We start from the raw sequence: 230,686 nt of genomic DNA on the forward strand, positions 1-230,686 counted from the left end.
ATTCAGAAGCCTCAAAACAGAATGGGTTCCAAGTACGGGCTACAACTCATTTAAGGAAGCAGAGCAAGATATTAGCTTTTATTTGATGAACTATTACAACTGGAGCAGGCCGCATAGTCATAATGATATGAAAGCCCCTGCAGTAGCAGAAGAAAAACTTAATTCACTGTCCGGAATTAGTTGACCACAACATTGATACTTTCCTGCTTTGCGAATTGACCTAATGATAAGCCACTTTCAACCAGCTTTCTAATGACTGCTTGCTTATGATCTTCTGGGTAATGCTTCACTCATAACTAACTTACCGCTCCCTGTTTTATTTTATGAAAAACTGAGGCGACAACTATCCTGACACAGGGGGTTACCCTGTCACAGTGTTGTGTAAGGTGTTTAGTGTACACCGCAGTAGCTATAAGTATTGGGCTAAAAGTGATTCACCCCCCTTCACCGGAGCAACTTCGTTTAGAAGCTAAAGTGAAAGCAATTCATAAGCTGAGTAATGGCTCTGCTGGCGCACGTACCATTGCTGGAATAATTACAAACAATGGTTACAAGTTAAGCCGTTATCGCGCTACAAAGCTGATGACCAAGTTAAATTTAACAAGCTGCCAAGTACCACAGCACAAATATAAACGTGGTGGCAATGAGCATCTTGAGATACCTAATAAACTAAATAGGCAGTTTGATGTTGTTGAGCCAAATACTGTGTGGTGCGGTGATGTCACTTATGTTTGGACTGGAAACCGCTGGGCATATTTAGCAGTTGTTATCGACTTGTTTGCTCGCAAGGTTGTGGGTTGGGCGATGTCATTCTCGCCTGACACCAATCTAACATTAAAAGCGTTAGAAATAGCTTATGAAAGTCGTGCTAAGCCTAGCGGACTGATATTCCATTCAGACCAAGGCAGCCATTATACAAGTTTGAGATATCGTCAAAGGTTATGGCGCTATAAAATTACGCAAAGCATGAGCCGTCGTGGTAATTGCTGGGATAATGCACCAATGGAGCGCTTTTTTAGAAGCTTTAAAACAGAATGGATGCCAACAGTTGGCTATCAGAATTTTAAAGAAGCTAAATACAGTATTAGCGATTATATAAATGAATATTACAACTACGTTAGGCCGCATCACTATAATGCTGGCCTAGCACCAAATGAGCCTGAAGTAAGATATAAAGATTCTAAAACTGTGGCCAAAATTAGTTGACCATTACATATGGTCTGAATGGTAACGAACTGAAAATTGGATAAATATATAGTTCCCAATGTCTTCGCCTGTAAGCCGCCCTCCATCTGAAGACTTGGCTGACTGAATTATATGAGCTGAAAGGAGTTCGAGTTGGCTTGGCGTTAATTTAGCAGGGCGTCCTTGTATCGGCTTACTATCAAGTCCTTCTAAGCCTTTATTTAAGTAGTTTGATACCCACTTATTAACACTGCTTCTCGCAGTATTCAAACGTTTGGCAATATTGGTTCGGTTTTCACCTTCTAAAAATAAGGATACTGCGAGTAATCGAATACGCTTTCTGGCATTTGATTCTCTTCGAGATAGTGCTAAGAGCTTTCTAGATGTATCTAAATCCATATAAGTGAGTATGCTTTAATCCGTGTACATATATTAGATCACAAACTTAAGCAGATTGGTATAAATCAGCAAAACCTCTAACAAGCAAGAGGTCAATTGCGAGTGAATAGCAGAGTATTTATTCTATTTTAGCGGTGCTAAGTATGTCAGCTTTAAATGAACAATGTACAAAAACTATAAAGCTTTTAGCTTCGGGGAAGTGTCCCCATGTTTAATTGAAGTGAGTAAGCTTGAAGATGCTTACTTAAAGGTACCGGACACTATTAATTAATCAGGTTTTATCTCAAGAGGTTCTAATGCTGTAAATGTTATTTTTAATTTTATAGCTTAATAATATCGTTTGCATGCTTATACGATACAGGTGTACCAATATCCATATAAGGGCCATCAACAAGCCAACCTTGCATAGAGCCAATCATAGTGGGCACTATATCTGCACATAGACTTAGCCTCTTCTCACTTAGCATTGGCTGAAAAAAACGTTGGAATACTTTGGGGGAAAATAAAAAGACAGCTCCATTTGCTAAATTAGTTGGTGGTTGAGCTACTTTTTCGAAATACCCTGTTATTATGTTCAGTTCATCTAGTTCGACAATGCCACAAGATTGTGGTGTGTCAGAGTAAAACAATAACATTGTTACATCAATATGGCTTGCTCGGAAGTTGTGCGCTGAGATTAGCCCACTTAGATCACTGGTGGTAAAGTTATCGGCATGAGCGATTAAAACATCCGAACTATCCCAAAACTCTCTATTGTTAATTAAAGTGCCCCCTGTATCAAGCAGTTCAGTTTCATGCGAAAGGTAAATTTGTTCTCGGTATTTATGTGAATGCACAAATGCTTCAACGAGTTCTGATTTATAGTGGGTGTTGATTAAAATTTTAGATATTCCTAATTTAATCAGCTTTTCTATCCAGTAATCAAGTAGAGGTCGTCCACCAATCGGAACTAAACATTTTGGTATAGTGTTAGTTAGGGGCTTTAATCTTGTGCCCAGCCCTGCAGCAAGTAAAACGGCTCTCATTGTTGCCTCATTGATTTATCAAGAATGTGTCGTAAAGTTTGCGCTTTCAAGGGTGAATTACCTAAAGTTGAAACCTGACATGCGGAGGATAAGTTGGCTAAGTAGAAAGCATGCCAAGGTGTTGCTCCTACACAAAGCGCTAAACTACTCGTTGCAAGAAAGCAGTCGCCGGCACCTGCTGGGTCTATGGCATTCTTATTAAAAGCGGGTAGCGTATCATTTTCCCATGTATTGTTTTTGTTATCCGGAATATGAATAAAAACACCTTCTCCAGCTAAAGTTACCACGAGGTTTTCTGGGTTTGCGCGCTCACATAGCTTATTTGCAAGTATTACCAATCCATCATCGGAATTATTCAGAGCAACGCGTACTTCTTTTTCTGTTGGTGTAAGTAATTTTGTATTCTTATATCTAGATATATCTCCTACTTGTGAGGAAGTTTGGCTATCAGCAACTATTGTTACTTTATGTTTGGCGCATAGAGTCGAAATTTTATTGACTAAATCTTGCGGCAAAATACCATAATTAAAGTCTGAATAGACGAGTAGATCAATATTAGTGACGAGGTTCTCAATATATTTGTATATCTCATCTTGTAATTGTTTTGATATTTTATGCTGTCTTAACTTATTGACTCTTAGTAGAGTTTTAGAACCCGCACGGTATCGCGTTTTTAATGGCGTAGGCCTGCTTACATCGCTTAAAAGGTGGTATTTCAGTTGATACTTATCAATATTATTTTTTACATAATTCTGTATGTCATCGTCACCTAGTACAGAAATAAGTGTAACTTCATCAGCTCCAAGTGATTTGATATGCCCTGCGGTGATAGCTGCACCACCTAAGAATAGTTCATTTTTCTCTGGCGTCATTACAATGGTGGGATCTTCTTGAGATATGCCAACAGCTGTTCCATGAACATATTCATCGACTATTATTTCACCTATGACGGCAACACGCAATGTTTGAATATGATCTAAGATATCATGCAGAGCTGTTTGGGTTATGTTATGTCTTTGTGCGTATCGTTGTGCCTGGGTAAAGTCGTAGTGTTCGTATAGTGACTGTGAATGTCTCGAATATTGCTCAGAGTTCGTCTCAAATTCGCCAGAGCCAAAAATTAGTTTTCCGCCATAACTATCAAGTACACTTTGTTCTTGATTGAGTTGAGTTTCATGTTCCTTGCCCTTTACTACGGCATAAGGCTTTAGTCTAAGAATATTTTGTTCTGGAGATGTAGTGCTGATGAAAGCTTCATCTACACATTCGAGTGAATTAACTACTTCAAGCCTATGCTGCTGTTTAACTCTGCTTTTAACTTCCATTTGCTCATCGCTGGTTACAGCTACAACGAGATGATCACCACACTCTCGTGCAAATTTTAGTAATCGAATATGACCAGGGTGTAAAACATCAAAGTTTCCTGTGACAAGTATGAGGCGCTTCATTTTTTTCACTTTAAATTAGTTCAGTATAATATTGTTTAAATATTGTAAGCCGAGGCTTTGATCAGTCGGAGCAAACTTTGCATTTTCAGTGCCACTATTATTAAATGGTCCCTGAGTTGTTTCAACTACGACGAAAATATCACTTATTATAACAAGTGTATGAAATTGATTTTCTGGAATACGACAGAATTTACATGCATTGGGACTTAGTTCAAGCTGTGAAATGATAGTTCCACTAATATCAAAAATGATGAGTCGTGCTTCGCCTTCAAGTACAGTAAACGACTCCACTTTATGCTCATGTTTATGTGGTGGTACATACGTCCCTTTACAAAGAGCAATAACCATCTCTTGTAAAGCGCAATGATTACTTTCATGTAGGCAAATGCGTGCTCGTTTTCTTTCTGAATTATTAGCTCGTTCTTTTAAAAATAATAAGTCATCTTTTCTTATGAACGGGTACTTTTCAGTAAAACGGTAGACTTCGTATGATTCTTCACGCAAATATTTAGGCATTGAATATTTGTGATTTTGTTTAGTCATGTTCTTTAAATGCCCGTATCAATAACACACTTGATGATAAGTAAGTATTCTTTGCAACGACCCTCGCCTCACTTTCAGGGCTTAATGTTGAAATACATACGGGTGCTTGTTCTACGTTAATATTGGCACTTGCACTGATAATAATATCGCTACCTGGGAGATACATGCCAATTTTATTAGGGTTATCGTCAATAACATAGTCAATATATTCCGACAATTGGTAAAAATTTATAAATCGAATGCACATATGACCAGCACCAAATACGGCTATCCCCCCATATTCTTGCTTTAGCTTTTTTAACTGCGTTTGCCAAGCACATTGCGTTTCAAGAAAAGTTTTGGCAAAAGATTGCACGGGTTTTAAGCAAACATGTTTGACAGAGTGTGGTATCTTTTTTTGCGCCTTTTTAACGAGAAGAACAAGCGAGTCTTCATAGTCGTATTTAAACCGCCAATAATGAACGCGCTCTAAGCCGCTTTGTTCGATTAGCGCATCTACGGATGATTCTGTAAAGTACAAAAAGTGCTCTTCCCAAATGAATGGGTGATTATTATGCTCAAAGATATGTTCGCTAGCAGGCAACTCAATAAGGATATAACCAGTATCATCTATGAAGCTGCTTAATTCTTTTAATAACTTAACTGGTTTATCAGAATGTTCAATTAAGTGCCTAGCAATAACTAAGTCACTTTTAATTCCAATGACGTTTCTATCACAAATAGCTTGTTGGACTGTTTCTAGTCCGTGTGACTCAGGTATAGGCTGCGGCTGTATAGTTGCTTGTGAACATTCAAGCATGTCAGTATACCTAGACAGCATTGAGGCATCTTTATAAGTCGCTCCAAGTACTTTCTTTAAGTTGTCGAAGCCGATAATGTGTGCGCTCTGTTTAACAACTTCATCAAGGTGTGCTTCGGGCTCATTATAAGCTAGCCAGTTTAGGCGTGGCCTCAAGTCTTCAATTGAAGGGCTATTTACCAGCTGGGCAGTACCGCAATGTGTACATTGCCCAAAAGTAAGCTCATAGCTAGGGGCCGTATTTGGTGTCGTTTGAAAGTTATTGCAAATAGGCTGAGGCCCAAAGTTAAGTATGAGTTTGACATTTTTTTGATGGCACACTTTACATGTGTAACTGTTCTTTGCATGGTATTGTGCGACTATAGTTGAAACAACTTGTTGCAAAGGTTGAGGGGCTATTTTAAATACTTCATTTGTATTACGCATTCCCAAGCCACTATACAGTGGTAAAAATGGTATTTTTATACCGGCTTTAGTTGAAGTGGTCGCCTCGATTAGCTTTTGTGAATGTCCCATTGTTATCGCAATGTTTTTCGCAAACTCATCATACTTAACATTCTTTTCACCAGAAAGGTGAAAGGTGCCTGCGATGCCTGATAAAGCAATTTTTGCTATAGATTGGGCAGCGAATTCACGTGTTATAGGCGCAAAAATAAGGTCAGAAAAGGGGGTTATTTTGTTATTATTAGCAAGTTCCGGTAACCATGATGGGAGGGGGGAGACACTCGCATCTAATATTTTTGTCAGGCGTATAATATTTAGTTTAGATTCACAAGCGAGAAGCTTTGCGCGTTTTTGTAAGCCTAACTCCGCATCTACTTTGTGTTGAGCATATGGAAATGAAGGAGACAAAGAGGTGTCTTCGTTACACCACGGTTTATCGCCACCAAACACGGTGTTAGTAGATATAAATGTGACAAATGCTCCTTTATTCCAGCATGCTTGTGCGATTTCAATCATATTTATGACGTTGATAGTGTATGCGTCAGGATCAGTAGCACATGCGTGATAATTCCAAATACCAGCGAGTAAAATAACGTGGTCGTATGCGTTAGACAACTTTGGTTGAAGTAAATCTAAAAAAGGTCTGTATTGTGAGACTGAAGACTTTCTTCTGGTCGATAGATAGCTCTCTACATGCATACTATCGAGTTCTACGCCAAGCTGTTTACCTAAAAAGCTATCACCACCGACAACTAAAACTTTGCTTTTTTCCATAATTAGGCTTCTCTTATTATCACTTTAGGGGTCAGTACAATAAACTTACCGCCTTTATCTAAGTAAGCTTGGTTGTCACGAATAATTCGCTCACAGTGTACCCAAGCTAAGATTATTGTGTAATCAGGCATTTTTTCTAGCAATGTCGAAGTAGGTACTATTGGAATACCATCACCAGCGGGGTACTTTCCTACTTTCTGAGGGTGATCATCGAGGATATATTGAATGACACCTTCGATACCTAGTTGCGAGATTAAAGTTTGCCCTGAGCGTGCAGCACCGAAAGCGGCAATAGTGCAGTTGTCGTTAATTAGTTGCATTGTTAATGCCTGAGCATCCGCTTTAAGGTTTGAGATAGCAGCTTTTAACTGGGAAATTTTACTAAAATGGTTTAATTTTTGGGTTATTTCAATTGATATTTGCTCGTCAACACTTGGGTAAATATGACGCTTTCCACCCATGTGTTGTACTGCACCAATTAAAGAACCATGTTGAATAGAGACGTGTTCAACATCAATGATTTCTAATTGGTGTTGAGCAAGAAATCTTTGTAATGGAATGAGGGAGTGGTGACTCATATGCTCATGAAAGATTGAGCCAATTAACACCTTATCTATAACATCCAGTAAATATTGCACTTCGAAAAAAAAGACGCCGTCGTCGTCTAATAGTGCCTTAATACCTCGTGTCATTGCATGTAGATCATCAGCATGTGCGTATGCATTAAACGCTGTGATTACTTTCGCTTTTCCGTGCTCGGCAATAATTTCAGACGCTACTCCAGGATCAAAGCCTGAGGCAATTGTTGGAATACCTTGTGCTTGTGCAAATTTAGCTACTTGTGATGCAGGGTCAACGCCTTGCACAGAAAAACCAACTTTTTGGAAGTTGACTAATAAAGAACCATCATTGCTCCCGATATCAACGACTAAACCTGAACTCCCTAGCGTATGTTTTTTAATCGCGGCTTTTGTGAATGATTCAAAGTGTTGCTTCATACCTTTAGCTTGACCTGATAAGTAGGTGTACTCTTGCCATAAAGTATCTGAATCTAAAATATCGAGCTGCTGAACATGGCTGCAATTGTTACAGAAATATACATCCACAGGAAATCTCGGAATAGCTTGTGCTTGCTCTTTTGTTTCGAGATAAAGTTCTTGTGGAGGGATAGGGTGCATACTTACCGCAAGCGATATATCTTCTTCATTACATAATCGACATGTGCGTCGATGTTTAATGTTAATAGTCATACTGTGACTTCTGCCTCGAGTAATTACATGTGAGTGTGCCAGCTTTCAAATTTTTGAAAGGCTGCTTTGAGGTTTATATATGAGTCTTTCCCCCAAAACACTTTGTTATAGTCTGTACTTTTAAAATAGGGCTGCTGTTTATAGGGAAAACCAGTTGCCTCCATGGTACTTTTGGATATTGAAAAAAATTGTTCATCGTTCCATCTAAATTCAATGGAGTTACAGTCTTTTACAAAATAAAAAGCATTACTAGGGCCAGTATTTACAGACATTGTCAAAAAAGCTTGCTGATAAAACGCAATTCTAACAGTTAAATCTAAAGACGCGGCGGGAATGCAAGTTACATTTCGGAGGGACTCTGGGAGCTCTCCATAAAGGTTATAAGTATCCCGCATGAGTGCTGGATAATATCCTCGCTCTTCAAGCCAAGTAACAAACATACCTAACGACATTAAGTCCGAGTTTCTAAAAGGCTGTTGTGTATATTCTCTTAAATTAATAACGACCAAAGGCTTTTCTTGGCTAAAGGTGGCTATAAACTGTTTAGCAATAGCGGTGGCTTGTGTAGGAGCTTGAAAGATCTTAGATGTAAGACCAGATGCTATATCCTCTCGGATATCGTTAAATGTAACCATATTCTTTGGGTTTTCTAAATCATAGGTAGAACAATCACTGTTTGAGCTATTTAAAGGGTAGTGCAGTAGTTGCTCACGATAAGTTAGCACTGAAACCCCAGTTATACTGGGTAAACAACGTGCTAAATGCAAAATGATTTGATGAGTTCGCCAGACTGTATCGTCAGCATCATGATGAATATTAGTTTGAAAGTGTCGTGAGTCAGAGATCGGGGGCAAAATCAAAAGGTGGATATGTTTTGCGCCTCTTTTTTTTCTTTGTGACTCTATAGAGCAAAAGAAATTAACGGCATCAAATGATGGCAATGACTTCGCAAGATCAAAGGTAGTGTAAAAAATCTTATTTGAATTTAAAGGCGGTTGACGAGGAGCAAGTGGCTCAATAAGGCAGCTTACGCAATTGAAAAAGCAGATCTTTTCGTTAGAGAACCCTTTTAATAATAAGCTGTTAGATATTTCTTCTACATACATTGAGCAAATGATAATTTTATCTATACGGCCTTCATCAATTTCAGATAGAGCTTGTAGATTAAGAACACTATAACCAGGAAATACCTCTTTCCCGTGTGTTGATGCAAGTATTACTTCTTCGTTAATAGTTTTCAGAAGAGTTTCTGTTACTTTATTTATTCCATATAAAACGATCATAGTTTAGTTATTTTGCTGCTTTTATTTATTTTATGTAAATCTTCTGGCTTGCCGATATCAGCCCAAGTTTCATGCATAGGAAACACAATGGTTTTCATATTATTTTTCATCAAAGATGTGAACAATTGTGGCATATCACTCGCTTTATTGTCATAAAGGTGATTGATTGCGTCTTTATTTAATACGTAAACGCCTGCATTGATTTGTGACTTTATGATAGGTTTTTCTTTAAAGCCTAAAATGTTAATACCATCATTTTCTACGACACCGAACGGGTTCTGCCATTCGTGTGCTCTGACTGCCATGGTAGCGATCGCACCATTTTCAATGTGAAAGGTGAGAAAATCACTGAAGCGAAGGTCAGACATTACATCGCCATTAGTGACGACAAACTGTTTATGAGGGCTTGATTTCAATTGGGCCAGCGCACCGGCAGTACCTAAAGGCTCCTGTTCCTCTAAGTATTCGATGTTAATATTCCAGCGCTTGCCTGTGCCAAAATATTGCTTAATTTTCTCACCTAAATAATTAATCGAAATAATAAAAGTTGAAAACCCTTCCTCCTTTGCTCGCTCAATAATATGCTCTAGCATAGGCTTACCAGCAACTTTTAACATAGGCTTTGGGCATGTATTTGTATAAGGTCTTAACCTGCTTCCTAAACCACCAGCCATTATGACAAAAGGGACCTCAATAGTGGGGTCACATGGCTCAATGTCTTCCCATATATGCAGGCCTATTACTTGATGCTCGTCATTTACAATAGGCACTTTGTGTACTTTGTTTACCTTCATAAGGTGCACTACTTGACTCCGATTGATATGGGGAGTGACAACCAGTGGCGTTGTATGCATGATTCGGTTTATTGGAGCATCTAAAGGAAGCTCTTTAAGCAAAGCTCTCCTAATATCTCCATCAGTGACAGTACCGAGCAAAGTATTTTCGTTATCTACAATGAGCGCAATTTGCAAGCCACTCTCATCGATCGTCCTAACGGCATCCCTAATTGAGTGTTTAGTAAGTAATAGGCATTTATGCCATTGAATATTTTGTTTTGACACTTAAATGCCTCAATATTTAGCTAGTGGACAACGTGCACATGCAGGTATTTCATGAGACCGTCCTTCAGCATGTAACTTTCTTAGCTTACTATATTCATCACCTTGCCAAATTTCGGAGATGGTTTGTTCATGTACATTGCCGACAACCAGTTCCCTCTTACTATCAATACAACATACCGTGGCGACACCATCTGGGTGAACAAACATGCGTTGCCATAATTGTGGGCAACAGAATCTATTGTCTCTTGCAGTGAGGTCAATTAAAGTCATTTCGCTGTTATTTTGGTCACCGTGATCTAGGTAATCCACATAAGCAACGGCATCTACAATCGGTTCAAATAATGCTTTGAATTTGGGCCATTCGTCTTGGTTTTCTTTCATTAGCACCATAGAAACACGAGTAAAGGGCTTTATTGAGCCACGTTCATCACGCATTTTAATAAAACGCTTAATATTACCAAGCACTTCCTCATACTCAGCGCCTTCTCTAATTTTTTCATATTGTGATTTGGTTGGCGAATCAAAAGAGAAGAATAATTTGTCGATACCTGAGCTCAGAAGCTTTTCAGCATTTTTTTCTGATAGATAGGTGGCATTGGTATTAAACATAACATCAATAACCCCTTTTTCTTTCGCATACTCAATCATTTTAAATAGCTTTGGGTTTAATAATGGCTCACCGAGGTAGTTATATTTAACTGATCGCAGGCCATTAGTAACACCTTCATCAATTAACTTTTTATAAAGCTCAAAATCAAAATTCTCTACTTTCCAAAACGTTCCATTAGCTTCCATTTCTGTGCGTGGACACATAGTACATTTTAAGTTGCATGAGCTGGTTGCTTCGATATCAAGGTGAATGGGGAACTGTTGGACAATACGGTTTTTTGGGTGGCTCTCCCATTCCTCTCTATAATCCCAATACTCTTTTGGTAACGTTGACTCCCAACGTTCAATTTTTTCGTTGGTATCAACATGGTAATTGTGATCTATGGGTGTATCTACATCAAAGTCCGCAGCTAGGTTATTATTACTCATATTTACCCCTTTAAAACCCATTATTATTGAGCATGGTTTGTAACCGTAAATAGTATTTCTCAGTGCTTGCCTTTAATAATTGTGACAACGTTTTATCGCAATGTAGTAAGCCTGATTTATTCAATATTTTTAAAACTTTGTTGAGATGAGAAATTATGAAATATAGCCTGGCTGATCCGAAATATTCCACTCATTTAGCATATTACTTTTCTACATGACAACAAATTAACGCTCTCACGATTGACTTATTCTCTAAATCTTGAAGTGCTTCGTTAATTTCTTCAAGAGCGTACTCTTTTGAAATAAGCGGTGCAATGTTTAGAGATTGGTTATTATATAAATCGGCAAACATTGGAATATCTTTATCTGGATTGCTGCCTCCACCCCAACTACCACGAATAGATTTACCTCGATGGAATGCATGTGGCTCTAATTGAATCTTTAATTCATTGCTTGGATGAGAAGCGAAAATGCATTGTCCACCTGCATCTCTCACAGATTCGAAAGCCTGCTCAATCGTCTGTGTTGTGCCACCTGCTTCAATGCTGTAGTCAACCCCAGTATTATCAGTTAATGCAAGGATTGCTGCGATGGGATCGTGGTTACTGGCATTTATTATGTCAGTTGCACCTAACTCTTTTGCAAGTTCAAGCTTCTCATCAGTGACATCAATAGCAATGAGTTTGGTTGGGTTAAATAACTTGGCGGCTAATAAAGCACTCATGCCCACTCCACCAAGGCCAAATATCGCAATGGTTTTGTTTTTTTCAGGTTTTAATTCATTGAATACTAAGCCAAGCCCTGTCGGCAATGCACAACCAAGTAACATAGCTAGCTTTTCAGGGAATTGATGAGGTAATTTTACGACTCTGTTTTCTGCGACAATACTTTGTTCTGCAAGTGTGGTCGCCCCTCCAGAGTTAATAACATAATTATCGTGGGGGTACTTCCCGCCAGGCGCATCGATACCCTGACCTTTTATCCAGCCAATAACGACTTTGTCTCCGGGTTGTACTTTAGTAACACCTAGGCCAATCGCCTCAACGATACCAACACCTTCGTGACCGAGTAAATGAGGCAAGTATTTATCTTCTCCCCTTCCTCCACTGACTTCCATTAACTGTGAATGGCATAGCCCACTATAGATTATTTTTACCTGTACTTGTCCACGATTTAACTCTGGAAGTTCAATATTTTCAATGATTTTTAGTGGTTTGCCAGTTTCAAATAATACAGCAGCTTTCATTTACATGTCCCTTAATTTTGTTTTAACATTGAGAACTCTTGTTGGGATCTCAGATAAATACTGAGCGCTCTTCGCGAGTTGTTTCTCTTGTGCCTCACAGAGTTGTTGTTCTATAGATTTTATGCAAGAGTTATTCCAAGAAAACTTTCTGCGGGTCTGAACATGAGGTAAGAATTCATTCAACATTATTAGCGTCCACTTCAATAAGGTTAACTCAAAAACAACAGCAAAATTAGCTGATTGTTCCTTTACTGTTGAGAAAATACTTAGTTCGAGCAAGTTTGGTAGATAAGATAAAGAAATTGGGATAGCTGGTTGCGCATAAAAATCACAAATAAGCTTCCACGGTGTATCTATGCCTGCGTATTCAAAGTCTATAAACGTTACTTGATGGTGTTCTTCAATGGCATTATGAAAACCAAAATCAGAAGCTGAAACACAACTTCTTTCGATAGAGAGGTGCCAGCTATCATTGGTTTGCTGTTTTAGATCATCGAGCCTTTGTTGAACCTGTGTCAAAATGTTTGTAAAAGGCGTTACATGGCGTTCTGAAACTGTTGCAGATGATAGGTTAGTGAGTCGTGTTTGTACTATTTCTATGAACCCATAAAGGGTATCAGGACTTTCGGATGCTATGTTTAAGCACTCTTTAATACCTATTATTGAGTTAGATTGAATAATAAACTGAGCAGCTTCATTAACATGCCAATCAGTGATGTTAGTGATCGGGTGCCCCTCGATAAATTGATATAAAGCCATGAGTAAGTTAGTGTCATAACAGAGCGGTTTAGATACGCGTTTTATACCGGCATTGAATAATGTTTGAGTAAATACAAACTCATTCTGCAATTTATATTGTGCAGAATGTGACGGTGCGAAGCACTTTAATAAATATATACTTTCGGGTGTTACGATCTTGCATACTTGATTATTTGCACCCGCAGAAATGGTGTGAATTTGCCAAGACGATTCATTTAAATGTTGTGTTAGGAAACGCTCAATATTAGTGTTCATCATATTTTCGAATTAAAGTCTGCCCACGTATCGATGCAGTCATACAGTGATGAGCCTTGATCAGAAAATAGTATCTTTTTACACTGTTTAGGAAATTGGTCATGCGCTAGAATTTCTTCTAGATCATCAATGAAAACATCACACTTATTCAGTTTAATTTGCTCCACCTTTTCTGACTTAGTTTCATTAAAGTAGATATCGTTAACGTTAATTGGAGCAGTCCCACATTCAGTAAACCCTTTCTCTTTTAACCAGTGCGTAGCTGCTTGATGTAAATCAGTCGGCTCGCCAATGATCGGGTATTTAGTTTTATGAGAAATAATGATGAGCTTATGGCCTTGTTGTTTTAGCTGTTTAAGCACATCTAGGCAATGCTGGTAAGCAGGTGCCAAGGTGATATGTGAACCATACACAATTCCCTGAAGTTCAGTCCATTTTGGTTCTTGATTTTGCGTAATAAAAAACTCTTTTACTTGTGTTTTTGATTGGCCTATATGCGGAGGGATCCAGCCTAACTTCCGTGCAACTTCATGAAATACTCCAGTGTAATCTGCAATGGTATTATCAAAGTCAATCCCAATAATCATAGTACATCCCTCTCAACTAATTGACTGATAATATTCTCTACTGTCAGTCCTGCTTTTTTGCGGGCGTCTTCACAGCTATGCACTTGATCAATAAAGTGGTCAGGGATGCCGAAACGATGGATTTTAGGTGCATAAGTTAATGCTGAAATGTGTTCTAAGACAGCGCTGCCAAAGCCACCATTCACATTATGCTCTTCCAGGGTGATTATGTGCTTAAAGCGTTGACTTACGGCATTTAAGTAATCAGTATCAAGGGGCTTAACGGTATGGTAACTCACTAACTCAACTGATATGCCGCGGGCCTCTAAAGAGCGATACAATGCTTGGGCTAATGGCATGATAGTACCTGTTGATAGTATTACTAATTGGGTACCGTGTTCCATCCTAAAGGCATGTCCAAACTGCAGATCAGGTTGGTTTTGGTGTACTTTAGGTTCATTCTTTTTACCAATTCTAAAATAGCACGGTTTATTTAATGCAATAAGTTGTGGCATTAATATTTCTAGCTCTTCGGCATCGGCAGGGCATACGATATTCATATTTGGCAGACTCCGCATCAATGCAATGTCTTCAAAAGAATGATGGGTGGGCCCTAAATTAGCATAAGATAGCCCTGAACCAGTGCCAACAATGATCACTGGCTGATTTTGGTATGCAATATCAATTTTAATTTGTTCAAAATTACGAGATGTCGTAAATGGGGTGATAGTATAAATAAATGGTTTATGACCCATCATGGCAGAACCGGCAGCCATAGATGCCATATTCGCTTCGGCAATACCGGCATTAATTGTACGTTCTGCAGCAAACTCTTTCAGTGGATTAAAGAGTCTGTTGCCTATGTCGGCATAATAAAGTAAGAGGCTTTCATCAACTTTTGCGAGTTCGGTTAATACACGAGCAAAGGCATTTCTCATTGTAGTCCCAGCTCCTTCTTTGCCATGATTACTTCATCAGAGTTAGGGATACGGTAATGCCAATTATTGTCATTTTCCATAAATGAAATACCTTTGCCTTTAACTGTATCTGCCACAATACAGACCGGTTTAGAAATTAGCTTTGCTTCTTTAAGCGCTGACTCTAACGCATCTGTGTCATGGCCATCGAGTCGAATTGTGTGCCAGCCAAACGCGGCCCACTTTTTTTCTAATGGTTCTAAATGCATAATTTGACAGCTTTCACCTGTGCCCTGTAATTTATTAAAATCTACAATTGCCACTAAATTATCAAGCTGTTTGCCAGCGGCAAACATTGCAGCTTCCCATACAGTTCCTTCATTGAGCTCACCATCCCCCATGAGCACATAGAAGTGATTTGGCATGTTTTGTAATTTACAGCTGAGTGCCATGCCAGTTGCTAAAGACAATGCATGGCCTAGTGAGCCAGACACTGCTTCTACACCGGCAGGGGCATTGACTCCTGGATGCTCTTCAAACCGACTATTGGTTTGCCCGTGTTCGTAAAGCGCGTCAATATCGAAAAAACCACGATAGGCCAAAGTTGTATATAGTGCACTTGCGGCATGGCCTTTCCCGAGTAAAAAATAATCTCTGTCGCGCGCATTTGGTTGCTGAGGATCTATGCGCATTATTTTCCAGTAAAGTACGCTAAGAATGTCTATTGCGGACAGGCAACTTCCTAGGTGCGGTGTTTTTGTTTTAGATGAAACATCACATAATGTGTGCCTCATTTTTGCACTGATTGCTGTGATATCCATTATGGTATGAACCAATAGAAATCACCGGTGTACCCGTGATCTTGAAAAAAGATTTTCCAGTCATCTACATGCATAATCGTTTTTGCAGTCAAAGCCCACTCTAGCATACGTTCTTTTTCTTCATCATCTCGGTATGCATCGACCGTTATGAATGATTTTCCTATACTGACCCGCTCAATCTCTTGTAAAGCAATACCACATTCTTTTTCATCGAGGTTATGGATTGTGTTAATTGACATAACAGCATCAAAGCTATTATCTTCGAATGGTAACGCTTTAGCATTACCAAGCTGCAATAAGTCTTTTACTTCTGGTTTTGCATTTTCGAGGGCATACTGTGAAATATCAAGGCCTGTCAGTGATATGTTGGGTATGTGTTGTATTAAATCATAAAGCATAAACCCTTTCGCACACCCTATATCTAACAGTGAACTATTGCTTGTTAGGTTAAAATGAGATTGAATATCAGGGACTACAGGTTGCCAAAAACGTGGCATATAGCTAAAGCCACCATACCCATAAGTACGATCACCATCAAAAAAATCTTTACCATATTGACGAGCAATGTCCCTGTCAGCTTCTGTTATTATTTTTGCTCTTCCTTTTGTGTCCCTTTTTGATTGAGGGTAATTCTTTAAAAGGTTGATTTCATTTCCTAGCATGGTTATTGACCTATAAAATATCCGCTGAATCTATAATCTTGAGTACTAAACTGTTTCAGGTAACTCTCGATAACAGTCGAGTGAATGTCAATTGTTAAATATATGTGGTGAATGTTTTCTGGAACCTCAGACGGAGAAATTATTGGGATACCATAAATTTCAGTTCCGTGTTTGCTCTGATCGGCATCAATGATAACGAGTACGTTTTTTCTACACTTCTCGATGGATAGAATATTTTGACTAAACTCACCACCCCCATAGAGGGCAAAGGGTTGCTGAGGCACACTTTTTAAAAACTTTTGAATATCTACTGCCCAGCCAATGCTCAATTCTAATAGTCTGTTAGCATAAAAGCTGTTTTTCTGTTGAGCATACCTCATTGATAACGTGGTGTATTTCTCTTGCTGAGGTAGCTTAAAGGGGTTGTTTATTGTTTTTTTTAAAACACAATACAAAAGTAAGTCTTTAAGTGGTAGTTCTTCATATTTATAAAAACTATCTAGCTCATGAAATACGCTTTGGATCCTGCCGCCATTTTTATCTTCAACAATGGCAAAGTATTCAATTTCATAGTTATTTGCAAGCGCCAATGAAAGAAATAAGTTAGGGTTGTAATTGTAAAAGCCGTGTTCAAAGAATCTAGAAAATGGTAACGAGTGTATCATGATCCCATTATGGGAGCATGCATCATGCATTGCTTTGAAACAGTTAACTTGATTTATAATATGCTCTGAGGTTCCAAAGTTGGTTACAACATCAAAGCTATCTTCTTCTTGATAATTATCATAATTTAAATCAATACTAATACTGTAGTCTTCACCACTTAAGTCGATAGCTTTATAAGTAAACCCCAAACCTTCATAAATACTTCTGGCATATATTCCTGATTTAACGGGAATATTACACTTAGAGCATTCATGAGGAGAAAGTTGAAACTCTTCGGAACGGTAAAAATTACCAAATACTTGTTGGGCCCCAAGATCTAGTACTCGAGAGTTACTGTTCGGAAAATAAGTCAATGTTTTTTCCAAGACGCTTAATGTCATTCCCATTAATATCTCCAATCGTTTATGTTTTATGAATGTACTCTAAAGGTTGTTTAGATAATACGTTCAAATTATTTGAGACCCAATTAATTGTTCTTTGTAGTCCGTTTTCGAGTTCTATTTTATCGTCCCAAGAGAGTTCGGCGCGGATTTTTTGGGTATCTAAAAGGTAAGCCGCATCTTTGCCTAATCTATCGCCAGTGACTTCACAGACCTTATCAAACGATACATCCATCATGTCACAGAGCATTTCTACAATGGCGCGAATAGTGATCATCCTTTCAGTTGAAATATGATAAATCTCGCCATTGCTCCCAGATTCACCTATCAGTTGTGTGGCATGCGATACGTCATCTATGTGAATAAACGAGCGGGTGGAGTGTCCGCCACCATGCAGGGGAAGTTTTTTCCCGAGTAATATATATAAAATAGTACGAGGTATGATTCTATAAAGTTGCTGACCTTCGCCAAAGACATTGGCAGCTCTAGTAAATACGACTGGAAAATCATAAACATCAGAAAAAGTGTGCAAACTCATATCTGCTGCTGCTCGAGATACTGCATAAGGCGTACTTGGCATATAGTTGCGATGTTCAGGCACTAAACCCTCGCAGCTGCCATATACTTCTGGTGTGGATATATGGATATATTTATCAAGCGTATCAAGTTGGCGTAGGGCATTGTGTAATTTGATGGTTGAGACTGCATTGGTCATAAACCAATGTTCAGGGTACTCCCAGCTTTGACCAACCATACTTTGTGCTGCAAAATTATATATTGTGCTTATTTTTTCTCGTTTAATAAGCGAGATAATGTCATCTAGTTGATGATTTAGGTCTAACTGTTTGAATTGTAGCGCACCCTGATAGTTAGTTTGCCATTTGTAAGGGAGTAGCGCTTCAACAGGCTCTCGAGAGCGGCTCGCTGCAATAACACGCTTATCTTGGCCTAACATATGGGCACAAAATGAAGCCCCAGAAAAGGAGTTACTACCAAGTACTAAAATGGGGGAATTACTCATGTTTTAACTCCAAGTATAGCGCTTTCATCAATATGTGGCCTAAGATAACCTGAGTATCTTCAGAAATTTGCATATCTTGTATATCGAAGTGAAATGGTTGGTCGAGTAGGGTTTTAGCTTTGCCACCGTCAAACCCGAGAATACCGACAGTTGCCATACCAATTTTATTTGCTTGTGAAATTGCGTTAATAATATTTTGCGAATTTCCACTTCCAGACAACACAAGTAAAATATCATGTTGCTCGGCTTTAACTTTGAGCTGATGGGAGAAAATGTTGTCGTAACCGATATCGTTACCTAGACATGAAAGTATCGAGCTATTAGCTGGTAAGGCCTCAACTTTTAATGCATTACCTTGCGGATTGATGCCAAATGTAAAATCGTTTGCAAGATGAATTGCATTGGCTGCACTTCCTCCGTTACCACATAAATAAAGAGTACCGCGCTTTTCGCGCATATTTAGGAGTGTGTCAACGAATAGTGAAAGGGCGTCTGTATCTAGTTGTCTTAATGTTTCCGTCAGAGCATTGACATAGGTAGTAGTTAGGTGTTTCAGATTGTTTCTGGGCCCAGTCATAAAACTTCCTGTTGCATCCATTTTAGGTTATGAAAACGGGGGTGATCTGCTAGATCTCCGTTACTATAGGCTTGTGCTATTTCATCTATTGCGTGAGCAACGGTTTTTGTTGGTTTGAACCCTGCGGAAAGTAATTTGTCAGAGTTTACTCTATAGCAGCGTGGATCATTTGATGGTGTAACTATAATTTCACAATCAACTTTTTCTTTGACTCTGTTTGCAATATCTAAGATTGAAATATTTTCAAACCCTGCATTGAACACGCCTTGTGTTTTGTCTGGCTGTTCTAACATATAAATATATAAATCGGTAATATCATCAATATGGATATTTGGTCGGACTTGCTTGCCACCAAAAACAGTAATTTTTTTATTTTGTAAGGCTTGCATTGTTAGCATATTAACAGATACATCCAGACGCATGCGAGAAGACAAGCCACATACGGTTGCTGGGCGAACAATCTGAACAGCCATATCATTTGCGTAGCTTAATAGTACCCGTTCGGCGACCATTTTAGTTTTGTTATATTCTGATATTGGTTCTAGCGATAGGTCTTCAGTGACATGCTGTTCATCTTTAACGCCATACACACTGCCAGAAGATGCGTAAATAAATTGCTTTATGCCATGGCGTTTGGCTTTATCTGCAAGCTGCATTGTAGCCAGTGCACTGACTTCCCATGTGAGCTTTGGGTTCAAATCTCCACACGGATCGTTAGCAATAGAAGCGAGGTGGATAATAGCATCGACGTTTTCTAAATTAATATTTTGGGTATCTCGAACATCGCCTTTGATTACAGTTAGGTTACTGTGGTTGGGGAGAAAATTTCCAAACCACTGAGTGTCTAGAGCGATAACGCGATAGCCTTTATCAAGTAGTTTGGGAACTAGGACGGTGCCTTTATAACCAGTTGCACCTGTAACGAGTACTGTTTTAGAATTCATTATATTTTCTCAAAATTATTATGCATAGAGCCTACAGTCGTGATAATTAACATACAACATCAAGCGTTTTACACAGCTTTTTGTTCAACATGTTTATTTATATCGTACAGTTCGGGCTTTTTCTTTAGCATTTTAAGTAATTCAGGATATGAAAAGTTGAGGGAATCGCCAAATGCCTTATATATAGCAACAATCGCCAAATAGTCATCAGGTTCATCAAGGGTAAGTCTGTAGTCGCTATAGTCCTCTTGAGCACCAAAAGTGTAAGTTGACATTGAGCTAAATTTTGCCATACCAAGAGTAACATGTTCACGATCTGCGGCTGACGAAGCTTGATTATGTGTACGCTCGAGTAATTGAAAGGAGAATGCACAGCAATCAAGGCCGCGTGGGAAACCGCTATGTGGCCCTAAATTGACCATATCGTATTCGAGTTGAAGTTTTTTTGAAATAACTTGAGTGCATAACTCTTGATCAATGAGGGGGCAGTCACTAGTGAGCCTAACTATTGTTGTGCTTTCAGTTGCACCATAGTGTTTAGCTGCATCGTAATAGCGACCCAAGACATCTTTAGTGTCACCTTCAAAAGTGCGAATGTTCAATTTATTACATAAATCTAGAATAGGTCGTTCACTGCCATCATTTGTGGTTGCGACAATAATGTACTTATGCCAATCAGATAACCTTTCGACCATTACTTGAAGCACCGGTTTTCCGCATAAAGGGAGCATGACCTTTTCTGGTAATCTGGTTGATGTCATTCTTGCTTGAATGATTATCATAACATTCGACATGACTTAGACTTGTGATAATTATCATTGAGTTCAATATAGCAAATCATTAAACTGTTTCACACAGTAAATAGTGTTTAACCTATTATAGAACAAGGTAATGTTTCATTTATTGAGCAATGTTTTAAGTTAAGGCACAAAGATTGCAGCCGGTTTGGTCATAAATTATATAAGAAGAGGAATGCCCGTGACATTTAAATCTGAGGTTTCTATTGATGGGAGAAAAATTGGTCCCGGACACCCTGTTTATATTATTGCAGAGATGTCTGCAAATCATGGACAAGATTTAGAACAAGCAAAAGCCATAGTGATTGCCGCTAAAGAAGCCGGTGCGGATGCGATAAAGTTACAAACGTATCGCGCAGATACACTCACCATGAAATGTGATTTACCACATTTCTATATAGATCAAGGCCCGTGGCAAGGACAATACCTTTACGACTTGTATGAGGGAGCCTACATGCCTTGGGATTTCCATAAACCATTAATTGAACTCGCGAATAAAATTGGAATTACTATATTTTCATCGCCCTTTGATGCCAGTGCTGTCGACTTGTTAGAGTCACTTGGTTCGCCAGCCTATAAAATTGCTTCCCCAGAGTTAATCGATCACGAATTGATCCGAAAGGTGGCTAAAACAGGTAAGCCAGTCATTATGTCAACGGGTGGCGCTACGCTAAACGAGATTGCAGAAGCCGTTCAAGTGGCAGAGCAGGCGGGTGTAACAGAGTTATGTGTTTTAAAATGCACGAGTACCTACCCAGCGCCAGCAGAGTCAATTAACTTAAAGACCATTCCCCATCTTGCGCAGAGCTTTCAGTGCCCGGTTGGACTTTCTGATCATACACTAGGTAATGACGTGCCAATTGCTTCTGTTGGTTTTGGTGTACATATGATAGAAAAGCACTTTGTATTAAGTAAAGACCATGAAACGGCTGATAGCTTCTTTTCAATGACACCAAGCGAATTAAAGTCTCTAGTGCATGGTGTTCGACAAGTAGAAAAAGCCATAGGAACGGTCTGTTATCCAACTAAACCGTCTCCATACCGACGATGTTTATATACAGCATGTGACGTTGCAGCTGGAGCTAAACTTGATAGGAGCAATGTAATAAACATGCGACCTGGTGGTGGAGAACTTGCTCCGAAGGATTTACCAAATATCATAGGAAGAACTACGGCACATTTTTTACCCAAAGGTACTCAATTGAGTTGGAATGATATTACATAGGTGGGCGTGTTATGAATAAAGAGCAGTTATTATTGTTTTTCTCTGAGTTTTTAATGGCCCGAGGGATTGAATGTTCAGGTGAAAGGTTATTATGTTTTAATTTTGTAGCCTCTGGTCTACTAGATTCATTTGAAATCTTATCGATGATAATGGAGTTGGAATTAGTATCGGGAATAAAACTAACACCGTTACAGTTAGTCGATGAGAAAAATGCAACGGTTTCAGGGCTTATTTCTACTATTTTAGAGTCCCTATGAATATTATCGCAAGAATTTCTACATGCGCAGGGATTGGGCATTTAATGCGCATGAAGTGGTTATTGCACGAATTCACAGTGAGGCACTATAAACTTACATTGATATTAGATGAAAGTTCAGTTGATGTTAGTTATTTGCTGAGCGGTTTGACCTGTGAACAGCACTATGTGGTTACGAATAGCGCACATGACTTAGAGTTACTCATATCCCTCACAGCCTCTGAAAAGCCTGACTTTATATTTATCGATCACTATGAGCTTGGTTATGAATATGAACTCGCACTGCAATCTTTCGGCGGTAAGGTTGTTGTTTTTGATGACTTAGCTAGAGCGCATTACTGTGACTATCTTTTTGATGCTAAATGGCAAGGAAGTGATACGTATACTAGATATAACACTCAAGTTCCTGAGTTTACTGAAGTACATCAAGGGCCTGACTTTGCTTTGTTGGCTCCGGATTATTTAAAAATTGATGGTGAAGCAGTAATTGAGCGTGAGGTAAAACACATTCTATTGTCTCTTGGTGGAGGAGGGGACCTAAGATTATTTGCAGCTTTGGTAAGTGCTATTCCAAAAGAGTTTCTGAAAAAGCTACATATTTCGGTTGTTGTTGGGCCTCAAGCTCAGTACAAGGGTCAATTACATGCAATTTGTAAAAACACCCCTGAATTAACATTGCTTGACGCTCCCTTATCGTTGGTTGAGTACTATGCATCGAGTGATTTATTTATTGGTGCACTAGGTACATCTTTATATGAGCTCGCTGTATTAAAGGTGCCCAGCATCACGTTTTCAATTGCTGAAAACCAACACAACTCTTTGTCTCATTTAGAAGCATTTGGCCATTTTTTACACCTTGATAACATTGGTTTATTGCAAATTTCGAAATTAGGTGAAAAGTTAGCATTAATAGTAAATGCGTTACCTAGACTGGTTAAGATGAGAGAGCAAAGCACATTATTAGTTGATGGAGCGGGTGTACAGCGAGTTGCCAATATATTAACCGGCATTAAGTATCAGCCCAGTGTAGGGCCACTGCAAAGCTACGTTCACGAGTATCAATGGTTATCAAGCTCCATATCGGTTAGGCCTGTGTTTGATGGGGATGTTAATGATTACTTAGCTGCTAGAAATAAACCTAATAATGCGAAAAGAATGACGGTAACAGAACCAATCGACCGATTAACGCATTATCTATGGTGGTTTAATAATAATCGAAATTCATATGTCGTCGAACAAAATGGAAAAGTCATCGCGTATGTTTGGCATCAAATATATCAATGTGATGGTGCAGAATACCTTTACGGAGGTTGGTTTACCGACGGTGAGGAAGTGCCTTTTAATATTGCAATGCTGATTTTACAGTGGCAGTTAGATTTTTGTGGCGAGCTTCACCCTAAAGCTTATTGGGTAGCGGTGATCCACAAAGATAATAAGTTTGTGAACCTATTAAATCGTTACATGGGGTTTATTGAATCTCCCATAGGCTCTTCTTTTCACACTGTAACACAAAACCTTTTTCCGAAAGCTGACAAACAGTTTAACTTTGTAATGCGATACCCTGATGAATAAACTAAATATATATCAATTAGTAGCAGAGCACCGTTGCAAGACACCAAATAAAGTGGCCTGTATATATCAAGATAAAACAGTCACCTATAAAGAACTCTTAAATAAGGTAGATCACTTAGCAAGTGGTATGTGGCAGAGTGGGATACGTGAACAAAGTAAAATAGCGCTGTTTTGCCCTAATAATATTGAGTTTGTTTTATGTTTACTAGCGACATCGAAAGTAGGTGCTGCAATAGTACCATTGCCATTAACAATGAAAGGAGATGCGTTAGAGGCAGCGTTAAAAAGTGCTCAGTGTGATTTCGTATTTGCGTGGCCAACGGTTGCAAAAGCGGTGGCTGACTTAGAGTGCATATCATCAGAGCGTATTGTTACCATCGGAAGGGGGCCTGTGACAAAATTAACGCTTGAGCAGCTATGTGCGCTACATTTAATTAATGTACCTATGGGACCCAGCGAGAACCCTTATATTTTGACGATGACCTCTGGCTCTACGGGTCAACCTAAGCCTATCGTTTTCACGCAAATTACTAAAATCAATCGTGCATTTAAAGCGACTATTGACTATTACAACCTGTCTAAGGATGAGGTTGTTTTGGTTTCAACACCCCTTTACCACTCGTTAGCACAGCGAAGTTTGTTAATGCCGCTAATGTTAGGGGCTACAGTGGTCATATTACCTAAGTTCACTGTTCAGGCATGGTTGCACGCGATAGAAACTTATCAAGTCAGCTTTTTATTTGCGGTGTCTAGTCAATTAAAAGCATTGATAGAGCGACTGCAAGACCTAGATCTACAAAGTTTAAGATGTATTGTTTCTTCATCTGCGACGTTAGATGCGGAAGATAAGCTAAAGTTGCTGAAAGTTTTGAAGTGTCGTTTTCATGAATGTTACGGTGCTTCAGAAGTGGGAGTTATTAGCGATTTTGATATCACAGAAGTAGGAGTGCCATTAAAAAGCGTTGGTAAGCCACTGCCTAGCGTAAAAGTTAAAATATGTTCGGTAGATCGAGAAGAGGTAGTTTGCGGAGAAATCGGAGAGATAGCATGTCATTCTGATACTGAATTTGTCGGGTACTTTAATCAAGCTGAACAAACTGCTAATAGCTATGACATTCAAGGATATTTTTATACCGGTGACCTAGGCTTTTTGGATGAAAGAGGTTATCTGTATTATGTTGGACGTACAAAAGAAGTTATCAAATCTGGTGGTATCAATGTATTTCCCAGCGATATTGAGTTGATTGCTAATCAAATACCATGGTTAGATGAATGTGCTGCATTAGGTGTTGAAGATACTCAGTTTGGCGAAGTAATCTTAGTGGCGTACACCAAAAAACATGACGCACCCGAAGATACACAAACCCAGTTAAAACTGCATTTTTTAGCACAGTTAACAGATTATCAGCAACCAAGGTTACTGCTAGAATTAGACCATTTACCGAAAACCGAGATGGGGAAAATCCATAAGCCCACTATCAAACACATTTATCACACTCAAGCTTATTGATAAGCTCAATAAGCTCAATAAGCTCAATAAGCTCAATAAGCTCAATAAGCTAATCGCTATATAGATTCCCATTTTTGACTGAGCGACGAGCGCCTAGCTGCTGAAAAGAGCTTTAATCCAGCATTGGCATGCTCAAGCCCAAAAATGTAGGGTGATTTTTGTACAGTGTGATTTTTGTAGCTGAATAAGTTATCTGCAATATCACTGTACAAATTAGCAAATGCTTCAACAAAGCCGGTAGGGTGCCCAGGTTTCATGCGATTGTATCTAAATTGATCTGCATATTCACATTGGCCAGCCCTATCTAAAATTTCACGCCGCCCGTCATTGTAGTTTAACTCCAACTCATCAGGGTTTAGTTGAAACCATTTTGCACTGCCTTTATCACCATAGGCCCTAACTTGTAAACCATTTCTGTGGCCTATTGCTGTTTTAGACATCCACATACTTCCTTTGATGCCTGAAGGGTACTTTAGTAACATTTGTACGTCATCAACGATGTTTGGGTATTGTGAGTGATTACTAAATTCTGCAATTGCCGCACTTGGTTCTTCATCAAGTAAAAAGCTCGATAAATGATGTAAATGTACACCTAAGTCTAAGCATATCGTAGGCACCTCTGAATCTTGTAAACGCCATGCTTGGGGGCTAGCTGATTTCCCAGCAATGTCGGGTGGTCTTCTAAATCCTTCTTGTGGCATTTCTAAATGAATCTTTTGAATACACCCTAATTTTCCTTGGCTAATTAGATGCTTTAGTTCTCTCACCATAGCATAGCCACTGTAATTGAATGTAACAGCTAAGAATTGTTCTTTGCTATAAAAAGGCCGTAGGGCTTCAATTTCTTTTGGATCACATACCATCGCTTTTTCACAAATCACAGGGACTTGTTTGCTAAATAAATATTGTAGTACTTCTAGGTGGTGAGGCGTTGGGGTTAATATGACAAAGGCATCGACTTTATCACACTCTTTTTCTACCATTTCTTGCCAATCTAAATATGTCCTCTCTGGCGCTATGCCCCACTGTTGCGCGGTTTTATGATTGTTCTCTTGGGAACGGCAAAATGCGCCAGCAACCACTTGAAATTTATTGTCCATATGAGCTGCACAAAAATGCACATACCCAACAGCTGACGTATTTCCCCCGCCAATAAATGCCAGTTTGAGTGATGGGCGGATATTTAGCATAAAATCCTCTGCGGTAAGTAGGTTAAAGAATAAATCGTCAACGGAAAGGAAAACTTTAGCTTAATATATCATGGACTGTTTTAACCACGTATTGAACTTGCTCAATAGTTAACTCAGGATACAATGGCAACGTGACCGCACCGTCATAGTAGCGTTCTGCATTGGGGTAGTCTCCAGGTTCAAACCCCAAAGCTTGGTAGTAGGGCTGCAAGTGAATAGGGATATAATGTACATGGCCCATAATGTTTTGTGATCTAAGCTGAGTTACTAATTCACGATGCTTGGTTTTACACTGCTCCTTGAGTTGAATCACGAAAAGGTGATAAGCAGAGTAGGTTCCTTCCACTTGAAAAAGAGGTGTTACCAGTGTGTGATTAAGCAGGTCAATATATAAGCCAGCAAGTTGGTGGCGCTTTTTGATAAATTGATCGACTTTTTGTAATTGATTTAAGCCCAGTGCTGCATGTATATCTGACATACGGTAATTGAAACCGAGACTGACTTGTTGGTAGTACCAAGGTCCGTGAGAGGGCTCCGTCATTTCAGCATCAATAGCAGTAACACCATGACTACGCAACAATTGCATTTTTCTTGCAAGTTCAGGGTCGTTTGTGGTTGCCATACCGCCTTCAGCAGAGGTAATAATTTTGACTGGGTGAAAACTAAATACACATATATCAGAGTACTGACAGTTGCCTACAGGTTTATTTTGATACTTTGCACCTATGGCATGAGAGGCATCTTCGATTATTGAAAAGCCATACTCTAATGAGAGCTCATATATCCGCTTCATTTCACAAGACTGCCCCGCTAAGTGGACGGGTATAATGACTTTTGGTAGTTGCTCATTTTTTTTGGCAATAATGAGCTTTCTTTCAAGCTCTATTGTGCACATATTACCTGTGGCTTGGTTTATGTCTACAAAGTCAACGGTAGCACCGCAATATAATGCACAATTACTACTGGCTACAAATGATATGGGTGAGGTCCATACTAAGTCACCGACAGCTACATTTAATGCCAAGCAAGCGATATGCAATGCTGAAGTCGCACTGTTCACAGCGATAGCATTCTTAGAACCTGTATAATCTACCACAGCTTTCTCAAACTGAGGGACTTTTGGACCCTGTGTTAGCCAGTCTGAGTTGAGTACATCTATTACAGCATCAATGTCAGTTTGATCGATGGACTGCTTACCATAGGGGATCATACAAGGGCCTGAGAGTTAAATGCTTTGATCTGCTCAATTGTCATATAATCCAAGTTATCGCGAGAGTTGTATTCAAATCCAGGGGCTACTTTTTGACCTTTTTCATTCAGTGCATTCACATCGAAATGATTGCTTCTACTACTGAATTTAATGCCTGGTGCAATCACGAAGTGATCATTATATTCGTAGGTTTCAAAGCAAAGATCAGCAGGGCACATCACTTCATGTAGTTTCTCACCTGGTCTGATCCCTACCACTTTTTGAGGGATATTAGGTGCCATTGCGGTAGCTAAATCAGTAATACGGATAGAAGGTATTTTGGGAACAAATATTTCTCCCCCCAACATTCTCTCAAAGTTCTTTAAAACAAAGTCAACGCCCTGCTGTAAACTAATCCAAAATCGGGTCATATCTTCATGGGTGATGGGGATATGGTCTTTACCTTCATCAACAAGCTTTTGAAATATTGGAACAACCGACCCTCGAGAGCATACTACGTTACCATAACGAACAACTGCAAATGTCGTGTTATGGCCACCTGCAATGTTATTTGCCGCGATGAATAGTTTATCTGATGCTAATTTAGTCGCGCCATACAAGTTTATTGGATTTGCCGCTTTGTCTGTCGATAAAGCAATGACTTTAGAAACATTATTATCTAGTGCCGCTTCTATAACATTCTCTGCACCGTTTATATTTGTTTTAATGCATTCCATGGGATTATATTCAGCTGCAGGCACTTGCTTAAGCGCTGCAGCATGGATGACATAATCAACCCCACGCATAGCACGGCGAAGTCTATCTTTATCTCTGACATCACCAATAAAATAGCGCATGCATGAATGATTGTAGTCTTGTTGCATTTCGAACTGTTTGAGCTCGTCGCGTGAAAATACGATGATTTTTTTGGGTTTGTACCGAGCGAGTAGAGTCTTAACGTACTTTTTGCCGAAAGACCCAGTACCACCAGTAATTAAGATAGTTTTGTTATCAAACATATGATCACCTAGTTCAAGTGCATCTAATACTTTACAGATACATACAACAAGTTGTGCAGTTGCCGTAGCAATACACTAGAAACAATTTAATTGTCAGTACTTTATAATACTTCTCATCATTTTGCAGTAATTATGCCAAGGACGTTGCAATAAAAGATGGTACAAGGTGACTTTTTTCGCAAGTAAGGTTAGTATTTGTACTATTAATATGGATGCAATAGCACCTGACGGGGAGGGGTTATGAAAATTCAATCACCAAGCTTTAATGCGTTTAATCGCACTGAGCAAGTTGGCAATAAGTTAAATCAACAGCTTGCTACTGGTCAAAAGGTGAATTCTGCGGCGGATGACGCGGCAGCATTACAGATAATCAATCGATTGAACTCTCAGCAAGAGGGTTACAATCAGTCCGTACGAAATGCATATGATGGGATTTCATACTCCCAGACAGCGGATTCGGCCTTATCGGGTGTGAATGATGCTGTTTCGCGAATTAGAGAATTATCGATTCAGTCAGGTAATGGCGCATTAACTGATTCAGACCGACAGGCTCTGCAAGATGAAGTATCTCAATTGCAAACTCAAATTACAGAGACGTTTGAAAATACTACGTTTGGTGGAAAATCTTTGTTTAGCGGTGATGAAACCAGCTTTCAGGTGGGCCCTGATGCAAATTCAACACAAAACATTACGCCAACCGATGGCAGCTTTGCAAGTGCGATAGCAAGTGTTGATATTTCTACACAGGCTGGCGCTCAGGCTGCAATTGATGTTGCCGATACGGCGGCTAAAGAGTTAAATACGCAACGAACGCAATTAGGTGCTTTTGAGAATACTTTAAACAGTACAATTCGTGGTTTAGGCACGCAAAAAGAAAATATTGCGGCGAGCCAAAGTAGAATTCAAGATACTGATTATGCGCAAGCAATATCAGAGCAAACAGCGAATGATATTTTGTCTCAAGCATCGATTGCATTGCGTGGTCAAGCAAATCAATCTGCGTCATCGGTACTTGGCCTATTATAGGCACAAAAAACCTAATCTAATCAATAAGTATTGATTTAGAGCATACTAAGTGGCAGTTTTTTGGCGATGTTGTCAAAATTTTGCCACTTAGGTATTGCATCCCTCGTTAACTGCCTTACAATCTTAACTTTACACTATCGCCTTGAAAGTGAGACTCGTTAAGATGGTTTTGATCCTCGATAATAATAATAGCCGGGCACACAGCTTATGTGCTTCATTGAATTTTGTTGGTCAATCATCGCGAGTTGTTGAAGGGGTGACATTATCACAAGGTCAAAAGTTAGGCTCAGATAATATTGTTGTACTTGGTGCTTTAACTGAACTTGATCATGAAAAAATTATAAAATCCTACCCAGCTACGCCTTTTTTGTTGGTGGGTGAGACATTAAAACCTCTCTTAAGTTTAGCGAATGTTATTGGTTTAATCACAGAGCCTTTTAGCCATGATATTACCATGCAATTATTGCATGATAGTCAGCAGTATTTACGTATGCTGCCTGGTCAATCGGATAAAACCAGTGGTAAAGCGTTTGATGGGCTTGTGGGGGAAACCGATGCAGTTAAACAGGTTCGATTCTTAATTTCTCAAGTGGCTAAAACAGATGCCAATGTGCTGATATTAGGCGAGTCAGGTACAGGTAAAGAAGTTGTCGCTCGCAATGTCCATCTTTTATCAAAACGTAACAATGGCCCGTTTGTGCCTGTCAATTGCGGTGCTATCCCTGGCGAGTTACTTGAAAGTGAACTCTTTGGTCATGAAAAGGGGGCGTTTACAGGTGCTATTTCCGCAAGGAAAGGGCGATTTGAGCTGGCACAAGGTGGTACGCTGTTTCTCGACGAAATAGGTGACATGCCGCTACAAATGCAGGTTAAGTTATTAAGGGTATTACAAGAGCGCAGTTATGAGCGAGTCGGTGGTACAAAAGCAATACAAGCTGATGTACGAGTTATTGCTGCTACGCACAGAAACCTAGAAGATATGATTGAATCAGGTAAATTCCGTGAAGATTTGTACTATCGCTTGAATGTATTTCCGATTGAAAACCCCTCATTACATGAACGCTCAGACGATATTCCGCTTTTGTTAAAAGAGCTGATGCGCCGTGTGAATGAACAAAGTGGCACGGGTGCGAAATTTACAGAACGCGCTATTGAAAGTTTAAAAGCACATGTGTGGCCAGGTAATATTCGTGAATTAGCAAACTTAGTCGAACGTATGGTTATTATGTTTCCAGAAAAAGTGGTTGATGTAACTGATTTACCAAATAAATATCGACATATCGAAGTAGATGCATTTGAGCCAGAATACCCTGAAGAATTGCGTGAAAAAGATGCGTTTAATGAATTATTCAGTGAAGGCTTTAGTGACTATGACGAGGAGTTAGACTCAGAATTTCAACCAATGGAGCAATCAGTTGGAAGCTTACCTGAAGAAGGGATTGAGCTTAAGGAATATCTGGCTGAACTTGAGGTAAATTTAATCACGCAAGCATTGGAGCGGTATGACTATATCGTAGCACGTGCAGCTGAGATACTTGGCGTACGCCGCACGACATTAGTTGAAAAAATGAAAAAATATAACTTAAATAAAGATTAAATAAGTTAAGTAACCGAGCGAGTTGCTACAAGGGTTTAGGTCACGCGTTCTTTTATATCGATATACTGCCAGTCATTTAGAATTTCCTGTTTCCTGAAACACGCATTATCATGGTCATTGACCATGCCAGATGCTTGCATATGGGCATATACCGTCGTAGGTCCTAGAAACTTGAATCCACGCTTTTTTAAATCTTTAGCGAAGCGTACACTCACTTCGCTGGTGGCAGGGTAGTCCTCTTTACTCTTAATATTATTAACAGCGATCTGATAATCTACAAACTGCCACTGATAGCGGGAAAAACTTCCAAACTCACCTTGAATCTTTATAAATGCCTGGGCGTTATTAATTGTCGCAAGTATCTTTAATTTGTTTCTGACAATATCTGTGTTATCCATGAGGCGGCTTACGTCGCAAGCGGTCATTTTAGCAACGTCTTTGACGTTAAACTGGTGAAATGCTTTTTTATAACCTTGGCGTTTTTTTAAAATCGTATACCAACTTAGGCCTGCCTGTGCCGACTCTAGTGTAATAAACTCAAAGAGTGTTTGGTCATCAAACACTGGAACTCCCCATTCATTATCATGATAAGCAACATAGTCAGGTTTTGTCGGGTCAAGCCATAAACAGCGAGTACACATAAATGAATCTCATAAATTAACTAAGCATATAAGGTGAGATTACCATTAAAACTCATGAGTGCCTAAATGCTGTTCTTGGGGTCAACTAATTACGTACATCGTGCGCTTATTGTGATCCACTCTCTCTGGGTATTGAATTGAGGTGTATTTACTGCTGAATAGGTGCTGTTACTGGCTGTTATAAAGCAGGTTACCTTGGGCAATATTAATACGAAATACGAGGGCTTATTGTCGTCAGTCAAAAAAATGTCACGCGTTATTTTACGCTAATAGTATGAAAAAAAAGGAAAATAAAAGTGGCATGATGTGTGCTTTATTCACTTCAGTAATTTTTATTTGAGAGTTTTTATTATGGCTTTAGCGCATATATTAAACCCGAGTTTTTCACCTGCTACGCAATATAACCCTTGCCTGTTACAAGAGGCATATGTAGGAGAGTTGAGCGACCTTCGCCAACAAGCAAGTTGGTTAAGCCACTTAGTTGACACGATGCCTGCGGGCGTTGTGGTCTTAGATGGTCAAGGAATGATAGCTAAAGCCAATCAAATTGCGATAGACATGCTCGGAGAGCCCTTAGAAGGTGAGAAGTGGTTCAATATTATTCAGCGGTCTTTTTGTCCACAACAAGATGATGGACATGAAGTGTCACTCAAAGATGGGCGGCTTATTAAGTTGGATATTTCGGCGCTAACGCCTGAGCCAGGCCAACTTATCTTGATGACTGATCTAACTGAAACAAGACAGCTTCAATCTAGAATGGCACATATGCAACGGCTCAGTGCCTTGGGTAAAATGGTTGCGTCTTTGGCTCACCAAGTACGAACACCTTTGTCTGCAGCCATGCTCTATGCTGCTAATCTGGGCAGTAATAAAATGCTGGGTTCAGCCAGAATTCGCTTTCACGAAAAATTAATGTCGCGACTCAAAGATCTGGAGTCTCAAGTCAACGATATGTTGCTATTTGCAAAAAGTGGCGAAGAACAAGTGGTTGAAAGTGTATCAATGCAGCAGTTACTTACGGAAGTAAAAGCAGGCTCAGATGCCATGGTCACTATGCATGATAGTGTACTAGAAGTAATTCTACCAGAACCTGATATTGCCGTGATTGGTAATAAAACGGCTTTAGCGGGAGCAATTCAGAACTTGATCCACAACAGTGTGCAAATTATTGGAGAGCATGCGCATGTTGTTGTATGTGCTGAACGTGATGTGGAGACTGAACGAGTGCGGATCTCGGTATCTGACAATGGCCCGGGAATTGATGAATCGATGAAGGGGAAACTATTTGAACCTTTCTTCACGACTAAAACACAAGGTACAGGCCTTGGACTTGCAGTTGTTAACTCGGTTGCTAATTCTCATAAGGGATCAGTAGAGGTATGTAACCTCATTAGTGGTGGTGCACAATTTAGTTTGTTGTTGCCAATTTCATTTGCTATGGAACAATTGGAGGCTGTATGAGTCATTCTATTTTAGTGGTTGAAGATGATGCCGGTTTACGTGAGGCGTTACTCGACACATTACAGTTAGCAGGCCTTGAGTGCGTAGAGGCGTCGAATGCCGAAGAGGCTGTTATGCTCCTAAAAAAGCAGAGCTTTTCTTTAGTTGTGAGCGATGTTCAAATGGGAGCAATGAGCGGTATAGATTTACTGCGAACCATTAAGCTAAATTACCCCGATTTGCCAGTATTGATGATGACAGCGTATGCGACGATAGACGATGCTGTCGAAGCAATGAGGTTAGGCGCTATTGATTATATGGCGAAGCCCTTTGCCCCTGAAGTGCTTTTAAATATGGTAAGTCGCTATATGCCAGAAAAAGCAAAAGAAACAGACGGGCCCATTGTTGCTGATCCACAAAGTATTCAATTATTAGAGTTAGCTGCGAAAGTGGCTAAATCTGATGCAAGTGTAATGGTATTAGGGCCAAGTGGATCAGGTAAAGAAGTACTCGCACGCTATATTCACGATAAGTCAGACCGTGTCGACGCACCTTTTGTTGCCATTAACTGTGCTGCAATTCCTGAAAACATGCTTGAAGCAACGCTATTCGGTTATGAGAAAGGGGCTTTTACAGGGGCTATCCAAGCTTGTCCGGGTAAATTTGAGCAAGCACAAAATGGCACTATTCTACTTGATGAAATCACAGAGATGGAACTGGGTTTACAGGCTAAATTATTGCGCGTGTTACAAGAGCGTGAAGTAGAAAGGCTCGGCGGGCGAAAAACCATTGAATTAAATGTAAGAGTACTTGCTACAAGTAACCGAGATTTAAAAGAAGCCGTCGCAAAAGGCACATTTAGAGAAGATTTATATTATCGCTTAAATGTGTTTCCACTTATGTGGAAGCCTTTGCAGCAGCGTCCGGGTGATATTATTGTTTTGGCCGAACATTTGGTAGCGCGTCATTGTGCCAAATCCACTCAGATCACGCCAGTTCTGAGTAGCGAAGCAAAAGCGAAGTTGTTAGCACATAGCTGGCCTGGTAATGTGCGTGAGTTAGATAATGTGGTGCAAAGAGCGCTCATATTATTGCAAGGCAACGCAATATCAGAGCAAGATATATTTATCGAAAATACAGAAACCTTTGATGTTGCAGAGCCGGTCAACGTAAATAGTACTGAGACGGTAGAACTAGATTTGCAGCTAGAAACAACAGTAGACTCATATGCGCAAAATCAAGGTACTGATTACAAAAGTGAGCTGCAAGACAAAGAACATCAAATTATTTTAGACACCCTTTCACGTTATCAAGGCAAGCGTAAAGATGTTGCTGAGGTACTTGGTATGAGCCCTCGAACACTTCGATATAAACTAGCCAAAATGCGTGATTTAGGCATTGCGTTACCAGCGTAACTAAACCTTTACCTTCCTTAGTTATAAGAGCCAGCACTGTCTGGCTCTTAGGCTGTCAATAATGTGACACAACAAATTACACATAACCCATTGTATTTATAGTGTTATTTATTGGCATGATTAATGCTTTATCTCTATGTAACAAATTTACAGGATCAGCATTATGAACATTCAACCTAACGCTTTATATCAAGAAATGCAGTCACTCGCGGTTGAGGCGACTCGCAATAAACCCGACACCATTGTACCAACGCAAACTGCTGCAACGTCGTCAGCGCAATTTGGTGATTTATTATCAGATGCAATTAATACTGTAAGTGGCTTGCAAAAAGATGCAAAATCAAAAGTAACGGCGCTCGAAATGGGTGATCGTAGTGTATCATTATCACAAGTGATGATAGCTTCTCAGAAATCTTCAGTGGCATTTGAAGCAACAGTGCAGGTTCGCAATAAGCTTGTTGAATCGTATAAAGAAATCATGAGTATGCCAGTTTAATTATATTGGGTAGTGGAGAGTAACTGTGGCAACGAATCAATCAACCGAATTGGCTTTATCCGATGGCGCGACTGGCGACGGTGGATCTGAAGACCAACAAGAACAGAAATCAGGCTATTTGAGTGGGTTAAATGGCGTTGATATGTTGCGTCAGGTTACTCTTGTAATCGCATTGGCTATTTGTTTAGCGATCGCGATTTTCATTATCATTTGGGCTCGCCAACCGGATATGCGTCCACTAGGTCAGTATCCTACTGATGAGCTAGTTCAAACACTTGATTTTCTAGATGCTCAAAAAGTTGAATATGAGCTAGATGGCAACACGATCATGGTTGCTGAAAATGACTATCAAAATATTAAACTTAAAATGGCACGAGATGGCTTTACGCAATCACCAAGCTCGGGCACTGATATTTTAATGCAAGATATGGGCTTTGGTGTGAGTCAACGTCTTGAAAGAGAGCGCTTAAAGCATAGTCGTGAACAGCAGTTAGCACGCACGATTGAAGAGCTTCAAGATGTCTCTAGGGCTAAAGTGTTATTAGCTATTCCTAAAGAAAACGTATTCGCAAGACGAGAGAAAAAACCATCGGCGACCGTGGTGCTGACTTTAAAACGTGGCAGAACCCTTGGAGGTGAAGAGGTCGATGCTATTGTGGATATTATTGCTTCAGCGGTACAAGGTTTAGAGCCTGCTCGAGTTACTGTGACTAACCAAAATGGACGTTTATTGAATTCAGGGTCGCAAGACTCACTAGCTGCACGTTCACGCAAAGAATATGACATTGAGCGTAAGAGAGAACAAGAATATTTAGAAAAAATTGACAGCATTTTGATCCCAGTAGTTGGCTTAGGCAAATTTACTGCGCAAGTTGATTTAACCATGGACTTTAGTTCTATTGAAGAGACGCAAAAGCGTTTCAATCCAGATCTGCCGGCGGTACGAAGTGAAACCACGTTTGAAGAAAATAATATTGGGGGATTAGCTGTTGGGATCCCAGGTGCTTTGACGAACCAACCACCAGTAAATTCGAATATTCCGGAAGTTGCCGGGCAAGGTAATGGCCGAAACGGTGCAAACCCAAGTCGGACACATAAAGAAGCCACGCGCAATTATGAATTAGATACCACTATCAGTCATAAGCGCCAGCAAACCGGTGTCATCCGTAGGATCAGTGTATCAGTAGCTGTAGATTATTTGGCAAAAGCGGATGCCGAAGGTACCGTGACTATGGCGCCGCGCAGCCAAGAAGAGATTAATAACATCAGGCGCTTACTACAAGGTGGTGTTGGCTTTGATATGCAACGTGGTGATGCGTTAGAAGTTGTTACCGTCCCATTTGTACGAGAAGATATTTTAGAAACTGCTGAACTGCCTTTATGGGAGCAAGAGTGGTTTATGAAAACGATGCGCTTAGTGATGGGCGCACTGGTCATCATTGTTTTAATATTGGCTGTTGTGAGACCTATGCTGAAACGCTTGATTTACCCAGATGATACCTTAGAAGAGTTTGATGAAGATTCATTGACGTCAGGTGTAGACTTAGGTGATAGCACACTAGATATGTTAAATAATGATTTTGACTCAGCAGCAGTTGGTTTCTCATCGGATGGTACATTACAATTACCAGACTTACATGGCGACGAAGATTTACTTAAAGCAGTACGTGCTTTAGTAGCGAATGAGCCTGAACTCTCCTCACAAGTAGTGAAAGCGTGGTTAACTGAAGATGACTGATGAAGAACAAAAACAACTACCGGATGGCTTTGATGTTGACAAGTTGGATGGTGTTGATAAAGCAGCAATTTTATTATTAAGTCTGACAGAAGAGGATGCTGCTCAAATACTAAAACACCTTGAGCCAAAGCAAGTACAAAAAGTGGGTATGTCGATGGCGGCTTTGGATGACTTATCACAGTCAAAGATAAGTGCAGTTCATAATCTATTTATCGAACAAATACAGAGCTTTAGTACTATCGGATTTCAGTCTGAAGACTTTATTCGTAAAGCATTGACTGCCGCACTTGGTGAAGATAAAGCAGCCAGCTTAATTGATCAAATCGTGATGGGGTCTGGTGCGAAGGGGTTAGACTCATTGAAATGGATGGACTCTAAGCAGGTTGCTAACATCATTCGTAATGAGCACCCACAAATTCAAACCATCGTACTGTCTTATTTAGAACCCGAGCAATCTGCTGAGATTTTGTCACAGTTTCCTGAAAAGGTGCGGTTAGATTTAACCATGCGTATTGCTAATTTGGAAGAAGTACAGCCCGCAGCATTACAAGAACTGAATGAAATCATGGAGAAACAGTTTGCCGGCCAAGCTGGTGCGCAGGCTGCTAAAATGGGCGGCTTGAAGGCAGCTGCTGATATTATGAACTACCTAGATACGAATGTTGAAGGGCAGTTAATGGATTCAATAAGAGAACACGACGAAGAAATGTCTCAACAAATTCAAGATTTAATGTTTGTATTTGAAAATCTACTTGATGTCGAAGATAGAGGGATTCAAGCGATATTGCGTGAAGTACAGCAAGATGTATTGATGAAAGCTATCAAAGGCACAGATGATGCGCTTAAAGATAAGATTTTAGCCAATATGTCGAAGCGAGCTGCCGAGATGATGGCAGATGATCTAGAAGCAATGCCACCTGTGCGAATAAGCGAAGTGGAAGCGGCGCAAAAAGAAGTACTCTCAACGGCCAGAAGGTTAGCTGATTCTGGTGAAATCATGCTAGGTGGCGGCGGCGGTGAGGAGTTCTTGTAAGCGATGAGTGATCCAAAGTTTTATAAAGGACGGCCAGTCGAAGGCGAAGCATTAGACGAATTATTAAAAAATTGGCCAATCCCAGATGTCTCTGATGATCCAAAGAAATACGCAGGTCGGTCAACGGCTTTTGGGCAGCCTCTAGAAGAAGTATTTCAAAAGCCTGATGACAAAAAGAGTGCAGAGCCAGAAGCACAAGAGCCTGAATTTCCAACATTGACAATGGAAGAGCTGGAGCAAATTCGTCAGGATGCGTATGAAGAAGGGATCAAGCAAGGCCATGAGCAAGGTTACATTGATGGTTTTGACAAAGGCGTTAGCGAAGGAAAAGAAGCGGGTTATAAAGAAGGCATAGAAATTGGCAAGCAACAAGGGTTAGATGATGCCAAACCTCTCATTGAAGAAAAATTACAGGTGCTATCCCAACTGGTAAATGATTTAAATGCACCATTGAGGCAAGTTGATGAGGCATGTGAAAAGCAGCTCGTTTACCTCGCCAATTTATTGGCGGAGGCCGTTATTTTCCAAGAGGTGACTACCAAGCCTGAGCTCATCTTATTAGCTTTGAAAAAAGCCATGGACGCATTACCCATTGCTGAGCAAACCGTAAAAATTCACTTACACCCGGAAGATATAGAAATCGTCAAAATAGCGTATGGTGAGGAAGAGCTTGAAAAGCAGCAATGGCAATTAATAGCGGAACCAACTTTAGATAGAGGGGGCTGTGAAGTTAAAACGACACAGTCTTCTATTGATATGACGTTAAAAACACGGATAAAAGAAATATTGGATAAATTCTTGCATGATAGTGGTATCTAGTGATGATCATTGAATCCATATATGAGCCTAAGTAGTCCTTTCGCAGAGCGAATAGCACGTTATCAAAATCACATCCCACAGTTCTCAGTACCCGTTGCAGGTAGCTTAACACGGGTTGTTGGGCTCACATTAGAAGCAAAAGGCCTGATAGCCCCGGTAGGTAGTCAATGTAAAATCGAGACCATTAGGGGCTTTGTTGATGCTGAAGTTATTGGTTTCAATAATGACACGTTATATCTCATGCCCAATGACCATATTTCTGGTGTACTGCCCGGTGCGCGTGTTATTCCACAATTAAATGAAACAGGCTTACCAGTGGGAATGGGTCTTTTAGGTCGTGTAGTCGATGGGCTTGGACGTCCGTTGGATGGCCTAGGGAATATCGATGCACAAGAGACGTTAAAGTTTGCTCAAGAGCCAATTAACCCCCTTGCTAGACGGCCGATAAAAGAGCCAATGGATGTTGGAGTTAGGGCAATTAACTCAATTATTACAGTCGGACAAGGCCAGAGAATGGGGTTATTTGCTGGTAGTGGTGTGGGTAAATCTGTTTTACTAGGGATGATGACGCGCGGCAGTGAAGCGGATGTTATTGTTGTTGGCTTAGTTGGTGAGCGTGGCCGAGAAGTCAAAGAATTTATCGATGAAATCTTAGGTGCTGAAGGGCGAAAGCGTTCAGTGGTTGTCGCTGCACCTGCAGATGCATCACCTTTAATGCGTTTAAAAGGGTGTGAAAGTGCGATAACAATTGCAGAGTACTTTCGAGATCAAGGCTTAAGCGTATTGTTATTACTTGACTCGGTTACTCGGTATGCCATGGCGCAAAGAGAAATTGCGCTTGCGGTTGGAGAACCGCCAGCCACCAAGGGCTATCCCCCCTCGGTTTTTGCTAAATTACCTGCGTTGGTTGAAAGAGCGGGTAATGGGGGGGAAGGGCAAGGGTCGATCACCGCATTTTTTACCGTATTGAGTGAAGGTGACGATATGCAAGACCCTATCGCCGACGCGGCACGTGCTATTTTAGATGGTCATATTGTGCTATCACGAGAACTTGCTGATAGTGGACATTACCCCGCGATAGACATTGAGAAGTCAATTAGTCGTGTCATGCCACAGGTTGTGTCAGAAAGCCATATGCAACAAGCAAGGGTATTAAAACAGGTCTATTCTATGTATCAGCAAAATAAAGACATGATCACGTTAGGGGCTTATCAGCAGGGCAGTGATCAAATGTTAGATCAGGCAATAAATATGATGCCAACAGTGAATGCTTTTTTACAGCAAGGTATGAAAGATGTATTAAATTACGATGAGTGTTTACAGGGGCTCGCACAATTATTGGGGCAAGGCTAATGGCATCAGATAAATTAGCGCTACTTTACAAATTGGAAAGTGAAAAAGAAGAAAATTTGAAAGTAAATTATGTGCAAGCACAACAGCACCTATCAGCGAATCAGCAAAAGCTTAAAGGCCTTAATGATTTTCGGTTAGAGTATACACAGCAGTTACATTTAAAAGCACAGAATGGCTTACAAACGAGTGGCTTTAATCAGTATCAGGCGTTCATAAAAAAAATTGAAGAGGCTATCAAACAACAGGCTTCTACGGTGATGACGGCACAGCAAGTTGTAGAACAGCGTAAGAAAATTTGGCTTGCTCAGCAAGTTAAAGCCAAAGCGATCGAAATGCTTATGAATAAACGCGCATTGGAAAAGCAAGCGCGTGTGAATAAAGCTGAACAAGTTATGCTAGATGAATTTGCAACAAATCAATTTATGCGTCGAAAAGCGAGCTAAATTGGCGTGTTAATTGCTTAGATAAAATAAGTTATTTAATGTGCGGCCTTCTCTTGCCGTCCAAGTACAGGTGATTATATGCTCAATATGAAATCAGATTTGGCCTTACTCAATGCAGAATATTCTGAGCGACTCATTAGTGATGAGCAAAAAGCGTCAGAAGCTGATGAGGAGTTTGCTCATGAGTTAAGTAAGTATGAAGAGCATATAGCTTGTCAACACAAAGACAAGCATGAGGCAGCCTATGACAATGAAGCACATACTCAGAATCATTCAGCGGGTGAGGCCTCACGCTCTGGCGATGTAAAGTCTGGCGATGTTAAATCTGAGCAAGTGAAGGCGACGTCGGTTAATGAAGGGGATAATACAGACTTCTTAGCACAGATAAATGCCGCGCAACAACAAAGCACTTCTATACAAAATCATAGCGATGAAGAAAGTTCCGCTTCGACATCTCAGTTGTCGCAAGTCGCTCAGGCAATAGAAAAAGCGAAACAGGGACAAACCCAGCAAAGTATGCCTTCTATCGAAACGGATGAAGTTAAAAATTTGAATCGTGAATTGGTAGCAAAAGAGCAAACGGTTGTCTCGGGCAAAGATGAAAAGCAAATAATGGAAGTCTTTGCAAGTAAGCAAGGCGTTATAGATCCAAAAGTAGTTAACGCTTCTGATAAAGCGAATGCAGGGGTCGAGGAAGTTCAAGTAAAGGACATGACAAGTAAATCTGATGGGCGCACGTATTTAGATTCACTTTTAGCAAATAAAGAACAAACTCAAAAGGGCTCCATTGATGAGCAGTCTAAACATCAAGGCGGTGTAACAAGCGATGTATTAAATCGTAAAGATGAACACAAGATTGATGTTGATAATGTGAGTGCAAATAAGGCCAGCGCGAATGAACAAACCGCGGGTAAAAAGGGGCAACTCGATGGCACAGAATTGCGTATTACCCCACCTTCCTCTGATGCAAAGCCCACTGCACTGTTACAGAATATAGAGTCGACTCTGACTGATGAACTTGGCTATCCACAATTAAGTGGCACAGATAAAAAAGCACTACAATCGTTACTACGAGATGCCATTGAAAGCGGCAAGTTATCAAGCGAAGGCAAAAAGCAAGCTGAATTGACATTACAAGCGATGAAAAACTTAGACAATGAAAAGCTTGATAAAACGATGCTTACTGGCGAAGCGGATCTGCCATCTGAAGTGGCTGTAGAGCAGCGCCAAGGCGAGACTAAGCCCATCGCAAAAAAAACTGATGCAGCACCGTCACCCTTGATCGCAGCAAAAGTAGGTGATGAGTCTTCTCGTAGTCATGAAATAAAGGCATTGCAAGAACAAAACCTTAAAGATCAACAAATAGTTGACGAGTTGATATACAAACCAGATGCAGCTACGAATAAAGCGCCGGTTAGTACTCAGGTTGAACAATTGTTCAAAGCTGTAATGCAGCCTACTAATTCACAAATATATTCAACCCAAGTTCAGAGTAATACTGGTTTGAGTGATTTTAACACGACAATTCAAATGTTAGATTCAGTACAAAGTCAGCAAGTGAATCAAAATCAACAAAATATGTTCTCGGGTAAGGCCATGGCAGATCCTGAGGTTCAGCAAGCGATCAATATGGCACGCAATGATGCGGCTAAAGTACTACAAGAAAAAGTATCTATGATGCTGAACTTAAACAACAAGCAGGCAGAAATACGATTAGACCCACCAGAGCTTGGTAGTATGCAGATTCGCATTAGGAGTGATGCGGAACAAGCTCAGGTTAACTTTGTGGTGCAAAATCAGCAAGCAAAAGAGGCACTTGAGCAATCTATGCCTAAACTGAAAGAAATGCTGGCTGAGCAAGGTATTGAATTAGGTGAAAGTAATATACAGCAAGAAAACTCAGGTGCTGAACAGGAACAAAGTGATAACAATCAACAACAAGGGCATTCAAAGCTTGCTAATCACAATGACGAAGCGCAAAATAGCCCACAATTGGTCACTAGCAGATCAGATGAAGGATCAGGAATAGATTACTATGCGTAACAACTGCTATGATATAAATAGAAACCTAGTGATTTTGCATCACTTTTAAGGATTGGTATGGCAGAAGAAACAGATTTAGAGATAGAAGAAGCGGGTGGTGGGAAGAAAAAGCTCATCATTATCATTGCAGCAGTTGTTGTAATTTTGGGCGGCGTTGCTGGGTTTTTTCTGATGTCAGGGTCGGACGAGCCTGTTGAAACACTGGAAGAAGAAACGGCAATGGTGGAAACCCCAGCTTCTGGTGGAGCGACCGCTGAAACAGGTAGTGCACTTTATGTTGCAATGCCAAGGCCATTTGTTTTTAACGTACCGGGTGCAAGTCGCGATAGGATTGTACAAATTAAGGTACAGCTCTTAGTCAGAGGAGATGGTAATGAGGAAATTGCAAAGAAGCATATTCCTTTGATTGAGGGCACACTTTTAAGTGTATTTTCTACAACCACCGCAGATGAGTTGAGCACTAGCGCAGGCAAAGAAACGCTTAGATTAACCGCATTGGATAAAGTACAAGCGGCAATGGAAGGTGTCGAGGGTAGCAAAGTCGTTGAACGGGTTTTGTTTACTGGCTTTGTAATGCAGTAGTGAGGGTTTACGGTGAGTGATTTATTATCTCAAGACGAAATTGATGCGCTATTACATGGCGTTGATGAAGTTGAAGAAGAAGAAGTAGTCGATGGTGAGGACGGAGAGTCCTCTAACGCTCTACAATATGACTTTTCATCACAAGATCGTATTGTGCGTGGTCGAATGCCTACGCTTGAGATTGTTAATGAACGCTTTGCGCGCCATATGCGGATCAGCTTGTTTAATATGATGCGCCGAACGGCTGAAGTGTCGATTAACGGTGTTCAAATGCTGAAGTTTGGCGAGTATATCCATACGTTATTTGTACCGACTAGTTTGAATATGGTGCGTTTTCGTCCGTTAAAAGGCACTGGTCTTATTACTATGGAAGCGCGTTTAGTCTTTATTCTCGTAGACAACTTCTTTGGTGGAGATGGGCGCTATCATGCAAAAATAGAAGGTCGAGAATTTACTCCAACAGAACGCCGTATTGTTCAAATGCTCTTGAAAATTATATTTGAAGACTACAAAGAGGCGTGGGCGCCTGTAATGGATGTCTCTTTCGAATATTTAGATTCAGAAGTAAACCCTGCAATGGCTAACATTGTAAGCCCTACTGAGGTCGTTGTTATAAGCTCTTTTCATATCGAGCTTGATGGCGGTGGCGGCGATTTTCATATTTCTTTACCTTACTCAATGCTAGAACCTATTCGTGAACTATTAGATGCCGGTGTGCAATCTGATACAGAAGATACGGACTTACGCTGGAGTAAAGCATTGCGTGATGAAATTATGGATGTTGAGGTTGAACTATCAACTCAATTACTTGAAGTAGACTTATCGCTAGAGCAAATTATGGGGCTAAAAACGGGAGATGTTATTCCAGTTGAAATGCCTGAACATATTACTGTTTTTGTTGAAGAATTGCCAACATACCGAGCAAAAATGGGTCGTTCTCGTGATAATATTGCTTTGCAGATTAGCGAAAAAATTAAGCGTCCAGAGTCTGTTAAATCTGAGTTACATGTATTTACCAAAGGTGGTAAAAAGTTGGACTCGGATGCAGAACTCGCAGAGTTAGAAGAAGATTTACACTTGTCTGATGGCGTAGACCTCGACTGGTGATCATTGATTTAATAAAGGTTTAAATAGTATGAGTGATGATCAAGATACAATGGATGAGTGGGCTGCCGCGTTAGCTGAAGCCGATGATACCGAGCAAGGTGGTGAACCCGAGTTAGCTGAACTTGATGAACTAACAGATGCGTCAGGTAGTTTATCGGCTGATGAAACTAGAAAGCTTGATACTATTTTAGATATCCCCGTAACCATCTCTATGGAAGTGGGTCGTTCAAAGATAAATATCAGAAACTTATTGCAGCTCAACCAAGGGTCTGTGGTTGAATTAGACCGCGTTGCAGGTGAGCCGTTGGATGTATTGGTAAATGGTACTTTGATTGCGCATGGTGAAGTGGTTGTGGTAAACGATAAGTTTGGTATTCGTTTAACGGATGTGATCAGCCAAGTAGAACGTATCAAAAAGCTACGATGAACAGACTGCTATTCTTATTTGGCTTATTTCCCTGTGTGGCTTTATCTTCCACACAGACCGTAGGTCTAAGCTCTGAACTCGTATCAGTGGCCTTGTCTTTACTTATGGTTGTATTGTTGATAATTGGTTTAGGCTTTTTTTTAAAAAAGCTGAATCCAAATATTGGGAATAATAGTGACTTTAAAGTTGTTAGAAGCTTGCCGCTTGGTACGAAAGAGCGTTTACTTGTTGTAGAAATTGACGGTAAGCAATTACTACTAGGAGTAACTCCACAAAATATCAATTACTTACATCAGTTAGATACCTCCCTAGAAGTACAAACAGCCCCCGCTTTTGCCAAAGAGCTCAGCCGCTTTTTAACAATGAACCATAAAAATAATAAGAACACTTCTGATGATTAGATTATTCTTTATCGCGCTTTTGCTGATGATTTCACCTCATGTTGCAGCTGAAGGTATTGATGCTTTGAGTATTACGACCAATCCAGATGGTTCTCAAGAGTACTCTGTAACATTGCAAGTACTGGCAATAATGACAGCGATGAGTTTCATACCAGCCGCTGTGATTATGATGACGTCATTTACGCGAATTATTATTGTTTTGGCTATTTTACGTCAGGCGATTGGTCTGCAACAGTCCCCTTCTAATCAGATTCTGCTAGGTATGTCACTATTTTTAACGTTTTTTATTATGGCACCCATTTTTAGTCAGATAAATGATAGAGCGGTCACACCTTACTTGAATGAAGAGATGACTTCGATTCAGGCATTAACGCAAGCAAAAGAACCGATAAAAACATTTATGTTGTCACAGACCCGGATAAAGGATTTAGAGACATTCGCGAAAATTGCTGGTTACGATAAGCTAAATGCACCAGAAGACACACCGTTTATAGTCATTATTCCTGCTTTTGTGACCAGTGAGTTACAAACTGCGTTTATTATTGGTTTTATGTTTTTTATTCCATTCTTGATCGTTGATTTAGTGGTAGCGAGTGTATTGATGGCAATGGGTATGATGATGTTATCGCCAATGATTGTTTCACTCCCTTTTAAAATTATGCTTTTTGTACTCGTTGATGGATGGGGTCTGGTGATGGGGACTCTCGCGCGTAGCTTTGGTTTGGGGACCTGATATGGAACCTGAAGTATTTGTTGATATATTAAGTGATGCATTATTCTTAGTGATTAAACTTGTTGCGGCAATTGTACTTCCGGGGTTAACGATTGGCATAGTCGTCGCAGTGTTTCAAGCTGCGACGTCAATTAATGAACAGACGTTAAGTTTTTTACCTCGATTAATCATAACGATTTTAGCTCTTATCGCCGGTGGTCATTGGCTTACCCAAGAGCTAATGGACTACTTTAAAGGCATAGTATTACTGATCCCTGAAATTGCAGGTTAATATGGAGTTTCCTTTTGCAATTATCATTCAATGGTTAAGTGATTTTCTATTACCGCTAGTACGAATTAGCTCGATGATTATGGTCATGGCAGGACTAGGAGCCCAAACGGTGCCAACTAGAATAAAGTTGGGACTTTCAGTAACAGTAACCTTTGCCGTAGTACCGGTATTACCTCCTTCTCAGTTTACCGAGCTATTTTCATTGTCTATGATTTTTGTCGTCATCCAGCAAATGATCATTGGGATTTCTATAGGCTTTGCATCTTTGTTGTTGCTGAACACTTTTATTATCGCGGGGCAGATACTGGCAATGCAGACAGGTTTAGGTTTTGCGTCTGTTGTTGACCCTGCAAATGGTTTGAGTGTGCCAGCCGTTGGTCAATTTTATCTTATTTTGGCGACTCTTTTGTTTTTTGTATTTAATGGCCATTTGATGATGTTACAGATGGTGGTATATAGCTTTGAAACTTTTCCGATTAATGGGCAATGGTGGGTAGTTGATAATTATTGGCAAATAGTGAATTGGGGCGGATGGATGTTCACAACTGCGTTAGCTTTATCGTTAGCACCGTTAACTGCGATGCTCGTGATTAATATCTCATTTGGTATTATGACCCGAGCGGCACCACAGATGAATATATTTGCCGTTGGCTTTGCGTTTACTCTAGTAGCAGGTTTGACAATTATATGGGCTACGCTGGGTAATTTTATTGTGCAATATGAGTTTCAGTGGCTGAAAACAGTTGAATTAATGTGTAACTTAATTGGGTGCTCGGTGTAGTGTATGGCAGAAGATTCAGGTCAAGAAAAAACAGAAGAGCCTACAGGGAAAAAAATTGAAGAGTCTCGAAAAAAAGGTCAAGTAGCTCGCTCGAAAGAATTAGGGACTACTTTTGTTCTGATTTTTTCGGCAATTTCGCTGCTTATGTATGGGCCTGAGATTGGTAAAGGTCTATATAATATTATGGGCCGTGCATTAACGCTCAATCGGAACGAAACATATGATACAACAAAGATGTTTTCAATTTGGGGTGAAATGTTCTCTGAATTAATTTTTCCGATGTCTATGTTTGTTTTTATAATTGTTATCGCTGCTTTTATTGGTAATACGTTATTAGGCGGTTTTAATTTTAGTTGGCAAGCGGCCGCTCCCAAGGCAAGTAAAATGTCACCAGCGAAGGGAATTAAACGAATTCTGGGGCCCCAAGCGGGTATTGAACTAATTAAGGCTCTGTTGAAATTTGTACTTGTAGCTGGTTTTGCCATATTTCTCATCAATACGTTTTTTTATGAGATACTTCATCTCAGTGTTGAGCAAATACCAAGTAGTATTGTTCATGCGTTGGAGATTTTAGCGTGGATGTTTTTAGCGTTGAGCTGCACGCTTATCATTATTTCTGCAATTGACGCCCCTTACCAAAGCTACAATCATCATAAACAGCTTAAAATGACGCTTCAAGAAGTAAAAGATGAATATAAGAACTCCGAAGGTGATCCGCAAATAAAAGCGCGTATAAGGCGGACACAGCGAGAAATGTCACAGCGCAGAATGATGCAAGATGTCCCTGATGCTGATGTGATTGTGACTAACCCGACACACTATTCAGTTGCGTTAAAGTACGATACCGAAAAGGCAGGAGCCCCTATTGTCATTGCTAAAGGGGTAGATGAACTCGCGATGCAAATTAGAAAAGTCGCCATAGGTAATGAGGTACCTATTGTTGAATCTCCGGTTTTAACACGTTCTTTGTATCATACAACAGAAGTGGGACATCAAATACCCGATCAACTATTTACGGCGGTGGCACAAGTTTTAGCGTATGTTTTTCAATTAAAGCGCTTCCAAAAAGGTCGTGGAAAGCGCCCCACCGGTTTGAGTGATGACTTGCCTATTCCTAACGAATTAAAACACTAATACTACTTTCTTGTCTCTAATACATGTGAGGAAGTCATGAACAGCATATTTATTAAAAAGTAAGGATGATTCTAAGAACGCAAGACTGTATTCATGAACGATATGGCGCGTAACTTGCTTTAACTAGTCAGTGTCAAATTTTTGTAGTCAGTAAGCGATGGATTTTAAAGCGGTTTTACAGCAAATCAATAGAGATAAAAAAGAATACGCCAAAGGCGTAGGAACCCCTCTAATGGTATTGGCTGCACTGGGCATGGTAATATTACCTCTACCCCCATTCTTATTGGATATTCTTTTTTCCTTCAATATAGCCTTAGCACTCGTCGTTTTACTTGTGACTGTGTACACAATGAAGCCACTTGAATTTGGCATGTTTCCAGCTGTTTTGTTGATTGCCACGATCATGCGACTCGCACTCAATGTAGCAAGTACTCGCGTAGTATTGTTGGAAGGCCATAACGGTGGAGACGCAGCCGGTAAGGTAATTGAAGCATTCGGCTCGGTGGTCATTGGTGGAAATTACGCCGTTGGCTTAGTTGTATTTTTAATTCTTATTATTATTAATTTTGTGGTAATTACAAAAGGTGCAGGGCGTATATCTGAAGTGTCAGCTCGCTTTACGCTCGATGCTATGCCAGGTAAACAAATGGCCATTGATGCTGACTTAAATGCAGGGTTTATTAGTGCGGATGAAGCACGTGCAAGGCGAGATGAAGTAACCCGAGAAGCCGACTTTTATGGCTCTATGGATGGTGCGAGTAAGTTTGTTAAAGGTGATGCAATAGCGGGTATTGTGATCTTAGCGATTAATATTATAGGTGGCCTTTTCGTCGGGATGATCCAGCACGACCTTTCTTTTGGTCGAGCGATGGAGGTCTATACTTTATTAACAATTGGTGATGGCTTAGTTGCCCAGCTACCCTCTCTGTTGCTTTCTATTGGTACGGCGATTGTTGTAACTAGGCAAAACGAATCTCACAATATGGGAGACCAATTTAAATCTCAGCTAGGAAATGAAAAATCACTTTCTATCGCAGCGGCTATTTTAATTGTGATGGGGTTGGTACCTGGTATGCCACATGTCGCGTTTTTAAGTCTAGGTGCACTATTAGGGTACCTTGCATATTATACACAAACACAAAAAACCAAAGCTGAAGAAGAAAAAAAAGCGGAAGAGGCTAAAGGTGGTGATGTTGCGGCACGTAAACAAGACCAAAAAGAGTTAGGCTGGGATGATGTACAACCTGTCGATGTCATTGGCTTAGAAGTGGGCTACCGTTTAATTCCATTAGTAGACCAAGCGCAAGGAGGTGAGTTACTGAGTCGTATTAAAGGTGTTCGTAAGAAGCTCTCTCAAGAGCTTGGTTTCTTGGTACCACCAGTTCATATTAGAGATAACTTAGAGCTGGATCCCAATGCCTATAATATTACTTTAATGGGAGTGGGTTCTGGGGATGGCGAACTAAAGCATGGTGATGAGTTAGCAATTAATCCAGGCCAAGTATTTGGACCTATCAATGGTGTTGCCACAACTGACCCTGCATTTGGCTTAGAGGCTGTTTGGATAAAACCAGACCAAAAAGATGAAGCCCATTCATTAGGTTACACTGTAGTCGATGCTGCGACAGTCGTCGCGACCCACATTAGCCAATTACTGACAAATAATGCGTCTTTATTATTAGGTCATGAAGAAGTTCAAAACTTGTTAGATATATTAGCAAAAACCCACCCTCGACTAGTCGAAGGGCTAGTGCCAGATATTTTGCCTTTAACAACTATCGTAAAAGTCCTGCAAAATTTACTAAATGAAGGCGTGGCAATTCGGGATATGCGTTCAATTGTACAGACCCTAGTTGAGTATGGCCCAAGAAGCCAAGACCCTGATGTATTAACGGCTGCAGTGAGGATTGCACTGCGTCGATTGATTATTCAGGATGCAGTTGGGGGTGCTGAAGAAATCCCTGTCATAACATTGGCGCCTGAGTTGGAACAGATGTTGCATCAGTCACTTCAGAACGCAGGTGATGAAGGGGCAGGTATCGAACCAGGCCTTGCGGAGCGGCTTCAAGAATCGTTAAGAGAAGCGCATCAAACGCAAGAAATGTTAGGTGACCCGTCAATTTTATTAACCTCAGGTATGTTGAGAAGTGTGCTCTCAAGATTTGTGAAACATACAATACCTGGACTTCGAGTGATGTCATATCAGGAAGTACCAGATGAAAGACAAATCAAGATTGTGAGCTCAGTTGGACAATAATAGGACTCAAGGGGTTGTAACATGAAAATTAAACGTTTTTTTGCTAAAGATATGCGTACAGCATTAAAAGAAGTCAAAGAAGAACTTGGCGTTGATGCAGTGATCATGTCCAATAAAAAATTGGCAGATGGTGTTGAGATAGTTGCAGCTGTAGATAATGACCGAGAGGTGGTTAAACAACCGGAAGCGTCACTGCAAGCCCCTACGGCTTCTATAAAACCGCAATCACAAGCATCAAGAGTTGTGCGACCTGAGCCTCAACGCGCTCGCCCTGAGCCACAAGCAGAGGTCGCTGATAGTTTACAAGCGCTATTGGAGCGTCAGGCCCCTCGTCCTCGTTCTCCTGAGCTTGCTTCTATGTTTTCTCAATCAGGAATTGATACAGAACAAGTATTTAATAAACAAGCAAGTACACATGAGCAATATGCGCCTACCCAATCTCGCGTCGAGCAGCAAAATTACGCTAGACATACGCCGCAAAAGCAGGCACAACCTCGACAAGATGATATTTCAGCGAGAATGCATTCTGACAGTTCAGATTGGCAGTTTGATGACGAACTTGACTCTGGATTTGGCGACGATATGACGAAAGCCAATACTGCTGCTAAACCGGATGAAATGACATCTATGCGTGAAGAGATGAATGCAATTCGTCAATTGTTAGAACATCAGGTTTCAGGTTTAATGCAGCAAGATATGGCGCGTAGAGATCCAACAAGAGCCTGCTTAATTGACCGACTCCAAGGCATGGGGATCGATGCTGAAGTTGCTGAGCAAATGGCATGTTTTATACCTGATGATGTTTCTCGAAAAGAGGCGTGGAATGCGTTATTGAGCATGGTTGTAAACCAGATGCATACAACAAACAATGATATTTTACGTCAAGGTGGAGTTTATGCGCTAGTTGGCCCTACAGGTGTAGGGAAAACAACGACGGTAGCGAAGCTTGCAGCGTTAGGGGCTCAGAAATATGGCGCTGATAAAGTTGCTTTAATTACAACGGATACATATAGAATTGGGGCGTATGAACAACTTGCGACGTATGGCCGCATCATAGGTTGTCCGGTAAAGCAGGTAAAAGATGCTAATGAATTAGCAGAAGTTTTATATCATTTACGTAATAAGCGTCTAGTATTAATAGACACTGCGGGCATGAGTCAGAGAGACTTGCGTTTAACAGAGCAATTGAATACGTTAATGCGCAGCGCACGTGTAGATATTAGAAGTTATTTAGTGTTGAGTGCCACGTCTCAGATGCATGTACTGCAAGAGTCAGTGCGTCACTTCCAAAAAGTGAATTTAAGTGGTTGTATTTTCACAAAACTTGATGAATGTCTAAGTTTAGGTGAGATTATTAGTATTGCGATTCAAAATCGCTTGCCAATAGGGTATCTTACCAATGGTCAACGAGTGCCTGAAGACATTCGAGTGGCAAATGCTCAAAAGTTAGTCAAAAAAGCTGAGCAATTGTATTTAAAGAGAATAAAAGCACAACATTCAAGGCGTGAAGCAGTGGCGTCTCAGACAGTAGGAATGTATGATTAACACAGTTTTAGATCAAGCAAGTGGCCTGCGTAGGATGAATCAAAATAATAACCATGGTGTAAAAGTCATTGCCGTTACCGGAGGTAAGGGGGGTGTTGGGAAAACCAATGTGTCGTTGAACACAGCTATAGCGCTAGGCCAACAAGGTAGTAGAGTACTGGTTTTAGATGCCGATTTAGGCTTAGCAAACTGTGATGTGATGTTAGGTTTGCGTGTTGAAAAGAACTTATCACATGTGCTTTCGGGTGAATGTGAGCTAGATGAAATTCTGGTTGAAGGGCCTGCGGGCATCAAAATTGTGCCTGCTACATCTGGCTCGCAAAATATGGTTGAGCTAACTCCCGCTGAACATGCAGGGCTAATTCGTGCTTTTAGTGAGCTAAATACCGAGTTTGATATACTCATTGTAGATACAGCAGCGGGTATTTCAGATATGGTTCTGAGCTTTTCTAGAGCTGCCCAAGATGTGATGGTGGTGGTATGTGATGAACCTACATCAATAACTGATGCCTATGCACTAATTAAAGTGTTGAGCAGAGAGCACGGCGTTTACAAATTTAAAATAGTTGCCAATATGGTGCGAAGTTTAAGAGAAGGGCAAGAATTGTTTGCTAAACTGTCAAAAGTGACGGATAGATTCTTAGATGTGGCACTTGAGTTAGTTGCAACGGTCCCTTATGACGAAAATATGCGAAAATCTTCGCGTCGTCAAAAAACAATTGTTGAACTATTTCCAAAATCTCCAGCTGCGGTTGCATTTCGTGGTTTGGCAAGCAAGGCCGTCAAGTGGCCTATACCACATCAGCCATCAGGTCATTTAGAGTTTTTTATTGAACAACTTGTCAATGGGTAATTATGGCATCATCGGTGGGTAAAGCGATGGGGTATCAAACGACAGAACACTTGAGTATGGTGGTAGAGCGCCATGCATCACTTGTAAAAAAGGTAGCGTGTCACTTGCTGGCACGTTTGCCTGCAAATATCCAATTAGATGATTTAATTCAATCTGGTATGATTGGTCTTATCGAAGCATCAAAGAATTTTGATGCCAGCAAAGGTGCGAGTTTTGAAACATTTGCCGGAATTCGGATCCGAGGCGCTATGCTTGATGAGATCCGCCGTGGTGATTGGGCACCGAGATCTGTTCATAAAAATAGCAGAACGGTGGCTGAAGCGATATCTTTTCTCGAATCTGAGCTTGGGCGAGAACCAAAAGACACTGAAATCGCTGAAAAACTTGATATTACGCTAGATGAGTACCATCATATTCTACATGATGTAAATGCGAGTAAGATTATTGGTATAGAGGACTTAGGCGTCGACGAAGACGCTATAACTCCTGCAAACCATGATTTATCGCTAGACAAACCCTTTAATAACGTTAAAAATGAACGTTTTAACGAATCGTTGCTTTCAGCGATACAATCGCTGCCAGAAAGAGATGGGTTAGTATTGTCTCTGTATTACAACGATGAGATGAATTTAAAAGAAATCGGCCAGATACTTGATGTAAGTGAATCTCGTGTTAGCCAAATACATGGGCAGGCAATGATAAAGCTCAAAGCTAAAATCAATGACTGGGTCAATTAGAGTAAAAATAATAGGTTGAAACCTCACTGGAGGATGTTTTGGATAAAAACATGAAAATTCTCGTGGTTGATGATTTTTCTACAATGAGGAGAATAATCAAAAACTTACTTAGGGACTTGGGCTTTACAAATGTACAGGAAGCCGATGATGGAAGTACTGCGCTTCCTATGCTGCAAAATCAAGAGTTTGATTTTGTGGTAACCGACTGGAACATGCCGGGGATGCAAGGCATCGATCTCTTGCGTGCAATCCGTGCAGATGACAGCTTGAAGCATATCCCAGTTCTTATGGTAACTGCTGAAGCTAAGAAAGAGCAGATTGTTGCTGCGGCGCAAGCTGGTGTGAATGGATACATTGTTAAGCCATTTACTGCAGGAACACTGAAAACTAAGCTAGAAAAAGTGTTTGAACGTTTAGGTTAATAATAAGAAGGAGAGGCTTATGTCAACGCCTTCTGTGCCTCAAATCACCCTTGAACAAGCGAAGCAACTTGTTGTGTACTTGGAGCAAGGTGAGCAAGAAAAAGCAGACCAGCTTATTCTGGATGCTGCAAATAAAGAACAGTCCGAGTTGTTCGCGGAGGTTGGGAAATTAACCCGACAGTTGCATGAGTCTTTAAAAAGTTTCGAACTCGACACTCGTCTTTCTGATTTGACGACTGAAGCCATTCCGGATGCTAAACAACGTTTAAACTACGTCATGGAAATGACGGAGAATGCGGCGAATAAAACAATGGATGCGATAGAGGCTAGTTTGCCTTTAGCGCAACAATTGGGTGATGACATATCACAAATAAAGCCTACTTGGGACCGTCTTATGAGCCGAGATATTCAGCTTGGTGAGTTTAAGACGTTATGTCATGACCTAGACCGCTTTATGCAGGGCTCTCAAACTCGAACTGATGAGCTACAGAGCCTGATGACTAACGTGCTAATGGCACAAGATTATCAAGATTTAACCGGCCAAGTTATTCGCCGTGTTATTGAACTTGTCAGGGAAGTTGAAGATAACCTTATCCATATGCTTACCGTTTTTGGTACAACTGATGAGCAGCCGAATCAGGAAAGTAACCTTGTTACAGATGATGTAGCTGTTCAAACAACTGAAATAGATATAGATGCGATTTCTGGTCCAGAGGGTCCTATATTAGACGCTGATACGCGTGATGATGTAGTGTCTGGGCAGGATGAAGTCGATGATTTATTGTCTAGTTTAGGCTTCTAATAGGAGAGTATGTACATGAGCTTTGAAGTCGATGAAGATATCTTACAAGACTTTCTTGTTGAAGCTGGGGAAATTTTAGAGCTGCTGTCTGAGCAATTAGTCGAGCTAGAAAATAACCCTGAAGATAAAGAGTTATTGAACGCAATTTTCCGTGGTTTTCATACCGTAAAAGGTGGTGCTGGCTTTTTGAGCATGACCGAATTGGTTGACGCCTGTCATGGTGCTGAAAACGTGTTTGACGTGCTTAGGCAAGGTCAGCGCAGTGTTAGCTCAGAGCTAATGGATGTGATTTTACAGTCATTAGATACCATTAATGAAATGTTTGGTCATATTCAAAATCGCGAAAAACCAGAACCGGCTGATCCACAACTGCTGGAAACATTACACCAATTAAGTCGCCCTGAATCAGAAGATGAAGCGCCCGTAGCGGCTGCTGAACCTGAGCCTGTTGAAGCGCCAGCGCCTGCTGATGATGTTTTGTTTGATGCAGACATAGCGCCTGCTGCGCCGGCTACTACAGATGGCGGCATTGATGAAATATCAGAAGATGAGTTCGAAAACTTATTAGATGAGTTACATGGCTCAGGGCAAGGCCCTGCAGTTACAGCACCCTCTACGCCTGCAACACCTGCTGCTGCCAGTAGCGATGGAGATATAAGCGATGATGAGTTTGACAGTTTACTTGATGAATTACACGGCGTTGGTAGTTTCGGTAATATAGAGGCAGAACAATCAGCTCCGCCAGCACCCGCTTCACCAAGTGCAACTGCCGCAGATGATGATGAAATAAATGACGATGATTTTGAAGCATTGTTAGACGAACTACACGGTAAAGGTGGTGCCCCTCGTTCTAAAGAGGCTGAGGCTCCTGCTAAACCAAGTGCGCCAGCGCCAAAACCTGAGCCACCAAAGGCGGCTACTCCACCTCCGGCTCCTAAACCAGCTCCAGCCCCGAAGCCTGTAGCCAAACCTGCGCCTAAAAAAGCGGAAGCGTCGCCAGCAAAAGCGCCTGCAGCTAAGAAGCCTGCAGCCACTCAGGCTGAAACAACAGTTCGTGTAGATACTAAACGTTTAGACCAAATCATGAATATGGTCGGCGAATTGGTACTTGTTCGTAACAGACTTGTTAGCCTTGCAAATAATACCAATAGTGAAACTATGGGTAAGGCGATATCGAATTTGGATGTGGTTACCGCGGATTTACAGGGTGCGGTAATGAAAACCCGCATGCAGCCAATTAAGAAAGTATTCGGTCGCTTTCCACGCGTAGTTCGAGATTTAGCACGAAGCCTGAAAAAAGACATTAACTTGATTTTAGAAGGTGAAGAGACAGATTTAGATAAAAACTTGGTTGAAGCTCTAGCAGACCCACTTGTCCACTTAGTGAGAAACTCAGTTGACCATGGTATTGAAATGCCAGATGTGCGTGAAGCAGGCAATAAATCAAGAACGGGTACTGTGACACTTTCTGCCTCTCAAGAAGGGGATCATATCTTATTGACCATCAGAGATGATGGTGCTGGGATGGATCCTGAGAAGCTTAAGAAAATAGCCATTGGTAAAGGAGTCATAGACTCAGACCAAGCGAGCCGTTTATCTGACACCGAAGCGTATAATTTAATTTTTGCACCGGGCTTTTCGACTAAAGAAGAAATATCGGATATTTCAGGTCGTGGCGTTGGAATGGACGTTGTAAAGACGAAAATTACTCAGCTAAATGGTTCTGTAAATATACAGTCTGAATTAGGTGTTGGTACAATTTTAGAAATTAAAGTACCGCTTACTTTGGCTATATTACCGACGTTAATGGTGGTGGTTGGTGAGCAAACGTTCGCTTTACCATTAGCTGGCGTGAGTGAAATCTTCCATTTAGACTTAACCAAGACAAATATCGTTGATGGGCAGCTGACTATTATTGTTCGTCAAAAAGCCATTCCATTGTTTTACTTAGAGCATTGGTTAGTAAAAGGTGCCGATACAACAACAAGAAAAGCAGAAGGCCACGTTGTTATTGTTCAAATAGGAACTCAACAAGTAGGCTTTGTTGTTGACTCTTTAATTGGTCAAGAGGAGGTTGTTATAAAACCTTTAGACCAACTACTACAAGGTACGCCAGGAATGGCGGGGGCAACAATTACTTCTGATGGCGGGATTGCCCTAATCTTAGATGTGCCAAATATGTTGAAGTATTATGCTGGGCAATAGCCCAATTTGGTAAATTATAGTTAAATTGATTGAAGTGGTGCTCGGCACCACTTTTCAGATCCGCATAAAAAATGAGCGTGCCAATGGCAGTTAAAGTATTAGTAGTTGACGACTCGAGCTTTTTTCGTCGTCGAGTCAGTGAAATTTTAGAAAAAGACAGCGACATAAAAGTCATTGACTTTGCAGTGAATGGCCAAGATGCTGTCGAAAAAGCAGCAAAATTACGACCTGATGTTATCACTATGGATGTTGAAATGCCTGTGATGGACGGGATCAGTGCTGTAAAAGAAATCATGAAGGCCAACCCGACGCCAATCTTAATGTTTTCTTCTCTAACAAGAGAAGGAGCGGGGGCGACACTAGATGCATTAGACGCTGGGGCTGTGGATTTCTTACCTAAAAAGTTTGAAGATATCGCACGAAATAGCGAAGAGGCGATTAAGTCACTGCAAACAAAAGTAAAAGAGATTGGTCGTAGAAGAATGCCGCGTATGGCACCTTCTATGACTGCAACACGCGCTCCAGTGAGTGATACCACGAGTCGTCTTAATACACGGCAAGTAAAGCCATCAGTGCCACAACCTGATCGCAGCTTTAATCGTACAGCGCCGGTTTCAAGCTCTAGTGCAGCAAGCGTAAAAGCATCAGGAAAACGTTATCAGTTGGTTGCTATTGGGACTTCTACTGGCGGTCCAGTTGCATTACAGACTATTTTGACACAACTTCCAGCTAACTTCCCTCACCCCATTTTACTTATCCAACATATGCCTGCTGCGTTTACACCAGCTTTTGCTGGTAGGCTAGACAGCTTGTGCAAAATAAAAGTACAAGAAGCAAAAAATGGGGACAGATTAGTGCCCGGTGTTGCTTATTTAGCTCCAGGTGGACAACAGATGATGGTTGAGGCACGTGGTGGATCAAAAACGCTAAAAGTTTTTGAAGACGATAGCCCTCGGATCACCTACAAACCGAGTGTTGATATCACATTTGCAAGTGCAGCGAAAGCGTATCAAGGCGATGTGCTGGCGGTTGTGTTAACCGGTATGGGAGCTGATGGACGAGATGGTGCGAGAATGCTAAAACAAGCTGGCGCGACTATCTGGGCGCAGGACGAAAAAACCTGTGTTGTTTATGGAATGCCCCAAGCGGTTGCAAATGCCGGTTTATCGACTGAAAGCTTAGCACTTCAGGATGTAGCGACACGTGTTACAAAAGAAGTTGGCTGTTAGTCGATATTTTTGAGTACCCTAATAAAGGTTTAGATGATAGATTCATAATGAATAGACATCGCGTTTAGGAATAGACATAAATAGTGAAGATCTGGACAGTCGCAAATCAAAAAGGTGGAGTAGGGAAAACAACCACTGCTGTGAGCTTAGGTGGCATATTAGCGTTGCAAGGAAAGCGGGTATTACTTATTGACACTGATCCTCATGCTTCATTAACTTACTATTTTGGTATTGATTCCGAAGAGTTAGAAGTGAGTGTTTATGATATTTTTGCTCGTGGTGCAGCAATGCAAAGCGAAGAGATTTTGCAGGCCTTATGTCCATCAACAATTGATAATTTAGATATTTTGCCAGCAACGATGGCAATTGCGACACTCGATAGAAGTATGGGAAACAGGACTGGTATGGGTCTTGTCCTGAAAAAAACGTTAGCGAAAATTAGCGAACACTATGATTATGCAATTTTAGATTGTCCACCTGTGTTAGGGGTTTTGATGGTGAATGCCTTAGCAGCCAGTGAACGTATTTTAATTCCTGTGCAAACAGAGTTTTTGGCATTGAAAGGGCTGGACCGCATGATGCGAACGATGGAATTGATGCAAAGTTCGCAGTCTAAAGATTATCAATATACGATAGTTCCGACCATGTACGATAAAAGAACAAAAGCATCGTTAGAGGCGTATAAGTCGTTACTTGCAAACTATAAAGAGTATGTTTGGCCTGGAGTTATTCCTGTGGATACTAAGTTTCGAGATGCTAGCCTTGCGCAGAAGGTACCTGTAGAATTTTGTCCTAAGTCTCGCGGGGTGTTTGCATACCAAGCATTATTAGAGCATTTGCAACAGGCTAAATAGAGGTATTAATGAGTAAGCATTTGTTTGCTAATGAAAAAGTAATGAAGCAGTATTTAGGTGCTTTGTTGACTGAGGAGCCTCTTCAAGAAGAAGAGTTGGCACCTGTTGCTAAATTATTAGAGCAAGTACAAAGTGTTGATGAAGTAGTTACGGATATTGAAGCCGAAGCGGTAGCACCTGAATTAGAGGTCAAAACGCATATTGTAGATGTTTCTGAGTCGATAGATGTTGTAGAGGAACCTCAAGATATCGTTGAGCTACAAGCAAAAAATCTTGAGATAACAGAAAATAATACTATTATCAAAGAAGCAACAGAAACGGTAAATCAATCCGTTAGTGCACGAGAAGCGTATGGTGAAGATGAATTTCAGGCGCTATTTTTTGAAGTTGCAGGGTTAACACTTGCAGTTCCGTTAAAATCATTAGGCGGAATTCACCAGTTAGGTGAAATAAACCAGTTGTTTGGCAAGCCTAAATGGTTTAAAGGGGTGATGTTAAACCGAGAAGAAAAGTTAAATGTTGTAGACACTGCACGGTGGGTTATGCCCGAAAAGTTTACAGCAGAGCTTGAGGAGCGTTTAGATTATCAGTATTTGATAACTCTGGGCGATAGTCCATGGGGCTTATTGGCAGAGAGCCTAGTTAATAATATAACCTTGCAACCAGATGATGTAAAATGGCGTACAAGCGACAGTAAACGACCATGGTTGGCGGGAGTTATTAAGAAGAAAATGTGCGCCTTAATAGACGTCGATAATTTGAACCGCTTGCTTGAGCAAGGCCTCGATAGTCGAGAGCAGTAACTAAGATCTTTATGGAGTAAAACCATGAGCCAAGATAGACTACTTTCTGCAGACAAGAATGCTGATAGTAACGATGAAGTTCTTCAATGGGTAACGTATAAACTTGAAGACGAAACGTACGGCATTAATGTAATGCAAGTACAAGAAGTGTTACGTTACACTGAAATAGCACCCGTACCAGGCGCACCAAGCTACGTACTGGGCATTATTAATCTGCGTGGTAATGTTGTTACCGTTATTGACACTAGAGCGCGCTTTGGACTAATGAGTGCAGAGGTTACTGATAATTCGCGTATTGTAATTATTGAAGCTGAAAAGCAAGTTATTGGTATTTTGGTCGACAGTGTTGCGGAAGTTGTATACTTGCGCAGTTCAGAGATTGATAGTGCGCCAAACATTGGTACTGAAGAAAGTGCTAAATTTATCCAAGGTGTATCTAACCGCGAAGGTGAGTTGTTGATCTTGGTTGACCTTAATAAACTGCTCAATGATGATGAGTGGGATGAAGTGAGCCATATATAAATAGTGGAAGTAGTAAATAATAATTTGGTTTTACTGTTTGTCTCAATAACCTCAAGTATGCTGTCGCTAGTCTGCTTGGGGTTTATTTTTGTGCTTACCAAAAAAAATCAACAGAATGAACAAAAACACAAGGTGTTACGCGAACACTTGCAGCAGAGCGAAAACCAAACTGCTATTTTACGTAGTGAAATTGCTGAGCTTAGGTCTGGTTTACTGAGTATAGGTCAACGACTGGTTGCATGTGAGAATTACGCCAAAGATATCGCACAGCAGCAAGCTGCTCAAAAGTATGATGATCCAGATGCTAAAATCTATTCACGTGCTGTAAAAATGGTAGAGCTGGGTGCTGACATTGAAGAGATCATGCGTGAATGTGAATTGCCTCGTGCAGAAGCCGAACTGCTCATGTCTTTGCATAACAAATCGTCATGATCAGGCTTTAATATCAAGTTTGCTATTAAAGCCGCTCCATCCAGGGGGGAACTTTCCCCTTAAAACATACGAAAAAGCAATTAACTCAGCAATGACATAATAGAGCTCTGGAGGGATCTCCTGATTTAAATCTAGCTTACTGAGCGTGTTAGCTAGGGTTGCATCTTGATGCAGCATAATGCCTTTCTCTTCAGCGAGCGCAATTATCTCGTCGGCAAGTTCACCAAACCCTTTGCAGGCAACGAGTGGTGACTTTCCGGCTTCATATAATAGGCCTATTGCTGTTTTTTGTTCCATACTAGCTCCCGTTTTATACCTGAATATTGACGATCGAGTGACTATTAAAGAATAACTCTACTTGCTCAGCGTTTTCAGATAGAGCAATTTCGCTAACTTGTAAACCGTGCTCGCTGAGCTTCCGACGTAGCCCATCAATGTGGGGCGCGGCAAGTTGACGTGCCTGTACTGTACTCGCCAGTAATTGTATATCAAGTGCTTTATCCATTAGCTCAGCGTGTGCACTGATTTTCCCTTGATTAGCATAATCAAAGTTTAAGCGAATAAACCAAACTGTTTTCTCTGGCATATTTTCTTTGGCTTTTTTCTTATATTGCCCAATTTGTAATTCAGTTTGCTTACAATCGGGGGGGAGTTTCATGGGTAAAAATAAGCTGAGTAATAGCTGTGTATCGGAATCAAACTTAGCTGCATTAGGACTTGCTGGCAAGTTCGCGTGACTTGCGTTGTTTATTTGTATTAAATCATCTACTAATTGTGATTGTAGTAGTGGTAAGTTTTGCAGCATTTGCTTAGGTTGTACACTTTTGAATTCGGGCGTCAGTGTTTTGAGTAAAGTATGTAAGCGTTCTAGCTGTGCATCTTCACTATAACCTTGCACCGCTTTTGGCGCAGCAAGTAGTGTTACGAGGAGCTTGTCGAGTGCTTGTGTAAAGCTTGCTGCTGTCTTCATTATTGTGTTTGGTTGTGAGCTTAAGAGCTGTCCTAATTGTGGTTGTAATTCTTGTAAGACCTTTGCAGAGTTGGTGTTTTCTTCGCTTATCATTCTTGAGAATGCGTTGTTGACTAGCCTTGTTAAATCTATCGAGTTATTGTTTTTATAATTGAGCAGTGCCTCTATTTTTGGAGAAATATCAGAATTAACAGCTGTGTTTGATTGACTGCTTGGTTTGACGGCTAATAAGGGGCTTAATAACAAGCGCTCTATCGGCAGTTTTGGCACGTATGGTGTCTCAGAGAGCGGTTTGTGACGTGCTGTATCGGCGGGTATGTTTGTTTCTGGTGCTGTGAGTAACGGCGGCGTTTGTACTTTCAGTAACGTAGGGTTGGTTTGAGCGGCCTCTTTATGAGAGAGTGATGATTTAGCTAATATAGGGTCTTGTAAGACCTGTGTTAGTTGCGACATAAGTTGAACAACGGGAGGTTGTGCTGCGTGTTGAGCTGATTGAAGCACCATACGAGGGCCAGCCTGGTTAATCAATTGAGGCGTAAAGGTTGCTGTACTTCCAGGTGTTGCGGCCGTCAATTTTGGATTATTCGGTCCACTAAAAGGCAGCGCAGCCCATTTGAGAAGTGCCGTTTTTACAGCGAGCTTGATATCATCTAAGCTGATATTCAATAAAGGTTTAGTATAGTTTAAAGTCGTTTCAGGGCGTACTGAGTCGACGCTTTGGATTGTGGTTGTTGGTTGTGTCGTAACGCCAGAAAATTGACGTTTAACGGGGTGAGACAGAGCCAGTAAATGAGATTGTGGTATCTGAGATAACTTGACCCCCTGAGTTTGCTTGGATATTTCTACAGGAAACCATTTATTGCCCGCTTTGCTCGGTTGAGCATTGATCAGTGCATCCGATAGTTTTAATGGCTGTTGTGACTCAGTAAATTTAATTTGCACACTTTGTTTGTCGACTAACATAAGCGGCATCTGTTTTTGTGCTGATAAGATATCAATGACTTTGTGTTTGCTAATAGTACCAGCCAATAATTTGTCTTCAAATTGATTAAATAATGTGAATGATATTTTATGCGCGTCGGCCTGAATACCAGCAACAAGTTTGCTTTCGTTTTTAAGCACTTGTGCAAGTGCAGGATTAATTGACAGTGACATGCCTAATTTATTGAAGTGTAATTGTGGATGAGGTTTTTCGGTTACACTAACATGGTGTTGAATATTGGTACTTGGGTGCTGGTTTTTTAATAATGTGAGTAATGATAATAACGCGTCGGCAGCTTTGATTTGCACATTTTGTTCGGGCGTTTTAAGGGTTAAACTTTGCCCATTATTGTGCACTGTAATGAGTGCTTCTTCAATACGAACGGGTACAGTGTTGCCATTATTTATTGCTAAGCGCAGTGGTTGCCACCTCCCATTAAGTTCAACTTCCATCTGCAGGCTATCAGGCTTGATGACAATATTTCTCGCAGTAAACGTTTGTGTCGAGAGATTAAGCTCGCTTTTTGTACCAGCATCGCTTAAAACTGCGCGAGTGTCAGATGTACTCGAAGGTTGGATAGATATTGGCTGCTTATTCATTATTTTAAATCAAATTTTCAGTAATCGTTTGTGTTGGATTATTCGTATTACCATACCATTATGGTAGACTAACGCCCAATTTTGAGTAGCGAGAATCATCAATTTGCTAGAGATTAAATCTGTCACTTGTGTCAAACAAGAGCGTTGTTTGTTCGAGTCTTTAAGCTTTGCTTTAGACGCAGGTCAAATTATGCAAGTTGAGGGCCCAAATGGGGCTGGTAAAACATCTTTGTTGCGCATTATTGCTGGATTCGCGAATGCCGATGAAGGGGAAGTCATTTTTCAAGGTCATTCAATCACACAATGTTATGACGACTTCGCTGCTGAACTTTTATTTATTGGCCATAAAACAGGCGTTAATGGCCAGCTTACGGCTTATGAAAATGTATGCTATTGGTTAGATGTACATGGTTATGAGCGTGCCACAAACATTTATGACATTTTGGCGAAATTGGGTTTAGTTGGTCTGGAAGATGTCCCTGTCCGAACACTATCAGCGGGCCAACAGCGACGGGTTGCATTAGCACGACTTTGGCTGAATAACGCTAAGGTATGGATTTTAGATGAACCGTTTACGGCGCTTGATAAAAGGGGCGTTGTAATGTTGCAGCAACAGTTTGCTCAGCAGTTGAGCCGTGGTGGGGCTATTCTACTAACAACTCATCAAGATTTAACTGCACACTTTTCTGCTCTGAAAAAAGTGGTTTTGGAGTACCGACATTAATGAACGCATCACATTCCTACTGGCAACTTTTTTATGCAGTATATTCTAAAGACTTAACTTTGGCGTTTCGACAACGAGCAGAAATTGTTAACCCGCTATTGTTTTTCCTTATCGTTATTACCTTATTCCCACTTGCCATAGGCCCTGAACCTGCTTTATTAGCTCGTATGGCGCCAGGAATTATTTGGGTGGCGGCTTTGCTGTCGACCATGCTTGGTTTAGATAAAGTGTTTCGGGATGATTTTAATGATGGGTCGTTAGAGCAGTTAATTGCATCTGCATATCCTTTACCGCTAACCGTCCTCGCTAAGGTGTTAGCACATTGGACAATAACAGGGTTGCCAATGGTATTGATGGCTCCTGTTTTTGCCTTACTTATGAATTTAGATACTCAACTGTTGACTGCAACATTGCTAACGTTGTTAATTGGCACGCCATTACTGAGCTTTATTGGCGCAATTGGTGCAGCATTAACCGTTGGGCTGCAAAAAGGCGGCATATTAATGAGCCTTTTAGTACTACCTTTGTATATACCTGTATTAATTTTTGCGACGTCTGCCATCGACACCAGTAGTATGTCATTGGCGTATGGTGGACAACTCGCGATCCTGGGGGCTATGTTAGCGGTAGCAGCTGTTATGGCCCCTTTAGCAATATCGTCAGCTTTAAAAGTGAGTGTAAGTTAACATGTGGAAATGGTTACATCCCTATGCAAAAGCAGAGCGTGCATATCAATTGTGTAATACGCTACTGCCTTATTTTACCGTGTTTACCGTTGTGTCTTTGGTTGTTGGTTGGATCTGGGGGCTCGCCTATGCGCCGGCAGATTATCAACAAAAAGACAGCTACCGTATAATTTTTATTCATGTCCCCTCTGCAATTTTATCTATGGGGGCTTACTCATCCATGGCCATTGCTGCAATCGTCGCGTTGGTATGGCAACTCAGAAATGCTGAGTTGGCAGTGGTCGCCATAGCACCTGTCGGGGCTGCGATGACCGTTATCGCATTGGTGACTGGTGCTGCTTGGGGTAAACCTATGTGGGGCGCATGGTGGGTGTGGGATGCACGACTAACATCAGAGTTAATATTATTATTTTTATATTTAGGGGTTTTATCTCTTTACCATGCGTTTGAAGATAAAAAATCAGCCGGAAGAGCTGCCTGTATTTTGGCAATTGTGGGAGTTATTAACCTCCCGATTATTCATTTCTCTGTTGAGTGGTGGAATACATTGCATCAAGGGGCAACGATCACCAAGTTTGATACTTCAGCCATAGATCCGTCAATGCTATGGCCGCTGTTCGTTAATATTGCTGCGTTTGCTGGCTTTGTTGGGGTGGTGACGTTAATTCGGTTGAAAAATGAGATCTTACAACGAGAAAAGCATCGCCCGTGGGTGCGTGATTTAGTAAGTCGAGGTTAAGTATGCAATTTGAGTCATTTAGTGATTTTATAGCGATGGGCGGATATGGCTTTTATGTCTGGTTATCGTACGGTAGTTGTGCTTTTGTATTGTTATCGGTGTTGTTAAGCTCTTTGCATGATGCAAAACAGCTTAAACAGCAGGTTAAATTACAAATAGAGCGTGAAGCGAGAATTAAGAAAGCACAACAGGAGCAAGCAGTATGAATCCTAGACGTAAAAAGCGCATGCTCGCAGTTTTAGCTATTATTTTTGGTGTGGGATCGGCAATCGGCTTAACTTTATACGCATTGCAAGAAAATATAAATCTATTCTATACACCAAGCGAGTTAATTGAAGGTAAAGGCGAGGGGAAAGAAAAACCTTTCGTGGGTCAAAAGTTAAGAATTGGCGGTATGGTTGTACCTGGATCTGTGGTACGAGATGAAACCAATTTAGATGTGACATTCAAATTAGTTGATACTGGCCCGCTTGTTACTATCAAATATCATGGTATTTTGCCTGATTTATTTCGTGAAGGGCAAGGTATTGTGGCACAAGGCACTTTGATTGAACCTAATGTCATAGAGGCATTTGAAGTACTTGCTAAACATGATGAAGAATATATGCCCTCTGAAGTTGCTGAAGCAGTTAAAGGCATTAAACATGTTAAGCCAACTTATAACTTAAATAGCGAGAACTAAGATGATCCCTGAGATTGGTTATTTCTCGTTAGTGCTTGCAATGGCTCTTAGTCTTTTGCTGTGTATTTTTCCTATGTGGGGTGCTTACACTGGGAATTTAAGATTGATGCGTGCAGCACCGTCATTGGCGGTAGGTCAATGTTTATTTGTGCTTGTGTCTTTCGCAATTTTGATTTACATAACGCTTATGGATGATTTCACCGTTGCATATGTCGCGCATCATTCAAGTACTAGCTTACCTTGGTACTACAAAGTTACCTCCACATGGGGTGGTCATGAAGGAGCCATTTTATTGTGGTTAGTCATGCAATCAAGCTGGACGGCACTCGTTGCGATGATGTCAAACTCATTACCTTGGGTATTACGAGCACGAGTATTAGGTGTTTTAGGCTTCCTGGGTGTGGGTTTTATGCTATACACCTTGTGGATGTCAAGCCCATTTGAGCGTTTACTTCCTTATTACCCTGTTGAGGGTCGCGACCTTAATCCCTTGTTACAAGATCCAGGTATGATCATACACCCCCCATTGCTTTACATGGGGTATGTTGGGTTATCGGTATCATTTGCTTTTGCCATTGCTGCGCTATTAACTGGAAAATTAGACAACACTTGGGCTAAGTGGTCACGGCCTTGGACAATGGTTGCATGGGGCTTTTTAACCCTTGGGATAACCATTGGAAGTTGGTGGGCATACTCTGAACTTGGCTGGGGAGGTTGGTGGTTTTGGGATCCTGTAGAAAATGCTTCGTTAATGCCGTGGTTAGTTGCAACGGCGTTGCTGCATTCATTGGCAAGTACCGAAAAACGCGGCATCTTTAAGTCTTGGACCGTGTTGCTTGCGATCACAGCTTTTAGTTTGTGTCTGCTGGGGACCTTTATTGTACGTTCCGGTATTATTGTGTCGGTTCATGCATTTGCAACTGATCCTGACAGAGGATTATTTATTCTGAGCTTTTTACTTGTTGTTGTCGGCGGGAGTTTGGCTTTATATGCCATGCGCGTGTCTGAGGTTAAAAGTGAGGGACGTTATAAGTTGCTCTCAAGAGAAGTTACATTATGGGCAAATAACATATTTTTAGTGGTTGCCACATTGATTGTGCTCCTTGGCACCTTGTTACCGATGATCCACAAAGAACTAGGGTTAGGATCGATTTCAATTGGTGTACCTTTCTTCAATCAAATGTTTGCGATATTGATTGTGCCGTTTGCATTGTTATTGGGGATCGCACCATTTTTAAGGTGGAAACAAAATAAGCCGTCGCCTTTGGTCAAAAAGGCACTGGGGTTAGTTGCCAGTTCTTTATTACTAACTGCTGTGTGGTTGTACGGTAGTTACGATACGGTATCGGCATTAACGTTCGTTGCTACCGCGTTGGCTGTTTGGATCACGTTAGGTGCCTTGTTAGATATTTTTGAAAAAGTATCAGTAGAAAAGCAATTATTACAAGGTTTTAAGCGTCAAAGCTTAAGTTATTGGGCAATGATATTAGGTCATGTAGGCATCGCCTTTGTGATTGCAGGTGTTACATTAACATCAGCTTATTCGGTGGAGCGTTCAGTCAGTGTAAAACCTGGAGATATTGCCCTGCTTAACGAGTATCAATATCGTTTTGAAGGCGTTAAAGAGATCCGCGGGCCGAATTACAGTGGCCATGCCGGGGTGGTTACTGTATTAAAAGGTGAGAAAAAAGTCACTGAGCTTTATGCAGAAAAGCGCCTTTATGATGTTGGCATGCAGTTTATGACAGAAGCAGCCATTGATGATGGTTTTTTCCGAGACTTATACTTGGCACTTGGTGAGCAGCTTAGTAATGGGTATTGGTCACTGCGTATCTATCATAAGCCTTATGTACGTTGGATGTGGTTAGGCGGCTTATTAATTTCATTTGCTGGCTTTTTGGTTGTTGCAGATAGGCGCTATAGAAAGCGTGCTCACAACAAAAAAACGGATGGAGTAACGTCATGAATAAGAAGTTCTTAGCGATTATTCCGTTTTTAATTTTTATGTTTCTCTGTGTCTTTTTGTATCAAGGCCTTTTTGGAAATCCTCGTGAGTTACAAACAGGGCGAATTGGTCAGACTATGCCTAGCTTTGCGCTGCCCGATTTAATGGATGAGGATAAATTATGGACAAATACAGATTTGCTTGGTGACGTTTATTTATTAAACGTATGGGGTACTTGGTGTCCAACTTGTATTGCTGAATTAGGCTATTTAGAGCAGTTGCGCGGGCAGGGTGTCCGCATCATAGGTTTATACTATGAGCAAGCTTATGACCCTGATTTTGGTGACCACTTTGACATTGATGCACTTCGCACAGAAGTAAAAACAATGCTTAAGAGGGCGGGAGATCCGTACCAGTTTAATATTTTAGATTTAGAGCGAACATTGGCACTCGACTTAGGAGTGTCAGGTGCACCAGAAACTTTTTTAGTAGATAAAGAAGGTAAAATATTGTTGCACCATACGGGAGATATAAACCCCAGAGTATGGCGAGCTAAGTTTGCCCCGGTGATCCAGGAGTTATCACAATGAAAGCTGTATTGATGATGTTGGCGATGGTGATGAGCCTGGCCGTATATTCAGCAGAAGATAAATACGAATTCTCAACACCAGAGAGAGCGGCAACATTTAAAGAGTTGACCCATGAATTGCGCTGTCCTAAATGTCAGAACCAAAACATTGCCGATTCTGATGCGATTGTAGCCAAAGATTTAAGAGATAAAGTAGTTACCTTGGTCCACGATGGAAAAAGCAAGCAAGAAGTGATTGATTATATGATCGACCGCTATGGTTACTTTGTTCATTACCAACCTCCAGTGACACCAGCCACGATTATTTTATGGGTGCTACCTATTTTGATCGTTATCATCGGTTTTGGATTTATCCTATTTCGACAAAAAAAGGCGTCTAGAAAGCAGGATTGGAACTCAGATGATGAGAAAAAGTTGGCGAAGTTAATTGCTCAATACCAACGTAAGGAGCAACAATAATGAATGAGATGATGACAATGTGGGCGATGTTCGCCTTACTCACTGTGCTTGCAATATTATTCGTCGTTGTGCCGTTTTTACGTAAAGAGTCGATATTGACGCTGGATCATGATGCCAATGCTGAACGCATTGATATTTATCATCAAAGGTTGGAAGAGTTAAATCAAGATTTAAATAGTCAGCGAATAGAGCAAACGGTTCATGACGAATCTATATTGGAATTAAAGCAGCGCTTGTATCATGAGTTATCACCAGAAAAGCAATTGAACAGTCGGGGTAATAACCGCATTTTCGCTTTAACAGGTGTTGCATTTACACTCGCTGTAAGTGGGGTTTTCTATAGTTTTACGGGAAGTCAGACACAAATTGAAAACTGGTATGAAGCAATCGACAAGCTACCTGAATATGGAGAGCGCGCGGTGATGCAGCAAGGAGAGCCTTTAAGCCAGAATGAGTTGCAAGCATTTGCCCTTGGTCTGAGGACTAAACTCGCAAACAGCGGCGATGATGCCGTAGCCTGGATGTTACTTGGCCGTGTTGCTATGTCTTTAAATGACTACACGATGGCGAAGCAGGCGTTTGATAAAGCTTTGCAAATGAACCCTGATAATAACAATATATTAGTTAATTACAGCCAAGTCTTGCTGGTCGAAGGCTCCGATACAGGTATGAATCAGGCTGCTAGCATGTTATCAAAAGTTTTACAGTCAGAGCCCAGCAATATCGATGCGATCTCTTTATTGGCATTAATTGCGTATGAACGTAAAGACTGGGTTGAGGCTAAGACTGCTTTTGAAGTATTACTTTCTACAATGACGGATTCAGACCCGCGTTACAGTATGATTTCTCAGCGTATTGCAGAAATAGATGGGCAATTAAGCGATGAAAAACAGCAGACGATCGGTGAAATGACGGGTCCTAGCTTAGCCGTTACCGTTACGCTAGCTGATAATTTAACTAAATCAGTGCCTGAAAATGCCACTTTATTTGTATTCGCAAAGGCAATAGATGGCCCGAAAATGCCACTTGCTGTAGAAAAACTTACAGATTTTAACTTGCCTTTAATGGTCACTCTGGATGATAGTATGGCAATGATGCCAAACTTAAAGTTATCTAATTTTGAGCAAGTTGTCATAACTGCACGTATCTCTGTAGACAATTCAGTTACGATCAGTAATGGGGAGCTTGAGGGGCAATCAGAGCCAATTACATTAACTGGCTCAGCACAAAACCATACGGTAGAAATAAGCCATGTAATTACCAGCACAGGAAGCTAAATGTTTAAACCTATTTATAGCGTGTTATTAGCGCTGACAGTTCTTTCGGGCTGTGCAACAGTACCTGAAGAGAAAAAAGATGAACGAGATCCATTACAGTCTTTTAATCGTCCTATCTATGACTTCAATATGGACGTATTGGACGCGTATATTTTACGCCCTGCTGCGGTCGGTTACCTAGCGGTTACCCCAGCGCCAGTCAGGGCTGGCATTGTTAATTTTACGACCAATATAGCAGCGCCGATTGATGCTGTTAATGCGGGGCTACAAGGTAAGCCTGGAGATATGGGCGTCAATGTTGCCAGGTTTTTGATCAATTCAACGGTGGGCGTATTAGGGATATTTGATGTAGCCAGTAATTTCGGCTTAAAACATCAAGATGAAGACTTTGGACAAACGTTAGGAGTATGGGGTCTAGGTGACGGTGCATACGTGATGTTGCCAGCCATGGGTCCTTCCACTGTTAGAAATGTGGCGGGAGATCTTGTTGATAATTTAGTACTTCCAGAGATTGCTTTATCAACACCTCAGACCCTGGTTTTATTCGCTTTGCGTGCTGTTGAAGCGCGAGCGTCACTGATGGCGCAAGAGAGCTTACTGAGAGAGTCACTCGATCCCTATGTGTTTATGAAAGATATTTACTTTCAAAGGCAGTTATATGAGCTTTACGATGGTAATCCACCAATGGAAGAAGAAGAAATGGATTTTGATGAAGACTTTTTAGAAAATTTATAATTTGAGTGAGTATACGTTATTAAAGAAAGATAGGCTGGCGACGGGCATGGCCAGCCTATAAAGGGAGTATGTAGGCTCCCATAATTTTGATTAGTGCATCATACTGCGTTGTTTTCTGAAAAAACCAAGCTCATTTAAATTGGCTATTATTGCAGGGTCATCAAGACGCTGTGGGATTTCTTGCTCACGAAGTGCATGATCGGCAGGGACCGAGTGCAGGTCTAGCATCTTATGAAATAAAATACCTCGTATTGTCAACGCTGTCATTCCATTGTCTTGAAGCTCATCTAAGCGACTTTGTAAATCCGAGAAGGGCGCGGCTTTGACGTCATCAACAACAGCAGAGAATTGATTTACTGGTTTTGTTTTAAGCATTTTTACCCTCATTAGATTGCATTAACACGATGGGAGTTTTCCATGCATACTCCGATATTTCAAAATTTTTGTGTTAAAAATAGATACTTACGTATTTTCGAATAAAGCCAGTGTACTCTGTTTTAGGCTGTGATTACTAACTTAGATGTAAAGTTTTGTAAATCGCAAGAAGGAGTGTTTGTTTACAGTTTGTATCTATAATCTAGACGTCTAGAAGTAAGGTATTGATGAGGAAATAAAAATAATTATCAGTACCTTTAATGGTACTGATAATTCAGTGACTGTTCTAAGAAAATAATTTTTGTTTAACGTGTTCGGCGAAACCACTTCCGGCTTCTAAATAGAAGTTATAGGTATAATCTACCCCCATTTCTTCTAATTCCTTTTGTTGATCTGGGTAATTCGCGATGGCGGTGACTTGCCCGCTGAACCCTGAAGCATTGAGTTGTTCTAATGCATAGATGTTCTGCATATGTTTTGGCATAGCGAGCATGACCATTTCAACATTTGAGTGATTAACCCGCTGCCAGAAGTCGGGGTCGGTTGCATCGGCGAGTAAGACTCTTCGGCCTCGCTTAACATGGCGTTCGACCACCTCAGGCTTAATATCGATTCCCGCAATAATACCGGCGTTAGATGCCTCAATCGTTTCATATGCACCAGTCCCAATTCTCCCCATGCCGAATATAACAATTTGGGTATCGGTCAAATTAACAGGCAGTTCTTCTTCTAAACGTTTACTGCTTTCGAATTTAAGTAAAAAAGGCTCTAGCTTTACAAATAGTTCGTTGGCTCTTTTATTCAGTGGTGACGCTATAACAAAGGTCAGAGAGACCGCTATTGCTACAACGGCTAACCAATCAGAAGTAATTGCGCCGCTGGAGGCTGCCACTGCACATACAATTAAACCAAACTCACTATAGTTTGAGAGGGTAAAAGCACTGAGCAGTGAGGTACGTGCACGTAGTCTAAATAAATTTGTGAAGGCATAGTACAGTGAAACTTTGACTGGCAAGACAACGACCAGCAATAACGCGATTAAAAACGCATTGGTTGAAATATTGGCATTAAGTCCAATATTTAAGAAAAATCCAACCAGCATGATATCTTTGAGATTGAGTAAAGACTTTGAGAGCTCACTGGCTTTTTTGTGAGGTGCGAACATCATACCAATAATGAGTGCGCCAAGGTCGCCTTTAAGGCCGGCATATTCAAAAGCATGGTAACCAATCACTAGTGCGAAGAAGAACCCGAACAAGGGGAGTAGCTCACCGTGCTTCGAACGATTTAAAACCCAAAACATCACAGGTTTAAGTGCAAACAAACTTACAAGTAATACGAGTGCCCACATATTTGGTATTTTACCGGTGCTGATGGCTAAAAACGCCACTGCAAAAATATCTTGCATAACTAAAATACCAATTGATATTTTGCCGTGTAGTGTTGCCATTTCACCGCGTTCTTCTAATACTTTAACGGCAAATACGGTACTTGAGAAACTAAAAGCAAAGCCTACTAACATGGCACTGGTTAAGGATAATTCTGTAAATAATGGCAGAGAAATGTAGCCGAGAAGCATTAAAAGGCTCGTGAAAAATGCCGTGCATACCACAATATGCAAAGTTGCAGGTGCCCACACTTGCGGTTTGATTAAGTTTGAAACCTTTAGCTTCAAGCCAATTGAAAATAACAGCAGCGTAACGCCTAAATCGGCCAGAGAAGTGAGTAACTCTGTTGTTTGATGACCAAGTAGGTTTAAGACAAACCCTGCCATTAAAAAGCCGATAAGTGGCGGGAGTTTAAGTTGATACACTGAGAAACCACAGACAAAAGCGATGGCAAAAAACAGTAATTCCATTTGGCAACCAATTAGAGAAATTTTGTACTTAAAGTGTATCAAAACCTGCTGATTTATAAATTAAAAACTTATAGAAGAGGCCATAAATTAGCAGCATAAAACCGAGTATGAATAAGATATTCTGATTTATGTTATAAATTTTCACTGACAAACTCTATTTTTTATGGTTAAGATGCAAGAAAAGGAGCAATCTCGAACAGGAGACTTAATGTTTAAAAAAATCCTTGCATCAGTAGGTATCGGTGCTGCGAAAGTCGATACTGTTTTAGAGACCGAGCATTTACAACCTGGGCAGAAGTTTCAGGCGCAGATCATTGTAAATGGTGGTGATGTTGTACAAGAGGTGACAGGTCTGGAACTCGCCTTGATGACACGTATTAAACATGATGGTGAAAATGGTGAATACTTTACCAATCATGTTTTGGAAAAGTGGAGCGTCGGAGAGCGCTTTAGTATCGGGCCAGGTGAGCAAAAAGTCATCCCTTTTGAAGCACGCTTACATTCAGAAACCCCGATCACAGAAATTAACGCAGGCTATAATTATAGTTTTGTTTGGATTGAAACAGGGTTGGATATTGACCTTGCGCTTGATCCATCGGATAAAGACACTTTACATATTTATCCAAATGAGGCGGTTAAAACCTGTATGGCCGCGATGGGGAAGTTAGGGTTTACATTGGTTAAAGCTGATGTTGAGCAAGGCTATTTGAAAGCCGCGGACTTTCAATCCTTTTCAGGGTGTTATCAAGAACTTGAATATAGGCCTAATAGCCAATCCATTTTTGGGATACAGGAAATAGAGTTGTCTTTCGTACCTGAGGCACATAAAACACATGTTTTAATTGAACTCGATAGAGCATTTAGAACAGATGGATATGTGGACTTAACAATTGAACACGGTCAAGTGAATTTGTCGGCACTTTGCGATCAGCTAGAGCGACTATTTGCTTAGTAATAAAGAGTTACATGCGATTAAGCCCAGCCATGCTGGGCTTTTTTATATGAGGTGATAATGATGCAATGGCAGTGTAAGAAGTTTTTAGAGTTAGATGTTCCAACATTATTTACCATTATGAAGGCACGGGTTGATGTTTTTGTTGTAGAGCAGGCGTGTCCATACCCAGAACTTGATGAGGTTGATCGTGCGTTTGATACTCATCATGTATATGCCTCGGTGGAGGGCTGTATCGCAGCTTATGCGCGCGTGTACGTTCAAACGCCTGAGTGTATTGCAATTGGCAGGGTTTTAGTTAGTGAGCCGTACCGTGGGAAAGGAATAGCAGCGACGTTAATGGAAAAGAGCATTGAGGTGGCAATAAACTGCGGGCCATACAGTGAAATCAAGCTGAGTGCGCAGACGTATCTTCTGAAATTTTATGCTGAACAGGGCTTCAAATCCATTGGGGAGCCTTACTTAGAGGACGGTATTGAGCATCAGGATATGATTCTAATCTCTGAGAGAAAATAGTATAAAAGGTGCTTATAACGCACCTTCTATACTCAGAAGCGGTAAGGGACTTCTATAACGAGTGTATAAATACCAAAGCAATGGCAATTGGACAGACGAACTTAATGTACCATGGCCAAATCTTCCAAAACCAAGTTGCAGCAATGTCAGGGCTACCTGATTCAATTTCTTCTAGCAGTGTCCCTCTGTTCCATAACCAACCTACAAAGATACAACAAAGCATGCCAAGCAGTGGTTGCCCAAACTGTGTGGTCAGACTGATAACTAGGCCAAATAGTGCATTAAAGTTAAATATGATGGTAAAGCTCACAAGGGTGATAAGTGCACCAATGATCCACGTGGCTTGGATACGTTTTAGTGCGAATTTCTCTACAGCATACGATACCGGCGCTTCTAGCATTGAAATAGAAGAGGTCAGGGCTGCAATACTCATTAAGGCAAAGAAAGCAAAACCGACGAACAAACCAACTTCACCCATCCCGTTAAACAGAGCAGGGAGCACTTGGAATACTAACGTATCTTCTGATAGCAAGCTGCCATCTGCGGCAAATATGTCAACGCCTTGAGCTTGCGCTACGTACATTGCAGGTATGATCAATAAGCCGGCGACGAACGCAATTAAAACATCGATGAGTGTGACATACGCGCCCAAAGAAACTAAATTCTCTTTTTTACTGATATAAGAGCCATAAATGATCATCACGCTAGTCCCCAAAGACAACGAGAAAAATGCTTGGCCTAAGGCACTCACGAGCAAGTCTGGGTTGAGCAAAGATGAAAAGTCTGGGATCAGATATGCTTTTAGCCCTTCGCTAGCGCCATCTTGAGTGAGGACATAGACGATGAGTAAAAACAAAATGCTTAGCAAAGCTGGCATTAAACGTTTAGACCATTTCTCAATACCATTTTCGACCCCTTTACTAATAATCGCGATAGTTAAAATGATAAATATCGAAGTAAAGAAAAGGTCTCGGCCTAAAGATTGGGTACTTAGCCAATGAGTCATGTCAGGCATACCGGCGAGCTTGGTAACGGGCTCAATGGTAGCGCTAAACATCCAACCTGCAACAATTGCATAAAAGCTTAAGATTAAACCTGCACAGACAATTCCCCCGAACCCAACGAAAAAAGCGAAGCGTTTATGGGTCGGTTTGGAAGAGAGCTTTTGTAACGATGAAACGGCATTAGCTTGCCCATATCGTCCTATTACAAGCTCTGCCATCAATGCGGGGTAAGCTAAGCAAAATGCTAAAATTAAATACACTAGCACGAATGCAGCGCCACCATTACTGGCGGTTTGGGTTGGAAAGCCCCATATATTACCTAGACCAACTGCAGACCCTGCTGCGGCCATAATGAAACCAAAGCGAGAACTGAACTCTCCGCGAACACTGCTCATATTATTTATACTTCTCTATTTTTATAACGGCGACCACAATCTACTGTAATTAATCCTAAATAAAAAGTGCTAATTGCACTCTAACTAACATGATCTAGGACAAAAGTGTACTCGCTTTGAATCTGTAAGCTTTATGATGCGTAAAACTATGTATTTACTTAATATTAAATTTAGGATTATTAATGATTTAAGTCGCTTGTAAATGTGAACCGTTTGAGTATTTTTACAGTGCCCTTGTAGCTTTACACGGTATACTTAATGTGAATTTAGCACCTCCTAACGTGTCAGATTGTGACACGGAGACCTTGCCGTGATGCCAATCGACTACTTTCGCAACAATCGCAAGTCCAAGACCATATCCTTTCTCATCGCGGTTTCGGTGATTTTGTTCCTGAAAGAAGGGGCTAAATACTTTATGCCAATTGTTAGGGGCAATACCTGGCCCATCGTCTTCAACATCAATGACGATGTACTGATCAAGCTCATGTACCTTGACAAAGATATTATGGGATGCGAATTTGCAGGCATTACTTAATAAATTGGTGACTGCACGGGCCAGCCAGTGAAGATCTGCGGTGAGAAATAATTCAGGGTCAACTTCGTAACTGCTGAGCAATTCGGCTTTGCTAATTTTAGGTTGCACCTGCTCGATAAGCGCAACTATGTAGGGAGTTGCGTGAGTTGATTCGAAATTAAGCAAGTGCGCCTTTTGTTCTAAGGTGGCAAACGATAAATAGCTAGACAACATATTTTCCATTTGATCTAAGTCATTTTCCATTCGGGATAAAATGGACCTGACTTGCTGCATGTCTGGTTCTTCAATTGCTGCATCTAACCCAAACCTTAAACACGCCACTGGGGTTCGAATATCGTGAGAGAGGCTCGAAGCCATGAGTTTATTTTCAGCAAGCAGTTTGTCGATTTGGTTGGCCATGCTATTAAAAGTGAGCTCTACATCTTTAATGTAAGTAAAGTGATTTACTTCGATACGAGCGCTCATATCACCGCTAGCAAAACGTTTTGCGGCCTCGGTTAACACGGATAGCCTTTTTGCTAAGGGGGCAAGGATAAACCACATAAAAGCACAGATCCCAGCATAAAAGATAAACGTGAGCGCAATATCACTATTTTGTTCTTTGGCGGGTTTTTCAACTTTTAGCTCTAAATAATCAGGTAATAATGCATCGTTTGTTTTTAATAAGTTTAATCCTTGTTCTTCTTCAAGGAGCAGTTGCCCTTCGTTTATCATTTTCGTTTTGAGTTCGAGAGGTAATGCTAGTGTGTCGCCTTTTCTATAAGTCAGCGTGATGTTGAAATCACGGCTCAAACGCTGCGTAAAATCGGCTCTTTGGTCGACGGGTTGCCGAGCAACTTGCTGAGCAAAGCCATTGGTTAATGTGCTTTCCCAACTGAAGTTATCAACAGTTGGGGCTGTCTGTTGGCTAAAAGCGTCAATGAGTAAGCTCAGAACGACAATCGAGATAATTGCACTGGTAAGCAAATATAAATAAAGTTTCTTCACGAAATATAACTACCAGGCACTGGGCACCATCAAATAGCCTTTACCCCATATCGTTTTAATTTTCTCGGGCTGTTGTGGGTCATCATTAAACTTTTTACGCAAGGCAGAAATAAGTACATCAACACTGCGATCTAGTCCGTCATATTCACGGCCTTTTGTTGCCTTAAAAACGGCATCTCTTGAGACGACTTCACCCGCATTAGAAGCGAGAAAATGCAACAGTAAATATTCAGCACTTGAGATATTGACTTCATGGCTATGAAGGAGCACTTTTCGAGCTTGCGTGTCAATGCTCAAATTACCTACTTGAATTAGGTTACTGTTAGCGTCTGCGGGTTTATTATCTTGTGTTGTGCGTAACATTGCTTTGATACGAGCGAGTAATGCACGAGGTCTAACAGGCTTTATCACATAATCGCTTGCACCGACTTCAAGGCCGATGACTTCGTCCATTTCTTCATCTCTGGCTGTGAGCATGATAATTGGTTGGTGATAAAATTGTCTTAATTCTCTACATACACTAATGCCATCTTGTCCTGGAAGCATAACATCTAACAACACAATATCTGGGTTCGTAGACTTAACCATAGAAACAACTTTATCACCGCGCTCACACACATGGGTAGTGTAACCTTGGTTGTTTAGATAATCGGCGACCCACTGCGCTAGGGATGCATCATCTTCGACGAGTAGAATTGTACCGTAATTGTCCATTTAAATTGTCTCCTACGCCAATCATGGCAAGTTTATAGGCTGGCCCTGTTTATGCTTAAGTGTAGCGCCAATGTTGTTGTTTGTTAAGCTGTTCTGAGTGCTCGATGTACCTCGTTATTGAATATTTAGACCGTATATCTGTATTTCTGATAGAAGGAATAGTTAATATTACAGGGTAAGTACAAAGTAGCTATGTAACGCGTTAAGCGAGGCCAGTAATCGCTATCTGTCACTGGCCATTCTAAAGAGTAGGAGGATACTTTGCTGTAAAAAATTGTAAGCTATTGAAGGTTAATTTTTTCAATCAGTAAATTGGTCAATGAAGTTTGCATTGCGCTGCTTAAAGCGCTGACTTCAGTTTCAGTGCACGCACCGGCAATTTTTGTTGGCTGACTTACACTCGTTTTTACATCATAACTAGGTATGGTGATGGGATTGTTAAAGCGGGCTTGTCTAGCCGCTTCGGTGTTGTGCTTCACAATGAAAGAGATAACGGCATGTTCGTTCGAAATGCTTTGACTTTGCGTGTAATTAAGTTGGAGTGGGATCCCTTGAAAGCTAGCGCTATCGATAGATGATTTTGCGAACCATACTACGTCTGATGAGGCCTGGTGTGTGAGGCGCATACTGACTGAAGCAATGATGTTGGCACATTGATAACTGGGTACTTGCTGTGCTAAGCGCGTAAAAAATGGGTGGGGCTTTTTAGGTTGATTAAGCGTGTATATTTTATCTGAGCCAAACTCCAAGTCCAATTGGTGTACGGTTAATACGTAATCTGCTTTACTTGATGTGACAATCTTCAAGCCTTTGGTATTAAGTGACTGGATTAACTGCGCTTTAAGTGTATCAGTCATGCTGACTTTATCAGTCACAATACGCACTGTATTATTCTTTTTAATAGGATGTGCAGGCAGCTGCACTGACTTTATACGTGCTGAATCAAGTTCAGTACTGTAACTAAGCTGGTAAACTTCTTTTGTTAAAAGAGGTTTTGCAGGAATATCAAGTTTCGGTGCTAGCTTCTTGGTTGATACGCAACCAAAAGTGAAACTTAAAATAATAATACAAAACAGTAACCGCATCTAAATACCTCAATCGCGTTAAAAAATTATTTAGCCTTTACAAACAGTGTCTAACTTCGTGTACACTTCACTCAAGAAAATTAAAATGAGTCAATATGAAGTTTTTAGTTTCAGTCGTATTTTGGCTATTCACTGCTCACTCTTTTGCTACAGACTCCGCAAAAGTTCAGTGGAACCAATTTTTGAACAGCTATTCTAAGCAAGTCGAGCGCAAACTCAAAGAAAAATCCATTCCTGGAGCAGCATTAAGTATTGTTCATGGCGAATTAGGTGACTATGCGAAAGGATATGGTATAACAAAAGTGCGAAAAGGGAGAGCGGTTGATGCCCATACTCGCTTTAGATTGGCATCAGTATCTAAAACCTTTGCTGGCTCTTTGAGTGCGAAGTTAGCCAGTGAGAACAAATTACTACTGGATGATTATGTTAGTGATTATTTACCTGCTTTTGCTGATTCAGAATATAAGCATTTAAAACTCTATCATTTATTAAGTCACTCGAGTGGCTTGGTCCCCAATGCATACGATAATTTAATTGAATCTCGTATGCCTTATCAAGATATTGTTGAGCGTTTGATATCGGTTGAAAAAATATGCCGACCGGGTCAATGCTATGGATATCAGAATGTGATGTTTAGCATCATTGCAGACGTTATTTTGAAAGCGACAGGTATGCCTTATGAGCGATGGCTCAAAGAGTTTGTCTTTACGCCACTTAATATGAATGATGGTGGGGTCGGGTTAGCGAATATGACTCGAGATACAAACTATGCACTACCCCATGTTCTGGGAAGAAAGCGTTGGCATACAGCAAAACTCAAGGCGAATTATTATAAAGTTGCACCAGCTGCGGGAGTGAACGCAAGTGCAGCAGATATGGTGCAATGGTTAAAGTTGCAATTAGGCTATTATCCCAGTGTGATGTCGTTGGAGGCGCTCACAATACAAAGCAGACCCTATACGCGCACAAAACGTGAATTGCGACGCCGTATTTGGCGTGAGCACGTAACGCAAGCTTATTATGGGTTGGGCTGGCGCATTTATGAATATGAAGGGACAACATTGTATTATCACAGTGGCTGGGTGCAAGGCTATAGAACCGATGTTGTGGTGATCCCTGCAATCAATATGGGCTTTAGTTTATTATTGAACGCAGAAAGTGGGGTGATAAACGCCTTAACAACTGATTTTATTAATAGTGCGCTACAATTTGCTCAGAACACACCAGAGGCATAGCCTTTGGTGCACTGAGCTTTCAAAAGAATCAATTACGTACGAGGTAATTGAATCTTTTTCTCTTCACTTTGGCGATATAATACTATCACATGGCCAATGCTCTGTACTTTATAGGCTTTAGTTTCTCTTACAATCGCATCAAAAATTAGCTGCTTTGTTTCGCGATCATTAGTCGGCACTTTTACCTTGATAAGTTCGTGGATGGTCAAGGAATGGTCGATTTCCATTACCACACCTTCTGTTAAGCCGTTTGATCCGAGCAAAACAACGGGTTTTAATGGGTGTGCTAATCCTTTTAAGTACTGCTTTTGTTTATTTGATAAGGTCATATTGGTACAATTTACTAAATATAGGCTTGAATTATTGATATTCTACCGCCATCTAGACAATATTACTAATGAGTTGCAGCGAATAATGACAAATAAAAAACACTCAGCGAGTTCCCAGCGCTGGTTAAAAGAACATGTTGATGATCCATATGTTCAAGAAGCACAAAAACGAGGGTTTCGTTCACGGGCTGTATTTAAGCTAGAAGAGATACAGCAGCGTGACAAATTGATAAAACCTGGTATGAGTGTTGTCGATCTTGGTGCGGCTCCTGGTAGTTGGTCTCAGTACCTTGCAGAGCAAGTTGGCGCAAAAGGTCAAGTTATTGCGTGTGACATTTTACCGATGGACTCTTTGCCTGGTGTTGACTTTTTACAAGGCGATTTTCGTGAAGAGGCTGTATTAGATGCTTTACTAAATCGCATTGGCGGTAAAAATGTTGATGTCGTATTTTCTGACATGGCACCTAATATGAGTGGTAACATGTCGACCGATCAGGCTGGAAGCATGTATTTAGTCGAACTTGCGTTAGATATGTGTCATCAAGTACTGCGCAAAAACGGCGGATTTGCTGTAAAAGTGTTTCAAGGTGAAAGCTTTGATCAATTTGTTCAAGAAGTACGTAAATGCTTTAACGTGGTAAAGATCCGCAAGCCAAAAGCGTCTAGACCTCGTTCGAGAGAAGTATATATAGTGGCGACAGGCTACAAACTGTAGTACAGTTGGACAGCATTAAGTTGAATTTAAACAATTTTGGATACAAGAGGTTAACCCCTTGAGCGATATGGCAAAGAATTTAATACTCTGGTTGGTTATTGCAGTTGTGCTAATGACCGTGTTTCAGAGCTTCAATGGCGGCGATCATATTGATCGTCAAACAAGTTACACACAGTTTGTGAAAGAAGTGCGCAGCGGCGCAATTCGAGATGTTAATGTTGACCGTTACTCAGGTACTATTACTGGCGTAAAGGGCAATGGTGAGCGTTTTCAAACAATAATCCCTATGCATGACGCAGATTTAATTAATGATTTGCTAAAAAACGATGTGAATGTGAAAGGTGTTAAACCAGAAGAGCAATCTTTCTTGGCTAATATTTTCATTTCTTGGTTCCCAATGCTGTTATTGATTGGTGTGTGGATATTCTTCATGCGTCAAATGCAAGGCGGTGGCGGCAAAGGTGCGATGTCATTCGGTAAGAGTAAAGCGCGTCTTATGAGTGAAGATCAAGTTAAAACGACCTTTGCTGATGTCGCTGGCTGTGATGAAGCGAAAGAAGATGTAACTGAATTGGTTGACTTTTTACGCGACCCGTCAAAGTTTCAAAAGCTTGGTGGTAGTATTCCTAAAGGTGTTCTGATGGTCGGTCCTCCGGGAACGGGTAAAACACTTTTAGCAAAAGCGGTTGCTGGTGAAGCCAAAGTACCATTTTTCACAATTTCGGGGTCAGATTTTGTTGAAATGTTTGTTGGTGTGGGCGCATCACGTGTACGCGACATGTTTGAGCAAGCTAAAAAAGCAGCACCATGTATCATCTTTATTGATGAAATAGATGCCGTAGGCCGCAAGCGTGGCGCGGGTATGGGTGGTGGTCATGATGAACGTGAGCAAACACTTAACCAGATGCTTGTAGAGATGGATGGTTTTGAGGGTAACGAAGGTATTATCGTTATTGCTGCGACTAACCGACCAGATGTCCTTGACCCTGCGTTATTACGCCCTGGTCGTTTTGACCGTCAAGTTGTTGTTGGTTTGCCTGATATTCGTGGTCGTGAGCAAATATTGAATGTTCATATGAGAAAAGTACCGCTTGATGATAATGTTGAATCGTCAGTAATTGCACGTGGTACACCTGGATTTTCAGGTGCTGACTTGGCAAATCTTGTGAATGAAGCTGCACTATTTGCTGCGCGTGGTAATAAGCGTAAAGTAAGTATGGCTGAATTCGATGCTGCAAAAGATAAGATCATGATGGGCGCCGAGCGCAAGTCTATGGTTATGAGCGAGCATGAGAAAGAAATGACCGCTTATCATGAGGCTGGACACGCGATTGTTGGTCGTTTGGTTCCTGAACATGACCCTGTTTACAAAGTGTCGATTATTCCTCGCGGTCGTGCGTTGGGTGTAACTATGTACTTACCTGAGCAAGACAGAGTTAGCCATTCTAAAGAACATTTAGAATCAATGTTGTCTAGTTTATATGGTGGTCGTATTGCTGAAGCACTTATTTATGGTGACGACAAAGTGACGACAGGTGCAAGTAACGACATCGAACGTGCGACAGATATTGCCAAAAAGATGGTTACTCAGTGGGGTTTAAGTAACAAGCTTGGTCCACAAATGTACATGGAAGATCAAAATGAAATGTACATGGGTGGCGGCTCTCAGCGTATGTCGGGCATGTCAGATGAGACAGCTAAATTAATTGACTCAGAGATCAAAGATTTTGTAACCCGTAACTATGACCGTGCAGAACAAATATTGAAAGACAATATGGATGTTCTGCATAGTATGAAAGACGCACTTATGAAGTATGAGACAATTGATGCACCTCAAATTGATGATTTGATGGCACGTGTTGAAGTGAGACCACCTCGTGATGCGCATGATATTAAGCCAAAAGCTAAAGCATCAAAATCAGATGATGATGCAAATGACACAGAAAAAAAGCCAACTTCTGAATCTCAATCAAGTTCAGAGCTTGATGATAGTCCAGAATAACGGTTAAAATACTGTCCTCTTATTAAAGCCCCGAATATCGGGGCTTTTTAATATCCAAACGAAAGCCAAAAACTGGATAGAGAATTAAGACTAAAAAGCTCCTCTCGATAGAATATTATTAAGCTAGGGTACACCATGACTACGTTAAGTTTACCTCGGGGTCGCATTTTGGACCTAAATGTTCCGCAAGTAATGGGAATTATCAACGTCACACCAGATTCATTTTCTGATGGCGGGAATTATTTCAATAGCGAGCATGCTGTAAAACAAGCCATGACAAATCTAAAACAAGGTGCAACTATTTTAGATATTGGTGGTGAGTCTACACGTCCAGGGGCACCTGATGTCACTTGTGAAGTCGAACTACAAAGAGTGGTCCCCGTGATCTCGGCAATTCGAGCGATGTCTGATTGTGTGATTTCTATTGATACGAGTAAGGCACAAGTCATGGAAGCGGCAATAAAAGCGGGTGCTGATATCATTAACGACGTGCGCGCTTTACAAGAGCCTAATGCGTTGGAAGTGGTTGCACAATTTGACGATGTACCCGTTTGCTTAATGCATATGCAAGGACAGCCCAGAACGATGCAAGCAAATCCAAGCTATACAAATTTGATACCTCAGGTGAAGCAGTTTTTTAATGAGCGTATTGAATCTTGTGAACAAGCTGGAATAAAGCGTGATAGGTTAATTATTGATCCTGGGTTTGGTTTTGGTAAAAATTTGGCGCATAACTTGAGTCTACTGGGTGAATTTGAGCAGTTTGCTACGTTTGAGCTACCTTTATTGGCAGGGTTATCGCGCAAATCAATGTTTGGTCAATTATTGAATCGGGACACTGATAAACGCTTAGCGGCGAGTTTAGCTGGCGCGTTACTGTGCGCGCAGAAGGGCGCACATATTATTAGAGTCCATGATGTTCAGGAAACAGCTGATGTGTTAAATGTATGGCAGGCAGCTAGAAATGGAGTAACTTTATGACAACAAGAAAATATTTCGGTACCGACGGTGTTCGAGGTTTGGTAGGTGAGTACCCGATAACACCAGAGTTTGCATTAAAACTCGGTTGGGCTGCGGGAAAAGTATTGTCAAAGTCAGGTACTAAGAAAGTCATTATCGGAAAAGATACACGTATTTCCGGCTATTTATTAGAAACTTCATTAGAAGCTGGTTTAATTGCCGCCGGTATTGATGTGGTTTTACTAGGGCCAATGCCGACACCGGCTGTGGCTTATTTAACACAAACTTTTCGTGCTGAAGCCGGTATTGTGATAAGTGCGTCTCATAATCCATACCATGACAATGGCATAAAGTTTTTTAGTGGTAATGGCCTCAAACTTGCTGATTCAGTGGAGCTTGAAATAGAAGCAATGCTCGATGATAAAATGACGTGTGTGCCATCAGAGCAACTTGGCAAGGCGCACAGGCTAGACAACGCAGATGGACGCTACATTGAGTTTTGTAAAGGGCAGTTTCCTAACGAACTGTCATTAGAAGGGCTCAAAATTGTTTTAGATTGTGCAAATGGTGCGACGTACCATATTGCCCCAGCTGTGATGCGTGAGCTGGGGGCTACGGTGATTTGTCATGCCTGTGAACCAAACGGGGTAAACATCAACCTTAACTGTGGTGCAACTCATGTAGACAGTTTAAAACGTAAAGTGCTTGAGCATGATGCTGACGTGGGGATTGCCTATGATGGTGACGGTGATCGAGTGATGATGGTTGATCATAATGGCAGAGTTTTTGATGGTGATGATATAGTCTATATTATTGCCAGCCAAGCGTTTGAACAAGGCACGCTAGGTGGCGGTGTCGTAGGCACTGTGATGTCTAACATGGGGTTAGAAAATGCATTAAAGGCAAAAGGCATTGAGTTTGCCAGAAGCAAAGTGGGTGACCGTTATGTTATGGAGCTTTTAGCGCAAAATGGTTGGAAAATCGGTGGTGAAAGTTCTGGTCATGTCCTGAGCTTAGATCTCATCAGCACAGGTGATGGAATTATATCGAGCTTACAAGTGCTTGCAGCGATGGTCTCACAAAATAAAACGCTACAAGACTTAGGACAAGGGTTTGTAAAGTACCCAATGAATATGATCAATGTTAGGTATTCTGTCTCAGCAGACCCAACAACTTCTCCAGAAGTGATTGCAGTTGTAAATGAAGTTGAAGCTGAACTGGCTGGTAAAGGTCGTGTTTTATTAAGAAAGTCAGGCACTGAACCTGTCATTAGAGTAATGGTAGAAGCAGAGCAAGAGAAGCAGGTCCTCGATTTTTCTCAAAAAATTGCTGAAGTTGTTGAAACTGTGAGCAATTAATCATTTTTTTTATTTTTTATCTTGTAACTTTGGGTGAGTCGAGTTAGTATCTCACCCGCTTTAAATGCGGAGTATCGAATGGCGCAGCGTAAGCCAATAGTTGCTGGAAACTGGAAAATGAACGGTTCAATAGAACTAGTGTCAGAGATCAGTACAGCAATAAGCAAATATAAAAATGAGCAAGTTGACGTTATTATTTTTCCGCCAGCCCCCTTACTGTGTAAGGCAGTTGAGTCGGGCGTTAATGTTGGCACTCAAACTATTTCTGAATTTGATTCCGGCGCCTTTACAGGGGAAATAGAAGCTAAGTTAGCAAAGCAACTTGGTGCAAATTATACGCTGGTAGGTCATTCAGAAAGACGCGCGATTTTCGGCGAAACAAGTGAAATTGTTGCTGAAAAGTTTGCCAAAGCACAAGAAGAAGGGTTAATACCGGTACTTTGTGTAGGTGAAACAGAAAAGCAAAGAGAGCTAGGCGAAACAGAAAAAGTAGTAGCTGAACAAATAAATGCTGTAATTTCTAAATTAGGTATAGCAGCGCTCTCAAATTCTGTGCTAGCATACGAGCCCGTTTGGGCAATAGGAACCGGTAAAACGGCAACTCCTGAACAAGCACAGTCTGTACACAAATTTATTCGTGACATGCTTAGCACACAAAGCGAGCCTGTCGCACAAGCACTGCAAATTCTTTATGGTGGCAGTGTTAATGATAAAAACAGTAAAAGCTTATTTACACAACCAGATATAGATGGCGGCCTTATTGGCGGCGCTAGTCTGAAAGCAGATGCATTTGTGAGCATTTGTAACAGTGCATTAGGGAACGTATAACATGTACGAGATATTATTGGTTATTTATTTAATTGTTGCATTAGCACTTATTGGTATGGTGTTGGTACAGCAAGGTAAAGGTGCCGACATGGGGTCTTCATTCGGAGCAGGTGCATCAGCGACTGTATTCGGATCATCAGGTGCCGGTAATTTTATGACTAAAACAACGACAGTATTAGCAACTGTCTTCTTTGTTTTAAGTATCGTTTTGGGTAATTTGACAGCAGGTCAAATTAAACAAACAGACGAGTGGGAAAATCTAGAAGCACCAGCTGAGTCAATTGCAGTACCAGCAGCGTCAGATGTACCAGCGTCAACTGACAACAATACGTCAGACGTACCAAATTAATAAAAGATTGGTAACCTTTAGTTACCCAGTCGGTTAACGCCTCAGTTAATCAAATGACTGTAAAAAGCGGATGTGGTGGAATTGGTAGACACGCTACCTTGAGGGGGTAGTGCTTTCGGGCGTGGGGGTTCAAGTCCCCCCATCCGCACCAAATAGTAAGAATCCGGTTGATGAAAATCAGCCGGGTTTTTTATTTTTTAATAGTATGTTAAAAACGCACTTATGTTGCTGTTTTTACTTTGTGATCGCCTGTACTTCAATTATGCTATGAACATCTCTATTTAATTATTACTCCTCTTGTTATTTATCACGCCACTTATTTTTAAATATACAGCCCCATACCTCAGTGTCGGTATTCATGATGATGGTATCGTGTTGCATAGCCGTCATGGCAAGCCTGAATTACTGCTTTGGAAACAAATAAATCAGCCCCCTAAACTTGATCGTAAAGTTGTTTTTAGTTACTTAACTATTTCACATACTCACGGCCAGCTATCACAGCCTATTAAAGTGGAAAATAAGTTAGAGTTCACTTTAAGACTGCAAAGGCTATGGGTCTTGCATCATCAAAAAGCGTTAATGGAGCGCATACTCAAACTAGAAAGATTACTTAAAGAAAGGTATTTATCGCATGGTCTTATGAGCATGCTTATGTCTGCTCTGACGCCGTATCGTGACAAATGGCTATCTTGGGATATACGCTGTGAGCTCAGTGCTGAATTAGCGCAAGCCATTGCTACTCTAAAAGAGGTTACGCAATGGAGTACCAGTGATGTAGCTGAATTCCAAGAAAGTTATGTAAGCTATAAACTTCGAGAACATGAAGCATTTTTTGACACGGTAGAGAAGTTACCACTCACTGCTGCACAGAGGCGGGCCTGTGTAATACAAGACGAGCGGCAGTTATTACTTGCAGGTGCAGGTACGGGCAAAACAAGTGTGATGATAGCAAAAGCGCAATACTTGGCGTACACCCGTCAAGCATATGCTAAGCATATACTGATGTTAGCGTATGGTAATGAGGCCGCGCGTGAAATGGTGCAAAGAGCAAGTCAATACCCTACATTTCCAAAGTGCATGACGTTTCATAAATTAGGCTTAAAGATCATTGAGAGCGTAGAGGGGGTGGCACCAAAGATTTCAACCCTTGCTCAGAATGAAGTTGAGAAACGTACTTTTGTGAAAGAGACGATATTACTCCTTTGCCAAGAAGAGCAATATCGGCTCAGCTTTGCGCGTTACGGTGAGTGTTCAGGCAAGGATTTACAAAGCATTTGTCAGTACCTAGAAGGCTCAAAAGGCAGTCGTTTGTTAAAAACCATTACAGGCGCGTTAGCACACCTAAAATGTGCTAGGGCGATGAGTAGTTTGTCGAGAGTAGAAACACACTTTAGTGACGCACTAATGTGTATTAGGCCTATTTTGGCGGAGTATAGCCTTTATTTGAGCAATGAAAGGGCGATTGATTTTGAAGATATGGTTCTCAAGTCAATCAAGTATGTGCAAGAAAAAAAATTTATATCTCCTTGGACACACTTTTTAGTGGATGAGTTTCAGGATATATCCCCCATACGTGCCAAATTATTGAAAGCATTAATAACACAGTCAGAGCGACATCATTTGTTTTGTGTTGGAGATGATTGGCAATCTATCTACAGGTTTAGCGGCGCAGATATTTCTTATACAACGGATTTTACAAACTTCTTTGGCAAAGGGACCGTGACGCAACTAGACACAACATTTCGCTACCATCAAGCGTTATTAGACGTGTCTAGCCGCTTTATTTGTGCCAATCCTAGTCAAATAATGAAACGAATATCGGCCCATAGTACTGATGATATCGCTCCGCTGGTATATGTTGAAGGATCCGACGACGAGCAGTCATTGCTCATCGCGCTCAGCCAATTAAATGCCAGAGCAGATAAGGTATGTAGCGTACTAATATTAGCGCGATACCATAAGTTGTTACCTGATAAATCGCATTTATCTAAGTTACAGCAACAGTTTGAACGTTTAGAGCTAAGAACTATGACATTTCATGGCTCAAAAGGTAAAGAAGCTGATTACAGTATTTTATTAGGCTTGCATGCAGGAGGGGTGCCTGCTCAAGAAGGGGAAGGGACGTTATTAAATGCTTTATTGCCTGAACAAGGGCATTTTCCTCATGCTGAGGAGCGGCGATTATTTTATGTCGCCTTAACGCGTGCTAAACGCCAAGTGTACCTTATCAAACCAAAAGTGAATCCGAGTGAATTTTTATTAGAGCTCGATAATTAAGCAATAGTTCTTTGTTTAATTGGGTAAAAATTGTCGTAATTGGTAATCCACTGCTAAGTTTAAAGCATTACGATTGCGAGTGACTTGTCGAGATGGAAACAGAGCAATACATTTATCACAAAAGCCAGTGGATGAAGGCACCCGTATTAAATGAACGGGTTCAGCTTGTGACTGTGTTTTTTAGTTTAGAGGAACGAAACTGCAACGAGCTTAAGCGTTTGAAGTATTACTTTCCCAATGCCAAAATAGTAGGTTGCAGTAGCGCAGGTGATATAGCTGCAGATCAGCTCTTTGATGATGCAATGGTTATTACCGCTTTTTCATTTAGTAATACCCGAGTCGCTATTTATAGTGATGCAGTGCAAGAGACAGCAGTGAGTGAGTTTTGTGAGTCTGCAGCCTCAGCATTGCAAAAAACCGATCTTAAATGGCTACTGGTAATTAGCGATGGGCATGTTATCAACGGCAGTGACTTGGCAGCACACCTTAATCACTCATTCGATGATGATGTGATAATAACCGGCGGCCTTGCCGGAGATGGGGAGCGGTTTTCAAGTACTTCATTATTTAATAACCAATTCTTAGAAGAAGGCGCCGTGATCTTATGTGGTTTCTATTCAGACACACTGAAAGTAAGCCATGCTAGTGTTGGCGGCTGGGATCCGTTTGGACCCAAACGAGAGATCACCCAAGCAAATGGAAATCGTCTGTATGCGCTAGATGGGGAGCCAGCTATCACCTTGTACAAGCAGTATTTAGGTCCATATGCCAATGATTTACCAGCATCAGCGCTGAGGTTTCCACTGCAGGTTACGCATCCTGAAACAGGCCGTAAGGTGATACGAACCATATTAGATATTGATTATGAAGACAATAGCATGGTATTTGCTGGCGATATGCCCCATCAAGGCTATGCACAATTAATGAAGGCTAACTTTGATCGGCTCGTTGATGGAGCTGGGACTGCGGTTATGAAGTCATTAGAGAGTGTGCATGGCGAGTCAGGCGTTGCTTTATTAATTAGCTGCGTCGGGAGAAAGCTTGTCTTGGGGCCGAGAGTTGAGGAGGAGCTAGAAGCCATCACAACAAAACTAGCCTCTGGATTTAAGTGTATGGGCTTTTATTCATATGGAGAGTTGGCTCCAGATGTTTATGGTGGGCCTTGCCTTTTACACAACCAAACGATGACGGTAACACTTGTCTCAGAATAATATGCATCATTTATTAGCACGATTACTTAAGAAAAGTGGCTTTTCTGGTATTGAGTCCGCGCAATACGAACACTTTATACGTTTATTATCAGACGCGTTTGTGCATGCTGATGAAGACAGGTGGATGTTAGAGCATAGTTTAAATTTGACGAGCAAAGAGCTGACTGAAAATAATAGCCAGTTACGTACTAAGCTTGCTGATATTGATAAATACCAACGGAGCTTAGAGTTATCTGTTACCCGCCAGAAAGCAATATTAGACGCTAGCCCAGAAGTGGTGGTTGAGTTTAATATTTGTGGAGAAATTACACATATAAACCAAAGCGGTTGCACCTTTCTCGGCTGTGATGAACATACTGCTTTGACCCTTGATGCGACGCAAGTACTACATTCTATTTTGTCCTTACTTACTGCGCCTGATGTGTTTATAGAGCAGATCCAAGCCATGTTTGACTCAAAAGAAGCGCAGTTAACAGGCAATTTTGAAACAATACACGGTCGATATTATGAGTATTATAGCGTACCTGAACTGATCCACGGAGAGTACGTTGGGCGCGTATGGTGTTGCCGAGATATTACTGATTTAAAAGCCCAAAAAGCATTACTCTCCAAACAAGCAAATTGCGACTCTCTGACAGGGTTAGCCAATCGGTTTAATATTATCGCAACCGTGAACAGAATGCTTCAAAGTGACGTGGTAAAGCCATTTGCCTTAGTGCTAATAGATTTAGATGATTTTAAGAAAATAAACGATAGCTTAGGTCACCTTGCCGGTGATGACGCTCTAAAAATTTGTGCTAAGCGTCTAGAAAGGCGTGTGCAGCAGCCAAACCGTTTAGCAAGGCTAGGCGGAGATGAGTTTCTGGTTGTTTTAATGCTAGATAGCTTACCTGCAATACGTGAGCAGCTAGACCATATTTTAAATGCGTTTATAGATCCGATAAAAATTGAAGGGAATTGCTATCAACTCTCTTTAAGTGTAGGTGTAGCAAGTTACCCCGCTCATGGAGAAGAGGTCTCTGAAATCCTTGGTAAAGCAGATATCGCCATGTATCAAGCTAAAAAACAAGGTAAAAATCAATATAAATTATTCGACTCAGCGCTAGAGCAGCGAGTTCAAAAAGCCATTTACATTGAAGAAAAGCTACAACAAGCGATCACACTGAAACAGTTTGAATTGTACTTTCAGCCAAAAATAAATATTGGATCAGGGCAAGTTGAATCTTTGGAAGCACTCATTCGATGGCCAAATAATGGCCGGATGATTTTTCCTGATGAATTTATTCCAATTGCCGAAGATAAAGGTTTAATAGGCAAAATCACCGAGTGCGTCTTAGAGATGGCGTGCGACACATTGAGCCAGTGGCACGGATTAGCGCACTTGAAGGACTTATCGATTGCAATCAATATTTCGGGTAAAGACATCAGCGTTGATAATTTCTATGAGAAGTTAGAGCGCTTACTAAGTCGTTATAAGTTCAATCCATCTCTATTGGAATTAGAGTTAACAGAAAGTGCATTGATCAGCAACTTATCAAATGTTAAAGCGACGCTCAAGCAGCTAAAAAAACTCGGTATTAAAGTGGCAATCGACGACTTTGGTACGGGCTACTCCTCACTCGCGTATTTGCAGGCTCTTGATATATATTATTTAAAAATAGACAGACAATTTGTTGCGGCTTTATTGAGTGAGCCAAAAGCGGAGGCGATTGTACAAAGTATTATTGACGTAGGTAAAAACTTAGGCCTTTGTTTGATTGCTGAAGGCGTCGAGCAAGCAGAACATTTAGATAAGTTACAGAGAATGGGTTGCGATCAAGCACAAGGGTATTTTATTTGCAGACCCTTGCCATCATCAGAATTACTCAAGTTTTTAAGTGCTGCAAAACAAGCAGTCTAAACGCTAGCTTATTATTACGTGTTTATATAATTTTAAGCCCAGTGACGTTCTGACGTTTGTCACTTCGAAATGTTATTCATATTTGTTATTGTTGATTAAAACGCAAATGGAGAGACGTATGAGTGGCACAACCATGATTTTTTTAATCGTGCTAGTATCTGTAGGGTTTGGCGCAATTAGAGAGATATACATTACTAAATTAGAATTAAAAAAACGCAGTACCAAAGGTGATCAGGATGTTGAGTCATTGAAGATTGAGATATTAGCATTAAAAGCGCGTATTGTAGTGCTTGAAAAGTTGGTCACCGATGATGGTTATCAAGTGTCGAAAGACATTAGCAAGTTATAGTCTGACAGGGGCCGAAATGGGAAGGTGAAGCACCTTCCTACGACCCTCTGAGACGTTACTCGTACGAAATAGGGTCTGTGGCTTTGTTTAATGCGAAGGCTTCTAAACGCTCTTGGCAAGCGCCGCACTTGCCGCACGCATGTTGTCTGCCATTATAACAAGTCCATGTTTGGCTATAATCTAGGCCCATTTCTAAGCCGTCTGTTAAAATGTCAATTTTGGTGTTATTCAAATAGGGACTGACGATTTCTACCGCATCGTAGTTAGCAATACGGCATACATCATCCATTTTCTTCACAAATTCAGGACGGCAGTCTGGGTAAATAGCATGATCACCTGAATGCGCACCGTAAAATACTTTACTTGCTTGTATTGATACGGCGTAACCAACGGCAAGAGAAATTAGAATCATGTTACGATTGGGCACGATAGTGCTCTTCATACTTTCTTCTTCGTAATGCCCTTCAGGTACGTCAATATCATCAGTGAGTGATGAGCCGCCAATAAGTTGATTAATCGCCGAAATATCAACAATTTTATGAGTGATGTTAAGACGTTCACACACTTGTGCTGCAACTTCTAGCTCTTTGACATGACGCTGGCCATAGTTAAATGACAAAGCATAGACGTCGTGTCCCGAACGGATCGCTTTGTTCAATACGGTATAGGAATCCATACCACCAGAATAAATAACAACAACTTTTTCACTCATAATGCTTTTGCCTCGATTTTGATAGAGGTTTACTTCAGGGCGCGATATACTACACGGCCGCTGAAAAAATAACAATTTTCCGCGGTAATTTTTTGAGTTTGGAAAGTTGTATCGGAGCTGTTTTGTACAAAATCAACGAAGTTTTTGAAACTATTCAAGGTGAAGCGAGCTTTACTGGCGTGCCATCGATCTTTTTGCGTTTACAGGGTTGCCCGGTGGGTTGTTCATGGTGCGACACCAAACAGACGTGGGATCTTAATACAGAGTATCTAGTGTCGCTTGATAAAACGGTTGAGAAAAAAGCAGATTCTGAACTGTGGACTGAAGCTACTTCAGAGCAAATTGTTACTTTATTCAAAGATAAAGAGTATTTGGCTAAGCATGTCGTTATTACGGGTGGTGAGCCATGTATGTATGATTTGGTGCCACTGTGTGAGCTGTTACATGAAGCCGGCTTTTCAACACAGATTGAAACCAGTGGTACATTTGAAATTAAAGTCCCCGCAGAAACATGGGTCACAGTGTCACCAAAAATAAATATGCGTGGTGGGTATAAGGTATTAACGTCGGCAATGAAGCGAGCTGATGAAATTAAGCATCCGGTAGCAATGCAAAAACATGTTGATGAACTAGAAGCTTTATTTACAGAAACAGGTGTCACGCCAAAATTAGTGTATTTACAGCCGATCAGTCAAAAAGCGAAGGCGACCAAGCTGGCCATTGACACCTGTATGAAAAAGAACTGGCGGTTATCAGTGCAAGTGCATAAATACATAGGCATAAATTAGCGTTGCTAATTGAAGAGCTGCACTTTTAATGCAGTTCTTGTTAGGCACAAAAAAACCAACATAAGTATTCATGTTGGTTTTTTGTTTTAAGTCATTAAGAACTTAAGATGCAGACTTATTCTCTTCGAGTGTTTTTGCTGCATTTGGGTCGTTAAATACCTCAACATCAAACTCTTTTTCAGATTTAGCAACAACACACGTCACCATACAATCGCCTGTTACGTTCACTGCGGTACGGGTCATATCGAGCAGTCTATCTACGCCCATAATAATTGCGATCCCTTCCACTGGCAGGCCGACTTGGTTAAGTACCATGGCAAGCATTATTAAACCAACACCCGGGACACCAGCTGTGCCGACTGAGGCCAAGGTGGCTGTTAAAATGACCATGAGATAATCACTAATGGTTAAATCTACCGCGAATACTTGAGCAATAAATACCGTCGCGACACCTTGCATAATTGCAGTGCCATCCATGTTTATGGTGGCGCCTAAAGGGACTGTAAAAGAGGCAACAGAGTTATGAGCACCTAGTTTCTTAGTGGCAGTTTCAAGGGTTACAGGCATTGTTGCACTTGAACTTGAGGTGCTAAATGCAAATAAGCAAGCATCTTTCATTTTGCGTAAGAACTTAATTGGGCTCAATCCCGTGAGTGTTTTTAATATGATTGAATAATTAATTAACGCGTGAATAAAGAGTGCTGCTACAACCACGAAGAAGTATTTTGCAAGGCCAATGATTAAGCCCATTTCAATGGTTGTAAATAACTTTGCCATTAGACAGAACACGCCATAGGGTGCTAAGTTCATCAGTAAGGTCACTAATTTTAAAATAACAGTATTTAAGTCTTCAAAAATAGTCGCAATGCGTTTGCCAGCCTCACCACTGAGGGCCATGGCAATACCAAATAGCAATGCAAACACGATAACTTGCAGCATGTTACCATCTGCCATTGCACTGATAGGGTTAGTCGGGAACATATTGATAATGACTTGCACAAGTGTCGGTGCCTGCTTGGCATCAAAGCTTGCATTAGTTGGCACATCGTAGCCCACACCTGGACTGACTAATAAAGCCAAACTAATAGCAACTGTAATCGCAACCGCGGTTGTGAGTAAGTATAAACCAATAGACTTGCCGCCTAAGCGACCGAGTTTTTTTGGATCGCTCAAGCTACATGTACCGCAAACCAGCGAAATAAAGACCAAAGGAACAACCAGCATTTTTAAGCTGGCAATGAATATTTGCCCACCAATGTGGAAAAAACCATCAACAAAAACACTTTTTACAGGAAAATCAAAAAGGCCAAGTGGAATATAAACTTCGCTCTGACCAGCTAACAAAGCTTGGAGTAGCAGGCCTATGACAACACCCGCGACCATGCCAAACATGATCCGAGTGGTTAGGCTCGTTTTTTTATTTATTTGCATAACTATGTTACTAAAGTAATCGGAAAATCAGCATAGCCTAACAGGCTGACCGCACAAGACCAAAAAAAATCGACAATTTATTAATAAAAAACTGTGATTTTTTCAACCTTTCTAAGGTAATATGATAAAAAATTCTAACTTAAATCTTAGCTAGGGAGAGAGTTCAATGCCTCTAATGCGCTTATTTAGCATTGTCATGCTTGGTTTGTGGCTTACTGCATGCGGTGGCGGTGGCTCCATTGAGAAAAACGATAATTCAGATGGTGGAACAACTTCTGAGTATACGCTGACATTAACAGGGCTAGACAGTGATACAAATGAGACAAGTAGTTTAGTCTCTGCTGAGAAGCCATTAAAGGTGAGGGCGTTACTCAGTAAAGAGGGGATCGCACAAAGTAATGCTCGCATTACGTTTACCAGTGATCAATTTGCGTCTTTAAACCCTAGCTCAGGCACTGTGTTGACAAATGCCGTAGGCCAAGCTGATATATTGCTCAGTGCCACAGCCAATGAAGGAGCTGGTCGTCTAAGCGCTGCTTATACTGTGGGCGATGAGACCGCCACAGCGACTTTTGACTTCAATTCAAGTGGCGGAGGTGGCACTGACACCGGAGTATCGGGTGATGTCACTCTGCTAGTATCAGTACTCGACAAAAGCGGTAACACGTTTACAGAGTCCAATCCGCTGACACAAGATAATTCCGGCTTTATCACAGCGACTTTGAAAAAAAATGGTGTGGCGTTACCTCGTGTTATTGTCTCTTTTGCTACTGAATTTACAGGTGAAATTAAAAATGGCACTGAACGTGCGATAACGGACGAAAGCGGTATTGCCCGATTAGAGCTCGGTAGTGGGCAATCCAAGGGGGCAGGGCGAATTACTGCGACTTATCAAGACACTAGCAGCAATGAAAGTATCAGTAAATCAGACGTGTTTTTCTCCTCAGGAGACAGTGGTGCGACCGATACCAGTGGGTTTTTACTCGATGTGAAATTGCTTGTGGATTGTAATGTAAATTGGGATGCCAATAGAAATAATGTATTACTCGACCCTTTGAGTGCGGCATCTGGTTGCCAAGTGGTTAACTCTATTTCATCGAATGATTTAGCCGATGTTTACGTTCGTCTTACCAATGCGCAAACAGGTGATGGCGTCGCAAATGGACTCGTCGAGGTAACTACTGACTTAGGCACATTGCTACCGAGTTCAGGAAAAGCATTGACCGATAGCTTTGGTGTTGCATTATTGAAGTTGCAGCCAGGTACTGAGGGTGGTGCTGGTACATTGACCATCTCGTCATCTCAAGCGGGTAATGTGCAAGAGCTGGTTAATTTTGCTGTGGGCATCGCGGATCTGACATTGAGCGTCGATAACGGGCTATCAACTGTAAATAATGAAGTTGTGCCGTTAAAAGCGGGAGGCAGTACGGTTATTAGCGTCACCTTACGCGATTTAGATGGCAGTCTTTATACTGTGCCAACCGATGTTGAGTTTTCGTCGACGTGTAAAAGTGCAGATTTATCTGAACTAGATAGCATTGTAAAAACATCCAATGGTGTGGCCAGTGCAACATATCGTGCAAAGGGCTGTGAAGGTGATGATGATATCACGGTGAATGTGCAAACTGGCGGTAAAAACTTTAGTGCTCGAACTGTCATATCTGTATTGTCATCGCCAGTTCAATCAATCAAGTTTGAAAGTGTCTCTGAACCATTTATTGCACTGCCTCCAGGTGAGGGTGGCATTCCGACTCAGTCTATCGTGAAGTTTACTTTGTTAGACGAAGATACTTTACCTGTGCCACGTGCTCGGGTGGACTTTAAATTATCGGATAATCAAGGCTCTGCTGCGCTTACTCAACGTCAGAGTAACACCGATAATGATGGGGTGGTGCAAACCAGTGTTAAATCTGGGGTTGTACCGGGTCCGTTAGTGGTTACTGCGTGCTATATTGATCAGGCTGATCTGGATGCGTTAGCCATTTCTGCTCCAAACGATGATTACTCTTGCTGGGAAGAGGATGTTGCTTTGTGTGCGAGTACGCCTGCAAGTGAAATATGCCCAGCTGGGACGTTACAACTATACGATATTTCTAAGCAGATATTGAGTGTCTCGTCACAAATTAGCCTGAGCTCCGGTGTCACCGATCAAGATTCCTTCAGTGCTTCACCAGATGTGTTTAATACCAATTCATTGAACTATAATGGTATTGTTTCAAATATCACGGTTTTTTTTGGTGATCAGTTTAATCAATTTAATGCTGATGGGGTGACTGCAACAGTTATTGCTGAAGCGGGGGCAATTGGCAGTATCGATGGCACCAATACGCTTGAGTGTGTGACTGATAACGCCAGTTGTACGGTGCAATGGCGTAGTCAAGGTGACAGACCGTTTTCCGATTCTAAATGGGGGAATCGCGTTGGGAGTACAAACCCAAAAACCAATCAGGTAAATTGCGACCCATATTTCGGCGCTGCAGCTCCCTGTGTGAATGGTATGCTGCGAGCCAAAAATGACTCGAATGGGGTTGTTATGGGTGGTCGCGTCAGCATTTTAGCTGTAGCAAAAGGACAAGAGAGTTTTCGTGATGAGCCTTCAGATGACCCCGAAAAGGTAGAGAACCCTGTAACCCGAAGAAATGGACTATTTGATATTGGTGAGTATCGTCAAGAGTTTGATTTGAGTGAAGCATTCTTAGATACCAATGAAAATGGTAAATTTGATAAAGTAGATTGTAATACCAATAATACAACTGGGCCTTGCTCCCCAACTGGTACTGAAAACGGTGGACATGATGATGATTGGCGAGACTTAAATGGCAATGGTCGACATGATGAAAAAGATGATAAATATAACGGCTTATTGTGTTCAAAAGAAGCTGAAGAAGCAGGTGAATGTACCCGTGAGTTAATCGAAGTAAGGCAGCAATTTGAGTTGGTAATGTCTGGAGACACGCCTTATGTAAGGTTCTCCGTAGAAAAACAAGCTGATGATTTGGCTGCACATAGGCTCCACATCCCTGCGGATTGCAGCAGTCAAGTTTTTACGGCTGGTGACTATGCAGGAACAAATAAACTGAATATAGAATCTGCAGGTGAAGCCCCCTCAGGTCATAACGGTTTTTGTGACATTGGTGATTCTCGGTCTGGCAGTGCTATTAATTTATCTCAATCGACTATTGAGATAACCAATGCTGATGGGAGCACAAGTAATGTTGATGAGGGAGTTACAGCAATAGAGCTTTATATTTATTATTCAGATGTGTTTGGTAATCCATTGCCTGCCGGCACTGAGGTAACGCTTTCAGCGACCAATGGCGAGTTAACAATAATTGAGCACAGTGAAACTATCCCCAATACAAATTCGGATCAACCGACGTATTCAAGAGTGGCCATTGCACGTGAGGAAGAGGGGAATAAAAAAACCACGGGTGCGTTGTCGATTGAATTTTTGATAAAAAATGGTGATGCGGAAACAAAAATCACTAGGTCGATTACTGTTTTAGATGATAGGTAACGTGAAATGAGCGGAAATGCCAACCTCCGGGTTGGCATTTTTGTATCTATTCCTTTATATTGCGCAGCTTAATTTAGGGTTTATAGTTTTTGAGTGAAATAGCACCAAAAGTTGTGTAATTAATCAGTGATCAGCTAAAAGATTGTATTTAAAGCTTGTAACAATAGGTGTTTGTAGATATACCTATAAATATTAATCGCCCGTGATGGGCAAAAACGTAGACAAGAACGGTCAAGAATAGGCAGCTATGGGCAAATCGTTAGTAATTGTAGAGTCTCCCGCAAAGGCTAAAACAATTAATAAATATTTAGGTAAGGACTTTATTGTAAAGTCTAGTGTCGGCCATGTGCGGGACCTGCCGACGTCAGGTGCAGGTAAAACCAAAGGTGTTGCCACTAAAACCCCTGCTGAAGTACGCAAAATGGCGCCAGAAGAAAAAGCCATATACAAGAAAAACAAAGATTATGCGAATCTTGTTGCGCGTATGGGGATTGACCCAGAACAAGGCTGGGAGCCACATTATGAGGTACTGCCAGGTAAAGAGAAGGTAGTACAAGAATTACAAAAACTTGCTGAAGGTGCTGACCACATCTATCTCGCAACCGATTTGGATAGAGAAGGGGAAGCCATTGCATGGCACCTTGAACAGATCATCGGTGGCGAACCTGAAAAGTATAAGCGCGTGGTATTTAACGAGATCACCAAAAACGCCATTCAGCAAGCCTTTGAGGCGCCGGGGCAGCTAAATACTGACATGGTATATGCTCAGCAGGCTCGCCGCTTTTTAGACCGTGTAGTGGGCTTTATGGTATCGCCTTTACTATGGCAAAAAGTTGCTCGTGGATTATCTGCAGGGCGCGTACAGTCAGTTGCTGTGCGTTTGCTAGTAGAACGTGAACGTGAAATAAAAGCATTTATTCCAGAAGAGTTTTGGGATATTCACGCTGACGTAACGGCCAGTTCACAACCAATTCGCTTGGAAGTAACTAAGTTTCAAGGCAGTGCATTTAAGCCCGTCAATGAACAGCAAACCACGGCAGCAGTAACGGTACTTGAAAAAAGCGACTATAAAGTTGTTAAAGTTGAAGAAAAACCAAGTAAAAGTAAGCCCAGTGCGCCTTTTATCACTTCAACAATGCAACAAGCAGCCAGTACGCGTTTAGGCTATGGCGTAAAGAAAACCATGATGCTCGCGCAGCGTTTGTATGAAGCGGGTTATATTACCTATATGCGAACAGACTCAACGAACTTATCAAATGATGCCGTTGCTATGTGTCGTGAGTATGTAACAGAGCAGTTCGGTGATAAGTATTTACCTGAAAACCCAATAAAGTACAGTGCCAAAGATAATGCGCAAGAAGCGCACGAAGCTATCCGTCCATCAAGCGTAACGGTATTGTCTGGTCATGTGGAAGGCGTAGATGCTGATGCCAAGAAGTTGTATGAGCTAATATGGCGACAGTTTGTAGCGTGTCAAATGACACCTGCTGAATATGACTTAACCACCATGTCTGTGGCTGCGGGCGAATATACCCTGAAAGCCAAGGGGCGTGTAATGCGCTTTGATGGTTGGACTGCGGTGCAGCCTTCGATACGCAAGAAAAATGAAGAAGATCAATCTCTGCCAGCCGTTGCTGTCGGCGATGACATTCAATTAGTCGCGTTAGATCCTAAGCAACACTTTACGAAGCCACCTGCACGTTTTAGTGAAGCAAGCTTAGTTAAAGAATTAGAAAAGCGTGGTATTGGCCGTCCATCTACCTACGCAGCGATTATTTCGACGATTCAAGACCGTGGGTATGTGCGTGTTGAAAACCGTCGCTTCTTTGCCGAGAAAATGGGTGAGATTGTTACTGATCGCTTAGTTGAAAACTTCAACGACTTAATGAACTTTGACTTCACCGCTAAAATGGAAGGTCGTTTAGATGATATCGCAGAAGGCGAGCGTGTTTGGACCCAAGTTTTAGATAAGTTTTACGCAAACTTCTCTCAGCAGTTAACAACCGCTGGCGGAGAAGAAGCTGAAGGCGGCATGCGTCAAAATGTCATGGTTGAAACCGATATTGACTGCCCGACATGCGGCAGAAAAATGGGTATTCGTACTGCATCCACTGGCGTATTCTTAGGATGTACAGGGTATAATCTGCCACCTAAAGAGCGTTGCACAACAACCATGAATTTGGTGTCGGGTGATGAAGCGGTTGCCGCTGATGTAGAAGATGTTGAAACTGAAACATTAATGCAGATGAAGCGTTGCCCGGTTTGTGAAACAGCGATGGATTCATATCTCATTGATGAAACACGTAAGATCCATGTGTGTGGTAACAACCCTGCATGTGATGGCGTGGTTGTCGAACAGGGTACCTTTAAAATTAAAGGGTATGACGGCCCGGTTATCGAATGTGATAAATGTGAATCAGAAATGCAGTTAAAGTCTGGCCGTTTTGGTAAGTACTTTGGTTGTACGAATGAAGACTGTAAGAATACCCGTAAACTGCTGAAAAGTGGTGAGCCAGCGCCTCCGAAAGAAGATCCTGTTCACTTGCCTGAATTGGAATGTGAAAAATCAGAAGCCTATTTTGTATTACGAGATGGCGCATCAGGGATCTTTTTAGCAGCGCATACTTTCCCTAAATCACGGGAAACACGTGCGCCTAAAGTTGCAGAGTTAAAGCGCTTTAGAGACCGTATATCGCCGAAGTTTTACTATTTGGCCGATGCACCAGATCAAGATGATGATGGTAATTTAGCGGTAATTCGGTATTCACGCAAAACTAAAACTCAATATGTTATGACCGAAGTTGAAGGTAAAGCAACTGGTTGGAAAGCAACCCTTGACAAAGGGAAGTGGGTTATTGAGCAGAAAGTGACGAAGAAAAAGAAAAAGTAACACTGTATTGTGTTTGATGAAAAGCCGGGCTTGCCCGGCTTTTGTCGTTTTGTAATTCGCAACGTGCGATGCTTAATACAGTTTGTTTTAGTTATGTTAGTACTCACTGCGAGTAAAAGTTATGATAGAAAAGGGTTTTAGTACGTATAATTGACATCACAAGATGCGCTAAGTAAACTCGTTTTGTGTCTATATATGGAACGTGCGCGATATTGTTAACATCATCGTCGCTAAATGTAATTAGGAAAAATTATTGATGCATTCTATAAAAAAAATGAAGTCAGGACTCTTATATCTGACAATACTGACTGTGTCACTTGGCATAAATAAGCATGTTTTAGCTGATACTGAGTCGAATTCTCAAATTGATTTAACGCCCTGTTATATAGAAAACCTGCCAGACAGGTTATTGTGTGGCAGTGTAAAACAGCCGTTATCGTATGAAACGAATGAAGGTGAAATAGAGATTCATTTTGCTGTTATTCCGGCCATTAAAAAAAGTCACCCGACAGAAGCTATATTAGGCTTTGCTGGTGGCCCAGGGCAGTCTGCGGTTGAGCTAGCTGCGATATTTAATCGAAACTTACGATATGCTCGTGAAAACCGTGATATTTTACTGGTCGATCAACGGGGTACGGGTAAATCATTGAAATTACAGTGTCAGTCTGATGATTTGGTGACACAGTTTGCGTTCAATGATGCATTGATTGACATGAACACCCTTGCTAAAGAAGACACTCAGCGTTGTAAATCTGAGATAAAGGTTGATTTGAGCCACTTTACGACACCTGTAGCAGCAAAAGATTTTGAAGCAGTTCGCAAAGCTTTGGGTTATACCGGGCTACATTTATACGGTGTGTCTTATGGTACGCGTATAGCGCAAGAGTATACTCGTCAATTTCCTGATTCAGTGCTAACCAGTACATTGGATGGCGTTGCACCAATGCAACAGGGTTTGTCGGCGATTGGTCATGCCATAGATACGTCACTCGATGCGTTGCTTAAACGTTGTAGCACAGACGTGCAATGTGAAAAGCAGTACCCTAAATTGTCCGAACAACTCGTGAGTTTACTTGATAGATTAGACCATTCGCCTGTTACGGTTGACGTAAGGCACCCTCGAACTCATCAGAAAACTGAACTGGTCGTTACGCAATTAAAGTTTTTTTCTGCCATAAGAATGGCACTGTATAGTCACCACACTCGTGCCTTGATCCCTTTAACGATTAGCGAAGCGCTTGCAGGTAATTATTCACCGTTAGTGGGATTATTATCTTCATCAGACATGGTTGATAGTATGGCGATGGGCATGCACAGTGCCATCGTGTGCGGTGAAGATTGGCCTTTTTTAACGGCTACATCTCGTGAAAAAGATATGCAAAGTTATTTTGGTAAATTGATGATTGAGTCTCTTGATATTAGTTGCCCCGTTTGGCAAGTGAAACCGGTTGATAGCCGCTTTTATCAGCCACTTAATATCGCAACGCCGACCTTGTTGTTATCAGGGGGGATTGATCCAGCGACGCCACCAGAGTGGGCTGAGATGGCGATGGTTAATATGGAAAATGCCACACACTTGATTGCACCATCGGCAACACATGGTGTGGTATCGCAAACTTGTGCAGCCAAGTTAGTTGGTCAATTTATCGATAAAAAGAGTGCGCAGGAGTTAGATGCCAGTTGTTTGGAAAAAGATAACCGTAAGCAGTTTTTTATGAATCTTAACGGCACAGTTTCAACTCAAAAAACAAAAATCAGTAAAATAGAACTAGGTGGCGACTTATGATATCGGTAAATAACTTAACGAAAAAAATCGGTGACGTAAATGCGCTTAACGGTCTTAATTTCAGTGCGCAAAATGGTAAAATTACTGGGTTACTTGGGCCAAATGGTGCGGGTAAAACAACTTGCTTACGCACTGTGTTTGGTTTGCTAAAGGCTGACAGTGGCAACACCGAGATTGATGGCATTGACGTTGCAAAAGACCCTATGCAAGCAAAGCAACAACTAGGCTTATTTCCTGATCCATGTGGTTTATATGAACGCTTAACACCGCGTGAGTATGTTGAGTTTTTTGCCCAATTGAGTGGCATGAGCGCTACGGATGCAAAGACAGCGACCGCAGATGTGCTGTCTAAGTTGCAGATGGATGATATAGCAGACAGGCGTTGCCAAGGTTTTTCACAAGGCCAGCATATGAAAACGGCTTTAGCTCAAGCAATCGTGCACAAGCCAACCAATATCATTTTAGATGAACCGACGCGCGGGCTCGATGTGATGAGCACGCGTATATTACGAGATCTATTGCTGTTGCTGAAAGAGCAAGGGCATTGTGTGTTGTTCTCAAGTCATGTAATGCAAGAAGTCGCCGCGTTGTGCGATCATGTAGTGGTTATGGCAAAGGGTAAAGTTGTGGCAGAGGGGTCACCAGAGTCACTGTGTGAGCGCACTGGTAAAGCAACATTGGAAGAAGCATTTATTGAGTTGATCGGCAGTGATGAAGGAATAGCAGCATAATGAAATTACTGACTGTATTGTTTAAAAAAGAAGTACTTGATGCAGGTCGAGACAAGCGCTCGGTGATGGCTGGTTTATATTACGCGATTGGTTCCCCAATAATCATGTGTGTATTATTTTCAATTATGCTCAAGCAGTTTGCGTCTCCAGATGAGCTAAAAATTACCATTAATAATGCAGATGCTGCGCCGGCATTGGTGCAATATTTAGATAGTAAAGAGATCATCCACAGTACTGATGACGATGTAAAAGCCATTACCTTAGAAATCAGTGCAGATTATCAAGATAAAATGCGCGAAGGGCGCAGTGCACAGGTAACAATTATTGCTGATAAGTCCGACGATAAGTTACGAAAATCAATTACTGAACTAGAACGCGCGCTTATGAGGTATAACAGCGAAGTAGCCAGCCTTCGGTTACTTACACGAGGCATTGACCCTACAGTAATGCAAGCGGTGAATGTACAATTACATGATCAAGCAACGCCTGAGTCGAAAGGGGGGATGTTTTTAGGTATTGCAACCTTATCTATTGTGCTCACTTTATTTTATGCCGCGATGAATTTGGCAATTGATACAAGTGCGGGCGAACGAGAGCGAAATTCATTGGCGTTACTGTTAAGTCATCCGCTTAGCAGTATGCAGGTGGTTTTAGCAAAGTCAGCTGCCATTGCTGCTTTTTCAATGCTTGGTCTCGCAATTATTTTGGTGGTGTCAAAATTTGCTTATGCTTTGGTACCTTGGCAGCAGCTTGGTTTTAGTGTCAATATCGGCTTTGACTTTATGCTGTTATGTATGGTGATTGGTTTGCCAATTGCGTTAATGTCAGCCAGTTTACAAGTATTTGTGTCTTTTATGGCTAAGTCATTTAAAGAGGCGCAAACCTACGTCACTATGGTGCTATTTGTGCCCATGGGACTCAGTATGGTGACGACCTACGATATTGCAACAGAATACGTGCAGTGGTTGCCAATTGCGGCGCAGCAACATGCCATGATTGAATTTATTAAAGGCAACGCATTACCTTGGCCACAATTGTTTATATCAACGCTTGTTACATTGGCATTATTTGGTTTATTTAGTTGGCTGAGTAGTCGTATGTTAAAAAGTGAAAAGGTGGTATTTGGTTTGTAATGAACCAGGTAGCTTTCCCCGTAAAGTATAAAAACGCGCAGCCTTAGGCTGCGTTTTTTTATGCTGTGGTTATCCACAGAAAAAGTGGATAACTTGTCATTAACTTGGGGTTGGTTTTATATAAAAATGAGAGTAATTAGGATGTTTGCTGATTAACAGCGCGTTTTACTGTGTGTGAGTACCATGGGGTTGTTAGCACTCGTGTAAATAGATTAAGCAAGTAGGGAAATTGTACTCTTGTACCATATAAGCACACATTGATATAAATACAGTGAGGCAGATTGTATTCAGCAAATGAAGCAGGGTGGCGAACAATAATGTATATGGTTTATGTCTAAGGGCATAGCTGCCATCATTTAGGATTTTCTGGTATCATTATTTTTTAAACGGCTTATAAATTACTGAGTGGTTTTTTGGCTTCTCAGGAAAAGTAATTTGTGTGCTCTAATCACGTTATTTTAAGTTAATTTACTATGCAATTATCTCCATCTCTAACAGCGTTAATCGAAGCTCTGCGCTGTTTGCCTGGCATTGGACCGAAGTCAGCGCAACGGATCGCTTTTCATTTACTTGAACGTGATCGCTCAGGCGGGACTCAACTTGGCGATAGTTTGCTAAAAGCCATGCAGGTTATTGGCCACTGTGAGTCATGTCGTACATTCTCTGAAGCACCATTATGTGATATTTGCTTAAGTGTAAAACGTCAAGATAGCCGTTTATTATGTATTGTGGAATCGCCAACAGACGTGCTTGCGATTGAGCAAACAGGCCAATACCAAGGCTTATATTTTGTTCTTATGGGGCACTTGTCGCCATTAGATGGTATTGGGCCGAAAGAAATTGGGCTAGATGTACTTGATGACAAATTGTCAAAAGGTAATATAGACGAAGTTATTCTAGCAACAAACCCGACGGTTGAAGGTGAAGCCACTGCGCATTACATTGCAGAGCTGTGTCAAAAACATAACGTTGACGCATCTCGAATAGCACATGGTATGCCAGTCGGTGGTGAGCTTGATTTAGTCGATGGCATGACATTAATGCATGCATTCTCTGGCCGACGTAGCTTAAGCTAATATAGAGATAGAATGGGTTAAGATAGTTGTTAGTGTGACAGTCGTTAACCCTTTTTTATAAATGATATCATCGAAAAAAATACATTTTTCCCCTTGAACTTGAAAAACTCCCCCCCATATCCTTTTGCATAATATTTAGTATCAATTTGGTTAGACGGAGAGAACGATGACCACAGCTCAAAAAGAAACATTAGGCTTTCAAACAGAAGTAAAACAACTATTAAACCTAATGATCCATTCTTTGTACTCTAATAAAGAAATTTTCTTACGTGAACTTGTATCTAACGCCTCAGATGCCGCGGATAAACTGCGCTTTTTAGCACTGTCTGATGGCAGCCTTTATGATGGTGACGCAGACTTGCGTGTACGTGTCAGTGTTGATAAAGAAGCGAATACCGTGACCATTTCTGATAACGGTATTGGTATGACACGTGAAGAAGTGATCAGCTCATTAGGAACGATTGCTAAATCAGGTACTGCTGAATTCTTTAGTAACCTAACGGGTGATCAAGCACAAGATTCACAATTAATTGGTCAATTCGGTGTTGGTTTTTACTCTGCATTCATCGTTGCAGATGCGGTAACAGTCACTACGCGTAAAGCGGGTGAAAGCACAGGTGTTGAGTGGCATTCACAAGGTGAAGGCGATTACACGCTTGCTGAAGTAGAAAAAGAAGGCCGTGGTACTGAAATCGTGCTGCATTTACGTGAAGAAGAAGGTGAGTTCTTAGACGACTTCAGACTACGCGGTATTGTGACTAAATATTCTGACCATATTTCTATTCCTGTAGAAATGTTCAAAGCGCCAGTGCCAGAGTCAGAAGGCCCAGACGGTGAAAAGATTGAAGCAGTTCCAGGTGAGTGGGAAGCCATTAACCGTGCTACAGCACTTTGGTCTCGCGATAAGTCAGACATTTCTGATGAAGAATACAAAGAATTTTATAAGCACGTTGGTCATGACTGGGAAGAGCCACTAACATGGGCACACAACAAGGTTGAAGGTAAAACAGAATACACAAGCTTATTGTATATTCCGAAGAAAGCACCATTCGACATGTTCAACCGTGACCGTCAAACGGGCTTAAAGCTTTATGTACAACGCGTTTTCATTATGGATGACGCTGAGCAGTTCATGCCGAGCTACCTACGTTTTGTAAAAGGTTTACTTGATTCAAACGATTTGCCACTGAATATTTCACGTGAAATCTTACAAGATAACAAGATCACGCAAGCAATTCGTAAAGGCTGTACATCTCGCGTACTTAAAATGCTTGACCGTATGGGTAAAAACAAGCCTGAAGAGTATCAAACATTCTGGAATGAGTTTGGTCAAGTGATCAAAGAAGGTCCAGCAGAAGATTCAGCCAACAAAGAAGCCATTGCTAAGCTATTGCGCTTTAGCTCTACGCATACAGATGAAGCGACACAGAATGTGTCTTTAGAGCAGTATGTTGAGCGCATGAAAGAAGGCCAAGACAAGATTTATTATGTTGTTGCTGACAGCTTTGAAGCAGCTAAGAGTTCTCCACACCTAGAAATCTTCCGCAAGAAGGGCATTGAAGTCTTATTGTTGTCTGACCGTGTTGATGAGTGGATGATGAGCCACCTAACTGAGCTTGATGAGAAGCAACTACAATCAATCACTCGTGGTGACTTAGACTTAGGTGATTTAGATGATGAAGAAGCTAAGAAAGCACAAGAAGAGAGTGAAAAAGAAGTTGAAGGTTTAGTTGAGCGCATTAAAGAAGTACTTGGTGATAAAGTAAAAGAAGTACGCTTTACGCACCGTCTAACTGATTCTCCAGCGTGTGTTGTTGCTGACGAGCACGACATGAGTTCACAAATGCAAAAGCTGATGGAGTCTGTGGGTCAAGCAGCACCAGAGTCTAAGCCAGTATTTGAACTTAACCCTGAGCATCAACTTGTGAAACACTTAAATGTTGAGCAAGATGAAGACAAGTTTGTACAGTGGTCAGAAGTATTGTTCGACCAAGCGTTACTTGCTGAGCGTGGTAGCTTGAAAGATCCAGCTGGGTTTGTTGCACGCTTGAATAAGCTAATGCTTGATTTAAGCAAATAAGCGTTTAAATTACGTTAGGAAAGGGGGCTTTATGCCCCTTTTTTTTATCTATAACGAATTAACCTTAGCAATTAGTATAAGTTGCTTGAGAAACACCGGCGCTTATGAAAAAATTCAACCAAATTTAAATAAACTCCGATACGAGGAACATATTATGCGCATTATCCTTTTGGGCGCACCGGGTGCAGGTAAAGGCACTCAAGCACAATTCTTAATGGAAAAGCACGGTATTCCACAGATCTCTACTGGCGACATGTTACGTGCGGCTATTAAAGAAAGCACGCCTTTAGGCCTTGAAGCAAAGAAAGTGATGGACGCAGGTCAACTAGTATCTGATGAGATCATCATTGGCCTTGTGAAAGAGCGTATTGCGAAAGCAGATTGTGCAAAAGGATTCTTACTTGATGGTTTCCCTCGTACAATTCCACAAGCTGATGCAATGAAAGAAAATGGCATTAGCATCGACCATGTTATTGAGTTCGATGTAGCTGATGACATTATTGTTGAGCGTATGGGTGGACGTCGTGTACACCCTGGTTCTGGTCGTGTTTATCATGTTGTTTATAACCCAGCAAAGGTTGAAGGCAAAGATGATGTAACAGGTGAAGACTTAATCATTCGTCCTGACGATGTTGAAGAAACAGTGAAAAAGCGCCTTGGTATTTACCATGAGCAAACTAAGCCATTAGTGAACTACTACCAAGCTGAAGCGGATGCAGGTAACACGCAATATCATAAACTTGATGGTACACAGGCTGTTGAAGCGGTAAGCACTCAACTTGCTGAGCTGTTAGGTTAATCGTTTGATTAATGCTTTAATTAAGAAAAACCGCCTTTTGGCGGTTTTTTTATAATGTTTTTAACTTATGGACGACTTGACTGTAATCAGGCTCAGTAGCTAAATTTTTAACTAGTTGTTTATAAACAATCTTGTGGTCTTTATCGAGGATAAAAACAGCTCGGCTAAGTAGCCCCATATCTTTGATATATAAGCCATAGTTTTCACCAAAGTTTCGCCATACTGAGTCAGATAAAGTAACAACTTTGTCGATGTTTTCTTGCTTACAAAAGCGCTTTTGGGCAAATGGTAGGTCAGCACTGATTGTTAGCATTTCAATATTTGAAAAAGTCTTAGCGACTTGCTCATTGAAGTGCTTGGTTTGCAGGCTACAAATACCGGTGTCTAAGCTTGGCACAACGCTTATCACAATAGCTTTACCTTGAAAGTCCGATAATTTCACAGGAACAAATGCATCGTTAACGACTTTAAAATCAGGAGCCTGTTGACCTTCAGTAACACCTTGGCCTAATAAGGTGATCGGTTTTTCTTGGGCATAGACCTTACCTGAGTCTATTTTGTTCTCTGGCAGGGTATATGCCGATACGCTCATAGCGAACAAGCTTGTGGCAATAATGGAGACTTTCAGCATAAAGTATTCCTTTTCGAGTTATCTTAATTGGCGTCAGTGTATTATACTGTAAAACGCTAACAAAGTATTACGGGATAAGTGCGTTGTAAATCGTTAGGGATTTTATTAACATTAGCCGTAAATTTGAGCCACCAAAACTTATAATAATCATTAAGTCTCAATTTACAGACCATTGAGAACAACTCGAGCAAAGAGAGCTTTTATGTCAACATTAGTTTTAATATGTGATGACTCTAAATTAGCGCGCCGTCAGCTGGCTCGCTCATTGCCTGAGGATTGGGATATTAAAGTAGAATTTGCAGAACATGGCTTAGACTGTATTGAAAAGATCAAGCAGTTCTCGCCTGAAATTCTATTTTTAGATTTAAATATGCCGCAAATGGATGGCTATGGCGTATTACAAGAAATTCAAAGCCAAGATCTAAATGTGTTAACGGTTGTGGTATCAGGAGATATACAACCTAATGCACACCAGCGAGTTATAGAGCTTGGCGCAATAGACTTTATTCGCAAACCATGCGATGCGGCAAAACTTGCTGAAATTATAGAACATCACGGCATTCGAGATCGCGCTATTCGTGAAAGCTTAGTGCATAAATTGGGTGAGCAATTAGACCCTGAGATCCGCGATATTTATCAAGAATTAACCAATGTGGCAATGGGTCAAGCTGGCGACTTACTCGCTAGACTATTGAACGTATTTGTTGAGTTACCAATCCCAAATGTGAATGTGCTTGAAGTCAGTGAGTTACACATGGCTTTACAGGCCATTGATGCGAGTGCGAGTACATCCGGGGTTTGCCAAGGCTTTATTGGTGGAGGGGTATCGGGCGAAGCATTGTTGTTACTGAATGATTCAAGTTTTAAAGAAGTTGCATCACTCATGAATTATCACGGTGAGCTTAATGAAAAAGTAGAGCTTGAGCTGTTGATGGATATTAGTAATATTTTGATTGGTTCTATTTTAACGGGCTTATCAAGGCAGCTTGATATGCCTTTCAGCCAAGGACATCCTGTTGTGCTCGGACAGCACTGCGATGTATCAGATCTGGTTAAAGCAAATAAATCTAGATGGCAACGGACGCTTGCTATAGAAATTAGTTATGGAATAGAAAACCACGATATTAATTGCGACTTAATGCTGCTCTTTACCGAGGACTCATTGAAGACCTTGAAGTATAAAGTCGAATACTTATTAGAAGATTAAAACTATGCCTGCTGCTGATTTTGACATGAATGAGATCCATTGGTTAATGGATATGTTTAATACGGTTGATGTTGGGTTAGTCGTACTAGATAGAGATTATAAAGTGTGTATTTGGAATGGTTTTATGGAAAACCATTCAGGACTATTGCCAAGTGCCGTTAAAGATAAAGATATTTTTGACTTATTTCCGAGCATTGATGAACAGTGGTTTAGAGGTAAAACCGAGTCGGTATTTGTGTTAAAAAACCGCTCTTTTACTATTTGGGAACAGCAACCCTATATATTTAAATTTAAGAATTACCGACCGATCACCGGTAAAGCTGATCACATGTATCAAAGTTCGACAATTATTCCTTTGAGTACCATTACGGGCGAAGTAGGGCACATATGTATCATTATTTATGATGTGACTGATGAAGCAATGAATAAGCTTGAGCTGGAACAAGTGAATCAGAAGCTTGAACAAATGAGCCGTACCGATAGCTTAACAACATTAGCCAATAGGGGCTATTGGGAAACGACGTTACGCAAAGAGTTTAAGCGGTTAAAGCGCAGTGAGGGCGTGTGCAGCTTGCTTATGTTTGATATTGATCACTTTAAACGGGTAAATGATGACTATGGGCATAGTGGCGGTGATGAAGCTATTCGGCATATTTCAGATCTTTTGAAAAAAACCTTACGTGAAACAGACACAGCTGGTCGATACGGCGGTGAAGAGTTTGTCGTGACCTTAGTTGATACTGACAATGAGGGGGCACAAATATTTGCTGAACGTTTAAGAAGCTTGATTGAGAAGTCGTCAATTTTTTATGATAACAAGCAAATACAAATAACAGTCAGTGTTGGTTTTGCAGCTTATACCAGTGACTTTGATAAACACGAGCAGTGGATTGAAGCGGCAGACCTTGCGTTATATCACTCCAAAGAAACGGGTAGAAATAAAGTAACGGGTTACACCAGTGATATGAAAAAATAAGAATAGTGACTTCAACGTGAACCATCACAGTATGGATTGACACTTCTACAATAAAGCGCTCGACGTATATCATCGGGCGTTTTGTATTTTAAGCCCGTGTGCGGTGGTAATTTAAAAGCAGGCAACTAGTCTTTTTGACTATCTTTTAGGCTTGGGTTTCTATTACGTTCTTCGAATTAAAACTGGAAAAGTGTTAATCTTATTTAGAATGGATCTGTCACTTCCCCAAAAAATAAAAAGCCCTAATATTTAGGGCTTTTTTGTAGAAAATTCATAGAACTAAAATACTAAGCTGATGCTTCTTTGCTTTCTACAGGGCATTGACCTATGACGGTTTTGGTTCCGTCTGCATCAACTTGCTCTAACTTAACCGAGAAGCCCCATAGCCTGTATAGGTGTTTTAAAACTTCTTTTTTAGAGTTAGCCAAAGGTATGCCATTTTGAGGCACGTAGCGCAATGTTAAAGAGCGATCTCCGCGAACATCTACATCATATACTTGAATGTTCGGTTCGTGGTTACTCAAATTATATTGCGCTGATAAGGAAGAACGAACAAACTGATAACCTTCATCATTATGAATGGCACCAACCTCTAAATGCGGCGATTTTTGCTGGTCGACTATTGTGAATAGTTTAAAGTCTCGAATCAGTTTTGGTGATAAAAACTGACTTACAAAGCTCTCATCTTTAAAGTTCTCCATTGCAAAATGAAGCGTATCTAACCAATCTTTCCCGGCAAATTCAGGAAACCATTGTTTATCTTCATCTGTAGGGTTTTCACAAATACGACGAATATCGACCATCATATTGAAGCCAAGTGCGTAAGGGTTTATCCCTGAATAAAATTTACTGTTGTAAGGGGGTTGATAGACAACATTGGTATGGCTTTGTAAAAACTCTAGCATGAAAGCATCGCTGACTTTACCCTCATCATATAGGTGATTCAAAATAGTATAGTGCCAGAACGTCGCCCAGCCTTCGTTCATAACTTGTGTCTGGCGCTGAGGGTAAAAATACTGCGATACTTTTCGTACTATACGAATTATTTCTCGTTGCCATGATTCTAATAAAGGCGCATTTTTCTCAATAAAATAAAGGATGTTCTCTTGTGGCTCTGTTGGAAAGCGGATCCGCTTTACTTTTTCTTCATGAGCACTCACAGGGATCGTTCGCCAAAGCTCGTTGACTTGAGATTGCAAATAATCTTCACGTTCTTTTTGTCTTTTCTGCTCTTCAAACAAAGATATTTGTTGAGGGCGCTTATATCTATCAACACCATAATTCATGAGCGCATGGCAAGAGTCTAGTAGGTTTTCAACTTCATCAATTCCATATTTCTGCTCACACTGCGCAATATAGTTTTTGGCAAATAATAAATAGTCGATGATTGATGATGCATCAGTCCACGTTTTAAAGAGATAATTACCTTTAAAAAATGAATTATGCCCATAACAGGCATGTGCCATTACCAATGCTTGCATGGGTAATGTATTTTCTTCCATTAAATACGAAATACACGGATCTGAATTAATAACAATCTCATAAGCGAGACCCATTTGGCCCCGCTTATAGTTTTGCTCTGTTTGAATAAATTTTTTGCCATATGACCAATGACTATAGCCGATTGGCATACCAACGCTCGAATATGCATCCATCATTTGTTCAGCGGTGATCACTTCTATTTGGTTAGGGTAGGTATCTAACCTGTAGTGTTCAGCTACGCGCGCTATCTCAGCCTGATATTCTCCTAACATCTCAAACGTCCAATCAGGTCCGTCATTCATAGGGTTATAACTCATATAGTTCCCTCCTATAAAGGTTAGGCAGCGCCTTGTTGTTGACGATTCTTTTTAAATAACTCTCTAAATATCGGATAGATATCTTCAACACTTTTAATATGCTGCATGGCGAAGTTATCAAACGTATTTTCGATTGCTTGATATTCTCTCCACAGGCTTTGGTGTGCCCGTGTTGTAATTTCGATATAGGCATAGTAACGCACTGTTTTTAGCAAGTGGTTGGTCATAATATCAGTGCAATGAGGCGAGTCATCAGCCCAGTTATCACCATCAGATGCTTGTGCTGCGTAAATGTTCCAGTCACCCTGTGAATATCGCTCTTTTACGATTTCATCCATCAGTTTGAGCGCACTAGATACGATTGTGCCGCCCGTTTCTTGTGAGTAAAAGAATTCTTGCTCGTCAACTTCTTTGGCTTGTGTATGATGGCGGATGTAAACCACCTCGATGTCTTTATAGGTGCGAGTAAGAAACTGATAGAGCAAAATGTAAAACCGTTTTGCCATATCTTTAGTACCTTGATCCATTGAACCAGACACATCCATTAAACAAAACATCACCGCTTTGCTTGTTGGGTGCGGCTTTTTCTCATAATTTCTGAACCGTAAATCATAGTTATCAATAAAAGGAACCGCTGCGATTTGCCGCTTTAGCCCTTCAATTTCAAGTTCTAACTGTGAGATTTGATGCTGCGGAGGTACTGGCTCATTAAGAAGCTCAGCTAATTCACTTTCCGCTTCTTTAAGTCTGCGTCGCTTTCCCGCTGACATGGCAACACGTCTAGCCAATGAACCTTGCAATGAGCGCACAATGTCCAGATTACTAGGCATACCATCATTACAAAAGCCGGCTCGGTGCGTTTTCATTTGCACTAACTTATCAAGCTGACTTTGTTGCAAATTAGGCAGCTCTAAATCTTCAAATAACAAATCAAGATACTCGTCTTTGGAGATTGAGAATACAAAGTCATCTTCACCCTCACCTTGATCACTTGCTTCGCCTTCCCCTGCGCCACCAGACTGACCAGAAGGGGGACGTTGGATTTTGTCCCCTGTAGTAAACTGGTCATTACCAGGGTGGATCATTTCTCGATCCCCCCCTTTACCTTGGTGAAATGCAGGCTCACTCATATCTTTTTGCGGTATCGAAATACTTTCACCACTGCTCACATCAGTGACACTGCGTTTATTGATTGCATCAGAAACAGCTTCTTTAATCTGTTTCTTGTAGCGTCGAATAAAGCGCTGTCGATTAAGCGTGCTTTTATTTTTACCGTTCAGGCGACGGTCTATAAAATGCGCCATAAATCACCCTCTCAGTCGAATTAATCTTATTGTGACTTTCTCACTCTTAGATACCATTCAGAGAGTAACCTAACTTGTTTTTGTGTATAGCCTTTCTCTACCATTCGATTGACGAAGTCTTCATGCTTTTTCTGATCTTCGGCAGAGGTTTTGGCATTGAATGAAATAACAGGTAATAAGTCCTCAGTGTTAGAGAACATTTTCTTCTCTATTACTGTGCGTAGTTTTTCGTAACTCGTCCACACTGGATTGCTCCCGTTATGATGTGCTCGAGCTCTGAGTACGAAGTTAACTATTTCGTTTCTGAAGTCTTTTGGATTTGAAATACCTGCTGGCTTTTCAATTTTCTCTAGCTCAGCGTTTAATGCAGCTCTATCAAATAGCTGGCCTGTATCTGGATCTCTGTATTCTTGATCTTGGATCCAAAAGTCAGCATAGGTGACATAGCGGTCAAAAATATTCTGGCCGTATTCTGAGTACGATTCTAAGTAAGCGGTTTGTAGTTCTTTGCCAATAAACTCTACATACTGAGGGGTTAAATAACCTTTTAAATGGCTAAGGTAACGTTCTTGCAGTTCAGCATTAAATTGTTCACGCTCTATTTGCTGCTCCAATACATAAAAAAGGTGTACAGGGTTTGCTGCAACTTCAGCATGGTCAAAGTTAAACACTCGGGATAAAATTTTGAATGCAAATCGGGTTGAGAGCCCATTCATACCTTCATCAACACCGGCATAATCTCGATATTCTTGGTAAGACTTTGCTTTTGGATCAGTATCTTTAAGACTTTCACCATCATATACACGCATTTTAGAATAGATGCTTGAGTTTTCAGGTTCTTTAATCCGCGACAATGATACGAACTTAGCCAGTGTTTCTAATGTACCCGGTGCACAAGGTGCCGTAGCAAGCTCACTGTTTTCAATCAATTTATCGTAGATCTTAACTTCTTCAGAGACGCGTAGGCAGTAAGGTACTTTTACGATATACACTCGGTCTAAGAATGCTTCATTGTTTTTATTGTTTTTAAAAGTTTGCCACTCTGATTCGTTTGAATGCGCCAATATCATGCCATTAAATGGCAATGCTGATATACCTTCGGTACCGTTGTAATTACCTTCCTGAGTTGCTGTAAGCAGTGGATGTAGTACCTTAATAGGCGCCTTAAACATTTCCACAAATTCCATCAGACCTTGGTTTGCTAAGCACAAAGAGCCTGAGTAGGCGTACGCGTCAGGATCATTTTGGGCAAAGTGTTCTAACTTTCGAATGTCTACTTTACCGACTAGCGCTGATATATCTTGATTATTTTCATCGCCAGGTTCTGTTTTGGCAATGGCAACTTGATCAAGAATAGAAGGGTAGCGTTTTACAACTTTGAACTGGCTAATGTCTCCATTAAACTCATGCAATCGCTTAGTTGCCCAAGGCGACATCACGGTTTTTAGGTAGCGGGGCTTGATCCCATACTCTTTTGAGAGTAGCTCTGCATCTTCAACAGGGTTAAATAAGGAAAGAGGATGATCATTCACAGGTGACCCTTTAATTGCATAAATGGGCACTTGCTGCATCAAATATTTTAGCTTTTCTGCAATTGATGATTTACCACCACCCACAGGTCCAAGCAAGTAAAGTACTTGTTTACACTCTTCAAGCCCTTGTGCTGCATGCTTTAGGTAGGCAACTATTTGCTCTATCGCATCTTCCATGCCATAGAATTCATTAAATGCGGGGTAACGTGCGATCACGCGATTTGAAAACAGCCGACTGAGTCTTGCATCATTTGATGTATCAATCATTTCAGGTTCGCCAATGGCCATAAGTAGACGCTCGGGAGCACTGGCATAGGCTGATTTGTCGTTCTTACAGATCTCTAGAAATTCAGCGATACTGTATTCTTCTTCTTGAGCTGCTTCATATCTGGCTTGGTAGTGTTCAAATATCGTCATAACGACCTCCAATAACCTGCTTAAGTAAGGAAAGCTATTTAATCTTCAATGGGAAAGGTTAACTTTAAGTCTAGACGTGAAAATTAGAATTTGCCTAAAAATTCCAAACATTTAATGGAATAAGGCACTGGTTTATAGGAATAAAAAAAGGCGCCTGAGCGCCTCTTTATTGCAAAAAAATAAATAGTTTATAATGCGGCTGTTTATGCTAGGTTTGCGTTTGCAAATTCCCAGTTTACCAGTGCCCAATAACCTTTAAGGTAATCAGGACGTACGTTACGGAAGTCGATGTAGTAAGCGTGTTCCCAAAGGTCTACAGTTAGGATTGGTGTTACACCAGCTTCAGTTAGCGGTGTTGCCGCATTTGAAGTGTTAACAATATCAAGTGAACCATCAGCTAATTGCACTAACCAAGTCCAGCTCGAACCGAAGTTGTTAACAGCTTTATCGTTGAAAGCAGCCTGAAAATCTGCAAATGAGCCCCATTTTGCATTGATTAATTCAGCGACTTTACCTGAAGGTTCACCGCCTGCATTTGGTGCAAGGCTGTTCCAGTAGAAAGTGTGGTTCCAAATTTGTGCTGCGTTGTTAAATACGCCACCTTCTGAATTACACACAACTTCTTCTAGAGATTTCTCAGCAAGCTCAGTACCCTCAACAAGACCGTTAAGTTTAACAACGTAGGTGTTGTGGTGTTTGCCGTGGTGAAACTCAAGTGTTTCTTTTGAAATGTGTGGCTCAAGTGCATCAATTGCATAAGGTAGTGACGGTAGTACAAATGCCATTTTTTTCTCCAATTGTTAATAAATGCCAAAATCGATACGAAACATAGCGCAGTTAAGTGCACTTTTCTATACGAGCTGGCTTTATAGTGATATTATAATTCCTGAGTATTTTACTCAAGTTTTGGCAAACAGCAATGGCGTTGCCTTATACTTATTTAGGAAACTAGCCCTATCGATTTATTTTTAATCAATAAATAATTGATTTGGGCTGAAGCTATCGTCATTTTTGAGGTTAAAGATGGAAACCATTGATAAAATTAAAGAGCAAATTTCAGAAAACCCAATCCTTCTCTATATGAAGGGATCACCAAAGTTACCAAACTGTGGTTTTTCGTCACAGGCGTCACAAGCACTAATGGGGTGCGGTGAGCAGTTTGCTTATGTTGATATTCTTCTTAACCCAGACATTCGTGCTGAGTTACCGCACTACGCAAATTGGCCAACATTCCCACAACTTTGGGTTGAAGGTGAGCTAATTGGTGGCTGCGATATCATCATTGAAATGTTTCAACGTGGTGAACTACAACCGCTTATACAAGAAACAGCTGCAAAGTATAAAACTCAAGAGGCTGATGCTGCAGAGTAAACAGCGTCAGTTAGTTAATTGAAAGGCCGTGCTTATTGCTCGGCTTTTTTGTAGTATTAATTTATCTGTCAATCTAGATACACCCACCCTTTCACATACGCTACTTTGATATTCCGTAACGACTCGTCGTTTGACCTGCATATTATTCACTTAATTTATTTTTCATCCATTTATCAATAGTGTTTATTGAATATATATTCACTTTCGCGGTATCTTTACGTTAACGTAAACTGTAGATTTCGATGTTATTAATTTACTTTGTTGTCACATTGACACTGGTGTCATGGTGTTTTTTTGTTCTCCAGATGTGTTTTTAGATACTTTTTTACATTTTGGTTAATTTGTCAGACCAATGAGAAATATTCATGTTTATGAATATGTATTCATAAATGTGTTGACTCAGTTTTAAATCCCCGTTAATTTTGAATATCGGCCAGTAATAATCGTCAGCAGTTTAATCCACTGGCAGGGGTAGCAAGGGGAGGAGTCCATGTTATATGACTCAGCACTAGAGAAAGACAATTGTGGTTTTGGTTTGATAGCGCACACGAGCGGTCAGGCTAGCCATAAATTAATAAGAACGGCGATCACAGGGTTAGATCGTATGCAGCATCGCGGCGGAATAGCGTCCGATGGTAAAACCGGAGATGGATGCGGCCTGTTGCTGCAAAAACCAGATAGTTTTTTTCGAGCAATAGCGACGGAAAATGAGTGGCGGTTGGGTAAAAACTATGCCGTAGGTATGTTGTTCTTGAACCCTGATGCAGCACTTGCAACAAGATCAAGGGATGTGGTTAACGAAGAATTAGAAAAAGAAACGTTAACACTTGTCGGTTGGCGAGAAGTGCCGACAGATCCATCAATGTTAGGACCAATTGCACAGCAGCAATTACCAACATTTGAGCAAGTGTTTGTCAGCGCCCCAGAAGGTTGGCGGCCAAAAGACTTGGAGCGTCGTCTATATATCGCACGACGCAGAATAGAAAAACGCCTAGAAGATGACAAAGACTTTTATATTTCGAGTTTGTCAGGCCTGGTAACCGTATACAAAGGCTTAATGATGCCAGTAGATCTGCCAAATTTTTACCTTGATTTGGCAGATATGCGGATGACCAGTGCCATTTGTGTTTTTCATCAGCGTTTTTCAACTAATACTCAACCACGTTGGCCTTTAGCTCAGCCATTTCGTTATCTGGCCCACAATGGTGAAATAAACACGATCACGGGTAATAGGCAATGGGCACGTGCTCGGGCATACAAATTTTCTTCGCCACTACTACCTGACTTGCAAAGCGCTGCACCGTTTGTGAATGAAGTGGGGTCAGACTCTTCTAGCCTAGATAATATGCTGGAGCTCTTTTTGGCTGGCGGCATGGATTTGTTTAGAGCAATGCGCATGCTGGTACCGCCAGCATGGCAAAAAAATAGAGCCATGGATGAAGATTTACGTGCTTTTTATGACTTTAATTCAATGCATATGGAACCTTGGGATGGTCCCGCCGGTATTGTTATGTCTGATGGTCGTTTTGCAGCCTGTAACTTAGATAGAAATGGGTTACGTCCAGCGCGTTATGTGATCACGCAAGATGGCTTCATTACGTTAGCGTCTGAGGTTGGTATTTGGGATTATGCGGCAGATGAGGTAGTAGAAAAGGGGCGTGTAGGCCCAGGCGAGCTGCTGGTTATTGACACGCTACATGGCAAAATTTGGCAGTCTGATGAAATAGACCAAGATCTGAAAGCGCGTCATCCATATAAAGCTTGGCTAGAACAAAATGTTAAGCGTTTAACACCGCTTGAACAATTAGATGAAAAGCAGGACGCAGGACAGCGCAGTTTTGATAAATTAACGCTACAAACTTATCAAAAGCTATTTGGTTACAGCAATGAAGAATTAGACCAAGTTCTGCGAGTTATGGGTGATAATGGTCAAGAAGCAACGGGTTCTATGGGAGATGACACACCATTTGCTGTGTTATCTGAAGGTGCGCGTTCATTGTATGATTACTTCAGACAAAAATTTGCCCAAGTAACTAACCCCCCTATTGATCCATTGCGTGAAAATCATGTGATGTCATTAGCAACCTGTATTGGGCGCGAACAAAATGTATTCAATGAAACAACAGGGCACGCCAAACGGTTACAGTTTGATTCTCCTGTTCTGACTTATTCTGATATGCAGCAGTTGGTTGAGGCCGACGATGCACATTATCGCTCATGCATTATTGATTTGAATTATGCGCCAGATGAAGGTCTGAAAAGTGCCATAAAACGGGTGTGTGATGAGGCACAAAGCAGCGCTAAAGATGGCTGTGTAATGATTATCTTGAGCGATAGAAATACCACAAAAGACGCGTTACCGATTCCAGCAGCAATGGCGGTTGGCGCAGTGCAACAAAGGCTGGTTGATACCAACTTAAGATGTGACGCAAACGTTATTGTCGAGACAGGCAGTGCCCGAGACCCTCATCACTATGCGGTGTTACTTGGTTTTGGCGCAACAGCGGTGTATCCGTATTTGGCTTATGAATCATTGGTGGCCATGTGTGATGAGCACGTTATTAAAAAGAGCTACAGAGAAGTTACGCTGTCATATCGCTCTGCCATTAATAAAGGCTTATACAAAATAATGTCGAAGATGGGGATCAGTACCATTGCTTCTTATCGCTGTTCGATGTTGTTTGAAGCTGTAGGTTTGTCTGATGAGCTGGTTGACTTATGTTTTAAAGGGGTCACAAATCGCATACAGGGTGCATCGTTTGATGAGTTCGAACTCGATCAAACTAAATTACACAAGTTAGCCTATAGCAAGCGTAAGCTTCTTAGCCATGGTGGCTTACTCAAGTTTGTTCATGGTGGCGAATATCATGCGTATAACCCAGATGTAGTTAGCACTTTACAAGTTGCGGTGCGCTCAGGAAATTACGAAGACTACCGGGTATATGCTGATCTGGTTAACCAACGCCCTGTGACTAACTTACGAGATATGTTGGCAGTTAATACTGAGCAAAAAGCCATAGCAATAGATGAGGTAGAGCCTGCGACAGAGCTTTATAAACGTTTTGATTCTGCTGCTATGAGTATTGGTGCCTTGTCTCCTGAAGCACATGAAGCGTTAGCGATTGCAATGAACAGACTTGGAGGCTGCTCGAACTCGGGCGAGGGCGGCGAAGATAAGCTCCGTTTTGGGACTGAGAAGAACTCGCGTATTAAACAAGTTGCGTCAGGGCGGTTTGGCGTTACACCTCATTATTTACAAAGCGCGGATGTTATACAAATTAAGGTTGCGCAAGGCGCTAAACCTGGAGAGGGAGGGCAACTTCCTGGAGAAAAAGTAACCCCTTATATTGCGAAATTAAGATACTCTGTGCCGGGGGTTACTTTGATCTCACCGCCGCCACACCATGATATTTATTCTATCGAAGATTTAGCACAGCTAATTTTTGACTTAAAACAAGTCAATCCACAGGCCATGATCTCAGTTAAGTTGGTCTCCGAACCTGGCGTGGGCACAATCGCAACGGGTGTAGCGAAAGCTTATGCAGATTTAATTACTATTGCCGGCTATGACGGCGGTACAGGGGCAAGTCCGCTTACCTCAGTAAAATATGCAGGAAGCCCTTGGGAACTTGGCTTAGCAGAAACACAGCAAGCATTAGTTGAAAATGGCTTACGTCACCGTATTCGCTTGCAGACAGACGGTGGCTTAAAAACGGGCCTTGATATCATTAAAGCGGCAATTTTAGGAGCTGAAAGCTTTGGTTTTGGTACCGGCCCGATGGTTGCACTTGGTTGTAAGTACTTGAGAATATGTCACTTAAATAACTGTGCAACAGGTGTTGCAACGCAAGACGATACGTTACGTCAAAAGCACTATCACGGGCTACCAGAAATGGCGATGAATTATTTTAAATTTATCGCTCAAGAAGCCAGAGAGTTAATGGCTCAGCTGGGTGTCACGAGATTGGTTGATTTGATCGGACGCACAGACCTTCTCGATATGATTGAAGGTAAAACCAGTAAACAAAACAAGCTTGATTTATCGAATTTGTTGGCTAAACCGAATAATCCAGCCAATGAGACATTGTATTGCTCTGCCCCAAATGTATCGCATTATCAGGGTAAATTAAATGAGCTGCTACTTGATAAAGCAAAGCAAGCGATTACAGATAAAAGCGGCATCTCACTCGTTAATCGAATTTGTAATACCGACCGTTCCGTAGGGGCGATGTTGTCAGGTTATATTGCGAGTAAACACGGTAACCAAGGGATGGCGGCAGACCCGGTTGCAATTGAACTTCATGGGACTGCAGGGCAGTCGTTTGGAGTATGGAATGCAGGTGGTCTTGAAATGACACTTGTCGGAGATGCAAATGACTATGTTGGTAAAGGGATGGCCGGTGGTAAGTTAGTTATAAGGCCGCCAGTTGGGTCAAGTTTTGCGAGTCATCATGCAACGATTATTGGCAACACTTGCTTGTACGGTGCAACAGGTGGAAAGCTTTATGCCGCAGGCAGAGCCGGAGAGAGATTTGCAGTGCGTAACTCGGGGGTAAACGCTGTAGTTGAAGGACTCGGGGACAATGGGTGTGAGTATATGACCGGAGGCGTTGTATGTGTCCTCGGCCAAGTGGGTGTTAACTTTGGTGCCGGTATGACTGGTGGATTTGCCTACATATTAGATGAAAGTGATGACTTTTCGAAACGCATTAATTCAGAACTTGTTGAAGTGGTTTGCTTAGCTGAACTTGTGTCGCATCAAGAACATTTGCGCGGCATGATTGCTGAACACCTTGATTTGACAGGCTCGTCTCGTGCGGAACAGATTTTGGCTAACTTTGAATTGTATTTGCCGATGTTTAAGTTAATTAAACCAAAATCTAGTGATGTAAATAGCTTACTAGGCCACAGAGCACGAAGCAGTGCTGAATTACGTGTTCAGGCTCAATAGGGGGAAGTATGAGCGAGAATGTATATCAGTTTATCGACGTTCAACGTGTAGATCCGAGAAAAAAGCCCATTTCTACGCGAAAGCAATCATTTGTTGAAATTTATGAACCGTTTTCAACCAATCAAGTAAATTCGCAATCAGATCGGTGTCTTGATTGTGGTAACCCATATTGTGAGTGGAAATGTCCGGTACATAACTATATTCCACAATGGCTTAAGTTAATTCGCACAGGTCGAATAATTGAAGCGGCTGAGTTGTCTCATCGAACTAACAGCTTACCAGAGGTGTGTGGCAGAGTGTGTCCTCAAGATAGGCTCTGTGAAGGCGCATGTACGCTTAATGAAGAATTTGGCGCTGTGACCATAGGTAATATTGAAAAATATATTACAGATACGGCATTTGCTCAGGGCTGGAAGCCCGATATGTCCTATGTCGTTTGGACTGACAAAAAAGTCGCTGTAATAGGAGCGGGTCCTGCGGGACTGGGCTGCGCTGATATTTTGGTGCGAAATGGCGTAAAGCCGGTTGTGTTTGATAGAAACCCAGAAATTGGCGGGTTGTTAACCTTTGGGATCCCGTCTTTCAAACTTGAAAAGTCAGTAATGGAAAAGCGTCGAGAAGTTTTTTCTGAAATGGGCGTGGAATTCAAGTTGAATACGGAGATTGGGACTGATATCTCAATGGATGAATTACTCAGTGAATATGATGCTGTATTCGTTGGCGTTGGTACTTATCAAAGTATGAAAGGCGGACTCGAAAATGAAGATGCCAGAGGTGTTCATGATGCCTTACCGTTTTTGATTGGTAATACCAATCGAGTGATGAATTATGATGAGTCTACACAGCCTTATATTGATATGGCGGGAAAAAAGGTCGTTGTACTCGGTGGAGGTGACACTGCTATGGACTGTGTGCGCACCTCAGTTCGCCATGGCGCGAGCAAAGTGACTTGTGCGTATCGTCGAGATGAAGAGAATATGCCTGGGTCTCGTCGTGAAGTTAAAAATGCCAAAGAAGAAGGCATTGAGTTTCAATTTAACGTTCAGCCCAAGGGAATTGTATTAGACACCGAAGGGAAAGTTGCCGGTGTGAAGATGGTTAAAACCCAATTAGGTGAAGCAGATGAAAATGGACGACGTCGAGCAGAAGAAGTGGCGGGCTCTGAGCATATTTTAGATGCTGATGCCGTTTTGGTGGCATTTGGGTTTAAGCCGCATAGCTTAGAGTGGTTATCGCAATACGATGTAGAGATTAATAGTTGGGGGGGCATTGAAGCGCCAGAACAAGGTGCTTTTACTCACCAAACCAGTAACCCTAAGATTTTTGCTGGTGGAGACGCTGTCAGAGGATCTGATTTAGTTGTAACGGCAATTTTTGAAGGCCGCAACGCAGCAGAAGGGATATTGGATTATTTAGAAGTTTAGTTTGTAATACCCTGGAGACAATAAGGCCCAATTTTGGGCCTTATTTTTTGTCTGTAAAATGGTTTATCGATAGATAAATCACTCAACGTGAACAAACTCAAGCGTTGTTTTTATGCGCTTTGTACTGAGAGTAACTCTTCGGCACTTGCCTTTGTTGTATCGCTGATCTTATCTCCGCCTATTAATCTGGCTATTTCTGCTACGCGCATAGAGTGTTCAAGCGTTTTCATTGATGTAAATGTTTGCCCATCTTTGACTTTTTTAGCAACAAATTGCTGCTGGTGACCACTACAAGCGACTTGCGGTAAGTGCGTCACACATATAACTTGAGTTGACTGACCGAGCTGTCTAAGGAGTTTACCTACTTGTGAGGCGGTTGGGCCCGAAATACCTACATCGACTTCGTCGAAAATTAAGGTTGGGGTTGTGACCCGTTGAGCAATGATGACTTGGATTGCGAGACTTATACGAGATAGTTCACCACCTGATGCAACTTTACCAAGTGCTTGTAAGGGCTGACCTGGGTTAGTTGAGACTAAAAACTCAATATTATCAAACCCAGTGCTACTTGGTTTTTGTTGCTGCATTTGCTGTAATTCAATCGCAAAGCGACCATTATCCATAGACAAAGAATGCATACTTTTAGAGATCAGAGCGTTCAACTTGGTAGCCGCTTTAGCGCGACTTTCACTGAGCGAGCGAGCGGCCAATTGATACGCTTGTAATGAATCGGCAATTTCAATCTCAAGGTCGTCAATGCGTGCAGAGTCTGAGCTAATACTGGTTAGCTCTTCACATAGCTGTTGATGAAATTCATAAAGCTCTTGTGGTTTGATATGGTGCTTTCTCGACAAATCCATCGCTTGCGATAGTCGCTCTTCTACCTCTTGTAAGCGCATTGGGTCTTGTTCTACTCTGCCACTATAACTACGAAGCTCTCTACATGCCTCTTCAACTTGAACTGCGGCTTCGTCGAGCATTTGTGCTATGGGCTCTAATGCTTGATCATAACCAGTTAAATCAACAAATTGTTGTGCACTTTGTTGTAATTGACTCAGGACAGTTTGTTCATCTCGTTCATAGAGATGTTGTAACTCTCGGTGGCAGGTATCAATAATTGTTTGGCTATTACTGAGTTTGCTATGTTCTATTTCTATCGCTTCGTATTCCCCTTCAGCGATTGCAAATTCATTGAGTTCAGCAACCTGATATTCTAATAGTTGTTTACGCGCTGATTGTGCTTGTTGTAACTTTAAGAGGCTGCTGTGCTCACGCTGTAATTTATTAAAATGCGTATACTGGGTTCGTACCGCATTCATCAGTGGAGTGTGCCCCGCGTAAGAGTCAAGCAGGTGTAATTGGTGTTCGGGTTTTAAAAGTAATTGATGTGCATGTTGGCCATGAATAGAAATGAGATACTGGCCCAGTTCTTTTAGCTGACTAGCCGTAACGGATACGCCGTTAATATAGCTTTTGCTGCGACCATTTTTACTGACTACACGTCGTAAAATACAGTCTTCATCATCATTATTTAGCATGTGTTCGGCTAAAAATTGTTGAGCAATAGGGAGCTGACTTATATCAAAGTGTGCGCTTATTTGGGCTTTGTCTGCGCTTGGGCGAACAGCTGCTGGATCAGCACGCTCGCCTAAGCACAAAGACAACGCATCAATGGCTATTGATTTACCTGCCCCGGTTTCACCGGTAATCGCAGTCATACCACAGTGCCATTCAATATTGAGTGCACTGACAATAGCAAAATCATTTACTTCTAAATTGGTTAGCATACTGTGTATCCGAACAGTGATTTACTGTTAATTTATACAGTGCTTAATCTAAATGCAACCAGTAAATAGAAATAACTTGTTATTTCGCTTAACCGTTAGGCTACCGGTTGTGGCTTAGCGGATACTTTTTGCGTCGCCTTATTCTCATCTGCAGTCTCAGATGTAGTGTCGTCATTACTTTGAGTTGACTCGTCACTAGGCGTGCTGTTTGGTCCTTGATCTGGAGTTTTTATCATAATGATCAAAGCGGGTAGAATCTCTTGATAAAACTCTTTGTTATAAGAAATGCCCGACGTAGGGAGTTCTGCGACAAAATATTGAAGCTGATCTGAGAGCAAATCTAAGTTACCATTTTCTCTGCACTTATTTAATTCACTGACGACACAGTAGATAAATTGCTCTGCTATTCGCTCAAGTTGGTCAAGGTTTTCTTCAGTATGTGCTTGTACAACAAAGAAGTTACCAACAATCGCATTCACTTTTGGCGAATACTTTGGCCGTAGGGCTTTGGCTTCAACAAATTCTGCAGTTTTAGATTTAAATTGAGACGTGATTTTCTTTAATCGATCATTGAACACTTTTTTTTCGGCTTCACGTGCCTTTTTACGATTATTTTCAATCACCACATAAACACCTAATAAAGTTATTAATAGTACTAAGGTGGAAAAAACAATGTAGCTCATAATTCTTATAATTTCCTAATTTAGAAAAATGCTAATTCGCTATTGTGCGTTATCTTTATGGTGTTAGTAAAGCCTGCTGCCCCAATTTAATTTTTGTCTAAGAACATTGTAGTAGGAATAAGACTTCGGATGGATCAAACGTAGCTTTTTATCGGCTTTTTTGATCACAACTTCATCCCCGGGCAGCACCGCTAACACAACGTGACTGTCACAGCTAACTTGTAAACTGTCAGTATTTGAAAGGCTTAATTTTAATCTGACTTGTTTATCCGCATCGACCACTAAGGGTCTACTAGATAGAGTATGAGGAAACATAGGGACGAGTGCCATAGCATTGAGTTCTGGTGTGAGGATCGGCCCTCCGCCAGATAATGAATAGGCAGTAGAGCCGGTAGGCGTTGAAACGATGAGTCCATCAGAGCGCTGTGAAAAAACAAATTCATCATCAATAAATGCTTCGAACTCTATCATATGTGCCACTTTATCTGCGTGTAAAACGGCTTCGTTGACAGCGGAATTAGCACTTTTTAACTCCGCGTGACGATAGACTTCAACTTCGAGTAAAAAGCGCGATTCAGAAATAAATTCGCCTCGTAATACCGCTTCTAAGCTCGCTTCGAATCCATCGGGGCTTAAGTCGGTTAAGAAGCCCAAATTGCCTCTGTTAACGCCGATCACTGCAACGTCAAAGCGAGCTAACACTCTGGCCGCACCGAGCATATTACCATCTCCGCCGACGACAACGGCTAAGTCGCATAAACGGCCCAATTCAACGAGTTCTGTTAATGCACTGTTATCAATCGAGTCTATTTGTGCGCCAACACGGGATTCTACTAAAACCTCATAACCTAATGCTTGCAAAAAGGTATATAAGCGTTGTAATGTCAACGCGGCGCCTTCATGGCTTGGCTTGCCAATTAAACCTATGGTTTTAAAAGGTGTTGTCATGGTAATGGCCCTTGTTCTTTAATAGCGCAAGATTAACTGAATTCTTTACCACTTGAAACTGACAATTAACGTCACCATTAAAATAATATGAAAATAACAGCACGCGACCAACAAATCTTTACAGCGGTGATGGGCCTTTACTGTGATAATGAAGGCAGCCCTGTAGCGTCTAGCAAAATAGCCAAGCAAAAAGGGATGGCTGTATGCTCTGCGACCGTCCGAAATGTGATGGCAAGACTGGAACGTGAGGGGCTTTTATATTCGCCACATACATCGGCGGGTAGGGTCCCCACTGAAGCCGGTTTTAAATATTGGTTTGAAGAATTTTTTGAGCTGTCGAAAATAGCGACGTACTGGCAACCTCAACAACATCAGTTAGTGGAATTTGCTCATGGTTTGAGTCAAAAGTACCAAGTTTGTTGCTGTGTAGGTTTGCCTCAAGCAAGTTCTCGTTTGGTATTTAGGGTTGAAGTATTAGGGTTTGATAGCGAGTCTTGGTTAGTATTATTGATAGACAAAGCTGGTCAATCACATAATATTTGTATTAAGAAGCCAGATAACGACTCAGACGCTATGCGCTATCAATTTGCTGCTTGGATGAACACGGTGTTTAGTCAGCAGACCTTAATTGAAGGGCTGCACAGAATGCGAGCAATGGCTCATAGTGCGCCGTCAGAGTGTCATGATCAACTTGCACAGTGGACCAGAGAGTTAAGTCAGCAGCTAGGCACTGACAACAGTATTGTAGTTGGGGAGCGATATTTATATCAAAGTCTAGAGCTCGAGAGTGAACTAAATATCGGTGTGCCATTTTTACATCAAGTGGAAGACAAGCTTGCATTTAAAAATGGGGTATCGGTACTCTATGCAAATGAATTGAGCACCCTTAATATTGAGGAGTCTATCGTGATAAGCCTTCCTTATTTTACTGAGGGTGAATATCAAAGTCGATTTTGTATAATTTGTCCTGTGTATGCGCCAATTGAGGCAATCATAGGAGAATTTTCTCAAATTGAGACGGTTGGGTCTTGAATCTATAAATTCAATCCCCATAATTAGCGTCAATTGTAAAGAATCGGAGAAGTTTTACATGTCTGAGCAAAATAATGCCACTGAACATGATCAAGAGATAGTAGAGCCAGTTGAACAAGCAAGCGACTCAGTTGAGAACGTAGAAGCACAAGACGTAGAAACTGAAGTTGAAGCTGAACTGAGCCCAGAAGAAGAGATTGCTGGTTTGTATGCTGAATTAGAAGCAACAAAACAGCAAGTGGCTGACCAAAAAGACAGCGTAGTGCGTGCAGCGGCAGATATTGAAAATATGCGTCGTCGTGCAGCTCAAGATGTAGAGAAAGCACACAAATTTGCATTAGAAAAGTTTGCAAATGAGTTGCTGCCTGTTATTGATAACCTAGAACGTGCCATTGAGTTTTCAGATAAAGAAAATGAAACATTAAAGCCAGTTCTTGAGGGTATTGATATGACCTTAAAGAGCTTCTCAGATGCAGTGGCAAAATTCGGCGTTGAGATGGTAAACCCACAAGGTGAAACTTTTAACCCAGAGTTCCATCAAGCAATGTCTATTCAGCCAAGTAATGATGTATCACCAAATACAGTACTGGCGGTTATGCAAAAAGGGTATACGTTAAACGGTCGTTTATTACGTCCTGCGATGGTTATGGTTTCAAAAGAAGCTGAATAACCCTTAATAGTCCGTATGATATAGCGAGAAGGCCGATTATTAGGCCTTTTTTATACCCTAATTAAAGTTACGTTGTCTGAGTTGGCACAACCCAGCCAATATCACAGCCATAAACATAAAGGTTGCAAAGGGGATTGTATTGTTTGGTTGAACTAATGCTAATAACGGTCCGACTAGCGCACCACTGCCAAATCTAAGCGTGCCTATTACCGCCGTAGCAGTACCTGTATGCTTTTCAAAAGCGATTAAGATTAAAGCGTCTGCATTACTCGCAATTATTCCTAAACTCATCATTAAAGGCGCAATGGTACTGGCGATGATCCACACACCCATATCAGCCATACTTTCTGCTAATACAGCAATACCCGATAAGAGACCCGTAAAAAGGCCAATATAAAGCATTTTTCGAGAACCAATTTTTGGCACTAATCGCGTATTGAGTAAATTGCCTAACATGAGTGCAATAATATTCAGCGCAAACAGCACGCCAAACAATTGCTCAGATACACGGTAGTAATCTAGATAAATAAAAGGCACCGACGTTAAAAAACAAAAAAAGGCGAACGAAGCAAGCATCGAGGTTAGAATATCATTTCGTGCCGCTTTATTTGCAAAAACGGTTAAGTAGTTTTTTGTAAAAAAGTGCACGGTTATTTTTTCATTGGTAAACCTTGGCACGTCGATACTTGTTGATAGCGTGATGCAAAATATGATGACAGCATAAAGCGCGAGAACGAAGAATATGGCACTCCAGTGCCAAACCATCATCAGTGCAACACCTAAAGAGGGTGCGATAAGCGGAGCAACCATCATGATCATGGAGACATAAGACATACCTTTGGCAGTATGCTCTTTGTAGTAGTGACGAATAACGCCTGGGACAACCACGGTTGCGGCTGCACCAAAAAATGCTTGTACGATCCTTAAAACACAAAAAGCGTCGATATCTCGTGTAATCGCAAGTGCAATAGAACTAACGGCGAAACCGAGCAAACCGACCTGAGTTAATCGTGTGCGAGAAAAGCGGTCTGCGAGCGGGCCAAAAACCATCATGCCTAATGCATAGCCCCCGAGATAACTGCTCAATGAGACCTGAACACTTTCTAAATTAGAGTTTAAGTCAGATGCAATGACTAACATTGCAGGCAAGTATAAATCAATTGCAAGTGGTGTAAGTGCAACAATACTGGCGAGCAGAGGCAGGAATAACCGGCCAAGTGGGTGGTCTTGTGTCATTGGTGACGTGTCTTTATTATATTTGTTGCCATTCTATCAAATATTTAATGTCATTAGCTCGATATGAGACAAGAAAGGCTGTTTTTGAGTTATGATAGATGAAAGTACTAATTTGTATCTTGAGACATTATGTGAATGTTTTACACTAGGTACAGTCACCACCTATTTTGGATAATACAATGAAAAAAATCATTTCAATATTGGCTTTTGCTTTATTAGTGAGTGGGTGCAAAACGTCGCCTACGGGTAGGACACAAATTGCGCTTTATTCAGATCAAAAGATGAATGAAATGGGGTCGGCGAGCTTTGAACAAATGAAGAAAGAACAAGCTATTGAAACCGATCCAAGCATGAATGCGTATGTAAAATGCATTGCGGAGCATTTAATTGCAGAGCTTCCCAGTAATTATGCAAATCAGCAGTGGGAAGTGGTCGTGTTTAAGGAGCCAAGCGCCAATGCCTTTGCATTACCGGGCGGAAAAATCGGGGTTCACACAGGCTTGTTGAATGTTGCTAAGAATCAAGATCAGTTAGCTGCTGTTATGGGTCATGAAGTGGGGCATGTTATTGCTGAGCATTCAAATGAGAGAGTCTCTCAAAATAGCTTATTACAGTTTGGTCTTCAGGCGAGTAGTACTGCACTACAAATGGGTAATGTTGAATATAGAAATGCAATTATGCAAGGGTTAGGGCTTGGTGCACAATATGGCGTTGCGTTACCATTTGGAAGAACACATGAGAGTGAAGCTGATGTGATTGGATTGGATCTGATGGCCAAAGCAGGTTTTCAGCCTGAGGGCTCTGTGGCACTTTGGGAAAACATGGAAGCGGCTTCTTCAGGAGAGCGCCCGCCAGAATTTATGTCAACACACCCCGCACCACAAAGTCGAATTGCAAACTTAACGTCTAAACTGGATGAAGCGTCTAGACTAAAGCAAGCTGCATGGCAGTCGGGCAAAAAGCCTCAATGTAAGTAGCTTGAGTTCGGTTCTGAGATTTTACTTTGGATTTTACCCAGCGCTGTTTGCGCTTGGGCAAATTCAAAGCGTGAAATAAGTGTTTTTAATTCATCAAGCTCAGCTTGACTAAGATGTTCATCACACGTTAATTGTAAAACAAGCTCTGATGCACTCGTATCGAACTCAAGGAGTGCTTGTGCAAGTTTATCTAGCATATAGGCTGTGTCTAGGCCGGGTTGCGGATCATCATTTAGCTGTTGATTCATAATATGAGGGCATACCGCGAGCGTGGTGTTTACATACTCAATCATGATGTCGATCTCGTTAATATCTACCGCCATATTTTGTAACTGAATTTCCAGCGCTTTTGCTTTTTCTGTGATGAAGTAAATAGATAGATTTGCCGCCGCCCCCTTGATTGCATGTAAAATATTTGCTGCTAATTCATAGTTTGTGATTGCTATCGCTTGCTTTAAATTAATTAACTCTTCGACTTGCTGTGATAAAAAGGTAGTGAGGATATTGAAGTATATTTGCTTATTTCCGGCAGCCCTCTCTATGCCTTCTTCAATATTGATCCCTTCTAAGTTGCGCTCTGGGGGCGCTGCTTGCTCGCTATTTTCCACAGGAGCCACATCTGATTCAGGTATGTGAAGTGTCTTAGGTTCTGTAACCGATGGTATGAGATGCGCTTGTATGGTTTTGATCATAACAGGCACATCAATGGGTTTGGATATATGGTCGTTCATCCCGCTATCTAAGCAAAGTGTTATATCTTCTTGCATGGCATTGGCTGTCATCGCAATGATGGGGAGATCGTTGTTTTCCGGCTGTTTGCGAATGGCCTGCGTGGCCTGAATACCCCCCATGTTAGGCATTTGCATATCCATTAATACAACATCATACCGCGTCTTAGCTATTTTTTTGAGTGCTTCCATCCCATCATTAGCAACATCAATCATTGCCCCATAACTAGATAATATTTCTACAGCGATTTCTTGATTAACGGGCTGATCTTCGGCAAGAAGTATAGATATGTCTTGTAAACTGGTTGGTACTTTCTCTTGTGCCGCGTCTTTAGTGGTACTTGGCTGAGTGTATGGCCCCAAACAGCTAATGAGTGTATCGAATAAATGAGAGGCATTTATGGGTTTTAGGACAACGCCAGAAATACATGCCTTTTGAGAGGGCTTAAGTTCTAACTCTCGGCCATAAGCGGTTGTTAATATTACTTTAGTTTGAGTGAGCAAGTTGCGTTTATTTAAAATTTCGATGGCTGTCAGGCCATCCATTTCAGGCATTTGCCAATCAATAATGAGCGCATCGAAAGGCTCAGAGGCTGCCGCCATTACATCAATGGCATTTAGCGCACTATTGGTACTTGACACCATAGCGTTCATATTGGTGAGCATACCCTCTAGCACCTCTGTTGCTTGTGCATTGTCATCTACGATTAGAATATTTTTTGTGGTAGTAAGTGTCGGAGGGACCACCTGCTGAGAGTGTTTATCAAGGGGTAACTCTAACGTGAAATAAAACGTAGAGCCTTTCTCTAAGCTGCTTTCTATATATATTTCTCCACCCATTAGTTTGACTAATTGTTGGGAAATAGTGAGGCCCAATCCGGTGCCTCCATACTTTCGGGTAATTGACGTATCGGCTTGGGAGAACGACTTAAACAGTTTTTGCTGTTGTTGTGGGTTCATACCAATACCCGTGTCAATGACAGAGAATGTGATTTTAGTACTCTCTTTACCGGGTTCTAGCTCTCTAATCTTTATTGATACATGCCCTTGTTCGGTAAACTTCACGGCATTACCAGCCAGGTTAATCAAAATTTGACTCAACCGTAATGGATCACCCACTAAATTATTTGGGATGGTACTCGGCACGTCAAAAATGAGCTCTAGTTGTTTTTCTTGTGCTTTGACACTGACAATGGTCATTACATTATCTAAGAGTTTATCGAGTTCAAATTTAGTGTGTTCAATTTCAATTTTCCCTGCGTCGATTTTAGAAAAGTCTAAAATATCGTTTATCAAGCGCAGTAATTGTTTAGCTGCTACATCAATTTTATTTACATAGTTATATTGTTTAGGGTTTAAATCTGTGCTCAATGCCAAATGCGCCATGCCAATAATTGCATTCATGGGAGTGCGAATTTCATGACTCATATTAGCTAAGAACTCCCCTTTGACTTTAGCTGAGCGATCTGCAAGTTCTTTCGATGACACCAGCTCTCTTTCTAGCTCGTTTCGTTGTGTAACGTCCAAAAACATACCGACTATACCGGCTACTTCTCCCTTACTATTGAAAAATGGCGCTTCATATACGATGAGCTCTACCGCATTGTCTTGGCCATCCAAGGTAACAAGTTCGTAAGCAACGTTCATTTGTTTTTGGAAAATATTTTGCGCTTGCGCATGAAATAGGCTGGCTGTGCCTGTATCAAAAACAGTGTCGAGTGAGCTGCCGATTACATCCACTTCGAATTGATTGAGGAACGTCAAAAAAGCACGATTTACTCCCATAAAATTCCCACTCTTGTCTCGATAATACGTGGGGTTAGGAATTGCATTGACAATATGATGCGTTAACTCAAGTTGCTGAGATAAAGCGGCTTCAATTTCTTGTTGTCTTGCATTGTTCCTGCTTATCTCTAGTGAAACGGCCAGTTCACGGCTGATTTGCTCAAGGCTATCTAACTGATATTCATCGAGTTCAAATACGCACCCGAGATATAAAATGCCAATACAGCGATCATTGACTAATAGAGGGAACAATTGAATTTGCGCAAGTTCCAGTACTTGTTGGTCTTTAGTGATACTTAGTGTCTGTGATGATGCGCCCAACCTTTGTGGCTGTTTAGTTTTTAACGCTGCTTTAATATGAGGAGAGTTTTTGTCAAAGCATGGGGGGGTTCCTGTCGACTCAAATAGTTTTAAGTTATCTTCCTCGAACATAAAAATACCGCAGCTGGGTGCGTTGTATTGTAGTGACACAAATTGCAGAGACTCTTGAATAACATCATTGAGTTTGTTTTTACCACGTAAGGCCGTATGGTATTTTTCTATGGCGCCCGCGGCTTGTATTTTGCTGTTTAATTGCTTCAATGTCGCGTTAAATACTTTGGCTAAGGTGCCTAACTCACCAGACAGATCATTCGGTAGTTGGAGTGTATGGCGCTTTTGATTTAAAGATTCTGAAATGACTTTGTGAATTTTTCTTATCGGTAAAAAATAGCGGATCCTGAGCATTATGTAAGAAAACAAGAACATTATGAAGGTAAGAGAAAAGCAAGCGGTCACTAAATATTGATTTTTAGTTGCTTGCTCATTCAATATTTCTCGGTGAGTTTGTTTACGAATATCAATGACTTTACTGGCGTGGGCGATGGCATTCATTATTTTTGCTTTCTCTTCTAAATAGGGTTGCCCAAAGAGAATGTTTTGTGCAGCTGCTTTTCCTTCATTGGGTTGGCTATGAAGTAACTCAAATGCTTGCTCTTCTAACTTTACCAATTGATCAGAAGTATCGAGCGCAAGGGTTAAATTATAGATTTCTTCTTGTCGTATCCCAGTCTGCGCGATCCGTTCAATAATAGAGAGGTGGTTTTTCTCGTCGAAGGAGTTACTTAAATGACGGACTGAGTTTTTGGCTAAATTATCCCAATAATTAATGGGGTTCTTTGGTGCAGGTAAATACCCATTGCGAATTGCCAAAACATGGTTAAACAAAATAAACCACTGTTTTTCCCCTGTCACTGAATAGTTTCGCGCATAATTGGTTAGTAAGTCAGAGCTCTGTTTTAGTTCGTTGGTGAGATTTTGGAGTGAATTGATGGCGTTTAAAGTGCGAACTTCTTGTTTTGATATGTGAAACGAATAAAGCACGACGCTGAGCAACAACACAAATAATAGGCTCATCATATAAAATAATAAGTTAACCAGTAATTTCGCGCTCATTTGTCTCCAATACTATGACTTTACGTTACTCTGATTTAAACCATAGCTTGCTATACACTTTTCACAAGAAAACTCTAAAATTCACTCTAACTAAGCAATCAACCTGGAGTTGACTATACTCAGCCCATTAGGCTTAGGGAGTTAGCATGTTTGATATTTTAATCGTCGATGATGTGGCAGAAAATCTGCAAATGTTGCAATTAATTTTGAAGTGTCCTCGATTTAGAATACGAGCTGCAACTAGTGGTCATACTGCTTTGCAACTCATTGAAAATCAATTACCCGATCTGATAATCACAGATATTAAAATGCCTAACATGAGTGGCGTGGATTTGTGTCGACTTTTAAAAGCAGATAAGCGAACAAGCCACATACCTCTCATGTTTGTAAGTGCTTACACCGATACAGATAATATTGTAGAGGCATTAGAGGTAGGAGGGGTTGATTACATTAGCAAACCCTTTAGACCCGCAGAAATTAATGCGCGTGTGAATACGCAAATAAAATTATTAGAGGCAAATGCATTACAAGTTAAACGGCAACTCTCAGATGCACTAAACCAAATGGTTGTTGGTGTTGCTCATGAAATCAATACGCCGCTTGGTACAGGGATCACGGCCGCATCTCATTTATTTGGGGTGATTGCTGAATTAACGAAAGAGTTTGAGAATAAAACACTGTCACAAAACTTACTTTCCGACTTATTAATACAGTCTAATGAGAGTATCGAACTCTGTGAAAGAAGCTTGAGTCGTGTGGCTGAGTTTGTCAATTTACTTAAAACCATTTCAAAGGCCGAGGCACCTGCGCAGCCAGGCATGTGTGACCTTGTTGAGGTATTTAAGCAATTGATCAGTCAATATCATTTTGATGAAACGGGCGTAGAGATAAAATTAATGTCGGATCATTCAGTGCTCGATGTGACATTAGATGCAAATTTATTACAATTAGTGATGGGCAATATTATTGAAGATTCTATCAATCATGGTTTGGTAGATAAAAAAGGACCAATTGAAATAATATTACGCGCAAATGAGCAAGAAATAGAAATACACTATACGGATAATGGGATAGGCCTCATTGATATAACGATTGAAGATTTACTTAAGCCGTTTGTCACGTCTCGCAGAGGGAACAGTGGTCACGTTGGTTTGAGTACGCCGGTTGCTGCTAATATCATTAGTGGTGCGTTACAAGGTGGATATACAGTTCGAAGTACCGAGCGAGGTATAGAGTGGATAATAAAAATACCTATGATGCGTTTGCGCTAAATCAAAGTAGTTGTATAAGTGGCAGTGCAGCGGACAAAAGTCCTTATCTGCACTGGTTTATTTATCTATGCTCGCGAGCAATAATAGATTATTTAAATTGATTACTTCAGCCATAAGAATTGGTATTGAAAGTGATTGATTGATCACGCAACAATCTGGGTGGAACCATTATGCAACAACTACCAACAGTCGATTATCGTGCCTCTGACGCCGCGTCTCAATTTGTCGAATCTCTTCGTAATACAGGGTTCGGTGTTTTAAAAAACCACCCGATCCCACAATCGCTCGTCGAATCCATTTATAAAAATTGGCAGGCGTTTTTTAATTCAGAGCAAAAGCATGAGTTTTTATTTAACAAAAACACTCAAGATGGTTATTTCCCACCGGATGTATCGGAAGTTGCCAAAGGCTTCACCGTTAAAGATATTAAAGAGTACTTTCATGTTTATCCAAAGGGGCGTGTACCTGCTCAGTTAGAAGCGGAGATCCGCGAGTACTACCGTTTGGCTAATGAGTTTGCTGCAGAGTTGCTAAGCTGGGTTCAAGCGCAAGCGCCTGAAAATGTGCGCTCTAAATTCTCAATCGATCTAAAAGACATGATTGCTGAGTCAGAGCAAACGCTACTGCGCATTTTGCATTACCCGCCAATGACTGGTGATGAGGAGCCAGGGGCTATTCGTGCCGCTGCACATGGAGATATTAACCTGTTAACTGTATTACCTGCTTCTAATGAACCAGGCTTGCAAGTACAGACTAAAGAAGGCGGTTGGTTAGATGTGCCATGTGACTTTGGTTCATTAATCATTAATATTGGTGATATGTTGCAAGAGGCGTCTGGAGGCTACTTTCCTTCAACGATTCACCGAGTAATTAATCCAACAGGTAAGGGGTCTGAAAAATCTAGGATCTCTTTGCCATTGTTCTTACACCCTCGCCCAGATGTAGAGCTATCTGAACGTTATACGGCAGACAGTTACTTACAAGAACGTTTGCGAGAACTCGGTGTAAAGTAAGCTTAGCTTGAAATCAATGACGAAAAAAAGCCAATCATAAAGATTGGCTTTTTTATGAAGAAAGTAAAAATAGCCGTAATTTTAAGCTATATGTTAGGTGGAGTCGTCAGTAATTGTTATTTCTTTGCTTGATTTCAACAAATTAGGTAAATTTTTCCTGACAATAATCTTAATATGTGCAATATTAGATTTTTTCAATATTGCTCATTTTTAAAAAAAAAGTAATGACAACGCTGTCATTTTATGTGTAACATTAATTCAACATGACTAAACGCTCAGTAAAGAAATAAATAAAATTGAGCTAAACCCCATTTTCATAGAGGTCGCAACATGATGGCTAAACAGGTGCAACAAGACCAATTATATATAGGTATAGACGGCGGAGGGACGAAATGCCGAGCTACTATCTATTCTTTAGAACACGGTGTGTTAGGCACTGGTTTAGGTGGTCCAGCAAACCCGTTGCACGGTCTTGAACGTACTCTCGAGTCTATCATGGTCTCAACACAGCTCGCTTTGCAAGATGCGGGATTACACGTAGAACAAGTCCATTCACTAAATGCAGGCCTAGGACTTGCCGGCGTTAACCTACCTGCATTGTATGACAAAATTATGCAGTGGGATCACCCGTTTCAACAAATGTTTTTGACGACAGACCTTCATACAGCCTGTATTGGTGCTCACGAAGGTGAGGATGGAGCTGTAATAATAACGGGTACTGGTTCGTGTGGGTTCTCGTTGGTGAATGGAAAAACAGTTAATTTTGGTGGCCATGGTTTTGCCCAAGGTGATATGGGTAGCGGCGCTTGGATGGGCTTAGAAGCTGTGAAAGTCGCATTGCTTGATTTAGATGGGTTAGGCCAGCCAACACTTTTGTCGAGCTTATTACTACAGCACTTCAATACAGAAAATGCAATGGGCATTGCTGAGCAAATGGCAGGCCAACCATCAAGTGGCTACGCCAAACTAGCGCGCTTTGTGTTTAGTGCTGCTGAGCAGGGTGATGCGCTGGCGTTAGCAATTGTAAAGCAAGGTGCCGAGTATATTAGCCGTTTAGCGCAGCGCTTATTAGACAGTGGTCCTCCTCGATTATCTATGATCGGTGGCTTAGCTGAACCATTAAGTAAGTGGCTTGCTCCTGAGATTGCAGAAAAAGTAGAACTACCCAAGCAACCGCCAGAGATGGGTGCGATATACTTTGCAATAAACTCTGTTGAGCAACAATTAAATAAGGTCAAGTAATGTCTAGGCAATTATATCGAGCAAAAAAGTTATTTGACGGCAATACATTCATCAGCAACATGATATTTGCTGTTGAAGATGGAAAGATTGCATATCCACATGATGAATTAAGCACTGACTTAATTGAACTTGATGGATTAGTTGTACCTGGCTTTATTGATGTGCAAGTCAATGGTGGTGGTGGGGCATTTTTTAATGCTGAGCAAACAACTAGTTGCTTAGCTAAAATGGTGTCTGCACATGGCCAATTTGGCTCGACAGCACTTATGCCAACGCTCATTACTGACAAAGTGGAAGTAATGGCTAAAGCGGCAGATGCCACGGCAGAAGCTATTGCCAATGGGCAAGCAGGTGTGCTGGGTATTCACTTTGAAGGTCCACATTTGTCACATCCTAAAAAAGGCACTCATAGCGAGCAATATATTCGCTCTATCACAGAGCAAGAGTTTGAAATTTATGCTCGTCAAGACTTAGGCGTGAAAATGGTTACACTGGCGCCCGAAACAGTGCCATTACAAGACATTGAAAGGCTTGTGAGCTTAGGTGTAAAGGTGTGTGTAGGCCATTCAAATGCCGATTACCAAACAACGATGAATGCATTACATGTTGGTGCTGATGGGTTTACTCACTTATTTAATGCAATGTCAGCATTTACCTCAAGAGAGCCTGGCGTTGTTGGTGCTGCGTTATGGGATGATAACTCATGGTGTGGGTTAATTGTTGATGGACATCATGTTCATAGCACATCAGCCAAGCTTGCGCTTAGAGCTAAGCAGCGTGGAAAAATAATGCTAGTGACTGATGCGATGCCACCTGTAGGCACTGATGATATGGAATTTGACTTCTTTGATGGGAGAAAAGTGATCCGCACGGGTGATAGGCTAAACTCAACAACGGGTGAACTTGCGGGCAGTGTTCTTGATATGGCAAGTGCCGTTCGCAATACGGTAAACTGGCTTGACGTGCCGCTATCGGAAAGTTTGCGTATGGCGTCACTTTATCCAGCAGAGTATTTAGGTTTGAAAACGAAAGGCCACCTGCGTGATGGTGCTGACGCAGATTTTGTTGTGTTAGATGATCAAATTTATACTCAAGCGACCTTTATCGCTGGAAAACAGATTTAACTCTCCCTGAGAAAAACCCCGCTGAATTAATAGCGGGGCTTTTTTGCTTTTAAGGCAGCAAAATATGACAACAAAAACTGAAAAAAAACGCTTAGCTTCGCTTGATGCACTGCGAGGCATGGATATGTTCTGGATTTTAGGCGGTCAGTCTATATTCGCAGCATTATTTGTATTGACGGGTTGGCAAGGTTGGAAAGTATTTGAGGCCCATACAGTGCATAGTGCATGGCATGGATTTACATTTTATGATCTAATTTTTCCTCTCTTTATTTTCTTATCTGGTGTTGCTATGGGGTTATCTCCCAAGCGCATTGATCATTTGCCTTTCTCTGAACGTCGGGACTATTACAACAAAGCGTTAAAGCGGCTGTTTTTATTGTCGGCCCTTGGAGTGCTTTATAATCATGGATGGGGCGTTGGAATACCAGCTGCGTTAGATGAGGTACGTTACGCCAGTGTATTGGGGCGCATCGCAATCGCATGGTTTTTTTGTATGCTTTTAGTGTGGCACACCAGCTTACGGATGCTCGCTTTAATTGGCGGAGGTGTGCTGGTCGGCTATTGGGTGCTGTTATGTTTCATTCCTGTGCCGGGCGGAATTGCTGGGGATTTGTCAGCTAAGGGGAGTTGGAATGCTTGGGTTGATTCAATCTTTTTACCTGGGATCAGCTATCAAAATAGACCTGTAGACCCTGAAGGTGTTTTATCTAGTTTACCTGCTATTGTGAACGCGATTGCAGGTGTATTTGCAGGGCGACTTATTGCACAAGCACAAAATGTGGGTCAATGGCATACTGTCGGAAGGTTATTTCTGTTTGGGCTTGTTGCGTTAGGCCTTGGCTGGTTATGGGATTTACACTTTCCTGTAAATAAAGAATTGTGGACTAGCTCATTTGTACTTGTGACAGTTGGTTGGAGTGCCATACTGTTGGCAGCTTTTTATGCTTTGGTTGATGTACTTAATGGTCAGCGTTTTGCTTATCTATTTGTGATTATCGGCGCAAATTCCATTATTATTTATTTAGCATCATCATTGGTCAATTGGGCGTTTGTGTCGCGTAGCGTATTTGGTGGTGTTATCAGTAGTTCACCAGCGCAATGGCAGCCGTTCTTTAGTGTAGTGGCATTACTGGCTGTACAGCTAATCGTTTTACACTGGATGTATAAACGTAAAATATTTGTCAGTGTGTAAATAAGTTTGCCTGTGAAGTCCGCGCCACATGCGGACCTCACCTATTTGAATATGTAATTCCAAAAACTTTCTTCACTTTTACTTTACAAATACTTGTTTTCTGATAATAATGACAGCGTTGTCATAATGGTAATAACCTAAAATTCTATCGTTTTTAGGTTTGATCTGACCTTACTTTGATTGCACGCGAAGTGAGGCTCAGATCCCATTTTTCCTAATTTATAAATCGAGCCCACATTATGCAAATTGTTATTCTTAATGACGCAATCGAAGTTGCAGCCTATGGCGCAGATATTTTTACCGCTCAGTTAAATCGAAATGCAAGGTCCATTTTAGGCTTGGCTACAGGCTCAACTCCTGTTGCTTTATATCAGGCATTGATTGAACGTAATCAAGCTGGAGATGTGAGCTTTAAAGAGGCTACGTCTTTTAACTTAGATGAATATCTTGGCTTAGATGGTAGTCACCCACAAAGTTACCGTCACTTTATGAATAGTCAGCTTTTTGATCATATCGATATAAATAAAGCGCACACATATGTTCCACCGGGAGATGCAAAGAATCCGGTTGCCGCATGTCATGAGTATGAAGAGAAAATTGCAGAAAAAGGCGGTATTGATATTCAGTTGCTTGGTATTGGCCGTAATGGACATATCGGTTTTAATGAACCTTCGTCTGGATTAACGTCAAGAACCCGTGTTAAAACACTAACCAAAGCAACGATTGATGATAATGCACGTTTCTTTAAACCTGATGAATATCAGCCTCATTTGTCTATTACAATGGGTATCGGCACAATTTTAGACGCTAAGAAAGTGGTTTTATTGGCAACAGGTGAAAATAAAGCTGAAGCCATTCAAGCGATGATTGAAGGTCCATTGACTGCAGCTTGTCCGGCATCTGCACTGCAAATGCACCGAGATGCCGTTATTGTTATTGATAAAGCAGCGGCAAGCAAACTTAAAGATATTGAGTTTTACCAACATATTGAAGCTGAAAATCAGAAGCTTCAAGCTTATTTAGCTTCTCTTTAGTGTAAAAAATTACACTGTAATTTTAAGCCCGAAAGGGCTTTTTTTTTATCTATTGATCCAACTTCTTTGGAACATTCTTAATCTCTTGAAATAGTTTTGCTTTATCCTCTGTTATGATAGCGTTGGGCTAAATATTTAACAGGGAACCGTCTGTGCTACATTATACCGAAATGCATTTAAATCGCGCTTCTAGTGAGCGAAAAAGTAACGATTGGATCATTGCGCAAATGCGCGGTGATAGCCATTGGCTTTTGATAGATGACGACAAAAACTTGGTAGACACTGAGACATGCCAGCTCATTACGTTATCATTCAGTGAAGTCAAAGAGTTTCATTTAGATAATGCAGTATTTCTCGGACTTGATGGTCAGGAAAGTTATTTTGCGTTAGATATTAGTAAGAGTGCCAATAAAGATCATCTGACACTCCCTCACGGCGCACATTTTGTGGATATGCGCCAGGTCGGCCCGCAATTACCACCAACTATGGCGTCTGTTGGTGTGTTAGCTAAAGGGCTGTGCTATTGGCACAATACACATCAGTTTTGCGGCCGTTGTGGGACTAAAAATATAAGTGTTGAAGCTGGGCATGCCCGCAAATGCTTAAACCCTGAGTGTCGACATATGACATTTCCTAGAACGGACCCTGCAGTCATAATGTTGGTAACACATATGTTCAGCGATGGTATAGAACGCTGTTTACTTGGTCGTCAAGCTCAATGGCCTGATGGGGTTTATTCGACGTTAGCTGGGTTTGTAGACCCTGCTGAGACGCTTGAACAAGCTGTTATTCGGGAAGTTAAAGAAGAAGCAAATATTGACGTTGCAGAAGTGAAATATTTGGCTTCTCAACCATGGCCGTTCCCAAGCTCTTTGATGCTGGGTTTTATTGCGAAAGCAACGACAACCGATATTGCTGTTGAACAAGATGAACTTGATCATGCACAATGGTTTTCCCGTTCAGAATTAGACGCATTTTTAGAGTGGGGAGTGGATGCTCCAGGTTTTAAGTTAACACGTAAAGATTCAATATCTCGCTATCTTCTAGAACATTGGCGAGCATCTTAAAGGTTAAAATATGAAGAAGAATACAAAATTGATCAGTTCTGGTCGAAAGAGCCAGTATACGCACGGGGTTGTAAATCCAGTCGTGCAAAGAGCCTCTACCGTGGTGTTTGATTCCGTTGCTGAATTACATGAGGCAGTTAAAGGGCGGGGTAACCGTACGTTGTTTTATGGGCGTAGAGGCACGCAAACACATTACGCGTTGCAAGATGCTGTTATGGAATTAGAGAATGCTGCAGGGTGTGCGTTATATCCATCAGGTGCCGCTGCCATTAGTCAATCTTTACTGTCGTTTTTAAAATCAGGCGATCACTTACTCATGGTGGATACTGCTTATGAGCCTACGCGGGACCTATGCGATAAGATTTTATTAGGGCTAGGGATCACGACGACCTATTATGACCCTATGATCGGAGCTGGAATTAAGGCTTTAATACAGCCTAATACTCGGGTGCTTTTTTTAGAGTCTCCTGGTTCCATAACTATGGAAGTACAAGATGTACCAAGTTTGGTTGCGGTTGCCAAGCAACATGATTTAATTACGATGCTAGACAATACATACGGCAATGGCTGGCATTACAAACCGTTGGATCATGGTGTTGATATTAGCATTCAAGCAGCGACAAAATATATTGTGGGTCATTCCGATGTCATGATGGGGGTTGCGGTTGCAAATGAAGCGCTGTGGCCAACATTAAGAGAGCATTCATATCTACTCGGTCAGTGCACATCAGCCGATGATGCGTATTTGGCACTGCGTGGGTTACGTACTATGCCGGTAAGATTAGCACAACATGAAAAAGCTGCATTAAAGGTGGCGCATTGGTTGGAAACTCACCCGCTGGTGGATCATGTTCGTCATCCTGCATTGCCGAGTTGCCCAGGGCATGAGCATTTTATACGTGACTTTACGGGGAGTAATGGACTATTTTCTTTTGTTATGAAGCAAGGTAATCAAAAAGCGATTAACGCATTTTTAGATGGCTTACAGCATTTTAAAATGGGTTTTTCTTGGGGCGGATATGAAAGTCTCGTCACTGCGAATAAGTCGATGGCGGCTCTGCGCACGACAACAGGGTGGCAGGATGGTCCAATAATTCGTTTGCATATTGGTTTAGAAGATGTAGAAGATTTGATTACTGACTTGCAGCAAGCGCTAGAAATATATGAAAGTCATTGTTAAGTAATGAGATTATTAACCTAAAGGTAAGCATTCACGCTGAGTCGTGAATGCTTATTACACAGCATTTATTAGCTATTGCTGCTTATGTAGTCAAGCACAACTTGGTGATGCTCTTTGGTCTTAAATTTATTGAAAACATGCTTTATGGTGCCGTCTTTAGCGACTAAAAAGCTTAGGCGGTGAATGCCATCATACTCTTTACCCATGAACTTTTTTAACCCCCAAACACCAAAAGCATCAGCAATGGCGTGGTCTTCATCTGACAATAAGTCAAAGTTCAGTTCTTTTTTGGTTTCGAAGTTTTTGAGTTTCTTCACTGGATCTGGGCTTATACCCACAGCAACAGTATCTAGCTGAGCGAGTTGCTCTTTATGATCACGTAGCTGCTCAGCCTGTACCGTGCAACCAGGTGTCAGTGCCTTTGGGTAAAAGTAAACTAAAACTTGATGTTCGGCCAGCAAGGTTGCAAGCTCTACAACTTCGTCATTTTGGTTTTTTAAAGAAAATAAAGGGGCGTTACCGCCTGCAGTGAGTGTATTCATTAAAGTTTTCCTTAGCGAATGCGTCTTAATACATAGTCTACGTTGAGTACACCAGAAAGATCTTCGAATTTAATTTTAAATGCGTCTACGTCAACATCTGTTGGAATATTTATTTCAAGCTCACAGCGCATATGAGTTTTGTCTGCTTCTTCATATGTATCTGACTTTAATGAACAAATATTAATGCTTTGTTCTGCGAAGAAGCGTGTCATTTTACTCAGAGTACCGGGCATATCAATACCATGGTACTCAAGTGTGTAGCCTGCACTGAAGTGACTATGTTGATGGGCGCTAGTGCGCTTCATCATGGTTAGTAAGCCAAGTTCCATACTCTTGACTGGGAGCGTATGCTCCACACGGCTAATAGCTGACATATCACCACTGAGCAGCATGATAAAGGTAAATTCATTACCTAAAATAGCGATGCGGCTGTCTATGATATTACAGTGACAATCACTGACTAACTGGGTCAACTCACTGACAATACCTGAGCGATCTTCACCGATGGCTGTTAATACCAGTTGTTGGTTTTCAAAAGCAGTCATTCAAGGTGCCTAAATTTATGCCTATATCACTGAATGCCATAAGACAATGTAGTAATACGACGAATAATTGATATTTAACCAAAAATGGTACCATAGTTGGCGCATTAACACATGGTTGATTTTGTTATAAGCACTTTAAATATGCAATAAATGAACGGCTTTCTTGTGTTTAGTGGCTTGGGAAAGTACCATAGTGTCGTTTTTGCGTTTGTATGAGCTAAGTACTTCATTAATAATGAAACAGTTTAAATTAGGCGTAAATTTATATTTTACAGTGAACCAAATCAGCATTCCTCACTCATAGTAATGAATTAAAAAATAACGGGTTTGCTAAGGAGAATAATCAGTGCAGTATTGGATCCCAAAAGCGTTGACAGTTGGTGTGATTCTTGGTTTGTCTGGGTGTAGTGTATTTGTTAATGATGCGCACAATGAGCGAAATTACCGTGTCAATGACGCCGTTAAAACGCCGGCTCAATTAGAGCAACCATATCAAGATCCAACGTTTCAAATGGATGTAGCAACGTTTAATAATGACCCTGAAGCAAAAAGTTTTCGTCCACCTCAGCAAGTATTGACGCTAGCCGCAGGTAGTTGGGTTGAAGAGAATGAAACCATTGCGCGGGTTTATTTTGATAAAAATGATGGCATTGATGATCTGAATCAATTTATCTGGCGTGCGGTGGATAGTGTCATGGCAAACCATAATACTGACATTTCGTTGGATGAACGTGAAAAGGGTAGTGTTAGTACAAATTGGTATTCTCTAATCAAACCCATTGAAGGGTGGTTTTGGGAAGATAATCAAACAGTTTCTGAACAACAAGTAAAGTTTGTTATTGAGCAAAAAGAACATCAGAGAACTGCGTCTTTAAAAGCCGAGTTAATTGACTATCGAAGTGACAAGCAGCCACTTAACCCATTGCTTCAGCAACAGCTAGAAGTAAGAGCGTTGAATGAAGTTGTTGCTGAGTTCGATTATTTGTACCGCTTATTACAAGTAGAAATGCGTAAGGAGCAGGGTGTCTTGTCTCTGGATATGGGTTTTGATGATAAAGGGTATAGTGCATTTGTTACTGAACAAGACCACGAAATCGTGATAGACCGATTTGCTAGCTTTTTAGAACGTGTTAACTTTACTATCATCAAAATTGACCGAGAGTCAGGTTTGATATCAGTACGCTATGAGAAACCAGATGATAGTGTTTGGGACTCGATTTGGGGCGATGATGCCTTATTACTTCCTCTTAACAGTGGTGATTACACTATTAACGTAGCTAAAACTAAAGAGGCGGCCACATCGCTGACTTGGCGTAACGCAGCGGGTGATGTGTTAGAACCTGAAGTAATGACACAGTTGCAACAAGCGTTATTGGTTGTGCTGCGTGACAAAGGGCTAACTATTTAATCATTCTGTTTTAAAAAAAGAAAAGAGCTTAGGCTCTTTTCTTCGTTTTTGTAGGCAAAATATAATGACAACACAATTAAGTGGCGATAAGTCTATAGACTTTCGCACATTATTCGCTTTTATTGTCCCATCGTTAATCGGTGTTTTTCTATTTATGACTCCGGTTGCGATTGGCGAGGCAATGACCATTCCGATTGCTGTGATGGCTAAATCTTTACAGACTTTTGTTGCTCCTTTTATCAGTGAGCTGATCCTTGGCATCATTTGTTTAACCGGCATGATGAGTGCTGTTATTAAAGTGGTAAAACCTAATTGGTTACAAAGAGCACCATTAGTACAGCATCTCTTTGATGTGAGTTGGATATGGTTAATAACGCGGTTGTTTGGTGCTGCGTTTATAATTATGACTTTCTTTAAAGTTGGTCCTGAGGTTATCTATTCAGAGCACACTGGTGCTTTGGTTTTAAATGATTTATTACCCGTACTGTTTTCTGTGTTTATTTTAGCGGGCTTATTACTCCCTTTATTATTGAACTTTGGGTTATTGGAGCTGGTTGGAACCCTACTCACACGTGTTATGCGCCCTTTGTTTGGTGTACCGGGCCGCAGTGCTGTGAATTGTGTGGCATCATGGTTGGGTGATGGCAGTGTGGGTATATTGATGACGGCACGTCAATATGAAGATAAGTATTATACCCAACGAGAAGCTGCTGTGATAGGCACAACCTTTTCGGCAGTATCAATTACATTCTGTCTTGTTGTTATTGGCCAGGTCAAACTAGAGCATTTGTTTGCACCTTTTTATTTGACTGTTTGCTTAGCGGGTTTTGTTGCTGCGATCATTGTGCCGCGCTTGCCGCCGCTACGGTTTAAAAAAGATATTTATATTGATGGGACGCCAGTTGATATCGATGCTGAGTCAGTACCAGAAGGAAAGACACTATTTACCCACGCACTCGACGTTGCTTTAACGAAAGCGAAAAAAGCGCCAGGTGTCAAAGGTACTTTACAAGAAGGTGTTACGAATGCGCTTGATATGGTTTTTGCTGTTTTACCTGTGGTGATGGCGGTGGGGACATTTGCACTGATAGTGGCTGAACATACCAGTATATTCCAAATTTTAGGTACTCCATTTGTACCTTATTTAGAGCTGTTACAGGTGCCCGAAGCCGCGCAGGCTGCGCAAACAATTGTGGTTGGTTTTGCCGATATGTTTATACCTTCGATATTGGCTGCCAGCAGTATTGATAGTGACGTCACTCGCTTTATTGTTGCGGCAATGAGTGTGACTCAATTGATTTATATGTCAGAGGTAGGTGCTTTGTTACTTGGCAGTAAAATACCAGTGAATCTATTCGAGCTATTTGCTATTTTTGTGCTAAGAACGTTAGTGACTTTGCCTGTGATCGCATTGATGGCACATTGGTTGGTTGGGTAGCCAGCAAAGAACCGGCATAAGCTAGACGGCAGAAGAAAGGCGCTTAATCAGTGCCTTTTTTTTTGTCATCACTTTGCAATTGTTTGTCTAACTTCTTTTTGACTTCAAACTTAGTAGCATATTTCAATAATGCGATATTGCTCCAAATAATACCGAGCACGCCAGCGATAATTAAGATGACTTGCCAAGTTTCTAACTGCTGCATAGGGTTCTCCTAATTATAGATGTCCTTTATTGTACTGTGCTTTATGTAAAAAGCGAGTGCCCAATGCGCTGCCAGCTAACGATGAATTAAATCAATGTAAAATTATGCTTTTTTACAAAGCAATTTTGACGTTAACTTGATACTATTCACCTCTCAGTCAGGCCTGTCAATTTAGGCTAGCATATTTATAATTTTGGGACAGGGTGAGTAGTCAACTGATGGAACATGTATTAATCTGGCCGGCACAATATCCGTTGCTATTGCGTGGATTAGCTGAACAAAATGGTGCTTTTATCCTTGATGCGCTTGAATCATGGCCGGTTTGTGGTACGTCAACCGATGAGCAAGGCGTTGAAAGTACTATTTTACCCCCTGCATTTTATTTACTTTGGCTAAAACCGTTAGAACCATTTGAATCGTGTTACTTTCAGCACATCGATGAATATGACGAACAGCAGCAAATATATACACAACAACTTTTTGAACACCTTGACTCGACGGATATGGCTCGACAATCTCTGACGATAACGTTGTTAGAGAGATTGAAAGACTATAGTGACCTGCAGTTACAGATAGATAGCGTATCTGCTCCTTCATTTTATGAGTTATTAACTCATAGGCGTTATTTTCAAACCATGACGTGGGCGTTATCTCAAGGCGTAAAGCTTACTGCCGTTGACCTTTGTGATGCTTGGAATAATGAAGACTTACGTAGTGGGATCATTGATGTATTACCTGGGTGCGTTGCTAATATTGCAGAAACAATTCAGCTAGCCACTGAGCACTTGCTTAAAGGGGAAGAGTATTACTCTTTACTGCGTGAGCTATGTGATGAGAGTGAGTTGAGTAGTTTACTTGAACAAGCATTACTTGCCCATGTTGTAGACCCTCACGCGAAACAATCAACCTTGATAGCTTTTATTAGCCAAGGGGCAAAAGGGCATGCAAAAGATGACGTCGGCTGTTCTGCTTTTATGTGGGCAATTGAAAAAGGGTTTGTTAATGTTGTTGAACAACTATTGCCTTATCAAGATATCACTTGTATCGATGATATGGGGGAAACCTGTTTACATTATGCCGTGAAGTCGAACTTACCGAGTATGGTTACAGTGATACTTAATGCTGGGTGTGATCCTCATCAACGCGATGTTCATGATCAGACAGCTTACAGACTCTCAATGCAAAATGGCGCATTAGCAGCGCGAAAAGTACTTGAAGAACATGGGATCATTGAATTATCGGAAGATGCGCAGTATAACAAAATTAGACAGGTTCATGGTTTGTATGCCTTAGTGACATTACTGTTACCCCTACAGCTTTTCTTTTTCTTCCATGATAGCTTAAATGCAAAGCAAGAGTTTGTGTGGGGTGCTGCATTACTTGGGGTGAGTATTTTTGCGATTGCACGTGGTGTGCGAAGAGGGCCGTTGTATCCTTCAAAGCCACACCCTTGGTCCCTCAAAGGCTTAAGTGCGTTAAGTTGGTTAAGTATTAGCTTACAGAGTATGTTTTCGTTGTTAGTGCTTATCACTTTGCTAGGTGTCTAACTATAAGACACCTAGCATTAGGCTTTTTAGCCTATCCACAGCGGCTAATCTTTCGTTGATTGATGTGCCGCTTTCTCGTCAGCTAAGTCTTCTTTTAACTTTCGTATTTTGAGCCCAAGCTCTTGACCCCTATGCCTAGCATAGTAGGTGCAACCAATAAACATGCTTGTTGCGAAGGCTAATTCTAATAGTGCCCAAATGAGCTGTTCTGGGGCAATCCAAATCATTGTCAGACTATGGATGAAATAAATCATCACAATAAAATTTGCCCAAGCATATGTATAGGGTTTGTCTTGAATAATCCCTTTAAGTGGTAGTAATAAAGGTAATATGTAAAAAGTAAATATAAAGCCATTACTATATTGCTCTGTAGGGCTTATTAAAAACATCCAAGTAGGCATTAAAATGAGTAAGCCAACGTAACCTATTAATGCCATTCGTTGGTATTTTTGCGTGATTTTACTTTTGGTAATGTGTGTCATTTAAGTTTACTTGCAATGGTAAATAATCGTTTTCCGACGGACTGGCATATTTTAACTTCCGTGTTTGATAACTTTGAGGTGTTATCAGCCCCAGCAACATGTGAGGCACCATATGGGCTGCCACCGGTTGTAGTGTCGATGAGTTCTGGTACATCATAGGGTACACCTAATAACATCATACCGTGGTGCAAAAGCGGCAAAGATAGATTAAGCAAAGTTGCTTCGTTGCCACCGTGCATGCTGCTAGAAGATGAAAATACGCAGGCAGGCTTATCGATAAGCTGGCCTTTTAGCCAGAGGTCACTGGTTGTTTCCCAGAAAACTTTTGCCTGTGCGGCCATCATTCCAAAGCGGGTTGGTGTGCCAAAAGCCAACGCGTCACACTCAACTAAATCTTGTTTTGTGATGATGATGTCGTGAGGTTGCTTTTTCTCAAATGTTCTGAGTTTTACAGTGGCACCTAAGTTATCAAGGGTATCACTTATTTCATGAGCCATATTGGCGACAGAGCCATGGCTTGAATGGTATAACACCACGATGTTTATCATTATAGGATAGCCAGAATAGACTCAGGTGGTCTGCCAATTGCTGCTTTATTATCTTTAACAACAATAGGTCGTTCAATTAATTTGGGGTTGTTTACCATAGCGCTTTTTAGTTGTGCTTCATCTGTGTCTTTAGATAGCGCGAGCTCTTTGTAAATCGCTTCTTTGTTACGTACTAGCTGGTGTGCAGAACTGTAGCTTAATTGCTCTAGTAGCGTGTCTAATTGGACTAAATCTATGGGGGATTTTAAGTATTCGATAACCGTTGGAGTGATCCCTTGAGCTTCAATAAGGGCCAGTGTTTCTCGCGACTTTGAGCATCGCGGGTTATGATAAATAGTAACAGACATAATAGCTCCGAATAATGTTTTCGTTATTTTAAAGTATCTATTGCGTTTCTTAAAGCTTTGCGAGTTCTTTTTGCATTTGTCGATACTGGCTTAATAGTGCTTTTAGACGGCTTTCTTTAACGGTTTCTTGTTTTTCTACATGATTAAGCGCGCGTTGAACTTCATCTGCGGCTTGTATATATGCGCCATATTGGGCTAATAGACTGGCCTTAATCTCGTGATATGCCGATTTATTATCTTGTTTTTTATAAACACTACTCAGTAGTTCGATTGCGAGCGTGTGCTCTGGTTTATCAAGCAAGAAAATCTTGAGGAGTTGTTCAGCTTTGTCGTATTGCTTAGCTTCGATAGCTGCATTGGCATAATTTAATGTGATCACCTGGTTGTTTGGTCTGAATTCATGTTTTTTATGCAGCATTTTTACCGCATCCGCAGCCTTTTTTTGCCCAATTAATATATCGGTATATGCATCAAGGTAAAATAGGTTATCAGGCTCTTTTTTAAGTAATTTGGCAATAAGGTTTCCTGAAAGCTGATATTTCTTTTGATCGAGTAATGATAAAGCTAAACCATACTCCAATGCACTATCATCTAATTTTGACGAACGTTTGAGCTGTCGTTCAAAGTATGCTTGAGCCTCTTCACTCGTGTAATGGTTACGTGCAAGCACTCGACTTTTTGCTAATTGAAACTTAGGGCTTTCAGGTAAGTTAACCGATGCATACTGTTGTGCACGTAACCTGACATCAGACACCCGTGAATCTGGCAATGGGTGGGTGAGTAAAAAAGCAGGCGGTTTATTTTTAAAGCGCATTTGTGCTGCGAGTTTGCTTAGGAACTCTGCCGATTGAGTCGTGTCAAAGCCAGCGTTATGGAGTGTCTGCATACCAATTCTATCGGCTTCTTGCTCTGCTTTTCTGCTGTGAGTTAATTGACTTAAAGCTGCTTGCGTTGAATTGGCGGCAATAATTGCCATACCAGCATCTGGAGCAATAACGGTTGCCAATATGCCGGTGATCATCCCCGCGATTGTGAGCGCGCTGTTGTCTTGGGCTTGCTGTAACCTTCGTGCTAAATGACGTTGAGTAACATGCGCAATTTCGTGTCCTAATACAGATGCAAATTGACTCTCATTATCGGACTGTGCGATGAGCCCAGAATGCACGCCAACATGACCCCCATAAAATGCAAAAGCATTGATTGCTGGGTTATTGATCCAGAAAAATGTAAACGGAAACCTGACATCATTGGCATTAGCGACCAACCGATTGCCTAGTGACGTTAGGTACTCGTTTAAAACAGGGTCTTGTAATAAGGGGGAACCTGAACGAATTTGCATCATCATTACTTCACCAATCGCTTTTTCCTTCTCTAAAGGAAGCGCCTGTAAAGCGGATGTGCCTAAATCAGGAAGTTTAAAACTACTTTGAGCAAATGTTAGTGAGCTAGATATTAGTAATCCTGCACTTACTACACAGGCGAATACTCTGTTTAACGTCATACTAATCCTTCTTAATATCATCACCGAGCATGAGCTTGGCAAGATCAATCTCATCATCGCATGCACGACTGTCTTTTTCGCACAATTGATAAAAATCTTTAATTGAGACCCCATCTACTGTTTTGACGTTCAATTCTTTTTTCAAAAAAGTAATAATCTTATACACGACTTTATGAGCATGTAAAATCACGGCCTTGTCTGCAATATCACCTCGTTCAAAATAAAAACCGATAAACTTATGTAGTTGGTTGATCCGGATCAGGTTTTTCATGGTGTGAGGGTCCCATATTTGAAACTCCATAAAACGGTTTTCTTTTACATAATTATCTATTTTCATATCTTTAGCATAAGGGAAAGCCCATAATTCAAAGCCTCTATCGGTGAATGCTTGATGTAATGCAATACGCGGTTTTTCATGACTATGGATGATTCCATTGTCATCTTCATAGCCATTGAGGAGTTCCAGGTTCCAATTGCGTTTATCGAGTAAACGTTTTACTGCGTTATCGAAACCATGTTGCAAAATCCCTTCACTTTCACTGACCGAAGACGCGACCAAATGATAAAATGGCGGCAGTTCGCCCCAGTTAATTTGTTTCTTGTACCAGTTTATTTCTTTTAGCGTGGGGTTACTGGGCAACTGTGCTTTGCCACTAGGCTTTGGCATGAAAAAACTTTCCTAAAATAACGTATAGCTATAAGGATAAACCATTGTCTTGTACCAAGCCATAGAACTATTCTTTTTAGTTTGTACATCACAGTGTTACACTCGTTAATTAACGTGGTTTCAAGGTGGTAACTCATGCGTCGGTATAGGCATAATATATGATAGAGACTGAACTGTATGAACTTCAATGTCCTCAGCTTTTTGTTCAATTTAAATGGCATTTATTACAAGCCAAGAAGACCGGTAATAGAGTCCGTTTTTATTATTCAGATACGCAGGATATGACTGATGTATTTAAATATTTAACATTGCATCACTATCCTTATACCCAAAGCACAACATCACAATTATTTATCGAGGTAAATGCCGACTATGTTTGAAATAGTAAAGCAGTGGTATCAAAATAAATTCTCAGATCCTCATTCTGTTACATTGCTCCTCATGCTGATTGCATTGATTGGCTTATTATATTTTTTAGGGCCTTTTGTGGTGCCTGTTTTGGTTGCGCTTGTTATTGCCTACTTACTGGACTGGCCAACAGCCCATATGCAGAATGTTGTTCATAATAGGGTATTAGCCACAACGCTTATCATGCTGTTATTCGTTGGTGTTGTATTAGCACTTTTACTTGGTATTGTGCCGGTGCTTTGGCAGCAGTTGAGTAACTTATTGCAAGAAAGCCCCCACATGATTGAAAAAGGCAAGTACTTTTTACTGCATCTACCCGATGATTATCCAAACTTGATAACTGAACAGCAAGTACAATCGTTTGTAACAACTGTAGAAAGTAAAGTCATTGAATTAGGACAGGTTATCGTGTCTGCGTCGCTTACGTCACTAAAAGATGTTGTTGCGTGGTTGATTTATCTTGTACTAGTACCCTTGTTGGTCTTTTTTATGCTAAAAGATAAAGCGCCTTTAACTGAAGGAATAAGTCGTCTTATCCCAAAAGACAGACGTCTGATCACGCAAGTTTGGCATGAAATGGACCATCAAATTATGAATTATATACGAGGCAAAGTATTTGAGATTGTGATAATCGGTAGTGTTACGTTTATTGCTTTTTATATTTTAGACTTGCGATATGCAGCTTTGTTAGGAGCATTGGTTGGCCTCTCGGTTTTGATCCCATTTGTTGGTGCTGCGTTAGTGACTATTCCTGTTGCCGCTGTGGCCTTGTTTCAATTTGGTATTGATACGCAGTTTTGGACGGTATTAATGGTTTATGGTGTAATACAGGCGTTAGATGGTAATGTACTAGTCCCTTTATTATTTTCAGAAGCGGTAGACCTGAACCCAGTTTATATTATTGTAGCAGTGCTATTTTTTGGCGGGCTTTGGGGGTTCTGGGGCGTATTCTTTGCAATACCTTTAGCATCACTCGTTAAAGCATTATTTAATGCGTGGTCTACCCAATGGCAGGAAGATGCGTCGGGGTCATTAGAGCAGTAAATTCATGACTGCTCTAATGTGGTAGCTGCTTAAGCTTTGTCTGCGGCTACCCCAGTACTTTGGCGTATAACCAGTGACGGCGTAAAGGTGCTAATAATTTCTTTGTCTTGTTTACGAGAGCCCCGAGCTTTAGAAAATAACAATCGTGCAGCATGCTCTGAAATTACATTGTTAGCCTGATGCGCTGTCGTTAGCTTTGGCCAAGTTTGACGAGAGAACGGTGAGTCTTCAAAGCCCGTGATAGAAAGCTGCGCCGGAATATCTATATTCATTAACCTTGCTGCAAACAAGGCACCAGCAGCGACTTCATCATTACCCCCTAAAATAGCTGAAATATTGTTTTTATTACTGTCTTTTAATAAGTGTTGTGCGCCTAACACACCGGATTCAAAAGAATAGCTGCCCTCAAATATGTGTTCTTCACAATAGCTAATATCATGATCTTGCAAAGCTTGACGGTAGCCTGCTAAACGTTCAGAGGTTGATTTGTGCTCTTTGTCTCCTAGTACAAAACCAATTCTTTTATGTCCTAGTGATATTAAATGCTCCGTGATTTCATGCGCGGCTGCAAAGTCGTCAACAAATATACAATTACTGCTATTTTCGGTTTCGGTCGCTCTACCGGAAAGCAGGCGTACATACTGAATACCAATTTCATCAAGCATATCAATAATTTTTTGTTGTTCTGACAATGGGGGAGTTAAAACTAACCCTGCAAGGCGAGAGCGCTTTATCATGGTGATAAAGTCTTCTTGCATGTTATCGTCAGAGTAACTACAAGGGTGTATAACCAGTTCATACCCTTCTTCTTTACATCGAGACAATACACCGTTTTGCATATCAATCACATAATAAGCATTTGGGTTATCATAGACTAAGCCGACGGCAAATGAGGATGTTCCTGCCAAGTTCCTTGCTGCAATATTAGGTTGATAGTTGAGTTCTTTAACCGCATTCATTACGATATCGTACGTTTTCTTGCGAACCGATGGTTCTTTATTAATCACACGAGAGACGGTTTTCATCGATACACCGGCTAACTTAGCGACATCATTTATAGTGACTTTCATGTTGTTGTTCTTTTATGTGAGAGAGCGCAACGAGCTCAAAATTCAGTAAATGTCATTATTTGTAGCTTAGTCTATCTAATCCAAACATAAAATAGCAGCATAAAGATCATAAATAATTTAATGATACCGGTGTCAAATGGCGAAATTTGGGTTATTATCCCCACTGTAAAATTGAAAAGTAGAATATTGACAGCGTTGTCATTTTAACTTATGGTTTACTGTGCAAGTATCATTTTATTGATTTATATCTCTTATATATTGTGTTTTTCAACGATTTAGTCGTGTTTAGGGGAAGAGTATGAGTTGCCGAAGCAACCTGAGTAGCTGGCAAGCATTAGAGCAATCAGCAGCTAATTTACAACAACAAAAAATAAAGAACCTGTTTGCTCAAGATGAGCAGCGTTTTGATAAGTTTTCTTGTCAAATCCCTGGCTTACTTTTCGATTATTCAAAACAACTGATTGATGAAAATACGTTTGATCAACTGCTGGCTTTGGCAGAGCAAGTCGATTTAGCCAACTGGCGAACAAAGATGTTTAGCGGTGAGAAAATTAACTTCACCGAGAATAGGGCTGTGCTGCACACCGCATTGCGAAATCGTTCCGCTTCACCAGTGTATGTCGATGGCGATGATGTGATGCCTGCAGTACAAAGCGAATTAGAAAAAATTAAAGTTTTTTCAGAAAAGGTTCGAAGCGGCCAATGGACAGGATTCACAGGTAAAGCAGTTAAAGACGTAGTAGCTATTGGGGTAGGCGGATCGAACCTAGGCCCTCAAATGGCAACGGACGCATTGAAGTCGTATGCTGATGATAAGTTGAGTGTGCATTACGTATCTAATGTAGATGGTGTTCAACTGGCTGGTGTATTAGAAAAAGTAGACGCTGAAACCTGTTTGTTTGTGATATCGTCAAAAACGTTCACTACATCAGAAACCATGACAAATGCGAACTCTGCTGTTACATGGTTCTTAGAAAGTGCGCAAAGCGATGCTGCCATAGCTAAGCATTTTGTTGCGGTAAGTACAAACCTAGAGAAAACACGTGCATTTGGTATTGCCGATGAAAACGTATTTACCATGTGGGACTGGGTTGGTGGTCGCTTTTCTTTATGGAGTGCTATAGGGTTACCGATTGCCTTGTACCTTGGTTTTGAAGCATTTTCTGAAATTTTAGAAGGCGCTTTTGAAATTGATGAGCATTTTAAGAATGCGCCTACTCAGAAGAATATTCCATTAATAATGGGGTTATTGAGTGTTTGGAATACTAGCTTCTTAGGGCATAAAGCTCAGGCAGTGTTACCTTATGATCAGGCATTGCACATGCTTCCTGCATATCTGCAGCAAGGTGAAATGGAGAGTAACGGTAAGTCAGTCTCATTCGATGGCAAAATGGTGCCTTACACGACAGTCCCGCTTATTTGGGGGATGACAGGTATCAATGGGCAACATGCTTTTTACCAGTATTTACACCAAGGTAACACCATAGTGCCGGCTGATTTTATAGCATCGGTAAGACCACAAAAACAGATTGGTCAGCATCACGATATTTTGCTTTCTAACTTTTTTGCCCAAACAGAAGCTATGATGGCAGGCGTTGATGAACAACAAGTTCGTCAAGACTTATCATCTAAAGGGGTTGCTCAAGAGAAGATTGAACAGCTGGTAGCGCATAAAATCCATCAAGGAAACAGGCCTACAACGTCGATGATCTTAGATGTCGTTGACGCTAAAGCGGTAGGGCGTTTAATTGCACTGTATGAACATAAAATATTTTGCCAAGGTATTATATTAGAGATCTGTTCTTTCGATCAGTGGGGTGTTGAGCTTGGAAAAGGGCTTGCTTCTGCCATTGAAGCTGAATTAACACAAAGCGATGTCAACCAAGAGCACGATAGCTCGACGAGTGGTTTAATCGCTTATTATAAGCAACATCGCTAATAACTGTAATAAATTCGTCTCAAAATAGTGAGACAACTGAATCACGCAATGTGAAAAGATTACCTTTGAACGGGTAGCGCTGGAGTTCTTAGGGCCTGTATTTTTGTGAGAGGAATTACAGGGCCCCTAAGGCTCATTTATCGCAAAATGTCCACCTACAGCCTATTCCTGTTAAAGTATCTTGCAATCGAATTCAATGTCGTATGACGCGACTGTTTTGTTAGGCTAAGTAGTCTTAACTAGCAAATATAACAATGAAAATTGCGCGCCTTTTAACCCTAGTTTGTTGCGACGCGCCTAACCTGTAGAGAGTAAATTATGCTTAATCCTTTTGATATCGTAATTTTTGGTGGAGGTGGTGATTTAGCTTTACGTAAATTATTACCAGCTATGTATCGAGCATATCAAGAAGGGAACCTGCCAAAGGGCTCTCGTATTCTGCCAACTGTTCGAGAAGAAAATAAACAAAAAGAATACATCGAAACAGCGCATCAAGCGCTTCAGTCTTTTTTGAGCGCGGGAGAGTTTAACGAAAAAGATTGGCAAGCCTTTTCTGAGTTTTTGGTGCCCGTTGTGGTTAATGTCACTGACATTGATGATAATTGGGACAAATTAAAAGCAATTTTAGATGAAGATGCCAGTGATAAGTCACGGGTCTTTTATTTGTCTTTACCGCCAGCAGTCTATGGCCGATGCTGTGAAATATTGTCACTTAAAGCGCTCATCACTGATACATCTCGTGTTGTTGTTGAAAAGCCAATTGGTTACTGCGGTGAGTCTGCTGAAGAAATAAATGGCAAAATTGCACAGTTCTTTAGTGAAGAGCAAATCTTCCGTATTGACCATTACTTAGGTAAAGAAACAGTACAAAATTTAATGGCCCTACGTTTTTCTAACGCTTTGTTTGAAAACTTATGGGATGCAAAGTCTATTGATAATATTCAAATCAGTATTTCAGAAACCGTAGGCTTAGAAGCACGGGCTGGCTTTTATGATAAGGCCGGTGCGTTAAGAGATATGGTTCAGAATCACTTATTACAATTATTGTGCTTAGTGGCAATGGAGTCTCCTCATAAGCTTAATGCCAGTAGCATTCGTACCGAAAAGCTTAAAGTCTTAGAAGCATTACGCCCATTGGTTGACGCGGATGTAGATAATAATACTGTTCGTGGGCAGTACGTTCCTGGTGACTTACAAGGGAAATTAGTACCTGGTTATTTAGAGGAGCTAGGCGAGGGGTCAAGTATCACTGAGACGTTTGTCGCTATTCGTGCCCATATTGATAACTGGCGTTGGTCAGGCGTGCCATTCTATCTACGTACAGGTAAGCGCATGAACAAACGCTGTGCAGAGATTGTAGTTGAATATAAGCCGGTTTCACACAATGTATATGATGACTCTGTTGGCCCAATTCAACCAAACCGTTTAGTGATCCGGTTGCAGCCTGAAGAAAGTATTCAGCTGACTTTAATGTCTAAACGCCTAGATAATTTGGAGATGCAACTAGAGCCTGTGACATTGAATATTGAATTGAGTGAACAGTATAAAAATGGTTTTCACTCAGATGCATATAAGCGTTTAATGTTAGATGCCGCGGCAAATAATCCAGCGCTGTTTATTCATCGCCATGAAGTAAGGCAAGCATGGCAGTGGATTGATCCAATTGTTGCACGTTGGCAAGAAAAAGGAGCTCCTGCATTGTATCGTGCTGGTTCTTGGGGCCCTGAAGGTGCTGATGAGCTGTTGGCAGAAAATGGTCATGTGTGGTTTAACGCAGGGGAGCAAGTATAATGGCAAATATTGTGGAACGTATATTTGAATCTAAAGCCCAAATGACGGAAGCTTTAGCATCTTTGCTTGAAACAGGTATTACCAGCGGTATTAAGCAAGACGGAAAAGCGTTGGTTATGGTATCTGGTGGTTCATCGCCTGCACCAGCCTATAAATATCTATCAGATTTACCACTTGAATGGGATAAGGTTTCAATCGCAATGGTTGATGAGCGTTGGGTAGAACCTAACCACGCAAAGTCAAATGAAGCGTTTATTCATGAGACCTTATTGCAAAACAAAGCGGCTGGCACACACTTTACTACGATGAAAAACGTTGCTAGCTCTGCTATCGATGGGCATGCACACTGTGAAGAAGCTTATAATGCCTTGAAAATACCAGATGTGACGATTCTAGGCATGGGGCCAGATGGACATACCGCTTCTTTGTTCCCGAATGCACAAGGTCTCGAGCATGGTTTAAAGACGTCAAATATTGTTTGCCCTATAAACGCAATAGAAAGTGAAGTGACGGGCAGCATCACTGAACGTATGAGCTTAAGCTTACACGGAATTACTCGCTCAAAAGAGGTGGTATTACTTATTAGTGGCGAAGAAAAACGTGCTATGTATGAGCAAGCGAAAACTCATGGTTCAGAGTTTGATATACCATTAAGAGCCGTACTTAATCACCCTGATATCACACTTTCGGTATTTTGGTGCCCTTAATGTGCTGTTGATAGTATTAGCCTAATTGCCTACTTCAGGTGGGCTTAGGCTAATATTACTGCTAATGAAAAAGTTTTAATCTCTCTAGCCTACCCAAAAAGCCATTTTCGTAACCCTGTACTTTATTTCAAGACAAAAAACGCCTTTAGGAATTTACTATTCTTTACTTCTTCGAAGAGATAAATATCGATAACTCATGCACTTGCCTGTATGTACCGTAATTAAAGGTATTTCGATAGAAATAGCTATGTATATTTTTATTAAATTACTGGACATAGAGTATATGAAAATCTATAATGACAGCGTTGTCATTGAGAATGGTTATCACCCTTGAACACTTCTGCCAAAGTTTTCATTATCAATGAGTTGATTTTATCAAATCTCTATCTTCTATAACTTATCGTTATAAAAGTCCCTAATTTTATTAATTTAGTAATGCGTTCCCTCAAATGTATGGTATATTTGCCCCGATTTTTGTAACAAATTATCTCTCGTGAATTTCAAAACCTAATTAAACCAATGCTTTAGCTTATTTATTGGTTGTTTTTTGTTTAATATGACAAAAAAGATGTAGCGAATTTGTAATTTACGGTGTATGTTTGTTATTAGATGACAGCGTTGTCATCATCACTGGGCAGAAGTGATTAAAAAACCAACAATATGATTCAAGGGGAATCCTGTGTTAGCTAATAATTTTAAGAAAAGCTTACTAGCTTTAAATGTCGGCCTTGTATTGAGTGCTGGCGCTTCGGGCGTAGCTTATGCTGCTGATGAAAGCAAAGCTCAAGAAGACGTTGAAGTAATTGAAGTACGCGGTATGCGTCGTTCGTTAGAAGCATCTATTAATACAAAACGTTTTGCAGAAGGTGTGGTTGACGCGATCACAGCGGAAGACATTGGTAAATTTCCAGACAAAAACATCGCTGAATCGCTGAAGCGTATTCCAGGTATCACGGTTCAAAGTCAGTTCGGTGAAGGTGATGCTGTTTCAATACGTGGTGCAGGTTCTGATTTCACGAAAACAACGCTAAATGGTCAAAACGTTGCGTCTACGGGTTGGTTTGTTTTAGAGCCAGCTAAGCGTTCTTTCAACTACACATTACTACCGTCTGAATTGGTTGGTGGTTTAGAAGTGTATAAATCTTCGCAAGCTGACATCATTGAAGGTGGTGTTGGTGGTACGGTTATTGTTAATACACGTACTCCATTAGATCTTGATGCGAATACAATGTATGGCTCGTTAGAATTCCAACACTCTGATGATTCAGGTGAAACTTCTCCACAACTTTCTGGAATGTATAGCTGGAAAAACGAAGATGAGAACTTAGGTTTCCTAGTTTCGGCTGTTCAACAAGAGCGTAAATTACAGCGTCAAGGTAACGAGTCATTCTGGGCTTGGGGTGCTGGTCCTGTAGGGTTTGAGCAAGACCGTGAGCGTTCAGCGTTAACCACAACTTTTGAATATGCGCCGACAGACGCGCTTAGTATCGTTGTTAATTACCTCGATATGAAAATGGATGCTAATAACACCAACTATGCGTTATGGCTAACTAAAGGGTCAAACGATACTCAGTTCTTAACAGGTCCTGGTACTGCAGAAGGCGGTTCTCCACTTGCTGGTGATCTTAACGTTGCGTTCTATCAGATGCGTCCACGTGAAGCAACCATGAACTCAGATTACCTTGATGTAAAGCTCGAGTATGCGGGTGATAATTATAAAGTTGAATTTGTAATTGGTGATACATCTTCTACCGGTGGTACCGATTTCGAAATGGTTATGAATGACACTGGAGCTGTCACACTACCTGACGGTACTTATGACTTTACAGGTGGTTCTCAAACTTGGTCTCCGGGAATTGATATTTCGACTTATATTCCAGGTGCAAGCGCTGAAACACCTGATGGTTTCCTGACTATGGGGACCGGTTCGAACTTTAATTCGACACCTAAGACAGACGAAGAGCAGTTTATTCAGTTAGATGTTGAATATATGCTTGATAATGATTTTATTACGTCTGTTAAAGCAGGCTTCCGCCGTGGTGACCATGAAGCAACAAGCCGCAGATTTGAATTCAGTCAAAATCTTTGTTCTGATACAGTAACAAGTAACTGCTTTGACCCTCAGTACTCGCTTGCAGGCCAAGGTCGCGGTAAGTATGATGTTGGTGCCGATAATCTACAGATTCAATCTTTTGATGTAGATGCAATGAAAAACTGGGCAAAGGCCAGCATAACAGGTAAAACAGAAGATTACGGTTCATACAGTCATATCGAAGAAGAAAACACTGCTATTTATGTAATGGCGAAATACAGTGGTGAAAACTACCGTGGTAATTTTGGTGTAAGATATGTTCAAACCGACGCATCTTCAATCTATTACCGTGAAGGTAATATGAATCAACGTACAGTTGAATCTGCCGATTACAGCGAAGTTTTACCAAGCTTTAACTTTGCCTATGATTTAGATGAAGACAAAATTCTTCGTATCGCTGCTTCAAAAGTAATGACTCGTCCTCAGTATAATGATATGTACTTCAACCCTTCATTATCAGGTTTACAAGATGAGCAAGCGGCGAACCAAAAAGTTGCATTAGGTAACCCAGGCCTGAAGCCATTTACTGCAAACCAAGCAGAAGTTGGCGTAGAGTGGTACTTTAACCCAAGTTCATTACTTGCTGTAACTGCGTTCTATAAAGATGTTAGTAATTTCATCGTGATCAACCGTGGTGTTGTATCAGCTGAAGAGTCAGCACGTTTAGGTTTGCCTACTCTACAAGGTGATGAAGCAGCAAATGGCTGGACTTCTGAAGAGAACTTCAATGGACCAGGTGGTAAAGTGAAGGGGGTTGAATTCCAGTATCAGCAAGACTTTGGTAACGGTTTTGGTGCAATCGCTAACTATACGTACACAGATGGTGAAGCTGATTCTACTTATTTTGTAAATAGCAACGGCGAAGAAACTTTAGTGTTTAGTGATGGTAACACTGATTTAAGCGATAGTTCTGAGTCTGCTTACAACCTAACTGGTTACTATGAAAACGACCTGTTTTATGCTCGTCTTTCATATAACTACCGTAGCAGCTACATGTTGCGTGAAACAGGTGCATATGGTAACCGTTCACACGATGGATACGGTTCTTTGGACGTAAGTGCGGTTTATCATGTAACTGATAATATTGACATCAAATTTGATGTTGTTAACTTAACGGGTGAGTCTGCGAAGCACTTTGGTAATAATACAAATTCAGCTGAATTGGCAAATAATGGCTTTGCAGAAGGATTTCCGGTGTATGAATATGAGCAAGCTACTCGTTACGGGCTAGGCATCTCTGTTCGTTATTAATAGTTATTAACTACTATTGATACATTAAAGGAGCCTCGGCTCCTTTTTTTATGTGAACCACTTTATAGAGTTTGAAGGTGTTTGAGTGTTAAATTCGATTTTAATTGTCGGTGGCGGAACCGCGGGTTGGTTAGCTGCGAACCATTTGGGTAAAAAGTTTAAAAATTCAGGTACAACGGTGACGCTCATTGAATCGCCGAACATTCCAACTATAGGTGTTGGCGAAGGAACTGTGCCAATGATGCGACAAACGCTATCTTATTTTGGTATCGATGAGGGCGTGTTTTTTCAACAATGTGATGCTGCGTTTAAACAAGGTATTCGTTTCGAGAATTGGATGAAGTCTAACTCGGACAAGCCACACTTCTATTATCATCCATTTGATTATTTTGCTGATGATGACCGCTTTTTAAAATACTGGCTAAACGGGTCACAGGGTAACTCTTTTGCTGAGTTTGTGGGCATTCAGTCTCATCTATGTGAATCTAGCAAAGCACCTAAAAAAGTGACTCAACCTCAATTTGAAAGCGTTTCCAGTTATGCCTATCACTTAGATGCGGGTAAGTTTTCTGAGCTTTTGAAGAAAAACGCGATAGAACACTTTGGTGTTAATTTTATCCTTGCTGAAATGAAGTCAATCGAGACTAATGTTGAAGGCAATATTAGTAACATTGCGACAGATCAGGGAGCACTCAAGGCCGAGTTGTTCATAGATTGTACCGGCTTTAATTCACTTATTTTAGGTGATAAATTGAAGGTTAAATTTGTAGACAAAAGCAATGTGTTGTTTACAGATAAAGCGCTTGCAGTGCAAGTGCCACATTCTAGCGACAGAATATCGCCTTATACATGCTCAACAGCGCAGTCAGCCGGATGGATATGGGATATCCCTTTATTCAGTAGGAAAGGTGTTGGTCATGTATTCTCATCTTCCCACACCACGTCGGATGACGCATATCAAGCGCTTGAAAGTTATGTTGGCAGAAACTTAGACGAATTTACTGTGCGCAAAATTGATATGAAAATAGGCTACAGAGAAAAGGCGTGGTTTAAAAACTGTGTAGCGCTGGGTTTGTCGCAAGGCTTTGTTGAGCCGCTCGAAGCAACTGGCTTACTTGTATTTGATGTAACAGCAAAAATGTTAGCGGATATTTTACCTAATTCGATAAATGGTTTTTCCGCTTCTGCGTCACAATTTAATGCTGTCGTTACAAATATGTGGCTTAAAGTAATTGATTTTATCAAATTACACTATTGTATTTCTGATCGGACAGATAGTGATTTTTGGCTTGATAATCGAGTGCAAAACTCTATTCCCGACACTTTACAAGAAAAACTAGCAAGATGGCAGCATGTTCCTCCTAATCAATACGATTTTTCAGGAAAGCTTGATGTATTTAATTTAGATAATTATCTTTATGTACTTTATGGCATGTCGTTTAAAACAGATAAGGCAAGCTGTGTACTAAGCGATAGAAATAAACACGCGTTTGCATCTCACCTGTCTAGTTATGATAAATATAAACAGAATGTATTGATGTCTGTACCTGACCACAAGGTTTTATTAGAACAGATAAGAATCTTTGGCATGGCAAAAATTTAGTCAGATGTAATCTGTAATGAGCGACCGAAAACATTTTTTAACCATCACGTTATGCGTATGTTGTGAATGAATGTTTTATATATGTTGGTTAGAGCTTTTTTGGTTGGAGGGGCCTCACATAAATTATATGACGCTGATTTCTTGAATTCTTGTTGTTATGAGTAAGCATATTGGGGGTTCAATGTTTAATACAAGGATGGGGTGGAGTTTTCATAATATTAAGGAAAATACACTTCCATTTTGGCCCTAAAACCTTTAGCCTTATGCCCACAAAAGTAATAATTACGTAAATGAACGGAGTAACATTATGGCAGAGCAACAAGTGCAGCCTTTACACAACGAAAAACATGCTAATACTAAAGTACAAAATGGCATCAACGTTGATTTCTTAAAATCACAGCACTTAATGCCAGTTGTTGCACATGAGTTCGCTCGTGTCGCGACTGAGTTCCCTATGGCGTTTGTAAAAAACACTGAAACGGGTCAATTCCAACCAGTAGCAATGTTTGGCTTAGAGCCAGGTGAAAATCTATTCATCGACAATGGCAAATGGACAGCAGGGTTTGCACCTTTAGCTGCGACTCGTTACCCATTTGGCTTAGTTAAGCACCCTGAAGAAGATCAGTTTGGCATCGTAATTGACGAAGCGAGTTCACTAGTTGGTGAAGAGCAAGGTAACGCGCTATTTAAAGACGGCGAAGAAACTGATTACTTAAAAGCGCGTAAAGAAGCTCTAGTTAACTTCATTGAGTTCTCTCGTGTAACAGAAGCATTCACACAGTATTTAGCAGATAAAGAGTTATTAGTTCAACAAACTTTAACTGTTGATATCAAAGGTGAGAAAAAAGACATCAATGGTATTTATTTAGTTGATGAGCGTAAGCTAAATGAACTAAGCGATGAAGCGCACCTTGAACTGCGTAAGCGCGGCTATTTAGCGCCTATTTTTGCGTTCTTAACGTCAACACACCAAGTTGCACGTTTAGCACGTTTAAAAGCACAGCGCCAAGCTGACGCTTAATAAACCTGTATTCTTAAAAAAGCACCCTAGGGTGCTTTTTTTGTATCTGATATTTACAAGCGCGTCGCAATTGACTTGCAATGTGCAGTAATTCTCGTCAAAGTTTGTTTAAAGCGATAAATACAATAATAAAAGGCATAACACTATGTATAACACATCTCTTCGCTGTATAGCGCTCTTGCTTTCTTTGCTATCTATACCGGCTCAAGCGACGCAAAGCCCTATTGCGATTGTCATTCATGGGGGAGCCGGCACCATTGAAAAAAGCAAATTTTCACCTGAAAAAGAGCAAGCATATCGTGCAAAACTGCAAGAGGCAGTGGAAGCAGGGTACACAGTACTGAATAAAGGGGGCAGTAGCCTTGATGCTGTAACAACAGCCATTAAAATCTTAGAAGATTCGCCTTATTTTAATGCTGGAAAAGGTGCTGTATACACGCATGATGAAGCGCATGAACTTGACGCCTCTATTATGTTTGGTAAAACACGTGAAGCTGGTGCTGTTGCTGGTGTTAAGCACATTGAAAATCCGATCGACTTAGCGCGCTTAGTCATGGAAAACTCTGTACATGTGATGTTAAGCGGTGACGGGGCTGAAGCGTTTGCGAAGGCGCAAGGCGTGCCAATAATTGACAATAAGATGTTCGATACTGAGCATAGATATAAAGCGTTACAACGTGCCAAGCGTAAAATGGAGCATGCAAAACAACAAAATAAGGATTATCAAGCAGCGCATAAGTCACTAGAGACAGCTTATAAAGTGGGAACGGTCGGGGCAGTTGCTTTAGATAAATCAGGTAATATTTCGGCGGGTACCTCTACGGGCGGTATGACAAATAAGCGTTATGGCCGTATTGGAGATTCTCCAGTGATTGGCGCAGGTACATTTGCTGATAATGCGTCTTGCGCGGTATCAGCGACTGGGCATGGAGAGTATTTTATACGCTATAACGTCGCGGCAGACATTTGTGCTCGTGTGCAGTATCAAGGTCAAACGATTGAGCAGGCAGGTAATGCAGTCATTCATGATGTGTTAAAGCCTATTGGTGGCACAGGCGGTGTGATCATTGTGGATACAAAAGGCAACATGAGTATGCCTTTTAACACTAAAGGGATGTACAGAGCCAGTAAATCGAGTTCACAAGCAACCAGAGTCGCGATTTTTAAACAAGACTAAAAATTACAGGCAAATTAGATAACGCCAGCTATAGTTATGAATGCTGGCGTTTTTTAATGGAGCCGATACCATGCAATCAATTCAAGTAGCAGATTATTTAAATCATCGTCCCGTGACTTTTTCAGCAGATATGCGTGTAGAGGCAGCGGTAGAAAAATTATTACAAAGTGGTCAATCAGGTGGACCGGTCATTGACAGCAATAAACATGTAGTGGGGTTTTTGTCTGAGCAAGATTGTTTACGAAAAATGTTAGAAGCCACTTATCAGAATGAATCTCACAGTGTGGTCAGTGATGTTATGAATAGCACCCCGCTATGTGTTTCCCCAAGTGATAGTATTTTACAAATGGCCGATCGAATGACGGTGAATGCACCAAAACTCTATCCTGTTTGTGATGAAGATGGGCGATTACAGGGGGTGATCAGTCGTGCAAATGTATTACTTGCGTTAGACAAACACCTTCACGATACCTATGAATCAGGTAATCGGTACGTATAATAGCGCTTTTATAGAATAACTGGGTATAACCATAGGCTCAGTTATTAGTTTTTGATACACTACGTCGCGATTTGTATTATATAAAGGTATTGCGAAGTGAGTGTTGGACCGCTGTTTTCTGAACTAAAATCTTGCCTAAAGAAAGATCAATTCATTTTAAAAAAACGCCTTCATGGCACAAAAAAAATAACCGATGAAATTAATCAAGCTAAAGCCGTCCAGTCTATTGCACAGGCGATTTCGCGCAGCCAAGCCTTAAGAATAACGCGTACTGATCAATTACCAAAAGTGACGTATCCAGAGCAGCTTCCTGTCAGTCAGAAAAAAGATGAAATAAAAGCTGCGATTGCAGCACATCAAGTTGTGATTGTTGCAGGTGAAACGGGCTCAGGTAAAACCACACAGCTGCCAAAAATATGTTTGGAGCTTGGCCGGGGCGTTGATGGTTATATTGGCCACACCCAACCGAGAAGGTTAGCGGCACGTACAGTTGCAAATCGTATTGCGGAAGAAGTCGGATGTGAACTTGGCAATGAAGTGGGCTTTAAGATCCGCTTTAGTGATCAAGTGTCAGACAATACCTATGTTAAATTGATGACAGACGGCATTCTTTTAGCTGAGATCCAGCAGGATCGGTACCTCAATCAATACGACACCATCATAATCGATGAAGCTCATGAGCGTAGCTTAAATATTGACTTTATTCTGGGCTATCTGAAAAACCTGCTAGCTAAACGGCCAGATCTGAAAGTGATCATTACGTCAGCCACAATAGACCCACAAAGATTCTCAAAGCATTTCAATAATGCGCCCATTATAGAAGTGTCTGGACGCACTTATCCTGTTGAAGTGCGATATAGACCTCCTGCAGACACAGCAAGTAATGACACCGAAGCACAAAACGATCAGTTGCAGGGCATTTTTGATGCTGTGGATGAGCTATGCGATGAAGGTCCAGGTGATATTTTGATCTTTATGAATGGTGAGCGTGAAATTCGCGATACCGCAGACGCCTTAGCAAAGCGTAACTTACGCGGTGTAGAAGTTTTACCTTTGTATGCCCGACTATCGAATGCAGAGCAAAACAGAATTTTTGCAGCCCATAGCCAACGACGCATTGTACTATCTACCAATGTTGCGGAAACGTCGTTAACCGTGCCAGGTATTCGATATGTTATTGACCCAGGAACCGCGAGAATAAGCCGTTATAGCTACCGAACGAAAGTACAACGTTTACCAATCGAAGCGGTATCTCAAGCCAGTGCAAATCAAAGAAAGGGGCGTTGTGGGCGGGTTGCGTCAGGTGTCTGTATTCGATTGTATTCAGAAGATGATTTTTTATCTCGTCCTGAATTTACCGACCCTGAGATTTTGAGAACCAATTTAGCGTCAGTTATTTTACAAATGTTGGGCTTAGGGCTTGGAGATATAAATGATTTCCCGTTTGTGCAAGTACCAGACAGCCGAAATATTAACGACGGTGTTTCGCTATTAGAAGAGTTGGAAGCGGTTCATCCAAGCAAACGTCACCAAGCCACTAAACTGACGCAGTCTGGTCGGTTACTGAGCCGGTTACCGATAGATCCTCGCTTAGCTAAAATGGTACTGAGTGCCAGTAAGTTGGGTGCGTTGCGCGAAGTCATAGTTATTGTCGCTGCATTGTCTATTCAAGATCCTAGAGAACGACCTTCAGAGCGCAGGGGCGCGGCAGATGAAAAGCACGCGCGGTTTGAGCATCCTGATTCTGACTTTACGGCATTTTTAAATCTTTGGTATTACATCGAACAGCAACAAGCTGAGCTATCACGCGGACAGTTTAGAAAGTTATGTCAAAAAGACTTTCTGGCTTATATGCGTGTACGTGAGTGGCAAGACATTGTGTATCAGTTAACCACTGTTGTCGAAGAGATGGGGCTGAAACTTACGGAAAATGAAGCTGAATTAGATAATGTGCACCAAGCGCTTTTAAGTGGCATGTTGAGCCATATTGGTTTCAAAGACGAAAAGCAGAATTATAAGGGGGCACGAAATAGCCTGTTCCATGTTTTTCCTGGCTCCAGTTTGTTTAAGAAGAGCCCAAAATGGCTGATGTCTGCAGAGCTGGTCGAAACAAGTAAGCTTTATGCCCGTATTAATGCCAAGATTGATATTGCGTGGGTGCCTTCTTTAGCTCAACATTTAGTTAAACGAAGTTACAGTGAACCGCATTGGGAGAAAAAACCAGGCTGTGTTATTGCCTATGAGCAACAAACGCTTTACGGACTGATCATTGTTGGTCGCAAGCGCAGTGTTTATAGCCAAATTGATCCTAAGTTATGCAGAGAGCTTTTCCTTAAAGAAGCACTTATTGGCCAACAATTGGGACAGAATGAAGGTTTTTTACAATACAACCAAGACTTGATAGATGATATTCAGGTACTTGAGCAAAAAGCGCGACGTCGAGATATTTTAGTTGACGAGCAACAGCTTTTTGAATTTTATGATAGTAAAATTCCAGCAGAGGTAAATACGCGCGCCGCATTTACCCATTGGTGGAAAGACAAGAAAAAGCAAGACAAACGCTTTTTACATATGAGCAAAGAGCAATTAATGCAGCATGGTGCCGAGCAGATCACCGAGTTTGATTATCCTGATACATGGCAGCAAGGCAATATTATTCTGCCATTGAGTTATCACTTTGAGCCCGGAAAAGCGGTAGATGGCGTGACGGTGAATATTCCGCTAGCTTTGTTAAATCAAGTATCTGAGGGTGGGTTTGATTGGCACATTCCGGCATTACGCCATGAATTAATTTGCGGGTTAATTAAAAGCTTGCCGAAGACTTTACGTCGAAATTTTGTCCCAGCCCCTAATTATGCCGATGCAGTACTTGCAGCCGTTGAGCCAATGCAGGGAACTTTGCTTGAGGCATTAAGTACACGTTTATTAAGAATGACAGGCGTCAACGTTGACAATGATGCATGGGACCTATCGACACTCGATGCACATTTAAAAATGCAATTTCAAGTCGTCGGAGATAATAATACGGTACTAGCACACGGATTTGATTTACATGCAATAAAAGCTCAGCTTCAGGGCAAAGTGGCAGATACCTTGTCTCAAGTGGCTGAAAAAGGGATCGAACAACAAGAAATTGTCGAATGGCAATTTGGTACAATACCGAGTGAATATACAAAAAAACAGGGCAACTACGAGATTAAAGCCTTCCCAGCCCTAGTGGATAAAAAAGACAGCACGGCGATTGAGTTATTTGATAGCTCAGTAAAAGCAGCTGTGGCCCATCAACAGGGCCTACGCCGTTTAGTGTTATTAAACGTCCCGTCGCCTATCAAATATTTACAGCAAAAACTACCAAATAAAGCCAAACTTGGACTGTATTTCAATCCGTTTGGTAAAGTTCAAGATCTGATCAATGATTGCATTTCGGCAGGCGTTGACCGATTACTAAAAGCCCATGGAGATATCAGAGACGAACAACAATTTGATAAAGCGAAAGAGAGCATTCGTGGTGAGTTAGGTGAGTGTGTCGTTAAGATTGCAACCCAGGTTGAGCAAGTACTAAGTGTGGCTCATGCTATCAATAAACGCATGAAAGGGCCTGTAGATTTAACCATGATAACGGCTCATGGAGATGTAAAATCACAACTACAACGGCTGGTATTTAAAGGCTTTGTGAGTGATCATGGTGCAGACAAGTTAGAAGATTTATTGCGTTACATGAAGGCAATAGAAAAGCGACTTGAAAAGCTACCGGTGGATCCTAACAGGGATAGACTATGTGTGTTAGAACTTGAGAAAGTAAGCCAAGCGTATCAAAAAGAGGTTTCAAGGGTACCTAAAGGGCTACCGCTACCAGAAGCTTTGTTACATATTTTTTGGATGCAAGAGGAACTAAGGGTGTCTTTGTTTGCTCAAACATTAGGAACGCCTTATCCTATTTCAGCCAAAAGGGTTATGAATGCACTTAAAGAGTGTGAATAATTTAATTTGAAGCTTGCTTTTTTAGTCAGGCCCATTACTTTAATAAGAGGAATCAATTTTTGGATCTTGAAAAGGAAGTGACACTAGCCATGTCCGCTGAGCAAACAAGGAGTACCACACCCCATGTATTGGTTGTGGACGACGAATATTTTAACTATGAGATGCTGAGCGTGGCATTGTCTGAAGTATTTACGTTAAGTTATGCTGATTCAGGCAAAAGCTGCTTATCAAATGCAATCGCACAGCGGCCTGACGCGATACTTTTAGATGTGTGCATGCCGGGCCTTGATGGTTACGACACGTGCCGTTTGCTAAAAAACACGCCAGAGACGAAAGATATTCCAGTAGTCATGCTCTCAGGCCTAGAGACAGAGCAAGAACAGCAGGCGGGATTTGAAGCTGGTTGTGATGCTTATGTAGTTAAGCCCTTTTCAATGCAATCCTTATTAGAAAAACTAAAACTAATGGTCTAGGAGTAGGGTATGTTGCACGAAGACAAACGTCGCTTTATGCGAATGATGGTTAACGCACAAGCAAAGATTACGCTGTTGGAAACTGGATTAAGTATTGAAGGGACATGTAATGACTTAAGTGCAACGGGACTATCTATTGAGATAGAGGAGTCTGTTGATATGGAAGCAATGGTAGAGGTGTATATCGATTCAAATAGTGCATCTACTCCGCCGTTGAACGCACACGCAAAAGTCGTTAGGTGTTCTCAAGAACAAGATGGTAGTTATTTACTGGGACTGGAAATAACCCATTTTAATTAACATTCAAAGTTATATAAAAGGGGCTCTGTAGCCCCTTTTTAGTAAGTAACCTCAGCTCTGGATAAGCGAATTTGCCCAATAAAGCTATTTTTCACACTCTCGGCGTTGCTTTCATTTGTAATAGCCCGCTATTACTGCATAAAAGCGCCTTGATATTGAGCAAAATATCATCATTAGATTGTAGTTAAGTTTGTTTTCAAAACATTTTCTATTCCAAAACCCTTATCCAAACCTGAGGTGAAGTACGTTCGTATCTAGAAAGTCTAGTAGACTTTACAAATCAATCCTTTTAAATAAAAGCCTTCAGGATAATTACCTGAAATCGGGTGGTCAGCGGCTTGATTTAGGCGTTCTACAATGAGTAAGTCTTTTCCTGCATCAAGGGCGGCATCTGCAACCACTTTTTGGAATAAGTTTTGCTCCATTAACCCTGAGCATGAGAACGTAAGTAAAGTACCACCAGGCTTCAATATTTGCATTGCAATCATATTGATGTCTTTATAGCCACGACATGCACCATTGAGTTGTGCTTTGCTCTCGGCAAATTTTGGTGGGTCCATGACAATCGTATCAAATTGGCGGCCTTCATCGCGGTATTGGCGCAGTAGTTTAAACACATCTTGTTTTACAAATTCAGCGCGTGTCATATCTAATTCGTTATGCTCTACATTGCGCTTGGCTATATCTAGTGCAGCTTGAGATACATCAACGTTGATCACTTTTTCACAGCCACCACGCAAGGCATAAAGGCCAAAGGTACCGGTGTAGCAAAAACAATTTAAAACGGTTTTATCCTTTGAAAAGCGCTCTAGCGCTGCGCGGCTATCACGTTGATCTAGATAAAATCCTGTTTTATGGCCGTTAATAATATCGACTTCAAGGTTTAAACCATTTTCTTGAATTAGGACTGGCTGTGATGGAGCATCTCCCCACAGTGCACCCGTTGTTTTATCAAGGCCTTCTTTAGCACGTACCTCTACGTCAGAACGTTCATAAATTTTGCATTGTGGGAATACATGGCGAAGTGCCATTAATAAATCACCTTTGTGACGTTCGGCACCTGCACTTAAGAGCTGACAAACAAGATAGTCATCAAATTTATCAATGGTGATCCCTGGTAAGCCATCAGACTCAGCTGCACTGAGTCTAAATCCAGTTAGTCCACCTTCACTGATCACATGTTGACGAGCATCTAGGGCCCTTTCTATTCTTTTGATAAAAAACTGCGTATCAATTTGTTCGTTTTCATCAAAGGTCCATACACGTGCCCTGATCTGCGACTCTGGGCTATAGGCTGCAGTAGCAAGAAATTTTCCATCATGACTATATACAGTAACGGTATCACCAAGTGCTGGTTTACCTTTAATTTTCTTTATGGCCTTAGAGAATATCCAAGGGTGTTTACGTTTAAGTGACTTCTCTCTACCAGGCTGTAAATAGACCACGCTAGACATATAAATTCCTTACTGAATTGAGTGCTTGCCATTTTAGTTAAGGCCGTGCCAACATACAATGTGATCACAGTGAATAATGGTTTTTAGAGCGATTTGACTCACTTTTAGAGAGAAAGTTTATGCAAAATATTGAAATGGCATGTCGCGAGTTCATGTTAAGTGGTGAGCTTGCTGATACTGCGCATGATATTACTCATATTGAACGAGTGGTAAAGGTGGCTAAGGCGCTTGCACTCAGTGAGCAAGCTGATATGGAAGTTGTGGTTGCTGCGGCTTGGTTGCATGATTGTGTCGCTGTTGCTAAAAATCACCCTGATCGTGCTAAAGCATCTAAGATGGCGGCAGACAAAGCAGTTACGTTTTTACAAACTTTAAAGTTTGACGAGACAAAACTAGAGGCTGTACATCACGCAATTGTAGCACACAGTTTTAGCGCGAATGTTCGGCCCACAACACTTGAAGCTAAAATTGTACAAGATGCGGATCGTATGGATGCTTTGGGGGCGATTGGGGTTAGCCGATGCATGAAAGTGGGAGGGGCTATTGCAAGGCACCTTTATCACCCAGATGACCCTATGTGTGAAAACCGAGTAGCAGATGATAGCAAATATACGCTCGACCACTTTTTTATCAAGTTACTGCATATTGCTGATCACATGAATACCGAGTCGGCAAAAGAAGAGGCAGCCCATAGAACGCAATTTATGAAAGCGTTTCTACAAAGGCTTAGTACAGAGATCTCGTAGCATTGGTATGTATACTACAGATTTAACATTTGTGGTATTAACGGGTCATCCGTTTTACAAAAACGACCACGAATAATGCCAGTGAAAAGCTGCCTGTAAAGGCTTCAATACTGGCAATAAATCGCGATATTCCCACTGGGGTTATGTCTCCATAGCCCAATGTTGTAAAGGTTACAACGCTAAAGTAAAAGCTGTTAAGTAACGCGCTTAAATTTTCTGAGAAGCTGTTGTTCTGACTGAGCTGAATGATTTGATCTTGGTAGCTAATACCAAACAAAAAGTACAACAGTGCACATACGACAATCATACTTAGGCTGAAGCGGATCACGTTTTCTGGCTTTTCACCATAACCACACAACAAGTTAATAGCGTTAGACACTAAGCGCTTTTTTGATCTTTTTGGGTATTGTTGATGACGCATCCGCAGTTCGTTATACGTATACTTGCCTGCCATCTCAAACAAACCTTGTTGTTCGGCTGCTTTACGTAATAACCGGTATATTTCTTCAGATTGTAAAAATAAGTCAATGGCATCTTCTGGGGCTTTTTCTTTGAGCGCTTTATGCGCACGAGATTCTTGCATTAGTTGTTCACCTAGCTGCAAGTTATCTATTCGTGCGTTATCGAGTTTGACCCCCAAAATATTGGTGTTTTCTAGTTTGCAGCAGTGTAAATTTGCTTCTCGTAAATCGGCTTTCATTAGGGAGGCGTGTTCAATGGTGTTGTTGAAAAGGTGGGCACCACGTAAATTGGCGCGATAAAAATTGCCATGAGAGAGATCGTAGCCATTGTGATCACCAAATTTAACGAGATTTAAGCCTTCTAAATTGGCCCGCTTTAATTCTAGCCCTTGTAATAAACCGCCTCGTTTTGCATAGCGCTCTAGTTTTTGTGTTAGTTCTAAGCCACTTTTATCAAACTTTGCATCATGCCAAAAGCAAAACCCTGAGCCCATATCAATTTCCTGACATCTTTGTCCATCTGGAGAGTGATATTGGCAACATGGCTTTGAATTCATAGCGCTCTGATCTTTTTAATCATTTACTTATAGGTTAGCAGCTTATTGGCGGGGTAGAATGGAGAAAAGTAAATAATTTTTTTCGATATGTTTGAATACCAATTAAAAGAAAGTACGCGCAGACGAAGTGTTGCAATTAAAGTCACAGACAATGGCATTATTGTATATGCCCCTAAAGGGCTTGAAAAAAAATGGCTACATGAATGGTTAATGAGTAAACATAGCTGGGTCTTGGCGCAGCAACAAAAAGTTCAGGCAGTGCCGGTTGTTCAAACACCTTGGCATAGCCAGACCCTACTCGTATTTGGTGAAACATACGCTTGTTTTTTTGGCCCTGAGCACCCAAGTAAACTATGTCATTCAAATCGCATCGTGCATGTATGTGTCATTAACCCTGACGATACACAGGCTTGTCGAGCTGCACTTTTATCATTGTTACGCATTGAGTTAGAATCTTATGTGATGGGGGTATTACCTGAACTTGCGGAAAAAATGGGTGCTCAGGTAAGTCAGGTTAAATTCCGAGAGTATAAAAGTTGCTGGGGAAGCTGTACAAGTAAACGTGCGTTAGCATTCAATACGTTGCTCATAGGCGCAAAGCCATCTTATATAGATTATGTGATCATCCATGAGCTGGCGCATTGTCATGTTCTTGCTCATAACCCTAAGTTTTGGCAACTGGTATTCAAGCATTACGGAGAATACAAAGAGGTAGTTAAATGGTTCAAAGAGAAGGGAGCAACACTGTTTATTACAAAAGAGGTTTAGGGCCGCTGAATTATAATTCGTACGCTTTGTGTGATGCCATCATAATTAAAGGTGAATTCTATTATTTGATGTAATGAATACACACCATATCAAACTGTGTATTAGGTGCTGTAAAATAGCTAAATACAGAGAACAAGCATTTTATTGTGTTAGAACGCTCATTGTGTGTAAATCTGGGAAAGTTACTTTGAAATCAGAGGAAGTATTTTACATTAGTAAGATGGTGGAGGGGGCTGGATTCGAACCAGCGAAGGCAGTGCCGTCAGATTTACAGTCTGATCCCTTTGGCCGCTCGGGAACCCCTCCATCTTATGGAGCTAATACATTTACAATTTGGTGGAGGGGGCTGGATTCGAACCAGCGAAGGCAGTGCCGTCAGATTTACAGTCTGATCCCTTTGGCCGCTCGGGAACCCCTCCAAATTGTATTTGCAGTGTTGTTATGGTGGAGGGGGCTGGATTCGAACCAGCGAAGGCAGTGCCGTCAGATTTACAGTCTGATCCCTTTGGCCGCTCGGGAACCCCTCCTAAACAACGGCGCTGATAATATCAAAGTTTCTAATTAAGTAAAGAAAACTCCTAAAGAAAAATTAAAAAATGCCGATAAAAATGAAGATTCATACACAATCGGTGAAACTCTATGCAAATAGACAATATTTTAACCAGAGAAGATCAGTTAGGCGGTGCGTTGGCAATATGTGTCAGCGATCAGCGACGTGCAGACTTTTCTATGTTATTGGCAATGTTGTCTCAAGATGCGCTCGATTTTAGTCAGTTTCATTTACCGGAAGAGGAACAACAAGAAAGTGACAAAAGTGAATCTGCGTTAAAGAAAGAATTACAAATAGGACCAGCGCAAGTTTTGGCGCCCGCTGATTTTGATATGTTAATTGGGCAAAACAATGCACAGTGCTTATCTCAAAGTAGTATGACAAGTTTACGATTGTCGCATTGTTTAAATCCAGAACCGCTTGCAGTGCGAGACGATTGCAAACACATCCCGCTGGTTGTGGTGGATAATTGTGAGCTTGCAGTAAGAAATCGCTTAGATATGGACAAAAAAGGTGAGGGAACTGCTGATAAACCAAAAATGGATGCAGCAGCTATATATGATCAATTAAATAGTGGTGAAATGCAGAGTGCGCTGCAGCTCAGTGCGTAGTTTGTACGTTACTGTGATTTGCTTATTTTAGCAGCTTAACCATGACACTTTTTAAACTTTTTACCGCTGTTACAAGGACAAGAGTCATTTCGGCCAATTTTAACCTCTGGTGACTCGAATAAGTCTCCATCTAAGTATTTCCACTTGTTATCTTCTAGAACAAAGCGTGACCGCTCATGTAGCTGGCAATGTTTATCATCGACTAAATAGTGCGCTTTAAACTCTACGTAGTTGTATTCGATATCACTGTGTGCATCAATTATATCTAGCTTGATAAAGTTAACATCATTCGCAAACTGCAATATGTCTGCGGTGGTATGCATTGAACGCTGTGACGACGCATAAGTATTTAAAATATATTCAGCGTCTTTTGCACAGTAGGCGCTATATCTTGAACGCATTAACTGCTCTGCTGATGCTGCTGGTTTTACGCCAGTAATGACTTGCTTGCAGCACTCATCAAATGCAGCAAGGTTATTACAATAACACATGGTTGTTTCGTTACTTATGAAATCATATTGCCTATTGTACACTTATCTTTGCCCAGTACTTTTGAAAAGCAAAATAATTCTGTATCAGAGAGGTTCAAGTTCATATTCTCTAACTGAGTGGCGGTAGCGATATTAGTCCACGTAATAATCGCAGCAAAATTACCGTTACTTAACGCCGCGTTTAAAACATATTGCAAGTCTGAAATATGTTTTTGTCTTATAACTAACAACTTACTTGAGTCAATAGAACAACTATCGAGTACAGCCTTATTTGGTATATTTTCAGGTGCAATCAATAAGGTCCAGCCATGCCTTTTGTTACACAAGTGAATGATCTTAAGTAACTCTAGATTAGCATTTATGTCATCGGCTGTGCGAACAAGGGTCACATTAGCGCGCTGCGCTGTGTTACTCAATAAAATAGGGGTATCAGTATTAGTATGCAACATAATCAACTCACTGGTGTTATATACAGTATTTATATACAGTAGTTCATACAGTTATTCAAAGCAAGATAAATATCATCTATTTTGTACGTAAAATAGACAGGGTTGGGTTTGTTAAGGTTTAAATTTTTTGTAAATAGCTGATTTTAAAGTGTCTGTTCGAGGAATATAATGAATGTGTGTTGCCCAAAGTTTGTAGCTGTGTTGATTTATACCCTACTTAAATTGTATGTAATGAAGAGTCCGTTCTAGGCAAGTACTATGGCGGTTGGTAAATGACGTGAAGTTGGAGCAGGCGAATGACATCAAAACAGCTTTTGGAAGTTGTGATGTTAAAAGTACAACTTCTATCAAATACTGTTACGCGTTCGCCTTAAACTACAAATATATAATGACAGCGCGAGGTTAAATTTGTTCACTTTTTGGGTGTTATAATCTTTTAGGACTGTATGCCACATTTAGGGTTGTACCTTTAACTGCAGTAGGTGCTTCACTCTGGGCTTAAAAACTGAAGCTGGTGGATTTGTTCATATAACGTTGCAGCATAACATTGTGCATCTTTTATACGTTTTGTTGAAAGGTGTGGCTTTATTTGCTCAATCATTTCTTGCGCCGCACTGACACCTTGGCTATTTGCCAAAACTAGCCAAGCCATGCCATGGAATGCACTTTGAGGCACACCTTGGCCTTTCACAAATAATAACCCAAGGTAAAATTGTGCCTTGTGATCACCAGACATCGCGGCAAGTCTGATCCACTTAGCAGCCAGTGGATAGGATTGTTCTTTTAAATAATATAGCCCTTTTTTATATGCTTGTGCTGTGTCTGTTGTTTCAGGTAAACGCGCTTCGCTATTAATTGGCGCGGTGACAAACTCAAGCACATTTAATAATTGTTGTTCGAGATCATGACTTGTTGAATTGTCTAACTGAGATTTTTCCATATTACAACCGTGTTTATTTATGCACTATTTAGTGTAGCCGAATTCTAACGTTTTTGTCCGATTAAGTCAGTGCTTTATGTTAAAATCCAAGCACTTGTTTCTAATTTAAATACCAAACATTATGCTGGAACGTCTATTTTCACTCTCTCGTCAGGGAACGACTATTAAAACGGAAGTCATTGCAGGTTTAACAACCTTCGTCACAATGGTTTATATCGTATTTGTAAATCCTGCAATGCTATCTGAAGCGGGTATGGATTTAGGGGCTGCATTTGTTGCGACCTGCATTGCTGCTGCAATCGGCTGTTTTATTATGGGGTTTTGGGCTAACTACCCATTAGCACTCGCGCCAGGTATGGGCCTCAATGCATTTTTTACTTATGGTGTCGTGCTCGGTATGGGGCACTCGTGGCAGTCAGCGCTGGGCGCGGTATTCTTGTCTGGTTGTCTATTTTTATTACTTAGTCTTTTTAAAGTTCGAGAATGGGTGATCCAAGCTATCCCAGTGGTGCTTAAACAAGCTATTGCAACAGGTATTGGGGCATTTTTAGCGCTTATCGCCTTAAAAAATGCCGGCATTATTGTAGCGAGTCCAGCGACTTTGGTTCAGTTAGGCGATATTACGTCGGCGGGACCCTTGTTAGCTATTTTTAGCTTTTTTATTATTGCAGCATTAATGTTTAGGGACGTTAAAAGTGCAGTGCTGCTCAGTATATTTATCGTCACGGTATGTGCTTGGGGACTCGATTTAGTAGAGTACCATGGCATTGTGTCGGCCCCACCGAGTATCATGCCAACTGTGATGCAGTTAGACATAGCCGCTGCGTTAGAGCTATCGATGCTGAGTGTTGTATTTGCATTTTTATTTGTCGATTTGTTCGACACATCAGGTACTTTAGTTGCCGTTACGCAAAAAGCGGGATTGGCCGATGAAAAGGGAAAAATGCCACGTTTAGGTCGTGCTTTGTCAGCCGATAGTACAGCTACAATTGCAGGTTCAATGTTAGGCACGTCGACGACGACCTCGTACATTGAGTCTGTTTCTGGCGTCTCTGTTGGAGGAAAAACAGGTTTAACAGCCGTTGTGGTGGGCATTTGCTTTTTACTGATGATGTTTTTTACCCCCTTGGCACAAATGGTGCCTGCTTATGCCACTGCGGGTGCAATTTTATATGTTGCGGTCTTGATGCTGCAAAATCTAAAGTTCGTTAACTGGGATGATATGAGTGATGCCATTCCTGTGAGTGTCGTGTTGCTGATGACTCCACTGACCTTTTCTATTGCTCATGGTATTGCGCTTGGGTTTATCGCATATACAGCGGTCAAAGTGCTTTGCAATAAGCGAGAAGAGGTGTCACTAAGCGTTTGGGTGTTGACGGTATTATTTGTCGTGAAATTTGCGCTCAGTTAAAGCGCATAGGTAGGAGCAAAGAAAAAGTGGCTTACCACTTTTTCTTTGGCGCAAATAGAATATCCAAATCGTCTTGTTCTTGCTCGTTTTTCTTTTTCACAGCTGACGCATTTGACGCTTTAAGCTCTGTACTGATCTCATTCAAATACGTTTCAAGTAATGCCTTTTTTTCGGTGACGTAATCGTCAGAATAGGTCACTGCGCATATTGTCGCGTAAGCTTTTTCAAAATATTGCCTTGCAGAGCCGACCATATTCGCCGTTCGTGCCGACACACCTCTTTTAATTTGGCTTTCGACATTTATTTTGAGCTGCAACTTCTCTAAGCGGCGGTCTTCAGCCACAAACTGTTGCGTATCTACTTTGCCTTTTGAATGTTCTGAACGAAGCACATTACGTAACTTCTTAATGCCCTGTACAAGTGCTATCAGTTGTTTATCATTATCGGGCAGTGATAATGAATCACCTTTGGCATTTGACTCAACAGCCGCTCCAAGTCGTTCTTTTGACTCGTGTAAGCGGTTTTTAAGTTCTCTAGAAGCAGGAGACAACTCGACCATTGTTGCCAGTGCGTCATGAATGCGACGCTGCAATACGCGCGTTAACATTTCAGACATAGGGATATTGGAGCTGTTCACTAAAACGTCTTCGGATTCTTCAATCACTTTTTTTTGCTTGGTTAACTCTTTACGACGTTCAGCTTCTTGTTTCTCCTTGTGCTGTTGGATGGCACTTACCCACACGGCAATAACTATCAGTGCAACAATCAACATAATAATAATAGAAACAAACATAACGAATTCTCTTTGACCACGACCCAAGAAGATGATTTTTTATATTACATCAATTAATTGCATTCTGAACAGTATTACGTTCATAAGTCTGAAAAAACTTTTGTAATTCATTATTTTTCATTATAGACCATGATTCAATTTTGGCCGATAAACAAACAAAATAGGCAATTGCTATCTCGTTCTAGTTAAATATGCTAGCCTAAACGATACTGATGAGATTGCTCTGTTCGATGTCACGGAATGTCAGTGCCGACTTATAATTAATAAGAACAAAACAAGCTATGAAATTACAACAACTTAAATATATTGTAGAAGTGTTAAACCACAACCTAAATGTCTCTGCTACAGCTGAAAGTCTTTACACTTCTCAGCCTGGTATCTCAAAGCAGGTAAGAATGCTAGAAGATGAACTAGGTGTGCAAATTTTTGGTCGAAGTGGCAAGCATTTGACGCACGTGACAAGTGCGGGTACTGAAATTATTAATATTGCCCGTGAGATCCTGTCGAAAGTCGAAGGGATAAAAGCGGTTGCCAATGAGCATACCTTACCTGATCAAGGCAAGTTAAATATTGCAACGACGCACACGCAAGCACGATACGCATTGCCAAGTGTGATCCAAGGCTTTATGAAAAAATACCCTGCGGTATCATTACACATGCATCAGGGCACGCCACAACAAATCTCAGATGCTGCAGCACGCGGGGATGCAGATTTTGCTATTGCCACTGAAGCATTACATTTATATTCTGATTTGGTTATGTTGCCCTGTTATCACTGGAATCGCAGTATTGTAGTGGCAAAAGACCATCCATTGGCACAAAAGGCCTCTAACTTAACTGTTCAGGATGTTGCCCAATACCCCTTAATCACCTATGTTTTTGGTTTTACTGGTCGTTCTGAATTAGATAAAGCATTTAACGCGCATGGTTTAGAACCACATATTGTATTTACCGCGACAGACGCTGATGTGATAAAAACGTATGTTCGCTTAGGCCTAGGTGTAGGCGTTGTTGCGTCAATGGCGATTGATGTTGAAACGGATCAAGATTTAGTCTGTATAGATGCAAGTCATTTATTTGAAGCCAGCACCACGAAAATTGGGTTCAGGAAAGGCAGCTTTTTACGTGGCTATATGTATGATTTTATCGAGCGATTTGCGCCACACTTAACAAAAGATGTTGTTGAACGTGCAAGCTTATTACGCAATCAAGATGACGTAGATGCACTGTTTGCAGATGTGAAACTTCCTATCAAATAACTGAACTGTTTAAATGAATATTGTGTAGTATGAATGGCTATTCAATATTCATTTAATAGTAACTAGCGTTCAAAAATTGGCTGTAATGCCGCAGTTTTAAATACGTTTAATATTTTGTTACATAACCCTTCAGCCACTGTAATATCGTGTAATAGAATTTCATTTAGCTTCACCTAAGCTTTATAAAAATAGGGTGGAGGTATGTGATGAATGATATTCAGCATAAGCAACAAGGCTTTTCTTTAGACCATTTGTTCTTTGATGGACTGTTAGACAAGCTTGGTGATTATTTGCCAAAGGCCCTCACCGCTATTTCTTCTGATAATTACAAAGACCGATGTGCTCAAAGCTGCCAGCATCAGCTGGTACATATCATTCATGGCGGAAGAGTCTACAGTGATTTTGACGAGCAGGCTCATTATGAAGACGCTATGGCGGTTTATAATGGCAAAGTGTTGGCATTAGGCCCATTAGATGAGGTCCGTCATCGTGTTTATCAAATGGGTTTTAGGGCGACATATTACCGCTTAAAGTCGAGTGAAGTTGTCACACCTGGTTTTATAGAGCCTCATTGCCATTTGGTTACTTCTGCTGTTTTACAACAGTTGTTCCACTTTGGGCCTTTTGGGTTTTACTGCAGAACAGACAAATTCATGACCGACTATAATATGTCTTATGTGCTGCGGTCTGTTTTATATTTAGATAAGGCAACTAACGATACACAGTGGCTTTTAGGGTATGGGCTTTACAGCAATTTCTTAATGTCTGATGATGTATTAGACACGCACGACGTACATAAATCACTGCAAACGTTATTAATTAGCCGGCCAGTTATCATTTTTGATGCTCAACAACCTTTGGCATTTGCTAATCAAGCGGCTTTAGAACAAGTGTACAAATACTTGGTGCTGAACCATGTAGGTTTATTTCAAAGTAAACAAGACTTTTTCACAACCATAGCAGAGCAAGGGGGCTTAAAGGGCGAGCAGTTACTTTGGATTTTAGAAGTGCTACCAGTACGTCAGTTTCAGCAGCTCAGCACTGCACTTATCCATAACATTGATAATGTACTTATACATGCCAGAAACCAAGGGATCACACACTTAGGTTATGTTGATAGTCACCCTGTCGCGCTAAGCTTATTGAGTGCCTATTCGCAACAAACACCCAGAGTACACCTAATTAATGCCATGACGACATGGATCAATGCGTCATGCCAGTGTGGTTTTGAATTAGGGGTAACAGATTCAAGTAAATCCATTATCGATAACTCTATTGCCTTAAACATTGGTGATGTGGGTTATTTAGGGTTTGAATGGGTACAAAGTTATCATGGCGGGCAGACATTACAGCCTTGTCAATCATTACTGAAACAAGGCGTTAACGTGTGTTTGCAATCAGGCTTTCCTATGCTGCCTTTATCTCCGCTTAAGAATGCACAGCAAGCCACGTCTAGAGAGATGGAATATGCTCCTCATTGTTATACAGCCAATGAACGTATTTTAGATAAAAAACAGTGTTTTACGCGTTTACAATCTTTGAGAAGTATTTCAAGTGCCGCTGCATCCCATTTAAAAATATATCCCCAAGCAGGGCGCTTATTCGTAGGTGGTCGAGCTAATTATTTGGTTCTGTCAAACGACCCTCTGCAGTGTTCTGACTTTGAAATGAGACATATTCAGGTGATGCATAGTTCAGTAAATTAACCTATTTACTCGATGTATCTTGACGGTATTGGCAAAAATGATTGTGTTAAAGCCATCTCCACAGCATGTCTTTCCCTATACTTAAGTGTTTTATTTTTAACATGATACGCCCACGGTTATGTGGTTTTCATCTGCTTTTTATTTCATGGACTGAGAATCCCTCTTTGTTATCCAATTGGCACGCTTAAGAACTTGAACAGAGAGTTATGACAGTTTTTATTACTTTATATTATATAAAATATATTGTATATCTTGTAATTTAAATGTAAAAAATATAATTCCTCAACTTGAGTTGTGGATTGACAACATTTAAAGGACAAATTATGAAACTATCAGCGCTTATGGTGGCTCTACCTGTCATTGGATTAAATTTCAATGCAGTAGCCCATCATCAAGAACAACACCGTGCAATAAAACCGATCGCCTCTGATGTAACAAATACTCAGTTCCATGGTCATCATAGTTCAGAAGGTCATGAACGAGCCCCGAATGCCGCTTCTTTACAGTCACTGACTCTCACTATGTTAAAACAACCATCTTATGGCACATTTAAAGTCTTATCTGGCTGTGATTTAAATGCGTTGGCAATGGCTAATTCATCACAATTATTGACTGAAATTAAACAACAAGGGCGTACATGCATCAATGAACTGTTTAGTGCAAATGACGTTATTCAACAGCAAGTATTTACATCAGATAAAATGTTTGCTGCAGCAAACCGTGCGAAAGTACTTGCATCCAGTTACAGTGGGCAAGGCGACAGCGAACTAGAGGCGCTATTTTTATATATTCGCGCTGGGTATTATGTAGAGTTTTATAACGATGGCGTTCAATTTGAAAGTTGGTTAAAGCCTGCAGTAAAAAATGCCATAGATGCGTTCGTCAATAACAATCACTTTTATGACAACAACGAGGCACATGGTCAGTTATTAAAAGAAGTTATTACGACAATGGATAGCTCGGAACAGCAAGATGTGTATTTGCCAGTTATTAAACAATGGTTGAGTCGGTTTGATCAAAATTATGCGAATAGTCGTAATATGCATCGGGCTATCAATGGCATTTTTACCGTATTATACCGTGGACAGTGGAATGATAATTTTAAAGCTTTAATCAAATCAGACACTCAACTCATTCAGTTGCTCAGTGAATTTACCAAACAAACATGGCTGATTGGCGCTGATGCTGAATACTTAATGGTTAACGCGGCGGGTGAATTAGCCAGATTAAAAGCGTACAAAAACACGCCGATTCAAACTCAAGTTGATACCGCGCTTATACAGCTTTTTGCAGCCTATAAAAGTTATGGGTATGGTGATGCGATTTGGCTAAACGCGGCTGATGTAGCGACATATTATGCTGATTGTAGTCAATTCAACATATGTGGTTTTGAAACTCAGTTAACGGCACAAGCTTTGTCACAAACCTATCAATGTAGTGACACCGTTAAAATTCGCTCACAAGATATGACTGCAGCGCAGCATGTTGCCGCATGTAGCACTATGGCTGTCGAAGAAACCCGTTTTCATACCCGTTTAGCTACAGGTCAAACCCCTGTAGCAGATGATAATAATACATTTTTACAGGTCAACATCTTCAATAGCAGCGACGACTATAAAAAATACGCCAAAGCAATTTTTAAAATAGACACCAACAATGGGGGCATGTATCTAGAGGGCGACCCTAGCAAAATTGGTAACCAAGCAAACTTTATCGCATATGAGGCGACATACGCTAAGCCAGAACATTTTGTTTGGAACCTTGAGCATGAATATGTGCACTATTTAGATGGCAGATTTGATTTATATGGTGATTTTAATGCGCCAACAGAAGCCATCGTGTGGTGGAGCGAAGGGGTTGCTGAATACATTGCTAACTTGGACGATAATCAAGCGGCCATTGATACGATTAAAGATGGCTCTACTTACTCGCTTGCACAAATATTTGCGACAACGTATGCAGGGTTTGATCAGGATAGAATATATCGTTGGGGTTATTTAGCGGTACGGTTTATGTTTGAGCGTCATAATGATGAATTAAATGTTATGTTGGCACGCACACGAGTTGGTGACTGGGCCGGATACAAAGCGTTGTTATCGAGTTGGAGCAACCAGTATGAGAATGAGTTTACCGCTTGGACACTCGAGTTAGCAAGTGGGGCTGTTAATGATGCACCCGTAGCGGTTATCAATGGCCCTTATCAAGCAGTGGTAAACCAAGATATTCAGTTTTCAAGTCAAGGTAGCGGTGATAGCGATGGACAAATCAGCGCTTATTTATGGCAATTTGGTGATGGTACTCAAAGCAATAGTGAAAACCCAAGTCATCGTTACGTTAATGCGGGTGATTACGTTGTGAGCTTGACGGTAACGGATAACAAGGGAGCAAGTACTTCAGTTACATCAAGTGCGTCTATTACAGAGAATAATTCTTCCACTCCAGCACTTACCAAAGGGCTACCACGCATTATCTCGGCTGAGCAGGATTCGTTATTTTATTACACTTTTGACGTGCCTGCAGGGGCGACCGATTTAAAAATATCGACTGGACAAGGAACGGGAGACGTTGATTTATATGTTCGCTTTGGCAGTAAACCGACCTTAACCGAGTATGATTGTCGGCCATATAAAGGTGGTAATGCGGAACAATGTGACATAGTCGCACCTCAAGTAGGTACCTATTACGTGATGACGAGAGGCTATAACCGATATGCCGATGTCAGTTTATTGGCTGATTATGTGTCAGCAGCGTCACGTTTACCTGATAGTTGTCAAACTCAAGGTGTGGTAACTGGCGGGCGAGTATTGTCTGGGCAAGCTGTGTGCTTGGCAAACCAAACACCCATGTGGTTTAGTATGGAAAACATGAGTGGGCAAAATCAAATTCGTATTGAAACCGCATATGGTTCGGGGGACTTATCCCTTGAATACAGTAATTCAGGGTGGCCAAACGAGGCAAATGTGGAAGCAAGCTCGACTAATTCAGGCAATAACGAGTGCATCAGTTTAAGTGGTCAATCGCAATACTGGGGATACTTAAAAGTATCTGGTGCGGGTACTGGTAGCACATTAAAAGTAAGTTATAACGACGGCGGTTGTTAGTTTTTTATTCTAACTAAGTACTTGTATAAAAAGGTAGCTTTGCTGCCTTTTTTTATTTTTGGAACGCGGCAAAAACAAAAACCTCACCTAAACTGAAATAGATCTTGGATTAATTAGGTCAACTACCAAGCTTATAAAACAAAGAGGAAATTCACATGAAAGCACTTACAGGCGCAGCAATGGCAATGATGGTTGCCGGGTTAGTTGGATGTAATAGTACAAATACGACAAATTCATCAGCAGGCTCGGCGACAGCCAGTGCTGCTGCGAGTGCAAGTTCGACTGACCTTGTTCATTGTTACGATGTAAACGTATGCGGTGGCCACAATGATTGTAAAACTGCCAGTAATGCGTGTGCAGGTCAAGCATCATGCAAAGGCACTGGTTTTGTCGCAATGCCTAAAAAAGCATGTGGTGATGTAGGCGGTAAAACAAAAGATGCGTGGGTTGGAGAGATCGCGAAAGCGGCATTAGTGCATTGTCATGACGTGAATATTTGTGGTGGTCACAATGATTGTAAAACGGCAAGTAATGCATGTGCCGGTCATGCATCGTGCAAAGGTACGGGTTTTGTTTCAATGCCAGCTAAGTCATGTGGTGATATTGGCGGTAAAGTAAAAAGCTAATTTGATTTAACCCATTACAGATTATTAGTCCACAAAAGGCTATGGATGGCCTTATTCATTAGGAAGTCTATGTCAGTACCGTATTTAGGTTTTGGAATGGGGTTGCGTACATGCTACTTCGAACAAATTCTCACTGAGCAACCAGCTGTAGATTGGTTTGAAATTATTTCAGAAAACTATTTTGTCTCAGGTGGCAAGCCATGGCACTACCTTTCACAAATCAAAGAGCAATACCCTATAGTTATGCACGGTGTGTCTATGTCGATTGGTAGCACTGATGCGCTTAATTTTGATTACTTAAAACAATTGAAAAACACGATTGAGCGGGTTAACCCTATGTGGGTCTCAGATCACATTTGTTTTAGCGCGCTAGGTGAGTTTAATAGTCACGATTTGTTGCCTATGCCCTACACTGAAGAAGCGCTAGACCATCTAACACAGCGTATTTCGCAAGTACAAGATTACTTAGAAAGGCCAATGATATTTGAGAATGTATCGAGTTACTTGACTTATAAACAGTCGCACATGACTGAATGGGAATTTTTGACTCAGTTACATAAACAAACGGGATGTCAGTTTTTGCTAGATATAAATAATGTTTATGTCAGTGCTCGAAATCATGGCTTTTCAGCGATGGAATATCTAAATGCATTGCCGAAGCAAAGCATTGCACAAATACATTTAGCAGGTCATCAAGATTGTGAAAGCCATATTATAGATACGCATGACCAACCTGTGTGTGATGCAGTGTGGTCATTATTCTCACAATTTAGTAAACAACTGCCCGCGATTAGTACCATGATTGAGAGAGATGATAATTTTCCGCCTTTATCAGCGTTATTGTCTGAGCTTGAACAGGCTAAAGCATTAACTAAAGCGCATTGGGGGTAGTGTGGGAGAACTCGCAAAATTACAAGATGCCTTTGTCGCTATGTTACATACAGGCAGCCAGGGGTTAATACATGAGATTGAAGATCAAGCACCTCTTTCAGCGAGGCAACGTTTAGAAATTTATCAAAATGCTTACAAGATAAGATTACGCGGTGTTCTCGAGCAGGACCATGAAACTTTAGGGTTTTATTTAGGCGATGAGCTATTTGACCTTATGCTTTGCCAATATATTGCTCATTACCCTTCGCAAGATCGCTCCTTGCGTCAATTTGGTGAACGGTTACCGGCATTTTTAAAGGAGACTTCGCCCTTCTCAGAGCATGGTATTTTGGCAGAAATTGCCGAGTTTGAACGTATTTTACTGCGGGCTTTTGACAGTGCGGATGCTGCCCGCTTGAGCTGGCCTGAGTTACAAGCGATTGATATGAGTCAATGGCCTAACATGATTTTGGTATTGCACCCGAGTGTACACTTTTTTGTATGTGATTATGCCAGCGTGGAAAGTTGGCAAGCGTTAAAAGAAAAAAAGATACCGCCAGAGGCAGACATTGATGGAAGCCATTATTGGTTAATTGCTCGAGAAGTGGCCCTGCGAACAGGGTTCCATCCGTTAACACCATTACAGTGGCGATGTATGCAGAGTATTGCGCAAGGGATGCCATTTAGTATGGTGTGTCAGTCAGTGATAGGGGAGTTTGATGATGAGCAAGCTGGCTCAATGTTTGTTATTGGTGTTTTGCAATTAGGTATTCAACAAGGCTGGTTTAGCGATGTGCATTTGCTCCACGGTCAGTCTGTCTCGAAGGCGTTAACGTAACAGAGTTTGGCGTTGAGTCACGGATAACTTGTAGAGCGAGGAAAGCTCTACAACCCAGTCTTTTTTTACCAGCTTCCCGTGTTTCCCATCGAACACCAAGGCTCTTGAGCTGGTAATGCTTCGCCTTTTTGCAGGAGCTCAATTGAAATACCATCCGGCGATTGCACAAATGCCATGTGGCCACAACGAGGTGGGCGATTAATAACGACACCGGCAGACATGAGTCTATTACAGGCGTCATAAATATTGTCGACTGAGAAAGCTAAATGACCAAAGTTTCTTCCGCCGTTGTATTGTTCTTTATCCCAATTATAGGTTAATTCAATGGTTGGCTTGAAGCTGCTTTTGGCTTCTTCAAGTTGCCCAGGTGCTGCGAGATAAACCAGTGTAAATCGGCCACTTTCGCTGTCGTATCGTTTTACTTCTATTAAGCCAAGTAAATCACAGTAAAAACGCATCGACGCGTTTAAGTCTTCAACGCGTACCATTGTGTGTAAAAATTCCATAAAAATGCCCCTTGTTGTCTTGTTGCAGCCATTGTATGGCGAAATCATTAGATAACAAGAGGCAAAGTATGTGCTTAATTAATATTTAGCGGTGACCGTGACGCCACTAAACGTACTATATGCACGTAAGGCAATGTGCCATGTGCCTGCTTGTGGATTTGATAATACACAATTTTCTACATTACCATCTTTGTATGGTCGACAGTCATAGCTTGATGACGTTGGTTGACTGCCAAAGCGAACATAAAGGTCGGCATCACCTGTTCCGGATGCTGAATTAACCGTTAAGGTATTTACGCCACTTGGTAACGTGAGTGTTTTGTATACCCATTGATCTTTACTCGCACCAAGGTTTGGCCATTGCTCTGATCCGCCATTATCTGGGGGAGTTGTTGAGTCAAAACTCGCGACCAAGCTCACACCACTGTACGCTGCATAACCAGATAACATGACGTAGTATTTACCCGTTTGAATTGGGCTAATATCACAGGTTTCGTTATTACCGGATTTGTAAGGGCGACAGTCATAGCTTGTTGCCGTCGGCTTAGTCGCATGCTTAACATACATATCAACATCGCCTGAACCACCAGAGGTTTTAAATGAGAGTGTTTTTGCGCCAGCTGGCACATCTAAAACGTAATAAGCTTGGCTGCCTTTGTTGCCAGATTGCCCGGAAATTGGGGTATTGTTAGCCAATGGCGTATCTGCTGGTGGGTCAACTGGATCAGTTGTGTTATCAATAATACTCAACCCTGACGCACTTTGTTTTAATACCAGCTCATCTCCTAAGCCACTTGCATACCACCAGTTGATATTTGCAGGTAGCGCAAGGGGATTAGCCTCTCTTTGGGCCTTAGTTAAAGTACTTGCAGTACTGTCGAATTGTGCCGTTCTAACCGTCAGGGTGTTATTGGTTACGCTCATTACTTTAAATTGTTGAATACTGGCAAGGTCAATAGTCCACGACTTTGGATCATTGGCAGAACGTGCAGGTGCGCCCCAGCTACCTTCACCCACATAGACTGTGCCGCCAGTGGTTGTTTTCACAAAGTTATTACCTGAGGGCTGCAATGCTTCGGTAATTTTGTTGATATGAGTATCGGATTCAACAACCAAGTTCATTTTCTTGTCATAGAATGTTTGCGCCCACCAAGTATGCAAAATCGTATTATCTGATTTACCCGAATAATGTGGGTACATAGGTTTATGGTACTGCGCAACACGCCATTTAGCGCTTGAACCTTGAGATGTAAGGTCTTGTTTTAGCCAATTATTCATGGTGGTCGCATAGTTTGACCAACCACTGTTTTTGTACTGGCTATTCAGTGTGTAGACACGCAATAATTGACTGACATTAAATGCCCCATAAGTATCTGAACTGGTACAGCTGCCATCTTTATTAAAATCTACCCCGAATACTTGGCATAGGGTTTTATAATTGCCATCTTCGTGATTACCATGGGTTGCAACAAAGGGATAGATACGTTTGTAACTTATGCCATCGATTTGATCAGTCGAGAAGGTTAGCTGCCAATCTTTGAGGTACTCTTTCATTTCAGATGATGAATTAGCGTTAGTGTAGTCCCCGCCATGCATAATAAAGAGCGGTCTAATTTTAGCGATTAGCTGGTTGCCTTTTCGTCGGTTTGTCCAGCCTGTTCTTGTATCTCCACCAGCAACCACGGTAAATCCGTTACTTGTTGTTGGCGCAGTTTTAAACCACAAACGCTCACCACAGCCTTCACTGTCGCACACGCGATAATAAATATTACTATTGGCCGACAGTCCAGTTAATGTGACAAACTTGCTCTGTAAACTGCTCGCGAAAGTATGCGATGCAGATACTTGTTTAGTTTGCCATGTTTGTTCGTTGGTAGAGGTCCCATACTTTACCAAGTGATTGCTGCCCGTGGTTGGAGTAAATCCGATCGTGGCTTGTTGACTAGGGTTACTATCCCAGACTAATCGATGGTATTGGCTACCAGCATGGGCTGCACTGCTGGCGAGTGCTAGCCCGATTGCTAGACTCACAATGGGTTGTTTCATTTATCATTTTCCTTTGGTTGTGTAATGACAGAGGTGCGGTTGGATAACCGCGGAGTGTTAAATCTAAATGCCGTTAAATTGGGCGCAGTGCTAACCAACATGGTAAAGGCAGCATTGCGATAAGGTAATGTCATGCTCTGGCCGGTATGAAAGTTAACGGCTTTGCCGCCCATTTGAAATTGCTCGAAATGCGCAGGTAACTGATCATCGCTGTCTGACGTCCAATAATCGCCATGTTTGATATGAATAAAGTAGTCATGTGCTATATGTGTACTGCTTGGGCGTGTTGGAGCTTGAACCAAGCTTTGTAGTTCTGTGTGCGTAGGCAAGCGCCAGTTTTTTACGCCACATAATCCATGGCGGTTAGTGTGGCGTACTAGATCCTCGGTATCACATCGCGCTGGTTCAAAATAGCAATCGCCGAGGTTTTCTTCACCGGCGTGGTTGTTGAACCACGAATAAGTCCAATATCCATCATGAATAGACTCGTTATCTGTTTTAACTTCCCACAGAAGATTACTTTGATGATCTAGCACACATGCCCAAGGCCCTTGCCATGGCTTTAAGGGTTCACCATCAGCTGATATTTTCGTATAACGAGGGTGTTCATGACTGGGCTCAGTTGCTCGCTCTATTGAACAATAGAGCGTAATGGCTGCAAGTATTAAGAGTGAACTCACTATTCTGGCGTTCATAGCGAGTACCTCAGCGCAATGGCTGCATTGTGTCTGGTATGTGCTATTTGGCTATGATCAAACGCGGATACCCACATACAAATCCCATTTTGTAGCGCAACGTCATGGTCTGAACTTGTCTGGTTTTTACGCACAAGTTCTAATGTCCACACCCCATCTTTCCAATGTCCGCGAGCGCGCACATCAGCACGATCTCCTTCGAAGCGATTGGATCGATAGAGCACGGAGGGGATCTGACTGCCGATTGGATAATTATCTTTGGCTGATTGATACGCAGAAGAACCAAACCAAGGAAGGACTTGGTTTGGCGTCGTTAAGGTGTCGGGCAATCGTTTTGGTATGACGCCTGTTTGGCTATACCATTGCCAATTCATGACGTATGCACCACTTTCTTTTCCGTCTGGTAAGTAGCCTGCACTGTAGCGTCTTTGACCATGTAAAGGTTGGGCAGGGGGGCCTATAAAGTTATCATCGGCAAGGACCATGTCATTGGTACGTACGGCTTTCCAGTGCCATAAATCTCTTATATTGCCATCTACACTGGCATGGTAGCCTTTGCCATGCCAATTATTGGGTTTATTATCAAGTGGCTTTTTTCCTAAATGGGTGGTTCCGTCGGCGCCATTGCCGCATGTGTGTGAGAGCATAACGGCAAACTTGTCTTCGTAGTGCTTTCTTTCATCAAAATTTACAAATCCATTCTCTTTAACTTTCCAACCATCTTGCGTTTTTTCTAATGGGAGGTGCGCTAAGCTGTGCGTTGGGTCTTGCCATTTAAACAGAAAAAAGGTTTCGTGTTGGTTATGTAATGCCTTAATAGTGACCGTAGTTTGGCCATCAATAAAGTTTGCACCACCGATGGTATGAACTTTAATACTGGGTGTATTTTGCCATGCCTCTTCAGTATCTAATCCATCAACCTCCATTAAAGTTTGTGGCTTTAGGGAGGTTACCTGCAGGAATGTTTGATTGTGTAGTGTGAGGTAAAAAAAGAGGGGGGTTGCCAGTAAAAGGGCTAAAAGGCATACCCAAGGAAACTGACGCTTAGGGATAAAGAGTAGCCTTTTTATCAACTTCTTACCATATTGTATAACGTATACCCAACTGTGCAGGATCAGGTAAGCAATGATCAGCAAGGCTGAGATAAGATGTATTGTGTGCGCATTAAATTGAGTTAGATTAAAATAGACACACCAGCCAGTAATAAGACTCGCGACGAATACAAGGTATCCAAATTGGTTAATGAAAATATGATATTTACTCCCCGTGGGAGGTGATTTATTTTTCTTTCTGTAAATAAGATAGCTAAAACTCAGTATGGTAAGCGTACAGGCGCTTAACATGTGCCAAAAATGAACTCTACCTTCTGGTAAAATGGGGCTCAGCAACAAAAAACTATCATGGGTTACTGTAGCGATTCTTAAGCCACTGAATAAACTTGTGAAAACTGTGATGATTATAAATAGATGTAATAGCAAAAATGTAGAACGATACAAAACTTAGCGACTCTTCTTTTACAATGGTTGATTTATATTCACATTCTATTTACTTATTGTGAAGTATTTATTATAAGAAATTCTGTAAGTTAGAAAATGTCAGGTGCTTTGGTTATGGATCTGTAACTTTTATTGGCTAATATTAATGAAGTGATCCACGTCTGAACTGAAACAGGGAAATAATGGCTAAACTCATACTCGATAGTGAAAATGTAATTGATAGCATGGCTGACATTGTGGCTTGCTTAAATACCAGTGACTCTATCCAGCGCTTTCTATTAGATATTCACTGTATTTTGCAAAAAATTACCTATGCGGATAATTTTTACGTTGTGCTATTTAAGCAGGATGGTCGGTTAAGCTTCCCTTATTTTCATGATGTCAAAGACGATTTACGTGCAGAAGACCTAGAAGACTTAGATGTTGCTGAAATATCCAAGTCATTAACAGCGTATGCCCTCACCAAAAAGCAGGTCTGTAACTTTACCTGTGATGATATAGAAGGGTTAATCTCCCAAGGGACGCTAGAAGTTCTAGGGTCGTTACCTAAACAGTGGTTGTGCTTTCCGCTGTTAAATCGGGACGTTTTTCTTGGTGCATTTATTATTCAGTCTTATCGACGAGAGCAAGAGTATTCAGGGGTCATTGTTGAGCTGTTGTATACCATTAGTCACGTTATTTCGTCAGCGCTTGATGCATTCAATAACCAACAAGCATTACTAGAAGCCAACCACACGCTGCAAAACTATCAAAGTGAACTTGAACTGCGAGTTGAAGAACGTACAAAGGAGCTGCAAAATAGTTTAGAAGAGCTTAAAAAAGAGGTAACGAAACGAGAAGAACTACAACAGTTACTAGAGTATGAATCATTACATGACAATTTAACGGGATTGGCAAATCGTAAGTATTTATTTAGTGAGTTGACTCGACTGGCAGCTAAATCATCACGTTCACCGGTAGACGTTTATGTATTGTATTTAGACTTAGATGACTTTAAACCAATTAATGATCAATATGGTCATAAAAGTGGTGACTTAGTGCTACTTAGCGTGGCAAAACGTTTACTTAAAGAGGTTCGCAGTTACGATATTGTGTCGCGTTTAGGGGGCGATGAGTTTGTTGTTGTGATGATCGAACCATTAGAAAAAAGTGTATTACTACAAGTTTGTGAACGATTATTAAAAAGTATTCAAGCACCTATTGAACTTGAAAACAATGTTCAAGTGAGCTGTGGATGCAGTGTAGGAATTGCTGGCAGCTATGAGCATACATTTAATGCGGAAGAGCTGCTCCATGCGGCAGATGAAGCCTTGTATGTGGCAAAAAATAAAGGCAAAAACCAAATTCATTTTCAAGAGGATGAATAGGCCTTTGTACTTTTTCTCCGTTTGCTTTAGGATCAAAGTACTTAAAGAACTTTATCGTTAGTACTATGTTAATCAGAGTTTTATTATTTATCTGCGCGTTTGTTTCTGCGCCAAATTTTGCGATAGAAGTAACAGATCTTTACCAAAGCACGCTGGCTGTTGCGGACAAAACCCGCGCGACCCGTGTAAAAGCAAGCCAACAAGCATTGATGAATGTGATCAAAAAGCTGACCGGTCGATACGAAAATGTTGATCATGCCCTTGTAAAAAAAGCCAAACGTTCTATTTCTGACTATATGCTCAAATATGAGTACTTAAATCTAGATGATGACGACGGTGAGCTTAAAATCCGTATTAAATTTGAAGCGAGTAAGGTAGAAACGCTGGTACGTGATGCGCAACTACCATTTTGGGGTAATCGCAGGCCAATGATCGCCATTTGGTTGGCCATTGAAGACAATTTACAGCGCGATTTTGTTACTCAAGAGCGTTACCCACAATTGGGGCGTTTGATTTATGATACAGCAGCAGAGTGGGGCGTCCCAGTGGTTGTGCCCTTACTGGACTTGCAAGATAGAGCCAGTGTAGGGATCGCCGAAGTGTGGGGGAATTTTTCTGACCCCGTTGAGCAAGCCTCTATTCGTTATAACGCTGAGCGAGTTATTACAGCACGTATGTTTAAACAACCCCACAGTAGTCGATGGCAATTAGAGTGGCGCTATACTGATGCAGAATTATTTGAGTCTAATCAGCTCGTGGGTGATAAACAACAAGTATTGATCCAAATGGTTAATGATTTATCTTCTGTTTTAGTGGCCAACTATGTGATTGATCCGACGGTATCCTATGCGACAACTAGCACCGTTTTTACCGTGGATAAATTAAACGATTTCACCCATATTGAGCAGGCCAAACGTCAATTAAAAAGCATCAGCACAGTCGCTGGAGTAGACGTTATTTATCGTTCTAAAGATGTAGTTAAATTTGAAGTCGAGCATACATCGAGCTTAGAAGATTTGATCAAAGCACTTAAGCTTGAGCAAGCATTTTCGGTATATATTGACCCACGTGCATTTTATCATGCCGCTGATGCAGAAAGTTTGAAATATAGTTGGGTTGGACCATGATGGAAATGGAACCGTTGCAAATGGCGTTGCCCGTGACGCTGCCTGATGATGAAACATTCACCTCTTATTTCGGCGGTGAAGCTTCATTAGAAGTGACGCATTTAAAAACAACGTTGGCGACGATTCAACAGGGTTTTCATTTTACATACTTATGTGGTCTAGCAGACTCTGGCAAGTCTCATTTATTATATGCAACGTGCATTCATGCTCAAGAGCTAGGTTTATCAACCATTCTTTTGAGTTTAAGAGAAGTGATTGATTTTGGCCCCGCGGTATTAGATGGATTAGAAAATCTGGATGTTGTCTGCATTGATGATGTGCATCTGGTTGCGGGCATAGAAAGCTGGGAAAAAGCGTTATTTAATTTTTATAACCGCTTTAACGAGCCGGGTAAATGTTTAGTTGTTACCGCTGATTTATTACCTAGCATGTTAAACATTTCACTGCCTGATCTTGAGTCTCGTTTAGCATGGGGAACCACCTTTCAAATACGTTCGATGAGTGATGATGACAAAGCGGAAGCTTTGGTTAAACGTGCCAATATGCGTGGACTTGAACTGACTGATGAGTGTGCGCGTTTTTTGTTGACCCGTTTAAGCCGAGATATGCGCGCATTACTCGATGTATTAGACAAATTAGATCATGCTTCTATGGCAGCACAGCGCAAATTAACCATTCCTTTTATAAAAGCCACGCTGCAATTGTGATTGATTTTTAGCCTAACATTCTCTAAAAATCGCAAATTTCGCCTCGAAAGCAAGGTTTGCGATTAAAATTTAGCATGTTTACAAAAATAATCTGATTGAAAGGCAAACAGAGCCCTGTTAGGGCTAGAATCTGACCTATGCTTTCAGTTATCATACTTAGTCAACACACAGCAAGTTACCTCAATAAAGATCAGGTATAGAATGAACTTAGAGAATATTTTAGCGCAAGCGCTTGAAGCCGTGAATGGCGCAAGTGAAATCGCGCACCTTGAGGACGTCCGAGTAAACTACCTTGGTAAAAAAGGTGAGATCACTGGACTATTAAAAACACTAGGTACTTTGGCGCCTGAAGAGCGTAAAGAAGCTGGTGCAGTGATCAACCAAGCGAAGACTCAAGTACAAAACGCGATCAACGAAAAGCGAGAGTTATTAACGCAACAAGCACTAGAAAAAAAGCTAGCTGCTGAAACCATCGATGTGACTTTACCTGGGCGTGTTATGCCTGTAGGCGGTGTGCATCCGGTGACTCGCACAATCGAACGAATTCAGTCATTCTTTGGTGAACTCGGCTTTGAAGTAAAGTCAGGGCCTGAAATTGAAGACGATTTTCATAACTTTGATGCGTTAAATATTCCTGAGCACCACCCTGCACGTGCTGATCATGACACATTCTATTTTAATCCGAAATTGGTATTGCGCACGCAAACCAGTGGTGTACAAATCCGTACGATGGAAGCTGAGCAACCACCACTGCGTATTATTTCGCCTGGCCGCGTATACCGAAATGATTACGATCAAACTCACACACCCATGTTCCATCAAGTTGAAGGCCTTATGGTCGACACTGATGTGAGCTTTACTGAGTTAAAAGGTATTTTGCACGATTTCTTACGTAACTTCTTTGAAGAAGATATGGAAATTCGTTTCCGCCCTTCATATTTCCCATTTACTGAGCCTTCGGCGGAAGTAGACGTTATGGGTAAAAATGGTAAGTGGCTAGAAGTGCTTGGCTGCGGCATGGTACACCCTAACGTATTACGCTCTGTTGGTATCGACCCAGAGAAATACACTGGATTTGCATTTGGTATGGGTGTAGAGCGCCTAACAATGCTGCGTTATGGTGTTAACGACCTGCGTGCATTCTTCGAAAACGATTTAAAATTCCTAAACCAATTCAGATAAGAGCGAAGTAAATATGAAATTTAGTGAAAAGTGGTTACGTGAGTGGGTTAATCCAGCCATTGAAACTGAGGCTCTATCTGAACAGCTTTCTATGGCTGGTTTAGAGGTTGATGGTTTAGAGTCTGTTGCTGGTGATTTCTCTGGTGTTGTCATTGGTGAAGTGGTTGAGTGTGGCCAACACCCTGATGCAGATAAGTTACGCGTAACAAAGATCAATGTTGGCAAAGACGAACTGCTTGATATCGTGTGTGGTGCCGCAAACTGCCGTACGGGTATTAAAGTGGCCGTTGCACAAGTGGGTGCAGTATTGCCTGGCGACTTTAAAATTAAGAAAGCTAAGCTACGTGGCCAACCTTCACATGGTATGTTGTGTGCGTTTGAAGAGCTTGGCATGGCTGAAAGTTCTGACGGTATTTTAGAGCTGCCAAGTGACGCTCCAATTGGTCAATGTATTCGTGAATACTTTGCATTAGATGATGTGACTATTGATGTTGACTTGACTGCAAACCGCAGTGACTGTTTAGGGATCAAAGGCCTTGCACGTGAAGTTGGCGTTTTAAACTCTTTAGATGTAACTGAAGTAGAGATCACACCTGTTCAACCTACAATCGATGACAAAATTGATATTGAATTGGTTAACAGTGCGTCGTGCCCGCGCTATTTAGGTCGGGTCATTAAAGGTATTAACCTTGATGCGACAACGCCACTGTGGATGGTAGAGAATTTGCGCCGTTCAGGTGTACGTTCAATTGATCCGGTTGTTGATGTTACAAACTATGTGTTATTAGAACTCGGCCACCCAATGCATGCGTTTGATTTGAGCGCAATTGAGGGCGGTATTAAAGTACGTAACGCCAATGAAAATGAAGAGTTGGTATTACTTGATGGCAACACAGCTAAGTTAAACCCATCAACATTACTGATTGCCGATGATAATAAAGCGCTGGCAATGGCAGGTATTTTTGGCGGAGAAGCGTCGGGTGTGAAAGAGGGAACGCAAGACATTCTACTTGAAAGTGCTTTCTTTGCACCGCTGGCAATTGCTGGACAAGCACGTAAGTATGGCTTGCACACAGATGCGTCTCATCGATATGAGCGTGGTGTTGATTATACATTACAACATGATGCTATGGAGCGTGCTACGGCATTGCTACTAGACATTGTTGGTGGTCAAGCTGGCCCAGTTGTTGAAGCAGTATCAGAGCCAGATCTACCCGCTGTTAAAACAGTGACCTTACGCCGTGCGCGTTTAGACCGCGTTATTGGCTATCATATTGAAGATGAAAAAGTTACTGACATTCTAACTCGTCTAGGCCTTGACGTAACCGTTGGCGATGATACGTGGCAAGCGGTTGTGCCAAGTTACCGTTTTGATATTCGTATTGAAGAAGATTTAATTGAAGAAGTCGCTCGCGTATTTGGCTATAACAACATTCCAAATGTGGCACCCACTGCTGCATTGAAAATGACGACACACGTTGAAGCTAATTTACCTGTCGCACGTTTTCGTAATGAATTAGTGGCTCGTGGTTTCCAAGAAGCTATTACATATAGTTTTGTTGACCCTAAAGTACAACAGCTACTACACCCAAGCGCAGATGCATTGGTATTGCCTCACCCGATTTCGGTTGAAATGTCAGCGATGCGTGTAAGCTTGATGCCAGGGCTTATAAATGCGGTTGTTTATAACCAAAACCGCCAGCAATCACGTATTCGTTTGTTTGAACATGGTTTGAAGTTCATTAAAGATGAAACGGCAGAAAATGGTGTGGCACAAGTGCCCGTGCTTGGTGGAGTTGTTTTTGGTAACACGCATAACGAGCACTGGTCAGTTGAATCTCGTCCAGCTGACTTCTTCGATGTGAAAGGTGATGTTGAAGCATTGCTCGCACTGACTAATGATACTGCACGCTTTAGCTTTAAAGCGGAGCCAAGTGAAGGGCTACATCCAGGACAATCAGCAGCAATTTATGTTGATGGAGTAAAAGTTGGCTTTATTGGTGCTGTTCATCCACAATTACAAAAGTCGCTTGGCTTAAACAGCACAGCGTACGTATTTGAAGTGGAAGTTTCTGTTTTAGAAACAAGAAAGCTCCCAGAAGCGGTAATTGTGTCTAAATTTCCATCAAATCGCAGAGATATTGCTATTTTAGTTGCAGATGACGTAAAAATAGGCGATATTTTAAATAGCATCGAGAAAGTTGGCGGAAATCAATTAGTTGACCTAAACTTATTCGATGTGTATAAGGGCAAAGGTATTGAGCCAGATTTTAAGAGTTTGGCGATTGCTCTTACATTACAAGCGGTTGATAGAACGCTCGAAGAGAAAGATATCAATCAAGTTGTAGACAACGTGGTGGCCGAATTGGCCAAACAATTTAATGCAACGTTGAGGGACTAGATATGGCGCTTACTAAAGCCGACATAGCTGAACACCTATTTGAGAAATTGGGGATAAATAAAAAGGATGCCAAAGACTTAGTTGAAGCGTTTTTTGAAGAAATCCGCTCAGCGCTCGAAAAAGGGGAGCAGGTTAAGCTCTCTGGATTTGGTAACTTTGATCTTCGTGACAAAAAAGAGAGACCAGGCAGAAACCCGAAAACGGGTGAAGACATTCCTATCTCTGCGCGTCGCGTTGTTACTTTCCGCCCTGGGCAAAAACTGAAGACGCGAGTCGAAGTCGGAACCAGCAAAGAAAGCTAGCAGATCGCACGGAGCGATTAAAGAACTTGAAGACCTTGGGTATGTTTCATATTCAAGGTCTTTTGCTTTTTAAATGACGGTGACGATATAGGTTAGGTCGTGCAATATCAATAGGAAGAATACGACTTAATTTTATCCACTTCCACTAAGTAAATGACTTGCGAATTCCGGCTTAGGAGCCGTATCTGCATTACTTATCTATAGATAACAACCACGTGGTGTATCAGTCGTAATATGTTTAATATACAGCATATTATTGGTGAATTCGGCTATATAAAAAACGTGTGGGGAGTGTTCTAATGCCTAGTCTACAGAGTTTACTTTATTGCATTACAAGGCTACAACATTACTATACTGCGCTATTTATCAATCATAATTGGTGAGCTCAAGTGTAATCGTGTCAATTTAATCAAGTTTATCTTAGGCAAAGTTGTCGCTTAAATTTTAATTTTGAAAATTTTTGCTTATATGAACGTCGCATGGTCATTCAGTTTTTAACACTTTAGATAATAGTTAAGGGATGTGAAGTTATTGAAAAATATTACAGTGGAGTTGGTCAACGCATTCACGGCTAAAGGGCAAGGTGGCAACCCTGCAGGTGTTGTTTTAAACGCGGCGCAACTGTCTGATGAGCAGAAGCTAACCATAGCGCAAACCGTGGGGTATTCAGAAACTGCGTTTGTTTGTGAAGATGACATAGCTGATTATGCTGTTTCTTTCTTTACAACCGCTGGAGAAGTGGATTTTTGCGGCCATGCTACTTTAGCAGCGTTTTCGATTATGTTTCAAAAAGGTTTACTGAAAACTGGGACTTATACTCAACACACGAAAGCGGGCATATTGCCGGTGGTTATTGAATCTAATGGTAGGGTTGTGATGGAGCAACAATTACCTCAAAAGCTTGCTCGTTTTTCTTATCAAGACATTGCAAGTTACCTTGGTATTGAAAGTAACGTGTTAGGTAGTACCGAATTGCCAATTGAAGTCATTTCAACGGGACTGCCAGATTTGATCATCCCAGTTCCGAGCGGCTATTTAGACATACTCCAACCAGATCACGAGAAAATTACACAGTTTTGTAAAGCGCATGACATTATTGGTTTTCATGTATTTGAGCTATGTGATTCAAACAGCTCATTTACCGCCAGTTGTCGTAATTTTGCACCCCTATTTGGGATCCCTGAAGAGTCAGCAACAGGCAGTGCCAGCGGCGCGCTAGCGTGCTACCTGCATGAGCATTTAGCGCTCGACAGTGAATATAGTTTTGAACAAGGCAGGGCAATGAATTGCTCGTCGCTCATCACAGCATTAGTTGAAGTACAGAGCTCATTAGTAAATAGCGTAAAAGTTGGAGGATTTGCCAAAAGTAAAGGCTTGATGACCGTACCTATTTAACCTTAGGTTATTTAATAAGTGTAGTTGGCCCATAAAGCCATTTAGAGTGGCGCTTGATCAGATTAACTCCCACTGACCTGCATGTGCGAGATACTTATCAATATGTTAAAAATATCCAAAGATAGGAGTATGCCTGTTCCTATAAAGTTTGGTTTCACCCTATATTCAATTTAAGAATAGTAAATATTCAAATGATTGATATTCTTCATGTTTACCTAAATAATGAAATAACTCAATAAATACAGTGCGTTATTAATAATTAATAACGTTAAAATGTAACGTGAAAATATTTTATGATTGTCTTGCTTGATTTTTAAAGTGTTAACGAGCTATGTTGTAGTAACTAATTCATCGAGCGTTTACCGCTTGTCAAAAAATCCGTTACGCAATTATTCATTGCGACATGACCTTTTCGGCTCTATCAAACCATGATACGCCTGTCGAAAACGGTTCGATACCTCACTCTAAGTGGGGATCACAATCAAATTACACTTAATAATTTAACCTAAGCCGTGTGCTAGCACTGTATTTGAATATACACCGCAACATTGTGTTGTCACTTTGAGCACCAGTATGCCTTATTTAAACCTTGTTTCGCAGCGTGTACGACAGGCATTTGTGTGCCTTAATAGTCGTCTACGTTTGTGTCATGTTACTACTTCGCTTAAGTTTAATTATTGTTCATGAACAGCAATAATGGGGAAAATAAAAACCGTGAGTTTACACAACACAAAACGATTAGTCATCAAAGTAGGTAGTGCACTTATTGCACCGCGAGAAGATGGTTGTAAGACTCGTTATTTACTCGATATTGCCCAGTTTATTGTGCATGCGAGATCGCAAGGCATTGACGTATTGCTTGTATCTTCTGGATCAGTCGCTGCTGGTGCACACCACTTTAAAAACCCTGATAGAAATAATATAGCGATAAAAAAAGCGATGGCGGCCGCTGGGCAAATGGACATGATGTCAACTTGGGATCGGTTTTTCGATTTCCCCTCAGCTCAGTTATTAATGACGCACGCCGATCTGCGTGATAAAGAGCGTTACAATAGCATTCGGCTTACGCTATTTAGTTTGTTAGATGAAGGTATTTTGCCCATTATTAATGAAAATGATGCGGTTACAACGGATGACTTACGGGTGGGTGATAATGATAATTTATCTGCGATGGTGGCTGCTGCTGCCGATGCTGACACTTTAGTAATTTGTTCTGATGTTGATGGTTTATTCGATAAGAACCCAAACACACATAATGACGCAAAGCTCATTAAAGAAGTAAACAGCATTACGCCTGAGATTTATGCTATGACGAGTGGTCCTGTGAGTGGTGTAGGCACCGGAGGGATGAAAACTAAGCTAGAAGCAGCTGAAAAGGCGACGTCTCACGGTATTATGACATACATTATTAATGGTTTTGATGAGACAACATTTAGTGCGCTGTTGCAAGGTGATAACCCTGGCACATTGTTCACGCCGTTTGATAAACCAATGGAGGAATCGCAACATTGGATGACGCATACCGCCGCTGAATATGGCGAATTAGTGGTTGAATCAGAGCGTATAGATAAAACTGACGAACTCAATTGTAAAGAGATTTTATCAATTCAAGGTGAGTTTTCAGCCGGTGAAACCGTACTTATAAAAAATACTAAAGGGCAGCGTTTGGCTAAAGCCAGTAGCAATTATAGTAGTTGCTTGCTGCACTTTGTGACCCAAAATACAGAGGGCGTCAATACGAGTCAGATGCAACGGAGCATGGGCCCTATCATTTCTAATAACGACATTGCTGTGCTGGAGAAAAAATAATTATGGGATTAATTACCAACCTATCTAAAAATGCAGCGAAAGCGGCAAAAGTGTTGGCATTATTGTCAACGGCACAAAAAGACCAAGTGTTACAGGCTATGGCTGATGCATTACGAGCGCAAACAGAGCACATCATACTTGCGAATAAAGAAGACTTAGCCAATGCTCAGCAGCATAGTTTAAGCCCTGCCATGATTGATCGCCTTACGTTAACCACTGCACGTATTGAAGATATGGCTCAAGGGATAGAGGCGATTGTTTCGTTGGCGGACCCTGTCGGCCAAACTCGTTCACTGGGAGTTCGGCCAAATGGCATTGAAATCAATAAAATGCGAGTGCCACTGGGTGTAGTGTGCATGATTTATGAGGCCAGACCAAATGTAACGGCTGATGCTGGCGCACTGTGCTTCAAATCGGGCAATGGCGTAATATTACGTGGCGGTAAAGAAGCGTTGGCCAGTTCAATGGCCATAGCCAAAGTACTACATCAGGTGTTAACTGAGTTTAATTTACCCGAGGCGCTTATTTCGGTTGTCCCAGACCCTGATAGAGCACTTATGATGGAGCTTATGCAGCAAAAAGAATACATTGACTTGATCATTCCTCGTGGTGGAGAAGGGCTTATTAATTTTGTGACTGAAAATAGCACAGTGCCTGTGATCCAGCACTTCAAAGGCGTTTGCCATTTATATGTTGATAAAGATGCAGACTTAAAAGTTGCTGAATCACTCTTATTAAATGGTAAAACTCAGCGCACAGGCGTTTGTAATGCGCTTGAAGGCTTGATTGTGCATAAAGAAGTTGCTCATAACTTTTTAAATCAAATAGCGCCTATTTTTCGCGCTGCAAACGTCAAAGTGAATTGTTGCCAACACGCAGCGCCGTATTTTGACGACGTGACCGTGTTAAACGAGGATGAATTTGGTGAAGAATATTTAGCACTAGAAATAGCGATCCGCATTGTGAGTGATTTTTCTGGGGCTATTGAGCATATTGACCAATTTGGCAGCCACCACACCGAGGTGATCTGTACCGCTAACGCAGAGACGGGCACCTTGTTTCAGCGCAGTGTCGATGCGTCTGTGGTGATGGTAAATGCCTCATCAAGGTTTAGCGATGGCGGTCAATTAGGGCTAGGTGCAGAAATTGGCATTGCGACAACCAAATTACACGCCTATGGACCTATGGGGCTAGAGTCGTTAACGACTGAGAAGTACTTAGTTAATGGCACTGGGCAGGTGAGAAGCTAGTTGTGTTTAATTTAAGTGGACAATTGTTAGCGCAGGGCACCCCTTGCGTTTTCAGTTATCATCTGGATATCAAGCTGTATGTGTTTATCCTTTGGTCAATTTGGTAAGGTAAATTAATGATACAGCAAGCTTACGATTGCTTTACCGTCTAAATCCCTGATACGTTTTAATTGTATCGAATTTATTGACTAATCTTATAGTTAGGCTGCGCATTTGAGCAGCCTTTTAAGTTTTTATCCTTCACTAATTATTTGGGCCACATTTCCACCCTTTTGAAGTCGGATCTGGAGCGTGACAAAATATATTGGGGTGCGACCAGCAATGATCAGTTGCAATAGTACCTCCCCCAATATGGTGTGTTTTTTCTACCGGTATAGACCTTTTACTTGTAGATAGATTTTTAATGTGCTTTTTATTTAATTTCATCGTATTTCCTTTTGTATGTTCCTGTTTGTTTTTTAACCTCAGCCTTTCATGTTGTCAACTTTAATGCATATGAGCTTTCGCTTAGTGGGTTCATTCATTCAAACGAATGTTGGCGATGAATAAAAACATAAGTGGTTATGTTTAACACATTTCTTGAAAATAGACATTTAGCATTGGTGTTAATGATAATAATTTTCATGTATATTTGCATTGTGTTTTATTTATCAACGTATTGAAATTAAAGTGAAGAAGGTATTTATGACAGATAAAAATAGTTGGCCAACTGATTCTGATGGAGATATGCTGCGTTTATTAGAGGAAAGAAACTTTGATTTTAACGTTTTGCATAACATCGAGTTTAATATTGATTTTCAAGCTTGGCCGCTAAGTAAAGATCAGCAAGTTTCTATTTTAGAACAGTTACCTGATGCTAGTTTTGTCGAACCAGATGAAGACTCCATTGCAGAAGGTGATGAGTCAGGTTATGTATCATTTGCAGTAAAAAACAAAGTAACTTATGAGTTTATAACCCAAGAACAAGAAAGGTTAGGTGATCTTTTTTCTGACATAGGTGGTTTTTGCAACTCTTGGGGTGTGTTGAGCCCCTGTGGTGGATAGCAAAATAGCGAGAACGTGACATGAATACTTTTGTGCGGAGAGTTTTTTTAATACTACAAGCTGTTACTTAAATTTTTAAAGTTAACAAATGAAATAAGCATTATTCGAAGTAATTAAACTAAGAACGCTGAATAAATTAAATAGAAATTTATCGAAGGCAGTATGAATTAATAAGTTGGTTCATACTTTTTCTATATTTTAGCTCTGGTGGATCTTAATATAATAAAAAACACCTTCATTGATATGTTAAGGTGTTTTTTATTTCAATAAATTAACAGAAGTCTTTGGTCCAGCGACATAGTAGCGCTTCACGAGAGTAAGTACCTGGTGCTGCAGTACCGCCTGCGACTTTATTTGTTTTTTGTTGTTCTAGTTGGTTGTTTTGTAATGACTTTAAATGCTTCTTTTTAATTACTAATTTCATTATCTTTCCTTAGTTTTCTGTGAAATCACAATCTAATTTCCCCTGCCTTGAGAGGGTAGGGCGGTGATGTATTAGGATATTATCTTAATACCCCACCTATAATTTCATATTTCAAATATTGGTGTAAAATGAGAAATACTCATTTTACCCAGTTTTGGTTTTTCGGCTGGAAGATTTTTCAATTTATAATTTGGTTTTTAACTTATTAAATAAGGTGAAATAGTGTCTGTATTTATTTAACTTCAGCATCAAATGCTAGATTTAAAATATCGATACTAAGTTGGCTTAAAGAGTATATATTATGATCCATAAAGCTCTCAATGCTTTTAAATTAAGCAGCCACTAGACTCGAAAAAACTGTACGCTTTGATAGCCAGCATTGGTTATATGTACCTCAAGAGGCTCGTTATTTAGAACGGCCTTTTGTAAACGAAGACTCATTGCTTCTAATTCTTGAAGTAGTTTAGAAGGGACATCGCCACCTTGATAAACAGGGAACTTCACGACCCAAACACCTTCTTGCGTTTTTTTGAGCATTAACACTTCACCTGACTTACCTGCATATGCGTTTTCATCTATCAAATGTTGGTGTACTTTTTGTGCTACGGTCTCATCAATACTTGAAGCATCATATACAAACGAGGCTTCGCCATGATGTATAGAGGTAAAATTGTTGTTTAAGGCTATCGCCGCAACTACAAATGCAATCACAGCTAAAAATATTATTTTGTTCATTGATGCTTCTTAGTTAGAAAGTTATATCAGTTACATTGTAATTTAATGAAGCATGAAGGTCATGTTTTGGAGATAAACGTTAGTTTTTACCTGCCGAATGACAAAGTTACTATTGCGTGTTTAGATTGTGTATTAATGACTTTTTCAATAACCATGAAGTAACGGGTCATGTCTTCATGAAGGTGAGATGTTTCAACTGCGTTGTGTGTATCTACGGTGTTTTATAATTAATACGTCAGGTTACGGTTTTTTCATGAAAGGTGAAGAAAACTCAACATTAGTATTGTTTTTTAAAACAGAGGGTTACATTTTAAGCGTGAGTAGAGCTCTTGAAACTTGTTGTAGAATTGAACATGTTGTTAATTGGGTGAGCGGGTGCTTGCTTATTATTCTTATAACTTATGATAGGGAACAACATGAAAATTAAAAAAATACAACTTAAAACACTCACTAAGAATATAACCTTAAATGATGACCAAACACAAAAAATCGGCGGTGGCACCGGTGCTTACAGTAAAAATTATGGAGCTTGCTATACATCGCCTGCGCATTGCCCTACAGCGATTATTTGCTAATTTTTACTAGTGTTAGATTAAAAAAGTAGCGAGAGTCGCTACTTTTTTAATTAAAGAGAGCAGGCTTATTAAGCACCGCTTTCCATGATAGACGTGCTACCAGTCTTAGCCAGTTCAGCAAGGTCTTTATCAATCCAGAATAATGACTTACCGTCTTCACCAACCAGTTCAAGCTTGTCTAGAATCCCTTTGAACAGTTTTTCTTCTTCATGCTGCTCTGCAACATACCACTGTAAGAAGTTAAACGTTGAATAATCATGAGTGGTGAAAGCAACGTGTGTTAATGCATTAATACGCTTTGTAATTAAGCATTCGTGCTCATATGTGTTACGGAAAATATCACCTAGAGACTCAAAATTGTGAGGAGGTGCGTCAATTGCGCCTAAAATAGGCAACGCACCCGTTTCACTCACGTAGGTGAAAAGGCGGTTCATGTGTTCCATTTCTTCAATAGCATGTTTTCTCAAGAACTCAGCCGCACCTTCAAAACCACGATCTTCACACCATGCACTCATTTGCAAATACAGGTTTGAAGAATAAAATTCTAGGTTAATTTGCTCGTTTAACTTTTCTACCATTTCTGGGGCTAGCATAGGGAAACTCCTCAAAAAAATTATGCATGCATTGTTCTTTAATCTGCTTGTGAATACAAGTAGCTAATAGTAAAAATCAAAGAAAAATAATGCTTTAGGCGAAAAAAGTAGTGTTTTTTGCGTTAAGGAAAAAGCGCAATCACTCTCATTAAAGCTCATTGGCTATATTTTTGCGTTAACGATGAGAGAGGTACAAATTTAAGTGTAAATACGAATGATTATTTTAGTTTAGTCCCTTTGCATAGGTACTTTTTATCGCTCGCGGAGCGCGCGCACTTTTTACAAAAGAAACGACTCGGCGAGACAATTTCAACGAGTTGAGACGCTTTGCTCTCGATGTCTTTTCGTTTCCATTCACACAGGGTTTTACTCATACAGTTTACCAAAAATCATTAAATACAAATCAGCATTATTAGCATCTCGCTCTTGGTCGGCATTTTTACTTAAATGTTTAAAGAATTCCAGTACTTTAATTTGTGATCTAATGGGTGAGTTGGTTATGAGTGCTCTCTGACTTGGCTCATTGCTTAATATCTATCATGTGGGCGCGATGGAAAGCGTTACCTGAATATGGATGCAAAAGTTTTATGAATGCTTACTGCTTACATAAATATGTTTTTAGCGCTGTTTACTTTAAGGATTGTTAGTCATCTAAATGACTCATTTGTAACTTAGACTGACTGAGCTTATGAGAGAGGTCAGCGGAGACGTAATAACCATGGCAAAAAAGGGTAAACGTGCATTGAACAAGCAGATCAAAAATGTATTTTATGCTTGGCTAGCGTGTAGCTTTGTTTTTGGGGTTATTTCTTCACTTCTTTACATTCAAAAACAGCAGTCTTCTAAACAACACTTACAGCATATAGCGCATAAAATTCAGTTTGAGCTTAACTCACAAATACACGTTGTTGATCAGTTTTTACTTGAGGCAGAAACAATACAGACAGCATGTAACTCGAGTACCTTAAAGCTATTACGACAACAAGTATTTAAAAATCCAGCGGTCAGTGAAATTGGTATTGTTAATTCATCTGGGCTACTGGCGTGTAACTCATTTGGTGCAGTGGTGCCTGCGATTCAAACCACAGAACCCATCAAGGTGGCTGGGCTAAGATATCATGGCCCTATAATTAGCGACTATTTAGAAATGTCGGCGTTTGTATTAGCGAGAACACGCACTGATGGATATGAGATTAACGTTTTATTGCCATCTGCATGGTTACGCGGATCACTCAATCTAGCACAGTATTCATATTTGGATTTTGTGGCATTGGTTGACTCGTTAACGGGAGTCCCTATCATTTTACAGGGGCAGTATAGTTTACCATTAGACACTTCGCTGTTTCCATTGCTGGAAGAATACAAAGGTTCGGGGTTATTCGATGACGGCCGCAATAAATATATTTTTGCGAAACCACTTCCCGCGCTTCCGCAAATTTCGCTTTTAGTGGCGAGTAACAACACTGATTTATTTAAGCTTGATACGCAACTTTTAATAGTCATAGCAATCTTTTATACCCTGTCGTGGTTGATGCTATGTATTCTTCTAAATTATTACGACAAAACACAAATGGGGCTAAAGTCGCAATTAAGACGCGCTATATCGCAGCATGAGTTATTTAATGTTTATCAGCCACTCATCGACGCGACAACGCGTGATGTTGTGGGTGTTGAAGTGTTGATCCGATGGTTACACCCCGTTGAAGGCGAATTGAGCCCAGCGTTGTTTATTCCTGAAGCTGAGCGCAGTGGGGCGATCGTACAGATTTCGATAGCACAGATAAAACAAGCGTTACGGGAACTTGCTCCCATCTTAGTAATAAACCCATTGTTTAAAGTTTCTTTCAATGTGAATGGGCAGCTTCTTAGCAATAGCGGTTATTTAGGCATACTGCATTTAGCCAGTCAAGAGATCCAAAACCTCACCATTGAGCTCACCGAAAGAGATGTACTTTCACAGTCTGAGGTGAAAAACTCACTCGAAAATATTAAAACATGGGGTGTAGAAGTAGCCATTGATGATTTTGGCACAGGTTATAGTGGCCTGCATTACTTACAAAGCTTTTCCATTGATTTATTGAAAATTGATCAGAGCTTTGTTGCATCAATAGGTTTAGATAACCTTCAGTCGCCAGTTTTAAACGCAATGATTGACATGGCAGGTAATCTGAATAAGAAGTTGATTGCAGAAGGCGTTGAAACGCAAACCCAAGCAAATTACCTTATTGCGCATGGCGTTACTATTCATCAGGGCTGGCTATATGAAAAGGCACTAAAAATCGACTCGCTATTTGAGTTACTCTCAGATCATAGCCAATTTTCATCAGTTCAACGTAAAGCTGGGTAATGAACATGCCAACTTTACAATATGTCTTCAGTGCTGCAATGCGTAAATAAACGCAAAACTGTTTTTATATACAGTTGTTTTGTGTATTCTACTCGCATATAAATATGGGAGAATACATAATGACCTTCACGTTTGAAGAAAAAGCCCCCTCACCAGACGAGTTTTGCGCGCTCCGCGTTACGGCAGGCTTATCTGCAAAGTCATTAGAAGCAGCAAAAATCGGGTTGCCAAACTCTTTGTATGGTGTCTCTGTGAGAGACGGATCCATCCTTATTGGTATGGGCCGTGTAATAGGCGATGGTGCTTGCAACTTTGAAGTGGTTGATATTGCGGTTGACCCGCGTTATCAAGGTCAGGGGCTTGGTCGAAAAATCATGAATTACATTGATGATTATTTAGCATCCGTGGCGTTAGAAGGCTCTTATGTTTCAATGATAGCTGATGAGCCTGTTTTTTATGAAAAGTTGGGATATAGATTGGTTTCTCCCGCAAGCCAAGGCATGACGAAAAAATTTAAAGCCAAAAATAGATAAGCGTTACGTTAGGCTGGAAGCTTATGATAAGCCACGATTGAAGAGGGTGCCATTAAGGCACCTTTTATTCTTAAAAAAACCACTGCTATTATAAAGTCACGGTTTGAACGTAGTCATACACTATACATTTGCGATAAAACAGCCGTGGCTTTCAAGTGTAATACAGCCATCGTCATAGTGACCCAAATTGTGGCGTAACTCAGAGTGTTTACCCGGCGCTGTGAGTGTTAACCTGAGTGACTGGGCTTGAGCGCTGAGGTTAAATACACACAGAGTGCGCTCGCTTTGATAGCTGCGATAAAATGCCAGTATGGGTTCTGGCGTGTCTATAAATTCAATATTGCCAAACAATAATGTCGACATTGTTTTTCGCCATGCCATAAAATGGCTAAACAACTGTAAAGTTGAATCGGGCTCTGCGAGCTGTTGTTCAACTGAATAGGCCGCGTGTTCTTGGCAAAGAGGCAGCCAAGGTGTGTGTGTGCTAAATCCTGCAAACTCGCTATTATGATGCCAAGGCATAGGAGTACGACACCCATCACGGCCTTTAAAGGTAGGCCAAAAGGTAATACCATAAGGGTCTTGCAAATCATCAAATGCAACATCAGCCTCACCAAGGCCAAGCTCTTCTCCTTGATATACACAAATACTGCCGCGCAGTGACGCGAGTAACGCAGACAACATTGCTGCTTGTTTTGGGTCGGTTGTATTATTAAGGCTCCAACGACTCGCAACACGCTCTACATCGTGGTTGCTAAACGCCCAGCAAGGCCAGCCTTGTGTCATTTCTTGCTCAAGCTTGGTGACGGTTTCACGAATGTAGGCTGCGCTGTAGTCATTTGTAAGTAGCTCAAAACTATAGCCCATATGCAGCTTGTTACCATCTGCGGTATATTCCGCCATGGTCTTTAGCGAATCTTCAGAAGAAATTTCTCCTAAGCTAACAGCGCCTGGGTAGCGGTCAAGTAACTGACGAATTTCTTGCATAAATGCTAAATTTTCAGGTTGGGTATTATTATAGTGATGATACTGGAATGCATATGGGTTATCTTCACTGAACCCGCGGCCTTGGCGTAATTCTTTTGGCTTTGCTGGGTTGTCTCTCAGTTGCGCATCATGATAACAAAAGTTAATGGCATCAAGGCGGAAGCCATCTACCCCTCTTTTTAACCAAAACTCCACATTGTCTAATACCGCTTGCCGTACCTCTGGATTATGAAAGTTCAGATCGGGTTGCTCAGTCAAGAAGTTATGCAAGTAGTACTGGCAACGTCTTGGTTCCCATTGCCACGCTGAACCGCCAAAAATAGACAGCCAATTATTAGGTGCGCTGCCATCTGGTTTAGCATCTGCCCATACGTACCAATCTGCTTTATTGTTGTTTTTATTAGTACGACTTTCTTTAAACCAGTCATGTTCGTTAGACGTGTGACTGAGTACTTGGTCAATAATGAGTTTTATATCACGTTGGTGTGCTTGTGCTATTAGAGTATCAAAGTCGTCGAGGCTCCCAAACATAGGGTCGATATCTCGATAGTCACTAATGTCATAGCCAAAGTCTTTCATGGGAGATTTGAAAAAAGGAGAGATCCAAATTGCGTCTACTCCTAAAGACTGAATGTAATCTAATTTGCTAATGATCCCTTTTAGATCACCAATACCATCACCATTTGTATCTTGAAAACTGCGAGGGTAGATCTGATAAATCACCGCCCCTTGCCACCACGGATGTTGAGCCATGCACTTTCTCCAAATTTGTGCTCGATGCAGCTTACTCACAAGAACTAAGTAAAGGTGATGTAAGTGCGGTGCAATAATGGCTCAAAGCATACGTGATGCGCTAAAAGCTGTAAAAAGGTTGCATACGTATGCAGCAAAAATAGCCATTCTTGAACTGTTGTGATCATGGGTTATTGCGCACGATTGTATATTGTCAGTTAAGTTAACCAATTTTTGTAGGCATGGGGATTGGTAAAGTCAGAGCACCATGATTAGTAAGGGTTACCTATATTATCTTGGTAAGACCAATTTACACTTTTGGGTGCTGGCATGTAGGTTTAGTATGTGAAAAACACCTGTTGGACCGTTTATATTAGATTGAAGTTAATTTTTTAGTAAGGAATCGAAAAATTGCTGTAATAATATAATTCCCCATGTAGTATTGAATATTTCAATATAATACATGAGCTTAGTGGTTTTTACTGTGAGTAGGATGTAAATATTTGAAGGTGTAATAGGTGCTGAATACGTATGCATAAAGTTGTTTATGAAATTAAGAGGGCGCTACTATTCATCCTGACAACAAAAGAAGTTAGAGATACGTCTGCTTGTGCCAAGCAAGCGCCTATCACGGCATATACTCTGACAATAAAAATTGGGTAATTGGGATAAAACACTATGTCTATGTTCAAACCAAGTATGTTAACACTGGCCTTTATTGGGGCGGGAGTTGTTTCTCATACTGCTTATGCAGCACAAGAAAAGAAAGTCGATTCAGACAAGAAGGTCGAAGTTATCGAAGTTAAAGGCTTTAGAGCAAGCGTGATTGAATCTATTAATACCAAACGCTTTTCTTCTGAAGTTGTTGAATCTATTTCAGCTGAAGACATAGGGAAATTACCTGATTCTTCAATTGCGGAGTCAATAGCACGGTTACCAGGCTTAACGGCACAACGTCTTGATGGTCGTGCCAGTAAAGTCAGTATTCGCGGCTTTGGTGAAAACGAAAGTGCCACTACATTTAATGGCCGTGAACAGGTGTCTATTTCAGACAACCGTGGTGTGGAATTTGATTTGTATCCGTCAGAGATCATGAGTGGCGTTACGGTGTACAAAACGCCGAGTGCCCGTTTAGAAGCTGAAGGCATAGCGGGTGTCATTGATATGCAAACGGTCAAGCCATTGAGTGTGGATGACCGTGTTGTGCAAGTGAATGGCCAATATGAGCAAACAAGCTTTGACAAGTTAAACCCTGATGGGAATGATGACGGCTTTCGCGGCACGGTTTCGTATATAGATAAATTTGCTGATGACACCATAGGGGTGGCGGTTGCTCTATCAACCATGACATCGCCAAATCAAGAAAAACGTTGGAATGCGTGGGGTTACCCAGAGTTTGAAGGTTCTGACGGTAAACAGTATTCAATTTTGGGGGGGGCTAAACCTTTTGTGCGCTCTTCAACGCTTGAGCGTGACTCAGCGATGTTGGTATTAGAAGCGGCACCAAATGATCAACTATCCATGGTATTTGATGCGCTTTATGTTGATTTTAAAGATGAAAAGATTTTAAGAGGGATTGAAATTCCATTTGCATGGGGACAAGGCACTATTGCCGCGTCTAGTGCGACGATTGACTCTGAATCTGGGTTTATCAGCAGTGCCGTCACGCAGGGGCAACGCGTTGTTTTGCGTAATGATTATGAAGATCGCGAAGCAGAGCTCACATCATTTGGCTTCAATGCGCAATATAATGTCACTGAGTCTTTGTCACTGGAGTTTGATGCGAGTCACTCGAATGTTGAGAAAAAGATTTGGAGTTTAGAGAGTTACTCTGGTACAGGCCGAGGTGATAATAGAGGTGCAGCAGATAACATCGGTTATACCTTCTCCTCAGATAATACCGGAGCATTGTTTACTCATGAGCTTGACTATAGTGATTATAACTTAATTAAGATCGGAGGCCCTCTATCTTGGGGTGCCAGTTCAGTGCTTAATGACACCTATGGCGTGTCGGGCACTGAATATGAAAACCAGCTACAAGATGGCTTTATTAATGCACCGACCGTAGAAGATGAACTTAATGCATTAAAGCTGGCAGCAAAACAAGTACTTGATGGTGATCATATTGGCAGTGTTGAGTTTGGGCTGTCATATAAAGAGCGCGAGAAGGTTAAAAGGTCTGAAGGGTACTTCATGACACTAAACGATTTTTCTTACCCTGACAATACTGGTTTGTTATCAGTGCCTGAAGAATATCGTTTGGGGACCGCTAGTTTAGGCTTTATCGGTATGGGAGACATGATAGCTTATGATTCTCGTGCAATGGTCGCGGATGGAAAATATAGCTTATTAGCTGAAAGCCTGACAAAGCAAGACCATGCAACCAAGTCTTGGGGTGTTGAGGAGCAAGTAACAGCGGCCTATGTGCAAGCTAATATTGATTCAAATATAGCGAGTTTAGCGTTGACGGGTAATGTGGGGGTTCGCTATGTGAAGACTCAGATAAACACCAAAGGCAGCATTGCTAATCCAGATGCTAGTGGTCGAATCATACTAGAGCAGAATAACGTTAGTCATGATTATTCACATGTTTTACCGAGTTTAAACTTATCATTGGCTGTTGATGATACGCAAACTGTACGGTTTGGCATTGCAAAAACGCTCTCGCGTCCTCGTATGGATGAAATGAACTCATCAGTAGCGCGTTCATATCGTGAAACTCCAGACTCTAATGGTAATAATTGGGAGATTAAAGGCGGTAACCCTTTACTTGAACCAAAAGAAGCAGTGGGTATTGACTTAACTTATGAGAATTACTTCAGTGCGGAAGGGTATTTTTCTGTTGCTTTGTTTCAGAAAAATTTAGATGTCTGGATTTTTGATGGTACGACAGAAGTCGATTTAACGGGTGTTGTTAACGCAGCTACCGGTGAAGTACCAGCAAACCCAACAGCTACACAAAGCTTTAAAGTTAATGGCGGTGATGGAGACCTTTGGGGTTATGAGTTATCTGTGGCATTACCGTTTAATGTTTTTCATGACAGTTTAGATGGATTTGGCATGATCGCCAGCCATACCGGCGTTAAGCAAGATGTTAAAGACCAATTTGGTAAAGAGTATAAATTACCAGGGCTGTCAGAAAAAATTCAAAGCTTTACTTTGTATTACGAAAATCATGGCTTTCAAGCGCGCACTAGTATGAGAAAGCGTAGCGATTTTAAAGGGGATATAAATGGCCCTGGCTTTGATGGAATACTAGTAGATATTTTAGGTGAGACCATTTGGGATGCGCAGTTAGGGTATGATTTTGCTGAAGGCGGATTTGATGCGCTAGCGGGTTTGACTGTGAGCTTACAAGTACAAAATATCACAGAGGAACCTTTTACGTCACTTTCAGGCGATAATGCTTTACACGTGCGTGATTATCAAGACTATGGCCGTACGTATTTACTCGGATTTGGTTACAAATTCTAGTAATTAAATGGTGAGTCACTAATATTAAAAAAGCCTTTGTTGCGTAATGTAACGAAGGCTTTTTTATAGGCGTTTTAATCATAACCGCGGAGCATTGGAGAAGGCATGGCAGAACAAAGAATAAAAAACCTCACAATTGTGGGCGGCGGCACTGCGGGTTGGCTTACAGCCTCATTGTTTGCCAAAGTCATGGGGAAACAGTTAAATATTACGCTTATTGAATCAGATGATATTGCGACGGTGGGGGTAGGTGAAGCAACGATCCCACCGATTTTACCGTTCAATGGTGCACTGGGTATCGATGAAAAAGCATTTATTAAGGCTACAAGCGCCACGATAAAGTTAGGGATCCAGTTTGAAGGCTGGAGTAAAGACGTACCCAGTTATATGCATGCCTTTGGCGCAATCGGTAAAGACTTTCCTTTTTGCGAATTTTACCATCATTGGCTAGCGGCTAAATCACAGGGTGATCAAAGCAACTTTTGGGATTTTTCATTAAATTATCAAGCTGCCAAGCAGCATAAATTCGCCAAACTTCACACTATTCCTAATACACAGCTCAAAGGCCTTTCCTATGCGTATCATTTTGATGCGCAGCAATATGCGGTATTTTTAAGTCAGCATGCGCAAACTTTGGGGGTAAAGCGTATAGCGGGTACGGTAAGTTCAGTGCGTGTGAATGAAGAAAGTGGCTTTATTGAGCAACTAGACTTGGCCGACGGCCAACAGGTTTCAGGAGACTTATTTATTGACTGTACCGGCATGCACGGGCTATTAATCGAAAAAGCACTGAATTGTGGCTTTGAAGACTGGTCGCATTGGTTGCCATGTGACAGAGCGATTGCGATACAAAGCAATCCGTTAAGTAATGATATTGTACCTTTCACACGTTCTATAGCACATCCGGCGGGTTGGCAGTGGGAAATCCCATTACAACACCGCGTAGGTAATGGCATTGTGTATTCAAGTAAACACATGAGTGACGAAGAGGCCCAAGCGATCCTCTTAGCCGGTATATCTGGCGATACGTTAGGCAAACCAAAGCATCTACGTTTTCGTACTGGCAGACGGCTTACACCTTGGTGTAAAAATGTCGTGGCTATTGGGTTATCGAGTGGTTTTTTAGAGCCGCTAGAGTCAACCAGCATTCACCTTATTCAAACTGCGGCGGTGCGTTTATTAAAGCTATTTCCACAAAATGACATAACACAACAAAGCAGAGATATATTTAATAGAGAAACTCAACAAGAACTTGAGCAGATACGTGACTTTGTTATTTTGCATTATAAGCTCAATGATCGCGCTGACAGTGCCTTTTGGCGTTTGTGTCACACTATGCCTATTCCAGAGAGCCTCAAGCGTAAAATTGCGTTATTCAAAGAAACCGGAGTCATCCATAGCGAGGTAACAGACTTATTTAGTTCAGTTGCTTGGCAGCAGGTGATGCTAGGTCAAGGTGTGATCCCGCAGCAGCAACATCCTTTAGTTGACACGTTAACTGCAGAGCAGCGTGAGGAGTTACTTAGTAGCCTCAGACTATTAATTGATAAAACGGCATCGGCGTTACCAAAACATGTGGCATTTTTGGCTTCATTATAAAAATGTGCCATTTAAAGTATACGTCAACAATGAATTAGTCGGCTGAATACGTATGCAGGCGGTTCAGTCCGGTGGGTATGCCAAGGTAGACTGAAATAGATAATTAATAACAATGAAACAATTATGACAACAAGTATGCACGTAAACGTGATGAAAAGAAGGCGTTTGGTATCTGGCATGATGACGTGTTTACTGCTGGGTGCATGTACTCACTATACATTTGAATTTGAGGATAAAAAGCAACAGGCGACTACGTATGCTGTTAATGCTACATCACCTTCAGACGGTAAACCTGTTGTGTATCAAGTATTCACCCGTTTATTCGGAAATACGCAAACCGCCAATATCCCTTGGGGCACGGCCTCGCAAAATGGCGTGGGTAAGTTTAAAGACTTCACACCAAAAGCCCTCACAGAGATTAAAAAATTGGGCGTAACACATATGTGGTATACCGGTGTTTTACACCATGCCATGGTATCTCAAAATAGGTTAACTGAGATGCAAAGTGACGACCCTGATGTGGTAAAAGGCCGTGCGGGTTCGCCGTATGCCATTAAAGATTATTACAATGTAAACCCTGATTTAGCGCTTAATCCACAGCAGCGTATGAATGAGTTTTCCCAGTTGATCACGCGTACTCATCAAGCCGGTATGAAAGTCATTATCGATATTGTGCCTAACCATGTGGCACGCAATTATCACTCTACTTCACAGCCTGAAGGTGTTAGTAATTTTGGTGAAGGAGATGATGTTTCTGTTGAATACGCACGAGACAACAACTTTTACTATGTGACAGGCAAAGCCTTCTCGGTGCCAAATAGTGAGAGTTATAAACCTTTAGGCGGTCAGCCTCATCATTTATCAGATGGTCAGTTTACTGAATTTCCAGCGAAATGGACGGGCAATGGCGCACGTGCAGCGCAGCCTAGCATTGATGATTGGTATGAAACTGTAAAAGTAAACTATGGCGTTAAACCCGATGGCAGTTATGACTTTCCAAGACTCCCCGCAAATTTTGCAGATAAAGGGATTAGCGAGCACTACGCTTTTTGGCAGCAGCAGAATTTACCCAATAGCTGGTATAAATTTAGAGAAATTGTTTATTTTTGGTTAGATAAAGGGGTTGATGGGTTTCGCTACGATATGGCAGAAATGGTGCCAGTTGAATTCTGGAGTTTTTTAAATTCCTCAATCAAGAACAAAAACCCCCATGCCTTTTTGTTAGCCGAGGTGTATAACCCAACGTTATACCGGCCTTATATTCACCAAGGTAAAATGGATTATTTGTATGACAAAGTGGGTTTTTATGACAGCTTAAAGGCGCTAATGCAGCAAACAGGCAGCGCAAAACAAGTGATGTCTGCACATCGCAGCGTACAAGATATCGCCCCTCATATGCTGCATTTTTTAGAAAACCACGACGAGCAGCGCATAGCGAGTCCTGAATTTGTGGGTGATGCGCGAATGGGTAAACCGGCTATGGTCGTGTCACATTTAATAAGCCAATCGCCCAGTATGCTGTATTTTGGTCAAACTGTTGGTGAAGATGGCTCAGAAAACGCCGGTTTTGGTCAACCAAGTAGAACCAGTATTTTTGATTATATCGGTGTTCCGGCACATCAAGCTTGGATGAATCATGGTGCGTTTGATGGCGGACTATTATCGCAAGAGCAGCGCTCATTACGCGCATTTTATGAAACGCTTATGCCATTAAACAATGCCCCCGCAGTCGCGAATGGACAGCTTACTGAACTTGGATTACATAATGCTTCAGACTCTGCAAAGCAGCGCATAATCGCTTTTACTAGAGAGCACATTAAGCAGCAATTGCTGGTGATCAGTAATTTTGATGCCAAGCAAAGTCACACAGTGACCCTGAAACTCCCAAAAAGCTGGCACAGTCATTCAGGCGTTACAGTCACAGATTTGCTCCATACCAGAGCGAATCATCAGATAGATGCGTTGGGGCTTATTACCTTGACGCTAGCCCCGCGTGAAAGCGTGGTTTACCAAAAAGAGAAGTAGCCATGCAACAACAAAAACCCAATTTAAGCTTTTGGCAGATCTGGAATATGTGTTTTGGATTTTTAGGGATCCAATTTGGTTTTGCACTACAAAACGGCAATGTGAGCCGTATTTTTCAAACGCTCGGTGCATCGGTGGATGATATTCCTATTTTGTGGGTTGCTGCGCCGCTGACAGGTTTAATTGTACAGCCCATCATCGGTTATTGGAGTGATAAAACGTGGGGCAAACTTGGTCGACGCAGGCCTTTCTTTTTATATGGCGCACTATTTACCACATTGTGCTTATTTGTGATGCCAAACTCACCGACGCTTTGGATTGCTGCGGGTGTGTTATGGATCATGGATGCGTCCATTAATGTCACCATGGAGCCGTTTCGTGCTCTAGTAGGCGATAACCTCAATGAAAAACAACGTGCTACAGGGTACTCAATGCAAAGTTTTTTCATTGGGGTTGGGGCGATTGTGGCTTCTGCACTTCCTTGGATGATGACAAATTGGTTTGGTGTTAGTAATACCGCTGCGGCGGGGGAAATACCCGAGTCAGTCAAATATGCATTTTATTTTGGTGGAGGCATTTTATTTGTTGCGGTGATGTGGACCATTCTTAAAACCAAAGAATATAGCCCACAAGAACTTGCGCAGTTTGATAATGCACATGCAACTGATTTAAGAGAGCGAGCGCCATTTAAAACGATTAATTTTGCTAAAGGCGCACTTATTTTTGGCATAATCGGCGGTAGCCTGCTTGGGTGTGTTATGACTTTTACACTAGAAAAAGAACTCTATTTGTTGGCTGGGTTGCTATTGAGCTTTGCGGTTGTGCAGCTTGTGGCGGGCGTATTGCAAAATAATCAGCAGGTTACGGGTGGATTTTACGAAGTCATTTATGATGTATTTACCATGCCAAATACCATGCGCCAATTGGCCGTTGTACAGTTTTTTAGTTGGTTTTCACTCTTTGCTATGTGGATTTACACCACATCAGCCGTGACGAGCTTTCATTATGGTACAACCGATCCAACCAGCCAAGCGTACAATAACGGCGCCGATTGGGTGGGTGTGTTGTTTGCCGCCTATAACGGGTTTGCTGCACTGGCAGCAATATGTATTCCAATGATGGTTAAGCGCATTGGTTTAAAAGGCGCCCACGGTATTAACTTGGTACTGGGTGCAATCGCATTAATTAGCTTCTTATTTATTACAGATCCTGCTTTGTTATGGCTACCTATGGTGGGTATTGGCTTTGCTTGGGCATCTATTTTATCTCTTCCATATGCCATGTTAAGTAATTCAATCCCGAGCCACAAAATGGGCGTGTTTATGGGCATATTTAATTTTTTTATTGTAATACCCCAGCTACTTGCAGCCAGCATTTTAGGGCTTATTTTACGCCATTTATTTGAGAACCAACCAATTTATGCATTAGTGATTGGTGGTGTGTCATTCTTATTGGCCGCTGCATCTGTGCTGCGTATAAAAACAACAACTGCTTAGAGGAATATCATGAAACATTTTAGGAAGCGCTTTATTATTGGTATGACTGGCACCGTGTTAGCTGCGTCGTTGGTCGGATGTCAGCATGCTGAGATGCAAAACAATACAGACACTATCGCGCCCGGTGCACCAGGTGATACGCCTTATTGGGCATTCGCAGGAAAAACGGGCATTGGCACCTCTTATGAAGCTTATCTAGAGGGCAAGTATCGAGATGATGCGAGCACAAAAGACGTCTCAAAAGTATGGTTTTCCATCGCTCAGGGTATGATCACTGAGACCATGTTTGGCTTAATCCATCAAGCACAACTGAAAGATATGCAGTTCATTGTGACAGGAGTGGATAGCTCGGGCGTTGGGTTCACCATACAAGAAAGTAATGTTGAAGAACTCGATGTCTCAGTAGACTATCTACATAAAGACGCGCAGGGTAGGCCATTGTCATTGGCTTATAAAATTACCAGTAAAGACAAGCAAGGGCGTTTTAGTCTCGAAAAGCACGTATTTACCGACCCTGACGGACAAAGTTTATTTGTGCGCGCCGTTGTTAAATCAGATGTGCCGATCTTAAATGCGTATGTGTCCGCTAATCCGTACATCAATAACAATGGTGTAGGAGACAGTGCCAAAGTGACCGAACAAGGGCTAGTTGCGTTTGAAGGTGATAACTATTTAACACTGCAAGCTAAAAATGGCTTCAGCACGGCATCGGTTGGTTTTACAGGGCAAAGTGACAATCTAGCGGCATTACAACAGCAGCAAAAAATAGCACAAAAGTATACATCTACAGGCACAAGTAATGGCAATGTGAGCTTGCTAGCTGAGTTAGGTAAGGTAGAAAAGTCAGCCACATTTGATTTGGTATTGAGCTTTGCTGATACACAAACCGCCAGCGCAGCGCAGGCGCAGCAGACGTTATCAAGAGGATACCAAGCGGTTTTAGATGCCTACAATGGCAAAGGCGAAGCCATTGGCTGGGAAGATTATATCGCTTCTCTTACGCCCATTGAGCAGCTATCTGAACACAGTGCCGACAGTGGTAAGTTATTATTTACCAGTGCCTTGGTGTTAAAAGCACAAGAAGATAAAACCCATGCAGGTGCTCTTATTGCCTCGTTATCAAATCCATGGGGCGATACCGTACCCGCGATTAAAGGCCATACCGGCTATAAAGCAGTATGGGTAAGAGACTTTTACCAAGTTGCCATGGCATTTATGGCTATGGGTGATACAGCCACGGCTAAAACCGCATTTGAATACTTAGAAAAAGTGCAGGTGACTAAGCAAACGCCGGGTAACCAAGGTGACACTGGGTGGTTTTTACAAAAAACGCATGTAGATGGTGTGCTTGAGTGGGTGGGTGTACAGCTAGATCAAACCGCGATGCCGATTATGCTCGCGTGGAAACTGCACCAAGCGAAGGTACTGAGCGATCAAGAGTTACAGTATTGGTACAAAAAAATGCTGAAACCGGCGGCTGAGTTCTTAGTTGACGGTGGTAAAGCAAAAATACTATGGAATGACACGCAGATCACGCCGCCGGCTACACAGCAAGAGCGTTGGGAAGAGCAGAACGGTTATTCGCCTTCGACTACCGCAGCGGTTATTTCAGGTTTAGTGACTGCCGCTGATATCGCCAAGCATAGCGGTGATAGTGTCGCAGCAAAGCGCTATTTAGAGACGGCAAAAAAATACGACATGCAAGTTGAGGCACTCATGTTCACCCGTGATGGTGTATTAGCTGAGCAAGCTGGCAGCCAAGCGAGCGATGGGCAGTACTTCTTCCGTATTGGGCAAGATTCAAACCCCAGCAGTAACAGCACAATAAACAGCAATAACGGCCGAGTGGGCATGAATAAAAAAGCCATTATTGATGGCGGCTTTTTAGAATTAGTCCGATATGGTGTGCGTGGCGCAGATGCACCAAGCATCATAGCCACCTTGCCAGAATATGATGATGAAACCATGACCGATGAGCTAAGAGTAAAATACAGTTTTACCTTTGAAGGTGAGTCGGGTACTTACCCTGGTTATCGTCGCTATGGTAATGATGGCTACGGCGAAGACAAAATCAGCGGTACTAACTACGCAGAAGGCGGCAAAAACACCGCCGGACAACGCGGTCGAGTTTGGCCATTCTTCACAGGTGAACGTGGTCATTATGATATTGCGCTTGCGGCACAAAACCACACTTTGAACGCTAAAACAGCCGATAAAATCAAACACACGTATGTCAAAGGCATGGAGCTATTTGCCAATGAAGGCATGATGCTGCCAGAACAAGTTTGGGACAATGTAGGGGTTAACCCGCATGGTTACCAATTTGGTGAAGGCACTAACTCTGCTACGCCGTTAGCGTGGACACATGCCGAATACATCAAATTAGTGCGCTCGTTGGCAGATAAACAAGTATGGGATCATTATCCTGTGGTTGAGAAAGCGCTAAAACACTAAGATATTGACATTCAGGTTAGGCCTCTATTTAGGGGCCTTTTTTATTTGGGTGACGGGTGGAAAAGGTAAAGGGCCTGTGGAATTGATAGATTAAATGGGGTTCCGTATCCGTGGCGATCTATCCTAAGTTACCCATTCTTATTCCTTACTATAAACCATTAAAGTAAACTTTTTTATTATCGTCATATCACTATAACCGACTTATCGGTTATGACTTTTCCCATATTTAAAGGAGATAAAGGGGTATGATGAATACGTTACATAAAGGTGTGTATAGCTTTATGTCTGTGGCGGTTTTGGCAGCATTAGCTTACACCCCACTGTCACAGGCTGCTTCTGGCGTTAGCCAAGCTGAAATACGTGCATGTGCTGCTTTACAGTTTGCTGATTTTTCTAAACTGGAAGATGGGGAAGCGGCGGCAAATGTGATTAAGGCACGGTTTGTACAAAGTCATACGATGAGTGATGAAGAAGCGGGTTGGGCCTATAAATATAGCCGCTTAATGGGGGCGCCAGTCGACAAATCGATAAAAGACTTACCCAATCATTGTTTGGTGGAAGGCTATGTATCGCCCACAATCCGTTTTCAGTTGAGGTTGCCCGCAAGGGCGCTATGGAACCAAAAATACCTGCTGAATGCATGTATGGGGTTTTGTGGTGAGGTAAGCCCTTACCCGACCATGGCCGGCATTCTTAGAGAATATGCGACGATGAGTCATGATGGGGGTCATACTGCTTATGGGTTTGATGGAAAATGGGCAAGGAACAATGAACAGCTAAAAATTGATTTTGCGTATCGCGCTAACCATGTTGTGGCGGTGGTTGCCAAAGACATTATGGAAAAGTATTACCATACAAAGGCGCAATACTCGTTTATTACTGGGTGCTCAAAAGGCGGCCATGCGGGTGTGATGGCGGCTAAGCGATACCCGAACGACTTTGATGGGGTGATTGCGCGTGGACCAACAATTAACTATACCGACGTCAATTTAGTGAATTGTATGGATAACGCCAAAGCCATTTTAGACCACAATGACCAACCCATTTTAAATCCGCTTGATGTGGCGATGATTTCACAAGCGGTGATGCGTGAATGTGATGGTAAAGATGGCATTATTGATGGCGTGATTAGCGATCCGCGTGTGTGTGCGTTCAAGCCTACTACATTGTAGTGTGAAGCTGGCAAAACACAGGGGTGTTTATCTGAAAACAAAGTCGCCGCTGTTGAAGCATTATATGCGCCTTCTTTGAACAGTCAGGGTGATGTAATTTATGGCGGGCTACCTTACGGCTCAGAGGCTGAGTGGGTGGGGTGGGTAGCGCCGCAAATATCGGCGCTTAAACCATTCCACTATTATGCTGCGACAGAATATTTGAAGTATATTGCTTACCCTAAAGCGCTCGATATAAATTATGATTGGCGTGATTTCTCTTATGAAAATGAGCAGGATAATTTGGCTGAAGTGAGCCGATTTATGAATGCCGATGATCCTGACTTACGTGCATTCAAACAAGCTGGCGGAAAAATGCTGATCTTACACGGTTGGTCGGATGCTACTATTCCTGCTTACGCGACCATTGATTGGTATGAGAAAGTCGAAGAGTTCATGGCGCAGAATAAAGAAAATGTAAGAGATTTTGCTCGACTCTTTTTATTACCAGGGGTGGTGCACTGTGGAATTGAAGGACCCGGGCCGAGTACGTTTGATGCGTTGGCCGCACTAGAAAACTGGGTTGTTGGGGGAGTGGCACCAGACAGTTTACTCACCAAAAAGGAAGATCAAACTGGTACGGTTATTCGTACTCAACCTGTTTTTCCTTATCCGCTGGCGGTGAAATATGATGATAAAGGAGATATCAATAAAGCCAGCAGTTTTTATGCGGATGATGATTAATGTATATGTGTCATAACCCGTGGTTTATTGACTCATAATGACCTGTGCTGATTGAACGAGGTCAGCACTTTAATCAGATGACCCTCTCACAATCAATGAAGGGGGAAGCAAGGTAGATTCTACGGGCTCATTTTTGATTAAAGAGAGTAGATTTTTAACTAACATTTGCCCAGCTAACGTGGTGTTTTGTTGCACTGTGGTGAGTGTGGGTGACACATAACTGGCGGCAGGAATATCATCAAAGCCGACAACATGAACATCTTCTGGTACGTTAATACCCGCTTCTAAGAGTGCACGAATTGCCCCGATGGCAATTAAATCACTGGCTGCAAATAATGCGTCAAATGAAATGTTATTGGCAATGAGTGACTTTGTGGCGTGATAGCCTGAGTCTTCAGTTGAAATTGCATTAGCTATTTTTCTGTCATTAAGAGCCACACCTTGCGCTTCAAAAGCGTCTTTAAATCCTTTATAACGCGCAAAAAATTCAGGGCTGTGATTGGATGCGTCGCCTATAAATGCGCAGTCTGTGCGGTTTAAGGCAAAAAGGTGTTGCGCGGCGAGTTGTCCGCCACCGTAATTATCGCAGCTAACGGTAAGATCGGGATGATTATCTACCGTGGCACCCCAGCAGACAAACTTAGTGTCTTGGTCGAGTAGCTCTTGTAATCGGGCTTGGTAATCTAAATAGTCACCATAGCCTAATAAAATGATGCCATCGGCTCGATGGCTGTCTTCGTAATCTGCACGCCAATCTGAACTACTTGATTGAAAAGACACTAATAAATCATAGCCTTCTTTTGCACAGGCGCGGGTAATGCTACCGAGCATACTTAAAAAGAAGGGGTTTATTTGTGACTCGTCTGTGGTTGGGTCTTCAAACAGTAATAGTGCCAAGGTGCTACTTTGTTGGGTGCGTAAATTACTGGCATTTTTGTCTACTTTATAATTGAGTTGCTCAGCAATTTCATGCACGCGACGTTTTGTTTCGTCATTAACTAATGGGCTATTTCGTAAGGCTCGCGAAACGGT

At 41.2% G+C, this 230,686-nt stretch carries 196 protein-coding genes, 4 tRNA genes and 3 pseudogenes (1 of these 203 cut by a window edge); 131 read left to right on the plus strand and 72 right to left on the minus strand.

Annotation, left to right across the window (positions count from 1 at the left end):
* Nucleotides 1-184 (plus strand): annotated as a pseudogene (locus BGP78_RS22760) (IS3 family transposase); the annotation flags it as partial.
* Nucleotides 185-362: 178 nt separating this feature from the next.
* Nucleotides 363-1,206 (plus strand): annotated as a pseudogene (locus BGP78_RS13100) (IS3 family transposase); the annotation flags it as partial.
* Nucleotides 1,207-1,209: 3 nt separating this feature from the next.
* On the opposite strand, the gene BGP78_RS13105 reads toward BGP78_RS13100, so the two are convergent.
* The 20 genes from BGP78_RS13105 to BGP78_RS13200 form a co-directional block, all read right to left on the minus strand.
* Nucleotides 1,210-1,584 (minus strand): helix-turn-helix domain-containing protein, encoded by a 375-nt coding sequence (locus tag BGP78_RS13105; RefSeq protein ID WP_119861789.1) that lies wholly within the window; start codon nt 1,582-1,584, stop codon nt 1,210-1,212.
* A 320-nt stretch (nt 1,585-1,904) separates the two neighbouring features.
* Nucleotides 1,905-2,609, minus strand: a complete 705-nt coding sequence (locus tag BGP78_RS13110) for a nucleotidyltransferase family protein (protein WP_119861790.1) — start codon at nt 2,607-2,609, stop codon at nt 1,905-1,907.
* On the minus strand, nt 2,606-4,057 hold the full coding sequence (locus BGP78_RS13115; RefSeq protein ID WP_119861791.1) for a PfkB family carbohydrate kinase: 1,452 nt from the start codon (nt 4,055-4,057) through the stop codon (nt 2,606-2,608). Before BGP78_RS13115 ends, BGP78_RS13110 begins: the two co-directional genes overlap by 4 nt.
* Nucleotides 4,058-4,072: 15 nt before the next feature.
* Nucleotides 4,073-4,600: a WbuC family cupin fold metalloprotein gene (locus tag BGP78_RS13120; RefSeq protein ID WP_119861792.1), complete on the minus strand. Its 528-nt coding sequence runs from the start codon at nt 4,598-4,600 to the stop codon at nt 4,073-4,075.
* Nucleotides 4,593-6,617 carry a sugar nucleotide-binding protein gene (locus BGP78_RS13125; protein WP_119861793.1) on the minus strand — a complete coding sequence of 675 codons (2,025 nt, stop codon included), beginning with the start codon at nt 6,615-6,617 and terminating at the stop codon, nt 4,593-4,595. The genes BGP78_RS13120 and BGP78_RS13125 overlap by 8 nt, the downstream gene beginning before the upstream one ends.
* Nucleotides 6,618-6,619: 2 nt before the next feature.
* Entirely contained in the window at nt 6,620-7,867 is a 1,248-nt protein-coding gene (locus tag BGP78_RS13130) for a class I SAM-dependent methyltransferase (protein WP_119861794.1), read from the minus strand.
* A gap of 23 nt (nt 7,868-7,890) precedes the next feature.
* The gene (locus BGP78_RS13135; protein ID WP_119861795.1) at nt 7,891-9,150 is read right to left on the minus strand and encodes a hypothetical protein; all 1,260 of its coding nucleotides are present in this window, start codon (nt 9,148-9,150) and stop codon (nt 7,891-7,893) included.
* A complete protein-coding gene (locus BGP78_RS13140) occupies nt 9,147-10,211 on the minus strand; it encodes a nucleotidyltransferase family protein (protein WP_119861796.1) in 1,065 nt (354 codons plus the stop codon). Before BGP78_RS13140 ends, BGP78_RS13135 begins: the two co-directional genes overlap by 4 nt.
* Before the next feature lie 9 nt (nt 10,212-10,220).
* Complete coding sequence (locus BGP78_RS13145) at nt 10,221-11,249, minus strand: radical SAM/SPASM domain-containing protein (protein WP_182912284.1); 1,029 nt, start codon at nt 11,247-11,249, stop codon at nt 10,221-10,223.
* Between the two features lie 202 nt (nt 11,250-11,451).
* Nucleotides 11,452-12,495: a zinc-binding dehydrogenase gene (locus tag BGP78_RS13150; RefSeq protein ID WP_119861798.1), complete on the minus strand. Its 1,044-nt coding sequence runs from the start codon at nt 12,493-12,495 to the stop codon at nt 11,452-11,454.
* Entirely contained in the window at nt 12,496-13,512 is a 1,017-nt protein-coding gene (locus BGP78_RS13155) for a phosphotransferase (RefSeq protein WP_119861799.1), read from the minus strand.
* Nucleotides 13,509-14,096 (minus strand): HAD family hydrolase, encoded by a 588-nt coding sequence (locus tag BGP78_RS13160; protein WP_119861800.1) that lies wholly within the window; start codon nt 14,094-14,096, stop codon nt 13,509-13,511. Before BGP78_RS13160 ends, BGP78_RS13155 begins: the two co-directional genes overlap by 4 nt.
* Nucleotides 14,093-15,013, minus strand: coding sequence for a transketolase family protein (locus tag BGP78_RS13165; protein ID WP_119861801.1), 921 nt, complete (start codon nt 15,011-15,013; stop codon nt 14,093-14,095). The genes BGP78_RS13160 and BGP78_RS13165 overlap by 4 nt, the downstream gene beginning before the upstream one ends.
* Nucleotides 15,010-15,813: a transketolase gene (locus tag BGP78_RS13170; protein WP_259386308.1), complete on the minus strand. Its 804-nt coding sequence runs from the start codon at nt 15,811-15,813 to the stop codon at nt 15,010-15,012. The genes BGP78_RS13165 and BGP78_RS13170 overlap by 4 nt, the downstream gene beginning before the upstream one ends.
* Nucleotides 15,813-16,475, minus strand: a complete 663-nt coding sequence (locus tag BGP78_RS13175; RefSeq protein WP_119861802.1) for a class I SAM-dependent methyltransferase — start codon at nt 16,473-16,475, stop codon at nt 15,813-15,815. Before BGP78_RS13175 ends, BGP78_RS13170 begins: the two co-directional genes overlap by 1 nt.
* Before the next feature lie 2 nt (nt 16,476-16,477).
* Nucleotides 16,478-17,527, minus strand: a complete 1,050-nt coding sequence (locus BGP78_RS13180) for a methyltransferase domain-containing protein (protein ID WP_119861803.1) — start codon at nt 17,525-17,527, stop codon at nt 16,478-16,480.
* 16 nt (nt 17,528-17,543) lie between these two features.
* Nucleotides 17,544-18,542, minus strand: a complete 999-nt coding sequence (locus BGP78_RS13185) for a GDP-mannose 4,6-dehydratase (RefSeq protein WP_119861804.1) — start codon at nt 18,540-18,542, stop codon at nt 17,544-17,546.
* The gene (locus BGP78_RS13190; protein WP_182912285.1) at nt 18,535-19,119 is read right to left on the minus strand and encodes an SIS domain-containing protein; all 585 of its coding nucleotides are present in this window, start codon (nt 19,117-19,119) and stop codon (nt 18,535-18,537) included. The genes BGP78_RS13185 and BGP78_RS13190 overlap by 8 nt, the downstream gene beginning before the upstream one ends.
* Nucleotides 19,116-20,063 (minus strand): NAD(P)-dependent oxidoreductase, encoded by a 948-nt coding sequence (locus tag BGP78_RS13195; protein ID WP_119861806.1) that lies wholly within the window; start codon nt 20,061-20,063, stop codon nt 19,116-19,118. Before BGP78_RS13195 ends, BGP78_RS13190 begins: the two co-directional genes overlap by 4 nt.
* A gap of 68 nt (nt 20,064-20,131) precedes the next feature.
* The gene (locus tag BGP78_RS13200; RefSeq protein ID WP_259386310.1) at nt 20,132-20,845 is read right to left on the minus strand and encodes a glycosyltransferase family protein; all 714 of its coding nucleotides are present in this window, start codon (nt 20,843-20,845) and stop codon (nt 20,132-20,134) included.
* A gap of 190 nt (nt 20,846-21,035) precedes the next feature.
* On the opposite strand from BGP78_RS13200, the gene pseI reads away from it, so the two are divergent.
* From pseI to BGP78_RS13220, 4 genes are read left to right on the plus strand one after another with little or no spacing between them, the layout of a single operon-like run.
* Entirely contained in the window at nt 21,036-22,085 is a 1,050-nt protein-coding gene (gene pseI, locus BGP78_RS13205) for a pseudaminic acid synthase (RefSeq protein WP_404936046.1), read from the plus strand.
* Between the two features lie 11 nt (nt 22,086-22,096).
* Nucleotides 22,097-22,342, plus strand: coding sequence for a hypothetical protein (locus BGP78_RS13210; RefSeq protein ID WP_119861808.1), 246 nt, complete (start codon nt 22,097-22,099; stop codon nt 22,340-22,342).
* A complete protein-coding gene (locus tag BGP78_RS13215; protein ID WP_119861809.1) occupies nt 22,339-23,913 on the plus strand; it encodes a hypothetical protein in 1,575 nt (524 codons plus the stop codon). The genes BGP78_RS13210 and BGP78_RS13215 overlap by 4 nt, the downstream gene beginning before the upstream one ends.
* Complete coding sequence (locus BGP78_RS13220; protein ID WP_119861810.1) at nt 23,906-25,423, plus strand: class I adenylate-forming enzyme family protein; 1,518 nt, start codon at nt 23,906-23,908, stop codon at nt 25,421-25,423. Before BGP78_RS13215 ends, BGP78_RS13220 begins: the two co-directional genes overlap by 8 nt.
* A gap of 56 nt (nt 25,424-25,479) precedes the next feature.
* On the opposite strand, the gene BGP78_RS13225 is transcribed toward BGP78_RS13220, so the two are convergent.
* From BGP78_RS13225 to pseB, 3 genes are read right to left on the minus strand one after another with little or no spacing between them, the layout of a single operon-like run.
* A complete protein-coding gene (locus BGP78_RS13225; protein WP_119861811.1) occupies nt 25,480-26,613 on the minus strand; it encodes a Gfo/Idh/MocA family protein in 1,134 nt (377 codons plus the stop codon).
* A 55-nt stretch (nt 26,614-26,668) separates the two neighbouring features.
* Complete coding sequence (pseC, locus tag BGP78_RS13230; protein ID WP_119861812.1) at nt 26,669-27,823, minus strand: UDP-4-amino-4,6-dideoxy-N-acetyl-beta-L-altrosamine transaminase; 1,155 nt, start codon at nt 27,821-27,823, stop codon at nt 26,669-26,671.
* A complete protein-coding gene (gene pseB, locus BGP78_RS13235; protein ID WP_119861813.1) occupies nt 27,820-28,821 on the minus strand; it encodes a UDP-N-acetylglucosamine 4,6-dehydratase (inverting) in 1,002 nt (333 codons plus the stop codon). Before pseB ends, pseC begins: the two co-directional genes overlap by 4 nt.
* Before the next feature lie 240 nt (nt 28,822-29,061).
* Here pseB and BGP78_RS13240 point away from each other — a divergent pair, with 240 nt between their 5' ends.
* Both BGP78_RS13240 and BGP78_RS13245 read left to right on the plus strand, forming a co-directional pair.
* Entirely contained in the window at nt 29,062-29,847 is a 786-nt protein-coding gene (locus BGP78_RS13240) for a flagellin (RefSeq protein WP_119861814.1), read from the plus strand.
* A 163-nt stretch (nt 29,848-30,010) separates the two neighbouring features.
* A complete protein-coding gene (locus tag BGP78_RS13245; protein ID WP_119861815.1) occupies nt 30,011-31,444 on the plus strand; it encodes a sigma-54 dependent transcriptional regulator in 1,434 nt (477 codons plus the stop codon).
* A gap of 35 nt (nt 31,445-31,479) precedes the next feature.
* Here the strand turns inward: BGP78_RS13245 and BGP78_RS13250 are convergent, their stop codons facing one another.
* Nucleotides 31,480-32,085, minus strand: a complete 606-nt coding sequence (locus tag BGP78_RS13250; protein ID WP_119861816.1) for a DNA-3-methyladenine glycosylase I — start codon at nt 32,083-32,085, stop codon at nt 31,480-31,482.
* Between the two features lie 351 nt (nt 32,086-32,436).
* Between BGP78_RS13250 and BGP78_RS13255 the strand changes: the two genes are divergently transcribed.
* The 29 genes from BGP78_RS13255 to BGP78_RS13395 all read left to right on the plus strand — a co-directional run bounded on the left by BGP78_RS13255 (nt 32,437) and on the right by BGP78_RS13395 (nt 60,962).
* Nucleotides 32,437-33,546 carry a PAS domain-containing sensor histidine kinase gene (locus tag BGP78_RS13255; protein ID WP_119861817.1) on the plus strand — a complete coding sequence of 370 codons (1,110 nt, stop codon included), beginning with the start codon at nt 32,437-32,439 and terminating at the stop codon, nt 33,544-33,546.
* Complete coding sequence (locus BGP78_RS13260) at nt 33,543-34,940, plus strand: sigma-54 dependent transcriptional regulator (protein ID WP_119861818.1); 1,398 nt, start codon at nt 33,543-33,545, stop codon at nt 34,938-34,940. The genes BGP78_RS13255 and BGP78_RS13260 overlap by 4 nt, the downstream gene beginning before the upstream one ends.
* A gap of 163 nt (nt 34,941-35,103) precedes the next feature.
* Complete coding sequence (gene fliE, locus BGP78_RS13265; protein WP_119861819.1) at nt 35,104-35,436, plus strand: flagellar hook-basal body complex protein FliE; 333 nt, start codon at nt 35,104-35,106, stop codon at nt 35,434-35,436.
* A gap of 25 nt (nt 35,437-35,461) precedes the next feature.
* The gene (gene fliF, locus BGP78_RS13270) at nt 35,462-37,174 is read left to right on the plus strand and encodes a flagellar basal-body MS-ring/collar protein FliF (protein ID WP_119861820.1); all 1,713 of its coding nucleotides are present in this window, start codon (nt 35,462-35,464) and stop codon (nt 37,172-37,174) included.
* Complete coding sequence (gene fliG, locus BGP78_RS13275; protein ID WP_119861821.1) at nt 37,167-38,207, plus strand: flagellar motor switch protein FliG; 1,041 nt, start codon at nt 37,167-37,169, stop codon at nt 38,205-38,207. Before fliF ends, fliG begins: the two co-directional genes overlap by 8 nt.
* Before the next feature lie 3 nt (nt 38,208-38,210).
* Nucleotides 38,211-39,026, plus strand: coding sequence for a flagellar assembly protein FliH (fliH, locus tag BGP78_RS13280; RefSeq protein WP_119861822.1), 816 nt, complete (start codon nt 38,211-38,213; stop codon nt 39,024-39,026).
* 21 nt (nt 39,027-39,047) lie between these two features.
* Complete coding sequence (gene fliI, locus BGP78_RS13285) at nt 39,048-40,379, plus strand: flagellar protein export ATPase FliI (RefSeq protein ID WP_119861823.1); 1,332 nt, start codon at nt 39,048-39,050, stop codon at nt 40,377-40,379.
* Nucleotides 40,379-40,822 carry a flagellar export protein FliJ gene (gene fliJ / locus BGP78_RS13290; protein WP_119861824.1) on the plus strand — a complete coding sequence of 148 codons (444 nt, stop codon included), beginning with the start codon at nt 40,379-40,381 and terminating at the stop codon, nt 40,820-40,822. The genes fliI and fliJ overlap by 1 nt, the downstream gene beginning before the upstream one ends.
* A 78-nt stretch (nt 40,823-40,900) precedes the next feature.
* A complete protein-coding gene (locus BGP78_RS13295) occupies nt 40,901-42,865 on the plus strand; it encodes a flagellar hook-length control protein FliK (RefSeq protein ID WP_259386311.1) in 1,965 nt (654 codons plus the stop codon).
* 57 nt (nt 42,866-42,922) lie between these two features.
* Nucleotides 42,923-43,447, plus strand: coding sequence for a flagellar basal body-associated protein FliL (gene fliL / locus BGP78_RS13300; RefSeq protein ID WP_119861825.1), 525 nt, complete (start codon nt 42,923-42,925; stop codon nt 43,445-43,447).
* A gap of 12 nt (nt 43,448-43,459) precedes the next feature.
* On the plus strand, nt 43,460-44,554 hold the full coding sequence (gene fliM, locus BGP78_RS13305; protein WP_010364917.1) for a flagellar motor switch protein FliM: 1,095 nt from the start codon (nt 43,460-43,462) through the stop codon (nt 44,552-44,554).
* Nucleotides 44,555-44,582: 28 nt separating this feature from the next.
* Entirely contained in the window at nt 44,583-44,981 is a 399-nt protein-coding gene (gene fliN / locus BGP78_RS13310; RefSeq protein WP_119861826.1) for a flagellar motor switch protein FliN, read from the plus strand.
* Nucleotides 44,978-45,382, plus strand: a complete 405-nt coding sequence (fliO, locus tag BGP78_RS13315) for a flagellar biosynthetic protein FliO (RefSeq protein WP_119861827.1) — start codon at nt 44,978-44,980, stop codon at nt 45,380-45,382. The genes fliN and fliO overlap by 4 nt, the downstream gene beginning before the upstream one ends.
* The gene (fliP, locus tag BGP78_RS13320; protein WP_119861828.1) at nt 45,375-46,115 is read left to right on the plus strand and encodes a flagellar type III secretion system pore protein FliP; all 741 of its coding nucleotides are present in this window, start codon (nt 45,375-45,377) and stop codon (nt 46,113-46,115) included. Before fliO ends, fliP begins: the two co-directional genes overlap by 8 nt.
* Before the next feature lies 1 nt (nt 46,116).
* On the plus strand, nt 46,117-46,386 hold the full coding sequence (gene fliQ, locus BGP78_RS13325) for a flagellar biosynthesis protein FliQ (protein ID WP_010364908.1): 270 nt from the start codon (nt 46,117-46,119) through the stop codon (nt 46,384-46,386).
* A 1-nt stretch (nt 46,387) separates the two neighbouring features.
* The gene (fliR, locus tag BGP78_RS13330) at nt 46,388-47,167 is read left to right on the plus strand and encodes a flagellar biosynthetic protein FliR (RefSeq protein WP_119861829.1); all 780 of its coding nucleotides are present in this window, start codon (nt 46,388-46,390) and stop codon (nt 47,165-47,167) included.
* Nucleotides 47,168-47,170: 3 nt separating this feature from the next.
* Nucleotides 47,171-48,301 carry a flagellar biosynthesis protein FlhB gene (flhB, locus tag BGP78_RS13335; protein WP_119861830.1) on the plus strand — a complete coding sequence of 377 codons (1,131 nt, stop codon included), beginning with the start codon at nt 47,171-47,173 and terminating at the stop codon, nt 48,299-48,301.
* Between the two features lie 157 nt (nt 48,302-48,458).
* Entirely contained in the window at nt 48,459-50,558 is a 2,100-nt protein-coding gene (gene flhA, locus BGP78_RS13340) for a flagellar biosynthesis protein FlhA (protein WP_119861831.1), read from the plus strand.
* Between the two features lie 21 nt (nt 50,559-50,579).
* Entirely contained in the window at nt 50,580-52,103 is a 1,524-nt protein-coding gene (flhF, locus tag BGP78_RS13345) for a flagellar biosynthesis protein FlhF (RefSeq protein ID WP_119861832.1), read from the plus strand.
* Complete coding sequence (locus BGP78_RS13350; protein ID WP_119861833.1) at nt 52,096-52,956, plus strand: MinD/ParA family protein; 861 nt, start codon at nt 52,096-52,098, stop codon at nt 52,954-52,956. The genes flhF and BGP78_RS13350 overlap by 8 nt, the downstream gene beginning before the upstream one ends.
* 26 nt (nt 52,957-52,982) lie before the next feature.
* Nucleotides 52,983-53,693 carry an RNA polymerase sigma factor FliA gene (locus BGP78_RS13355; protein ID WP_119861986.1) on the plus strand — a complete coding sequence of 237 codons (711 nt, stop codon included), beginning with the start codon at nt 52,983-52,985 and terminating at the stop codon, nt 53,691-53,693.
* A gap of 38 nt (nt 53,694-53,731) precedes the next feature.
* A complete protein-coding gene (gene cheY / locus BGP78_RS13360) occupies nt 53,732-54,115 on the plus strand; it encodes a chemotaxis response regulator CheY (RefSeq protein WP_010364893.1) in 384 nt (127 codons plus the stop codon).
* A 19-nt stretch (nt 54,116-54,134) separates the two neighbouring features.
* Nucleotides 54,135-54,917, plus strand: coding sequence for a protein phosphatase CheZ (locus tag BGP78_RS13365; RefSeq protein ID WP_119861834.1), 783 nt, complete (start codon nt 54,135-54,137; stop codon nt 54,915-54,917).
* Nucleotides 54,918-54,932: 15 nt separating this feature from the next.
* Entirely contained in the window at nt 54,933-57,122 is a 2,190-nt protein-coding gene (locus BGP78_RS13370) for a chemotaxis protein CheA (RefSeq protein WP_119861835.1), read from the plus strand.
* Between the two features lie 83 nt (nt 57,123-57,205).
* Complete coding sequence (locus tag BGP78_RS13375) at nt 57,206-58,351, plus strand: chemotaxis response regulator protein-glutamate methylesterase (protein WP_119861836.1); 1,146 nt, start codon at nt 57,206-57,208, stop codon at nt 58,349-58,351.
* Nucleotides 58,352-58,434: 83 nt separating this feature from the next.
* Nucleotides 58,435-59,205 carry a ParA family protein gene (locus tag BGP78_RS13380; protein WP_119861837.1) on the plus strand — a complete coding sequence of 257 codons (771 nt, stop codon included), beginning with the start codon at nt 58,435-58,437 and terminating at the stop codon, nt 59,203-59,205.
* 8 nt (nt 59,206-59,213) lie between these two features.
* On the plus strand, nt 59,214-60,008 hold the full coding sequence (locus BGP78_RS13385; RefSeq protein WP_119861838.1) for a chemotaxis protein CheW: 795 nt from the start codon (nt 59,214-59,216) through the stop codon (nt 60,006-60,008).
* Nucleotides 60,009-60,032: 24 nt separating this feature from the next.
* A complete protein-coding gene (locus BGP78_RS13390; RefSeq protein WP_119861839.1) occupies nt 60,033-60,530 on the plus strand; it encodes a chemotaxis protein CheW in 498 nt (165 codons plus the stop codon).
* Nucleotides 60,531-60,587: 57 nt separating this feature from the next.
* Nucleotides 60,588-60,962, plus strand: coding sequence for a DUF2802 domain-containing protein (locus BGP78_RS13395; RefSeq protein WP_171044265.1), 375 nt, complete (start codon nt 60,588-60,590; stop codon nt 60,960-60,962).
* Here the strand turns inward: BGP78_RS13395 and BGP78_RS13400 are convergent, their stop codons facing one another.
* Nucleotides 60,963-61,259 carry an EscU/YscU/HrcU family type III secretion system export apparatus switch protein gene (locus BGP78_RS13400; protein WP_119861841.1) on the minus strand — a complete coding sequence of 99 codons (297 nt, stop codon included), beginning with the start codon at nt 61,257-61,259 and terminating at the stop codon, nt 60,963-60,965.
* 13 nt (nt 61,260-61,272) lie between these two features.
* Nucleotides 61,273-63,513, minus strand: coding sequence for a flagellar hook-length control protein FliK (locus tag BGP78_RS13405; protein WP_119861842.1), 2,241 nt, complete (start codon nt 63,511-63,513; stop codon nt 61,273-61,275).
* Nucleotides 63,514-63,616: 103 nt separating this feature from the next.
* On the opposite strand from BGP78_RS13405, the gene ccmA reads away from it, so the two are divergent.
* Genes ccmA through BGP78_RS13455 form a run of 10 tightly spaced genes read left to right on the plus strand, consistent with a single transcriptional unit; the run spans nt 63,617 to nt 71,349 of the window.
* A complete protein-coding gene (gene ccmA / locus BGP78_RS13410) occupies nt 63,617-64,237 on the plus strand; it encodes a cytochrome c biogenesis heme-transporting ATPase CcmA (protein ID WP_119861843.1) in 621 nt (206 codons plus the stop codon).
* Complete coding sequence (ccmB, locus tag BGP78_RS13415; protein WP_119861844.1) at nt 64,237-64,923, plus strand: heme exporter protein CcmB; 687 nt, start codon at nt 64,237-64,239, stop codon at nt 64,921-64,923. The genes ccmA and ccmB overlap by 1 nt, the downstream gene beginning before the upstream one ends.
* 1 nt (nt 64,924) lies before the next feature.
* The gene (locus tag BGP78_RS13420; protein WP_119861845.1) at nt 64,925-65,662 is read left to right on the plus strand and encodes a heme ABC transporter permease; all 738 of its coding nucleotides are present in this window, start codon (nt 64,925-64,927) and stop codon (nt 65,660-65,662) included.
* A 2-nt stretch (nt 65,663-65,664) separates the two neighbouring features.
* A complete protein-coding gene (ccmD, locus tag BGP78_RS13425) occupies nt 65,665-65,868 on the plus strand; it encodes a heme exporter protein CcmD (protein ID WP_119861846.1) in 204 nt (67 codons plus the stop codon).
* Entirely contained in the window at nt 65,865-66,344 is a 480-nt protein-coding gene (ccmE, locus tag BGP78_RS13430; RefSeq protein WP_119861847.1) for a cytochrome c maturation protein CcmE, read from the plus strand. Before ccmD ends, ccmE begins: the two co-directional genes overlap by 4 nt.
* Nucleotide 66,345: 1 nt before the next feature.
* Nucleotides 66,346-68,310 carry a heme lyase CcmF/NrfE family subunit gene (locus BGP78_RS13435; RefSeq protein ID WP_119861848.1) on the plus strand — a complete coding sequence of 655 codons (1,965 nt, stop codon included), beginning with the start codon at nt 66,346-66,348 and terminating at the stop codon, nt 68,308-68,310.
* A complete protein-coding gene (locus BGP78_RS13440; protein WP_119861849.1) occupies nt 68,307-68,879 on the plus strand; it encodes a redoxin family protein in 573 nt (190 codons plus the stop codon). Before BGP78_RS13435 ends, BGP78_RS13440 begins: the two co-directional genes overlap by 4 nt.
* Entirely contained in the window at nt 68,876-69,337 is a 462-nt protein-coding gene (locus tag BGP78_RS13445; protein WP_119861850.1) for a cytochrome c-type biogenesis protein, read from the plus strand. The genes BGP78_RS13440 and BGP78_RS13445 overlap by 4 nt, the downstream gene beginning before the upstream one ends.
* A gap of 8 nt (nt 69,338-69,345) precedes the next feature.
* Nucleotides 69,346-70,614 carry a c-type cytochrome biogenesis protein CcmI gene (ccmI, locus tag BGP78_RS13450; protein ID WP_182912290.1) on the plus strand — a complete coding sequence of 423 codons (1,269 nt, stop codon included), beginning with the start codon at nt 69,346-69,348 and terminating at the stop codon, nt 70,612-70,614.
* The gene (locus tag BGP78_RS13455) at nt 70,615-71,349 is read left to right on the plus strand and encodes a VacJ family lipoprotein (RefSeq protein WP_119861852.1); all 735 of its coding nucleotides are present in this window, start codon (nt 70,615-70,617) and stop codon (nt 71,347-71,349) included.
* Nucleotides 71,350-71,439: 90 nt separating this feature from the next.
* Here the strand turns inward: BGP78_RS13455 and BGP78_RS13460 are convergent, their stop codons facing one another.
* Together BGP78_RS13460 and BGP78_RS13465 are read right to left on the minus strand one after the other, a co-directional pair.
* The gene (locus BGP78_RS13460) at nt 71,440-71,724 is read right to left on the minus strand and encodes a hypothetical protein (RefSeq protein WP_119861853.1); all 285 of its coding nucleotides are present in this window, start codon (nt 71,722-71,724) and stop codon (nt 71,440-71,442) included.
* 286 nt (nt 71,725-72,010) lie between these two features.
* Entirely contained in the window at nt 72,011-73,582 is a 1,572-nt protein-coding gene (locus BGP78_RS13465) for a cation:proton antiporter family protein (RefSeq protein ID WP_119861854.1), read from the minus strand.
* Between the two features lie 208 nt (nt 73,583-73,790).
* Between BGP78_RS13465 and BGP78_RS13470 the strand changes: the two genes are divergently transcribed.
* Nucleotides 73,791-74,534, plus strand: a complete 744-nt coding sequence (locus tag BGP78_RS13470; RefSeq protein WP_119861855.1) for a sporulation protein — start codon at nt 73,791-73,793, stop codon at nt 74,532-74,534.
* Between the two features lie 63 nt (nt 74,535-74,597).
* Nucleotides 74,598-75,050: a GNAT family N-acetyltransferase gene (locus BGP78_RS13475; RefSeq protein ID WP_119861987.1), complete on the plus strand. Its 453-nt coding sequence runs from the start codon at nt 74,598-74,600 to the stop codon at nt 75,048-75,050.
* 52 nt (nt 75,051-75,102) lie between these two features.
* Here BGP78_RS13475 and BGP78_RS13480 read toward each other — a convergent pair whose 3' ends face one another.
* The 4 genes from BGP78_RS13480 to BGP78_RS13495 form a co-directional block, all read right to left on the minus strand.
* On the minus strand, nt 75,103-76,449 hold the full coding sequence (locus tag BGP78_RS13480) for a sodium-dependent transporter (RefSeq protein WP_119861856.1): 1,347 nt from the start codon (nt 76,447-76,449) through the stop codon (nt 75,103-75,105).
* A gap of 223 nt (nt 76,450-76,672) precedes the next feature.
* Complete coding sequence (locus tag BGP78_RS13485) at nt 76,673-77,971, minus strand: ATP-binding protein (protein ID WP_119861857.1); 1,299 nt, start codon at nt 77,969-77,971, stop codon at nt 76,673-76,675.
* Nucleotides 77,972-77,980: 9 nt separating this feature from the next.
* On the minus strand, nt 77,981-78,685 hold the full coding sequence (locus BGP78_RS13490; protein ID WP_119861858.1) for a response regulator transcription factor: 705 nt from the start codon (nt 78,683-78,685) through the stop codon (nt 77,981-77,983).
* Nucleotides 78,686-78,966: 281 nt separating this feature from the next.
* The gene (locus tag BGP78_RS13495; protein WP_119861859.1) at nt 78,967-79,770 is read right to left on the minus strand and encodes a hypothetical protein; all 804 of its coding nucleotides are present in this window, start codon (nt 79,768-79,770) and stop codon (nt 78,967-78,969) included.
* 95 nt (nt 79,771-79,865) lie between these two features.
* Between BGP78_RS13495 and BGP78_RS13500 the strand changes: the two genes are divergently transcribed.
* Entirely contained in the window at nt 79,866-81,005 is a 1,140-nt protein-coding gene (locus tag BGP78_RS13500; RefSeq protein WP_119861860.1) for a serine hydrolase, read from the plus strand.
* Nucleotides 81,006-81,037: 32 nt separating this feature from the next.
* Here BGP78_RS13500 and yhbY read toward each other — a convergent pair whose 3' ends face one another.
* A complete protein-coding gene (gene yhbY / locus BGP78_RS13505; protein WP_119861861.1) occupies nt 81,038-81,334 on the minus strand; it encodes a ribosome assembly RNA-binding protein YhbY in 297 nt (98 codons plus the stop codon).
* 85 nt (nt 81,335-81,419) lie between these two features.
* On the opposite strand from yhbY, the gene rlmE reads away from it, so the two are divergent.
* The 11 genes from rlmE to BGP78_RS13560 all read left to right on the plus strand — a co-directional run bounded on the left by rlmE (nt 81,420) and on the right by BGP78_RS13560 (nt 93,283).
* A complete protein-coding gene (rlmE, locus tag BGP78_RS13510; RefSeq protein ID WP_119861862.1) occupies nt 81,420-82,049 on the plus strand; it encodes a 23S rRNA (uridine(2552)-2'-O)-methyltransferase RlmE in 630 nt (209 codons plus the stop codon).
* 67 nt (nt 82,050-82,116) lie between these two features.
* Entirely contained in the window at nt 82,117-84,051 is a 1,935-nt protein-coding gene (gene ftsH, locus BGP78_RS13515; protein WP_119861863.1) for an ATP-dependent zinc metalloprotease FtsH, read from the plus strand.
* Between the two features lie 135 nt (nt 84,052-84,186).
* On the plus strand, nt 84,187-85,032 hold the full coding sequence (gene folP / locus BGP78_RS13520) for a dihydropteroate synthase (RefSeq protein WP_119861864.1): 846 nt from the start codon (nt 84,187-84,189) through the stop codon (nt 85,030-85,032).
* On the plus strand, nt 85,029-86,369 hold the full coding sequence (gene glmM, locus BGP78_RS13525) for a phosphoglucosamine mutase (RefSeq protein WP_119861865.1): 1,341 nt from the start codon (nt 85,029-85,031) through the stop codon (nt 86,367-86,369). Before folP ends, glmM begins: the two co-directional genes overlap by 4 nt.
* A 78-nt stretch (nt 86,370-86,447) precedes the next feature.
* The gene (tpiA, locus tag BGP78_RS13530; protein WP_119861866.1) at nt 86,448-87,197 is read left to right on the plus strand and encodes a triose-phosphate isomerase; all 750 of its coding nucleotides are present in this window, start codon (nt 86,448-86,450) and stop codon (nt 87,195-87,197) included.
* A gap of 1 nt (nt 87,198) precedes the next feature.
* Nucleotides 87,199-87,546 (plus strand): preprotein translocase subunit SecG, encoded by a 348-nt coding sequence (gene secG, locus BGP78_RS13535; protein ID WP_119861867.1) that lies wholly within the window; start codon nt 87,199-87,201, stop codon nt 87,544-87,546.
* A gap of 66 nt (nt 87,547-87,612) precedes the next feature.
* Nucleotides 87,613-87,697 (plus strand) — tRNA-Leu (locus tag BGP78_RS13540).
* Between the two features lie 146 nt (nt 87,698-87,843).
* Nucleotides 87,844-89,823, plus strand: a complete 1,980-nt coding sequence (locus BGP78_RS13545; RefSeq protein ID WP_119861868.1) for a UvrD-helicase domain-containing protein — start codon at nt 87,844-87,846, stop codon at nt 89,821-89,823.
* A 92-nt stretch (nt 89,824-89,915) separates the two neighbouring features.
* Entirely contained in the window at nt 89,916-91,034 is a 1,119-nt protein-coding gene (locus BGP78_RS13550; protein ID WP_119861869.1) for an FIST signal transduction protein, read from the plus strand.
* 1 nt (nt 91,035) lies between these two features.
* Entirely contained in the window at nt 91,036-92,934 is a 1,899-nt protein-coding gene (locus BGP78_RS13555; protein ID WP_119861870.1) for a bifunctional diguanylate cyclase/phosphodiesterase, read from the plus strand.
* A gap of 118 nt (nt 92,935-93,052) precedes the next feature.
* Nucleotides 93,053-93,283: a hypothetical protein gene (locus BGP78_RS13560; protein WP_119861871.1), complete on the plus strand. Its 231-nt coding sequence runs from the start codon at nt 93,053-93,055 to the stop codon at nt 93,281-93,283.
* A 55-nt stretch (nt 93,284-93,338) separates the two neighbouring features.
* Here BGP78_RS13560 and queC read toward each other — a convergent pair whose 3' ends face one another.
* Complete coding sequence (gene queC / locus BGP78_RS13565; protein ID WP_119861872.1) at nt 93,339-93,995, minus strand: 7-cyano-7-deazaguanine synthase QueC; 657 nt, start codon at nt 93,993-93,995, stop codon at nt 93,339-93,341.
* Between the two features lie 122 nt (nt 93,996-94,117).
* Between queC and queE the strand changes: the two genes are divergently transcribed.
* The gene (queE, locus tag BGP78_RS13570) at nt 94,118-94,783 is read left to right on the plus strand and encodes a 7-carboxy-7-deazaguanine synthase QueE (protein ID WP_119861873.1); all 666 of its coding nucleotides are present in this window, start codon (nt 94,118-94,120) and stop codon (nt 94,781-94,783) included.
* Between the two features lie 102 nt (nt 94,784-94,885).
* On the opposite strand, the gene BGP78_RS13575 is transcribed toward queE, so the two are convergent.
* A complete protein-coding gene (locus tag BGP78_RS13575) occupies nt 94,886-96,214 on the minus strand; it encodes a dicarboxylate/amino acid:cation symporter (RefSeq protein ID WP_119861874.1) in 1,329 nt (442 codons plus the stop codon).
* Nucleotides 96,215-96,380: 166 nt separating this feature from the next.
* On the opposite strand from BGP78_RS13575, the gene BGP78_RS13580 reads away from it, so the two are divergent.
* The 8 genes from BGP78_RS13580 (at nt 96,381) to adk (ending at nt 110,226) form a co-directional block, all read left to right on the plus strand.
* Entirely contained in the window at nt 96,381-99,731 is a 3,351-nt protein-coding gene (locus BGP78_RS13580; RefSeq protein WP_119861875.1) for a hypothetical protein, read from the plus strand.
* A gap of 247 nt (nt 99,732-99,978) precedes the next feature.
* Nucleotides 99,979-102,621, plus strand: coding sequence for a type I DNA topoisomerase (gene topA, locus BGP78_RS13585; RefSeq protein WP_119861876.1), 2,643 nt, complete (start codon nt 99,979-99,981; stop codon nt 102,619-102,621).
* Between the two features lie 256 nt (nt 102,622-102,877).
* Nucleotides 102,878-104,407 carry an alpha/beta hydrolase gene (locus tag BGP78_RS13590; RefSeq protein ID WP_119861877.1) on the plus strand — a complete coding sequence of 510 codons (1,530 nt, stop codon included), beginning with the start codon at nt 102,878-102,880 and terminating at the stop codon, nt 104,405-104,407.
* Nucleotides 104,404-105,138 carry an ATP-binding cassette domain-containing protein gene (locus BGP78_RS13595; protein WP_010364819.1) on the plus strand — a complete coding sequence of 245 codons (735 nt, stop codon included), beginning with the start codon at nt 104,404-104,406 and terminating at the stop codon, nt 105,136-105,138. Before BGP78_RS13590 ends, BGP78_RS13595 begins: the two co-directional genes overlap by 4 nt.
* Nucleotides 105,138-106,271 (plus strand): ABC transporter permease, encoded by a 1,134-nt coding sequence (locus tag BGP78_RS13600; RefSeq protein ID WP_182912286.1) that lies wholly within the window; start codon nt 105,138-105,140, stop codon nt 106,269-106,271. The genes BGP78_RS13595 and BGP78_RS13600 overlap by 1 nt, the downstream gene beginning before the upstream one ends.
* 473 nt (nt 106,272-106,744) lie before the next feature.
* A complete protein-coding gene (gene recR / locus BGP78_RS13605) occupies nt 106,745-107,347 on the plus strand; it encodes a recombination mediator RecR (RefSeq protein ID WP_119861879.1) in 603 nt (200 codons plus the stop codon).
* 166 nt (nt 107,348-107,513) lie between these two features.
* Nucleotides 107,514-109,427 carry a molecular chaperone HtpG gene (gene htpG / locus BGP78_RS13610; protein ID WP_010364812.1) on the plus strand — a complete coding sequence of 638 codons (1,914 nt, stop codon included), beginning with the start codon at nt 107,514-107,516 and terminating at the stop codon, nt 109,425-109,427.
* Between the two features lie 154 nt (nt 109,428-109,581).
* A complete protein-coding gene (gene adk, locus BGP78_RS13615) occupies nt 109,582-110,226 on the plus strand; it encodes an adenylate kinase (protein WP_119861988.1) in 645 nt (214 codons plus the stop codon).
* Nucleotides 110,227-110,275: 49 nt separating this feature from the next.
* Here the strand turns inward: adk and tpx are convergent, their stop codons facing one another.
* Nucleotides 110,276-110,857, minus strand: coding sequence for a thiol peroxidase (tpx, locus tag BGP78_RS13620; protein ID WP_119861880.1), 582 nt, complete (start codon nt 110,855-110,857; stop codon nt 110,276-110,278).
* Nucleotides 110,858-111,059: 202 nt separating this feature from the next.
* On the opposite strand from tpx, the gene BGP78_RS13625 reads away from it, so the two are divergent.
* On the plus strand, nt 111,060-112,064 hold the full coding sequence (locus BGP78_RS13625) for a response regulator (RefSeq protein WP_119861881.1): 1,005 nt from the start codon (nt 111,060-111,062) through the stop codon (nt 112,062-112,064).
* Between the two features lie 4 nt (nt 112,065-112,068).
* Complete coding sequence (locus BGP78_RS13630) at nt 112,069-113,040, plus strand: sensor domain-containing diguanylate cyclase (RefSeq protein ID WP_119861882.1); 972 nt, start codon at nt 112,069-112,071, stop codon at nt 113,038-113,040.
* 287 nt (nt 113,041-113,327) lie between these two features.
* On the opposite strand, the gene BGP78_RS13635 is transcribed toward BGP78_RS13630, so the two are convergent.
* The 4 genes from BGP78_RS13635 to BGP78_RS13650 all read right to left on the minus strand — a co-directional run bounded on the left by BGP78_RS13635 (nt 113,328) and on the right by BGP78_RS13650 (nt 118,877).
* Entirely contained in the window at nt 113,328-114,839 is a 1,512-nt protein-coding gene (locus BGP78_RS13635; RefSeq protein WP_119861883.1) for a SpoVR family protein, read from the minus strand.
* 20 nt (nt 114,840-114,859) lie between these two features.
* Nucleotides 114,860-116,143: a YeaH/YhbH family protein gene (locus BGP78_RS13640; RefSeq protein ID WP_119861884.1), complete on the minus strand. Its 1,284-nt coding sequence runs from the start codon at nt 116,141-116,143 to the stop codon at nt 114,860-114,862.
* Nucleotides 116,144-116,169: 26 nt separating this feature from the next.
* The gene (locus BGP78_RS13645; RefSeq protein WP_119861885.1) at nt 116,170-118,092 is read right to left on the minus strand and encodes a PrkA family serine protein kinase; all 1,923 of its coding nucleotides are present in this window, start codon (nt 118,090-118,092) and stop codon (nt 116,170-116,172) included.
* Between the two features lie 203 nt (nt 118,093-118,295).
* A complete protein-coding gene (locus BGP78_RS13650) occupies nt 118,296-118,877 on the minus strand; it encodes a Fe-Mn family superoxide dismutase (RefSeq protein WP_119861886.1) in 582 nt (193 codons plus the stop codon).
* Between the two features lie 238 nt (nt 118,878-119,115).
* Between BGP78_RS13650 and BGP78_RS13655 the strand changes: the two genes are divergently transcribed.
* The 3 genes from BGP78_RS13655 (at nt 119,116) to BGP78_RS13665 (ending at nt 125,838) form a co-directional block, all read left to right on the plus strand.
* Entirely contained in the window at nt 119,116-119,463 is a 348-nt protein-coding gene (locus BGP78_RS13655) for a Grx4 family monothiol glutaredoxin (protein ID WP_010362574.1), read from the plus strand.
* A gap of 490 nt (nt 119,464-119,953) precedes the next feature.
* Nucleotides 119,954-124,414: a glutamate synthase large subunit gene (gene gltB, locus BGP78_RS13660; RefSeq protein ID WP_119861887.1), complete on the plus strand. Its 4,461-nt coding sequence runs from the start codon at nt 119,954-119,956 to the stop codon at nt 124,412-124,414.
* An 8-nt stretch (nt 124,415-124,422) separates the two neighbouring features.
* Nucleotides 124,423-125,838 carry an FAD-dependent oxidoreductase gene (locus BGP78_RS13665; RefSeq protein WP_119861888.1) on the plus strand — a complete coding sequence of 472 codons (1,416 nt, stop codon included), beginning with the start codon at nt 124,423-124,425 and terminating at the stop codon, nt 125,836-125,838.
* Between the two features lie 110 nt (nt 125,839-125,948).
* On the opposite strand, the gene recN is transcribed toward BGP78_RS13665, so the two are convergent.
* From recN to nadK, 3 genes are all read right to left on the minus strand, one after another.
* On the minus strand, nt 125,949-127,625 hold the full coding sequence (recN, locus tag BGP78_RS13670; protein WP_119861889.1) for a DNA repair protein RecN: 1,677 nt from the start codon (nt 127,623-127,625) through the stop codon (nt 125,949-125,951).
* Nucleotides 127,626-127,720: 95 nt separating this feature from the next.
* A complete protein-coding gene (locus BGP78_RS13675; protein ID WP_119861890.1) occupies nt 127,721-128,308 on the minus strand; it encodes a hypothetical protein in 588 nt (195 codons plus the stop codon).
* Nucleotides 128,309-128,371: 63 nt separating this feature from the next.
* On the minus strand, nt 128,372-129,256 hold the full coding sequence (gene nadK, locus BGP78_RS13680) for an NAD(+) kinase (RefSeq protein WP_119861891.1): 885 nt from the start codon (nt 129,254-129,256) through the stop codon (nt 128,372-128,374).
* An 87-nt stretch (nt 129,257-129,343) separates the two neighbouring features.
* On the opposite strand from nadK, the gene BGP78_RS13685 reads away from it, so the two are divergent.
* Nucleotides 129,344-130,288 (plus strand): HrcA family transcriptional regulator, encoded by a 945-nt coding sequence (locus tag BGP78_RS13685; RefSeq protein ID WP_119861892.1) that lies wholly within the window; start codon nt 129,344-129,346, stop codon nt 130,286-130,288.
* Nucleotides 130,289-130,346: 58 nt separating this feature from the next.
* The gene (gene grpE / locus BGP78_RS13690; RefSeq protein ID WP_119861893.1) at nt 130,347-130,958 is read left to right on the plus strand and encodes a nucleotide exchange factor GrpE; all 612 of its coding nucleotides are present in this window, start codon (nt 130,347-130,349) and stop codon (nt 130,956-130,958) included.
* Between the two features lie 57 nt (nt 130,959-131,015).
* Here grpE and BGP78_RS13695 read toward each other — a convergent pair whose 3' ends face one another.
* Nucleotides 131,016-132,194 carry a Bcr/CflA family multidrug efflux MFS transporter gene (locus tag BGP78_RS13695; protein WP_119861894.1) on the minus strand — a complete coding sequence of 393 codons (1,179 nt, stop codon included), beginning with the start codon at nt 132,192-132,194 and terminating at the stop codon, nt 131,016-131,018.
* A gap of 179 nt (nt 132,195-132,373) precedes the next feature.
* Here BGP78_RS13695 and BGP78_RS13700 point away from each other — a divergent pair, with 179 nt between their 5' ends.
* Entirely contained in the window at nt 132,374-133,171 is a 798-nt protein-coding gene (locus BGP78_RS13700) for a M48 family metallopeptidase (RefSeq protein ID WP_119861895.1), read from the plus strand.
* Here the strand turns inward: BGP78_RS13700 and BGP78_RS13705 are convergent.
* Nucleotides 133,159-137,118 (minus strand): response regulator, encoded by a 3,960-nt coding sequence (locus BGP78_RS13705; protein WP_119861896.1) that lies wholly within the window; start codon nt 137,116-137,118, stop codon nt 133,159-133,161. The genes BGP78_RS13700 and BGP78_RS13705 overlap by 13 nt on opposite strands.
* Before the next feature lie 146 nt (nt 137,119-137,264).
* Here BGP78_RS13705 and BGP78_RS13710 point away from each other — a divergent pair, with 146 nt between their 5' ends.
* The 8 genes from BGP78_RS13710 to BGP78_RS13745 all read left to right on the plus strand — a co-directional run bounded on the left by BGP78_RS13710 (nt 137,265) and on the right by BGP78_RS13745 (nt 146,241).
* Complete coding sequence (locus BGP78_RS13710; protein ID WP_119861897.1) at nt 137,265-138,389, plus strand: hybrid sensor histidine kinase/response regulator; 1,125 nt, start codon at nt 137,265-137,267, stop codon at nt 138,387-138,389.
* Between the two features lie 170 nt (nt 138,390-138,559).
* The gene (locus BGP78_RS13715; RefSeq protein WP_119861898.1) at nt 138,560-139,402 is read left to right on the plus strand and encodes an isopenicillin N synthase family oxygenase; all 843 of its coding nucleotides are present in this window, start codon (nt 138,560-138,562) and stop codon (nt 139,400-139,402) included.
* Between the two features lie 330 nt (nt 139,403-139,732).
* Nucleotides 139,733-140,644 carry an N-acetylglucosamine kinase gene (gene nagK, locus BGP78_RS13720; RefSeq protein WP_119861899.1) on the plus strand — a complete coding sequence of 304 codons (912 nt, stop codon included), beginning with the start codon at nt 139,733-139,735 and terminating at the stop codon, nt 140,642-140,644.
* The gene (gene nagA, locus BGP78_RS13725) at nt 140,644-141,768 is read left to right on the plus strand and encodes an N-acetylglucosamine-6-phosphate deacetylase (protein WP_119861900.1); all 1,125 of its coding nucleotides are present in this window, start codon (nt 140,644-140,646) and stop codon (nt 141,766-141,768) included. The genes nagK and nagA overlap by 1 nt, the downstream gene beginning before the upstream one ends.
* 64 nt (nt 141,769-141,832) lie before the next feature.
* Entirely contained in the window at nt 141,833-142,960 is a 1,128-nt protein-coding gene (gene nagX, locus BGP78_RS13730; protein WP_119861901.1) for a transmembrane glucosamine N-acetyltransferase NagX, read from the plus strand.
* A gap of 239 nt (nt 142,961-143,199) precedes the next feature.
* Nucleotides 143,200-143,994: a glucosamine-6-phosphate deaminase gene (gene nagB / locus BGP78_RS13735; RefSeq protein WP_119861902.1), complete on the plus strand. Its 795-nt coding sequence runs from the start codon at nt 143,200-143,202 to the stop codon at nt 143,992-143,994.
* Nucleotides 143,995-144,146: 152 nt separating this feature from the next.
* Entirely contained in the window at nt 144,147-145,061 is a 915-nt protein-coding gene (gene nudC / locus BGP78_RS13740; RefSeq protein WP_171041124.1) for an NAD(+) diphosphatase, read from the plus strand.
* 10 nt (nt 145,062-145,071) lie between these two features.
* Nucleotides 145,072-146,241, plus strand: coding sequence for a cystathionine beta-lyase (locus BGP78_RS13745; protein WP_119861903.1), 1,170 nt, complete (start codon nt 145,072-145,074; stop codon nt 146,239-146,241).
* Nucleotides 146,242-146,309: 68 nt separating this feature from the next.
* Here BGP78_RS13745 and bcp read toward each other — a convergent pair whose 3' ends face one another.
* Together bcp and BGP78_RS13755 are read right to left on the minus strand one after the other, a co-directional pair.
* Nucleotides 146,310-146,783 (minus strand): thioredoxin-dependent thiol peroxidase, encoded by a 474-nt coding sequence (bcp, locus tag BGP78_RS13750; RefSeq protein WP_119861904.1) that lies wholly within the window; start codon nt 146,781-146,783, stop codon nt 146,310-146,312.
* Between the two features lie 11 nt (nt 146,784-146,794).
* Nucleotides 146,795-147,328 (minus strand): glycine cleavage system protein R, encoded by a 534-nt coding sequence (locus BGP78_RS13755; protein ID WP_119861905.1) that lies wholly within the window; start codon nt 147,326-147,328, stop codon nt 146,795-146,797.
* 346 nt (nt 147,329-147,674) lie between these two features.
* On the opposite strand from BGP78_RS13755, the gene bamC reads away from it, so the two are divergent.
* Both bamC and BGP78_RS13765 read left to right on the plus strand, forming a co-directional pair.
* Complete coding sequence (gene bamC, locus BGP78_RS13760; protein WP_119861906.1) at nt 147,675-148,736, plus strand: outer membrane protein assembly factor BamC; 1,062 nt, start codon at nt 147,675-147,677, stop codon at nt 148,734-148,736.
* A 64-nt stretch (nt 148,737-148,800) separates the two neighbouring features.
* Complete coding sequence (locus tag BGP78_RS13765) at nt 148,801-150,174, plus strand: YjiH family protein (RefSeq protein WP_119861907.1); 1,374 nt, start codon at nt 148,801-148,803, stop codon at nt 150,172-150,174.
* Between the two features lie 43 nt (nt 150,175-150,217).
* Here BGP78_RS13765 and BGP78_RS13770 read toward each other — a convergent pair whose 3' ends face one another.
* Nucleotides 150,218-150,379: a DUF2897 family protein gene (locus BGP78_RS13770; RefSeq protein ID WP_119861908.1), complete on the minus strand. Its 162-nt coding sequence runs from the start codon at nt 150,377-150,379 to the stop codon at nt 150,218-150,220.
* Between the two features lie 218 nt (nt 150,380-150,597).
* On the opposite strand from BGP78_RS13770, the gene BGP78_RS13775 reads away from it, so the two are divergent.
* On the plus strand, nt 150,598-151,926 hold the full coding sequence (locus BGP78_RS13775) for an ankyrin repeat domain-containing protein (protein ID WP_147386080.1): 1,329 nt from the start codon (nt 150,598-150,600) through the stop codon (nt 151,924-151,926).
* Between the two features lie 44 nt (nt 151,927-151,970).
* Here the strand turns inward: BGP78_RS13775 and BGP78_RS13780 are convergent, their stop codons facing one another.
* The 5 genes from BGP78_RS13780 to BGP78_RS13800 are packed head-to-tail and all read right to left on the minus strand — an operon-like array spanning nt 151,971 to nt 155,471.
* On the minus strand, nt 151,971-152,408 hold the full coding sequence (locus BGP78_RS13780) for a DUF2069 domain-containing protein (RefSeq protein WP_119861910.1): 438 nt from the start codon (nt 152,406-152,408) through the stop codon (nt 151,971-151,973).
* A complete protein-coding gene (gene wrbA / locus BGP78_RS13785) occupies nt 152,405-152,959 on the minus strand; it encodes an NAD(P)H:quinone oxidoreductase (RefSeq protein ID WP_119861911.1) in 555 nt (184 codons plus the stop codon). Before wrbA ends, BGP78_RS13780 begins: the two co-directional genes overlap by 4 nt.
* Nucleotides 152,956-153,303: an arsenate reductase (glutaredoxin) gene (gene arsC, locus BGP78_RS13790; protein WP_119861912.1), complete on the minus strand. Its 348-nt coding sequence runs from the start codon at nt 153,301-153,303 to the stop codon at nt 152,956-152,958. The genes wrbA and arsC overlap by 4 nt, the downstream gene beginning before the upstream one ends.
* 49 nt (nt 153,304-153,352) lie before the next feature.
* Nucleotides 153,353-154,804, minus strand: coding sequence for a M48 family metalloprotease (locus BGP78_RS13795; protein ID WP_119861913.1), 1,452 nt, complete (start codon nt 154,802-154,804; stop codon nt 153,353-153,355).
* 1 nt (nt 154,805) lies between these two features.
* The gene (locus tag BGP78_RS13800; protein WP_119861914.1) at nt 154,806-155,471 is read right to left on the minus strand and encodes a hypothetical protein; all 666 of its coding nucleotides are present in this window, start codon (nt 155,469-155,471) and stop codon (nt 154,806-154,808) included.
* Nucleotides 155,472-155,629: 158 nt separating this feature from the next.
* Between BGP78_RS13800 and BGP78_RS13805 the strand changes: the two genes are divergently transcribed.
* Entirely contained in the window at nt 155,630-155,851 is a 222-nt protein-coding gene (locus tag BGP78_RS13805; RefSeq protein WP_119861915.1) for a hypothetical protein, read from the plus strand.
* Nucleotides 155,844-156,923 (plus strand): AI-2E family transporter, encoded by a 1,080-nt coding sequence (locus tag BGP78_RS13810; RefSeq protein ID WP_119861916.1) that lies wholly within the window; start codon nt 155,844-155,846, stop codon nt 156,921-156,923. Before BGP78_RS13805 ends, BGP78_RS13810 begins: the two co-directional genes overlap by 8 nt.
* Before the next feature lie 29 nt (nt 156,924-156,952).
* On the opposite strand, the gene BGP78_RS13815 is transcribed toward BGP78_RS13810, so the two are convergent.
* Nucleotides 156,953-157,993 (minus strand): LacI family DNA-binding transcriptional regulator, encoded by a 1,041-nt coding sequence (locus BGP78_RS13815; RefSeq protein WP_119861917.1) that lies wholly within the window; start codon nt 157,991-157,993, stop codon nt 156,953-156,955.
* 298 nt (nt 157,994-158,291) lie between these two features.
* Between BGP78_RS13815 and pgi the strand changes: the two genes are divergently transcribed.
* The 11 genes from pgi (at nt 158,292) to BGP78_RS13870 (ending at nt 174,827) form a co-directional block, all read left to right on the plus strand.
* Nucleotides 158,292-159,932, plus strand: coding sequence for a glucose-6-phosphate isomerase (pgi, locus tag BGP78_RS13820; protein ID WP_119861918.1), 1,641 nt, complete (start codon nt 158,292-158,294; stop codon nt 159,930-159,932).
* Nucleotides 159,933-160,250: 318 nt separating this feature from the next.
* Nucleotides 160,251-161,723 (plus strand): glucose-6-phosphate dehydrogenase, encoded by a 1,473-nt coding sequence (gene zwf / locus BGP78_RS13825; RefSeq protein WP_119861919.1) that lies wholly within the window; start codon nt 160,251-160,253, stop codon nt 161,721-161,723.
* Complete coding sequence (pgl, locus tag BGP78_RS13830; protein WP_119861920.1) at nt 161,723-162,430, plus strand: 6-phosphogluconolactonase; 708 nt, start codon at nt 161,723-161,725, stop codon at nt 162,428-162,430. The genes zwf and pgl overlap by 1 nt, the downstream gene beginning before the upstream one ends.
* Nucleotides 162,431-163,109: 679 nt before the next feature.
* A complete protein-coding gene (locus BGP78_RS13835) occupies nt 163,110-165,773 on the plus strand; it encodes a TonB-dependent receptor (RefSeq protein WP_119861921.1) in 2,664 nt (887 codons plus the stop codon).
* Between the two features lie 85 nt (nt 165,774-165,858).
* On the plus strand, nt 165,859-167,376 hold the full coding sequence (locus tag BGP78_RS13840; protein ID WP_220475520.1) for a tryptophan halogenase family protein: 1,518 nt from the start codon (nt 165,859-165,861) through the stop codon (nt 167,374-167,376).
* A gap of 307 nt (nt 167,377-167,683) precedes the next feature.
* Nucleotides 167,684-168,397: a SapC family protein gene (locus BGP78_RS13845; protein ID WP_010362613.1), complete on the plus strand. Its 714-nt coding sequence runs from the start codon at nt 167,684-167,686 to the stop codon at nt 168,395-168,397.
* A 145-nt stretch (nt 168,398-168,542) separates the two neighbouring features.
* Nucleotides 168,543-169,574 carry an isoaspartyl peptidase/L-asparaginase family protein gene (locus tag BGP78_RS13850; protein ID WP_119861922.1) on the plus strand — a complete coding sequence of 344 codons (1,032 nt, stop codon included), beginning with the start codon at nt 168,543-168,545 and terminating at the stop codon, nt 169,572-169,574.
* 70 nt (nt 169,575-169,644) lie between these two features.
* Complete coding sequence (locus tag BGP78_RS13855) at nt 169,645-170,073, plus strand: CBS domain-containing protein (protein ID WP_010362615.1); 429 nt, start codon at nt 169,645-169,647, stop codon at nt 170,071-170,073.
* A gap of 96 nt (nt 170,074-170,169) precedes the next feature.
* Entirely contained in the window at nt 170,170-174,054 is a 3,885-nt protein-coding gene (gene hrpA, locus BGP78_RS13860; protein WP_119861923.1) for an ATP-dependent RNA helicase HrpA, read from the plus strand.
* Between the two features lie 89 nt (nt 174,055-174,143).
* Entirely contained in the window at nt 174,144-174,527 is a 384-nt protein-coding gene (locus tag BGP78_RS13865; RefSeq protein ID WP_119861924.1) for a PleD family two-component system response regulator, read from the plus strand.
* A gap of 9 nt (nt 174,528-174,536) precedes the next feature.
* Nucleotides 174,537-174,827, plus strand: a complete 291-nt coding sequence (locus BGP78_RS13870; protein ID WP_119861925.1) for a PilZ domain-containing protein — start codon at nt 174,537-174,539, stop codon at nt 174,825-174,827.
* 263 nt (nt 174,828-175,090) lie between these two features.
* Here BGP78_RS13870 and BGP78_RS13875 read toward each other — a convergent pair whose 3' ends face one another.
* Nucleotides 175,091-176,281, minus strand: a complete 1,191-nt coding sequence (locus tag BGP78_RS13875) for a class I SAM-dependent methyltransferase (RefSeq protein WP_119861926.1) — start codon at nt 176,279-176,281, stop codon at nt 175,091-175,093.
* 119 nt (nt 176,282-176,400) lie between these two features.
* Between BGP78_RS13875 and BGP78_RS13880 the strand changes: the two genes are divergently transcribed.
* The gene (locus tag BGP78_RS13880) at nt 176,401-177,027 is read left to right on the plus strand and encodes an HD domain-containing protein (RefSeq protein WP_119861927.1); all 627 of its coding nucleotides are present in this window, start codon (nt 176,401-176,403) and stop codon (nt 177,025-177,027) included.
* 37 nt (nt 177,028-177,064) lie between these two features.
* Here the strand turns inward: BGP78_RS13880 and BGP78_RS13885 are convergent, their stop codons facing one another.
* Complete coding sequence (locus BGP78_RS13885; protein ID WP_119861928.1) at nt 177,065-178,045, minus strand: ion channel; 981 nt, start codon at nt 178,043-178,045, stop codon at nt 177,065-177,067.
* Nucleotides 178,046-178,132: 87 nt separating this feature from the next.
* Between BGP78_RS13885 and BGP78_RS13890 the strand changes: the two genes are divergently transcribed.
* Nucleotides 178,133-178,813 carry a M48 family metallopeptidase gene (locus tag BGP78_RS13890; RefSeq protein ID WP_119861929.1) on the plus strand — a complete coding sequence of 227 codons (681 nt, stop codon included), beginning with the start codon at nt 178,133-178,135 and terminating at the stop codon, nt 178,811-178,813.
* 221 nt (nt 178,814-179,034) lie between these two features.
* On the opposite strand, the gene BGP78_RS13895 is transcribed toward BGP78_RS13890, so the two are convergent.
* From BGP78_RS13895 to BGP78_RS13905, 3 genes are all read right to left on the minus strand, one after another.
* Nucleotides 179,035-179,119: transfer RNA gene (locus tag BGP78_RS13895), tRNA-Tyr, on the minus strand.
* A 28-nt stretch (nt 179,120-179,147) separates the two neighbouring features.
* A tRNA-Tyr gene (locus tag BGP78_RS13900) sits at nt 179,148-179,232 on the minus strand.
* 23 nt (nt 179,233-179,255) lie between these two features.
* A tRNA-Tyr gene (locus BGP78_RS13905) sits at nt 179,256-179,340 on the minus strand.
* 112 nt (nt 179,341-179,452) lie between these two features.
* Here BGP78_RS13905 and BGP78_RS13910 point away from each other — a divergent pair.
* Entirely contained in the window at nt 179,453-179,974 is a 522-nt protein-coding gene (locus tag BGP78_RS13910; RefSeq protein ID WP_119861930.1) for a VC2046/SO_2500 family protein, read from the plus strand.
* 35 nt (nt 179,975-180,009) lie between these two features.
* Here BGP78_RS13910 and BGP78_RS13915 read toward each other — a convergent pair whose 3' ends face one another.
* The 3 genes from BGP78_RS13915 to BGP78_RS13925 all read right to left on the minus strand — a co-directional run bounded on the left by BGP78_RS13915 (nt 180,010) and on the right by BGP78_RS13925 (nt 181,854).
* Nucleotides 180,010-180,465 carry a YchJ family protein gene (locus BGP78_RS13915; protein ID WP_259386314.1) on the minus strand — a complete coding sequence of 152 codons (456 nt, stop codon included), beginning with the start codon at nt 180,463-180,465 and terminating at the stop codon, nt 180,010-180,012.
* Nucleotides 180,466-180,479: 14 nt separating this feature from the next.
* The gene (locus tag BGP78_RS13920; RefSeq protein ID WP_119861931.1) at nt 180,480-180,914 is read right to left on the minus strand and encodes a hypothetical protein; all 435 of its coding nucleotides are present in this window, start codon (nt 180,912-180,914) and stop codon (nt 180,480-180,482) included.
* A 487-nt stretch (nt 180,915-181,401) separates the two neighbouring features.
* The gene (locus BGP78_RS13925; RefSeq protein WP_119861932.1) at nt 181,402-181,854 is read right to left on the minus strand and encodes a tetratricopeptide repeat protein; all 453 of its coding nucleotides are present in this window, start codon (nt 181,852-181,854) and stop codon (nt 181,402-181,404) included.
* 121 nt (nt 181,855-181,975) lie between these two features.
* Between BGP78_RS13925 and BGP78_RS13930 the strand changes: the two genes are divergently transcribed.
* The gene (locus tag BGP78_RS13930) at nt 181,976-183,265 is read left to right on the plus strand and encodes an NCS2 family permease (protein ID WP_119861933.1); all 1,290 of its coding nucleotides are present in this window, start codon (nt 181,976-181,978) and stop codon (nt 183,263-183,265) included.
* Between the two features lie 31 nt (nt 183,266-183,296).
* Here BGP78_RS13930 and BGP78_RS13935 read toward each other — a convergent pair whose 3' ends face one another.
* Nucleotides 183,297-184,058 (minus strand): hypothetical protein, encoded by a 762-nt coding sequence (locus BGP78_RS13935; RefSeq protein ID WP_119861934.1) that lies wholly within the window; start codon nt 184,056-184,058, stop codon nt 183,297-183,299.
* A gap of 281 nt (nt 184,059-184,339) precedes the next feature.
* Here BGP78_RS13935 and cysB point away from each other — a divergent pair, with 281 nt between their 5' ends.
* From cysB to BGP78_RS13965, 6 genes are all read left to right on the plus strand, one after another.
* Nucleotides 184,340-185,317 carry an HTH-type transcriptional regulator CysB gene (cysB, locus tag BGP78_RS13940; protein ID WP_119861935.1) on the plus strand — a complete coding sequence of 326 codons (978 nt, stop codon included), beginning with the start codon at nt 184,340-184,342 and terminating at the stop codon, nt 185,315-185,317.
* 206 nt (nt 185,318-185,523) lie between these two features.
* A complete protein-coding gene (locus BGP78_RS13945; protein WP_119861936.1) occupies nt 185,524-187,023 on the plus strand; it encodes an amidohydrolase family protein in 1,500 nt (499 codons plus the stop codon).
* A 323-nt stretch (nt 187,024-187,346) separates the two neighbouring features.
* On the plus strand, nt 187,347-190,124 hold the full coding sequence (locus BGP78_RS13950; RefSeq protein ID WP_119861937.1) for a collagenase: 2,778 nt from the start codon (nt 187,347-187,349) through the stop codon (nt 190,122-190,124).
* A gap of 155 nt (nt 190,125-190,279) precedes the next feature.
* A complete protein-coding gene (locus BGP78_RS13955; RefSeq protein WP_119861938.1) occupies nt 190,280-190,750 on the plus strand; it encodes a hypothetical protein in 471 nt (156 codons plus the stop codon).
* A 69-nt stretch (nt 190,751-190,819) separates the two neighbouring features.
* Nucleotides 190,820-191,641 (plus strand): DUF692 domain-containing protein, encoded by an 822-nt coding sequence (locus BGP78_RS13960; protein ID WP_119861939.1) that lies wholly within the window; start codon nt 190,820-190,822, stop codon nt 191,639-191,641.
* 1 nt (nt 191,642) lies between these two features.
* Nucleotides 191,643-192,458 (plus strand): DNA-binding domain-containing protein, encoded by an 816-nt coding sequence (locus BGP78_RS13965; RefSeq protein WP_119861940.1) that lies wholly within the window; start codon nt 191,643-191,645, stop codon nt 192,456-192,458.
* Nucleotides 192,459-192,523: 65 nt separating this feature from the next.
* Here the strand turns inward: BGP78_RS13965 and BGP78_RS13970 are convergent, their stop codons facing one another.
* The 4 genes from BGP78_RS13970 to BGP78_RS22930 all read right to left on the minus strand — a co-directional run bounded on the left by BGP78_RS13970 (nt 192,524) and on the right by BGP78_RS22930 (nt 196,631).
* Complete coding sequence (locus BGP78_RS13970; protein ID WP_119861941.1) at nt 192,524-192,964, minus strand: VOC family protein; 441 nt, start codon at nt 192,962-192,964, stop codon at nt 192,524-192,526.
* A 78-nt stretch (nt 192,965-193,042) separates the two neighbouring features.
* Complete coding sequence (locus tag BGP78_RS13975; RefSeq protein WP_119861942.1) at nt 193,043-195,010, minus strand: pre-peptidase C-terminal domain-containing protein; 1,968 nt, start codon at nt 195,008-195,010, stop codon at nt 193,043-193,045.
* Nucleotides 195,007-195,705, minus strand: coding sequence for a DUF1566 domain-containing protein (locus tag BGP78_RS13980; protein ID WP_119861943.1), 699 nt, complete (start codon nt 195,703-195,705; stop codon nt 195,007-195,009). The genes BGP78_RS13975 and BGP78_RS13980 overlap by 4 nt, the downstream gene beginning before the upstream one ends.
* Nucleotides 195,702-196,631, minus strand: coding sequence for an ethylbenzene dehydrogenase-related protein (locus BGP78_RS22930; protein ID WP_259386315.1), 930 nt, complete (start codon nt 196,629-196,631; stop codon nt 195,702-195,704). Before BGP78_RS22930 ends, BGP78_RS13980 begins: the two co-directional genes overlap by 4 nt.
* Nucleotides 196,632-197,383: 752 nt before the next feature.
* Between BGP78_RS22930 and BGP78_RS13990 the strand changes: the two genes are divergently transcribed.
* The 10 genes from BGP78_RS13990 to BGP78_RS14040 all read left to right on the plus strand — a co-directional run bounded on the left by BGP78_RS13990 (nt 197,384) and on the right by BGP78_RS14040 (nt 209,785).
* Nucleotides 197,384-198,568 (plus strand): sensor domain-containing diguanylate cyclase, encoded by a 1,185-nt coding sequence (locus tag BGP78_RS13990; protein ID WP_119861945.1) that lies wholly within the window; start codon nt 197,384-197,386, stop codon nt 198,566-198,568.
* A 65-nt stretch (nt 198,569-198,633) separates the two neighbouring features.
* Entirely contained in the window at nt 198,634-199,695 is a 1,062-nt protein-coding gene (locus BGP78_RS13995) for a DUF2066 domain-containing protein (RefSeq protein WP_119861946.1), read from the plus strand.
* Nucleotides 199,692-200,402, plus strand: a complete 711-nt coding sequence (gene hda, locus BGP78_RS14000) for a DnaA inactivator Hda (protein ID WP_119861947.1) — start codon at nt 199,692-199,694, stop codon at nt 200,400-200,402. The genes BGP78_RS13995 and hda overlap by 4 nt, the downstream gene beginning before the upstream one ends.
* A 201-nt stretch (nt 200,403-200,603) precedes the next feature.
* Nucleotides 200,604-201,584: a phenylalanine--tRNA ligase subunit alpha gene (gene pheS, locus BGP78_RS14005; protein ID WP_119861948.1), complete on the plus strand. Its 981-nt coding sequence runs from the start codon at nt 200,604-200,606 to the stop codon at nt 201,582-201,584.
* Nucleotides 201,585-201,597: 13 nt separating this feature from the next.
* Complete coding sequence (gene pheT, locus BGP78_RS14010; protein ID WP_119861949.1) at nt 201,598-203,985, plus strand: phenylalanine--tRNA ligase subunit beta; 2,388 nt, start codon at nt 201,598-201,600, stop codon at nt 203,983-203,985.
* Between the two features lie 2 nt (nt 203,986-203,987).
* Nucleotides 203,988-204,287 (plus strand): integration host factor subunit alpha, encoded by a 300-nt coding sequence (gene ihfA, locus BGP78_RS14015; RefSeq protein ID WP_010362644.1) that lies wholly within the window; start codon nt 203,988-203,990, stop codon nt 204,285-204,287.
* Nucleotides 204,288-204,809: 522 nt separating this feature from the next.
* Complete coding sequence (locus BGP78_RS14020; protein ID WP_259386318.1) at nt 204,810-205,682, plus strand: PhzF family phenazine biosynthesis protein; 873 nt, start codon at nt 204,810-204,812, stop codon at nt 205,680-205,682.
* A gap of 696 nt (nt 205,683-206,378) precedes the next feature.
* Nucleotides 206,379-207,491: a glutamate 5-kinase gene (gene proB, locus BGP78_RS14025; protein WP_119861950.1), complete on the plus strand. Its 1,113-nt coding sequence runs from the start codon at nt 206,379-206,381 to the stop codon at nt 207,489-207,491.
* Between the two features lie 2 nt (nt 207,492-207,493).
* Nucleotides 207,494-208,741: a glutamate-5-semialdehyde dehydrogenase gene (locus BGP78_RS14030; RefSeq protein WP_119861951.1), complete on the plus strand. Its 1,248-nt coding sequence runs from the start codon at nt 207,494-207,496 to the stop codon at nt 208,739-208,741.
* 684 nt (nt 208,742-209,425) lie between these two features.
* Nucleotides 209,426-209,785 carry a ribonuclease E inhibitor RraB gene (locus BGP78_RS14040; protein WP_119861953.1) on the plus strand — a complete coding sequence of 120 codons (360 nt, stop codon included), beginning with the start codon at nt 209,426-209,428 and terminating at the stop codon, nt 209,783-209,785.
* A 271-nt stretch (nt 209,786-210,056) separates the two neighbouring features.
* On the opposite strand, the gene BGP78_RS22675 is transcribed toward BGP78_RS14040, so the two are convergent.
* Complete coding sequence (locus BGP78_RS22675; protein WP_182912287.1) at nt 210,057-210,209, minus strand: hypothetical protein; 153 nt, start codon at nt 210,207-210,209, stop codon at nt 210,057-210,059.
* 342 nt (nt 210,210-210,551) lie between these two features.
* The gene (locus BGP78_RS14045; protein ID WP_119861954.1) at nt 210,552-210,944 is read right to left on the minus strand and encodes a hypothetical protein; all 393 of its coding nucleotides are present in this window, start codon (nt 210,942-210,944) and stop codon (nt 210,552-210,554) included.
* 416 nt (nt 210,945-211,360) lie between these two features.
* Here BGP78_RS14045 and BGP78_RS22680 point away from each other — a divergent pair, with 416 nt between their 5' ends.
* Nucleotides 211,361-211,519 (plus strand): hypothetical protein, encoded by a 159-nt coding sequence (locus BGP78_RS22680; RefSeq protein WP_182912288.1) that lies wholly within the window; start codon nt 211,361-211,363, stop codon nt 211,517-211,519.
* A gap of 68 nt (nt 211,520-211,587) precedes the next feature.
* Here the strand turns inward: BGP78_RS22680 and ftnA are convergent, their stop codons facing one another.
* On the minus strand, nt 211,588-212,112 hold the full coding sequence (gene ftnA / locus BGP78_RS14050; protein ID WP_010362650.1) for a non-heme ferritin: 525 nt from the start codon (nt 212,110-212,112) through the stop codon (nt 211,588-211,590).
* A 718-nt stretch (nt 212,113-212,830) separates the two neighbouring features.
* Between ftnA and BGP78_RS14055 the strand changes: the two genes are divergently transcribed.
* Nucleotides 212,831-214,459: an EAL domain-containing protein gene (locus BGP78_RS14055; RefSeq protein WP_119861955.1), complete on the plus strand. Its 1,629-nt coding sequence runs from the start codon at nt 212,831-212,833 to the stop codon at nt 214,457-214,459.
* A gap of 119 nt (nt 214,460-214,578) precedes the next feature.
* Nucleotides 214,579-214,992: a GNAT family N-acetyltransferase gene (locus BGP78_RS14060; RefSeq protein ID WP_119861956.1), complete on the plus strand. Its 414-nt coding sequence runs from the start codon at nt 214,579-214,581 to the stop codon at nt 214,990-214,992.
* 120 nt (nt 214,993-215,112) lie between these two features.
* On the opposite strand, the gene BGP78_RS14065 is transcribed toward BGP78_RS14060, so the two are convergent.
* Entirely contained in the window at nt 215,113-216,732 is a 1,620-nt protein-coding gene (locus BGP78_RS14065) for an alpha-glucosidase family protein (protein WP_119861957.1), read from the minus strand.
* Nucleotides 216,733-217,389: 657 nt separating this feature from the next.
* On the opposite strand from BGP78_RS14065, the gene BGP78_RS14070 reads away from it, so the two are divergent.
* The 6 genes and pseudogenes from BGP78_RS14070 to BGP78_RS14095 all read left to right on the plus strand — a co-directional run bounded on the left by BGP78_RS14070 (nt 217,390) and on the right by BGP78_RS14095 (nt 229,654).
* Entirely contained in the window at nt 217,390-220,185 is a 2,796-nt protein-coding gene (locus tag BGP78_RS14070; protein ID WP_119861958.1) for a TonB-dependent receptor, read from the plus strand.
* Nucleotides 220,186-220,290: 105 nt separating this feature from the next.
* The gene (locus BGP78_RS14075) at nt 220,291-221,784 is read left to right on the plus strand and encodes a tryptophan halogenase family protein (protein ID WP_119861959.1); all 1,494 of its coding nucleotides are present in this window, start codon (nt 220,291-220,293) and stop codon (nt 221,782-221,784) included.
* A gap of 150 nt (nt 221,785-221,934) precedes the next feature.
* Complete coding sequence (locus BGP78_RS14080; protein WP_404936049.1) at nt 221,935-223,809, plus strand: alpha-amylase family glycosyl hydrolase; 1,875 nt, start codon at nt 221,935-221,937, stop codon at nt 223,807-223,809.
* Between the two features lie 2 nt (nt 223,810-223,811).
* The gene (locus BGP78_RS14085) at nt 223,812-225,305 is read left to right on the plus strand and encodes an MFS transporter (protein WP_119861961.1); all 1,494 of its coding nucleotides are present in this window, start codon (nt 223,812-223,814) and stop codon (nt 225,303-225,305) included.
* A gap of 9 nt (nt 225,306-225,314) precedes the next feature.
* Nucleotides 225,315-227,759 (plus strand): glycoside hydrolase family 15 protein, encoded by a 2,445-nt coding sequence (locus BGP78_RS14090; RefSeq protein ID WP_119861962.1) that lies wholly within the window; start codon nt 225,315-225,317, stop codon nt 227,757-227,759.
* A gap of 503 nt (nt 227,760-228,262) precedes the next feature.
* Nucleotides 228,263-229,654: pseudogene (locus tag BGP78_RS14095) on the plus strand (tannase/feruloyl esterase family alpha/beta hydrolase).
* A gap of 69 nt (nt 229,655-229,723) precedes the next feature.
* Here BGP78_RS14095 and BGP78_RS14100 read toward each other — a convergent pair.
* Nucleotides 229,724-230,686, minus strand: the 3' portion of a protein-coding gene (locus tag BGP78_RS14100) for a LacI family DNA-binding transcriptional regulator (RefSeq protein WP_119861963.1). It continues 63 nt past the right edge of the window; 963 of the gene's 1,026 nt are visible here — the last part of the coding sequence; its start codon lies off the right edge, out of view; its stop codon occupies nt 229,724-229,726.

The organism is Pseudoalteromonas sp. MSK9-3, assembly GCF_003590335.1.
Lineage (GTDB): Bacteria > Pseudomonadota > Gammaproteobacteria > Enterobacterales > Alteromonadaceae > Pseudoalteromonas.

Coding starts and splice junctions, on each gene's coding strand:
- BGP78_RS13185 (WP_119861804.1), bottom strand. CDS start 18,542: ATGAGTAATTCCCCCATTTTAGTACTTGGTAGTAACTCCTTTTCTGGG.
- BGP78_RS13500 (WP_119861860.1), top strand. CDS start 79,866: ATGAAGTTTTTAGTTTCAGTCGTATTTTGGCTATTCACTGCTCACTCT.
- ccmI (WP_182912290.1), top strand. CDS start 69,346: ATGATGACAATGTGGGCGATGTTCGCCTTACTCACTGTGCTTGCAATA.
- pgl (WP_119861920.1), top strand. CDS start 161,723: ATGGCAAATATTGTGGAACGTATATTTGAATCTAAAGCCCAAATGACG.
- BGP78_RS13635 (WP_119861883.1), bottom strand. CDS start 114,839: ATGAGTTATAACCCTATGAATGACGGACCTGATTGGACGTTTGAGATG.
- BGP78_RS13925 (WP_119861932.1), bottom strand. CDS start 181,854: ATGGAAAAATCTCAGTTAGACAATTCAACAAGTCATGATCTCGAACAA.
- BGP78_RS22930 (WP_259386315.1), bottom strand. CDS start 196,631: ATGGAGGTTGATGGATTAGATACTGAAGAGGCATGGCAAAATACACCC.
- BGP78_RS13190 (WP_182912285.1), bottom strand. CDS start 19,119: ATGACTGGGCCCAGAAACAATCTGAAACACCTAACTACTACCTATGTC.
- BGP78_RS13260 (WP_119861818.1), top strand. CDS start 33,543: ATGAGTCATTCTATTTTAGTGGTTGAAGATGATGCCGGTTTACGTGAG.
- BGP78_RS13890 (WP_119861929.1), top strand. CDS start 178,133: ATGTTTGAATACCAATTAAAAGAAAGTACGCGCAGACGAAGTGTTGCA.
- htpG (WP_010364812.1), top strand. CDS start 107,514: ATGACCACAGCTCAAAAAGAAACATTAGGCTTTCAAACAGAAGTAAAA.
- fliP (WP_119861828.1), top strand. CDS start 45,375: ATGATTAGATTATTCTTTATCGCGCTTTTGCTGATGATTTCACCTCAT.
- BGP78_RS13180 (WP_119861803.1), bottom strand. CDS start 17,527: ATGGGAATGACATTAAGCGTCTTGGAAAAAACATTGACTTATTTTCCG.
- BGP78_RS13220 (WP_119861810.1), top strand. CDS start 23,906: ATGAATAAACTAAATATATATCAATTAGTAGCAGAGCACCGTTGCAAG.
- BGP78_RS13370 (WP_119861835.1), top strand. CDS start 54,933: ATGAGCTTTGAAGTCGATGAAGATATCTTACAAGACTTTCTTGTTGAA.
- BGP78_RS22680 (WP_182912288.1), top strand. CDS start 211,361: ATGAAAATTAAAAAAATACAACTTAAAACACTCACTAAGAATATAACC.
- BGP78_RS13495 (WP_119861859.1), bottom strand. CDS start 79,770: ATGCGGTTACTGTTTTGTATTATTATTTTAAGTTTCACTTTTGGTTGC.
- BGP78_RS14080 (WP_404936049.1), top strand. CDS start 221,935: ATGAAAAGAAGGCGTTTGGTATCTGGCATGATGACGTGTTTACTGCTG.
- ftsH (WP_119861863.1), top strand. CDS start 82,117: ATGGCAAAGAATTTAATACTCTGGTTGGTTATTGCAGTTGTGCTAATG.
- BGP78_RS13665 (WP_119861888.1), top strand. CDS start 124,423: ATGAGCGAGAATGTATATCAGTTTATCGACGTTCAACGTGTAGATCCG.
- BGP78_RS13215 (WP_119861809.1), top strand. CDS start 22,339: ATGAATATTATCGCAAGAATTTCTACATGCGCAGGGATTGGGCATTTA.
- hda (WP_119861947.1), top strand. CDS start 199,692: ATGATGGAAATGGAACCGTTGCAAATGGCGTTGCCCGTGACGCTGCCT.
- BGP78_RS13200 (WP_259386310.1), bottom strand. CDS start 20,845: ATGATAATCATTCAAGCAAGAATGACATCAACCAGATTACCAGAAAAG.
- BGP78_RS13555 (WP_119861870.1), top strand. CDS start 91,036: ATGCATCATTTATTAGCACGATTACTTAAGAAAAGTGGCTTTTCTGGT.
- nagB (WP_119861902.1), top strand. CDS start 143,200: ATGCAAATTGTTATTCTTAATGACGCAATCGAAGTTGCAGCCTATGGC.
- BGP78_RS13170 (WP_259386308.1), bottom strand. CDS start 15,813: ATGGATATCACAGCAATCAGTGCAAAAATGAGGCACACATTATGTGAT.
- BGP78_RS13295 (WP_259386311.1), top strand. CDS start 40,901: ATGCTCAATATGAAATCAGATTTGGCCTTACTCAATGCAGAATATTCT.
- BGP78_RS13435 (WP_119861848.1), top strand. CDS start 66,346: ATGATCCCTGAGATTGGTTATTTCTCGTTAGTGCTTGCAATGGCTCTT.
- BGP78_RS13145 (WP_182912284.1), bottom strand. CDS start 11,249: ATGAGTAATAATAACCTAGCTGCGGACTTTGATGTAGATACACCCATA.
- BGP78_RS13685 (WP_119861892.1), top strand. CDS start 129,344: ATGAAAATAACAGCACGCGACCAACAAATCTTTACAGCGGTGATGGGC.
- BGP78_RS13115 (WP_119861791.1), bottom strand. CDS start 4,057: ATGAAGCGCCTCATACTTGTCACAGGAAACTTTGATGTTTTACACCCT.
- rlmE (WP_119861862.1), top strand. CDS start 81,420: ATGACAAATAAAAAACACTCAGCGAGTTCCCAGCGCTGGTTAAAAGAA.
- pheS (WP_119861948.1), top strand. CDS start 200,604: ATGAACTTAGAGAATATTTTAGCGCAAGCGCTTGAAGCCGTGAATGGC.
- recR (WP_119861879.1), top strand. CDS start 106,745: ATGCAATTATCTCCATCTCTAACAGCGTTAATCGAAGCTCTGCGCTGT.
- BGP78_RS13675 (WP_119861890.1), bottom strand. CDS start 128,308: ATGAGCTACATTGTTTTTTCCACCTTAGTACTATTAATAACTTTATTA.
- flhB (WP_119861830.1), top strand. CDS start 47,171: ATGGCAGAAGATTCAGGTCAAGAAAAAACAGAAGAGCCTACAGGGAAA.
- BGP78_RS13850 (WP_119861922.1), top strand. CDS start 168,543: ATGTATAACACATCTCTTCGCTGTATAGCGCTCTTGCTTTCTTTGCTA.
- pseC (WP_119861812.1), bottom strand. CDS start 27,823: ATGATCCCCTATGGTAAGCAGTCCATCGATCAAACTGACATTGATGCT.
- BGP78_RS14030 (WP_119861951.1), top strand. CDS start 207,494: ATGGGATTAATTACCAACCTATCTAAAAATGCAGCGAAAGCGGCAAAA.
- BGP78_RS14075 (WP_119861959.1), top strand. CDS start 220,291: ATGGCAGAACAAAGAATAAAAAACCTCACAATTGTGGGCGGCGGCACT.
- BGP78_RS13845 (WP_010362613.1), top strand. CDS start 167,684: ATGGCAGAGCAACAAGTGCAGCCTTTACACAACGAAAAACATGCTAAT.
- nadK (WP_119861891.1), bottom strand. CDS start 129,256: ATGACAACACCTTTTAAAACCATAGGTTTAATTGGCAAGCCAAGCCAT.
- BGP78_RS13765 (WP_119861907.1), top strand. CDS start 148,801: ATGACAACACAATTAAGTGGCGATAAGTCTATAGACTTTCGCACATTA.
- BGP78_RS13255 (WP_119861817.1), top strand. CDS start 32,437: ATGGCTTTAGCGCATATATTAAACCCGAGTTTTTCACCTGCTACGCAA.
- fliR (WP_119861829.1), top strand. CDS start 46,388: ATGGAGTTTCCTTTTGCAATTATCATTCAATGGTTAAGTGATTTTCTA.
- BGP78_RS14055 (WP_119861955.1), top strand. CDS start 212,831: ATGGCAAAAAAGGGTAAACGTGCATTGAACAAGCAGATCAAAAATGTA.
- ftnA (WP_010362650.1), bottom strand. CDS start 212,112: ATGCTAGCCCCAGAAATGGTAGAAAAGTTAAACGAGCAAATTAACCTA.
- BGP78_RS13385 (WP_119861838.1), top strand. CDS start 59,214: ATGAGTAAGCATTTGTTTGCTAATGAAAAAGTAATGAAGCAGTATTTA.
- topA (WP_119861876.1), top strand. CDS start 99,979: ATGGGCAAATCGTTAGTAATTGTAGAGTCTCCCGCAAAGGCTAAAACA.
- BGP78_RS13110 (WP_119861790.1), bottom strand. CDS start 2,609: ATGAGAGCCGTTTTACTTGCTGCAGGGCTGGGCACAAGATTAAAGCCC.
- folP (WP_119861864.1), top strand. CDS start 84,187: ATGACTACGTTAAGTTTACCTCGGGGTCGCATTTTGGACCTAAATGTT.
- BGP78_RS13440 (WP_119861849.1), top strand. CDS start 68,307: ATGAATAAGAAGTTCTTAGCGATTATTCCGTTTTTAATTTTTATGTTT.
- BGP78_RS13880 (WP_119861927.1), top strand. CDS start 176,401: ATGCAAAATATTGAAATGGCATGTCGCGAGTTCATGTTAAGTGGTGAG.
- BGP78_RS13650 (WP_119861886.1), bottom strand. CDS start 118,877: ATGGCATTTGTACTACCGTCACTACCTTATGCAATTGATGCACTTGAG.
- pgi (WP_119861918.1), top strand. CDS start 158,292: ATGAGTTGCCGAAGCAACCTGAGTAGCTGGCAAGCATTAGAGCAATCA.
- recN (WP_119861889.1), bottom strand. CDS start 127,625: ATGCTAACCAATTTAGAAGTAAATGATTTTGCTATTGTCAGTGCACTC.
- glmM (WP_119861865.1), top strand. CDS start 85,029: ATGACAACAAGAAAATATTTCGGTACCGACGGTGTTCGAGGTTTGGTA.
- BGP78_RS13240 (WP_119861814.1), top strand. CDS start 29,062: ATGAAAATTCAATCACCAAGCTTTAATGCGTTTAATCGCACTGAGCAA.
- BGP78_RS13580 (WP_119861875.1), top strand. CDS start 96,381: ATGCCTCTAATGCGCTTATTTAGCATTGTCATGCTTGGTTTGTGGCTT.
- BGP78_RS14045 (WP_119861954.1), bottom strand. CDS start 210,944: ATGAACAAAATAATATTTTTAGCTGTGATTGCATTTGTAGTTGCGGCG.
- proB (WP_119861950.1), top strand. CDS start 206,379: ATGGGGAAAATAAAAACCGTGAGTTTACACAACACAAAACGATTAGTC.
- BGP78_RS13175 (WP_119861802.1), bottom strand. CDS start 16,475: ATGCTAGGAAATGAAATCAACCTTTTAAAGAATTACCCTCAATCAAAA.
- BGP78_RS13990 (WP_119861945.1), top strand. CDS start 197,384: ATGGCTAAACTCATACTCGATAGTGAAAATGTAATTGATAGCATGGCT.
- nagX (WP_119861901.1), top strand. CDS start 141,833: ATGACAACAAAAACTGAAAAAAAACGCTTAGCTTCGCTTGATGCACTG.
- fliG (WP_119861821.1), top strand. CDS start 37,167: ATGACTGATGAAGAACAAAAACAACTACCGGATGGCTTTGATGTTGAC.
- BGP78_RS13945 (WP_119861936.1), top strand. CDS start 185,524: ATGAATGATATTCAGCATAAGCAACAAGGCTTTTCTTTAGACCATTTG.
- BGP78_RS13630 (WP_119861882.1), top strand. CDS start 112,069: ATGCCTGCTGCTGATTTTGACATGAATGAGATCCATTGGTTAATGGAT.
- BGP78_RS13700 (WP_119861895.1), top strand. CDS start 132,374: ATGAAAAAAATCATTTCAATATTGGCTTTTGCTTTATTAGTGAGTGGG.
- BGP78_RS13955 (WP_119861938.1), top strand. CDS start 190,280: ATGAAAGCACTTACAGGCGCAGCAATGGCAATGATGGTTGCCGGGTTA.
- BGP78_RS13465 (WP_119861854.1), bottom strand. CDS start 73,582: ATGGAATTACTGTTTTTTGCCATCGCTTTTGTCTGTGGTTTCTCAGTG.
- BGP78_RS13455 (WP_119861852.1), top strand. CDS start 70,615: ATGTTTAAACCTATTTATAGCGTGTTATTAGCGCTGACAGTTCTTTCG.
- BGP78_RS13210 (WP_119861808.1), top strand. CDS start 22,097: ATGAATAAAGAGCAGTTATTATTGTTTTTCTCTGAGTTTTTAATGGCC.
- BGP78_RS13795 (WP_119861913.1), bottom strand. CDS start 154,804: ATGACGTTAAACAGAGTATTCGCCTGTGTAGTAAGTGCAGGATTACTA.
- BGP78_RS13980 (WP_119861943.1), bottom strand. CDS start 195,705: ATGAACGCCAGAATAGTGAGTTCACTCTTAATACTTGCAGCCATTACG.
- BGP78_RS13865 (WP_119861924.1), top strand. CDS start 174,144: ATGTCCGCTGAGCAAACAAGGAGTACCACACCCCATGTATTGGTTGTG.
- grpE (WP_119861893.1), top strand. CDS start 130,347: ATGTCTGAGCAAAATAATGCCACTGAACATGATCAAGAGATAGTAGAG.
- BGP78_RS13960 (WP_119861939.1), top strand. CDS start 190,820: ATGTCAGTACCGTATTTAGGTTTTGGAATGGGGTTGCGTACATGCTAC.
- BGP78_RS13600 (WP_182912286.1), top strand. CDS start 105,138: ATGAAATTACTGACTGTATTGTTTAAAAAAGAAGTACTTGATGCAGGT.
- BGP78_RS13155 (WP_119861799.1), bottom strand. CDS start 13,512: ATGATGAACACTAATATTGAGCGTTTCCTAACACAACATTTAAATGAA.
- BGP78_RS14065 (WP_119861957.1), bottom strand. CDS start 216,732: ATGGCTCAACATCCGTGGTGGCAAGGGGCGGTGATTTATCAGATCTAC.
- BGP78_RS13920 (WP_119861931.1), bottom strand. CDS start 180,914: ATGTTGCATACTAATACTGATACCCCTATTTTATTGAGTAACACAGCG.
- cysB (WP_119861935.1), top strand. CDS start 184,340: ATGAAATTACAACAACTTAAATATATTGTAGAAGTGTTAAACCACAAC.
- secG (WP_119861867.1), top strand. CDS start 87,199: ATGTACGAGATATTATTGGTTATTTATTTAATTGTTGCATTAGCACTT.
- zwf (WP_119861919.1), top strand. CDS start 160,251: ATGCTTAATCCTTTTGATATCGTAATTTTTGGTGGAGGTGGTGATTTA.
- BGP78_RS13195 (WP_119861806.1), bottom strand. CDS start 20,063: ATGAATTCTAAAACAGTACTCGTTACAGGTGCAACTGGTTATAAAGGC.
- BGP78_RS13995 (WP_119861946.1), top strand. CDS start 198,634: ATGTTAATCAGAGTTTTATTATTTATCTGCGCGTTTGTTTCTGCGCCA.
- BGP78_RS13375 (WP_119861836.1), top strand. CDS start 57,206: ATGGCAGTTAAAGTATTAGTAGTTGACGACTCGAGCTTTTTTCGTCGT.
- tpx (WP_119861880.1), bottom strand. CDS start 110,857: ATGCTGAAAGTCTCCATTATTGCCACAAGCTTGTTCGCTATGAGCGTA.
- nagK (WP_119861899.1), top strand. CDS start 139,733: ATGATGGCTAAACAGGTGCAACAAGACCAATTATATATAGGTATAGAC.
- BGP78_RS13800 (WP_119861914.1), bottom strand. CDS start 155,471: ATGCCAAAGCCTAGTGGCAAAGCACAGTTGCCCAGTAACCCCACGCTA.
- BGP78_RS13475 (WP_119861987.1), top strand. CDS start 74,598: ATGCAATGGCAGTGTAAGAAGTTTTTAGAGTTAGATGTTCCAACATTA.
- BGP78_RS13870 (WP_119861925.1), top strand. CDS start 174,537: ATGTTGCACGAAGACAAACGTCGCTTTATGCGAATGATGGTTAACGCA.
- BGP78_RS13705 (WP_119861896.1), bottom strand. CDS start 137,118: ATGAGCGCGAAATTACTGGTTAACTTATTATTTTATATGATGAGCCTA.
- tpiA (WP_119861866.1), top strand. CDS start 86,448: ATGGCGCAGCGTAAGCCAATAGTTGCTGGAAACTGGAAAATGAACGGT.
- fliI (WP_119861823.1), top strand. CDS start 39,048: ATGAGCCTAAGTAGTCCTTTCGCAGAGCGAATAGCACGTTATCAAAAT.
- BGP78_RS13250 (WP_119861816.1), bottom strand. CDS start 32,085: ATGTGTACTCGCTGTTTATGGCTTGACCCGACAAAACCTGACTATGTT.
- BGP78_RS13625 (WP_119861881.1), top strand. CDS start 111,060: ATGTCAACATTAGTTTTAATATGTGATGACTCTAAATTAGCGCGCCGT.
- BGP78_RS13105 (WP_119861789.1), bottom strand. CDS start 1,584: ATGGATTTAGATACATCTAGAAAGCTCTTAGCACTATCTCGAAGAGAA.
- BGP78_RS13595 (WP_010364819.1), top strand. CDS start 104,404: ATGATATCGGTAAATAACTTAACGAAAAAAATCGGTGACGTAAATGCG.
- BGP78_RS13125 (WP_119861793.1), bottom strand. CDS start 6,617: ATGGAAAAAAGCAAAGTTTTAGTTGTCGGTGGTGATAGCTTTTTAGGT.
- BGP78_RS13590 (WP_119861877.1), top strand. CDS start 102,878: ATGCATTCTATAAAAAAAATGAAGTCAGGACTCTTATATCTGACAATA.
- flhA (WP_119861831.1), top strand. CDS start 48,459: ATGGATTTTAAAGCGGTTTTACAGCAAATCAATAGAGATAAAAAAGAA.
- BGP78_RS13915 (WP_259386314.1), bottom strand. CDS start 180,465: ATGTGTTATTGTAATAACCTTGCTGCATTTGATGAGTGCTGCAAGCAA.
- BGP78_RS13645 (WP_119861885.1), bottom strand. CDS start 118,092: ATGACGATATTTGAACACTACCAAGCCAGATATGAAGCAGCTCAAGAA.
- ccmD (WP_119861846.1), top strand. CDS start 65,665: ATGCAATTTGAGTCATTTAGTGATTTTATAGCGATGGGCGGATATGGC.
- BGP78_RS13395 (WP_171044265.1), top strand. CDS start 60,588: ATGCTGTCGCTAGTCTGCTTGGGGTTTATTTTTGTGCTTACCAAAAAA.
- BGP78_RS13550 (WP_119861869.1), top strand. CDS start 89,916: ATGGAAACAGAGCAATACATTTATCACAAAAGCCAGTGGATGAAGGCA.
- fliJ (WP_119861824.1), top strand. CDS start 40,379: ATGGCATCAGATAAATTAGCGCTACTTTACAAATTGGAAAGTGAAAAA.
- BGP78_RS14090 (WP_119861962.1), top strand. CDS start 225,315: ATGAAACATTTTAGGAAGCGCTTTATTATTGGTATGACTGGCACCGTG.
- BGP78_RS13775 (WP_147386080.1), top strand. CDS start 150,598: ATGGAACATGTATTAATCTGGCCGGCACAATATCCGTTGCTATTGCGT.
- BGP78_RS13460 (WP_119861853.1), bottom strand. CDS start 71,724: ATGCTTAAAACAAAACCAGTAAATCAATTCTCTGCTGTTGTTGATGAC.
- BGP78_RS13930 (WP_119861933.1), top strand. CDS start 181,976: ATGCTGGAACGTCTATTTTCACTCTCTCGTCAGGGAACGACTATTAAA.
- fliQ (WP_010364908.1), top strand. CDS start 46,117: ATGGAACCTGAAGTATTTGTTGATATATTAAGTGATGCATTATTCTTA.
- BGP78_RS13420 (WP_119861845.1), top strand. CDS start 64,925: ATGTGGAAATGGTTACATCCCTATGCAAAAGCAGAGCGTGCATATCAA.
- BGP78_RS13365 (WP_119861834.1), top strand. CDS start 54,135: ATGTCAACGCCTTCTGTGCCTCAAATCACCCTTGAACAAGCGAAGCAA.
- fliN (WP_119861826.1), top strand. CDS start 44,583: ATGAGTGATGATCAAGATACAATGGATGAGTGGGCTGCCGCGTTAGCT.
- BGP78_RS13805 (WP_119861915.1), top strand. CDS start 155,630: ATGATAGAGACTGAACTGTATGAACTTCAATGTCCTCAGCTTTTTGTT.
- pseB (WP_119861813.1), bottom strand. CDS start 28,821: ATGTTTGATAACAAAACTATCTTAATTACTGGTGGTACTGGGTCTTTC.
- BGP78_RS13810 (WP_119861916.1), top strand. CDS start 155,844: ATGTTTGAAATAGTAAAGCAGTGGTATCAAAATAAATTCTCAGATCCT.
- BGP78_RS13770 (WP_119861908.1), bottom strand. CDS start 150,379: ATGCAGCAGTTAGAAACTTGGCAAGTCATCTTAATTATCGCTGGCGTG.
- BGP78_RS13405 (WP_119861842.1), bottom strand. CDS start 63,513: ATGAATAAGCAGCCAATATCTATCCAACCTTCGAGTACATCTGACACT.
- fliE (WP_119861819.1), top strand. CDS start 35,104: ATGAACATTCAACCTAACGCTTTATATCAAGAAATGCAGTCACTCGCG.
- gltB (WP_119861887.1), top strand. CDS start 119,954: ATGTTATATGACTCAGCACTAGAGAAAGACAATTGTGGTTTTGGTTTG.
- BGP78_RS14085 (WP_119861961.1), top strand. CDS start 223,812: ATGCAACAACAAAAACCCAATTTAAGCTTTTGGCAGATCTGGAATATG.
- BGP78_RS13560 (WP_119861871.1), top strand. CDS start 93,053: ATGAGTGGCACAACCATGATTTTTTTAATCGTGCTAGTATCTGTAGGG.
- BGP78_RS13885 (WP_119861928.1), bottom strand. CDS start 178,045: ATGAATTCAAAGCCATGTTGCCAATATCACTCTCCAGATGGACAAAGA.
- BGP78_RS13975 (WP_119861942.1), bottom strand. CDS start 195,010: ATGAAACAACCCATTGTGAGTCTAGCAATCGGGCTAGCACTCGCCAGC.
- BGP78_RS13910 (WP_119861930.1), top strand. CDS start 179,453: ATGCAAATAGACAATATTTTAACCAGAGAAGATCAGTTAGGCGGTGCG.
- ccmE (WP_119861847.1), top strand. CDS start 65,865: ATGAATCCTAGACGTAAAAAGCGCATGCTCGCAGTTTTAGCTATTATT.
- queC (WP_119861872.1), bottom strand. CDS start 93,995: ATGAGTGAAAAAGTTGTTGTTATTTATTCTGGTGGTATGGATTCCTAT.
- nagA (WP_119861900.1), top strand. CDS start 140,644: ATGTCTAGGCAATTATATCGAGCAAAAAAGTTATTTGACGGCAATACA.
- BGP78_RS13695 (WP_119861894.1), bottom strand. CDS start 132,194: ATGACACAAGACCACCCACTTGGCCGGTTATTCCTGCCTCTGCTCGCC.
- BGP78_RS13710 (WP_119861897.1), top strand. CDS start 137,265: ATGTTTGATATTTTAATCGTCGATGATGTGGCAGAAAATCTGCAAATG.
- BGP78_RS14060 (WP_119861956.1), top strand. CDS start 214,579: ATGACCTTCACGTTTGAAGAAAAAGCCCCCTCACCAGACGAGTTTTGC.
- BGP78_RS13640 (WP_119861884.1), bottom strand. CDS start 116,143: ATGGCGCATTTTATAGACCGTCGCCTGAACGGTAAAAATAAAAGCACG.
- BGP78_RS13935 (WP_119861934.1), bottom strand. CDS start 184,058: ATGTTTGTTTCTATTATTATTATGTTGATTGTTGCACTGATAGTTATT.
- BGP78_RS13575 (WP_119861874.1), bottom strand. CDS start 96,214: ATGCAAATAAATAAAAAAACGAGCCTAACCACTCGGATCATGTTTGGC.
- BGP78_RS13445 (WP_119861850.1), top strand. CDS start 68,876: ATGAAAGCTGTATTGATGATGTTGGCGATGGTGATGAGCCTGGCCGTA.
- BGP78_RS13780 (WP_119861910.1), bottom strand. CDS start 152,408: ATGACACACATTACCAAAAGTAAAATCACGCAAAAATACCAACGAATG.
- BGP78_RS13120 (WP_119861792.1), bottom strand. CDS start 4,600: ATGACTAAACAAAATCACAAATATTCAATGCCTAAATATTTGCGTGAA.
- BGP78_RS13150 (WP_119861798.1), bottom strand. CDS start 12,495: ATGAAAGCTGCTGTATTATTTGAAACTGGCAAACCACTAAAAATCATT.
- BGP78_RS13160 (WP_119861800.1), bottom strand. CDS start 14,096: ATGATTATTGGGATTGACTTTGATAATACCATTGCAGATTACACTGGA.
- BGP78_RS13480 (WP_119861856.1), bottom strand. CDS start 76,449: ATGAGCAGTGTTCGCGGAGAGTTCAGTTCTCGCTTTGGTTTCATTATG.
- fliH (WP_119861822.1), top strand. CDS start 38,211: ATGAGTGATCCAAAGTTTTATAAAGGACGGCCAGTCGAAGGCGAAGCA.
- adk (WP_119861988.1), top strand. CDS start 109,582: ATGCGCATTATCCTTTTGGGCGCACCGGGTGCAGGTAAAGGCACTCAA.
- BGP78_RS14040 (WP_119861953.1), top strand. CDS start 209,426: ATGACAGATAAAAATAGTTGGCCAACTGATTCTGATGGAGATATGCTG.
- BGP78_RS13390 (WP_119861839.1), top strand. CDS start 60,033: ATGAGCCAAGATAGACTACTTTCTGCAGACAAGAATGCTGATAGTAAC.
- flhF (WP_119861832.1), top strand. CDS start 50,580: ATGAAAATTAAACGTTTTTTTGCTAAAGATATGCGTACAGCATTAAAA.
- BGP78_RS13245 (WP_119861815.1), top strand. CDS start 30,011: ATGGTTTTGATCCTCGATAATAATAATAGCCGGGCACACAGCTTATGT.
- BGP78_RS22675 (WP_182912287.1), bottom strand. CDS start 210,209: ATGAAATTAGTAATTAAAAAGAAGCATTTAAAGTCATTACAAAACAAC.
- fliL (WP_119861825.1), top strand. CDS start 42,923: ATGGCAGAAGAAACAGATTTAGAGATAGAAGAAGCGGGTGGTGGGAAG.
- bcp (WP_119861904.1), bottom strand. CDS start 146,783: ATGAATACACTCACTGCAGGCGGTAACGCCCCTTTATTTTCTTTAAAA.
- BGP78_RS13970 (WP_119861941.1), bottom strand. CDS start 192,964: ATGGAATTTTTACACACAATGGTACGCGTTGAAGACTTAAACGCGTCG.
- ccmB (WP_119861844.1), top strand. CDS start 64,237: ATGAACGCATCACATTCCTACTGGCAACTTTTTTATGCAGTATATTCT.
- BGP78_RS13135 (WP_119861795.1), bottom strand. CDS start 9,150: ATGATCGTTTTATATGGAATAAATAAAGTAACAGAAACTCTTCTGAAA.
- BGP78_RS13225 (WP_119861811.1), bottom strand. CDS start 26,613: ATGCTAAATATCCGCCCATCACTCAAACTGGCATTTATTGGCGGGGGA.
- BGP78_RS13165 (WP_119861801.1), bottom strand. CDS start 15,013: ATGAGAAATGCCTTTGCTCGTGTATTAACCGAACTCGCAAAAGTTGAT.
- BGP78_RS13470 (WP_119861855.1), top strand. CDS start 73,791: ATGTTTAAAAAAATCCTTGCATCAGTAGGTATCGGTGCTGCGAAAGTC.
- ihfA (WP_010362644.1), top strand. CDS start 203,988: ATGGCGCTTACTAAAGCCGACATAGCTGAACACCTATTTGAGAAATTG.
- BGP78_RS13350 (WP_119861833.1), top strand. CDS start 52,096: ATGATTAACACAGTTTTAGATCAAGCAAGTGGCCTGCGTAGGATGAAT.
- BGP78_RS13855 (WP_010362615.1), top strand. CDS start 169,645: ATGCAATCAATTCAAGTAGCAGATTATTTAAATCATCGTCCCGTGACT.
- BGP78_RS13130 (WP_119861794.1), bottom strand. CDS start 7,867: ATGACTATTAACATTAAACATCGACGCACATGTCGATTATGTAATGAA.
- BGP78_RS13400 (WP_119861841.1), bottom strand. CDS start 61,259: ATGGAACAAAAAACAGCAATAGGCCTATTATATGAAGCCGGAAAGTCA.
- fliO (WP_119861827.1), top strand. CDS start 44,978: ATGAACAGACTGCTATTCTTATTTGGCTTATTTCCCTGTGTGGCTTTA.
- BGP78_RS13755 (WP_119861905.1), bottom strand. CDS start 147,328: ATGACTGCTTTTGAAAACCAACAACTGGTATTAACAGCCATCGGTGAA.
- BGP78_RS13950 (WP_119861937.1), top strand. CDS start 187,347: ATGAAACTATCAGCGCTTATGGTGGCTCTACCTGTCATTGGATTAAAT.
- BGP78_RS13875 (WP_119861926.1), bottom strand. CDS start 176,281: ATGTCTAGCGTGGTCTATTTACAGCCTGGTAGAGAGAAGTCACTTAAA.
- BGP78_RS13745 (WP_119861903.1), top strand. CDS start 145,072: ATGAAGAAGAATACAAAATTGATCAGTTCTGGTCGAAAGAGCCAGTAT.
- pseI (WP_404936046.1), top strand. CDS start 21,036: ATGCCCGTGACATTTAAATCTGAGGTTTCTATTGATGGGAGAAAAATT.
- yhbY (WP_119861861.1), bottom strand. CDS start 81,334: ATGACCTTATCAAATAAACAAAAGCAGTACTTAAAAGGATTAGCACAC.
- arsC (WP_119861912.1), bottom strand. CDS start 153,303: ATGTCTGTTACTATTTATCATAACCCGCGATGCTCAAAGTCGCGAGAA.
- BGP78_RS13655 (WP_010362574.1), top strand. CDS start 119,116: ATGGAAACCATTGATAAAATTAAAGAGCAAATTTCAGAAAACCCAATC.
- BGP78_RS14070 (WP_119861958.1), top strand. CDS start 217,390: ATGTCTATGTTCAAACCAAGTATGTTAACACTGGCCTTTATTGGGGCG.
- BGP78_RS13715 (WP_119861898.1), top strand. CDS start 138,560: ATGCAACAACTACCAACAGTCGATTATCGTGCCTCTGACGCCGCGTCT.
- BGP78_RS13815 (WP_119861917.1), bottom strand. CDS start 157,993: ATGAAAGTCACTATAAATGATGTCGCTAAGTTAGCCGGTGTATCGATG.
- BGP78_RS13355 (WP_119861986.1), top strand. CDS start 52,983: ATGGGGTATCAAACGACAGAACACTTGAGTATGGTGGTAGAGCGCCAT.
- pheT (WP_119861949.1), top strand. CDS start 201,598: ATGAAATTTAGTGAAAAGTGGTTACGTGAGTGGGTTAATCCAGCCATT.
- BGP78_RS13490 (WP_119861858.1), bottom strand. CDS start 78,685: ATGGACAATTACGGTACAATTCTACTCGTCGAAGATGATGCATCCCTA.